197 protein-coding genes and 1 tRNA gene (2 of these 198 only partly in view) are annotated in these 230,686 nt (G+C 64.1%); 98 read left to right on the top strand and 100 right to left on the bottom strand.

The features are described 5' to 3' along the window. The 3 genes in view from AB5I84_RS10630 to pilB are tightly spaced (at most 7 nt apart) and all read right to left on the bottom strand, a layout consistent with a single transcriptional unit that may run on beyond the window. On the bottom strand, window positions 1-216 hold the 5' end (the start) of the coding sequence (locus AB5I84_RS10630; protein WP_369455837.1) for a prepilin peptidase. Its footprint begins 660 nt before the window's first position; only the first 216 of its 876 coding nucleotides appear in the window; its start codon is at window positions 214-216; its stop codon lies off the left edge, out of view. A 7-nt stretch (window positions 217-223) separates the two neighbouring features. Next, window positions 224-1,456 carry a type II secretion system F family protein gene (locus AB5I84_RS10625; protein ID WP_369455836.1) on the bottom strand — a complete coding sequence of 411 codons (1,233 nt, stop codon included), beginning with the start codon at window positions 1,454-1,456 and terminating at the stop codon, window positions 224-226. Between the two features lie 4 nt (window positions 1,457-1,460). Next, window positions 1,461-3,158 (bottom strand): type IV-A pilus assembly ATPase PilB, encoded by a 1,698-nt coding sequence (pilB, locus tag AB5I84_RS10620; protein WP_369455835.1) that lies wholly within the window; start codon window positions 3,156-3,158, stop codon window positions 1,461-1,463. A 403-nt stretch (window positions 3,159-3,561) separates the two neighbouring features. Between pilB and AB5I84_RS10615 the strand changes: the two genes are divergently transcribed. The 7 genes from AB5I84_RS10615 to AB5I84_RS10585 all read left to right on the top strand — a co-directional run bounded on the left by AB5I84_RS10615 (window position 3,562) and on the right by AB5I84_RS10585 (window position 11,123). Continuing rightward, entirely contained in the window at window positions 3,562-4,035 is a 474-nt protein-coding gene (locus AB5I84_RS10615; RefSeq protein ID WP_369455834.1) for a pilin, read from the top strand. A 436-nt stretch (window positions 4,036-4,471) separates the two neighbouring features. Further along, window positions 4,472-5,344: a serine hydrolase domain-containing protein gene (locus tag AB5I84_RS10610; protein ID WP_369455833.1), complete on the top strand. Its 873-nt coding sequence runs from the start codon at window positions 4,472-4,474 to the stop codon at window positions 5,342-5,344. Then, on the top strand, window positions 5,334-6,371 hold the full coding sequence (locus tag AB5I84_RS10605) for an acyltransferase family protein (protein WP_369455832.1): 1,038 nt from the start codon (window positions 5,334-5,336) through the stop codon (window positions 6,369-6,371). Before AB5I84_RS10610 ends, AB5I84_RS10605 begins: the two co-directional genes overlap by 11 nt. Before the next feature lie 675 nt (window positions 6,372-7,046). Next, window positions 7,047-7,292 (top strand): OadG family protein, encoded by a 246-nt coding sequence (locus AB5I84_RS10600; protein WP_369455831.1) that lies wholly within the window; start codon window positions 7,047-7,049, stop codon window positions 7,290-7,292. A 16-nt stretch (window positions 7,293-7,308) separates the two neighbouring features. Beyond that, window positions 7,309-9,090 (top strand): sodium-extruding oxaloacetate decarboxylase subunit alpha, encoded by a 1,782-nt coding sequence (gene oadA, locus AB5I84_RS10595; RefSeq protein WP_369455830.1) that lies wholly within the window; start codon window positions 7,309-7,311, stop codon window positions 9,088-9,090. Further along, window positions 9,083-10,384 carry a sodium ion-translocating decarboxylase subunit beta gene (locus AB5I84_RS10590; protein ID WP_369455829.1) on the top strand — a complete coding sequence of 434 codons (1,302 nt, stop codon included), beginning with the start codon at window positions 9,083-9,085 and terminating at the stop codon, window positions 10,382-10,384. Before oadA ends, AB5I84_RS10590 begins: the two co-directional genes overlap by 8 nt. 13 nt (window positions 10,385-10,397) lie before the next feature. Then, window positions 10,398-11,123, top strand: a complete 726-nt coding sequence (locus tag AB5I84_RS10585; RefSeq protein WP_369455828.1) for an SGNH/GDSL hydrolase family protein — start codon at window positions 10,398-10,400, stop codon at window positions 11,121-11,123. A 166-nt stretch (window positions 11,124-11,289) separates the two neighbouring features. On the opposite strand, the gene AB5I84_RS10580 is transcribed toward AB5I84_RS10585, so the two are convergent. The 4 genes from AB5I84_RS10580 to AB5I84_RS10565 all read right to left on the bottom strand — a co-directional run bounded on the left by AB5I84_RS10580 (window position 11,290) and on the right by AB5I84_RS10565 (window position 14,710). Further along, entirely contained in the window at window positions 11,290-11,658 is a 369-nt protein-coding gene (locus tag AB5I84_RS10580; protein ID WP_369455827.1) for a hypothetical protein, read from the bottom strand. A 95-nt stretch (window positions 11,659-11,753) separates the two neighbouring features. After that, a complete protein-coding gene (locus AB5I84_RS10575; protein WP_369455826.1) occupies window positions 11,754-12,140 on the bottom strand; it encodes a tautomerase family protein in 387 nt (128 codons plus the stop codon). A gap of 12 nt (window positions 12,141-12,152) precedes the next feature. Further along, entirely contained in the window at window positions 12,153-12,806 is a 654-nt protein-coding gene (locus AB5I84_RS10570) for a response regulator transcription factor (protein ID WP_369455825.1), read from the bottom strand. Then, entirely contained in the window at window positions 12,803-14,710 is a 1,908-nt protein-coding gene (locus AB5I84_RS10565) for a sensor histidine kinase (RefSeq protein ID WP_369455824.1), read from the bottom strand. Before AB5I84_RS10565 ends, AB5I84_RS10570 begins: the two co-directional genes overlap by 4 nt. A 215-nt stretch (window positions 14,711-14,925) precedes the next feature. Between AB5I84_RS10565 and AB5I84_RS10560 the strand changes: the two genes are divergently transcribed. The 4 genes from AB5I84_RS10560 (at window position 14,926) to AB5I84_RS10545 (ending at window position 20,554) form a co-directional block, all read left to right on the top strand. Then, window positions 14,926-16,548, top strand: coding sequence for an acyl-CoA synthetase (locus AB5I84_RS10560; RefSeq protein WP_369455823.1), 1,623 nt, complete (start codon window positions 14,926-14,928; stop codon window positions 16,546-16,548). Window positions 16,549-16,679: 131 nt separating this feature from the next. Continuing rightward, the gene (locus AB5I84_RS10555) at window positions 16,680-18,428 is read left to right on the top strand and encodes an acyl-CoA dehydrogenase (protein ID WP_369455822.1); all 1,749 of its coding nucleotides are present in this window, start codon (window positions 16,680-16,682) and stop codon (window positions 18,426-18,428) included. Window positions 18,429-18,458: 30 nt separating this feature from the next. Next, on the top strand, window positions 18,459-19,640 hold the full coding sequence (locus AB5I84_RS10550) for an acetyl-CoA C-acetyltransferase (protein WP_369455821.1): 1,182 nt from the start codon (window positions 18,459-18,461) through the stop codon (window positions 19,638-19,640). 47 nt (window positions 19,641-19,687) lie between these two features. Beyond that, entirely contained in the window at window positions 19,688-20,554 is an 867-nt protein-coding gene (locus AB5I84_RS10545) for an MBL fold metallo-hydrolase (protein WP_369455820.1), read from the top strand. 90 nt (window positions 20,555-20,644) lie between these two features. On the opposite strand, the gene AB5I84_RS10540 is transcribed toward AB5I84_RS10545, so the two are convergent. Then, window positions 20,645-21,841: an MFS transporter gene (locus AB5I84_RS10540; RefSeq protein ID WP_369455819.1), complete on the bottom strand. Its 1,197-nt coding sequence runs from the start codon at window positions 21,839-21,841 to the stop codon at window positions 20,645-20,647. 66 nt (window positions 21,842-21,907) lie between these two features. Next, window positions 21,908-23,485 (bottom strand): MocR-like pyridoxine biosynthesis transcription factor PdxR, encoded by a 1,578-nt coding sequence (gene pdxR / locus AB5I84_RS10535; RefSeq protein WP_369455818.1) that lies wholly within the window; start codon window positions 23,483-23,485, stop codon window positions 21,908-21,910. Here pdxR and AB5I84_RS10530 point away from each other — a divergent pair. Beyond that, entirely contained in the window at window positions 23,484-24,677 is a 1,194-nt protein-coding gene (locus tag AB5I84_RS10530) for a benzoate/H(+) symporter BenE family transporter (RefSeq protein ID WP_369455817.1), read from the top strand. The two genes, pdxR and AB5I84_RS10530, sit on opposite strands and share 2 nt — an antisense overlap. 42 nt (window positions 24,678-24,719) lie before the next feature. Here AB5I84_RS10530 and nadC read toward each other — a convergent pair whose 3' ends face one another. Together nadC and AB5I84_RS10520 are read right to left on the bottom strand one after the other, a co-directional pair. Beyond that, a complete protein-coding gene (gene nadC, locus AB5I84_RS10525) occupies window positions 24,720-25,577 on the bottom strand; it encodes a carboxylating nicotinate-nucleotide diphosphorylase (protein ID WP_369455816.1) in 858 nt (285 codons plus the stop codon). After that, window positions 25,574-26,902, bottom strand: coding sequence for an alanine/glycine:cation symporter family protein (locus tag AB5I84_RS10520; RefSeq protein WP_369455815.1), 1,329 nt, complete (start codon window positions 26,900-26,902; stop codon window positions 25,574-25,576). Before AB5I84_RS10520 ends, nadC begins: the two co-directional genes overlap by 4 nt. A 218-nt stretch (window positions 26,903-27,120) precedes the next feature. Between AB5I84_RS10520 and AB5I84_RS10515 the strand changes: the two genes are divergently transcribed. From AB5I84_RS10515 to aceF, 5 genes are all read left to right on the top strand, one after another. Then, window positions 27,121-29,313, top strand: coding sequence for a DUF1631 family protein (locus AB5I84_RS10515; protein ID WP_369455814.1), 2,193 nt, complete (start codon window positions 27,121-27,123; stop codon window positions 29,311-29,313). Between the two features lie 33 nt (window positions 29,314-29,346). After that, entirely contained in the window at window positions 29,347-29,913 is a 567-nt protein-coding gene (ampD, locus tag AB5I84_RS10510) for a 1,6-anhydro-N-acetylmuramyl-L-alanine amidase AmpD (protein WP_369455813.1), read from the top strand. Continuing rightward, window positions 29,910-30,752, top strand: a complete 843-nt coding sequence (gene ampE / locus AB5I84_RS10505; protein ID WP_369455812.1) for a regulatory signaling modulator protein AmpE — start codon at window positions 29,910-29,912, stop codon at window positions 30,750-30,752. The genes ampD and ampE overlap by 4 nt, the downstream gene beginning before the upstream one ends. 221 nt (window positions 30,753-30,973) lie before the next feature. Further along, window positions 30,974-33,670 carry a pyruvate dehydrogenase (acetyl-transferring), homodimeric type gene (gene aceE, locus AB5I84_RS10500; RefSeq protein WP_369455811.1) on the top strand — a complete coding sequence of 899 codons (2,697 nt, stop codon included), beginning with the start codon at window positions 30,974-30,976 and terminating at the stop codon, window positions 33,668-33,670. Window positions 33,671-33,693: 23 nt separating this feature from the next. Continuing rightward, window positions 33,694-35,364: a dihydrolipoyllysine-residue acetyltransferase gene (gene aceF, locus AB5I84_RS10495; protein WP_369455810.1), complete on the top strand. Its 1,671-nt coding sequence runs from the start codon at window positions 33,694-33,696 to the stop codon at window positions 35,362-35,364. A 102-nt stretch (window positions 35,365-35,466) separates the two neighbouring features. Here aceF and AB5I84_RS10490 read toward each other — a convergent pair whose 3' ends face one another. The 10 genes from AB5I84_RS10490 to AB5I84_RS10445 all read right to left on the bottom strand — a co-directional run bounded on the left by AB5I84_RS10490 (window position 35,467) and on the right by AB5I84_RS10445 (window position 44,259). After that, on the bottom strand, window positions 35,467-35,874 hold the full coding sequence (locus AB5I84_RS10490; protein WP_369455809.1) for a hypothetical protein: 408 nt from the start codon (window positions 35,872-35,874) through the stop codon (window positions 35,467-35,469). An 88-nt stretch (window positions 35,875-35,962) separates the two neighbouring features. Continuing rightward, window positions 35,963-36,667, bottom strand: coding sequence for a response regulator (locus AB5I84_RS10485; protein ID WP_369455808.1), 705 nt, complete (start codon window positions 36,665-36,667; stop codon window positions 35,963-35,965). Window positions 36,668-36,674: 7 nt separating this feature from the next. After that, window positions 36,675-37,991, bottom strand: a complete 1,317-nt coding sequence (locus AB5I84_RS10480) for an ATP-binding protein (RefSeq protein WP_369455807.1) — start codon at window positions 37,989-37,991, stop codon at window positions 36,675-36,677. Between the two features lie 86 nt (window positions 37,992-38,077). After that, a complete protein-coding gene (locus AB5I84_RS10475; RefSeq protein ID WP_369455806.1) occupies window positions 38,078-38,473 on the bottom strand; it encodes a YkvA family protein in 396 nt (131 codons plus the stop codon). Then, window positions 38,473-39,018, bottom strand: coding sequence for a cob(I)yrinic acid a,c-diamide adenosyltransferase (locus AB5I84_RS10470; protein ID WP_369455805.1), 546 nt, complete (start codon window positions 39,016-39,018; stop codon window positions 38,473-38,475). Before AB5I84_RS10470 ends, AB5I84_RS10475 begins: the two co-directional genes overlap by 1 nt. Beyond that, complete coding sequence (locus AB5I84_RS10465; protein WP_369455804.1) at window positions 39,015-40,907, bottom strand: TonB-dependent receptor; 1,893 nt, start codon at window positions 40,905-40,907, stop codon at window positions 39,015-39,017. The genes AB5I84_RS10470 and AB5I84_RS10465 overlap by 4 nt, the downstream gene beginning before the upstream one ends. Window positions 40,908-40,962: 55 nt before the next feature. Then, a complete protein-coding gene (locus tag AB5I84_RS10460; RefSeq protein WP_369455803.1) occupies window positions 40,963-41,856 on the bottom strand; it encodes a ketopantoate reductase family protein in 894 nt (297 codons plus the stop codon). A 1-nt stretch (window position 41,857) separates the two neighbouring features. Beyond that, window positions 41,858-43,162, bottom strand: coding sequence for an AmpG family muropeptide MFS transporter (locus AB5I84_RS10455; protein ID WP_369455802.1), 1,305 nt, complete (start codon window positions 43,160-43,162; stop codon window positions 41,858-41,860). Between the two features lie 23 nt (window positions 43,163-43,185). Next, on the bottom strand, window positions 43,186-43,500 hold the full coding sequence (locus AB5I84_RS10450; protein WP_369455801.1) for an MGMT family protein: 315 nt from the start codon (window positions 43,498-43,500) through the stop codon (window positions 43,186-43,188). After that, complete coding sequence (locus tag AB5I84_RS10445) at window positions 43,501-44,259, bottom strand: SDR family oxidoreductase (protein ID WP_369455800.1); 759 nt, start codon at window positions 44,257-44,259, stop codon at window positions 43,501-43,503. 298 nt (window positions 44,260-44,557) lie between these two features. Here AB5I84_RS10445 and AB5I84_RS10440 point away from each other — a divergent pair, with 298 nt between their 5' ends. From AB5I84_RS10440 to AB5I84_RS10410, 7 genes are all read left to right on the top strand, one after another. Continuing rightward, the gene (locus AB5I84_RS10440) at window positions 44,558-44,848 is read left to right on the top strand and encodes a co-chaperone GroES (protein ID WP_369455799.1); all 291 of its coding nucleotides are present in this window, start codon (window positions 44,558-44,560) and stop codon (window positions 44,846-44,848) included. Between the two features lie 56 nt (window positions 44,849-44,904). Continuing rightward, window positions 44,905-46,551, top strand: coding sequence for a chaperonin GroEL (groL, locus tag AB5I84_RS10435; protein ID WP_369455798.1), 1,647 nt, complete (start codon window positions 44,905-44,907; stop codon window positions 46,549-46,551). A 171-nt stretch (window positions 46,552-46,722) separates the two neighbouring features. Next, window positions 46,723-47,340 (top strand): rhombosortase, encoded by a 618-nt coding sequence (gene rrtA, locus AB5I84_RS10430; protein WP_369455797.1) that lies wholly within the window; start codon window positions 46,723-46,725, stop codon window positions 47,338-47,340. 41 nt (window positions 47,341-47,381) lie between these two features. Beyond that, window positions 47,382-48,152, top strand: a complete 771-nt coding sequence (locus tag AB5I84_RS10425) for a hypothetical protein (protein WP_369455796.1) — start codon at window positions 47,382-47,384, stop codon at window positions 48,150-48,152. Then, window positions 48,145-48,630, top strand: coding sequence for a ribosomal protein S18-alanine N-acetyltransferase (gene rimI / locus AB5I84_RS10420; protein WP_369455795.1), 486 nt, complete (start codon window positions 48,145-48,147; stop codon window positions 48,628-48,630). The genes AB5I84_RS10425 and rimI overlap by 8 nt, the downstream gene beginning before the upstream one ends. 21 nt (window positions 48,631-48,651) lie before the next feature. Next, window positions 48,652-49,212: a GNAT family N-acetyltransferase gene (locus AB5I84_RS10415; RefSeq protein WP_369455794.1), complete on the top strand. Its 561-nt coding sequence runs from the start codon at window positions 48,652-48,654 to the stop codon at window positions 49,210-49,212. Window positions 49,213-49,405: 193 nt separating this feature from the next. Beyond that, entirely contained in the window at window positions 49,406-49,657 is a 252-nt protein-coding gene (locus tag AB5I84_RS10410) for a YjhX family toxin (RefSeq protein ID WP_369455793.1), read from the top strand. A gap of 400 nt (window positions 49,658-50,057) precedes the next feature. Here AB5I84_RS10410 and AB5I84_RS10405 read toward each other — a convergent pair whose 3' ends face one another. From AB5I84_RS10405 to AB5I84_RS10365, 9 genes are all read right to left on the bottom strand, one after another. Continuing rightward, the gene (locus tag AB5I84_RS10405; RefSeq protein ID WP_369455792.1) at window positions 50,058-50,594 is read right to left on the bottom strand and encodes a hypothetical protein; all 537 of its coding nucleotides are present in this window, start codon (window positions 50,592-50,594) and stop codon (window positions 50,058-50,060) included. Window positions 50,595-50,671: 77 nt separating this feature from the next. Further along, window positions 50,672-51,040, bottom strand: coding sequence for an MliC family protein (locus AB5I84_RS10400; protein WP_369455791.1), 369 nt, complete (start codon window positions 51,038-51,040; stop codon window positions 50,672-50,674). A 121-nt stretch (window positions 51,041-51,161) separates the two neighbouring features. After that, window positions 51,162-52,367: an acyl-CoA dehydrogenase family protein gene (locus tag AB5I84_RS10395; protein ID WP_369455790.1), complete on the bottom strand. Its 1,206-nt coding sequence runs from the start codon at window positions 52,365-52,367 to the stop codon at window positions 51,162-51,164. Between the two features lie 21 nt (window positions 52,368-52,388). Continuing rightward, a complete protein-coding gene (locus tag AB5I84_RS10390; protein ID WP_369455789.1) occupies window positions 52,389-53,693 on the bottom strand; it encodes an acyl-CoA dehydrogenase family protein in 1,305 nt (434 codons plus the stop codon). 218 nt (window positions 53,694-53,911) lie between these two features. Continuing rightward, complete coding sequence (locus AB5I84_RS10385; RefSeq protein ID WP_369455788.1) at window positions 53,912-55,480, bottom strand: Ig-like domain-containing domain; 1,569 nt, start codon at window positions 55,478-55,480, stop codon at window positions 53,912-53,914. A 51-nt stretch (window positions 55,481-55,531) separates the two neighbouring features. Continuing rightward, entirely contained in the window at window positions 55,532-56,620 is a 1,089-nt protein-coding gene (locus tag AB5I84_RS10380) for an OmpA family protein (protein ID WP_369455787.1), read from the bottom strand. Window positions 56,621-57,237: 617 nt separating this feature from the next. Next, window positions 57,238-58,395, bottom strand: coding sequence for an OmpA family protein (locus AB5I84_RS10375; RefSeq protein ID WP_369455786.1), 1,158 nt, complete (start codon window positions 58,393-58,395; stop codon window positions 57,238-57,240). A 179-nt stretch (window positions 58,396-58,574) separates the two neighbouring features. Then, window positions 58,575-59,336, bottom strand: coding sequence for a GGDEF domain-containing protein (locus AB5I84_RS10370; RefSeq protein ID WP_369455785.1), 762 nt, complete (start codon window positions 59,334-59,336; stop codon window positions 58,575-58,577). Window positions 59,337-59,413: 77 nt separating this feature from the next. Next, window positions 59,414-59,875, bottom strand: coding sequence for a YaiI/YqxD family protein (locus AB5I84_RS10365; protein ID WP_369455784.1), 462 nt, complete (start codon window positions 59,873-59,875; stop codon window positions 59,414-59,416). Window positions 59,876-60,195: 320 nt separating this feature from the next. Between AB5I84_RS10365 and AB5I84_RS10360 the strand changes: the two genes are divergently transcribed. The 4 genes from AB5I84_RS10360 to AB5I84_RS10345 all read left to right on the top strand — a co-directional run bounded on the left by AB5I84_RS10360 (window position 60,196) and on the right by AB5I84_RS10345 (window position 64,549). After that, window positions 60,196-62,004: a DEAD/DEAH box helicase gene (locus AB5I84_RS10360; protein WP_369455783.1), complete on the top strand. Its 1,809-nt coding sequence runs from the start codon at window positions 60,196-60,198 to the stop codon at window positions 62,002-62,004. 429 nt (window positions 62,005-62,433) lie between these two features. Beyond that, window positions 62,434-63,300 (top strand): DMT family transporter, encoded by an 867-nt coding sequence (locus AB5I84_RS10355; RefSeq protein WP_369455782.1) that lies wholly within the window; start codon window positions 62,434-62,436, stop codon window positions 63,298-63,300. Between the two features lie 40 nt (window positions 63,301-63,340). Then, window positions 63,341-63,742 carry a hypothetical protein gene (locus tag AB5I84_RS10350; protein ID WP_369455781.1) on the top strand — a complete coding sequence of 134 codons (402 nt, stop codon included), beginning with the start codon at window positions 63,341-63,343 and terminating at the stop codon, window positions 63,740-63,742. A gap of 168 nt (window positions 63,743-63,910) precedes the next feature. Next, window positions 63,911-64,549, top strand: coding sequence for a CatB-related O-acetyltransferase (locus AB5I84_RS10345; RefSeq protein ID WP_369455780.1), 639 nt, complete (start codon window positions 63,911-63,913; stop codon window positions 64,547-64,549). A gap of 41 nt (window positions 64,550-64,590) precedes the next feature. Here the strand turns inward: AB5I84_RS10345 and AB5I84_RS10340 are convergent, their stop codons facing one another. The 3 genes from AB5I84_RS10340 to AB5I84_RS10330 form a co-directional block, all read right to left on the bottom strand. Beyond that, window positions 64,591-64,923, bottom strand: a complete 333-nt coding sequence (locus AB5I84_RS10340; RefSeq protein ID WP_369455779.1) for a hypothetical protein — start codon at window positions 64,921-64,923, stop codon at window positions 64,591-64,593. A 762-nt stretch (window positions 64,924-65,685) separates the two neighbouring features. Continuing rightward, window positions 65,686-66,453: a hypothetical protein gene (locus AB5I84_RS10335; protein ID WP_369455778.1), complete on the bottom strand. Its 768-nt coding sequence runs from the start codon at window positions 66,451-66,453 to the stop codon at window positions 65,686-65,688. Between the two features lie 10 nt (window positions 66,454-66,463). Next, the gene (locus AB5I84_RS10330; protein ID WP_369455777.1) at window positions 66,464-70,993 is read right to left on the bottom strand and encodes a phosphodiester glycosidase family protein; all 4,530 of its coding nucleotides are present in this window, start codon (window positions 70,991-70,993) and stop codon (window positions 66,464-66,466) included. 232 nt (window positions 70,994-71,225) lie between these two features. On the opposite strand from AB5I84_RS10330, the gene AB5I84_RS10325 reads away from it, so the two are divergent. Together AB5I84_RS10325 and AB5I84_RS10320 are read left to right on the top strand one after the other, a co-directional pair. Further along, window positions 71,226-76,226: a tetratricopeptide repeat protein gene (locus tag AB5I84_RS10325; RefSeq protein WP_369455776.1), complete on the top strand. Its 5,001-nt coding sequence runs from the start codon at window positions 71,226-71,228 to the stop codon at window positions 76,224-76,226. Window positions 76,227-76,256: 30 nt separating this feature from the next. Beyond that, window positions 76,257-80,081, top strand: a complete 3,825-nt coding sequence (locus AB5I84_RS10320) for a DUF2339 domain-containing protein (RefSeq protein WP_369455775.1) — start codon at window positions 76,257-76,259, stop codon at window positions 80,079-80,081. Window positions 80,082-80,133: 52 nt separating this feature from the next. On the opposite strand, the gene AB5I84_RS10315 is transcribed toward AB5I84_RS10320, so the two are convergent. Then, window positions 80,134-81,033, bottom strand: coding sequence for a fatty acid desaturase family protein (locus tag AB5I84_RS10315; protein ID WP_369455774.1), 900 nt, complete (start codon window positions 81,031-81,033; stop codon window positions 80,134-80,136). 139 nt (window positions 81,034-81,172) lie between these two features. Here AB5I84_RS10315 and AB5I84_RS10310 point away from each other — a divergent pair, with 139 nt between their 5' ends. After that, window positions 81,173-82,192 carry an AraC family transcriptional regulator gene (locus AB5I84_RS10310; RefSeq protein WP_369455773.1) on the top strand — a complete coding sequence of 340 codons (1,020 nt, stop codon included), beginning with the start codon at window positions 81,173-81,175 and terminating at the stop codon, window positions 82,190-82,192. Between the two features lie 226 nt (window positions 82,193-82,418). On the opposite strand, the gene AB5I84_RS10305 is transcribed toward AB5I84_RS10310, so the two are convergent. From AB5I84_RS10305 to AB5I84_RS10285, 5 genes are all read right to left on the bottom strand, one after another. Continuing rightward, a complete protein-coding gene (locus AB5I84_RS10305; RefSeq protein ID WP_369455772.1) occupies window positions 82,419-84,779 on the bottom strand; it encodes a fatty acid cis/trans isomerase in 2,361 nt (786 codons plus the stop codon). Between the two features lie 96 nt (window positions 84,780-84,875). Further along, window positions 84,876-86,129 carry an MATE family efflux transporter gene (locus AB5I84_RS10300; RefSeq protein WP_369455771.1) on the bottom strand — a complete coding sequence of 418 codons (1,254 nt, stop codon included), beginning with the start codon at window positions 86,127-86,129 and terminating at the stop codon, window positions 84,876-84,878. Window positions 86,130-86,194: 65 nt separating this feature from the next. Then, window positions 86,195-86,752 (bottom strand): lactoylglutathione lyase, encoded by a 558-nt coding sequence (gloA, locus tag AB5I84_RS10295; RefSeq protein ID WP_369455770.1) that lies wholly within the window; start codon window positions 86,750-86,752, stop codon window positions 86,195-86,197. 13 nt (window positions 86,753-86,765) lie between these two features. Beyond that, complete coding sequence (locus AB5I84_RS10290) at window positions 86,766-88,070, bottom strand: histidine kinase dimerization/phospho-acceptor domain-containing protein (RefSeq protein ID WP_369455769.1); 1,305 nt, start codon at window positions 88,068-88,070, stop codon at window positions 86,766-86,768. After that, entirely contained in the window at window positions 88,067-88,873 is an 807-nt protein-coding gene (locus AB5I84_RS10285; RefSeq protein WP_369455768.1) for a response regulator transcription factor, read from the bottom strand. The genes AB5I84_RS10290 and AB5I84_RS10285 overlap by 4 nt, the downstream gene beginning before the upstream one ends. An 87-nt stretch (window positions 88,874-88,960) precedes the next feature. Between AB5I84_RS10285 and AB5I84_RS10280 the strand changes: the two genes are divergently transcribed. From AB5I84_RS10280 to AB5I84_RS10270, 3 genes are read left to right on the top strand one after another with little or no spacing between them, the layout of a single operon-like run. After that, window positions 88,961-89,806: a TlpA family protein disulfide reductase gene (locus AB5I84_RS10280; RefSeq protein WP_369455767.1), complete on the top strand. Its 846-nt coding sequence runs from the start codon at window positions 88,961-88,963 to the stop codon at window positions 89,804-89,806. Next, window positions 89,803-90,558, top strand: a complete 756-nt coding sequence (dsbG, locus tag AB5I84_RS10275) for a thiol:disulfide interchange protein DsbG (RefSeq protein WP_369455766.1) — start codon at window positions 89,803-89,805, stop codon at window positions 90,556-90,558. Before AB5I84_RS10280 ends, dsbG begins: the two co-directional genes overlap by 4 nt. A gap of 7 nt (window positions 90,559-90,565) precedes the next feature. Continuing rightward, complete coding sequence (locus AB5I84_RS10270; protein ID WP_369455765.1) at window positions 90,566-91,189, top strand: LysE family translocator; 624 nt, start codon at window positions 90,566-90,568, stop codon at window positions 91,187-91,189. Window positions 91,190-91,385: 196 nt separating this feature from the next. On the opposite strand, the gene AB5I84_RS10265 is transcribed toward AB5I84_RS10270, so the two are convergent. Beyond that, window positions 91,386-92,831 carry a phospholipase D-like domain-containing protein gene (locus AB5I84_RS10265; protein WP_369455764.1) on the bottom strand — a complete coding sequence of 482 codons (1,446 nt, stop codon included), beginning with the start codon at window positions 92,829-92,831 and terminating at the stop codon, window positions 91,386-91,388. A gap of 99 nt (window positions 92,832-92,930) precedes the next feature. On the opposite strand from AB5I84_RS10265, the gene AB5I84_RS10260 reads away from it, so the two are divergent. Both AB5I84_RS10260 and AB5I84_RS10255 read left to right on the top strand, forming a co-directional pair. Next, window positions 92,931-93,197 (top strand): hypothetical protein, encoded by a 267-nt coding sequence (locus AB5I84_RS10260; protein ID WP_369455763.1) that lies wholly within the window; start codon window positions 92,931-92,933, stop codon window positions 93,195-93,197. A 108-nt stretch (window positions 93,198-93,305) separates the two neighbouring features. Continuing rightward, a complete protein-coding gene (locus AB5I84_RS10255; protein ID WP_369455762.1) occupies window positions 93,306-93,506 on the top strand; it encodes a hypothetical protein in 201 nt (66 codons plus the stop codon). Between the two features lie 137 nt (window positions 93,507-93,643). Here the strand turns inward: AB5I84_RS10255 and AB5I84_RS10250 are convergent, their stop codons facing one another. Both AB5I84_RS10250 and AB5I84_RS10245 read right to left on the bottom strand, forming a co-directional pair. Then, a complete protein-coding gene (locus tag AB5I84_RS10250) occupies window positions 93,644-95,479 on the bottom strand; it encodes a beta-ketoacyl synthase (protein WP_369455761.1) in 1,836 nt (611 codons plus the stop codon). Between the two features lie 478 nt (window positions 95,480-95,957). Beyond that, complete coding sequence (locus AB5I84_RS10245; RefSeq protein WP_369455760.1) at window positions 95,958-97,139, bottom strand: acetyl-CoA C-acyltransferase; 1,182 nt, start codon at window positions 97,137-97,139, stop codon at window positions 95,958-95,960. 420 nt (window positions 97,140-97,559) lie between these two features. Here AB5I84_RS10245 and AB5I84_RS10240 point away from each other — a divergent pair, with 420 nt between their 5' ends. The 4 genes from AB5I84_RS10240 (at window position 97,560) to AB5I84_RS10225 (ending at window position 99,855) form a co-directional block, all read left to right on the top strand. Then, window positions 97,560-98,138, top strand: a complete 579-nt coding sequence (locus AB5I84_RS10240) for a superoxide dismutase (protein ID WP_369455759.1) — start codon at window positions 97,560-97,562, stop codon at window positions 98,136-98,138. Between the two features lie 125 nt (window positions 98,139-98,263). Further along, the gene (locus tag AB5I84_RS10235; protein ID WP_369455758.1) at window positions 98,264-98,788 is read left to right on the top strand and encodes a hypothetical protein; all 525 of its coding nucleotides are present in this window, start codon (window positions 98,264-98,266) and stop codon (window positions 98,786-98,788) included. A gap of 34 nt (window positions 98,789-98,822) precedes the next feature. Then, window positions 98,823-99,722, top strand: coding sequence for a hypothetical protein (locus AB5I84_RS10230; protein WP_369455757.1), 900 nt, complete (start codon window positions 98,823-98,825; stop codon window positions 99,720-99,722). Between the two features lie 48 nt (window positions 99,723-99,770). Beyond that, window positions 99,771-99,855 (top strand) — tRNA-Leu (locus AB5I84_RS10225). Window positions 99,856-100,063: 208 nt separating this feature from the next. On the opposite strand, the gene AB5I84_RS10220 is transcribed toward AB5I84_RS10225, so the two are convergent. The 5 genes from AB5I84_RS10220 to AB5I84_RS10200 all read right to left on the bottom strand — a co-directional run bounded on the left by AB5I84_RS10220 (window position 100,064) and on the right by AB5I84_RS10200 (window position 103,642). Continuing rightward, on the bottom strand, window positions 100,064-100,957 hold the full coding sequence (locus AB5I84_RS10220) for an alpha/beta hydrolase (protein WP_369455756.1): 894 nt from the start codon (window positions 100,955-100,957) through the stop codon (window positions 100,064-100,066). A 159-nt stretch (window positions 100,958-101,116) separates the two neighbouring features. Continuing rightward, window positions 101,117-101,980: a metal-dependent hydrolase gene (locus tag AB5I84_RS10215; RefSeq protein ID WP_369455755.1), complete on the bottom strand. Its 864-nt coding sequence runs from the start codon at window positions 101,978-101,980 to the stop codon at window positions 101,117-101,119. A gap of 213 nt (window positions 101,981-102,193) precedes the next feature. Continuing rightward, entirely contained in the window at window positions 102,194-102,712 is a 519-nt protein-coding gene (locus AB5I84_RS10210) for a DUF1289 domain-containing protein (RefSeq protein WP_369455754.1), read from the bottom strand. Between the two features lie 33 nt (window positions 102,713-102,745). After that, on the bottom strand, window positions 102,746-103,033 hold the full coding sequence (locus AB5I84_RS10205; RefSeq protein ID WP_369455753.1) for a hypothetical protein: 288 nt from the start codon (window positions 103,031-103,033) through the stop codon (window positions 102,746-102,748). Between the two features lie 63 nt (window positions 103,034-103,096). Further along, window positions 103,097-103,642, bottom strand: a complete 546-nt coding sequence (locus AB5I84_RS10200; protein ID WP_369455752.1) for an acyl-CoA thioesterase — start codon at window positions 103,640-103,642, stop codon at window positions 103,097-103,099. A 259-nt stretch (window positions 103,643-103,901) separates the two neighbouring features. Here AB5I84_RS10200 and AB5I84_RS10195 point away from each other — a divergent pair, with 259 nt between their 5' ends. The 3 genes from AB5I84_RS10195 (at window position 103,902) to AB5I84_RS10185 (ending at window position 106,121) form a co-directional block, all read left to right on the top strand. Next, window positions 103,902-104,672: a 3-hydroxyacyl-CoA dehydrogenase gene (locus AB5I84_RS10195; RefSeq protein ID WP_369455751.1), complete on the top strand. Its 771-nt coding sequence runs from the start codon at window positions 103,902-103,904 to the stop codon at window positions 104,670-104,672. Window positions 104,673-104,725: 53 nt separating this feature from the next. After that, window positions 104,726-105,691 (top strand): MBL fold metallo-hydrolase, encoded by a 966-nt coding sequence (locus tag AB5I84_RS10190; protein WP_369455750.1) that lies wholly within the window; start codon window positions 104,726-104,728, stop codon window positions 105,689-105,691. Between the two features lie 190 nt (window positions 105,692-105,881). Continuing rightward, window positions 105,882-106,121: a hypothetical protein gene (locus tag AB5I84_RS10185; protein WP_369455749.1), complete on the top strand. Its 240-nt coding sequence runs from the start codon at window positions 105,882-105,884 to the stop codon at window positions 106,119-106,121. A gap of 57 nt (window positions 106,122-106,178) precedes the next feature. On the opposite strand, the gene dinB is transcribed toward AB5I84_RS10185, so the two are convergent. Then, window positions 106,179-107,282, bottom strand: a complete 1,104-nt coding sequence (gene dinB, locus AB5I84_RS10180) for a DNA polymerase IV (RefSeq protein WP_369455748.1) — start codon at window positions 107,280-107,282, stop codon at window positions 106,179-106,181. 79 nt (window positions 107,283-107,361) lie between these two features. On the opposite strand from dinB, the gene AB5I84_RS10175 reads away from it, so the two are divergent. After that, window positions 107,362-109,029, top strand: a complete 1,668-nt coding sequence (locus tag AB5I84_RS10175) for an FAD-dependent monooxygenase (protein WP_369455747.1) — start codon at window positions 107,362-107,364, stop codon at window positions 109,027-109,029. Between the two features lie 26 nt (window positions 109,030-109,055). Here AB5I84_RS10175 and AB5I84_RS10170 read toward each other — a convergent pair whose 3' ends face one another. Then, on the bottom strand, window positions 109,056-110,003 hold the full coding sequence (locus tag AB5I84_RS10170) for a hypothetical protein (protein WP_369455746.1): 948 nt from the start codon (window positions 110,001-110,003) through the stop codon (window positions 109,056-109,058). A 158-nt stretch (window positions 110,004-110,161) separates the two neighbouring features. Between AB5I84_RS10170 and ppc the strand changes: the two genes are divergently transcribed. Continuing rightward, window positions 110,162-112,828 (top strand): phosphoenolpyruvate carboxylase, encoded by a 2,667-nt coding sequence (gene ppc / locus AB5I84_RS10165; protein WP_369455745.1) that lies wholly within the window; start codon window positions 110,162-110,164, stop codon window positions 112,826-112,828. 619 nt (window positions 112,829-113,447) lie between these two features. On the opposite strand, the gene AB5I84_RS10160 is transcribed toward ppc, so the two are convergent. After that, window positions 113,448-113,666, bottom strand: coding sequence for a CDGSH iron-sulfur domain-containing protein (locus tag AB5I84_RS10160; RefSeq protein WP_369455744.1), 219 nt, complete (start codon window positions 113,664-113,666; stop codon window positions 113,448-113,450). Between the two features lie 86 nt (window positions 113,667-113,752). Here AB5I84_RS10160 and AB5I84_RS10155 point away from each other — a divergent pair, with 86 nt between their 5' ends. The 9 genes from AB5I84_RS10155 to AB5I84_RS10115 all read left to right on the top strand — a co-directional run bounded on the left by AB5I84_RS10155 (window position 113,753) and on the right by AB5I84_RS10115 (window position 121,629). Then, window positions 113,753-114,619, top strand: a complete 867-nt coding sequence (locus AB5I84_RS10155; RefSeq protein ID WP_369455743.1) for a GNAT family N-acetyltransferase — start codon at window positions 113,753-113,755, stop codon at window positions 114,617-114,619. After that, window positions 114,616-115,398 (top strand): lysophospholipid acyltransferase family protein, encoded by a 783-nt coding sequence (locus tag AB5I84_RS10150; protein ID WP_369455742.1) that lies wholly within the window; start codon window positions 114,616-114,618, stop codon window positions 115,396-115,398. The genes AB5I84_RS10155 and AB5I84_RS10150 overlap by 4 nt, the downstream gene beginning before the upstream one ends. Before the next feature lie 59 nt (window positions 115,399-115,457). Beyond that, window positions 115,458-116,024 carry an elongation factor P-like protein EfpL gene (efpL, locus tag AB5I84_RS10145; RefSeq protein WP_369455741.1) on the top strand — a complete coding sequence of 189 codons (567 nt, stop codon included), beginning with the start codon at window positions 115,458-115,460 and terminating at the stop codon, window positions 116,022-116,024. Continuing rightward, window positions 116,024-117,064 (top strand): aminopeptidase, encoded by a 1,041-nt coding sequence (locus AB5I84_RS10140; protein WP_369455740.1) that lies wholly within the window; start codon window positions 116,024-116,026, stop codon window positions 117,062-117,064. The genes efpL and AB5I84_RS10140 overlap by 1 nt, the downstream gene beginning before the upstream one ends. Continuing rightward, a complete protein-coding gene (locus AB5I84_RS10135) occupies window positions 117,057-117,896 on the top strand; it encodes a rhomboid family intramembrane serine protease (protein ID WP_369455739.1) in 840 nt (279 codons plus the stop codon). Before AB5I84_RS10140 ends, AB5I84_RS10135 begins: the two co-directional genes overlap by 8 nt. A gap of 97 nt (window positions 117,897-117,993) precedes the next feature. After that, window positions 117,994-118,830 carry a TRAP transporter TatT component family protein gene (locus AB5I84_RS10130; protein WP_369455738.1) on the top strand — a complete coding sequence of 279 codons (837 nt, stop codon included), beginning with the start codon at window positions 117,994-117,996 and terminating at the stop codon, window positions 118,828-118,830. 32 nt (window positions 118,831-118,862) lie between these two features. Next, a complete protein-coding gene (locus tag AB5I84_RS10125; protein WP_369455737.1) occupies window positions 118,863-119,855 on the top strand; it encodes a TRAP transporter substrate-binding protein in 993 nt (330 codons plus the stop codon). Continuing rightward, window positions 119,855-120,343: a TRAP transporter small permease gene (locus tag AB5I84_RS10120; RefSeq protein ID WP_369455736.1), complete on the top strand. Its 489-nt coding sequence runs from the start codon at window positions 119,855-119,857 to the stop codon at window positions 120,341-120,343. Before AB5I84_RS10125 ends, AB5I84_RS10120 begins: the two co-directional genes overlap by 1 nt. Before the next feature lie 29 nt (window positions 120,344-120,372). Next, on the top strand, window positions 120,373-121,629 hold the full coding sequence (locus AB5I84_RS10115) for a TRAP transporter large permease (RefSeq protein ID WP_439650209.1): 1,257 nt from the start codon (window positions 120,373-120,375) through the stop codon (window positions 121,627-121,629). Here the strand turns inward: AB5I84_RS10115 and AB5I84_RS10110 are convergent. Both AB5I84_RS10110 and acnA read right to left on the bottom strand, forming a co-directional pair. Next, complete coding sequence (locus tag AB5I84_RS10110) at window positions 121,607-121,858, bottom strand: hypothetical protein (RefSeq protein WP_369455734.1); 252 nt, start codon at window positions 121,856-121,858, stop codon at window positions 121,607-121,609. The two genes, AB5I84_RS10115 and AB5I84_RS10110, sit on opposite strands and share 23 nt — an antisense overlap. Before the next feature lie 69 nt (window positions 121,859-121,927). Next, window positions 121,928-124,675, bottom strand: a complete 2,748-nt coding sequence (acnA, locus tag AB5I84_RS10105; RefSeq protein WP_369455733.1) for an aconitate hydratase AcnA — start codon at window positions 124,673-124,675, stop codon at window positions 121,928-121,930. A 219-nt stretch (window positions 124,676-124,894) separates the two neighbouring features. Between acnA and AB5I84_RS10100 the strand changes: the two genes are divergently transcribed. Then, on the top strand, window positions 124,895-125,872 hold the full coding sequence (locus AB5I84_RS10100) for an NAD(P)H-dependent flavin oxidoreductase (RefSeq protein ID WP_369455732.1): 978 nt from the start codon (window positions 124,895-124,897) through the stop codon (window positions 125,870-125,872). A 44-nt stretch (window positions 125,873-125,916) separates the two neighbouring features. Here AB5I84_RS10100 and AB5I84_RS10095 read toward each other — a convergent pair whose 3' ends face one another. The 3 genes from AB5I84_RS10095 to AB5I84_RS10085 form a co-directional block, all read right to left on the bottom strand. Continuing rightward, on the bottom strand, window positions 125,917-127,350 hold the full coding sequence (locus AB5I84_RS10095) for an aldehyde dehydrogenase family protein (RefSeq protein WP_369455731.1): 1,434 nt from the start codon (window positions 127,348-127,350) through the stop codon (window positions 125,917-125,919). A gap of 142 nt (window positions 127,351-127,492) precedes the next feature. Next, window positions 127,493-128,770: a ribonucleotide-diphosphate reductase subunit beta gene (locus AB5I84_RS10090; protein WP_369455730.1), complete on the bottom strand. Its 1,278-nt coding sequence runs from the start codon at window positions 128,768-128,770 to the stop codon at window positions 127,493-127,495. A gap of 97 nt (window positions 128,771-128,867) precedes the next feature. Further along, complete coding sequence (locus AB5I84_RS10085; RefSeq protein WP_369455729.1) at window positions 128,868-131,738, bottom strand: ribonucleoside-diphosphate reductase subunit alpha; 2,871 nt, start codon at window positions 131,736-131,738, stop codon at window positions 128,868-128,870. Between the two features lie 705 nt (window positions 131,739-132,443). On the opposite strand from AB5I84_RS10085, the gene AB5I84_RS10080 reads away from it, so the two are divergent. The 5 genes from AB5I84_RS10080 to AB5I84_RS10060 all read left to right on the top strand — a co-directional run bounded on the left by AB5I84_RS10080 (window position 132,444) and on the right by AB5I84_RS10060 (window position 138,998). After that, window positions 132,444-133,166: a response regulator gene (locus AB5I84_RS10080; protein WP_369455728.1), complete on the top strand. Its 723-nt coding sequence runs from the start codon at window positions 132,444-132,446 to the stop codon at window positions 133,164-133,166. Window positions 133,167-133,230: 64 nt separating this feature from the next. Beyond that, window positions 133,231-134,874: an ATP-binding protein gene (locus tag AB5I84_RS10075; protein ID WP_369455727.1), complete on the top strand. Its 1,644-nt coding sequence runs from the start codon at window positions 133,231-133,233 to the stop codon at window positions 134,872-134,874. 132 nt (window positions 134,875-135,006) lie between these two features. Next, window positions 135,007-136,491, top strand: a complete 1,485-nt coding sequence (glpK, locus tag AB5I84_RS10070; RefSeq protein ID WP_369455726.1) for a glycerol kinase GlpK — start codon at window positions 135,007-135,009, stop codon at window positions 136,489-136,491. 252 nt (window positions 136,492-136,743) lie between these two features. Next, the gene (locus AB5I84_RS10065; RefSeq protein WP_369455725.1) at window positions 136,744-137,862 is read left to right on the top strand and encodes a GGDEF domain-containing protein; all 1,119 of its coding nucleotides are present in this window, start codon (window positions 136,744-136,746) and stop codon (window positions 137,860-137,862) included. Then, window positions 137,859-138,998: a GGDEF domain-containing protein gene (locus AB5I84_RS10060; RefSeq protein WP_369455724.1), complete on the top strand. Its 1,140-nt coding sequence runs from the start codon at window positions 137,859-137,861 to the stop codon at window positions 138,996-138,998. The genes AB5I84_RS10065 and AB5I84_RS10060 overlap by 4 nt, the downstream gene beginning before the upstream one ends. A 16-nt stretch (window positions 138,999-139,014) precedes the next feature. On the opposite strand, the gene AB5I84_RS10055 is transcribed toward AB5I84_RS10060, so the two are convergent. From AB5I84_RS10055 to AB5I84_RS10045, 3 genes are all read right to left on the bottom strand, one after another. Further along, entirely contained in the window at window positions 139,015-140,055 is a 1,041-nt protein-coding gene (locus AB5I84_RS10055) for an ABC transporter ATP-binding protein (RefSeq protein WP_369455723.1), read from the bottom strand. Between the two features lie 63 nt (window positions 140,056-140,118). After that, window positions 140,119-141,021 (bottom strand): ornithine carbamoyltransferase, encoded by a 903-nt coding sequence (gene argF / locus AB5I84_RS10050; RefSeq protein WP_369455722.1) that lies wholly within the window; start codon window positions 141,019-141,021, stop codon window positions 140,119-140,121. Beyond that, window positions 141,018-142,199, bottom strand: coding sequence for an aspartate aminotransferase family protein (locus AB5I84_RS10045; protein WP_369455721.1), 1,182 nt, complete (start codon window positions 142,197-142,199; stop codon window positions 141,018-141,020). The genes argF and AB5I84_RS10045 overlap by 4 nt, the downstream gene beginning before the upstream one ends. Window positions 142,200-142,385: 186 nt before the next feature. Between AB5I84_RS10045 and AB5I84_RS10040 the strand changes: the two genes are divergently transcribed. Beyond that, window positions 142,386-143,954 carry a hydantoinase B/oxoprolinase family protein gene (locus tag AB5I84_RS10040; protein ID WP_369455720.1) on the top strand — a complete coding sequence of 523 codons (1,569 nt, stop codon included), beginning with the start codon at window positions 142,386-142,388 and terminating at the stop codon, window positions 143,952-143,954. A 58-nt stretch (window positions 143,955-144,012) separates the two neighbouring features. Beyond that, window positions 144,013-144,333, top strand: a complete 321-nt coding sequence (grxD, locus tag AB5I84_RS10035; protein ID WP_369455719.1) for a Grx4 family monothiol glutaredoxin — start codon at window positions 144,013-144,015, stop codon at window positions 144,331-144,333. A gap of 64 nt (window positions 144,334-144,397) precedes the next feature. On the opposite strand, the gene AB5I84_RS10030 is transcribed toward grxD, so the two are convergent. From AB5I84_RS10030 to AB5I84_RS10015, 4 genes are all read right to left on the bottom strand, one after another. Continuing rightward, window positions 144,398-144,526 (bottom strand): hypothetical protein, encoded by a 129-nt coding sequence (locus AB5I84_RS10030; protein ID WP_369455718.1) that lies wholly within the window; start codon window positions 144,524-144,526, stop codon window positions 144,398-144,400. A gap of 47 nt (window positions 144,527-144,573) precedes the next feature. After that, window positions 144,574-145,167 carry an aminoacyl-tRNA hydrolase gene (pth, locus tag AB5I84_RS10025; RefSeq protein WP_369455717.1) on the bottom strand — a complete coding sequence of 198 codons (594 nt, stop codon included), beginning with the start codon at window positions 145,165-145,167 and terminating at the stop codon, window positions 144,574-144,576. Between the two features lie 14 nt (window positions 145,168-145,181). After that, complete coding sequence (locus AB5I84_RS10020) at window positions 145,182-145,814, bottom strand: 50S ribosomal protein L25/general stress protein Ctc (RefSeq protein WP_369455716.1); 633 nt, start codon at window positions 145,812-145,814, stop codon at window positions 145,182-145,184. Window positions 145,815-145,970: 156 nt separating this feature from the next. Further along, on the bottom strand, window positions 145,971-147,383 hold the full coding sequence (locus AB5I84_RS10015; RefSeq protein ID WP_369455715.1) for a 3-oxoacyl-ACP reductase: 1,413 nt from the start codon (window positions 147,381-147,383) through the stop codon (window positions 145,971-145,973). Window positions 147,384-147,642: 259 nt separating this feature from the next. On the opposite strand from AB5I84_RS10015, the gene AB5I84_RS10010 reads away from it, so the two are divergent. Then, window positions 147,643-148,929: an acetyl-CoA C-acetyltransferase gene (locus AB5I84_RS10010; protein ID WP_439650208.1), complete on the top strand. Its 1,287-nt coding sequence runs from the start codon at window positions 147,643-147,645 to the stop codon at window positions 148,927-148,929. A gap of 105 nt (window positions 148,930-149,034) precedes the next feature. On the opposite strand, the gene AB5I84_RS10005 is transcribed toward AB5I84_RS10010, so the two are convergent. Beyond that, the gene (locus AB5I84_RS10005) at window positions 149,035-151,944 is read right to left on the bottom strand and encodes a DUF6351 family protein (RefSeq protein WP_369455713.1); all 2,910 of its coding nucleotides are present in this window, start codon (window positions 151,942-151,944) and stop codon (window positions 149,035-149,037) included. A gap of 384 nt (window positions 151,945-152,328) precedes the next feature. After that, a complete protein-coding gene (locus AB5I84_RS10000; RefSeq protein ID WP_369455712.1) occupies window positions 152,329-152,931 on the bottom strand; it encodes a TetR/AcrR family transcriptional regulator in 603 nt (200 codons plus the stop codon). A 110-nt stretch (window positions 152,932-153,041) separates the two neighbouring features. On the opposite strand from AB5I84_RS10000, the gene AB5I84_RS09995 reads away from it, so the two are divergent. Beyond that, a complete protein-coding gene (locus AB5I84_RS09995) occupies window positions 153,042-155,084 on the top strand; it encodes an FAD-dependent oxidoreductase (protein WP_369455711.1) in 2,043 nt (680 codons plus the stop codon). Between the two features lie 69 nt (window positions 155,085-155,153). On the opposite strand, the gene AB5I84_RS09990 is transcribed toward AB5I84_RS09995, so the two are convergent. After that, window positions 155,154-155,285 (bottom strand): putative transporter small subunit, encoded by a 132-nt coding sequence (locus tag AB5I84_RS09990; protein ID WP_369455710.1) that lies wholly within the window; start codon window positions 155,283-155,285, stop codon window positions 155,154-155,156. 15 nt (window positions 155,286-155,300) lie between these two features. Then, on the bottom strand, window positions 155,301-156,983 hold the full coding sequence (locus tag AB5I84_RS09985; protein ID WP_369455709.1) for a sodium:solute symporter family protein: 1,683 nt from the start codon (window positions 156,981-156,983) through the stop codon (window positions 155,301-155,303). 598 nt (window positions 156,984-157,581) lie between these two features. Here AB5I84_RS09985 and AB5I84_RS09980 point away from each other — a divergent pair. Beyond that, entirely contained in the window at window positions 157,582-159,591 is a 2,010-nt protein-coding gene (locus AB5I84_RS09980; RefSeq protein WP_369456081.1) for a TonB-dependent copper receptor, read from the top strand. 52 nt (window positions 159,592-159,643) lie between these two features. Here AB5I84_RS09980 and AB5I84_RS09975 read toward each other — a convergent pair whose 3' ends face one another. Further along, window positions 159,644-160,540 (bottom strand): LysR family transcriptional regulator, encoded by an 897-nt coding sequence (locus AB5I84_RS09975; RefSeq protein WP_369455708.1) that lies wholly within the window; start codon window positions 160,538-160,540, stop codon window positions 159,644-159,646. Window positions 160,541-160,663: 123 nt separating this feature from the next. Here AB5I84_RS09975 and AB5I84_RS09970 point away from each other — a divergent pair, with 123 nt between their 5' ends. From AB5I84_RS09970 to AB5I84_RS09925, 10 genes are all read left to right on the top strand, one after another. Beyond that, on the top strand, window positions 160,664-161,014 hold the full coding sequence (locus tag AB5I84_RS09970; RefSeq protein ID WP_369455707.1) for a DMT family transporter: 351 nt from the start codon (window positions 160,664-160,666) through the stop codon (window positions 161,012-161,014). Further along, a complete protein-coding gene (locus AB5I84_RS09965; protein ID WP_369455706.1) occupies window positions 161,011-161,328 on the top strand; it encodes a DMT family transporter in 318 nt (105 codons plus the stop codon). Before AB5I84_RS09970 ends, AB5I84_RS09965 begins: the two co-directional genes overlap by 4 nt. A gap of 65 nt (window positions 161,329-161,393) precedes the next feature. Further along, window positions 161,394-162,971: a peptide chain release factor 3 gene (prfC, locus tag AB5I84_RS09960; protein WP_369455705.1), complete on the top strand. Its 1,578-nt coding sequence runs from the start codon at window positions 161,394-161,396 to the stop codon at window positions 162,969-162,971. A 140-nt stretch (window positions 162,972-163,111) separates the two neighbouring features. Next, complete coding sequence (locus tag AB5I84_RS09955; protein ID WP_369455704.1) at window positions 163,112-163,429, top strand: MliC family protein; 318 nt, start codon at window positions 163,112-163,114, stop codon at window positions 163,427-163,429. Between the two features lie 159 nt (window positions 163,430-163,588). Then, entirely contained in the window at window positions 163,589-164,113 is a 525-nt protein-coding gene (locus tag AB5I84_RS09950) for a porin family protein (RefSeq protein WP_369455703.1), read from the top strand. Window positions 164,114-164,282: 169 nt separating this feature from the next. After that, complete coding sequence (locus AB5I84_RS09945) at window positions 164,283-164,885, top strand: hypothetical protein (RefSeq protein ID WP_369455702.1); 603 nt, start codon at window positions 164,283-164,285, stop codon at window positions 164,883-164,885. Then, window positions 164,882-165,499: a GTP-binding protein gene (locus tag AB5I84_RS09940; protein WP_369455701.1), complete on the top strand. Its 618-nt coding sequence runs from the start codon at window positions 164,882-164,884 to the stop codon at window positions 165,497-165,499. Before AB5I84_RS09945 ends, AB5I84_RS09940 begins: the two co-directional genes overlap by 4 nt. Beyond that, on the top strand, window positions 165,496-165,903 hold the full coding sequence (locus AB5I84_RS09935) for a roadblock/LC7 domain-containing protein (protein ID WP_369455700.1): 408 nt from the start codon (window positions 165,496-165,498) through the stop codon (window positions 165,901-165,903). The genes AB5I84_RS09940 and AB5I84_RS09935 overlap by 4 nt, the downstream gene beginning before the upstream one ends. Before the next feature lie 13 nt (window positions 165,904-165,916). Continuing rightward, entirely contained in the window at window positions 165,917-166,291 is a 375-nt protein-coding gene (locus AB5I84_RS09930; RefSeq protein ID WP_369455699.1) for a hypothetical protein, read from the top strand. Window positions 166,292-166,386: 95 nt separating this feature from the next. Then, window positions 166,387-166,974 carry a porin family protein gene (locus tag AB5I84_RS09925; RefSeq protein ID WP_369455698.1) on the top strand — a complete coding sequence of 196 codons (588 nt, stop codon included), beginning with the start codon at window positions 166,387-166,389 and terminating at the stop codon, window positions 166,972-166,974. 156 nt (window positions 166,975-167,130) lie between these two features. Here AB5I84_RS09925 and AB5I84_RS09920 read toward each other — a convergent pair whose 3' ends face one another. Further along, window positions 167,131-170,109, bottom strand: a complete 2,979-nt coding sequence (locus tag AB5I84_RS09920; protein ID WP_369455697.1) for a parallel beta-helix domain-containing protein — start codon at window positions 170,107-170,109, stop codon at window positions 167,131-167,133. Window positions 170,110-170,340: 231 nt separating this feature from the next. On the opposite strand from AB5I84_RS09920, the gene AB5I84_RS09915 reads away from it, so the two are divergent. Next, the gene (locus AB5I84_RS09915; protein WP_369455696.1) at window positions 170,341-172,203 is read left to right on the top strand and encodes a choice-of-anchor I family protein; all 1,863 of its coding nucleotides are present in this window, start codon (window positions 170,341-170,343) and stop codon (window positions 172,201-172,203) included. A gap of 113 nt (window positions 172,204-172,316) precedes the next feature. On the opposite strand, the gene AB5I84_RS09910 is transcribed toward AB5I84_RS09915, so the two are convergent. The 5 genes from AB5I84_RS09910 to AB5I84_RS09890 all read right to left on the bottom strand — a co-directional run bounded on the left by AB5I84_RS09910 (window position 172,317) and on the right by AB5I84_RS09890 (window position 178,911). After that, window positions 172,317-174,905: an efflux RND transporter permease subunit gene (locus tag AB5I84_RS09910; protein WP_369455695.1), complete on the bottom strand. Its 2,589-nt coding sequence runs from the start codon at window positions 174,903-174,905 to the stop codon at window positions 172,317-172,319. Window positions 174,906-175,248: 343 nt separating this feature from the next. Next, window positions 175,249-176,883 (bottom strand): NADPH cytochrome P450 oxidoreductase family protein, encoded by a 1,635-nt coding sequence (locus tag AB5I84_RS09905; RefSeq protein ID WP_369455694.1) that lies wholly within the window; start codon window positions 176,881-176,883, stop codon window positions 175,249-175,251. A 39-nt stretch (window positions 176,884-176,922) separates the two neighbouring features. Then, window positions 176,923-177,744, bottom strand: a complete 822-nt coding sequence (locus AB5I84_RS09900; protein WP_369455693.1) for a DUF4198 domain-containing protein — start codon at window positions 177,742-177,744, stop codon at window positions 176,923-176,925. Window positions 177,745-177,764: 20 nt separating this feature from the next. Beyond that, window positions 177,765-178,271 (bottom strand): DUF2271 domain-containing protein, encoded by a 507-nt coding sequence (locus AB5I84_RS09895; RefSeq protein ID WP_369455692.1) that lies wholly within the window; start codon window positions 178,269-178,271, stop codon window positions 177,765-177,767. Window positions 178,272-178,281: 10 nt separating this feature from the next. Further along, the gene (locus tag AB5I84_RS09890; protein WP_369455691.1) at window positions 178,282-178,911 is read right to left on the bottom strand and encodes a PepSY-associated TM helix domain-containing protein; all 630 of its coding nucleotides are present in this window, start codon (window positions 178,909-178,911) and stop codon (window positions 178,282-178,284) included. 450 nt (window positions 178,912-179,361) lie between these two features. Here AB5I84_RS09890 and AB5I84_RS09885 point away from each other — a divergent pair, with 450 nt between their 5' ends. Continuing rightward, a complete protein-coding gene (locus tag AB5I84_RS09885; protein ID WP_369455690.1) occupies window positions 179,362-179,811 on the top strand; it encodes a carboxymuconolactone decarboxylase family protein in 450 nt (149 codons plus the stop codon). A 52-nt stretch (window positions 179,812-179,863) separates the two neighbouring features. On the opposite strand, the gene AB5I84_RS09880 is transcribed toward AB5I84_RS09885, so the two are convergent. From AB5I84_RS09880 to arsC, 10 genes are all read right to left on the bottom strand, one after another. Beyond that, window positions 179,864-182,107, bottom strand: a complete 2,244-nt coding sequence (locus AB5I84_RS09880; protein ID WP_369455689.1) for a TonB-dependent receptor domain-containing protein — start codon at window positions 182,105-182,107, stop codon at window positions 179,864-179,866. Between the two features lie 184 nt (window positions 182,108-182,291). Next, window positions 182,292-183,623, bottom strand: coding sequence for a DUF58 domain-containing protein (locus AB5I84_RS09875; RefSeq protein ID WP_369455688.1), 1,332 nt, complete (start codon window positions 183,621-183,623; stop codon window positions 182,292-182,294). Continuing rightward, window positions 183,620-184,582 (bottom strand): AAA family ATPase, encoded by a 963-nt coding sequence (locus AB5I84_RS09870; protein ID WP_369455687.1) that lies wholly within the window; start codon window positions 184,580-184,582, stop codon window positions 183,620-183,622. The genes AB5I84_RS09875 and AB5I84_RS09870 overlap by 4 nt, the downstream gene beginning before the upstream one ends. Further along, complete coding sequence (locus AB5I84_RS09865) at window positions 184,579-186,162, bottom strand: DUF4350 domain-containing protein (protein WP_369455686.1); 1,584 nt, start codon at window positions 186,160-186,162, stop codon at window positions 184,579-184,581. The genes AB5I84_RS09870 and AB5I84_RS09865 overlap by 4 nt, the downstream gene beginning before the upstream one ends. Then, the gene (locus AB5I84_RS09860) at window positions 186,159-187,625 is read right to left on the bottom strand and encodes a DUF4129 domain-containing protein (protein WP_369455685.1); all 1,467 of its coding nucleotides are present in this window, start codon (window positions 187,623-187,625) and stop codon (window positions 186,159-186,161) included. Before AB5I84_RS09860 ends, AB5I84_RS09865 begins: the two co-directional genes overlap by 4 nt. Further along, complete coding sequence (locus AB5I84_RS09855) at window positions 187,618-188,577, bottom strand: stage II sporulation protein M (protein WP_369455684.1); 960 nt, start codon at window positions 188,575-188,577, stop codon at window positions 187,618-187,620. The genes AB5I84_RS09860 and AB5I84_RS09855 overlap by 8 nt, the downstream gene beginning before the upstream one ends. Then, window positions 188,574-189,254: an RDD family protein gene (locus AB5I84_RS09850; RefSeq protein ID WP_369455683.1), complete on the bottom strand. Its 681-nt coding sequence runs from the start codon at window positions 189,252-189,254 to the stop codon at window positions 188,574-188,576. Before AB5I84_RS09850 ends, AB5I84_RS09855 begins: the two co-directional genes overlap by 4 nt. Beyond that, on the bottom strand, window positions 189,241-189,597 hold the full coding sequence (locus AB5I84_RS09845) for a DUF2069 domain-containing protein (protein ID WP_369455682.1): 357 nt from the start codon (window positions 189,595-189,597) through the stop codon (window positions 189,241-189,243). Before AB5I84_RS09845 ends, AB5I84_RS09850 begins: the two co-directional genes overlap by 14 nt. 9 nt (window positions 189,598-189,606) lie before the next feature. Beyond that, complete coding sequence (gene wrbA, locus AB5I84_RS09840) at window positions 189,607-190,209, bottom strand: NAD(P)H:quinone oxidoreductase (RefSeq protein WP_369455681.1); 603 nt, start codon at window positions 190,207-190,209, stop codon at window positions 189,607-189,609. 4 nt (window positions 190,210-190,213) lie between these two features. Next, on the bottom strand, window positions 190,214-190,567 hold the full coding sequence (arsC, locus tag AB5I84_RS09835; protein WP_369455680.1) for an arsenate reductase (glutaredoxin): 354 nt from the start codon (window positions 190,565-190,567) through the stop codon (window positions 190,214-190,216). A 120-nt stretch (window positions 190,568-190,687) separates the two neighbouring features. On the opposite strand from arsC, the gene AB5I84_RS09830 reads away from it, so the two are divergent. The 5 genes from AB5I84_RS09830 to AB5I84_RS09810 all read left to right on the top strand — a co-directional run bounded on the left by AB5I84_RS09830 (window position 190,688) and on the right by AB5I84_RS09810 (window position 196,260). After that, complete coding sequence (locus AB5I84_RS09830) at window positions 190,688-191,980, top strand: YihY family inner membrane protein (protein WP_369455679.1); 1,293 nt, start codon at window positions 190,688-190,690, stop codon at window positions 191,978-191,980. Further along, the gene (locus tag AB5I84_RS09825) at window positions 191,977-192,897 is read left to right on the top strand and encodes an alpha/beta fold hydrolase (RefSeq protein WP_369455678.1); all 921 of its coding nucleotides are present in this window, start codon (window positions 191,977-191,979) and stop codon (window positions 192,895-192,897) included. The genes AB5I84_RS09830 and AB5I84_RS09825 overlap by 4 nt, the downstream gene beginning before the upstream one ends. 101 nt (window positions 192,898-192,998) lie before the next feature. Then, window positions 192,999-194,516 (top strand): fumarate hydratase, encoded by a 1,518-nt coding sequence (locus AB5I84_RS09820; RefSeq protein WP_369455677.1) that lies wholly within the window; start codon window positions 192,999-193,001, stop codon window positions 194,514-194,516. Further along, window positions 194,516-195,310 carry a GNAT family N-acetyltransferase gene (locus AB5I84_RS09815; protein WP_369455676.1) on the top strand — a complete coding sequence of 265 codons (795 nt, stop codon included), beginning with the start codon at window positions 194,516-194,518 and terminating at the stop codon, window positions 195,308-195,310. The genes AB5I84_RS09820 and AB5I84_RS09815 overlap by 1 nt, the downstream gene beginning before the upstream one ends. A 122-nt stretch (window positions 195,311-195,432) precedes the next feature. Then, the gene (locus AB5I84_RS09810) at window positions 195,433-196,260 is read left to right on the top strand and encodes a hypothetical protein (RefSeq protein WP_369455675.1); all 828 of its coding nucleotides are present in this window, start codon (window positions 195,433-195,435) and stop codon (window positions 196,258-196,260) included. A 184-nt stretch (window positions 196,261-196,444) separates the two neighbouring features. Here the strand turns inward: AB5I84_RS09810 and AB5I84_RS09805 are convergent, their stop codons facing one another. After that, the gene (locus AB5I84_RS09805; protein ID WP_369455674.1) at window positions 196,445-197,338 is read right to left on the bottom strand and encodes a LysR family transcriptional regulator; all 894 of its coding nucleotides are present in this window, start codon (window positions 197,336-197,338) and stop codon (window positions 196,445-196,447) included. Window positions 197,339-197,471: 133 nt separating this feature from the next. Between AB5I84_RS09805 and AB5I84_RS09800 the strand changes: the two genes are divergently transcribed. Continuing rightward, a complete protein-coding gene (locus tag AB5I84_RS09800; protein WP_369455673.1) occupies window positions 197,472-198,113 on the top strand; it encodes an NAD(P)-dependent oxidoreductase in 642 nt (213 codons plus the stop codon). A gap of 1 nt (window position 198,114) precedes the next feature. Here AB5I84_RS09800 and recQ read toward each other — a convergent pair whose 3' ends face one another. Further along, on the bottom strand, window positions 198,115-199,917 hold the full coding sequence (gene recQ, locus AB5I84_RS09795; protein WP_369455672.1) for a DNA helicase RecQ: 1,803 nt from the start codon (window positions 199,915-199,917) through the stop codon (window positions 198,115-198,117). A gap of 59 nt (window positions 199,918-199,976) precedes the next feature. Continuing rightward, entirely contained in the window at window positions 199,977-200,603 is a 627-nt protein-coding gene (locus AB5I84_RS09790; RefSeq protein ID WP_369455671.1) for a LysE family transporter, read from the bottom strand. A 144-nt stretch (window positions 200,604-200,747) separates the two neighbouring features. Between AB5I84_RS09790 and AB5I84_RS09785 the strand changes: the two genes are divergently transcribed. Continuing rightward, window positions 200,748-201,368 (top strand): TetR/AcrR family transcriptional regulator, encoded by a 621-nt coding sequence (locus tag AB5I84_RS09785; protein ID WP_369455670.1) that lies wholly within the window; start codon window positions 200,748-200,750, stop codon window positions 201,366-201,368. Beyond that, window positions 201,365-203,038 carry an isovaleryl-CoA dehydrogenase gene (locus tag AB5I84_RS09780; protein WP_369455669.1) on the top strand — a complete coding sequence of 558 codons (1,674 nt, stop codon included), beginning with the start codon at window positions 201,365-201,367 and terminating at the stop codon, window positions 203,036-203,038. Before AB5I84_RS09785 ends, AB5I84_RS09780 begins: the two co-directional genes overlap by 4 nt. 74 nt (window positions 203,039-203,112) lie before the next feature. On the opposite strand, the gene AB5I84_RS09775 is transcribed toward AB5I84_RS09780, so the two are convergent. After that, window positions 203,113-203,538 carry a PaaI family thioesterase gene (locus AB5I84_RS09775; protein ID WP_369455668.1) on the bottom strand — a complete coding sequence of 142 codons (426 nt, stop codon included), beginning with the start codon at window positions 203,536-203,538 and terminating at the stop codon, window positions 203,113-203,115. A gap of 10 nt (window positions 203,539-203,548) precedes the next feature. Then, window positions 203,549-203,995 carry a hotdog fold domain-containing protein gene (locus AB5I84_RS09770; protein WP_369455667.1) on the bottom strand — a complete coding sequence of 149 codons (447 nt, stop codon included), beginning with the start codon at window positions 203,993-203,995 and terminating at the stop codon, window positions 203,549-203,551. 97 nt (window positions 203,996-204,092) lie between these two features. Here AB5I84_RS09770 and AB5I84_RS09765 point away from each other — a divergent pair, with 97 nt between their 5' ends. Continuing rightward, window positions 204,093-204,737: a TetR/AcrR family transcriptional regulator gene (locus AB5I84_RS09765; RefSeq protein WP_369455666.1), complete on the top strand. Its 645-nt coding sequence runs from the start codon at window positions 204,093-204,095 to the stop codon at window positions 204,735-204,737. A gap of 70 nt (window positions 204,738-204,807) precedes the next feature. Next, window positions 204,808-205,833, top strand: a complete 1,026-nt coding sequence (locus tag AB5I84_RS09760; RefSeq protein ID WP_369455665.1) for a DUF4062 domain-containing protein — start codon at window positions 204,808-204,810, stop codon at window positions 205,831-205,833. Window positions 205,834-206,013: 180 nt separating this feature from the next. On the opposite strand, the gene AB5I84_RS09755 is transcribed toward AB5I84_RS09760, so the two are convergent. Both AB5I84_RS09755 and AB5I84_RS09750 read right to left on the bottom strand, forming a co-directional pair. After that, entirely contained in the window at window positions 206,014-207,621 is a 1,608-nt protein-coding gene (locus AB5I84_RS09755; RefSeq protein ID WP_369455664.1) for an alpha/beta hydrolase-fold protein, read from the bottom strand. A gap of 251 nt (window positions 207,622-207,872) precedes the next feature. Then, window positions 207,873-209,591, bottom strand: a complete 1,719-nt coding sequence (locus AB5I84_RS09750; protein WP_369455663.1) for a proline--tRNA ligase — start codon at window positions 209,589-209,591, stop codon at window positions 207,873-207,875. Window positions 209,592-209,690: 99 nt separating this feature from the next. Here AB5I84_RS09750 and AB5I84_RS09745 point away from each other — a divergent pair, with 99 nt between their 5' ends. Continuing rightward, complete coding sequence (locus AB5I84_RS09745) at window positions 209,691-210,119, top strand: PaaI family thioesterase (protein ID WP_369455662.1); 429 nt, start codon at window positions 209,691-209,693, stop codon at window positions 210,117-210,119. Between the two features lie 50 nt (window positions 210,120-210,169). Here AB5I84_RS09745 and AB5I84_RS09740 read toward each other — a convergent pair whose 3' ends face one another. From AB5I84_RS09740 to AB5I84_RS09695, 10 genes are all read right to left on the bottom strand, one after another. Next, window positions 210,170-210,886, bottom strand: coding sequence for an NYN domain-containing protein (locus tag AB5I84_RS09740; protein ID WP_369455661.1), 717 nt, complete (start codon window positions 210,884-210,886; stop codon window positions 210,170-210,172). A 64-nt stretch (window positions 210,887-210,950) separates the two neighbouring features. Continuing rightward, complete coding sequence (locus AB5I84_RS09735; protein ID WP_369455660.1) at window positions 210,951-214,499, bottom strand: translocation/assembly module TamB domain-containing protein; 3,549 nt, start codon at window positions 214,497-214,499, stop codon at window positions 210,951-210,953. Continuing rightward, window positions 214,499-216,247, bottom strand: coding sequence for an autotransporter assembly complex protein TamA (locus tag AB5I84_RS09730; protein WP_369455659.1), 1,749 nt, complete (start codon window positions 216,245-216,247; stop codon window positions 214,499-214,501). The genes AB5I84_RS09735 and AB5I84_RS09730 overlap by 1 nt, the downstream gene beginning before the upstream one ends. 120 nt (window positions 216,248-216,367) lie before the next feature. Next, complete coding sequence (locus AB5I84_RS09725; protein WP_369455658.1) at window positions 216,368-216,934, bottom strand: response regulator transcription factor; 567 nt, start codon at window positions 216,932-216,934, stop codon at window positions 216,368-216,370. Continuing rightward, window positions 216,931-218,136: a sensor histidine kinase gene (locus AB5I84_RS09720; RefSeq protein ID WP_369455657.1), complete on the bottom strand. Its 1,206-nt coding sequence runs from the start codon at window positions 218,134-218,136 to the stop codon at window positions 216,931-216,933. The genes AB5I84_RS09725 and AB5I84_RS09720 overlap by 4 nt, the downstream gene beginning before the upstream one ends. Before the next feature lie 82 nt (window positions 218,137-218,218). After that, window positions 218,219-218,845, bottom strand: a complete 627-nt coding sequence (locus AB5I84_RS09715; RefSeq protein WP_369455656.1) for a class I SAM-dependent methyltransferase — start codon at window positions 218,843-218,845, stop codon at window positions 218,219-218,221. Between the two features lie 27 nt (window positions 218,846-218,872). After that, complete coding sequence (locus AB5I84_RS09710) at window positions 218,873-220,087, bottom strand: tetratricopeptide repeat protein (RefSeq protein ID WP_369455655.1); 1,215 nt, start codon at window positions 220,085-220,087, stop codon at window positions 218,873-218,875. A gap of 116 nt (window positions 220,088-220,203) precedes the next feature. Beyond that, window positions 220,204-220,497: a PA4642 family protein gene (locus AB5I84_RS09705; protein ID WP_369455654.1), complete on the bottom strand. Its 294-nt coding sequence runs from the start codon at window positions 220,495-220,497 to the stop codon at window positions 220,204-220,206. A 31-nt stretch (window positions 220,498-220,528) separates the two neighbouring features. Further along, on the bottom strand, window positions 220,529-221,059 hold the full coding sequence (locus AB5I84_RS09700; protein ID WP_369455653.1) for an AAA family ATPase: 531 nt from the start codon (window positions 221,057-221,059) through the stop codon (window positions 220,529-220,531). A 506-nt stretch (window positions 221,060-221,565) separates the two neighbouring features. Next, a complete protein-coding gene (locus tag AB5I84_RS09695; protein ID WP_369455652.1) occupies window positions 221,566-222,024 on the bottom strand; it encodes an HU family DNA-binding protein in 459 nt (152 codons plus the stop codon). Window positions 222,025-222,381: 357 nt separating this feature from the next. On the opposite strand from AB5I84_RS09695, the gene aspS reads away from it, so the two are divergent. The 10 genes from aspS to tolB all read left to right on the top strand — a co-directional run. Continuing rightward, window positions 222,382-224,145: an aspartate--tRNA ligase gene (gene aspS, locus AB5I84_RS09690; protein ID WP_369455651.1), complete on the top strand. Its 1,764-nt coding sequence runs from the start codon at window positions 222,382-222,384 to the stop codon at window positions 224,143-224,145. A gap of 84 nt (window positions 224,146-224,229) precedes the next feature. Beyond that, window positions 224,230-224,970, top strand: a complete 741-nt coding sequence (locus tag AB5I84_RS09685; RefSeq protein ID WP_369455650.1) for a YebC/PmpR family DNA-binding transcriptional regulator — start codon at window positions 224,230-224,232, stop codon at window positions 224,968-224,970. A gap of 112 nt (window positions 224,971-225,082) precedes the next feature. Beyond that, window positions 225,083-225,616, top strand: a complete 534-nt coding sequence (gene ruvC, locus AB5I84_RS09680) for a crossover junction endodeoxyribonuclease RuvC (RefSeq protein WP_369455649.1) — start codon at window positions 225,083-225,085, stop codon at window positions 225,614-225,616. Next, window positions 225,613-226,239, top strand: a complete 627-nt coding sequence (ruvA, locus tag AB5I84_RS09675; RefSeq protein ID WP_369455648.1) for a Holliday junction branch migration protein RuvA — start codon at window positions 225,613-225,615, stop codon at window positions 226,237-226,239. Before ruvC ends, ruvA begins: the two co-directional genes overlap by 4 nt. A 2-nt stretch (window positions 226,240-226,241) precedes the next feature. After that, the gene (ruvB, locus tag AB5I84_RS09670; protein ID WP_369455647.1) at window positions 226,242-227,273 is read left to right on the top strand and encodes a Holliday junction branch migration DNA helicase RuvB; all 1,032 of its coding nucleotides are present in this window, start codon (window positions 226,242-226,244) and stop codon (window positions 227,271-227,273) included. Between the two features lie 161 nt (window positions 227,274-227,434). Then, complete coding sequence (gene ybgC, locus AB5I84_RS09665; RefSeq protein WP_369455646.1) at window positions 227,435-227,893, top strand: tol-pal system-associated acyl-CoA thioesterase; 459 nt, start codon at window positions 227,435-227,437, stop codon at window positions 227,891-227,893. Beyond that, a complete protein-coding gene (tolQ, locus tag AB5I84_RS09660) occupies window positions 227,883-228,578 on the top strand; it encodes a protein TolQ (RefSeq protein ID WP_369455645.1) in 696 nt (231 codons plus the stop codon). Before ybgC ends, tolQ begins: the two co-directional genes overlap by 11 nt. Next, a complete protein-coding gene (gene tolR / locus AB5I84_RS09655; RefSeq protein WP_369455644.1) occupies window positions 228,575-229,006 on the top strand; it encodes a protein TolR in 432 nt (143 codons plus the stop codon). Before tolQ ends, tolR begins: the two co-directional genes overlap by 4 nt. Beyond that, window positions 229,003-229,866 (top strand): cell envelope integrity protein TolA, encoded by an 864-nt coding sequence (gene tolA, locus AB5I84_RS09650; RefSeq protein ID WP_369455643.1) that lies wholly within the window; start codon window positions 229,003-229,005, stop codon window positions 229,864-229,866. The genes tolR and tolA overlap by 4 nt, the downstream gene beginning before the upstream one ends. Then, a protein-coding gene (gene tolB / locus AB5I84_RS09645; RefSeq protein ID WP_369455642.1) for a Tol-Pal system beta propeller repeat protein TolB crosses the window boundary here: on the top strand, window positions 229,863-230,686 show its 5' portion. 457 nt of this gene lie beyond the right edge of the window; only the first 824 of its 1,281 coding nucleotides appear in the window; the start codon lies at window positions 229,863-229,865; its stop codon lies beyond the right edge, outside the window. The genes tolA and tolB overlap by 4 nt, the downstream gene beginning before the upstream one ends.

Here is a 230,686-nt window from a genome sequence, read left to right as displayed (position 1 = left end):
GCGCGAACGCGGGAAGACCAGATTGAACGGCGCCGCTGGTTCTGCTTCCGGCAGTTCCAGCACCGCGCGGGCTTCACTTTCCCAGCTGCGCTGCATCATCTTTGGCAGCCGGTAAACCACCACATTGATGAAGCTGCCCACCAGCAGGCCAGCCAGCAAACAGAAAATGATGAGCAAGGCGGGAGAAGCCTGCAGCGCGTTCAGCAGCGGAGTCATCGGTCGGTTACACCACGTTGCCCATTTGGAAAATGGGAAGGTACATGGCCACGATCAGGCCGCCAATAACAATTCCTAGGAAGCTCATGATCAGCGGCTCCATCATGCTGGTGAGGCCGTCCACGGCGTTGTCCACTTCGTCCTCATAATGCTGGGCAACTTTTTCCAGCATCGCGTCCAACGCGCCGGACTCCTCGCCGATGGCGGTCATCTGCAGCGCCATGCTCGGGAAGATGCCGCTGGAGCGCATGGCAAATTGTAGTTGTTGGCCGGTGGACACTTCGTCCTTGATGTTCAGCACCGCATCGCGGTAGACCGCGTTACCGGTGGCGCCGGCACAGGCATCCAGCGCGTCGATCAGTGGCACGCCGGCGGCAAATGTGGTGGACAACGTTCGTGCGTAGCGGGCGACAGTAGCTTTAAAAATGATGTCGCCAACAATCGGGAGTTTCAGATAGAGGCGGTCAACATTGTCAGAAAATACTTTCGAGCGTTGTCTCAGGGTGCGGAAGCCAAAAATGAAGGCAATCAGGCCGGCCAATATATATAGCCCACTGGATTGCAGGGAATCAGACAGCTCGATGACGAATTGGGTCATGGCCGGCAGTTCCGCGCCAAAGCCCTCAAACAATTCTTGGAAGGTCGGCACCACTTTCACCAGCAGGATAGCTGTCACCAAGGCCGCGACCACCAGCACCGTGACGGGGTACTTCATGGCTTTTTTGATTTTTGACTTCAGCGCCTCGCTTTTTTCTTTATAGATCGCTACCCGGTCGAGCATGGTTTCCAAGGCGCCGGACGCCTCGCCAGCCTCCACCAAGCTGCAATACAGGTCGTCAAAGTATTTCGGGTGCTCACGCAGGGCGCCGGCAAAGTTGTTGCCGCCTTCAATGTCGGCTTTGATTTTGAGCACCACGTTTTTCATAGTGGGGTTATCGAGCCCGTCGGCAACGATTTCGAACGACTGAACCAGCGGCACCCCGGCTTTCATCATGGTCGCCATTTGGCGGGTGAAGATGGCGATGTCCGCCGGCTTGATCTTCTTGCTGCCGCCAAAAATCTTGAACTCTGACTTCTTGCGCAGGCGCGTGGGGTCAATGCCTTGCTTGCGCAACTCCGCCCGTGCCATGGCCGCACTGGTGCTGAGCAGCTCGCCCTTCACCCGCGCGCCGCGCCGATCCTTGCCTTCATAGGTGAAGGTCGCTTTCTTGTCCTGCTTCACTGCTGCTGCGTTGGCCATGATGTCATCCCGAAGTCACGCGGTTCACTTCCTCAAGACTGGTGACGCCCTGCATCACTTTGACCAGTCCCGAGCGGCTGAGATCGTTGAAGCCTTCCTTGCGGCATTGATCGGCGATCTCGATGGAGTTGCCCTCATCCATGATGATGCGGGCAATGGCGTCGGTGATTTTCACCACCTCGTAAATCCCAACCCGGCCCTTGTAGCCGTTGTTGCACTTGTCACAGCCGGTGGGCGCAAACACGGTAAAGCCGGTAGCGATGTCGGCGTCAGAAAAGCCCATCTGCCGCAGCGATGATTCCGGTACGGCAGTCGGCTGTTTGCAGTGTTCACACAGGCGCCGCGCCAGCCGCTGGGCAATGATCAGAATCACTGAGGTGGCGATGTTGAACGACGGCACCCCCATGTTGCGCAGCCGAGTAAGGGTTTCCGGCGCGCTGTTGGTGTGCAGGGTAGACAGCACCAAGTGACCGGTCTGGGCCGCTTTCACCGCGATGCTGGCGGTTTCCAGGTCACGAATCTCACCGACCAGAATCACGTCCGGGTCTTGGCGCAGGAAGGCCTTCAATGCTGCCGAGAAATCCATGCCGGTTTTGGTGTTGACGTTGACCTGGTTGATGCCTTCCAGGTTGATCTCCACCGGGTCTTCCGCAGTAGAGATGTTGCGCTCGGGTGTATTGAGGATGTTCACCCCGGTATAGAGCGACACGGTTTTGCCGGACCCAGTGGGGCCGGTCACCAGGATCATGCCCTGCGGCTTCTCCAGCGCGTCCAAGTACAGCTGTTTTTGTTCGGCTTCATAGCCGAGCGCGTCGATGCCAAGTTTGGCGCTGTCTGGATCAAGAATCCGCAACACGATTTTTTCGCCAAACAGTGTCGGGCAGGTGTTGACACGAAAGTCGATGGCGCGGGTTTTCGACACCTTCAATTTGATGCGCCCATCCTGGGGTACGCGTCGCTCAGAGATGTCTAGCTGCGCCATCACCTTCAAGCGCGCAGCGATTTTGCCGGCAATATTGATCGGCGGATTGGCAATTTCGCGCAGGATGCCATCTTGGCGAAAACGCACACGGTAGACTTTTTCATAAGGCTCGAAATGCAAATCCGAGGAGCCGGATTTAATCGCGTCGAGCAGCAGTTTGTTCACGAAACGCACCACCGGCGCGTCGTCGGCAGCGGTATCGCCACCGTCGTCAGCCGCGGCGCCATCACTGGCTACGCCGATGTTGTCGAGGCTGTCGTCGAGATCCTTGAAGGCGCCGCCTTCTGCTTCGCTGGTCAAGCGCTCAATCAGCGCCTGCAGCTTGTCGTCCTCAACAATCACCGTTTCGATATTGAGGCCGGAAGCAAAACGGAAATCTTCCAGTGCCTGCAGATTAGTGGGGTCCGAGGTGGCGACAAACAGACGGCTGCCTCGGCGGAAAATAGGCACCATGCGGTGCTTCTCCACCAGCTTCGGGTCCACCAGCCCTTTGGGTAGGTGTGCCGGGCTCAATGCGGCCAGATCCAGCACGGGATCGCCAAACTCTTCCGCCACACGCAGCGCCAGATCGGCCGCGCGCGCTTTTTTCTCGCGCACTAAATAGGACACCAGTGGCAGTTTTTCCTGCCGTGACTGGACCAGCGAATGCAGAGCCTGTTCTTCGGACAGCAGCGCGTCCGCCACCAAACGGCGCGCCAGCCCGCTCAACTGCGTTGACATGTTGGTCGACTTTTTTTGTGTGATGACATGAATTCGCCGAGCATTCTTGTTGGCTCTTTGGCGAATCCTCCCCTCCGATTGCTCCGGACTCTACACAGATTTGAAACCCCCGACCAGCGACTTGGTTCGCAGTGTCTGCGGTGTTTGGGTGAGGTGACACGGTGCGGCAGCGGGGTGGTTTGAGGCTGACAAAAAGCGTCATTTTTTGCCGAGCTGCGGAGCAAGAGAGTGCGTCGTGCCGATTGGCGTGAAAGCCCAAAAGCCACGCGGATGCTGGACCAGAACGGCTGCTTTCAAAAGTTGGCCCGCTCTTTGCTTTACCGGGTACAGGTCATCGCTGCCGGGGGGATATCCGGGGCGGATCGCTTCAACCAACAAGAGTCAGCACGACTGGAGACGTACCATGAAAAAGGTTCAGCAGGGTTTCACCTTGATCGAACTGATGATCGTTGTGGCGATCATCGGGATTCTGGCGGCTATCGCTATTCCGCAATACCAGAACTACATTGCTAAGTCTCAGGTGAGCCGTGTGATGGCTGAGACAGGTTCGCTGCGTACTGTCATTGAAACTTGCATGATGGAAGGTAAGGATTTTGGTACTAACCCTGCCTGCGAGCTTGGTTGGACTAATAGCAACTTGATCGGCTCGGGCGGTACCGCTACGCCGCAAACGAACCTTACAGTTGAGATTTCTTTGGCTGACAACGAAGCTAGCGTTGAAGCGAAATTTGGTGGCAGTGCCGCTGCTGCGATCACGGGTAAGACTTTGACTTGGGACCGTGATGAGGATGGTGTGTGGACTTGTGAAACTGACGTCGATCCCAAGTTTGCACCTGCTGGCTGCCCTGCTGCTGGTGGTGGTAACACCACTCCGTAAGATTGCTCTTGTAGGCCTGAAATAGGCACTTCAAAGATAAGCAATGAAAGAAAGCCTCTCATGCTGGTTGGTGAGAGGCTTTTTTTTGCCATGCTCACCCAGTTAGACGGTGTTGCTTGTTAAAGGTGTGGGCTCGCCATAAATGTTAAAGCGAATCGTTTTTTACTTTTGCCTGCTGACTGCAGTGTGTGCCGGGGCATGGGGAGTGCATCACTCTGCTTCAGACGCTACCTGGCTCGGCCGTCAAACGTATATCTTCGAGGTGCTGCTCTCACGCGGTAATGATGTGTGCGAGGGGGCGCAACAAAGTTTCCTGCGTCCGTTGCTTCGCACGGCAGCGCGAGATGCGGGTTCTTTGGCGTCACAGGTGGTTTACATGTCACCAGACGGTGACTGGAGTCGCTGTGCTAGCGCGCCGTACGGGAAGGACCCGGACTTGGGTGCCCGCTACCGCTATGCCAGCCTAACTAAAATGCTTACCGCTCAAGCAGTGCTTGATGCCATGGAGCAAGCGTCACTGCCGCTAGAAACCCCACTTTCTCATTTCATCACCGCGGTTAATGGCGCGAAAGACCGCCGCTGGTCACAGGTTACTGTGGAGCGGCTGCTTACCCACAGTGCAGGTTTTGATCGACTGCATTCTCCTGATCCAATGACTCTGCATGCCGTGACGCCTTGGTGCCCCGGAAACTTGGACCGCTTGAAAGCAGTGATGCTGGACTTCGATCCTGGCAGCGGATATGGCTATTCGAATCTGACCTATTGCTTGCTCGGGGTGGTATTGGAGTCGTTGTCCGGCAAATCTTACCGTGCGGTAATGCAAGATCATTTTGACTTGGCTGCTTACGGTATTCAGTTCGTAGATGGTCCTTATCTGCATGATGAGGTGCAGTACGACTTCCGCCATGCCGGCTTCTATACAGATGACTACTACCGCTATCTGGATTTCTCCGCATTGTCGTCTTCGGCCGGCTTGTCAGGTTCTGCGCTGGGGCTGGCACGTCTCCTTGCTGATCTGAGTTCTAAGAAGCGGCTGGCTCTCGCACGGGAATTTCCTTCAGGGAGCTGCGACCCTGCGGCGAAGATGAGCTGCTATGGGAATGCCATGTTCTTCTATCAGAAGCCAGACAGCGCACTGAGCGTCTGGGTACAACAAGGGTATGTTTTTGGCACGTCTGCGTTGGCGCTGTTGGATGACCGGGGAGGTCTTCTGATCTGGTTAGGGAATGGTGCACCGGCACGAGGAAGTGGTGCGGATATCATGCTGGATGATATTTATGCTCGCCTAGCAGAGCTTTATGAGCAGTAATCACTTCCCCCTCGCTCCGGTAACAACTCGCGTGACGGATCATATGCCCAGCTTGGATGGTTTGCGCGCGCTGTCTGCACTATTGATCGTGCTTTATCACGCTAAGATGCCCTACTTCTCCGGTGGGTATCTGGCCGTGGACATTTTTTTCGTACTGTCCGGCTTTTTGATTACTCGGCTGTTGCTGGGAGAGTCTGTGCGCACCGGGCGTATTGACTATCGCGCCTTCATGGTACGTCGTATTCGTAGGTTGCTGCCGGCCTTATGGATGATGTTGCTAGTCTATGTGCTGGTGTCTGGGTTTTTATTCACCTACTCGCCATGGCGGCATCATCTGCGGGATGCGCTCTGGTCCGCAATATATGGCGTCAACTATGCCACGGTGTGGGGCGATAAGGTGGCCACGCTGGGGCATATGTGGAGCCTAGCGGTAGAGATGCAGTTCTATCTGGTCTGGCCGCTGCTGTTCATGGGCTTGCGTACATTGCCACTCGCCATGCAACAGTTGGCTGTTTTGCTTCTCTACATATCAGCAACCCTTTGGCGTGCTTGGCTCGCTGACTACTCAGACGATATTTGGGGTTTCTACGTTCGAACTGATGCCCACTGTAGCGGGCTTCTGTTGGGGGCTTTTTTGGCGCTCTGGGAGCGAAGAATACCCGAAGTGATCGGATGGCTTGGAGTGCTTTTATTGGCATTTGCAATGACGTTCTTCAGCACTCAATGGCTGCCGGCCGCACAGTACGGTTTTACGCTGGCAGAGCTTGGGGCTGCCCTGATAATACTGAGTCAGCCACGTTGGTTGTCCGGAGCCGCTTGGACTTGGCTGGCTGGGATGAGTTACGGACTTTACCTCTGGCACTATCCCGTCATGGAAGCGCTGAGAGGATTAGGTTTGAGCTGGTGGTTTGTGGCTCTGATAGGAGGGTCAGTAGGGCTGCTGTGTGCTATCGCAAGTCAGCACTGGCTTGAGCAGAGGTTTTATAGTTCTCGCAGACGAAGTGCTTCTGCGAGCGCTCGCGATTAAGAGGAGGTTCTGCGCCGGAAAATTTTCCAGAGATATTGCGCAGTATGTCTCACAGCGCTCAATCCTACCTTTTTTTGACAGCTTTCGAAATGGAATGGTGTAGATAAAGATGCCCTGATCGCATTGTGTGTTTGCACGTGCTTGCAATGGAGCGCATGCCGTCGCGAATAATGCTAGTCGCTTTTTCAACCCCACAAAGTAGACGGCGGCTTGCTCTGCTTCTCCGGATTCCTTTTGTTTCGCTACAAGTAGCACCTTTTTGCCTCTTCTCCGCCCCTTGGGTTGGCTTGCCGCAGCCGCAATATGTCCGCCCTTAGAAATCTTTATTGCACAGGAGCTTTTTCCTTGAGGCGCCATTGACGTTCGCTGCTTAAGTTTGGTCAGCACCTCGGTTGTCGAATGGCTGTCACGAGGCGTTGCTAGGAATTTCAAAGGCGCTGGCCCTCAAGCATTTCTGACTGTGTCGTTAGATCTGGCGCTGTACAGCTCGGAGGATAGCTGCGCTATCAACCACTTCGCCCACGAGTAGACTGAAATTCTTGCCGATTGTCGACAATCCAATTACATTTCGCCTCCTGACTAATCAGTCCTGCTTGCCCATAAGGTAGCCGGAGTCGGCGCTGCGGCGCCCCACAGCAAGGCGCGCGACCGGCGCGCCGGATCGAGGAGTGTGTCATGAACACGCTATTGAGCCAGGGCGTCGAGTTGATGCTCATCGGCATGGGGGTGGTGTTTGTATTCCTGATGATGCTGGTGGCGCTGGTATCACTGATGTCAGCGCTGGTGGGCCGCTTTGTCGACATTTCGGTGCCGGAGGCTGCGGTGTCGCCCAGTCCAGCAGCGCCGGTGTCGCTGCCAGATGCAGCCGTGATCCAAGCCATCGAGCAGGCGGTGCACGCCCACCGCCAATCCCGACGTTAATCCGCTGGAATTTCCCATGACTTCTCCCACGCCCTTGGGCATCACTGACGTGGTGCTGCGCGACGCCCACCAATCGCTGTTTGCCACTCGGCTGCGGCTGGACGACATGCTGCCGATTGCGGCGGCACTGGACGATATCGGCTTCTGGTCGCTGGAAACCTGGGGAGGCGCCACCTTCGACGCCTGCATTCGCTATCTCGGAGAGGACCCCTGGGCACGCATTCGCGCGCTGAAACAGGCAATGCCGAACACGCCGCAGCAGATGTTGCTACGCGGTCAGAACCTGCTTGGTTACCGCCATTACGCGGACGATGTGGTGGACACCTTTGTGGAGCGCGCCGCCGTTAACGGTGTCGATGTGTTTCGGGTGTTCGATGCCATGAACGACCTGCGCAATATCGAGCGCGCCATCCAGGCAGTGCTGCGCCAGGGCAAGCACGCGCAGGGCACCATCGCCTATACCGTCAGTCCGGTGCACAGCGCCGATATGTGGGTGGCGCAGGCGCAGCGGTTGGAAGCCATGGGCGCCGACTCGGTGGTGATCAAGGATATGGCCGGGTTGCTGGCGCCCCATGCGGCCTACCAACTCGTGCGCGATATCAAAGCGCGCATCCGCATTCCGCTGCACTTGCATGGCCACGCCACCACCGGCCTGTCCACCGCCACCATCCTCAAGGCGGCGGAGGCCGGCATCGACAACGTCGATACCGCGATTTCCTCGATGTCGATGACCTATGGCCACAGTCCCACCGAGTCGGTGGTGGCGATGCTGCAGGGCAGTGATCGTGATACCGGCCTCGACCTACACAAGCTGGAGCGGGTGGCGCGCTACTTCCGCGAAGTGCGGCGCAAATACGCGGCCTTTGAGGGCAGCCTACGCGGTGTGGACGCGCGCATTCTCACGGCCCAAGTGCCTGGCGGCATGCTGACCAACATGGAAAGCCAGCTCAAGGAGCAGGGCGCGCTGGAACGCTTCGATGAGGTGCTGGAAGAAATTCCGGCAGTGCGCCAGGACCTGGGTTATATCCCGTTGGTGACGCCGACCTCGCAAATCGTCGGCACCCAGGCGGTGCTCAATGTGCTCTCCGGCGAGCGCTACAAGGTACTCAGCAAAGAAACACGGGCGTTGTTGCGCGGTGAATACGGCGCCGCGCCGGCGCCGTTCGATACGTCGTTGCAGCAGCGTGCGCTGGATGGCGATGCGCCGGTGACCTGCCGCCCGGCGGATCTGCTGGCCGCAGAAATGCCGGCGCTGACGTCGGCGCTGGAAACGGCGGCCGCAGAACAGGGCATCGCCTTGGCAGATGGCGATCAACGCCGCGACGACGTGCTCACTTACGCATTGTTCCCGCAAATCGGTCTGCGTTTCCTGGCGCATCGCGGTGATCCGTCGGCGTTCGAGCCAGCGCCGACGGGTCGGCGTGCTGAGGAAAGCGGTGTTTACACCGTCTCGGTGAATGGCCGGAGTTATACCGTGCAGGTCAGTGATGGCGGTGATGTCACCGGTTTGGTGCCGTGGCCGCCGCAGGCCGAGGCCGCCGCCGAGACCTCCGTTGCGGCGCCTTCCGCGCAGGCAATGCCGGTGCCGGCGCCGCTGGCGGGCAACCTGTTCAAATGGTTGGTCCAGCCGGGTCAACGGGTGCAGGCCGGCGCGCCAATTTTGGTGCTGGAAGCGATGAAAATGGAAACCGACGTCTGCGCTCCGCAAGACGGCGTGGTGGCGGAACTGTGTGCCCGTGAAGGCGATGCGGTGGTGTTGAATCAGACGCTGCTGCGGTTGGAGTGCGCCCATGGATAACCTGCTGCGACTGTGGCACAGCACCGGGCTTTACCACCTCAGTGCCGGTCAGTTGGTGATGATGCTGGTGTGCTTGCTGCTGCTGTGGTTGGCGATCCGCAAACAGTTCGAGCCGCTGCTGTTGCTGCCGATTGGCTTCGGCGGCTTGCTGGCGAACATCCCCGCCGCCGGCATGGCGGAATCCGCCGTCAGTCAAGCGCTGCTGATGGGCAGTCCGGAACTGGTGGCGTCGATGGCCGCGGCGGTGGGTTTGGCCGCCGACAGCGCCCCGGAACTGGTGCGCCAAGCGGCGCAGAATGCGGCGCCGGCGCTGCAGGCGCAGCTTCATTACCTCGCCACCCAAGCCAATTACGGTGACGGCATCCTCTATCTGATCTACAGCGTCGGTTTGACCACCGGCGTGTTCCCACTGTTGATCTTTATGGGCGTTGGCGCGCTGACTGACTTCGGGCCGCTATTGGCCAATCCACGTACTTTGCTGCTGGGCGCGGCGGCGCAATTTGGCATTTTTGCGGCGCTGCTGGGGGCGCTGGCGCTCAACTATGTCGGCTTCAATTTTTCGCTGGCGGATGCGGCCTCGATTGGCATCATCGGCGGCGCCGACGGTCCCACCTCGATCTATGTCACCACCAAACTGGCGCCGGATCTGCTTGGGGCCATTGCTGTGGCTGCCTATTCCTACATGGCACTGGTGCCAATTATCCAGCCGCCGGTGATCCGGTTGCTGACTACCGAGCAGGAGCGCCAAGTGAAAATGGCGGTGCTGCGCGACGTCAGCCGCACTGAAAAAATCCTGTTCCCGATTGTGCTGTTGGTGCTGGTGGCGTTGTTGCTGCCCGACGCAGCGCCGCTGCTGGGCATGTTCTGCCTTGGCAACCTGATGCGTGAATCCGGCGTGGTGCAGCGGCTGGTGGACACCACCGCCAATGCGCTGATCAACGTGGTCACTATCCTGTTGGGATTGGCGGTCGGCTCGAAGCTCAGTGCCGGTCAGTTCCTGGTGGTGGAAACCCTCGGTATCCTCGCGCTGGGACTGGCGGCGTTCGTGATCGGCACCGCCGCTGGTGTGATCATGGGCAAGCTGATGAACCGCGTCAGTCGTCATCCGGTCAATCCCATCATTGGCGCCGCCGGGGTGTCGGCGGTGCCGATGGCGGCGCGGGTGGCCAACAAGGTGGGGCTGGAGTCGAACCCGCATAACTTCTTGCTGATGCACGCCATGGGGCCGAACGTGGCCGGCGTGATCGGTTCGGCGGTGGCCGCGGGGGTGTTGCTCAGCTTCATCGGCAGCTGAGGAGAAGCGCCCGATGGGGGCAATTAAAGAAGTGATGCTGTTGGCAGCGCTGGCGCCGGTGCTACTGGTGCAGGGCAAACGGGTGCGGCGCGACACGCCGCGCTTGCCGGAAGCCGATGGCCCACGGCAGGGCGGCAGCGGCGCCGCCGGCTGGTTGATTGTCGGTGATTCTGCCGCCGCCGGGGTCGGCGTCGATCTGCAGCAGCAGGCGTTGTCCGGTGCGCTGGCGGCGGCCTGGGGCGACGGTGTGCCGCGTTGGCAGTTGGAAGCCGAAACCGGCCTCACGCTGGGGCAATTGGTGGAACGGTTGCAACGTTTGCCGCCACTGGATTATCCGCTGGCGGTGGTGTCGATCGGCGTCAACGACGTGACAGCGCGCACCGACAATGGCGCTTGGCAAGCGGGCCTGTGCGCGTTGCAGCAGGTGCTCGTCGAGCGCCACGGTGTCGATCATGTGGTGATCACCGCAGTGCCGCCGATGCAGTTGTTCAGCGCGCTGCCGCAGCCGTTAGCGTGGTATCTCGGTCGCCGTGCCGGCCAGCTCAACCGCCTGACGGCGCACTGGTGCCGGCAGCGCCAAGGTGTGGAGCTGTTTCAGCCACAACTGCCCGCTGAGCGCGCCATGCTGGCTGCCGATGGCTTCCATCCTGGCGCGGCCGGTTATGCGCTATGGGCGCAGGCATTGGCGCCGCGACTGCGGGCGCTATGGACACAGTATCGGCCGGTATCTGGCCACTGATAGCCGTCGGTGGCGGGCGCGAAGCGGGCGGTGTCTGCTAACGCTAATCCGGCCGTCCGCTGGCTGACAGTGGTGCGTGCAAATCGCGATCACATCGTCCGCTCACGAACACCGCCGCAGCGCTGTCTCAATCAGTCGCCAATCCAAGCCTGGTCTGGACGCTGTCTCAATGGCTGAGGGTGATGTTGAGCTGTTTGCCCTCGGCGCAGGTCATACAACACTGGCTGCAGTCATGGGCGTCATCCAGTCCGGTGCCCCAGTACCAGTCGGGTTCGTTACGCAGCCAGGCGCCGTAGCAGATTTGTTCGGTGCTGCGGCAGGATAACGAGTACTGCCGCTGTTCCCCCGGTTCGAGCACATAGGCGCTGCCGCCGCCGGGCCAGGCCGCATTGCGATCTTGGGAGTAGAACTCCAGCAGCACCGGTTGGTGGTAATTGTTGAGTACATCCCAGGTGACGCTTTCCACCGTGGTAGGCAGGGTGCTGCAGCCCGCCAATAGCAGTGCCAGCACCATCGCTGAAAGTCCTTTCCCCATGTCACGCCCCTTGGCCATTGCGGCACGTTGTGATGGGGCGATAGTACGCCGGCGAGCACCGGCAACTCTCTCAGGAAAAGAGCGTAGGGCCGGGCTTAGACGTCGAGGCGGTAATTCAGATCGCGGGCTTCGTCGCCGGTCATACCACGGAATCCCCATTGGTAGGGGCGCTGCTCTTGAATGGTGATTTCCACATCCACCGGCGCCAAACCGAGCTGCTGTTCCAGACGCTGAAAAATGGTTTTGATCAGCGCTTTCTGGGTGGCTTCGGTGCGGCCAGCCATCAGGTTGATTTCAATCACGGTATAAGCGTCGGAACGGCCGCCGGGAAAATAGAAATCCTCCCGCGCCAGGGGCACGAAGCGGTGGGCGCGCTTGTCCTCCGGCAGGCCCAGTACCTCCTGCAAACATTGGTGCAGGGTATCGGAGAGTTGGGCCTTGATCGGGTCCAGCCGTTCGCGGATGCCGTAAACAATAATCATCGAGTGCGCTCGTTATCCATTCGGCGGCAGTGGCCGCAGGTTCAGCGGGTCCAGCAGCCCGGCGGCGACCGCCATGCCGACCAGGTCCGGCAGCGAGGTGGCTTGCAGGCGCTTCATCACCCGCGAGCGGTACAAATCCACGGTCTTTACGCTGATGCCTAACTGCTCCGCCACTTCCCGGTTGCCGTAGCCCTGGGCCAGCGGCAGGAACACGTCCCGCTCGCGCGCGGTAAGGGTGGCGAGCTTGGCGTCCAGCGCCTGCTCGGCGCGGATGCGTTGATGCTGGGCGCGCCGTTGCTGTAACGCTTTTTGCACGCTATCGAGCAATAGTTGCTCGTTGTAGGGCTTTTCGAGGAAGTCGAACGCGCCAGCGCGGAATGCGCGCAACACGATCGGCACATCGGCGTGGCCGCTGACAAAAATCACCGGCAGGCGGATGCCGCGGTCAGCCAGCGCTTCCTGCACCCCGAGGCCGCCAAGCCCGGGCATGCGCACGTCCAGCAGAATGCAGGCCGGCGCATCATCTTGGCAGTCTTCTAAAAACGCCTGACCGCTGGTGTACGGCAGGCCACGCAGGCCCACGGATTCCAGCAGCCAGAGGGTGGAGTCGATCATGCCGGGGTCGTCATCAACCACGTACACCCATTGCTCGTCGCTGCTGTTCATGTTGTCTCCGTGTACTGGTGGGGGCGCCGCACCGGCAAGCGGCAGCGGAACGTCAGGCCGGGGCCGGGGCGGTCAGCCAAATCCAGCGCGCCGCCGAAGCCCTCGATGATGGTACGGCTCATCGACAGACCCAGGCCGAGGCCCTCCGCCTTGCGGGTATAGAAGGGGGTGAAGATGCGGTTGCGGTCGTCACCGGTCAAGCCGGGGCCCTGGTCACGCACTTCGATCAGCATGTCGCCGCTGTCATCCAGCCAGGCCGCCAGTTCCACCCGTGAGCGCGACGTCGGGTGCGCTTCGCGGTTAGCTTCGATGGCGTTGCGCAGTAGGTTCAACAGCACCTGCTCCAGCAAGACGCGGTCGGCGTACACCAGCGGCAGCGGTTCGGCGGCGTCGATTTCGATGGTCACATCATGGTGGCTGGCTTCCCAGGCGCACAGATGCACCGCTTCTTCGGCCACTGCAGCCACCGACAGCGCCTGCATGCGCCGCGCGCCCTTACGCAGGAAGGCGCGCAGCCGTTGGATCACCTGCGAGGCATGCTGGGCGTACTCGCGAATATGCGCCAAACCCTGTGCCACCCGCTCGGTCTGTGGCTGTTGCGGCAGTTGCTCCAGATAGCGTTGGCTGGCCGCGGCGTAGTTGGTCACCGCGGCCAGCGGCTGGTTAATCTCATGGGCGATGCCGGATGCCAATTCACCGAGGGTCACCAGCCGCGCCGCGTGGGCCAGCTCATCTTCCAACCGGCGTTTGTTGAACTCGGCCTGCACCCGCGCGGTGATGTCCCGCGAGACGCTGACAATTTCCACCACGTCGCCGGTGTAGGTTTCGCGAATTGCTCGGCTGGCGGTTTCGAACCACAGATAGTGGCCATCGCGGTGGCGGATACGGTAGGTGAGCGTCTGGTAGCCGTCCTGCTCCAGCGCTTCGCGGCTGCGGGCGAGGAAGCCATCGCGTTCGTCCGGATCGAGCAAGTCGTGCAGGTACTGGCCGCGCAGCTGTTCTGGCCAGTAGCCGAGCAGCGTCCAAGACGCCGGGGATGCATCGAGGAAACAGCCATCGGGGGTGTGGCGCGAAATCAGGTCGGTGGTGTTTTCGGTGATCAGCCGATACAGCCGCCGCGCGCGCACCGCATCGCGATCGCGTTGCAGGGCGTCGGTGGCATCCAGGCCGCGCGCCAGCACCGTTTGATGCTGCGGTGCGGGCACGAAGGTCCAGAGGAACAGTCGGCCACCGGCATCGGCTTCTACGTTGCCGATGGCGCGTCGCTGCTGCAGGCAGGCGCGCACCAGCGAGCGGTGATTGACCGGCAAGTAGCCGAGCGCGCCGTCACGGCTGGCGCCGGGCAGGTCAAAGAACGCCGGGTTGGCGGCACGCAGGGTGCCATCAGCGGCCAGCAGCAAGATCGGCTGCGGATCATCCGGCAGCAATTGCAGTGGCGGCGGCGCGCCGGGATGCTCTTGTTGCAAGGCGCGCAGGCTGGCTTCCAGCCAATCCGTGTCCAGCGCTTGGTCGCCGGTGTGCAGCAGCAGCAGACCGTGCTCGCCGGGTTCCAGTACCAGTTGCAGTGCGCGGCCGTGACGGTAGCCGGCACGGCGCAGGCGCCCACTAAGCCAGCCGCTTTCGTCGCGCAGGGCAGTGAGCGGCAGGCTTGGGTGGGCCTGCAGTTGGGCGAGAATCGGTACGTCGGACGCGGGGGGGCCACCGCTCAGGCCCGGCGGCAGTGAACTGGTGCCGGCCAGCTGGCGGAAAGTGCGGCTGCCAACATGCCAACCCAGATAATGGGCGTCGACAATGCCGGGGGCGGCTGCAGCGGCACGGCACAGCGCTTCGGCTCGCTGCGCCAGCGGGGCGCCGGCACGTTCCAGATGGCGCCAACTGTTAAGGGCCAGGGCTGCGGCAGACATGCAATCTCCCATCGGCCGCAGCATCGGGGCCGCGGCAATTTTTTCTTGATTGGCCGAATCTTACGCGCGGCACAACGAAAAATATAGTGAATTTACTATATTGGTTAAGTTGTATTTCTCTAGTTGATCGGTTTTTATTGCGGCTTGCCGTGCCGCCGCTGACCCGCCGGTCGGCCACAAGAACAATCGCAGAATAACGACACAGGACATCGCGCATGTCGATCTTCGAACAGGACCTGGCGCCGACGCCGGTCAACCATATCGCCTTGACCCCGCTCAGCTTCATCGAACGTACCGCTGCGGTCTACCCGGGCTATCCGTCGGTGGTGCACGGCGCGTTGCGCTACACCTGGGCCGAAACCTATGCCCGTTGCCGCCGCTTGGCGTCGGCGCTGGCCGGCCGCGGCATCGGTCGCGGCGACACCGTGGCGGTGATGCTGCCGAACATCCCGGCGATGCTGGAGGCTCACTTCGGCGTGCCGATGATCGGCGCGGTGCTCAATACCCTCAACGTGCGCCTCGATGCGGAAGCCATCGCCTTCATGCTGGAGCACGGTGAAGCCAAAGTGCTGATCACTGACCGCGAATTCCACGACACCATCCGTCAGGCGCTGGGTATGCTGACCCACCCGCCGCTGGTGATCGATGTGGACGATCCCGAATACGGTGAAGGCCAAGCGGTCAGCGAGCTCGACTACGAGGCGTTCTTGGCGGAGGGCGATCCCGCGTTTTCATGGCAGTGGCCGGACGACGAGTGGCAGGCGATTTCGCTCAACTACACCTCCGGCACCACCGGCAACCCCAAGGGCGTGGTGTACCACCATCGCGGCGCCTACCTGAATGCGCTCGGCAATCAGATGACCTGGGCGATGGGCAACCACCCGGTGTATCTGTGGACGCTGCCGATGTTCCACTGCAACGGTTGGTGCTACCCCTGGACCGTCACCGCGCTGGCCGGCGTGCATGTGTGCCTGCGTCGCGTCGATCCACAGAAAATCCTTACCTTGATCCGCGACGAGCAAGTGACTCACATGTGCGGCGCACCGATCGTGCTCAATGCGCTGGTGAACATGCCGGACTCGGCCAAGGCCGCCATCGACCATCCGGTGAATGCCTGTGTGGCGGGCGCGGCGCCGCCGGCGCAGGTAATTGGCGCGGTGGAAGAAATGGGGATCCGCGTCACTCACGTTTACGGCCTCACCGAAGTCTACGGTCCGGTGACGGTGTGTGCCTGGCACGACGCCTGGGATGCGCTGCCGTTGACGGAACGGGCACGCATCAAATCCCGCCAAGGGGTGCGTTATCCGACCCTGGAAGGGGTGATGGTGGGCGATCCGAAAACACTGGAGCCGGTACCGTGGGATGGCGAGACCATCGGCGAGATCTTCATGCGCGGCAACACCGTGATGAAGGGCTATCTGAAAAACCCCAGTGCCACCGAGGAAGCCTTTGAGGGCGGTTGGTTCCACACCGGCGATTTGGGCGTGTGCCACCCGGACGGCTATGTGGAAATTCGCGACCGGCTCAAGGACATCATCATTTCCGGCGGCGAGAACATTTCCACCATCGAGGTGGAAGGTGTGCTCTATCGCCACCCGGCGGTGTTGGAAGCGGCGGTGGTGGCACGGCCGGATGAACGCTGGGGCGAAACCCCCTGTGCTTTCATCACCTTGAAAGCAGAGCAGCAGGATGTCAGCGATGCCGACATCATGGCGTTCTGCCGCGAACACCTGGCCGGTTTCAAAGTACCGAAAACGGTGGTGTTCCAAGAGCTGCCGAAGACCTCTACCGGCAAGATCCAGAAATACGTGCTGCGCGATGTAGCGCGGGCGCTGTAAAGCTTGTTTTTAAGGTCCGCCCGGCGCCATCCGCGCCGGGTTGTTTCAGCCCTTGGCGGACCTCTTTTATTGCCACGGCGGGCCGACCGTCCCGTCGTTCTCCCCGCTGTAGCCGATTGGAAGACACCACCATGTCCGACTATGCCGCACCGCTGCGCGACCTGCGCTTTGTGCTCTATGACGTGTTCGATGCCCCGGCCCAATGGGCACGCTTGCCGGCGCTGGCCGAGCAAGTTGACCGGGATACCGCTGACGCCATCCTCGACGAAGCAGCGCGCCTCAGTGGCAGTCTGGTGGCGCCGCTGAGTCGTGCCGGTGACGAGCAAGGCGCGCAATTCGCCAATGGGCAGGTGACGACACCGGACGGTTTTCGTGCCGCTTGGAACACCTACGCCGAGGGCGGCTGGGTCGGCCTCGGCGGCGCCCCGGCGTTTGGTGGCATGGGCATGCCGAAGGCGCTAGGGGTGGCGTGCGATGAAATGCTGTACGCCGCTGACAGCAGCTTCGCGCTCTATTCCGCACTCACCACTGGTGCCTGCCTGGCGATCGAAGCCCATGCCAGCGAAACGCTCAAGCAGCGCTTCCTGCCACCGATGTATGCCGGCCGTTGGGCTGGTGCCATGGGGCTCACCGAACCTCATGCCGGTTCCGATTTGGGCCTGATCCGCACCCGCGCTGAAGCGGACGAAGACGGGCTGTGGCGGCTGCATGGCACCAAGATTTTCATCACCGGCGGCGAGCAGGACCTGACCGAAAACATCATCCACCTAGTGCTAGCGCGACTGCCGGATGCACCGCCGGGCCCGCGTGGCATTTCGCTGTTCCTGGTGCCCAAACGGTGGGTGGATGAGCAAGGCGCGGTGGGTGAGGCCAATGGTGTGGTGTGCGGTGCCATCGAACACAAGATGGGCATCAAGGCGTCGGCCACCTGCGTGATGCACTTTGAAGGCGCGCGCGGCTACTTGGTGGGCGAGCCCCATCGCGGCTTGGCGGCCATGTTCACCATGATGAATTACGAACGCTTGTCGATCGGCATTCAGGGCCTCGGCTGCGCCGAGCGCTCCTACCAGCAGGCGGTGGCTTATGCCCGCGAACGTCGTCAAGGCCGCGCGCCGGGCAGCGCCGGCCCGGACCCGCTGCTGGTGCATGGCGATGTACGGCGCATGCTGCTGACCATGCGCGCCTATACCGAAGGCGGCCGCGCGCTGGCGTGTCTGGTGGGGCAGCAACTGGATCTGTCCCGTTACTCGGAACACGCCGAGGAGCGCGACCAAGCAGCGGCGTTCGTGGCGCTGCTGACGCCGGTGGCGAAGGCATTCTTTACCGACACGGGCTTGGAAAGCTGCGTCCACGGTCAACAGGTGCTGGGCGGCCACGGCTACATCCGTGAGGCCGGCCAAGAGCAGTGGGTACGAGACGTGCGCATTGCGCAGATTTACGAGGGCACTAACGGCATCCAGGCGCTGGATTTGCTCGGCCGTAAAGTGCTGGCGGACGGCGGTGCGGTGATGGCGCAGTGGTGCGACCGCATGGCCGGCTGGATTGAAGGCGGTGGCCAGCCGCAGCAGGCCGCGGTGCGCGAGGCGCTGACACGGCTAGAACACGTCACCGCCTGGTTGCTGACTCAGCGTGACGATGCTGAGTTGATCAACGGCGTAGCGGTGGACTACTTACACCTGTTCGCCCATGTGCTCTATGGCGCGTTGTGGCTGCGTATGGCCAGCGTCGCTGAACAGCAGCCGCAGAACCCGTTCTGCCAGGCAAAGTGTGCTACCGCCGCGTTCTACCTGGCCCGGCTGCTGCCACGCACGCTGTCGCTGGACGCCGCTATTCGCAGTGGCCGCGCACCGTTGTATGGTGTGCCCCCGGACATGTTTTAACGCGCCGCCGGCGCCAGACAGGAGAACATCATGCGTGAGGTCGTCATCGTTGCTGCCACCCGAACCGCCATCGGCAGTTTCCAGGGGGCACTCAAAGACGTCCCCGCCAGCGAGCTGGGCGCGGTGGTGATCCGCCGGCTGCTGGCGGACACCGGCGTGGCCGGTGACCAGGTTGACGAGGTGATCCTCGGCCAGGTGCTTACCGCCGGTTGCGGCCAGAATCCGGCGCGGCAAGCGGTGATCGCCGCCGGCCTGCCGGTGTCGGTACCGGCGCTGACGCTGAACAAGGTGTGCGGCTCGGGCCTCAAGGCGGTGCAACTTGGTGCCCAGGCGATCGCCTGTGGCGACGCTGACATCATCATTGCCGGCGGCCAAGAAAACATGAGCGCCGCTGCTTACGTGCTGCCGAAAGTGCGCGAAGGGCTGCGCATGGGGCACGGACAGGTGATCGACACCATGATCGTTGACGGCCTCTGGGATGCGTTCAACGACTACCACATGGGCATCACCGCCGAGAACCTGGCTGAGCGCTACCAACTCAGCCGCGCCGACCAAGATGCGTTCGCCGCCCGTTCGCAGCAGCGCACGGCTGCCGCCCAGGCGGCCGGCCGGTTTGCTGACGAGATCACGCCGGTGAGCGTGCCGCAGCGCAAGGGCGAGCCGTTGGTGGTGGATCAAGACGAACAGCCGCGCCCGAGTACCGATGCTGAATCGTTGGCCCGGTTGCGCCCAGCGTTCAAAAAAGACGGCACCGTGACCGCCGGCAACGCGTCCTCGCTGAATGACGGCGCGGCAGCGGTGATGCTGATGAGCGCCGAGCGGGCCGCCGCCCTGCAATTGCCGGTGCTGGCGCGCATTGCCGGCGGCGGCAGTGCCGGTGTCGACCCGGCAGTGATGGGCATCGGCCCGGTCGGCGCCTGCCGCACCGCACTCAGCCGTGCCGGCTGGACGCTGGAGCAGGTGGACCTGATCGAAGCCAACGAAGCCTTTGCCTCGCAGGCGCTGGCGGTGGGCCAAGAGCTGGGCTGGGATGACGACAAGGTCAACGTCAACGGCGGCGCCATTGCGCTGGGCCATCCGATCGGCGCCTCCGGCTGCCGGGTGCTGGTGACCCTGCTGCACGAAATGCAGCGCCGTGATGCCAAGAAGGGGCTCGCCACGCTGTGCATCGGTGGCGGACAGGGCGTAGCACTGGCAGTGGCGCGCGACTGACGCGCCACGCCAGGCTGGCGCCACACAACAACAAGACGGAGAACGCCATGCGCACCTTGACCACCCTCACCGGCAACAGCCAGAAGCTCGATGGCGGCGCCATGTTCGGCAACGCCCCACGGGCGCTGTGGGAACGCTGGATGCCCGCCGACGAGCTGCATCGCATTGATCTCGGCTGCCGCGCACTGCTGGTGCAAGAGCCGGGCCGCAATATCTTGGTGGAAACCGGTATCGGGGCATTTTTCAGCCCCGATATGAAACAGCGCTATGGGGTGCAGGAAAGCGAGCATGTGCTGCTCGACAGCCTGGCGGCCCACGGTCTGAGCCACGAAGACATCCATATCGTGGTGCTCACCCACCTGCATTTTGATCACGCCGGTGGCCTGCTGGCGCCCTGGCAAGAGGGCGAGCCGGCTCGGCTGCTGTTCCCCAACGCGGTGTACATCACCGGCCGCCGCCAGTGGCAGCGGGCCACGGCGCCGCACGCCCGCGACCGCGCCTCCTACATTCCCGAGATGAACGCCTTGCTGGAGCAGAGCGGGCGTCTGGAGCTGCTCGATGACGGCGAGACCTCCACTACGCTCGGCCCCGATTGGCGCTTCCATGTCAGCGATGGCCACACCCCTGGCCAGCTGCTGCCGGAAGTGCAGATGCCCAGTGGCCCGGTGGTGTTTGCCGGCGACCTGGTGCCCGGTGCCCCCTGGGTACACCTGCCAATCACCATGGGCTACGACCGCTTCCCGGAAGGGCTGATCGACGAGAAGAATGCGCTGCTCAGCGACTTGCTGGCGCGCAACGGCCGGCTGGTGTTCACCCACGATCCCAAGGTCGCCATGGGCCGTCTGACCTGTGACGCCAAGGGCAAATACGGGCTCGAGCAGCCGGTGGCTGACGTGGTGGCGCTGGCCGATTAAGGCACCCAACGTCACTCCCTGGATCTGAACCTCGTAGGCCGACAGCGACGTTGTGAAGAGCGCCGTAGACCGGTGAGGTGGGTGGCTGCGTCAGCTGGTTGGGGCGGCTGCGGCACTACCCGGTCGCCGCTCCTGCGCCAGCACCACCAACGTGGTCAGCACCATAAAGCCCACCGACGCCCACAGCACCATGGGCGCGCGGCCGTGATCCAGTAACCAACCGAACAGCAATGGCCCCACCACGCCGCCCAAGTTAAAGCCGGTGGAGACGATGCCGAAGGTACGTCCTTCCGCACCCGGCGCGGACGCCGCACGTACCAACATATCGCGCGAGGGCGCCACCACGCCGCTGAGCAGGCCAGTGGCGGCCCACGCGGTGATCAGCGCCCAGCCTGGCAGTGACACCGTTGCCACCAGTGCCACCGTCAGCGCCGCCAGAGCAAACGCGATTGCTGCCAGTCGACCGTGGTGGCGGGTGCGGTCGGCCAACACACCGCCGAGCAGAACGCCAAGAGCGCTGGCAAACAGGAACGCCGTCAGCGCCAGGTTGCCGGTGGACAGCGGCACCTGGAAACCCTGCTCCAGCGCCGGCACCGAGAACTTGTCCAGCGCGCCGGTGCTGAGGCTTAGCAGCATGAACAGCAGCGTCAGCACCACTAGGGTGCCGACTTGAGTGCCGGCAAGGGTGCCACTGCGCGCCGCACGCGGCGCCGCCGGCGCAGACCAGTGCGGAGGGTGCTGGCCGATCATCAGCACCAGGCAGCCGATCACTCCCGCCAAGGCCGCAATCGCGAACGCCCAGCGCGGCGTCAGCCACAGGGCGCTGCCCAGCAGCAGCGGCGGCGCCAAGGCGGCGCCGAGGAAACCGGCGAAGGTGTGGATTGAAAACGCCCGGCCCATATTGCGCGCCGGAATGCCACGCGACAGCAGCGAGTAGTCCGCCGGGTGGTAGACGCCGTTGGCGATGCCAGCGGTAACCATGGCCACCAGCAGCAGATGGTAATCAGGGAAAATGGCCAGCGCGCCGAAGCTGGCGGCACCGAGCAGCAACGCTGCGCGCAACATGCGTCGCGCGCCCCAGCGGTCGACCAAAAAACCGAGTGGTGCTTGCACCAGCGCCGACACCACGTTGAACACCGCAATCGCCACGCCCAATTCGACGAAGCCGACGCCCAAGGCGTCACGCAGCACCGGCAGCAGTGCCGGCAGCGCCATGATGTGCAGGTGGCTGACCAGATGCACCAGCGAGATCTGGGCCAGCAGCCCACGGGGTGAAACAGTGATCATGACAACTCCGTCAGCAAAGGGGGGCGGCAGTCAGCAGCGGCCCCGGTCGGGTCTCGGATCGGTGTTTCAGCGACGCACGCGGCGCAAGGCACGCGCCAATTTCTTCACGCCGGCGTCCATTTCAGCGGCGGTGTAAGCGGCAAACCCAAGCAGCAGGCCGGCGCGGCCGTGGCCGCCGGCGGACAGCGTCGACAGCCCCAGCACATCAATGCCGGCGCGGCGCGCAGCGCTGACCGCCTCCGCTTCATCCAGCTCCGGCGCCAACAGGCACGGCAGCTGCAAGCCGCCGGCCGGTACCTGCGGCTGCAGCAAGTTGCCGAGGTGCTGGTGCAGCAGGCTCACCAACAGCGCCAGCCGCTCGGCGTAGATGGCGCGCATGGCGCGGACGTGGGTGCCGAAGTGGCCGCCTTCGATGAAGCGCGCCAGCGTTAATTGCGCCAGCGGTGCGCTGTGACCGTCCTGCAGGGTGCGCGCCACTGTCATCGGCGCCACCAAATCCGGCGGCAGCAGCAGATAGCCGAGCCGCAAACCGGGAAACAGCGATTTGGTGAAGGTGCCGATGTAGAGCGTGCGCTGGCCGTCATCCAGCCCTTGCACGCAGGCGGTGGGCTGGCCGGCGTAATGGAATTCGCTGTCGTAGTCATCCTCGATGATCCAGCCCTGATGGCGGCGCGCCCAATCCACCACCGCCAAACGCCGCTCCAGTGACAGCGTGGCGCCGGTGGGAAACTGGTGCGAGGGCGTCAGAAACACCGCTCGCGCTGCTTCGGGAGTGCGCAGTAGCAGTTCGACCTGCATGCCGTCGGCATCCACCGGGATCGGCTTCAGCGCCAGCCCAGCGGCATTAAAGGCGCGGCGCGCACCGTGGTACATCGGGTCTTCGATGAACAGGCCGTCGCCGGGATCGAACAGCACCTGCGCGCACAGCGCCATGGCCTGCTGTGAACTGGTCAGCACCACTACCTGCTCCGCGGTGGCGCGGGCGCCGCGCTCCAGATTGACGTAATCAGCGATGGCCTGCCGCAGCGGTTCCAGCCCCTGCGGCGGGCTGTGCGCCAGCGCCCGGCTGCCGTAATCGCGCAGCACTTGGCGCTGCAGGCGCTCCCAGATCCGCAGCGGCACCAGCCGGGTTTCCGGCACGCCGGGTGCGAACGGGCGCGGGCTGGCGAAGTCGCGCACGCCGCCGGCGCGAAACAGCGCCTCGCCACGCTGGCTCAAGCGCGGGGCAGCGAACACGGTGGGCGGCGGTGGCCGGCGCCGTGCCCGCTGCGATACCCGGCTGCCACTGCCGACACGCCGCTCAATAAAGCCTTCGGCATGCAGCTGGCGGTAAGCGTTTTCGACCGTGTCCCGCGACACCCCCAGCGACTGCGCCAGGGCGCGGGTGGCCGGCAACGGCGTGCCCACCGGCAGGGCACCGTCGAGGATCAGCGCGCGCAGGGCGCGCTGGATGCGAGCGTGGCGGGGCAGCGTGGCCTGGTCCGGGCGCAGCAGCCAGGCTTTCACCGATTCGAGTTGGGCATGGCGGAACAAATGGTCTGCCTCATTGGGTGAATGTGGCGGGATAGAGCGGTCCACTTTAGCGGTATAACAGCGACTTTCCCACGGCCAATTCGGCCCTTTGCTTTGCAGTGAGAATGTCATGTCGCACTCTGCCGTACGGCGTCCCGCCTTGGGGCGCGATCTGGTTCCGCCGATCACCGCCGGACTGCTGTCAGTGATCGTCAATTACGGCGGCACCTTCATTCTGGTGTTCCAGGCGGCTGCCGCCGCCGGTCTGAGCGCCGAACAAACCGCGTCTTGGGTGTGGTCGGTGTCGATCGGGGTCGGCGTGACCGGCTTGCTGCTGAGCTGGTTCACCCGCGCGCCGGTGATTACCGCTTGGTCGACACCGGCGGCAGCGTTCCTAGTGACGGCGATGGCGGCATTTCCCTATGCCGAAGCAATCGGTGCCTATGTGGTGGTCGCCGCCGCGTTCCTGCTATTGGGGCTGTCGGGCCGGTTTGAGCAGTTGATCCGTATGATTCCGCCGGGCGTGGCGGCCGGGCTGTTGGCCGGTATTCTGCTGCAGTTCGGGCTGGGTGCCTTTGCCAGCATCACGCTGGACCCGCTGCTGGCTGGCGGTCTGTTCTTGGCCTATTTGGTGCTGAAGCGGTTCAGCGCCCGTTACGCGGTGGTGGGGCTGCTGGTGCTCGGCACCGCCGTGTTGGTGATGCAGGCGCGGGTGGATGTAAGTGGGCTGTCACTGGCGTTTGCCCAGCCGATGTTGACGATGCCGGCGTGGTCCGCTGAGGCATTACTGGGGCTGGCCGTGCCGCTGTTCGTGCTGACGCTGACCGGGCAATACATGCCCGGCATGCTGGTGCTGCGTAATGACGGCTACCCCACCCGTGCTGATCCGATTGTGTCGGTCACCGGCTTGGGCTCATTGCTGATGGCGCCGTTCGGTGCCCACGGCTTCAACCTAGCGGCGATTACCGCAGCGCTGTGCACCGGGCCGGACGCGCACCAAGATCCGTCGCGGCGCTGGATCGCCGGCGTGGCGGCCGGGGTGTTCTACATCGTGGTGGGTATTTTTGGGGTCACGCTGGCGGCGTTGTTCATGGCATTACCGCCGACCTTCATTGCTACGCTCGCGGGGCTGGCACTGCTCGGTACGCTGGGCAGCAGTTTGGCGGCGGCCATGGCGGATGCAGGCACCCGTGAGGCGTCGCTGATCACCTTCCTGGCGGCGGCCGCGAACATCACCTTGTTCGGCATTGGCGGGGCGTTCTGGGGCTTGGTGCTGGGGCTGCTGGCCCATGCCGTGCTGCATGGGCGTGCGGCACGCCGTTGAGATGCAAGTACGGGGGCGGGCAGGGCGCCGGCCCCCGTGCGGTCACAGCAGACGCAGTGACAGGTCGATGGCGCGCACGTGTTTGGTCAGAGCGCCGATGGAAATGTAATCCACACCGGTTTCCGCCACCGCCACCAGGGTGTCGTCCTCGATGCCGCCGGAGGCTTCCAACTTCACCTTGCCGTTCACTTTGGCCACCGCTTGGCGCAGCGCATCGTGGTCGAAGTTGTCGAGCATGATGACGTCGCAACCGGCCGCCAGGGCTTCATCCAGTTCAGCGAAGTTTTCCACTTCCACTTCCACCCAACGCTGCGGGTATAACGCCCGCGCCTGAGCCACGGCAGCGGTGATGGAGCCGTGAGCGGCAATGTGGTTTTCCTTGAGCAGAAACGCATCGTAAAGGCCGATGCGGTGGTTGGCGCAGCCGCCGCAGGTGACCGCGTATTTTTGCGCGGTGCGCAGGCCCGGCAGCGTCTTGCGGGTATCCAGCAGGGTCACCTTGGTGTGCGCCACACGATCGGCGTAATGGCGCGCAGTGGTGGCCACAGCAGACAGCGTTTGCAGGAAGTTGAGCGCGCTGCGCTCGCCGGTGAGGATGGTGCGGGTGCGCCCGCGCAGCGTGAATAGGGTGGCGCCGGCGTCCACCGCATCGCCATCCTGTGCCGCCCAATCCAGTACCACGCCGCCACCCAGTTGGGCGAACACTTCATCTACCCAGGCTTGGCCGGCCAGCACCATGGGTTCGCGGGTGATCACCCGTGCCTGTGCTTCGGCATCGGCCGGAATCAATTCGGCGGTGATGTCGCCGCTGCCGATGTCTTCTTCCAGGGCGTGGGTCACTTGCAGCGGCAGCGCCGCACGGGCCCATTCCGGCAGGGTGGGGGCAGTAGAAGCAGTCATTTGGCAAAGAACTCCCGGGCGAGTTTGATCACGATCGGACTGAGCAACAGCAGCGCAATGAGGTTGGGAATGGCCATCAGGCCATTGAGCACGTCAGCCGCATTCCACACCAGTTGCAGACTCATGACGGCGCCGGCAGGAATCACCAGCACCCAGACGACGCGAAAGGGTACCACGGCACGCACGCCAAACAGGTACTGTGCGCAGCGTTCGCTGTACAGGCTCCAACCCAGCAAGGTGGTGAAGGCAAACACAGACAGCGCTACCGACACGAAGGTGGCGCCGGCAGCGCCGAACGCCGACGAAAACGCCAATGCCGACAGCGGCGCCCCGGTGACACCGCTCTGCCACGCGCCGGTGACCACTATGGTGAGGCCGGTGATGGTGCAGATCACCAAGGTATCGATGAACACGCCGAGCATGGCAATGGTGCCCTGACGTACCGGGTGATCAGTGGTGGCGGAGGCGTGGGCAATTGGCGAGCTGCCCATGCCGGCCTCGTTGGAGAAGATCCCGCGTGCCACCCCGAAGCTGATCGCCGCCCACACGGTGGCGCCGGCAAAACCGCCGGCCGCTGCGGTGCCGGTGAACGCAGACTGAAAGATCAGCGCCAGCGCGGCCGGCAGTTGCTCGGCATGCAGTGCCAGTACCACCAAGCCGGCCAGCAGGTAGCCCAGCGCCATCACGGGCACCAGCCATGACGCTACCCGCGCCAAGCGGCGAATGCCGCCCAGCAGCACCAGCCCCACCAGCACCATCAGCGTCAGACCGGTCGCCAGCGGCGGTATGCCGAACGCGCTGTGCAGACTGTCGGCCACCGAGTTGGCCTGCACCGTGTTGCCGATGCCGAACCCGGCGGCCGTGCCCAGTACCGCAAAGATCAACGCCAGCGGCGCAAACCGCGGACCCAAACCATTACGGATGTAGTACATCGGGCCGCCCACATATTCCCCGCGGCTGTCGCGTTGGCGGAACTGCACGGCCAGCACCGCCTCGGCAAACTTGGTGGCCATACCCACCAGCCCGATCAGCCACATCCAGACCAGGGCGCCGGGGCCGCCGGAATAGATTGCAGTGGCCACCCCGGCGATGTTGCCGGTGCCCACCGTGGCCGCCAGCGCTGCTGCCAGTGCGGCGCGGGCACCGATGGTGCCGTGGCCGTCGCTGCCGCGCACCAGTTGCATCAGCGCAAAGCCTAGCCGCCGTAGTGGCAGCCCGCGCAGGCGCAGCATCAGGTACAGGCCGGTACCGCCGATCAGAAAGATCAACGGCGGGCCGAGTTGGTGTTTGGAAAACAGTTCCAGTTGCGTGGCCAGTGCATCCATCCGCGGGTCCTTGGCTGCGGCAGCGCCTCAGGGCGCCAAAAGCGGATGAGCATGGCACGACCAGCGGCAGGATTCAGCCCCGGATGCTTGCATGCATTTTACAGTCTGATACAAAAGTCTGAGTTGCCAACTGGGTCAAAAAAACCAGAGGCCGGCCCATGGTAGGGTCGTTGCGTTGAGTGAAATTGATCGGTGCTGCGGGGGCAGCAGGGGGAGTCATGGCAGCCAACAAAGTGGTCAAGCTGGTGACCGAGCGCGCAGAGAACGCGCCGCCCCAGCCATTGCCGCCGGTATTGGAGGCGCTGCGCGTACAGGCCAGCGAGGTACTGGGCCATCGTTTGGTGGCAATGCTCGACCATGCCGATGACCGTCTATTTGAACTCAGCGAATCCGGTCCTGACAGCGAGCGACGTGGTTTTTTCGACAACATGCGTGCGCTGCGGCTGGCCCGCGCCGGTGTTGAACGCCGCTTCCGTCAAGAACTCGAGCATGCCTTCGCCCAACTGGGCACCCCAATTGCCAGCGCTCCAGCGCCGCTGGATCTCGACACCCTCAGTCTGGTGGAAGACGACGAGCTGGAACGCAACGTGGCCATGGACACCATGGCTCGGCGCCTACGCGGGCAGGCGGAGGCGGATTTAGCGGCACTGTCCCAGCGTATCGGCAGCTTGCTGCCGGCCAAGACTGCAGTGCCGCTGCAAAGGCTGCCGTTGGACCCGCGGCAGGTGGTGGCCGCATTCGCCGCCGCCTTGACTGAGCTGGCGCTGGATCTGCCCAGCGCGCTGCGGCTGTTGAAACTGTTTGAACTGCAAGTCTTGGCACGGCTGCCGGAGCTGCTGGCGGCGGCTAACAAGGCGTTGGCTGACGCTGGCGTTATGCCAGGGCTGACGCCCGTCCCTGCTGCCGGGCGTGCTGAAGCGCCATCCCGCCACGCCGACGTTCCGCCCCGCCACGCCGCGGGTGGGGCTGAGCCGGCTGGCTCCGAAAGCCTGCATGAGTTGCTGCAGGAGCTGGTGTCGAGCCTGCGTGAACGCCCACTGCATGGCAGTGCTGACGCGGCGGCGCTGCCGCAGCGGGAGGTCAGCTCCGGCGAACTGATGGACTGGCTCGATCGGTTGCCGGCCGTTGCGCCCGGTGAGCGGGTGGACCTGCGCGGCCAGCTGTCGCAGCTGATGACAGAGCCGGGCGCCGCCGAGCAGCCCGCCTTACAGCAGGCGGACGAAGCGGTGCTCAACCTGGTGGCGATGCTGTTCGACTTCATCCTCGAAGACGTAGCGCTGGCAGCAGACATCAAGGCGTTGCTAGGGCGCTTGCAAATCCCGCTGTTGAAAGTGGCGCTGGCAGATGCCGAGTTGCTCAGCGATGACGACCACGACGCTCGCCAACTGCTCAATCTGTTAGCCCGGGCCGGCGGTGAATGGACGCCGGGGCAGGGCCAGCAAGACCCATTTTTCCAGCTAGTGGAAAGCACGGTGCAGCAGTTGCTGGACGCGCCGGTGATCGATCGGCCTCTGTTGGCGCAGTTGCGTGCGCAGGTGGCGGCCACACTGGAGACGCTGCTGGCGCGCAACGCGCGGCTGGAAGCGCGGCTGCGCGAACTGGAAGAAGGCCGCGCCCGTGCCGAAGCGGCGCAGCAGGCTGCTGAAGCCGCGCTGGCGGCGCGGTTGTCTGGGCGACCGTTGCCGGAGGGGGTCGCGGCTTGGATCAGCTCATTGGCCAGCGCGATGTTGCCATGGACGTGGCTGCGTGAGGGGGAGGACAGCCCGCGCTGGCGCCAACAACTGAAACTGCTCGATGCGCTGGTGTGGAGCCTCACACCGATGACCGATCCCACCGCCCGCACCCGCCTGCAAGGACTGAGCCCGGCGATCTTGCGTGGCATGGCGGATGGGCTGGCCGAACAGGGCCACGACCCGGTGGCGGCGCGTGCGCATCTGACCCGCTTGCAGGCCTTGCATGGCGCTCAATTGCGCGGTGAGTTGCGCGCCGGCCGGGTGCCAGAAGCTTTGGCTGACAGCGAATGGGTGCGCCCGCAGCCGCCACTGCTGACCGAGGCGCTGCCGGCTGCCCCTGCGGCGGCGGTGCCGCCGGCCCCGCTACCGGAACCGGCGTCACTGCCGGATGCCGAACTGCGCCAAGCACGCCAACTCAAACCCGGCCGCTGGCTGCACTTTGCCGCCGAAGCCGGCGGCGAACCGCAGCGCTGCAAGGTGGTGGCTAACCTGCGTGGCGGTGACAAGATCGTGCTGGTCAACGGTCGCGGCATCAAAGTGCGGGAAGAAAGCGCCGCCAGCCTAGCCGTTGCGCTGGCCAACGGGACCGTTACACTCGTCGACGACCAGGGTCTGTTTGATCGCGCCCTGGAGGCGGTGATCGGAGATCTGCGGCGCAAACAGCGCCCGCAACGCTGAGCACCAAGGTCCGCCGTCCACCACAGCACCCGCATGACCCTGACTTTCACTGCGCACTGGCTTGACCAAGCGTTGCAACGGCGGTCGCCGAACGCCAATGAACGGCCGGACCCGGCCGATCTGTCCCTGATCGTGATCCACAACATCAGTCTGCCGCCGGGGCAATTCGGCGGTGAGGACGTGGAACGCCTGTTTCTCAACCAGCTCGACCACAGTGCCGATCCCTATTTTGCTGGGCTGCGGGGGCTGGAAGTGTCGGCACACTTTTACATACGCCGTCACGGCGACATCCGACAATATGTGGCCTGTGACCGCCGTGCTTGGCATGCCGGGCAATCGAGCTGGCAGGGCCGCAGCGGCTGCAATGATTTTTCCATCGGCATTGAATTGGAAGGCACTGACCACACGCCCTACACCAATGCCCAGTACCGCAGTGTGGTCGCGCTGGTGCGCGCCCTGCTGCTGCAATACCCGACGTTGAGCGAGCAGGCCATTGTCGGGCACAGTGACATCGCACCGGGACGCAAGACCGATCCTGGCGCGGCGTTCGACTGGCCCCGGTTCCATGGTCTGCTGGCTGCCAAGGAGGAAAACCCGTGAGATTCATCGTACTGCTGGTGGCGCTGGCGCTGCGCCGCCTTGATCTGGATTGGCCGCCGCTGCTGCGTGAGCCGCAACGGCAACAACGCTGGATGCGCAACTGGAACGAGCGCATCGGTGGCATCACCCAGCATGGCACTCTGCGTTGGCTCGGCGCGGTGGTGATGCCGGTGCTGGCAGTGGCGCTGGTCATGCACCTGCTGCAAAGCATTCTGTGGGGGCTGCCGGCGCTGCTGGCCGGCCTGTTGCTGCTGCTGTGGCTGATCGGTGTCGACAGCGAACACCGCCATGTGGAAGACCTGCTGGCGCGGGCGCGCATGAGTGATCCGCAGCGGCTGCGCGAACAGGCGGAAGCGGTGTTCGCGGTGGTGCCGCAGGAGCAAGAGGATGAAAGCAGCTATGGCCGCCGGTTGGTGCGTGATATCTGGTTGCAAGGCACGCTGACCACCATGGCCACGTTGTTCTGGTTGGTGACGCTGGGGTACTGGGCCGCTGCGCTCTATGTGCTTAACGCCTGTTACCTGCGGCTGTCGCCGGCGCACCAAGAAAATGCCGCCGGGCCGTTGGACATTGCACTGCGCTGGCTGCCGTCGCGATTGCTGGTGTTGGCCGCCGCCCTGGTCAGCGACTTTGCCCGGGTGATGGATGTGGCCCGCGGTCGCTGGTGGAAACTGGATGACAGCGAACGCCTGCTCGGCGACGTGTTCGAAGCGGCGCTGCCGTCCACGGGACCGGCGGCGGGATTGGAAAATCAGTTGGCCGGCTTGCAGGCGTTGATGCAACGCACCTTGGCAATCTGGCTGATCCTCGGCGGTTTGTGGATGGTGTTGGCGGGCTGATTTGGCCGGTGATCGGAACAAGGTTTTGAAAAAATCACCGCGCACAATTAGCGGTGATTTTACCCGTCGGGCGGAATTGACCGTCGGGTCACATTGTCTCAGGATGCATGGGGCAGGCGCGTAACCGGCGCCTGTTTTCATGATGGCCCGCCTTGCGAGACACCCTCGTGGCGGCGTACGAGAGCCGGCGAACCCGGCCAGAATCCAAGGACTTCGAAGCCATGAAATACCGTGGTGCCTTCAAGAACAATATTCTCGACGCTTATTTCGACGATACCGATCCGGTGGAAACCAAAGAGTGGCTCGATGCCCTCGAATCCGTGGTCCGCGAGGAGGGCGAAGAACGCGCCTCCTGGTTGATCAACCGCCTGACCGACATTGCCCAAGACCAGGGCTTATACCGCGCTCACCTCAACACCCCCTACCTGAACACCATCCCGCCGGAAGACGAGCCGCAATTCCCCGGCGACATTTTCATGGAGCGCCGCATTCGCTCGCTGGTGCGCTGGAACGCGCTGGCCACGGTGATGCGCGCTAACCAGAACGACGATGATCTCGGCGGTCACATTGCCAGTTTTGCGTCCTCGGCGATGCTTTATGACGTCGGTTTCAACCATTTCTTCCGTGCTCCCAGTGCTGAGCACGGCGGCGATCTGGTGTACTTCCAGGGCCACTCGGCGCCGGGCGTGTATGCCCACGCCTACCTTGAAGGCCGCTTGACCGAAGAGCAGTTGGATAACTTCCGCCGTGAAGTGGATGGCAACGGCCTGTCGTCCTACCCGCACCCGTGGCTGATGCCGGACTTCTGGCAGTTCCCCACTGTGTCCATGGGCTTGGGCGGCATCCAGGCGATTTATCAAGCGCACATCATGAAGTACCTGGAAAACCGCGAGCTGATCCCAGCGCAGAACCGCAAGGTGTGGGCGTTCCTTGGTGACGGCGAGATGGATGAGCCGGAATCGCTCGGTGCGCTGTCGTTAGCTGGCCGCGAACACCTCGATAACCTGATTTTCGTGGTCAACTGCAACTTGCAGCGGCTCGACGGCCCGGTGCGCGGCAACGGCAAGATCATCCAAGAACTGGAAGGTTTGTTCCGTGGCGCCGGCTGGAACGTGATCAAAGTGGTATGGGGGCGGCTGTGGGATCCGCTGCTGGAGAACGATCACAGCGGTGCGCTGCGCCGGCGCATGGAAGAATGCGTCGACGGCGAATACCAGAACTACAAAAAAGAAGGCGGCGGTTACACCCGCGAGCATTTCTTCGGCAAGTATCCAGAACTGAAAGAAATGGTCGAGCACCTGAGCGACGACGAAATCTACGCGCTCAACCGGGGTGGCCACGACCCGTTCAAGGTGTACGCCGCTTACCATGCGGCGGTGAACCACACCGGCCAACCCACTGTGATTTTGGCCAAAACCATTAAGGGCTATGCCACTGGCGCCGGCGAAGCGGTGAACAAAGCGCACCAGATGAAGAAGCTTGATCTGGAGAGCCTCAAGTCGTTCCGCGATCGCTTCAATATGCCGTTTACCGACGCCGAACTGGAGCAGGTGCCGTATTATCGGCCGCCGGCTGACAGCGCTGAAATGCGTTACCTGCGTGAACGCCGCGAAGCGCTGGGTGGCAGTCTGCCGGCGCGCCGCAGCGAAGCGCAGACGCTGACCATCCCGCCGCTGGAGACGTTCAAGAGCTTCCTCGAAGGCACCGGTGAGCGCGAAATTTCCACCACCATGGCGTTCGTGCGCATGCTGTCGGCGCTGGTGAAGGACCCGGAAATCGGCGAGCGCGTGGTACCGATTGTGCCCGATGAAGCACGTACCTTCGGCATGGAAGGCATGTTCCGCCAATTGGCGATTTACTCGTCCAAGGGTCAGCAATATCAGCCGGAGGATGCCGGCCAGATGATGTGGTACCGAGAAGATCGCCAAGGCCGAATTCTCGAAGAAGGCATCAACGAAGCCGGTGCTATGTCCGGTTGGATGGCCGCTGCGACCAGCTACAGCAACCACGATTTCCCGCTGATTCCGTTCTACATCTTCTACTCGATGTTTGGTTTCCAGCGCGTTGGCGACCTGGCTTGGGCCGCCGGTGACCTGCGTGCACGGGGCTTCCTGCTCGGTGGCACCGCCGGCCGCACCACGCTGAACGGCGAAGGCCTACAGCACCAGGACGGCCACAGCCATGTGCTGGCCTCCACCGTGCCCAACTGCGTTACCTACGACCCCACCTATGCTTACGAGTTGGCGGTGATCCTGCAGGACGGCCTGCGCCGCATGTATGGCGATAAGGAAAGCGTCTACTACTACATCACCCTGATGAACGAAAACTACGCTCACGGCGCGATGCCGGACGGTGCCGAGGAAGGCATTCGCAAAGGCTTGTATCTGCTGCGCGAAGGCGCCAAGGGCGGCGAGAAAAAAGCGCCGCGGGTCCAGCTGATGGGGTGTGGCACTATCCTGCGCGAAGTCGAAGCAGCGGCAACTATTCTGCGCGAGCAGTACGGTGTCGAGGCCGACATCTGGAGCGCCACCAGCTTCAACGAATTGCGTCGTGACGGTCTTGAAGTCAGCCGCTGGAATTTGTTGCATCCGCTGGAAACGCCGAAGCAAAGCTGGGTGGAGCAGTGCCTTGCCGGGCGAGAGGGGCCGGTGGTGGCGGCCAGCGATTACATGAAGATTTTCGCTGACCAGATCCGTCCCTTCGTGCCCGCGCCGTTCACTGTACTCGGCACCGATGGCTTCGGCCGCAGTGATTCGCGCCGCAAGCTGCGCCATCACTTCGAGGTGGACCGGGCGTTCGTGGCACTGGCGGCACTGAAAGCGCTGGCCGACCAAGGCAGCATCAAGCCGGAGGTGGTGGCCAAGGCCATCACTGAACTGGGCATTGATACGGACAAAGCCAATCCGGCCCGCGCCTGAGCCGCTGCGACGAGGAGAATCACGTGAGCAAGCACATCATCACGGTCCCCGATATCGGCAGCAGCGATCCGGTGGACGTTATTGAAATCAGCGTGAAAGTGGGCGATCAGGTCGCCGCCGAAGACACGCTGATCGTATTGGAATCCGACAAAGCTACGGTAGAAGTGCCGGCGCCGCGCGCTGGCACTGTTGCTGAGGTGTTGGTGAAGGTCGGCGACCGGATCAAAGAAGGCGATCCCATGGTCGCTTTTGCTGACGGCGAGGCCGCCGACAGCAGCGACGATCAAGCCGCCACCGAGCCGCCGCAAACGGCTGCCTCCGCCGACAGCGCGGCTGCTGCCAAGCCGGCGCCAACAGATCGGAGAGCAGACGCAAACGGCAACGACTCGTCTGGTTCAAGCGCTGGCGGCAGTCGCAAGATCACGGTGCCGGTGCCTGACCTGGGCGACATCAGCGATGCGGAAATCATCGAGCTGTCGATTGCCGCCGGTGACCGTGTCACCGCCGACCAAATTGTGGCGGTGATCGAGTCCGACAAGGCGTCACTGGAACTGCCGGCGCCGGAAGCCGGCACTGTGGTGGCGGTGACGGTGAAAGTCGGCGACAAGGTCAATTCTGGCGATGCCTTCTTCGAACTGGAGGTGACTGGCGGCGCAGCACCGGCCGCGGCAAGCGAGCCAGCGGCTCCCGCGGCGCCCGTTGCCACCCGCGACGCGCCGGTGGCGGACCACAAACCAACCACAGCCAAGCCACCGGCGGCGGCCAGTGCCCAGCCGACAGCGGACACCGACACCGACGCGCCAGTGCATGCTGGCCCAGCGGTACGGCGTTTGGCGCGTGAGCTGGGAGTGAGCCTGGTGGGGGTCACCGCCACCGGTCCGCGCGGGCGCATCCTCAAAGAGGATCTGCACGCCTTCGTCAAACAAGCGTTGACCGCACCGGCGGCCACCGGCGGCAGCGGTTTGCCGGCGCTGCCGGAGATCGACTTTGCCAAATTCGGCACTGTCGAGGCCGAGCCGCTCAGCAAACTGCGCAAAGCGGCGGCCTGCAATCTGCACCGTGCTTGGCTGACGATTCCCCATGTCACCCAGTTCGACGAAGCCGACATCACCGACTTGGAAGCCTTCCGCCAGAGCGAAAATCAGCGCCTCAAGGCCAGCGGCGACAAGCTGACGATGCTGGCATTTCTGGTGGCGGCGTGCGCTAAGGCGTTGCGTGCGTTTCCACGTTTCAACAGTTCGCTGTCCAACGACGGTGAAACGCTGATCCTGAAGCAGTACGTGCACATCGGTGTGGCGGTGGACACGCCTAACGGGTTGGTGGTGCCGGTGATTCGCGATGCGGACCGCAAAGGCATTGTCGAGATTGCCCGCGAAGTGTCGGAGTTGGCTGGCAAGGCCCGTGACCGCAAGCTGACGCCGGGCGATATGCAGGGCGGCTGTTTTAGCATCTCATCGCTGGGCGGTATTGGCGGCACTGCCTTTACCCCGATCGTGAACTGGCCGGAAGTGGCCATCCTTGGCGTCAGCCGCACTCAGACCACAGCGGTGTGGGATGGCAGTGGCTTTGTCCCGCGCGACATGTTGCCGCTGTCGTTGTCCTACGACCACCGGGTGATTGACGGTGCTGACGCGGCGCGCTTCACCAGCTATCTGTCGGCGCTGCTGGCGGATTTGCGGCGCGTACTGCTGTAGTAGGGGCGTGCAAGCGGGGCGGTGAAATTTGTTTTTCATAGCCCCAAGGCGCCATAAAAAAGGAGCCAATAGGCTCCTTTTTTATGGCTGATGAAAACCGGTTCAGCGGTTGGCTTGACGTTCAGCGCGGCGTTCCGCAGCCCCATCACGACGCTGCTGTTGACGCTGTTCTTGCTCAGCACGGTGCGCTTCCAGTTTCGCCTGCTGGTCGCCGCGCAACTGGCCCAGCATTTCGGTGCGGTGCTGGTTGCGCAGGGTAGCCATTTCCTGTTTTTGGCGCTCAAACAGTTCGCTGAGGACAGCTTTCTGGTCATCGCTCAGTTCCACCGCGCGGTCCAGATGTTGCAGCTGGCGGGCGGTCAGGTCGCCGCGTTGCTGGTGGCCCATCCGGCTGCTGTGGTGGCGGCCGTGGCCGTCACGGGCACCGTCCTGCGGCGCAGCGTGCACGGTAGTGGCGGCAACGCCGACGGCGGTGATCAGGCTCAGGCCGAGCAGAGTGATCTTTTTCATGGCAAGGCTCCTTGGACTCAGGGTCGATGTGAAGAAGTCCATGGTGCGCGACCACTGTGCAGCAAATGTGCAGTGACCGTGGAAAGGATCAGCATGCGTCGTCGGCGTCGGTGATCTCGAACCGGTAGCCAGCGCCATAGATGGAGTGGATAAACGCGGTGCCTGGGAAGGAATCGGCCAGCCGTTTGCGTAGTTTTTTGATATGGCTGTCCACGGTGCGATCACTGACCACACGGTTGTCGGAATAGATGCGGTCCATCAGCTGCTGGCGCGAACGGATGTGGCCAGGATGCTCGGCCAGCACTCGCAGCAGCGCAAACTCGACCACCGTCAGCGCCACACTGTCGCCCTGGAAGCGCGCTTCCAAGCGGTTTTCATCCAGCGCCAAGGTGCGGTCGCTGGTGGCGGCCGGCGGCAGTTGGTTGGCACTGACGCGGCGCAGCAACGCCTTCACCCGCGCCACCACCTCGCGCGGGCTGAACGGTTTGCAGATGTAGTCATCGGCGCCCAGCTCCAGCCCCAGTAGACGATCCACTTCATCCACCCGCGCGGTGAGCATGATCACCGGCAGCATCGATTGCTGGCGGATGCGCTTGCACACCTCCAGACCGTCGATACCGGGCAGCATCAGGTCCAGCAGCACCACGTCGATGTCGGCTTCGGTTTCGACGCAGGCCAGCCCCTGCTCGCCGCTGTGGGCCACCAGCGTGCGGTAGCCGGCATGGTGCAGGTAGTCGGCCAACAGGCTGGCGAGTTTGGCTTCGTCTTCGATAATCAAAATGCGTGCAGTCATGGCGTCCTCAGGCAGCCAGCCGGGGCAGTGTTAGCGTCAGCCGCAGGCCGCCCAGCGCACTGGCGCTGGCCTCCAGCCGGCCGCCGTGGGCCTCGGCAATGCGGCGGGCCAGCGCCAGGCCGAGACCGGAGCCGCCCAGCTCGCGGTTACGGGAGGCGCTTTCGGCCCGGTATAGGTGGTCGAACAGGCGCGCTAGGGCGTCATCTTCAACGCCGGGGGCCGAGTCATCCAATGTGATCACCAGCTGTTCACCGCTGACGCGGGTCACCAGTTCGGCGCGGCCGTCCGGATCGGTGTACTTGACGCTGTTGCTGAGCAGGTTGGCCAGCAGTTGGCGCAGCCGGGTGGCATCGCCGCGCACCGGCAGCGGGCCGCCGTCGCGCCAGTCGGTGACGATCTGTCGCTCTTGGTAACCGGGCAGGAACAGCGACCATTGTTCTTGCACCAGCGCGCGCAGGTCGAGGCTGTCCATGCGATAGCGCAGCGTGCCGGCGTCGGCCAACGCCAGATCATGCAGGTCGTCGATCAGCCGCCGCAGGTGCAGAATTTCCTGGTGCAGTGATTCCAGTCGCGCCGGCTCCAGCGGGCGGATGCCGTCGATCAGTGCTTCCAGTTCACCTTGCAAGATGGCCAGCGGGGTGCGCAGCTCGTGGGACACATCGGCCAGCCAGCGGTCGCGGGCGCGGGCGGCCAGTTCCAGCGATTGCGCCAGGTGGTTGATATCGGCGCCGAGCACGCCCAGCTCATCGCGGCGTGCCATGGGTAGCCGCTGCTGGTAGTCGCCGTTGGCCATGCGCCGGGCGGCGTCGGTCATGGCAGTGATCGGCCGCACCAGATAGCGCGCCAACCGCCAAGAGCCGAGCAACGCCACCAGCAGCGCAATGGCGGTGGTCAACATCAGCGTGCGCAACTGGCGTGTTTCGAAGGTCTGGTCTACTGCATCCGGCGGCAGGTCCGGGCGCAGCGGCGACACCAGCATGCCGATGCGTTGGCCATCGCGCTGGATCGGAATACGGTGCAGCGGGCCGTGGCCCCGCGGGGTGCCGATGCGCACCTGGCCGCCGTCGTCCTCCAGCGCCATGTGGCGTGGCAGGCGCGGGGCATGGCGCGGGTGGCCGCGCCGATCGAGCGCGAAGGACCAATGGTCCGGATAGCGTTCGGCGAGGCGTTCGGCGTACTCCTCCAAGCGCAGCCGCTCGCGCTCGGTCAGGTAGTCGACCATCGCTTGATGGAAGCTGAGTTGGTAGGCCAAGGCCGCCGCCAGCACCAGTAGGAAGCCAGTGCTGGCGAGGACCAGGAACAGCCGAGTCTGGATGCGGTGCATGCCGAAGCTCCGTGGAATCACCGCGGCATCATAGCTGACACCGGCAACGGCCACTCAGCCCTTGCACGGTTTTTCCACAAAGCAGATCAGGCGAAGAAGAAGTAGTAGATGCCCCACAGTGCCAACGCCCAGAACGTCACCAGTGCCACCAGCACACCGACGGTGAGCAGCAGCGGACGCTTCACATAGCGCGCCACGAAGCGGGTCGTGCGCTCTTCAGCAGTGACGCGCACCTGCGGCGGCAGTCGTTTGACGATCCAACTCAGCGCCATCGGCACGATGATGATGTCGTCCACCACCCCGAGCACTGGAATCGCAAACGGAATCAAGTCGATGGGGCTGAGCAGGTACAGCGCGGTCAGCAGGCTGGCTACTTTCAGATAGCGCGGTGTCGCCGGATGGCGGAACGCAAACCACAACACCACGGCTTCCCGGCGAAAACGCAGGAATCGTTGTTTGAGAAAACCGAAAAGACGTCGCATCAAGAGTTCCGCCACAAGGTCTCGGGATGACCGGCTTGGCGATTGAGCTGTCGCGCTAACACGAACAGCAAGTCCGAGAGCCGGTTCACGTAGGCCAGGCTGTGCGGGTTCTGGGCACTGATGCGATGCAGTGCCACCAGATGCCGCTCGGCACGCCGGGCCACGGTTCTCATCATATGGCACCAAGCTGCCGAAGGTGTGCCCCCGGGCAGGATGAATTCCTGCAAAGAAGGTAATTGTTTGTTGATGGCCTGACACCACTGCTCAATGTGGAGCACATCCGCAGCGTCCAGCCGCAGCAGACCCGGCACCGCCAATTCAGCGCCGAGATCAAACAGGCGCTGCTGAATGCGGTCGAGGCCGGCATCGGTGTCGGCACCCAGCGCATGGCTGCGCAGCACGCCGAGCCCGGCGTTGAGTTCGTCGAGATCACCGAGCGCGTCGAACACCGGCGCCGACTTCGGCTGCCGGGAACCGTCCGCCAGACCACTGTCGCCGCCATCGCCGGTGCGGGTGATGACGCGGCTGATGCGGTCGCCACTCACAGCGATACCTCGGCGCTGAGTAGGAAGTAGCGGCCCGGCAGCGGGTAGGCATCGCTCTGCACGCCATCGGTCCAGGCCAAATCGGTGGCCGGCTTATCTTGCAGATTGTGCACCGACGCCCGCACCCGGTAGCGCTGCCACTGCACGGTGGCGGCGAGGTCGGTCCAGTAGTAGCTGCGCTGTTTGGGGAAATACTGGTTGGCCGGATCATTAAAGGTGTAGCGCTGCGCCACGTAACGCTGGGTCACGGTGAACGCCAGCCACGGCCGTGCCTGCCAGTCGAACGCCAAGTAATGGGAGCGGTGCGGCACCCCGGGCACATCGTTGCGGCCGTAAACGCCGTGCATGAAGCGCGAGCGTTGCAGGGTGTAGTTGAAAGTCATGGTGAGTTGGTCGTTCAACGCCCAGTGGCTATTGAGCATGTAGCCGTCGCGGCGGGTACGGTCATCAAGGTTCACCAACGTGCCCTGCGGGTCATACCACAGTTCGTGCTGATAACGGCCGCGGAAATAGGTGAACACCGAGCGCTGGATGCCCTGCTCCCAGCGGCCGCCGGCGCTGTACAGCGTGCCGGTCTGTGGGCGCAAGTTGGGGCTAGCCTGGCGCCATTCATCCGCCAACGGTACCCGCGCGGTGCGGCTGCCGTTGATAAACAGCGCCAGCACCGGCGCCGGCTGCCAGGTCAGGCCGCCTTCATAGAGTTCGTAGCGGGCATCCAGCTCGCCCGCGCCGCCGCCGGGCAGGTCGATGCGCTGGGTGGTTTTTTCCGAGCGTGCACCCAGTGTCAGGAACAGATCCGGGCGCAGCGTGGTGATGTTGTGCAAATACCAGGCTTCCTGGCGCTGGTCGAGATCGGCGTCCTGCTGGCCGCTGACCTGCTGGCGCCAACTGGTTTTGTACAGATCCATGCCCAGCGTCCAGCGGTGCGACAGCGCGCCAGTGGCCAGTTGACCACTGACGCGTGGGGTGAAGCCCCAGGTTTCCAGTTGGTCCTGTTCCAGCGCTGCCAGCGAATAACGGTCGTGGTGCCGGTCGGTACGTTGCCAGCTGCCTTCCACATAAAGGTCGGCCCAGGCGCCGCGCACCACCAGCCCCGGATTGACCAGGTAGTGATCCTGCTCGGCGGTGTCGAACGGGGTGCTGGCACGGCGCGGGTGGTCGCGATAGAGGTTGCCGCTGAGCGCGCCGGGCAAACCGACTTCCTCGCGGCCCGCCAGCGCGGTCAGGTACAGGGTGCTGTCGTCCAGTTCGCGGCGCAGGTCGATGAAGGCACTGCCTTGGTCCAGTCGGCTGTTGTCGCGGTCGCCGTCGCTGTGCAGCCGACGCACGCCGAGCAGCGCCTGGCCGGCGTCGGACGCGGCGCTGCCGCTCAGCTCGGTGCCGAGAGTGTGGTCGCTGCCACCTTGTAGTTGCAGCGTGGCGCCGGACTCGCGGTCTTGGCGGGTCACAATGTTGATCAAGCCAGCACTGGCGCCTTGGCCGTACAGCACCGCGCCAGTGGCCGGCAGCACTTCAATGCGGGCGACGGTGGCAAGCGGGATCGCCTGCAAGCGGGTGAGGTCGCCGGACAGGTTGTGCAGCGGCCGGCCATTGAGCAGCACCAGTACGTTGCCGCTGGCGCTGGCGCCGAACCCGAGCAGGTCCAGCGAGGCCTGACCGTCGCGGCCGCTGAGCCGGCGCTGGGCCATCACCCCGCCGACACTGTCGAGCGCATCGAGCAGGCTGTGGACGTTCAGGCGGCGTAGATCGGTGTCGGTAAGCACCACCGCACCGGCTGGCAGCGCGCCCCCGGCCGGGTCGGTGCGCACGCCGGGCATTTCAGCGGTGGCGGCGGTGGCGGTCAGCAACAGGGCGGTCAGCGCCAACGGGCGCAGCGGGGACAATGACATGGCGGCAATCCTGCAACAGGGGAGCAAGCGCGTGGGGTGCGCGGCTTGCGCGACATTAAAAGGTGCCCGGCAGCGGGTCAACCGAGGCCAGCGGCCACTGCAGGCGCGCCACCACCTCGGTGTGATGCGGCAGTGACAGGTGGTGCTGCGCGGCGGCGCGCAGCAGCGCACCGTTGATGAAATCGATTTCGGTGGCGCGTCCGGCACGGCGATCCGCGCACATGGATGACAGGTTGCCGGCGGTGGCCACCGCCACCTGCTCACTGCGGGCGAGGGTGTCATTCGGCCAGTGTTCGAACAACCGCCGTGCCAGCGCGTCCACTTCTGCTGCCAGCGCCGCCATCGCCGCGCGCCGACCGGGCTCGGCCAACAGTTCGCCGTTGCGGCAGTCGTAGAGCGCCGTGAGCGGATTGAGCACCGCATTCACTGCCAGCTTGCGCCATTGTTGCCAGTGGATGTCGGTGCGCCATTGCAGCTTGGGCCAGAACTGCTGCAGCCCGGCGAACCACGGCGGTGGCAGTGCGGAGCCGTCGCCCAAGTAGGTATCGTTTTCCGCCACCCGGTGCACGTGCATGACGCCGTCGGCACCGGTGTCGCGCCAGGCGCCGCTGAAGCTGATTGCCTCGATGTGCCGCAGCGGCGGCAGCCCCAGCGTGGTGGGGTCGAGCAAGCCGTTCTGCAATCGCAACAGCACGCTGTCGTGATCGAGGCGGGCGCGCAGGGGCGCCAACGCGGCAGCACTGTCTTGTACCTTGGTGGCCAGCACCAGCAGTTGGATCGGCGCGCCGTCATCGGCGGCCAAAGTGCGCTGCCACTGCATCACGCCGTTGCTCAGCCGGCGCGTCAGTGCGGCGCGGCCAGCGGCGATGCAATCCCAGCCGGCATCAGCGAAATAATCCGCCGCCAGCGTGCCGAGGTTACCGGCACCGAGCACATAACAGCGCGGCACCTCAGGGACTCCGCTGCGCGGCGTGATCGGGGAAGCGCCGCATGATCAGCCACAGGAGCGGCAGCCCCACCAGCGCCAGTGCCGCGGTGAGCATAAAGAACAGCGACCAGTTGCCGCCCAGCTGATCGACCACGTAGCCGCTGGACGACGCCAGCCAGATACGCGACAGGTTGCCAAGCGAGGACAGCAGCGAGTATTGGGTGGCGGTGTACGCCACGTTGCACAGACTCGACAGGTAGGCTACGAATGCCACCGTCACCAGCCCCATGGTCAGGTTGTCGGAGATCACCGCCACCGCCAGCGCCCAGTTCTGCGGCCCGATCACCGCCAGTGCCGAGTAGGTGAGGTTGGTCAGCGCCGCCAGCAGGCCGCACAGCATCAGCGCTTTTAGGTAGCCGAGCCGCTGCGCCACTAAACCGCCGAGGAACACCCCGATCAGGTTGGCGAGGAAACCGTAAATCTTGGAGATGTTGGCGATGTCCACCAGCTCGAAGCCCAGCTCCAGATAGAACACGTTAGACATGCGCCCAAGCATGGCGTCGCCGAACTTAAACAAGAACACGAACGACAGGATCAGCAGCCAACCGTCGCGCTGAGTGAAGTCGCGGAACGGCTCCACCAGCGTATGGCGCAGCCAACCAGTGACCGTCTGCCAGCGTGAGGCACTGGGCGGCGCTGGCGGCGGTGCGGTGCGTTCCGGCTCCGGGCTCAGCAAGACCGCCACGATGCCCAGCAGCAGCGACAGCGCCAGCACCTGATAGGACAGGTTCCAGCCGTAGTAATGCGCCAAGTACAGACCGCCGGCGCCGCCGACCATGGTGCCGCCCAGGTGCCAACCCCAGATCGCAATCGCCGAACCGGCGCCGTACTGATTGGGCTTCAGCGATTCAATGCGAAACGCATCCAGCACGATGTCATAGGTGGCGCTGACGAAGCTCACCATCACCGCCGCCAGCGCCAAGGCTTGGATGTGACCGGCGGGCGAGAAGCGCGCCATGAACAGCAGCGTTGCCACCATCAGCAATTGGGTCAGCAGCATCCAGCTGCGGCGTTGGCCCAGCCAGCGCCCCAGCAGCGGCAGCCGCAGCTGATCCACCAACGGCGCCCACAGAAAACTGATGGCATAAGGCGTGGAGGCGAGCGCGAACAAACCGATGTCGGTGCGGCTGATGCCTTCGGTTTTCAGCCACATCGACAGGTTGGAAAACACCAACGGTGCCGGCAGACCGCTGGCAAAACCGAGCACCAGTAGCGCCAGCATGCGCGGCTGCAGGTAGATGCGGGCACTGGCTAACGGCGCAGACATTCACAGACTCCGGGAATGGGGGCTCAGGGCTGCCAGCGGTGCACGCTCATGCGTACCCGTTCGCCCTGGAAGGTGACACCCTCGGCGCGCAAGCGCTCACGCTGAGCGGCGCCGGCCGGGGTGGCACCGTTGGCGCACAGCACGCGGTGCCAAGGTAACTGCGAGCCGGGCGGCAGTTGGCGCAGGATACGGCCGACGTGGCGCGCATGACGCGGCTGGCCGGCCTGCGCGGCAATGTCGCCATAGCTGGCCACCTGGCCAGCCGGGATCGCTGCCACTATGTGCCACACCCGCTCGGCGAACGACGGCTGCGGCGCCGTGGCTGCGGCGTCGATCATTCAGCGCAGGCCGCCGTCGGTGTCGATGCAGCGGCCGGTGAAGTAATCATTCTCGAAGATGAATTGCACGCTGCGGGCAATATGGTCCGGCTCTCCGAGCCGCTTGAGCGGCACGCCAGCCACCAGCCGGTCGCGGGCGTCGGGCTTCATGGCCGCGATCATGTCGGTATTGATGGTGCCGGGGGCCACCGCGCCGGTGCGGATGTTGTAGCGCGCCAGCTCTTTGGCCCACACCTCAGCCAGCGCCACCACGCCGGATTTGGCCGCCGCATAGTTGCTCTGGCCGAAGCTGCCGTGGCGCGCAATGGAAGAGATATTCACGATCACGCCTTCGTCCACCTGCTGCGCCACCATGTGGCGCGCGGCTTCACGGCCGCACAGGAACACGCCGGTGAGGTTGACGTCGATCACCGCCTGCCACTGCGCCAAGCTCATGGTGCTGATCTCACCGTCGCGGGCTTTCACCAGCAGGCCGTCGCGGGTGATGCCGGCATTGTTGACCACCCCGTGCAGGCTGCCGAAATCACTGACCACCTGTTCAAACAGCGCCACCACCGCGGCTTCATCGGCAATGTTGGCGCGGTAGGCGCGGGCACTGCCGCCGGCGGCGGCACAGGCGGCAATGCTGGTAGCGAGGTCGTCGTCATTGAGATCGACACAGGCGAGGGCGGCGCCCTGACTGGCAAGGCGGGTGGCAATGGCACGGCCGAGCCCGCGGCCGGCCCCGGTGACAACAATGGTTTTTCCACGCAGATCCATGACGCGGCTCTCCTTGGCGGGCTCGCAAAACAGTCATCTCAAGCGGGCAAGGTTAGGGGGCGGGGGGCGGTGGTGCAACGATCGTGGCGGCAACCCTTGAAAGGGCTGGCGGCGACCCCACTAACAGCGGCCGAGGCCAACAGGGTGTGGGTGGATGCCTATTGACGACACCCGAACTCCAATTATGATTGGCACTCGCTGCCCGAGAGTGCTAAATCGCCTCCGGGCCGGTGGCCAACCGCCGCCGAACACGAATTAAACACCCGAACAGTTCGACCTCAACAGGAGAACAGAGGCAATGAAAATCCGTCCTTTGCATGATCGCATCGTGGTTCGCCGCGCCGAAGAAGAAACCAAGAGCGCTGGTGGCATCGTGCTGCCCGGGTCCGCGGCGGAGAAGCCGGCCCGTGGCGAAGTGATCGCTGTCGGGAAAGGCAAGATCACCGATTCCGGTGATGTGCGCCCGATGGACGTGAAAGCCGGTGACCAAGTGATCTTCGGCCAATACGCCGGCAACACCGTCAAAATCGACGGCGAAGAGCTGCTGGTAATGAGCGAATCCGAAGTGCTGGCGGTGATCGAGGGCTGATTACTGCCCCCGCCGTGACTCCCGCAACCGAATTGAGCAATTGAGGAAGATTCAACATGGCTAAAGAAGTTCTGTTCCGCGACGAAGCCCGCCAGCGCATGCTGCGCGGCGTCAACATCCTGGCTGACGCAGTCAAAGTGACCCTGGGCCCGAAAGGCCGCAACGTGGTGCTCGACAAATCCTTCGGCGCCCCGCTGATCACCAAAGACGGCGTGTCCGTGGCTAAGGAAATCGAACTGGAAGACAAGTTCGAGAACATGGGCGCGCAGATGGTGAAAGAAGTGGCCTCCAAGGCTAACGACGAAGCCGGTGATGGCACCACCACCGCCACCGTACTGGCCCAAGCATTCGTTAACGAAGGTCTGAAGTCGGTTGCCGCTGGCATGAACCCGATGGACCTGAAGCGCGGTATCGACAAAGCAGTTGCTGCGGTTGTCGCCGAGCTGAAGAGCCTGTCCACCCCGTGCGAAACCACCAAGAACATCGAGCAGGTGGGCACCATCTCCGCCAACTCTGACGTGTCCGTGGGCCAAATCATCGCAGAAGCGATGGAGCGCGTGGGCAAAGAAGGCGTGATCACCGTTGAAGAAGGCACCAGCCTCGAAAACGAACTGGACGTGGTTGAAGGCATGCAGTTCGACCGCGGCTACCTGTCCCCGTACTTCATCAACAACCAGGAAAAAATGGCCGTCGAACTGGACGACCCGTACATCCTGCTGGTGGACAAGAAGATCTCCAACATCCGCGAACTGCTGCCGGTGCTGGAAGCAGTAGCCAAGTCTGGCAAGCCGCTGCTGATCATCGCTGAAGACGTGGAAGGCGAAGCGCTGGCTACCCTGGTCGTGAACACCATGCGCGGCATCATCAAGTGCGCAGCGGTAAAAGCACCGGGCTTCGGCGACCGCCGCAAAGCCATGCTGCAGGACATCGCGATCCTGACCGGCGGCACCGTGATCTCCGAAGAAGTGGGCCTGAGCCTGGAAAGCGCGTCGCTGGAAGACCTGGGTACCGCTAAGAAGGTCAACATCGACAAAGAGAACACCACCATCGTGGGCGGTGCTGGCAACGAAGCCGACATCAACGGCCGTGTGGAGCAGATCCGCGCTGAAATCGAGAAGTCCTCTTCCGATTACGACCGCGAGAAGCTGCAAGAGCGCGTGGCCAAGCTGGCCGGCGGTGTTGCAGTCATCAAAGTTGGCGCTGCCACCGAAGTGGAAATGAAAGAGAAGAAAGCCCGCGTTGACGACGCGCTGCACGCCACCCGTGCGGCAGTGGAAGAAGGCGTGGTAGCTGGCGGCGGCGTGGCACTGGTACGTGCCCTGTCCAAGCTCGGCGAGCTGAAAGGCGACAACGAAGACCAGAACGTGGGTATTGCCCTGGCAGTACGTGCGCTGGAAGCACCGCTGCGTCAGATCTCTGCCAACGCCGGCGCAGAAGCGTCCGTCGTGGTACAGACCGTGCGCAATGGCGACGGCAACTTCGGCTTCAACGCGGCCACCGGTGAATACGGCGACATGCTGGAAATGGGTATCCTCGACCCGGCCAAAGTGACCCGTTCTGCGCTGCAAGCTGCGGCGTCCATCGCGGGCCTGATGATCACCACCGAAGCCATGGTGGCTGACAAGCCGGCTCCGGCCGGTGCGGCAGACGCCGGCATGGGCGGCGGCATGGGCGGTATGGGTGGCATGGGCGGCATGATGTAAGCCGTTCCCACCCCGGCCCGGCGCGGTCCGGGCTGACCCTAAAAACGCCTTCTGCATAGCAGGAGGCGTTTTTTTTGCCTTAAGCAAATGGCGTCGGCGCAAGAGCATTGCCCTGCGCGGCCAAGCGCCCGCGAGGACCGCCCATTGGCGCGGCACCAACGCTGTGCTCCAATGCCGTTTATGTTGCCGTCCCCGTTGTTGTCATCCCCGTCCCGCCCGCTGACCTGGCGTAGCTGGTTGCCCTGTGCACTGATCCTGGTGCTGTTTGGTGCGGCCGCCGGCGTGGTGGACCCCTGGTTGGAGTACCAGCGCAGCGCGTTGGAACAGGGGCAGTGGTGGCGGTTGTGGAGCGCCCATTGGGTGCATGCCAACCTGGCCCATGCACTGCTCAATGTCAGCGGCTTCGTACTCTGCTGTTTGGTGTTCTCTGATCTGTACCGACGTCACACGCTGCTGCTGTGGTGGCTGCTGGCGCCGCCACTACTGAGTGCCGCGCTGTGGATCGGTGATGGTCTGGAAGGGCCCTATGTGGGCCTGTCCGGCATGCTGCATAGCTGGCTGGTGTGGGCGCTGGTGGTGGGGCTGCCGGGCCATCCGCGCTTGCATGGCGTGCTGTTGCTGGCGCTCGGTGGGCGCCTGCTGTGGGAGCAGCTGCCGGGCTATGACAGCGGCTATCTATCCGCCTGGGTGCCGGGCAGCGTGTATGTGAATGCTCACCTGTACGGCGCGCTGCTGGGTCTGGCGGGCGGCCTCGTCAGTCTGCTGTGGCGCCGTCGCAGCCGCCGCTGATCTGCTACACTGACGCCCTTTCCATCACCGCGACCGCGCTCATGTCCGCTTTACCCGAACCTCATCGACAGGCCTACCTGCAGGCACTGGGGCTGACCCCTTGGGTGGCGCGCCGCAGTGTGCCGGCGGCCGCGCCGTCCCCGGTGTGGGCGTGGCCGCAGCCGCTGACGCCGGCGCCGGCTGATGCCGTGCCGGACCCGGTGCCAGTGCCGACCGCGGTGTCCGCGTCGAACGCCGCGCCGGCTGCCACCGTTGAAGCACCAGCCGGTAGCGGGCCGCTGTCGGCAGCACTGGATGCGGTGCCGAGCTTGGCTCCGGTCGCGCCGTCGGACGCTGCCGAGCCCGCATTGCCGGAGGCGGCCGGCGAGGCCGGGCTTACTCTTACCCTGGAAGCGCTGTGGCTGGGTTCGCTGTGGTTGGTTGTCGAGCAAGACGATCCCCACGCACCGGCGCTGGGCCGTGACGCCCAAGGTTTGGCGCAGGGGCTGGCGGCGCTCTGGGGCGGTCGTAGCCAAGCGCGGCGCCGGTTCCAATTCCCGCCGGAGCGGATGCGTGTTTCGCGTGAGGAAACCGGGCAGGCGCTGGATGCGTTCCTGCGTGGTCTGTGCCGTGCCCAGGCTGGGCAGGTGCTGCTGTGTGCGTCGGAGGCGGTGGCTACTGCGCTGCAACGGCCGCGCTATCAGTTGCATCAGCATGATGGCCTGTCGCTGCTGGTGGTCAGTGCGCTGGACGAAATGCTACACACCCCGGCGGAGCATAAACGCCGCACTTGGCAGGCGTTGCTGGCGGCGGGGTATTACCGCCGTGGCTGACAATGTCGTACCTTGGCTGCGCAGTGATGTGCAATGCCGGTTGATGACGGCTGATGATGTGACCGCCGTGGCGGCGTTGGATGCGGCGCTGCAGTTCAGTCCTTGGACGCCGGCGCTGTTTGCTGACTCGCTCCGCTATGGCCACCACTGCCGGGTGCTTGAGCTGCACGGCACCGTCGTCGGGTTTGCGGTGGTGTCAGAAGTGCTAGACGAAGCCCACCTGCTCAACATCGCCGTGGCCGGTGCTCACCAAGGCCGGGGCTGGGGCCGGGCGCTATTGGAGTTCATGGCGGCGGCCAGCGCGCCGCGCTGCCAGCAGCTGTTCCTTGAAGTGCGTGCTTCCAACCACGCTGCCCAGGCGCTGTATTTGAGCGTCGGCTTTGCCAAAGTGGGCGAACGCCGCGATTACTATCCTGGCCCCCATGGCCGCGAGGCCGGTTGGGTGATGCTGGCGCCGCTGCCGTTGCCGTCCCGCTGACCGCACTTTGGAGTTGCCCTGATGCTGATGTTCACTCCGTTGCAGACTCCGCGTTTGCACCTGCGTGCGCTGCGCGCGGAGGACGCCCCTGCGCTGCTGGATATCTTCTCCCGCGATGAAGTGAGCGAATACTACGATCTGGATACCTTCACCGAATTGGCGGAAGCCGAGCAGTTGGTGCGCGTTTGGCTGCGCCGCACCGAGGCCGGTGAAGGGCTGCGCTGGGCGCTGACCCGCTCCGGTGATGACCGCCTGATCGGCACCTGCGGCCTGCACCAATACTGTCCCAGCCACCGCCGCGCCGAGATCGGTTATGAGCTGCATCCGGACTGCTGGGGCCAGGGGCTGATGACGGAAGCGGTGCAGGCGCTGCTGGCTTACGGTTTTGGGCCGTTGGCGCTGCATCGTATGGAAGCCTTCATCGATCCCGCCAACCATGCCTCAGAGCGCTTGCTAGAGCGTTGCGGCTTGCGCAACGAAGGCATCCTGCGCGATTACTTTTTCGAGAAGGGCCGTTTCGTTAACGCCCAGATGATGGCCATCCTGGAGCAGGATTACGCCGCCTTGGCAACGCCGCGCTGAGCGTGGTAAAAACACCGCCTTCCTTTTGATCGGAGCTTCATGCGCAGATAACCCATCCCGCCCTGGTCTGGTTCCGCCCCGCTTGATGGTGGCGGTCTGTGCATGTTTGTGTCCGAGACATTCCCATGTTGAACGATTCCCCTGCGGCCGTTGGGGCCGTGGTCCGCGCACGCGTGGCGCGGCGGGAGGCGCTGTGAACGCGTCCCGCCTTGAACAGCGCATTCTCAAAGTATTGGCGCAGGGCGGTGTCCTGCTGGTGGAGCGCGATCAGCGCAAAACGTTGGTAGCGGTGGAGGTGCTGACCCGCGATGGTTGGTTTGTACCGGATATCACACCAGCGCTGTTTCTGTCGCTGCGAGCGAAACGCTTGATCAGCTCCCGTGAGCCGGGGCGTTACCGCATCAGCCGAGCCGGCTTGCTGTTGCTGCAACGGTTGCGCCGCTGAACCGGAGTGACTGACGCTGTCTGGAGACGGCCGGTAGCGTGACCGGGCCGGCTGTCTTTGGGCGGCATGCTAGTGTGGTGGTCATTTCAAATAAGGCTGAGGCCGAAGCTGATCCAAAGCTGCATGCAGGCATATCGTTGCTTTCTGCTTCTGCTTCTGCTTCTGCTTCTGCTTCTGCTTCTGCTTCTGCTGCTATTTTTATGCTCTGAGTTTTATTTTTTAGGTTCGATTTTTTAAAGAAAAAATAAGCGCTCGCAGTGACGGGGGGAAGCGCTGATGTCGAAATTAAAACGGGATTGCAGCGTCGGTGGAGCGGCAGGACATGCTTTACCGGGCATTGGAACAGGCGGTCGCTTAGCGGCTCACTCCCTGCACTGTGCGCCCCGCTGGCGGCCTGCCTTTAACGCCGCCGACCGACCAGCGCCCAGCCGATAATCGCCAGCAGGTACACCATCACCAGCAACCATTTGCCACTGGAACACAGCCAGCTAAAGGTGGCCAGTGCATCGGTAATCGATGCGGAGTTGGCGAGAAACAGTTGCTGTACGGTGTTTTCCAGCACATCCAGCAACGCCGACAATGCCGGCAACGGCAACAGCAGATTCCAGCGTTGGCTGGCGCCGGCGCGGCTCAGCACGATGGCCAGCAGAGTGCTGGCGAACAGGCCATACCACAGCGGATGCAGGGTATCCGGTAGCAAGTGGTCGCGGTAGGCGTAGAGCAGACCGTCGTGTTCCCAGGCTGCGAACTGCGCCAGATATTGCTCGGCACTGGTGTAGGTCAGCTGCATACGCAGCAAGGCGCTGGGGTCATCCAGTGGCGCCAGCGTCAGCAAGATCAGCGTTTGTGACAGCAGGAACACCACGCCGCTGAGCAGCGCGAGCCAAGGCAGATTGAGGCGGTCGCGCAGACGCATCAGGGTGCAGGGAGTGGACATGGCGGTATCCGCAGCAGTTTCGGGAATGCCGATTGTGCGGTGTGCCGGCGGCCCCGGACAAGGGTCGCCGGGCGCTATCACTGGGCGTGGCACTCCAATGAATCATCGGCGCCGGTGAGCAGGCCGACCTCGCCTTTGGTGTGCCATTCCAGGCTGCTGTCGACAAACAGCGCGCCGGACGCGGCGATTTCTGGCAACAGCAAATGATGCTCGCCATTCAAATGCAGGCGCGCGCCTTCGCTGCTGTATTCCACCGCCAATTCAGTGCCGTCTTGGCAAATATAATGGACGGTACGGGGCGGCAACGGGGTGTGCGGTGCGGCGTCGGGCTCGACGCGCATCGGTACCAGATCTGTGGGTGGGGTGACCGGATCGCAGGCGGCCAATGGCAGCAATGCGCCCAGCAGCGCCCCACGCAGGCTGCGGAAACGAAGGGCTGGATTCATCCTGAATACTCGTGCAAAGACTCAAAGGTAGGCCGGTGAAGGCCACGCAGGATTATGACGGATTCTTTGCAGGGCTGCTGTAAAAACCCCTGCCGCGATGGCAGGGGTTGATGATGCAAGGTTACTTCAATTCTGACGAGGACAGCCCCAACAGGCGGCGGGCGATGATCAACTGCTGGATTTGTTGGGTGCCTTCGAAGATGTCGAGAATCTTCGAATCGCGCGCCCATTTCTCCAGCAAGTCGTCCTCGGTGTAGCCGAGGCTGCCGGCCAGTTCCACACAGCGCAGCGTGATGGCATTGCCGACTCGACCGGCTTTGGCCTTGGAAATCGACGCTTCCAGCGAGTTGGAGCGCTTGTTGTCTGCCATCCAGGCGGCGCGGATGGTGAGCCAGTAAGCGGCTTCCCATTCGGCTTCCATGCGATACAGCTCGGCTTCCACCGCGCTGGCGTTGTCCACCGGCTGACCGTAGTCGAGGTTGACGTGGTCGGCGAGCAGCTCGCGAATGCGCTCCAAGGAGGCGCGCGCGCAGCCGAGCGCCATCGACGCCACCAGCGGACGGGTGTTGTCGAACGTCTCCATCACCCCGCCAAAGCCTTTCTTGACGTCGATGTCCGGGTTGCCGAGCAGGTTTTCGGCCGGTACGCGGCAGTCGGTGAAGTTGATGGCGGCGGTATCGGAGGCACGGATGCCGAGCTTTTTCTCCAGTCGCACCAGCTCCATGCCCGGGGTGCCCCACTCGACCACAAACGACTTGATGGCAGCGCGGCCCACACTCAGGTCGAGGCTGGCCCACACCACCACACAGTCAGCGCGCTCGCCGGAGGTGACGAAGATCTTCTCGCCGTTGAGCACATAGTGGTCGCCGTCTTTGCGCGCGGTGGTACGGATCGCGGCGGAGTCGGAACCGGTGCCCGGCTCGGTGATCGCCATCGCCGCCCACTTGCCTTCAAAGCGTTTCAGCTGCTCGTCGTTGGCCACTGCCGCGATGGCAGCGTTGCCGAGGCCTTGGCGTGGCATCGCCAGCAGAAAACCGGTATCGCCGTAGCACAGTTCCATGGCGCCGAGGCAGGTGCTCATGTTGGAACCGTTCTTGACGCCGCCGTCGTCGCGGATGTGGCCTTTGCCGGTTTTGGTGGCGCCGGCGGAGGACTCCGGGTCACCTTCGTTGAAGCCGTCCAGTACCGACGCCAGCATGTCCAACTCTTTTGGCGCCTGGTGCTCGGCGCGGTCGTACTTGCGTGAAATTGGCCGGAACACACTCAACGCCACTTGGTGGGCATTGTTGATGATCGGTTTGATTTTTTTCGGAATCTCGATGTTCATGATGGGCGTCCTTATTCCGGATTACAGGTGCAGGCCGCCGAAGGCGACGCCCACGGCTCTCAGGTCGCGGTACCAGCGCTCCACCGGGTATTCCTTGGTGAAGCCGTGACCGCCCAGCAGTTGCACTCCGTCGGTGCCGATCTGCATCGCCTTGTCTTTGACCAGCGTGCGCGCCAGATGCGCTTCGCGCTGGAACGGTTTGCCCTGCTCGGCGCGGCAGACGGCGCGCCAGGTCAGCATGCGCATGGCATCCAGCTCGATGGCCATGTTGGCCACCGTGAACGCCACCGCTTGGCGATGGCTGATCGGCTCGCCGAACGCCTCGCGCTCGTTGACGTAGGGAATCACGTAATCGAGCACTGCTTGGGCTGTGCCGATCGCCAGTGCACACCAGGCCAAGGTGCCGAGATCCACCAGCGCGCGGTAATCGAAGTCGTCATCGCCGAGACGCTGGGCATCACTGACGCGCACATCGTTCAGCTGCAACGGCCGCTGGCCGCTGGCGCGGATGCCCATGGCCGGGTCTTCGCCGGCGGTCAGGCCAGCGGTGCCGCCTTCAATAATGAACACTGCCGGGCCGTCGTCGGTGGCCGCGGCGACCAAGAACAGCTCCGCTTCGGCAGCCAGCGGTACCAAGGATTTCACCCCGTTCAGCACCCACTCGTTGCCGTCCCGCACTGCTGTGGTTTCCAGCTGCATGGGGTCAAACAGCGGCCGCGGCTCGGTGATCGCCAGCGTGGCCAGCGGTGGCTGCTCGGAGGCAAATGCCGGCAGGTAGCGCGATTGTTGGTCGGCGTTGCCCCACTGAGTCAGCGCGTTGGCCACGCCCATCGGCGCCAGGATCGCAATCGCTTGGCCCATGTCGCCCCAAGCCAAGTCTTCCGCCACCAGCATGGTGGTGACCGGCGAGCGCTCGCTGGCAGCACCGCCGAATGCTTCCGGCACTGCGAAGAAGTTCAGGCCCAGCTCTTGCGCGGCGGCCAGTGTGGCCGGGTCGGTGGCCTGGGCGTGGTCAGCGGCTTCGGCGGCCGGGCGCAGCGCGTCCTCAGCGAAGGCTTTCACCGAGTCGCGGATCATCTGCTGTTCGTCGGTGATGTTCAGGTCGAACAGATCAGTGGTGAGCCCCGGTGCATTGAGGCGCTGGCGATCCCCGCTGCCGCTGCGCTTGAAGGTGCGCGCGCTGGTGGTCAGTACCTGGAAGCCGGTGCGGGTCAGGTTGTAGGCCAGGCGCTCGGCAAATTTGCGCAGTCCAAGCCGGTCCAGCACATCGGAACTGGCCAAGCGGTTGAGCAGGGTCAGGGCATGACCCACAGCATCTTTGGCCATTGCGGCCTCCTTGTCATGATCGGTGAAGAAGCAAAACGGTCTTCGATTATGAGCACCGACCGGCGCGTCACAATGACTGGTTGGCCTGTCGGTGCAGGCCGGACGGCAATGGGCGCTGGCGCGTGGGGAGGGCGTGTTTTCAGCCAATGCAGACCGGCGTGCAGGCAAAAAAAAGCCCCGCCGGAACGGCGGGGCTCTGGATCAGCAACGCGATGCGATCATTTGCACAGGATGCGGATCGGGCACAGCAGTTTGTCGAGCAGGTTCACCAGCGGGTCGAGCGCATCGGCCAGCGGACCGTCCAGATTCAGCAGATTGCCGTTGACCAGGTCGAGCAGGTTGATGTTCACCAAGCCGCCGACGCTGAGATCGAGCAAGCTGCCCTGCAACAGTTTCAGTTGCACCAATTCTTCGGTGCTCAGGTTCAGGTCACCCAGCAGTGGGATCGGCTCCAACGCCTTGTCCAGCTCGCCGAGGATGGTATTGACGGCGTCTTCCAATGGCCCCGGCAGGATGCCTGCCCAGCCCGGCTCCAGCAGGTTCAGGTCCAGCTTCAACAGACCGTCATCCCCCATCAGCAGCGCATCGGCCAGCAGCTTCAGCGCTTCTTGCGGGTCATTGCCCATCGACAGCACGTTGGCCAGTTGTTGCAGGGCGCCTGGATTGAGGCCCAGATCCAGACTCAACGCACAGCCTTCGGGACCCATTACCGTGGGGTCGCAGGCAGCGATCAGCACGTTGTTGCCGGCCAGCAGGTTGCCCGGATCGGTGAAGTCGGTGGGCAGCGGCAGCTTGATGATCACCAGGTTGTCGACGCCGTCCAAATCCGTGCCGCCGAGGGTCAGGATTTGGTTAAGGATGTCGGCTATCGGGCCGTTGAGCAGGTCACTGACGCCCGGAATTTTGCTGATCAGGCCATCGTTGAGGGTCATCACCACACCGCCGGTATGGAACTCGGACGGGTTGGTATGGACGGCCGGGTCCAGATCCATCAAGCGGTTTCCGGCCAGATCTTTGATCTGCAGCGGCTGCAACACGATTTCATAGTGGTGTTGGATCGCAAACGGTTGGGCCGGGGTAAAGGAAACCATGTTCTCGTTCACCACATACTGGCCGTCCAGTGCCACGCTGGCCCCTTTCAGACGCACCGCCACCGAACTGCTATTGATGCTGCTCGGCAGTACCGGCTCATCGAATTCCAGCGCGATTTTGGCGTCCTGCTTGATCAAGGTGCTGCCGTGGGCCGGCACCATATTCACCAGTTGCGGACGGGTGGTGTCACCGGTGCCGCTGGCGGAGGTGGTGAAGGTGGTGTCCTGCACCGAGCCGCTGTCTAGGTACTTTTGGGTGCTGGCGTTCTTGCACACTTCGGTGGCGATGTCGCTGCCGATATGCACGCTGTAAAGGGTGGACGGCTTGAACGCGCTGTTTGGTGTCAGCGTGACGTTGGTGCCGCGTACATCGACGATGGCCGGCAGCGCGTTACCGCCTTGGCTGATGTAGAGGTTGCTGGCGGTCACACTGTCTTCATCCACCGCGTGGGAGAAGCGCACGTTGACCGAGGTGTTGACCGGCACGTTGGTGGCGCCGTCGGCCGGGGCGATGCCGTCGGCTTCCACCGTGAACAGCTGTGACGCATCACGGCAGAACGCTTCGGTGGGGTTGTTGGGGCTGGGGATGTCGACCCGTTTGGTGCCGGAACCGCCGCCGTTGCCGCAGGCCACCAGCAGGGTGGACGCCAACAGCAGGCTGGACGCGCGCAAAAGCATGGGTGCTGTTTTGTTCATGATGTCTCTCCTGCCCGCCGCGTGGATGCGCGGCGGGATGCAACATGGTGGTTAACGACGACGGATTTCTTCACGGCTGGCCTGGATCGCTGCTTCAACGCGGCGGTTGCGCGAGCGACCTTCGGCGGTGCTGTTGTCTGCGATTGGCTGGGATTTGCCCATGCCGCTGGTGCGCACGCGCTCTGGACCAATGCCGAAGTGGCTGACCAGCACCCGCATCACCGCATCGGCACGGCTGTGGGACAGGGTCTGGTTGTAGCGCGCGCTGCCGGTGGAGTCAGTGTGGCCTTCGAGCAGCACTTCAGAGCCGGGGTACTCGGTCAGCACCTTGGCGACGCGTTCGATTTCCGGGTAGAAGTCGGTTTTTACCGTGGTGCTGTCGTGGTCGAATTCCACGTACAGAGTGATGTTGACCGACTCTTTCAGGATCTGCGGGCAACCCACTTCATCCACCAGCGCACCGGCCGGGGTATTGGGGCACTGGTCGAGGTGATCCGGCACGCCGTCACCGTCGCTGTCGACCCAGACCGGGGTGTCAACCACCGGCGCCGGCTCTTCTTTCACCACTTGGCGGCGGTATTGCTTGCCGAACAGCCAGTCGATGCCGAGGTAGGGTTGGGCGTCGATGAAGCCGTCATCGGTTTCCACCAGACCGCGTACACCGGCGTCAAGCATGAAGTGGCTGCCGAGCAGGCGCTGCAGGCCTAGCTCGCCGACCACCATGTGCTCTTCTTTCTTCTTCATGTGGTCCGGCTTCATTTCGTGGTAGCCGTAGCCCAGGCCGGCGTACGGCTGGAAGCCGGTAAAACTCCACTCTGGCGCGTGCACGCGGCCGGTGAGGGTGGCCAGCTTGGTGTCTACGTCCAAATCCACCTGACGTGCTTCGGTGGTGGCTTGACCGTATTGCAGCTGCATAGAGAAGCGCGGGTTGAAGCGGTAACCGACCTGTGCGGCCGGCTCCCAGTAGTTGTGGATGTCGCCGATGTGGTCGCGGCCCTTCTCGATGTCGTAGTAGGAGCCCTGAATCCCCACGTAGCCGAATGATTCCGGCCACTCGGATTCCGCCTGGGCGCCCATAGCCAGCCCCAGTGCGGCCACTGCCAGCAGGCGGCGGGCATGGAAGTAAGGTGTCTTGTTCATCTGATGTCCCTCGAAAGCATCCCGTGAAAAATCCCAGCACCGGCGCACCGGTGACTAATGGGCGCTATTGTCCCGAGCAGACGGGGTCAGCAGGGCGAGGGTTTGCTTCAGCGGGCTGGTTTAAGACTTTGTGGTACGCCAGTTTTGTTAATAAAGTTGTTTTTATTCAATGACTTGCTGGTCTAAGTCCGGGCCTGGGTGAATGGCAGTGGCGATCGCTGTGTAGTGATTTGTAGCGCAGCAGTGGCGGCGGCGCCGAAAAAACGGTGGTCGGCTACAAGGCAGTTACAGGGAAAGGGGGCTTTTTGTGGCAAGGCGCACGTTCTGGGACGGCATGGCGGCTGGAGCGTGTTTCCGATTGTAAGAACATGAAAGCAAAAGCAATTGGGCGCCTTGTAAGTCTAGGCTTACAGAATTAATCAGTTATTTCCTACGTTTGGTTGAGACTTCGGCCATCTCTTTTGCGGACATCTCAGGCGTCTTTGGCTGAAATCGTGCACGCCGACGACGGTGACACAGCCAGATGACGTTGTCGTGACCGCATTAATGCAGGCACAAAAAACGCCGTGGTCCTGCGACCACGGCGTTCAATGTCACCTTGCGGTGAGGTTCGGGAATCAGTTGTTCTCGAACAGTGCTTCACGCTTGGTGGCTTTGATCACCACTTCTACGCGACGGTTCTGCGCACGGCCTTCCGCGGTTTTGTTGTCCGCGATCGGCTGGCTCGGGCCACGGCCGCTGGTGGTGATGCGGCTCGGGTCCACGTTGAAGCTGCTTACCAGGGTGTTCTTCACGGACTCAGCGCGACGCTCAGACAGGGTCTGGTTGTACGCAACACGGCCGGTGGAGTCAGTGTGGCCTTCCAGGGTGACCTGGGCGTTCGGGTACTTCTTCATCCAGTCGGCCAGCGTGTTCAGCTCACCGATGAACTCCTGGCGGATTTCAGCCTTGTCCAGCTCGAATTCCACGTACAGGGTTTCGCGGATGTCCTGTTCCAGGTACTGCTGGCAGCCATGCTCGTCAACCAGGGCGCCGGCCGGGGTATCCGGGCAGCGGTCCAGGTAGTCCGGCACGCCGTCACCGTCGGAGTCCAGCGGGCAGCCTTTCTCGTCCACCGCCACGCCAGCCGGGGTGTTCGGGCACTGGTCCAGTTCGTTCGGCACGCCGTCGTTATCGTCGTCCAGCACCGCCGGCTCAACCGGGGCAACCGGCTTGCTGGTGGCGCCGAATACGATGTTCAGGCCGGCGTAGATTTCGCCTTCGATGCGGTCGTTCCACTCGGTCCACACCGGGCGTGCGCCCACGTCGAGGATGAAGTGGCGAGCGATGCGGGCTTGGGCACCGAACTCGAAACCGGCAACGGTTTCGGTGTCGTCTTTGGCGCTACGGCCGTGGTCGAAGCGCAGCTGACCAGCAGCGATACCGGCGTACGGTTCAAAGCCCAGTACTGAGGTGTCGTTGAAGTGGTAGCGCACGGAGCCCAGCAGGTTGCTGATGTAGCTCTTGTCACCGGTTTGGCGGGTGTGGGCTTGGTTGCGTTCCCACCAAGCTTGGAATGACCAGTTGGGGTGGAAGCGCAGGCCGGCCTGCAGACCCGGCAGGGTCACTTCGTCGTAACCGTTCGGGCCCATTTCGTTCTTTTCGAACCAGTATTGGCTGACGTGGCCACCCAGATAGCCGTAGCGGTCAGGAATGTCATGGGCAGACGCGGTGCTGGCCAGCGTCAGGCTGGCGATACCGGCGAGTGCCAGCGGCAGTACGGCATTCTTTTTCATAGATACATCGTCCCGATGAATGACTGGAAAAATCCGCGCCATTCTTGCCAGCCCGACCTGCTCCGGCAATTGCACCGGCGACGAGTCAATGAAAATTAACAATTGGCGGCATGAACGGTTTGAAATAACACGGGTCGTGGAAATTTTGTGAGAAAAATCACAAGTTTCCCAATGCTGTTTCAGTTTGCGGCGGTGACTTTACGTGCGTTGTAGAGGCCGTAGTCGGCATCGTTGAGCAATTGTTGGGCAGTACGCGGCTGATTGCCAGTAGCGCCGACACCGGCGCACAGACACAGCAGCAGACTACGGCCATCCTGCGTCACTTGTTGGCGGGCTAGATGCTCGCCAAGGGTGGCGCTAATGCGTTCGGCATCGCGCTGGGCAGTGTGCGGTAACACCAACAAAAATTGGGTGGCTTCAAAACGGCCGAACAAATCACTTTCGCGAATCAGTCCGCGTACTTCGCGAGCAATCAATTGCAGTGCCGCGTCGGCCGCCAGGCGACCGAGTTGGTCGGCCAATTCGCGGCTGTTGCGCAGCTCCAGCAGCACCACTGAAACCGGATAACGGTGACGCGCACTGAGCGCCAACTCACGCTCCAGCATGCGCAGCATGTAGGGGCGGTTGAACAAGCCAGTGAGGTGGTCGTGGCGTGCCTGCAACAGCAGTTGCTGGCGTTCGTCCATCAGCGCGGCGTTGCGGCGCAGTAGCGGGAAGGCGATGCAGGGAGTCAGCAGCAGCGGCATCAGCGTTGCCATGGTGAGCGCAAACAGCCAGTTGCGTTCGCCGGTGGCCAGCACTGCGATGCCGGTGCCCAGCAGCGACACGGCAATGATGGCCAGCGTCAGCAGCAGGGTATTGCGCAGCGCCCGCAGCAGCGTGCCGCGCGAGCAGGGCGGTGCGCTGTCGGTCCCGGTCGTAGACCGTTGGCCGTGATGCATGGAATGTCCCCCAGGACGCCGTACGTTGCCGCACTGTTGTTGGTGTTGGAGCAGCCTAGAAAGTCTCAGGCGTGGAATCAACCGTTGTGCTGAGGCACCTGTGCCAGCCAGCGGTCGAGCGCATTGGCGAACTGCTGTTTGTCGCGCTCGCCGAGCGGCGGCGGGCCGCCGTGGTGGAGTCCGGCACCGCGCATCTCTTCCATGAAATTGCGCATCGTCAGGCGTTGGCCGATGCTGTCGACGGTGTACAGCTCGCCGCGCGGATTCAGCGCGATGCCGCGGGCCTCGATCACCCGCGCCGCCAGCGGAATGTCGGCAGTAATCACCAAATCGCCCGGTTGGCACTGTTCAGCGATATAGTGGTCGGCTTCGTCGAAGCCGCCCGGCACCTGGATGGCGCGGATCAGTTTGTCCGGCGGCACCCGCAGCGGCTGGTTGGCGACCAGCACCAGCGGCAACTGGCGCCGCCGCGAGGCGCGGTAAAGGATCTCGCGGACCACGCCGGGACAGGCGTCGGCGTCCACCCAGATTGTTGTCATGCGTCGGTTCCCCGCGGGCAATGTTCGGCAGCGGCGGGCATTCTGCCACATTGCAGCGCTGGTGGCGTGTGGCGGCAGTTTTCGCTATACTCCGCCGCGCTTTGATGCAGCGGGACCGCAGCCGTGGTCCGAATTCACATGCTGCCCGGGGAATCAGTCCCCGCGTCCCGTCTTCAGCCCACTTCCCCTATCTCTTGATGGATACGGCTCGGGCTTCTCTGCGGGAAGCCTCGTTACCGGTGAGTGAAACGCCAGCCCGCGCTGGTGATCCGGTCCAGTGATTCCGTCACGGCGGCTGCCGTGGCATTGCAAGGTGAAACATGTCCGATACCAATTCGATCGAGCAGCCTGGCTTCGATGGCCTGGGGCTGTCCGCTGATGTGCTGCGCGCGGTTGCTGAGCTGGGCTACCAGACTCCGTCCGCGATCCAGCAGCAGATCATCCCGCACATTCTCGCCAGCCGTGACGTAATCGGCCAGGCGCAGACTGGAACCGGCAAGACCGCAGCGTTTGCGCTGCCGTTGATCTCCCGGTTCGCTGATGCACCGGCACACAACGTGCAGGTGCTGGTGATGGCGCCCACCCGCGAGCTGGCGCTGCAAGTAACTGAATCATTCGAAACCTACTCCCGCTTCACGCCGCAGCTGAAAGTGATCGCGCTGTGCGGCGGTATGGACTACCGCCCGCAGACCCGCGCGCTGAAAGACGGCGTGCAAGTTGTGGTCGGCACCCCCGGCCGCATCGTTGACCACCTCAAGCGTGGCACCCTCAGCCTGGCGGCGCTGCAGTGCATCGTGCTCGACGAAGCCGATGAAATGTTGCGCATGGGCTTCATCGACGACGTTGAGTGGGTACTGGAGCAGGCCCGCGAAGGCTGCCAAGTGGCGCTGCTGTCGGCCACCATGCCGCCGCCGATCCGCCGCTTGGCCCAGCGTTTCCTGAGCGAGCCGGAAGAAGTCACTGTGGCGGCTAAGACCGCGACCGTGGCGGCGATCCGTCAGCGCTACCTGTTCGTTAATCACCGCGACAAGCTGGACGCGCTGGTGCGGGTACTGGAAACCGAAACCTTCGATGGCGTGATCCTGTTTGCGCGCACCAAGGAAAGCACCGTCGAACTGGCGGACTTCCTGCAGCAGGCCGGCTTCCGAGCCACCGCCCTCAACGGCGACATGGCGCAGCCGCACCGCGAGCAGGTGGTGGAGCAGCTGAAAGCCGGTCGCGTCGACATCCTGGTGGCCACCGACGTGGTAGCGCGGGGTCTGGACGTGCCGCGCATCACCATGGTGCTCAACTACGACATTCCGTTCGATGGCGAAACCTATGTGCACCGGATTGGCCGTACTGGCCGCGCCGGCCGCGAGGGCGATGCGATCCTGTTCGTGACGCCGCGCGAGAAACGCATGCTGTTCAACATCGAACGCCTGACGCGCCAGAAAGTGGAAGAAATGCCGCTGCCCACCGCCGCGCAAATCAACGCGGTGCGCAAGGCGCGCTTCAAGGCGCGCATTGGTGACACGCTGGCACAGGGTGGTCTCGACAGCTTTGCCACGCTGGTGAACGAGTTCATCGCCGAGCACGAGGCCGATCCGGCTGCGGTGGCCGCTGCGCTGGCGAAACTGCTGCAAGGCGACCAATCGTTGGAAGTGGAAGACCGTCCGTTCGTGCCGGCTCGGGCGCGAGAAGACCGCGACAGCCGTGGCCGCGATGGCGAGCGTAACAGCCGCCGTCGCGACGACGACCGGGGCGAGCGTGCGGCCCGTCCGCGCAAGGCGCCCACCGCGCCCGACGCTGGCATGACCCGCTACCGCATCGAAGTCGGTCGCAACCACGGTGCTAAACCGGCCAACATCGTCGGCGCCATCGCCAACGAAGCGAACCTGAACAGCAACCGCATCGGTCGCATCGACATCTTCCCGCACTTCAGCACCGTTGATCTGCCGGAAGGTATGACCGAATCCTCCCTGCGCCATCTGCGCCAGGTGTGGGTAGCTGGTCAGCAGCTGAACATCTCGGTGGATAACGGCCAAGGTGGCGCGGGTAACCATGCCGCAGCGCCGAAGTCGCGTCCGATGAAGCAACAACGCACCGCGAACCGGGATAACCCGCCGCGTCGCCGCGCTGCATCCTGAGTCACACCGGCGCCGGGGTTCACCCCGGTGCCAGGACCGACTGCGCCGTCCGTTTTTAAGGCGGCGCAGCCGGGCCGGATGCTGCAATGATCCACTGTCGCTACGGGTGCGCCGCACCCGAGGCGGTCGCCGTGACCGCTGACATCTTATGTTTGCCCCCGCTGTAGCTAGATCAATTCCTCCATCATCGTCTCCTTCGCGCATCCTTCTGCTTGCCTAGCTGCCTAGCTGCTTGTCCGCTTAGCTTGCTGCGGCGTTGGCGGGGCGCTTGCGCCCCCTGCGTGGCACCTGCCGCAGTGCGGCTGACTCATTGCTGCGCACGTCGCCCTCGCGTCGGTGTGGGGGTGGCTGTTAAGCTGCCCGCCCATCGCTTGTCCGTGGCCGGTCCGGCTGCCCGCGATGCTGTTACTGCCACAAGGTTGTTCCCGCATGTCTGCTGTTCCTCCTGCTTGGGTGGCGTCGACCACCATGTCGAGTTTTGTACTGCTGTGGGGCAGTGCGGCGTTATTCATTCGCTGGGGCCTGGATTACGCCTCGCCATTGGCGCTGCTGATGCTGCGATTTTCGCTGGCGCTGGTGTTGCTGGTGCTGATCGGCCTGCCGCGCCGGCAGTGGTGGCCGGCGGCCGGCACCCGCTGGCAAGTGGCGTGGGCCGGGCTGGTGATGATCGGTGGCTACGCGCTCTGCTACGCGCTGGCGCTGGACAACGGCATCACGCCGGGGCTGCTGGCGACGCTGCTCGGAGTGCAGCCAATCCTGACGCTGCTGCTGACCGAACGGCAATTCCCGGCGCGGCGTCTGCTGGGGCTGTGTATCTCCCTCGGCGGGCTGGCGTTGGTGGTGCTCGAGAGCCTGCTGCTGACCGGGTTATCGGTGATGGGGCTGGTGTATGCGCTGCTGGCGCTGGTGGGTATCACTGCTGGCTCGCTGATGCAGAAGAATATCCAGCAGCCGCCGATACAGGTGTTGCCGCTACAGTACTTGGTCACCCTGTTGCTGTGCGTGTTGTTCATTCCGGCAATGCCGCTGACGGTGGATTGGCAGCCGCTGTTCGCTGCGCCGCTGCTGTGGCTGGTGGTGGTGATCTCGGTGGTGGCCCAACTGCTGCTGTACCGCATGATCCGCAGCGGCAATCTGGTCAATGTCACCGCCTTGTTCTATCTGGTGCCGGTCGTCACCGTGCTGCTGGACTACCTGGTGTTCGGCAATACCTTGCCGGCGCTGGCACTGGTGGGCATGGGCGCGATCCTCGGCGGTCTGGTGTTGGTATTCCGGGCACCGCCGGCGGCGGCCTGAGGGACTTCCCCGTGGCAGCGGCTCGCGTACTATGGCGCCCATGACCGACACACCGCCCCTGCGCCAGCCCTGTCCGCCAGGCCTGTGCGATTGCCAGCAACAGGCCCTGCGCAATGCGCCGGGGGCGGATCAGCGTGTGCTGCGGCTCACGGAACGGGAAGAAAAAATCCTGGTGCAACGGCTGGAGCAGCTGCGCGATCTGGATGACCTGTACTACATGCTGGGGCGCTTGGAGCAGCAACTCGGCATCCGGCTGCAGATCGAAGCGCCCGCCGGTGAAGTGCGCACCGTGCGTGGCTTGGTATTCGAATTCGCCCCGCAGCAAGGGCTGTGCCGCAAGACACGCAAAGCGCTGCCGGCGGCGCTGCGGCGGGCGCTGGCGGCACAGCCGCACATCCTGTATGCACTGCTGGACAGCCACGGCCTATTTGGCAACCGTTGAGCGGACGCGGTGCGGTATCCCGCTGCGCCGAGGAACTGAGATGAACAGCCCACGATTGAAACAGGCCCGTGTGGCCCGCCCCTGATGTGCTTTGGAATGTGGCACATCACCTGGGCGCAGCAGCATTCCAGGTGACTCAACGACATCACAACCAGTGAGTCCCTGATCATGGAAAAGCATTGGTCGAAGGTGGAATACCTTCATCAAACCGTTACCAACCGCAATATTTTCATCCGCGGACAACACAGTTATTACAGCGATTGCTGGGACGCCGGCTTCGAGCGTTCGGTAGTGCGTTATCTACACGGCGACGCTGGCAGCCTTGACTGGGAACCACCGTGGCAGGTGGATCGACTGCATATCGGCGACTACGTTTGCATCGGCGCCGAAGCGGTCATTTTGATGGGCGGCAACCACACCCATCGCATGGACTGGTTCAGCTTGTACCCATTTATGGAACACATCGAAGCGGCTTACCAAGGGCGCGGCGATACCCATATCGAGGACGGCGCCTGGATCGGCATGCGTGCCATGCTGATGCCCGGGGTCACGATCGGCGAAGGCGCGGTGGTGGCGGCGCAGAGCGTGGTGACTCAAGACGTGGCGCCGTACACCATTGTCGGTGGCAGTCCGGCGCGGCGTATCGGGCAGCGCTTCCCGGACCAGGTGATCGAACGGTTGCTGGCGCTCGGTATGTACCGCTGGCCGGCGGCGCAGTTTGAAGCGCTGCGGCCGGTATTGTGCCAAACCGATCTGGCGGTGCTGGAGCAGGCGCTGGCGGACTATCAGCGCAACGTTTCGGCGTAACAAGATGGACCCCGGCCTAGGCCGGGGTCTTGTTTTGGGTGTCATGCGGCGGGTGCCCAGCGGTGCGCTAGGAGCCCATTGGCTAAAGTGCTGGCCAGCCGCCCAAACCGACATACACTGCTGACGATCTTTCCGATCTTTCCGATCTTTCCGATCTTTCCGATCTTTCCGATCTTTCCGATCTTTCCGATCTTTCCGATCTTTCCGATCTTTCCGATCTTTCCGATCTTTCCGATCTTTCCGATCTTTCCGATCTTTCCGATCTTTCCGATCTTTCCGATCTTTCCGATCTTTCCGATCTTTCCGATGTTTGCGGCCGGAAGTCGCGGCGGGTAATCGAAGCACCATCGGTGCTGAAGAACGTATACGGTCATGGCCTCAATGGATGCGGGGTGCTGCCTAGTGTCGCGTGGTGCGCCAGCACAGCTGTCGGTGACTGCCGCTGGGGCACCTGCTGCATCGACACCGTGGTCTGCGCGCTGCAACGCCGCGGGCCGCAAGGTGCTGCGCAGTGGAGCCTCGGTTCGGTCACCCAGTGCTGCACCCGCAATGGGGCGTCGGCATCCAATTCCGCGTGCGCGAAATCGGGCATCAGCAGTTCGCTGCACTAGGGCAGCATCGCGTGAGACTACTTTGTGGGTCTTGCCTGATGGTTGTGGCGGTCAATTGGCGCTGACCAGCTGATCGTGATACCGCAGCAACAACACATTTTCGTCTGCGGCCAAGGTGCAGTCACTGGAATCTCCTTGATCTGTGGCCCGTGCCTAGTTGTCTAAACGGGCTGCCAGACGCTTGTCCAATGGGGCTGCCAGACGCCTTGGCCGGCAGCCGTCCAACACGGAACCCACCATGAGTTGGCGCCCAGTGGCGTGCAGCAACGCCAGCAGGTGGGATCAATAGCGGTTTTCTGGTGCGCCATACCAGGCACGTCATGCAGCGCGCGGGCGCCGGCAAAAGCCATGAATAGCAGAGCAGAGAGGCAGCACAGAAATCGAGGTCTGGATGCCGTCCCCACTGGTGGCAGCGGCGGGACTGGCGCCTGCCGATTGCGGCCCTCTGCCGAGGTAGGATGCCGATTGCAATAGCGCATATGAAAACGCCCCGCAGGGCGGGGCGTTCTCGGTACCGCAACGCGCTTATTCAGTGCAGAACGGCGCCGCTTCCTCGGCTTGGCTGATGCGCAGCCAATCGAGGCTGCCGCTGAAGCCCGGCGCATCGTTGGCCTGCCAGGCGCCACCCACCATCAGGCGAGTAGCGCTACGGCTGATCAGCGGCGCGCCGCTGAGCGGCACGAACTGCTCCACCGGCTCGCAGTTGAGCGACACCGACACCCGCTCCGGCGTCGCCACCAGATGCAGGTCCTGCCAGCCGTCGCCGTCCAGTGGCACCAACACTCGACGGCCTTGGGCGGCAAAATGCAGCACTAGGACGTCGTCGCGCTGTTGCACGCTGAAGGCGTTGCCGAGCGTCGGGCTGCCCAGCGTCAGCGCGGTTTCCAGCGTGTCAGCACTGGAGCGGCTGCGCAGGTGCAGGGTGAAGGTTTCGCCGAGTACGGTGTGGCTGAACACGGCATCTTCGCCGGTGATCAGGCGGGTGTTGCCGTCCAGCGTCAGCGTGCTGCCTAACTGGCCGGCCTCGCCGGCCGCCGGCAATGCCGGCAGCTCGGTGAGTTGGGCGTCGGTGGCCAGCAGCGGGTTGCCGTAGGCAGAGCGGTCATGCACACAGCTGGCGCAGTGTTGCTCGGCGTCCATCAGCCAGAAGCCCTGCACCGCGCCGGTGATCGCCAGTTCGGGCACCTCCACCGGGTTTTCCACGATCTGGTCGACGTAGCGGGTTTTCTCATCATCGCAGCCGGCCAGCAGCGCGGTGGCGAGCAGGGCGGCGGCAGTCAGTTTGTGGCTCATGTGATTCTCCTCAGCGCTGGGCGCGCGGCGTCAGCAGCGCGTCATCCACCAGCCGACCGTCCACGGTGCGGGTCAGCACGCGCAGCTGCGCGCCCTTGATTTCCAGCGTGGTGTAGGTCGGTACGTTGTCGTCGAACAGCACTGCGGCGACGCGCGCGATGCCGGTGCCGTTGCTGTCGTAGAACTTGGCGGAATCAGAGCCAGCGATCAGGTAAGTGGCGCCCTGCGGGTGCGGCTGGCCGCCCTGCAGCGGCAGGCTGCGCGAGTACATGTGATCGTGGCCGGACAGCACCAGATCAATGCCCAGCTCATCCACCACCGGTGGCAGCCACTGCTGTACGCGACCGTTGCCGGACGCCGGATTACCGTGGTACGGCGGGCGGTGGATCATCACCACTTTCCAGGTCTTGTCGCTGGCGGCCATGTCGCGCCGCAGCCAATCCATCATCGTCTGCCAGTCGGCGTCGCTAGGGACTTCACTGCTCAGCACCGCCATGTGCATGGGGCCGTAATCGAAGCTGTACACTGCGCGGTCGTAAGGGGCCGGCAAGCCGTTGTCCACCTGCGGCATTCGGAACATGCTGGCGAACTTGTAGGCACCTTCGTTGATCACCTCGTGGTTGCCCTGGGTTGGCACCCACAGCCGTGACGCCATGCCGCTGTCGCCTTCGAGGGCCTCGAAGAACAGCCGCATCAGGTGGTGCAGCGACAGGTCATCGCTGATGTCGCCGACATGCAGGATCAAGTCCTTGCTTGGCAGTTGGCCCTGCATCTTGCCGAGCAGCTCGGTGACCAGGCCGCTGCCGCTCTGCACGTTGGTGTTGGCGGACGTCTGGGTGTCGCCGAACAGGTGCAGGTTGATGGCATCGTCTTCGTCATCGGTGGTGAAGCGGTGCAGCGCGCCGCCCGGCACCTGGTACTGGTACTCGGTGCCGGCCGCCAAGCCGGTCAGCAGCGCGTGGTGGACCCGCACCACGCCGGCTTCGGCGCCGTAGAAGAACGGCACGATTTCCGATTCGCCCACTGCCGAGTCGGACAAGCCGCCTTGGCCGTAACGCACGGTGGAATCCAGCGTGTGGCTGTCGGTGTACCAGGTCACATTGACGCTGCTGCCGTCGTGGCCCGGCGTCAGTTGCGGGTAGCGCGGCGTGGCGTCGAGGCGTTCCACCAGCGCGTTCACTTCGCTCATCAGCGAGGCGCCGTCGTCGTCAAAGGCACGGAACAGTTGCGGTGCGGACTGCGGGCCCGGGTCCAGCGTCACCATCAACTGGCCATCGGCGTCGGTGCGGCCGAGCGGCACCACATCGCTGATGACGTCGTTGGCGGCGTTGTACTTGAAGGTTTCCACTTCCACGCCAGCGGCGGGCTGACCGGCAGCATCGGTGACCAGTAGGCGGGTGGCCTGACCGCGCACGCCCCACTCGGTGAGCAGGCGGTAGCGGCTGCCCACCTCTTTGCGCAGCACCGGGTGATAGAAGGGTTTGCCGTTGAGGCTGCCGCTGATCACCACCGAGACCGCGGTGTTCTGCAGGTAGTCCTTCACCGCCAGTTGCAGCGTGCCGAGCGTGGTCACGGCGTCATTAAAGCCGCTGAAGCGGGCTTCCCACACGCCATCTTGGTGCGATACCTGCTGCGCCGGCAGGCTGCCGTCGAGCCACTCCAGATCGGCCTTGGTGCGGTCGTATTCTAGCCGCAGGGTGAAGTCTTGGAACGCGTTGCCGCCCTGCACCGTCACCGGGATGGATGCGGTGGCGCCGGGGAAGAACTGCACCCCTTCACTGTCGAAGCGGATCTGCGCACCACCGGTATCGACCTGGAACAGGTAATCGCCAGCGGTCATGTTGCCGTTGCGGTCAGCGATGCGGTAATCGACCCGGTGCCAGCCGTCGCTGAGCGGGTTGGTGCTGTAGCTGAAGCGGTCGCTGCCGTTGTAGCTCACCGCACCGCTGACATCGTCGCCGTCGATCAGCAGTGTCAGGCTGGACACATCCAGACCGCTGTCATCGTGGGCCTGCAGGGTCAGCGTCGGCGCGGCGGTGTCCACCGTGGCAAGCGCCGCCGGTTCGGTGGTGACACCGGGGCCGGCGAGGTCGGTGTTGTCGCTGTAGACCTCCATGAAGTCGTCCAGCAGCACGTGGGAGTCAATGCGCTCGGCGGTTTTCAGCACCAGGAAACGGAACGGCTGGTTGAAGCGCAGCGGCGGGGTGAAGCCGGCCGGGATCTCGGCTTTCATGAAGTTCCAGCCGCGTTCCGGGAGCGGGTCGCCATCATTGTTGTAGTTGATGGTGATGTTCTTGCCGTCAGCATCCACCAGCGTGCCGCGTACCCACCACACCTTGCCGGCCAGTTCTTCTGGGATGTAGACGTTGACGCCCAGGTATTTCGGGTAGCCGGACAGCGCCGTGGTTTTGCTCGGATCGGTGAGGTAGGCGCCGAAGGTGCCCGGTTGTTTCGGGTCGGCGGTCCAGCTCAGCTTCATCGAGTACTGGCCCTTGAACACCGGGTCAGTGACCTGCTCCAGCGTCACTGAGGAGTGACGCGCGCCGGCGGCCTTAAAGGCAGACACATCGCCTTCGAAATCAGCCACCACCACTGGCGCCACCCCGATATTGACGGTGAGCTGGGCGGCGGCGTCGCCGACGCGGGCGGTGACTTGGCACTGCTGGCCTTGGGTGTTGGCAGCGGTGAGCACACCGGTGGCGGCATCAATGCGGCACAGTTCTGGCTGGTCGACGCTGAACGCCAGCGCATCCAGTGAGTAGTGCACGGGCTTGCCTTGGTAGGTCAGAGTCGGCTGCAGCGTCAGGCTGGCGCCGCCATCGACGGTGACGCTGGTAGCGGCGAAGCTGACGCTGTCGACGCTGCGGGTAACGGTGACGCGGGCAGCGCCTTTCTGCTCGCCCACTTGCACCACCACATAACCTTCGGCGTTGTCCTTGCCGGCCTTGAAGGCGCCGGTACGGGGATCGATGCCGCCCAAGCGTGCGTCGCTGATGCCGTATTCCGGCACCGGGCCAGCGCCTTGCCAAGACTGGCTGTCATAACCGACGCCCCGGAAGCGGCGATACACCGAGTCGGCCAGCAGCGTGATCTCGCGCGGGTATACCGCCACATCCTGACCGTACTGGGCCGCGTCCGCGTTCAGCGCCAAGCCCCACTTGGTGGCGGTGACCCGCTCGCTGCCGTCGGACGGCGTGTTCAGCAGGTGGGTGTAACGCTCGCCGGGCAGGCGCCCGACCAGGGTGGTGGAGCCGCCGCCGTCGAAGTTGACCGCAGTTTGAGCACCGTAGGCCACCATCAACTGCGCCATCTTGCGGGTGGTGATGCCGTCGGTCAGGGAGCCGGCCGGCTTGTCCACCACGAGGAAGAAGTAGCTGCCGTCGGCGCGAATGCCAAACGCAGTGCGGCTGTTGACGCCGCCGCTGCCCTCATCGCTGTCTTCGGCGATCTCACCGTTGCGCACCATCAGGCCACGACCGAAGCCGGCGCCGAGCGCGTATTGCACCTCATCCCAGCTCGGATCAGTGGTTTCGTAACGGATGTCGATCTGGGCGCCGTTATTCAGGTCGCCGTCGTCTTCCAGTACCGCGTGGCCGTTCGGAATCACGAAGCCGCGCACGCCATCAAGGCGGCGCACCACCTTGCCGGACAGCGGCGGCAGCTGGGCCATCACGCTGCCACCGGGCTCCTGCACCACCGACACGCCGTTGACCTCAGCACGGATCAGCACCGCCTGCTTGCCGCTCAGATCGAGGGTGCCGCGGTAGCCATCGCCGGGGTAGAGACCGTGCTCGCCGTTGCCGCGGCGGAAGCTGGTGTTGGTTTGGTTGCCGGGGTGGTAGCGATGTACCAGGCCCAGCTCGCCATGGGCAGCGCCGTCGACGTAGACATTGAGCGTGAACGGCGGCACTTGGTCGAGGATTGCTGCGCGGCCATCTTGGTACACCACCACCGCTTCTTCGGTGCGGTCGCCGAAGCCGGTGTAGGTCATGCCATCGGTCTTGATCAGCCCGATGTTCCAAGCTTCCAACATGCTGTAGGGGTCGGCATTGACCGCCAGGATGATGTTGTCGCCCTGGTCGATGGCGTGGTTGGCCGAATCAGTGGTGCGCTCGAACGACAACTGGCCGCGCGAACGGTTGATCGGCACCAGCGACAGGCTGCCGCCGAGATTGAATTCGGCGCTGATGATGGCTTCGCCATGGGTGTGATTGAGGCGGCCACGGGTCAGCAGCAGGTCACTGTTGACCGGGTAGTGGCCGAAATCAGTGATCAGCGACGGGTCCGGTTCGCGGGCGGTGGTGCCGGATACAGCGGGGGCGGGCACCGTCGCGAACAGGTCGTCCACATTGTCGGGCGGCGCAATCAGATGCGCGGCAAATTGCTCGGCGGTGGATTGGTCATCCACATGGGGAACATCGACAACCTTGTCACGAACAACCGTCTTGGTGTCGTCCTGACACCCGGCCATGAGCGAAGCAGCCAGCAGCGTCAGCGCCAAAGGCGCTGCAGCGGGCCGCGATCGTGGGGATCGTGTCACCGTTATCGTCTCCGGTAAATAAATGTAAACGGGCGGCGATACGTTAGTCAGCGCAGATGACAGCGCCGTGGCGGTCATGGGGCACAGTGGCGACAGGAAAGTGATGAAACGTGATTTCGCATTGCCGTGTTGCGCAATGCGCAATGGGTCACAGCCCGGATGGCTACGGCTACGTGCTGGCAGGGTGTCGCAGTACACTGCGCGCTTTCCGCGATCACAGAAGAGAACCAACGTGCAGAAGGCGAATGAAACGGCGGCCGTGCTTCAAGCCGCCCGCGAGCAGTATCGTCAGGGGCGCTTCCGCGCTGTTTGGGATGCCCTGGTGGCCCACGCCGGCGAGCCGGCCCGCTGGCAAGACCCCTCCGTCATGGTGTTGGGCGCCCGCGCGCTCAATCACCTCGGTCGTTCGCGCACCGCTGAGTATTTGATCCTGCGCGCCCAGCGGCTGCGGCCGCAGCATTACGAACAGCGCTATTACTACGCCGCCTACCGCCTCAATAACGACGGGCCCTGGGCCACCCTTGGCCACCTGCGCGCCATCGGTGAGCAACTGGACGGCGCCGACCGGGATCTGGCGAGCAGCTGGCTGGCGCTGTATTCCAGCATCTTTGCCAGCTACCGCGACTGGGAGCGCGCTCAGGATTATCTCGACCAAGCCAAAACGATCTGGCCGGAAAGTCCGTGGCTGTGCACCCAACAGGCGTCGCTGCTGGAGCGTCAAGATCGCTACCAGGAAGCGCTGGAGCTGCTGGCGGCGGTGGCGCAGCCGGAGCTGTCGCAGCTGCGCAGCTATTTCGAGCTGTTGATCCTGATGGACCGCCGGGATGACGCCAAAGCGGTGATGGCACAAGGTCTACAGCGGTTCCAGTCGGTGGACCTGTGGCTGCGCCATTACGACCTGTTGCTGGAAGACGGCGAGCGCGATGAAGCCTTGGCAGCGCTGGAGCAGGCGCGGGCGTTGATCCCGGAGCTGCCGAGCGGCTCGGTGGATTCGATGGTCAGCTACCGCGATTACGAAATCTGCTACGAGCGCGGCGAGGTGGACGAAGCCATCACCCGGCTGGCCGGGCAAAAGAACCACTTCCTCAAGACGGTGCGCGAGAATCTGCTAGCGGCCCCGGCAGACGCGCCGGCCAAGCAACTGGCAGTGGGCTTTGTGCGCCAGCACCACATGACCTGTGCGCCGGCCACCTTCGCCGCGCTGGCCCGCTATTTCGGCCACCCGTTTGAGCACTTGGAAATTGCCGAGGCGATTTGCTACGACGGCACCCCGGCCACCACCGAGCGGCGCTGGATCAGCGAGCTGGGCTGGACGGTGCGCGAGTTCGAGCTGACCCCGGAAGTGCTGTGTCAGTTGATCGACCGCGATATCCCGGTGGCGCTCGGCACCGTTGATCCGGGCAATGCCCACTTGCAGGCCATTGTCGGTTACGACCTGCGCAAGGGCGTGTACTTCATTCGCGATCCGTTCTCACCGCTGATCAGTGAAATGCTGATTCAGGGCACCCATGAACGTTACGCCGCCACCGGCCCGCGCTGCATGGTGATGTTGCCGCCGGAGCGCGCCGCCGACCTGGCCGACCTGGAACTGCCCGCCGAGCAGCTCTACGACCACTACTACGCGTTGCAGATGGCGCTCAGCGCTCATGATCGCGACGCCGCCCAACACCACTTGCAGGCGCTGTGCGCCGCCGGCCCGGACCATCGGCTGGCGCTGTGGGGCCAGCGCAGCTTGGCCAATTACGACGACGATTACGGCAGTGCACTGGCGGCGGTGGAAGCACTGCGCGCGCGCTACCCGGACGATCTCAACTTGATGGTGTCGCAGGCGCACCTGCTGGAAGAACTGGGCCGCGAAGAAGAGCAGCGCACCTTCCTGCGTACGCAGATTGACGGCGGTCACCGCCACCCGGTGCTATTGCAGACCGGTGTTGATGCGCTGCGTTTCGACCATCGGCACGAAACCCAGACCCGGGCTTGGCTGGAAGAAGTACTGCGCAAGGACCCAACCCGCGCCAGTGCGCTCTACGCGCTGGCCGGCCTGCTGTGGGACCAGGGCGAGCACGCCGCCGCCTATGAGCTGTATTGGCTGTGCACCACGCTGGAAGACAAAAGCGAGCACTTTGCCCAGAGCTATTTCAAGGCGGCGCGCTACATGCGCGACACCGAACGCGCCTTGGCCTGGCTGCGTCGGCGCCACGATACGTTGGGCCGGCAGGCGGCCGGCCCCAGCATCACGCTGGCGCAGATGCTCGACCTGCTGGAACGCACCCCGGAGGCCAACACCATCTACGAGCAGGCGCTGACCCGCCATCCGGATGATGTCGGTCTGCTGCGCGAAGTGCTCGACAACCTGCTGACCCGGGGGGCGCTGGACGACGCCCGGGCGCTGCTGGACCAGTTGCCGGCCGGCGTGCCGGCCAGTCTGGTGCCGGAATACCGCTTCCAGCTCGCCAAGTTGGAGGGCGATCCGGAGGCGGCGCTGCACTGGGCCCAGCAATTGTCGGACGTGGCGCCGCTGCATTTGGGCGCGCTGCACTACTTGGCCGAAGGCATCCGCCACCAGCAAGACTTGGAAGCCGCCATCGCGCTGATCGAAGCGCGCTGGCAGCAGGCGCCCTACGACAGCGGCCTGCGCGGTTTGCTGCTGGACTTCTACACCGACCTGCCGCCGAGCCAGTGCCTGCCGTTGTTGGAGGCATTCCGCGCCGCCGCGCCGTTCGACAGCCGCATCACCCAATCGCTGTCCGGCACCGCATTGATGCTGGGCGACACCGACACCGCTGATGCGCTGGCGCTGGAAATGCTGGCGGAAACGCCGGACCACGCCGGCGCGCTGATGATGCGTGGCCGCATTGCCCGCCGGCGCGGTGAGCCAGCCGCTGCTGCCGAGCATTTCCGAGAGTTGATCCGCCTCCGCCCGGACCACGCGCAGGCATTCCAAGCGCTGCTGGAGTGCTACACCGATGTGGAAGACAAGCGTGCCGCGCTGACCTACATCCACAGCCAGCTGGTGGAGCAGGTGACGTTTGGTGATGGCATCCAAGCGTTCGTGCCGCTGGCGCGCCGCTATCTCGATGACGAGCAGGTGCGTGAATGGGTGGCCGAAATGCTCGCGGAGCGCCCGGACCTGTGGCAATGCTGGCTGGCGGTGGGGCAGTTCCACAACGCCATCGGTGAAGGCGAGCAGGCGGAAGGACTGTTCCGCCAAGCCTGCGAACGCTTCCCGCTGTTGCCGCGGCTGTGGCTGGAGCTGGGTCGCCAGCGCATGCAAAACGGCGACCTCGATGGCGCCCGCGAGGCGCTCAACGAATGCACCCGACAATCGCCGCAGTGGGTACAGGGCATCACCACCATGGTCGATATCCTCGAACAGCTGGGTGAGGTGGAGGAAGCCGAGCAGCGCGTGGATCGCGGTTTGGCCCGTTACCCGGATTCAGCCGTGCTGCTGGCTTACAAAGCGGACCTGCTGTGGAGGCGTGGCGAGCGCGAGGACGCCTACCAAGCGCTGCGCGCAGCGTTGTCCGGTGACCCGGACTACGGCTGGGCGTGGAACCGGCTGCAACACTGGGCCCGCGCGCTGGACTGCTACGAGCAGGTGCGCGAGTTGGCGGTACAGCTGGCCACCCGCGATGAAACCAATGCTGGGCTCTGGTCCCGCGCCAGCGACCTGTGCGAGGACAAGCAGGAGCGCGAGCGCTACATCGACCGCGCGCTGGCGCTGGTACCGCATTCGCCGCATTACGTGATCGACCGCTGCCACTTGCTGTGGGAGATGGAGCGGCTCGACGAAGCCTGGCCACTGATGGGCGAGGAGTATTGGCAGGGCGCGGTGCCGATTGAAGTACGCACTTTTGAAGCCTGGCTGCGCCACCAACTGGGTGAGGTGGAACAGGCCACCGCACTGCTGCGTGACGAGGTGGTACAGCGCGATCCGTCCTACGCCACCGCGTGGCGCCATCTGGCCCACTGGTACCGCGACGCCGGCGACAGCGAAGCCTGTCTGGATGCCTGCCGCCGCTGGGTGGCGATCCAGAATGACTCGGCCAACGTGCTCACCGACGCCTCCGAGTTGATGCTGGAAGTGACCGAAGGCGAGGCCCGCGAAGCCATCAATGATGAGGTGTCGGCCTATCTCGAGCGGGCGATGGCGTTCGATTATTCCAACGCCTATCTGCAAATGACGCTGCTCGACCATTACCTAGACAGCGGCGCACCGGAACGCGCCGATGCGCTGATGGAACGGCTGTTGGTGGATGAACACAACCTGTTCCTGCGTGCCCGCCAGCTGCGTTTGGCGCTGGCCATGGGCCGTATTGAGCAAGCGTGGCCGCTGTACCGCAGCTTGATCTGTGACTGGCAGGAAAACGAATGGCTGTTGTTTGCGCCGGAGCAGTGGTACCGCGCCGCCGACGCCGCCGAGGTGCTGGATGCCGAGCTGCGCGCCTGGTTGCGCAGCGACGAACCGCTGCCGGCAACGTTTGGCGGGGCGTGGGCCTACCGCAGCGAGGAATCCGACGATCGCCAGCAGCGGGTCGACAGCGAGCTGGATGAGCTGTGGGCACGCAGTCCAGAAGCCGGCCACCGAGCCCTGTGGCGAATCTTGGTCAGCGACCTGTTCGAGAGCGACTACCGGCTGACGGTGCTGGATCACCAATGGCAGCGGGTGGTGGCCGACGAACGCCTGCCGGGTGTGGCCATGGAACAACTGGTGTATGCCCACGATGACGAGCGCGCTGCCAAACTGGTGGCGGCGGTGGCCGGGCGCACCGACCTCAGCGAGCAATTCTTCTACTTCGCTAACTTCTCGGTGCGGGTGCAGCAAAGTCGCTGGGACGAGGGCGTGGCGTTGATCGCTCAGGCCGCCGACGTGCTGGCCGCGCGCGAGCAGGAACCGACCCCGCGCATGGAACTGTGGCTGGCGTTGGATCATTGGCTGGCCCACGGCACGCCGGGGGCGCTGCACGCGCTGGTCGAGTTGCCGGAGTTCCATTGTTCCGAACTGGAACAACACATCCTCGCCCACGCGCGGGTGTTGGCGCCAATCTATGAGCAGCCGCTGCACCGTAATGGCGGCCATTATCTGGCGGCGCTAAAACAGTTGAACAACAGCGAGTGGGATGGCGCAGCGCCAAACCGCTTCTTCGCCGACTGCCGCAAGCAGATACTGGCCACGGTGCCTGGCGGTTGGCGCCGGCTGTGGTGGCAGTGGCGGTTGCGCAAGGTGCTGTAACCGACCGATCTCCCAACGCGAGGGCAATGCATGGCAAACAGGTCAGGGACGGTGGCGGTGGTGGTGACGGCGTTGTTGGCCGTTGCCGTGCTGGTGGGAATGGGACTGGCATTGTTGCCGGCGCTGTTGGTGGCCGGGCTCGGTGCCGTCACCCTGCTGCAGGCGCAGCAGCGGTTAGCGCATTTGCAGCAACAGTTGGATGCGCAACAGCTGCGGTTGGAGCAGTTGGCGCAGCAGCTGCAGCAGCGGGGTGATCACCCCGCCACGGCGCCGGCTACCGCGGTACCAGTGTCAGCCGAGATCGGCGAGCGTTCTGCTGCGGAGATTGTGGCAAACGATGCGCCGGTTTCGGTGGCGGGTGACGCCGCGTGGACCAGTGCCGCGGCGACGACGGCCGAAGACGACCGCCCGTCACGCGCTGCCGACTTGGCGGGTGCGCAGGCACAACCGGTCAGCGGCACGAGTGCGGAAGCACCGTTGGTTATTGGCAGCAGTGCTGCCGCCCGGCGCGATGCAGCACGTGTCCAGCAACTCGCGGCGTCTGTGCCGCCGGGCGCTCAAGACCCGGCGCGGGCGCTTGCGCCGGCGGAGGCAGCCGCCAGCGCCGCGGCGCGCCGTGCCGATGGCGCGCAGACTTCCACCGCAGCAGTGACCTTGCCAGCGGGCTCCGATGCCACTGCGGCGGCGGACTCCCTTGCCGCCACAGTGGGAGGCGGCGAGCAGGCAGCGCCGCAGCGTTCCGATCGGACGCCGTCACCGGCGGCCTTCCCCGGTGAAGCGTCTCAGGCCGACTTGCAGAAACAGGCAGCCGACCCGTCCCTGCCGCCGGGGTCGCCGGCGGATCCGGTGGTGGCAGGGCCGGGGAGTGCGCTGGAGACGATGCCAGACGCCGTGGCAACGGTCGTTCCTTCGGCGTCGCCGGACGCGGCGGCCGCTTCGGCGCCGGCCGCCACCTCGTCCCCGAGCGTGGCCTCCGCTGTGCGCCCATCTGAAACGGCGGCATCCCCATCGACTCCGGTCACAAGCTCCTCGCTTGGTGTCGCTGCAGCAGTACCGACAGCAGAGCGCGAGCGGGGCGCTGCACCGGCGGTACCTATGGCGCCAGCGGCGCCAAGCCAAGCCGGCATCCCCCCGCACGCGGCAGTGGGCACCGTGGCGCTCGAGGCGGTCGCCCCGTCGCGCACCGCAGCGCCATCCGCAGCCGGGGGCGGCAACAGCAGCCCGCCGTCGGGCCCGGATCATGGTGATGCGCTCACTGGCTTCGCCGCGCGCCTGCGCAACCGGCTGGCCGGCGGCAACGCGCTGGCGAAGCTGGGCGTGTTGCTGTTGTTCATCGGTCTGGCGTTTCTGCTGCGCCATGCCACCGAGGGATGGGTAGTGCCAATCTGGCTGCGCTACCTCGGCGTGGCGGCAGTGGGCGGCGTGTTGGCCGGGGTCGGTGTGCTGCTGCGCCGGCGGCGCCCGGGCTATGCGCAGATTCTGCAGGGTGCCGGGATCGCGGTGCTCTATCTGACGACGCTGGCGACCGTGAAGCTGCATCCGCTATTGCCCACCGGTGTCGGGCTGACGCTGATGGTGGTGCTCAGTGCGCTGCTGGTCTGGCGTGCACTGCGGGAGAACTCGGAAGCGTTAGCGGTGGTGGCATTGGCGGGCGCCTTGGCAGCGCCGGTATTGGTGTCCACCGGTAGCAGCCAAGCGCTGGCGCTGTTCAGTTATCTGTTGGTACTAAATCTCGCGTTGACAGCCATCAGCGCGGTGCGCCAGTGGCGCCAACTTAACCGCGTGGCGTTGATTGGCACCTTTGCGTTGGCCGCCGCTTGGGGCGTGCGTGATTACCAGCCGGCGCTGTTGTGGCAGGTGGAGCCGTTCTTGTTGGCGCTGGTGGCACTGCATGGGCTGATGGGCGTGCTGCTCAGTCGCCAGAGCCTGAATGCCGGTCGTTCGCTGGCGCGCACGCTGCAAGGCGGCCAGTTGTTGGCGCCGCCATTGCTGGGCTTGGGGCTGCAAGCGGCAGTGGTGGGGCACCTGCCTTATGCGATGGCGATCAGCGCGTTGGGGTGGGGACTGTTCTACGGCGTGCTGGCGTGGGGCACGCGGCGGCGCTGGGGTGCGCCGGCGGCGTTGCTGACCGACACCTGCGCGATGTTGGCGCTAGTGTTTGCCAGTCTGGCCATTCCGCTGGCGCTCAATGCCGGCTGGAGCGCGGCCGTCTGGGCGGTGGAAGGGGCCGGGCTGTACTGGCTTGGCAGCCGTCAGCAGCGGCGGGCACCGCGCTGGCTGGGTGTGGTGATCCAGGGCGGCGCGCTGCTGGCGTTCTTGGCCAGCCTGCGTCACGGCGTCGACACCGCGCTGGCCGGCTCGTCCCTGGGCCTGTGGCTGCTGGTGGCGGCGTTCGCGACCAGCGCCGCCTTGATGCGTCGCCAGCCGGCTGCAGACGGTCGTTTGCAGCCGCTGTGGGGCGTGGTGCTGGCCGCGCTGCTGCTGTTGTCCCCGCTGCTGCACAGCGCGCAGGCACTGTATTGGGTGCTGGCCTGGGCGGGGCTGGCGGTGGCGGTGTTGCTGCTGGCGTGGCAGCAGCGCTGGCCGTTGTTGGCGGCGGTGGGCTCGGCGCTGTTGGCGCTGTCGGCGTTTGGGTGGTTACTGGGTTTGCTGGCACGGGTGCTGGATCACGGTCTCCAGCCGCCGCTGTGGCAGGGCCTGTTGGTCAGTGGCTTGCTGGCCACCGGCGCGGCGGCGCTGTATCGACTCGGTGGCCGTTGGCGCTGGGCCGCTGGCACGGCGCTAGCGGCAACGCTGCTGGTGTGGGGGGTGGTGTGGCTGGAGTGGCTGACCGCCGCTTGGCAAGGACGGGCACTGTGGGCGGCGTTGCTGGCGCTGATCGCTGCCACCGGGTTGCTGCTGCGTGGCTACGGTGCGCTGCTGGCGTGGCCGGCGGCGGCACGTGGCCTGCTGGCGGTGGCGCCGCTGGCGCTGTTGGCGTTGCTACTGGGTTGGCCGCGTACCGCGCCGGTGTTAGCGGGCTGGGTGCCGTTGGCCTGGTTGGCACTGCTGGCGGCTCATGCGGTGGGTCTGGCCACACTGGCGGCAGCCGGGCGCTTGGCCCACGCCGCCGGCGCTGTGTTGACCGTGGTGTTGGCGGCGTTGGCGGTGGGTGAGGGGGTCAGCGGGGGCTGGCCGTGGTCGGCGTGGGGGCGTTGGGCGGCGCTGGCGATGGGACTGGCGGCGCTGTGGGCGCTGTCACGCTCGGCGGCGCCACGACGTTGGCCGCTGCGGCTGCAACCGGCTGCCTATCAGCAGTTGGCGTTGCCGCTGCTGGCGCTGGGAACGTGGCTCAGTGCGGTGCTGTTGCTGACCGGTAGTGGTGCCGGCTTTGGCCTGCGCTACCTGCCGCTGCTCAACCCCCTGGAGTTGCTGGCACTGGCATTAGTGGCGCTGTGGCCGACGCTGTGGCGTGCCGCACCGGGCTGGCAACAGCACGGCAGCCGGGTGCTGGCCGGCCTGCTGTGGGCGGTGTGGGCCACCACGCTGGTGATGCGTACCGCATACCACTGGCTGCAGGTGCCCTGGCACAGCTCAGCAATGCTGCACTCGATGTTCGTGCAAGCTGGTTGGTCACTGGTGTGGATGCTGATGGCGCTGGCGCTGATGTGGGGCGGCCACCGCCGTGGTCAACGCAGTCTGTGGATGGTCGGTGCGGCAGTGATCGCGGTGGTGGTGCTGAAACTGTTCCTGGTGGAATTGGGCCAGCAAGGCAGCTTGGCGCGCATTGTGTCGTTCATCGGCGTCGGCGTGCTGGTGCTGGTGGTGGGCTATGTGGCGCCACTGCCACCGCGGCAGGCCAACCGCAGCGAGTGAAAAAAAGCCGGAGTTCGCTCCGGCTTTTTGATGGTGACTGCGGGCTGGCGAGTCAGCGTTCTGGCGTTGTTGGCGGCAGCGGCCGGCGGTGGAAAATGCCGATCATGGGCGTGCCATGGGCGCGCATGGCCGGTTCGATGCGCCGGTGCAGCGCGTGATAGCGGTAAAACGGCACGCGCGGGAACAGGTGGTGCACCGAATGCAGGTTCTGGCCAAACCAGAACCACTCCAGCGGCTTCATCCAGCGCGGCATCAGCAGACTGTTGGTGTTGCGGTAGCGGCCGGCGTCGGTGTAGGGCAGATGCGGTCGGTAGGCAAACCAGTAGGCGGTGAAGAACGCACCGGCGAGATAGCCAAACACCACCAGCACCCAGGTCAGCTCGCGGCTGGCCAGTGCGACTAGCGCGATGCGCCAACCCAGCGCCAGCGTCACCTCCGCGATGTAGATGGCGCGCTCGCGCCACGGCGCCTTGGCCCAGTGATCGCGGAACAAGAAAGTGTTCTGCGTCCACAGGAAGCGCAGCCCGCACACCAAAAACGCCAGCAGTCCACCGCGCATGCCGCTCACCACATAATCCGGGTCTTTATCGGGCTGGTTGGTGTAGCGGTGGTGGGTGAAGTGCTCCACCCGGTGGGTGGAGTAGGGCACCAGGATCAGCGGCGCCATCAGGTAACCGCACAGATGGTTGAGCCACTGGAGCCGTTCGTGGCGGCCGTGAAGGTTGGCGTGGGCCGCCTCGTGCAGCGGCGTGTACGACATGTAAGTGGCGATGGCATACAGCAGCAGCGCCGGCAGCAACGGCAACACGCCGAGTACATACAGCGCCAGCGTACCGACCACCAGCAGCAGGGCCACGCCAGCCAGCAGCAGCGTCGGCCACGCTATGTCGTTGGTGTACTCACGCGCAATGGCGATTGCTTGTTTGTTCAGTGCGTTCAAATCCTGCTGCATGCTGTGTTCCTGCTTCCCGCAACCTTGTCGTTGTGCAACATTAGCGGCCAGCTCTGCACACCAGACAGGGCACTTGGGGCCTGGCGCCAAGCATTTCTGGCCACGCCGCCCGTTACTTTTGATGGCCGAACTTTCCGGTATGAACACAGCCCAAGACAGCCGTTTCCAGCACCCGGTGGCGATCAGCCAGGTGATGGTCAACTTTGCCGCACGCCACGGCGTCAGCCTCGAAACCTGCCTCGCGGGCACCGGCCTCGATGCCGATCAATTGCGCGACGCTGAATTGCTGATTGCCCGTGAGCAGGAAATGCGTTTGATCGAAAACCTGATGCGGGCGCTGCCAGCAGTGCCGGCGCTGGGTTTTGAATTGGGGCTGCGCTACAACGTGGCCACGTTTGGTATCTGGGGCTTTGCGCTGCGCACCAGCCGCAACCTGCGCGAAGCACTGGAGCGCGCGCTGCGCTACCTGCCGCTGAGTACTGCTTACTGCCGTCTGAGCATCTTCTGTGACGAACAGGAGTACGGCATCAGTGCCGACCCGTCGCACATTCCCGAACATCTGCGCCAGTTCTTGCTGGAGCGCGACACCGCCACCGCCATCAACCTGTTCGACGAGCTGACCCTGTCGGGCCTGCATGTGCTGCGTTTCGAGTTCCAGGGCAAGGCGCCGCCCTATGCCGCGCGGATTGAAGAACTATGCGGCATCGCGCCGCGTTGGGAGTGTCCGCGCAACGCCATCGTCTTGCGTCGGCCGGATGTGGAGTTGCCGCTGCCGATGTACGACGTGCATCTGGTCAGCCTGCTGGAAGCGCAGTGCCGCACCCAGTTGGAGCGTCGCCAGGTGGCCGGTATCAGTGGTCAGGTGCGGCAATTGCTGCTGGGCGAAGACGGCATGGCGGCATCGCTGGAGGCGGTGGCGGCGCAGTTGGCCATGGCACCACGCAGCCTGCGTCGGCGGCTGGCGGAGGAAGGCACCAGTTTTCGCCAATTGGTGGACGTGGAGCGCGAACAATTGGCGGTGCAACTGCTGCAGAACACCACCATGAAGCTGGACGAGTTGGCGTTGCAGTTGGGCTATGCCGATACCGCCAGCTTCACCCGCGCGTTCCGGCGTTGGTTCGGGCAATCGCCCAGTGAGTACCGCAGAAGTGGTCGCTGAACGGCGGCGGGTGCAGCGCGAGGGCTTGATTTACACGGCCGTTATAGACTGCCCGATCAACGTGTAGGTGGTGGCTTAAAGCGCCTGTGATATTCAGTCATCACGATTTTTTTTGTTTTCATAAAGTCCGACATCCCGTCTTTATTCGATCCATAAAAAAAGCCGCACCATCGATCAGGACAGTGCGGCTTCGGCCCGCCGTGCGGCGGGCGTCAACAGTGATGAATTACAGGTTTTCGAACCGGTTGATATCGAAGATCCCCGCCTGCAGCGGCTCGTGCTCGCTCTGCCAGGCGGTGAAGTCGTGCAGCACCTCCCAAAACGCTGGGTGGGTGCGGCGCACGCCCCAGCGGTTGGCAATCTGCTCGAACGGATCGGCGTCTTTGGCTTGGCGCAACCGGTCGACGAACTCGCTCAGCTCATCGGCGGCCACATCAAACATGAAGTTCGGGTAGCTGCCGAAGATACCGGGATAGACGGTGACGCTGTCTTCCTCCGGCAGGTAGCGCAGCGACTCGCCCATCATAAAGGCGACGTTGGAGTGGGCACGGTTGCGCACCAGGGTGTAGACGGTGCGGTCGCCGTCTGGCCGATGCACGCGCAAGAAGGTCACTTCCGGCAGGTGCAGAATGCCCGGCACTTTGTCCGGGTGCTTGGCGGCAATGTCCGACAGCAGCCGGTCGCTGGCACGGATCCAGTCCGGCTGATCCGGGCGGCCGCAGCCGGCGCCTTGGCAGCGGTTAAGGTAGTCATCCGGCATGGCGTTGATGTCGCGGAACCGGTCCAGCAGTCGCAACGTCATTTCGGTCATCGGGTCGTCGCTGCGGAACGGCTCGGCGCTGGCGGCCTCGGCATCCAGCGGTGCGTAAGTAATGCGCAGCTTCAGTTTGCCCAGTCCTTGATACCAGCTGTGCTGCAGCGGCAGCCGGTCGCCCGGCGGCATCAGCCGCAAATAGTTTTCTTCCGCTTCGTGGCGGATCAGGTCGAAGTACAGCCGCGTCTGCGCTTGGTGCGCGAGGTTGCCGAACACATCGAAGTTCACCACCAACTCGTAGTAAGTGCGCTCGAACAGCGGGTAATCCATCCACCAGATGGTGCGTGGCTCGGGACCGATCAAGCCGCGTCGCACCGACGCGCTGTCGTGGTGGCGAGCAATGGTCAGCAGCGCGTTGTGGTTGTCGCCGTCGCCATCCCACACATGGTCCAGGGCGGCGCCATCGGTGACGGTGTCGCGGTAGTGGTCTTGGCGTTGCACCACGTACTGGTTACGCAGGCCGAGGTAGTGTTTCCATTCGCTGCTCATCGACAGCAAGCGGTCGTTCTGGCCCGGCATCCCCAGTAGCGGTGTGGCCAGCGCCCGGTAATCCGCGTCGGTGATGTACGCGTCGTGGTCCGGGTGTTGGAACAGCGTCCAGAAATGGTCGCGGATCACATCGGTGGCGATCTGACCACGGCACACCGGGCCGCGGATGAAAGTGCGGGTGAAGTACTCCGCCTCATCGAGCATGAACTGGTAACGCGCCCGCGCCGGAATCGCGGCGAAGGTCTCGAACGGGTTGGCGCGCAGCTCGGCGTCGTAGCCCGGCAGCGCCTCAAGCTGCCACGCTTCGCCGAAGAACAGCTGCTGTGACCGGGCCAGCTTGTCGCCATCAAAGCGGAAGGTGATATGGCGCTTGTGCACGATCGGCTCCTGCAGCAGTTGCAGGCGGTAGAACACCGGCGCTTCCGGGTCGTCATTGGGGCGCACCGTGGCCACCGGCTCGATCGGCTCGCCGGGCGGGGTGTAGGAGCGAATCAACTCGTAGTAATGGGTGTCCGCGCCGCGCTCTTCCAGATACAGATGCGCCAAGAACAAGTGCTCGTAGATCCAGCGCGCCACCAGTTGTTGGCGGTCACTGCGCTGGTTCAGCCAGGCTTCCCACCGCTCGGCCAGCGCTTGCTCGGCGGCAGTAGCGGTAACTGCCCGCGGGCTGACGGTGGCGCCTTGGTCGAACCAAGCGCGCAGAATCGAGAACTCGGCATCGCTAAGGCCGGTGACCGCAAACGGCATGCCTTCCAGTGCGTGCTTGCGCTCGTACTTGTGGAATTGGTCACTGGTGACGCACTGGTGCGTGCGGTTGGGGCTGATGTCGATGCGTGATGGCAGCCGCGCGTTGGCCGGCAGCGGGTGCTGTTTGCCGAGCGCGATCATGCGATACAGCAGCGCTTCGTGCTCAGCGGTGGGTTCCAGCACCGAGTGGAAGCCTTTTTCGCGCCAAGCGGCTTCGCCGTGGGCATCGATGCCGAGTCGGGTCGGTGACATATTCTGACGGCGCGAGCCATTGTAGACCGGTTCCGGACTGGCACCGCGCAGCAGACCTTCGGCGGTTTCCAGCTTCAGCTGGCAGGGCGCGTCGTAACAGCCGTGGCAGGCCAAGCACTTGTGCTCGATGATCGGTTGCACGTCGGCGGCGTAGCTGACCGGTCGCGCCACCGGCGGTGGCAGCGGGCTTTGATGGCTGGCCAGCTCCTTGTAATCGCTGCAGGCCGCCAGCGTCAGCAACGCCAGCAGGCCCAGCGTCGCAGCGCGGAACGGGGAAACAATCATTGAGGCACTCCTGTGCTAGAACGGCGATGAAACTGGCGTCATGCTGCCGGGAAGCTCAGGGCAATGCCACGCCGGCAGCCGGCGCGCGCGGGGATTTTACGTTCTGGACGGCAACTTGGCAGCCAGAGCGCTGCGCCACGGCCACAGCGCCAACGCACGCGCCAGCACGAATAGGATGAATGCCCACCACAGCCCGAGGTTGCCATAACGCGGCGTCAGCCACGCATCGGCCAGCAGGAACAGCACCAGCGCGATGCCGGTGGCGTTGCGCATGGGCGCGCTGGCATTAAGACCGATGCACAGGCCATCGAGCTGGAATGCGGCGCAAGACAGCAGCACATACAGCGCCGCCCACGGCAGAAATTCTGCCGCCCGCGATTGCACATCCGGCAGCGAAGTGAGCAGTGCAATCAGCCACGGCCCGGCACTCCACAGCAGCGTTGCCAGCGCCACGGCGGTGGTCACCGCCAGCACCGTGGTACGGCGGATCACCATCACCAACCGGTGGCGCTGGCCGGCGCCGCGCGCCTGACCCACCTGCGCCTCCACCACATAGGCATAGCCATCGAGGAAGAACGCCGAGAAGCTGATGAACTGCAGCAGCAGGTGATTGGCCGCTAATTCGAGGTCGCCGAGGCGGGCGCCGGCATTGGCAAACCACATCATGCCCAGCAGCAGGAACAGCGTGCGCCAGAATAAGTTGGCGTGGACGTTGAGCAGTTGGCGCCAGTCACCACGTGCAGCCTTGGCGGCGGCCACCTTCGGCAGCAGGCCGCGCAACCAGTACAAACCGGCGGCCAGCGCGCACCACTCGGCGATCACGGTGCCCATGGCGATGCCGCGCAGGCCGTAGTCGAGCACCACCGCGAACAGGATATCGAGCGCCAGATTGAGACCGTTGAGCAGCAGTTGCAGCCACAGCAGGTGGCGGGTGCGGCCGAGCCCGATCAGGGTGCCGAGCACGGCATAGGTCATCAGCGTGGCCGGCGCGGCCCAGATGCGGATCGAGATGTAGTCATCAACCCCGGCCAACACCGCATCACTGGCATCCAGCAGTGACAGGCCGAGGGCCAGCAACGGTGAGTGCAGTAGCAACAGCACCAAGCCGATGCCGGCGCCCAATTGCAGCGCGCGCTGTACTTCGCCACGCAGGCGCGCATCGGCGGCGGCGCCGCTGGCGGCCGCCACCTGTGCGGTGGTGCCCATGCGCAGGAAGCCGAACGCCCAATACAGAAAGCTCAACATCAGCCCGCCGAGGGCGATGGCGCCGAGCGCGGCGCTGTCGCCGCGGTGGCCGATGATGGCGGTGTCAGCGATGCCCAGCAGTGGCACCGCGATGTTGGCCAGCATCACCGGCAGCGCCCAGCTCAGCAGGGTGCGGTAGCTGGGCGCTGCGGTGGTTGGGGCGGGCTGACTCAGGCGGCGTCTCCGGTACGCGCTTGGCGTTCCACCATGTCGGCTTGGATCACTTCAATCCAGTAGCCGTCCGGGTCTTTGATGAACGCCAAGCCCTTCATTTTGCCGTCATCGGGACGCTTCACGAACGGCACTCCGAGTTGTTCGAAGCGTTCACTGGCGGCGTACACATCCGGCACCGTGATGCCGATGTGGCCAAAACCGCGCGGGTCTTGGTTGCCGTCGTGGTAGCTGAAATCAGCGTCGTCCTCGGTGCCCCAGTTGTGGGTCAGCTCCAGCAGGTTGTCGCGATTAAAGGTGTAGGTGGTGCGCGCCAAGTCATCGCTGGGCACCGCGTGGTCTTCGCTGGCGGGAATAAAACCGATGAAGTACAGCGAGAACTTCATTTCCGGGAAATCCAGCCGCCGGACCAGCCGCATACCGAGCACGCGGGTGTAGAAATCCAGGCTCAGCGCCGGGTCCTTGATGCGCAGCATGGTTTGCGTCAGGCGGTAATCGGTGGTCACCGCATCGGGGGCATCACACAGGCCGGGGCCGGTATCGAAATGTTGTGCCATGGGCGCAGGCTCCTCAGACAGGGACGGCAGCAGCCGCCGGGAACGTCAGGACCACAGTCAGGGTATCGGTGCCGGGGTCCAGCGTGAGCTGGCCAGCGTACCGTCGGCACAGCGCCTCGACAATGGACAACCCGAGGCCGGCGCCCTGGCTAGTGGGCCCGCGCCGGAACCGCTCGCCGGCGGCGGCCGGCAGCTGCGCGCCATCGGCGAGGCGGTTGCACAGCTGTACCTGCAATTGCCCGTGCTGGTGTTGTACCTGCATGCGCAACAAACCGTCGCCGTGGCAGAGCGCGTTGTCGACCAGATTGCGCACCGCCACCTGCCACAGGTCGCTGTCGATCGGCGTCAACCGCGCGCGGTCGGCGCTGCTCACCGATAACACTGGCGCAATCGGATAGTGGGCCGCCAGCTCCTCCAACACACTGCCAACGCTGGCGGGGCCGGGGCGGGTATCGACTTGGTCGCTGTCGATGCGGGCCAGTGTCAGCAGCTGGTTGATGATGCGTTCCAGCCGCTCCAGCGCATGCTCGGCACGGCTGAGGTGGTGGGCGCGGCGTTCCGGCGCTGCCCGCTGCACCAGTTGCAGCTGAGTTTTGGCGGCGGTGAGCGGGGTACGCAGCTCGTGGGCCGCGTTGCTGGTGAAGCGGGTTTCGCGCTCCAGGGTGTCGCCGAAGCGAGCGAACAGGCCATTAATAGTGCGCACCAGCGGCACGATTTCCAGCGGCAGATCGCGGTCGGGCAGCGGTGCCAAGTCGGTGGGGCTGAGGCCGGCGAGGGTGCCGGTCAGGCGCGACAGCGGCCGGAAGGTGCGGGTAAGGATCAGCCACAACAGCGCCAGCGAACCAAGCAGCGCCACTGTGAACGACAGCGCGGTACCGGTGAGGAAGCTGTTGCGCAGCGCTTGCCGCTCATCGAGACGGTCAGCGGTGGACACTAAAATGCCGTGGCGGTCGAGGGTGTAGAGTCGCCACACGGTGCCGTCCAGCTCCAGCCGGCTCCAGCCTGGTGCAGGACTGCGGGCGTCGGCGGGCAGCAGCGGGTGGGTCTGCAGCAGCAGGCTGCCGGTGCGGCTGCGCACCTGACACGCGACCCCTTGCACCCCGGCCACCACGCTCTGCACGGCCTCCAATTCGCCGAGGTCGGTCACTGGCAGTTGGCCGATCAGGTTACTGATCATGTGCGCCGATGCCACCAGCCGCTGGTCGAGGGTGTCATCAATGCGGCGGCTGATGCCCTCGAACACCCACACCGCGGTGGCCACCCACAGCAGCGTCAGCGACAGGCCCAGCGTCAGCATCAGTTTCAGGCGCAGGCTCACGGCGCGTTGTCCTCCAGTTCCGCCAGGCTGGCCAGCCGGTAACCAAGATTGCGCTCGGTGATCACCAACCGGCTGTCGAGTTTGCGGCGCAAATTGTAGAGGTGAACATTGAGCGCGTTGCTCTCCACCTGGGTATCGAGATCGTAGAGCCGCTCATGCAATTGCGCGGCGGACAACAGCGCGCCGCGGGCACGCAGCAGCGCTTCCAGCAGCACCCATTCGCGCCGCGATAGCGTTACCGGCTGGTCGTGCCACAGCACTCGGCGCTGCTCCAGTTGCACCCGCAGCGGACCGTGCTCAATGACATGGGCCAAGTGCGGCTGGGCGCGGCGGTGCAGCGCGCGCACGCGGGCAATCAGTTCGTCCAGATCAAACGGTTTGGTGAGGTAGTCGTCGGCGCCGGCGTTAAGACCCGCCACCCGCTGCGGAATGGCGTCCCGGGCGGTGAGTATCAATACTGGGGTGCGCACACCGCGCTGGCGTTGCTGGCGCAGCCATTCGAGGCCATCGCCGTCCGGCAGCGACAGGTCGAGGATGATAGTGTCCCAGGCCTGTTCCACGCACAGCGGCGTGGCGCGGCGCAGATCGGCGGCCCAGCAGATGCGCGCACCGCCCAGCTCCAGTCCAGCCAGGATGCCTTCCGCCACCAGCGGGTCGTCCTCGATCAGCAGCAGGTTCACAGTGCTCTCCATCAGCGTGCCCAGCGGCCAGTGTAGTGCGCCGGCGCCAGCGGCACAGCCACGGTGGCGGCCACTGGCCATCGCCGCGCCGATAAAAATGGCGACGCGGCGGCAATCGGCCACTTCTCTTAATGCTCACTTCACCTCGGTGCGACACACTGGCGCGCACGCCGGCGCAGGACCGGCGTGCAAACGCGATGGGAGAACGGCATGAACAGTTGGAGTCTGGGCCCGCTGGTGATCAGCGCTCAGCAGATTCCGGTGTTGCTGACACTGCTGGTAGGTCTGCTGCTGGGCTGGTGGTGGCAACGCAAGGCGCCATTGGTGGATGGGCAGCGCAGCCTGATTGATCGCCTGTTCACGGTACTTTGGGTGGCAGCAGTGGGAGCGCGGTTGGTGTTCGTGCTACGGTTCGCCGCCACTTATGCGGCGGAACCGTGGAGCATCATCGACATCCGTGATGGCGGCTGGGACTGGCGCGGTGGCGCCGCCGGTGCGGCATTGGCACTGGTGTGGATCACCGCCCGTGCCGGTGCTGCCCGCGCGCTGTGGGTACGTTACGCGGTGGTGCTGGGCGTGGTGATGATGTTCTCCAGCGTGGTGCGGGTGGCGCTGACGCCGGAGCAGGTGACGCTGCCGACGGTGACGCTGCACAGTTTTGATGGCGAGAGCTTTGGCTCCACCGAACTGCTCGACGGGCGGCCGATGGTGATTAACTTTTGGGCCAGCTGGTGCCCGCCGTGCCGCCGTGAAATGCCGGTGCTGGAAGCCGCGCAACAGGCGCTGCCGCAGTACCGTTTTGTATTTGTGAATCAGTCCGAACCGCTGGCCCAAGCGCAGTCTTTTCTGGCCGAGGCCGCGCCCGGGCTGACCGATGTGTACCAAGACGCCTACGGGCGCCTATCCCAGGAGCTCGGCTCGCAGGCGCTGCCGACTACGGTGTTCGTCAATGCCGAAGGCGTTGTGGTCACCGCTCACCTGGGCGAACTGTCTGCCGCGTCGCTGCAGGATCGTCTGCGGCGGCTGGATCCGCACTTTGAGGGAGTAACTCGATGAACTTCAAGACACTGGCGGCGTTGGCCGTTCTGACCCCAGCGGCGGCCTTGGCGGCAGAGCTGCCGGCACCGCTGAAAGCACTGGAAGGCCACGGCGCCGAGCTGGTGCGCACGTTCGAGACGGGCACCCCGATGAAGGGTTACCTGTTCAGCGCCCAGGGCCAGTTCTTCACCGCCTATCTGGATGAGAAAGGCCAGTACGCCATTGTTGGGGCCATGCTCGATAGCAACGGCAACAACGCCAGCGAATCGGTGATTGCCGGTGTCGAAGCCGAGCGGCTGCAAGACGCTTGGGCGTCGCTGGAAAACAGCAACTGGGTGGCGGAAGGCTCCGACAAGGCTGAGCGCATTGTCTACACCTTCACCGACCCCAACTGCCCGTTCTGCCACCGCTTCTGGGAAGCAGCGCAGCCATGGGTGAAAGCCGGCAAGGTCCAACTGCGGCACGTGGTGGTGGCGATCCTGCGTCCCGATAGCCTCAACAAGGCGGCGGCGATCATGGCTGACCGCAACCCTGGCGCCGCCATGGGCCGCCACAACCAAAGCTTCAATGACGGCGGCATCACCCCGGCCAACGCGGTGGACACGGCCACTCGCGCGCGCATCATGGCCAACAACGACCTGATGCGTAACCTGGGCGTCACCGGCACGCCGGCGTCGTTCTACCTGGACAACGGCGCTACCCGCATGGTGTCCGGCTTCCCACGCGGCGATCAGCTGCAAGCGTTGATGGGCAGCCCACAACCACGTTGAGGCTCGGATGACAGCACTGGCGGCGGAATTCCTAAAACTGGCGCTGGTGCATCTGCTGGCGGTGATCGCACCGGGACCGGATCTGGCGGTGACGGTGCGCAACAGCGTGCGCGGCGGCCGCCGCGCCGGGGTGTTTACCGCGCTCGGTATCGGCGCGGCGATGGCGGTGCATGCCAGCTATGCCATCGCCGGGCTGACGTTGCTACAACGCCATCCGACGTTGCTGCTGGCAGTGCAAGTGCTGGGCATCGGTTATCTATTGTGGCTAGCGTGGCAACTGCTGCGCGCGCAGCCCGCCGGCCCCGGCGCGGCCCCGGTGACGGCGGCGGCGCTGTCTGCCGCCGCGGCATGGCGCATGGGGTTTCTCACCAATCTGCTTAATCCGAAGGCGGTGCTGTTCTTCACCGCGCTGTTCACCAACTTGGTCAGTCTCACCACGCCGTTGTGGGCCAAGGTTGGCTACGGGGTGTGGATGTGCATGGTTAACGCGCTCTGGTTCACCTTGGTGGCGTGGCTGCTGTCCGGTGCCGCCCAACAAGCGCTGGCGCGCCATGGCTATTGGGTGGACCGGCTGATGGGGCTGGTGCTGGCGTGGCTGGCGGTGGCGTTTGCGCTGAGTTTGCTGCGCTGAAAACTGATGTTCAGGGCCTTGGCTGAGGCCGAGGACGGTCGATGTCGAATCGCGCGGTGCGGCGGCTGCACCGACCACGGGTGCTATCAGCGAGGTGGTCGTCGAACCTGTAGCTGCTGTGTCTAGCCGGCGGCCTGCGTGATGCCAACCGGCCGGTGCGGCGGCCACGGTGTTCCAGCCGTTGTCGGCTGCGTTCTCAGAAGCTGGCCCAACCGCTGCCTTCCATCACTCGGTACAGCACTCGCGGCCACCAGCGCTCATCGGCGTACACCGGGTAATCAACGCTGTACTGGATGGCGCCGGTATTGCCCCAACGCTCGGCAAACAGCTGTTGCAGGGCCGCGAAGGTGGCGTCGCCGGCGGGGGTACGCAGCACCACATCAGCTTCCAGATTGAGCCCGGCCAAATTGCGGCGGGTGAGGTTGGCAGAACCAATCAGTGCCTCGCCGCGGCCGTCAGCGCGCTGTGCCATCACCAGCTTGCTGTGGCACTGTTCGCCAAGCGTGTTGCACCAGCGCACCGGGATGCCGGCGGCGTGTAGCTCAGCCGCCACCGGCCGGTTGGGAATGCCATTTTTCTCGCGTCCAAACGCATCCTTGTTGGGATCGAGCAGCACCTGCAGCGCGGCGCCGCGCTGATGGGCCGCCAGCAGCCCCTGCACCACCGCTCGTGAAGACAGGTAGAACATATCCAACTGCACCGCATCGCCGGCGCCGCTTTCGCGTAGCAGCCGCAGCACGGCGTCCTCGATGGCGCGTTCGGTGACCACCTGCACGGTGGCACCGGCGCCGGCGGCCACTGCCGGTACCGGGTCCGGTGCCGTCGGCAGCGTCAGCTCCGGCGCCGAGAAGCGCGCCACCGCCAGCTCCGCATGAAGCACATCCAGCGCCGCCGGGCCGCGGAATTGCAGACCAATATTGCTGTGGGCACTGCTGCCGTTGTGCGGGTTGGCGGACATCACAATCGCTTGCCAATCGCCGTCGCGGTCGGCCACCACCGTTTTGCGGTGGTTGGCTTTGAAATTAAGCAGCGCCAGATAAGTGCGCAGCGTCACCTTGCCGGGCGCTACCGGGTTCGGCAGCCAGCCGCCCTCATCGTTGCCGAGCCATTGGCAGCACACCCGCCACAGCCATGACCAAGACGGATTCGAATCCGCCAGCTTGGTGAGGTCCGTGATCACCACCTGCACCCCAGCCGCGCGCAGCCGCTCCAGGAACGGTGAGCGTTGATTGCCGTACAGGGTATTGAACGGGTCGGTGATCAGCAGCACCTGCAGAGATGGCGTCATGAGCTTGCGCGCGATCAGGCGGGCGGTGAGTTCCTCCGCCAGCGCGCGCTGGCGCTCCGGCACCGCGCCCTGGAAATCGTTGAACAGGAACAGGTCCAGCACCAGCAGTGATTCGGCCTGGTCGATCAGCGCGAACACGGCGTCAAAAATGTGCTGTTGCACCTGACGCTCGCCGTCGGCATCGGGGCCGGTGAGGTCGGTGAGCAGTTGCAGTTCCGTGGCCGGGCGCGCGACACCGGCGTAGTTCTGGCCAGCGCCACGCCACGCCACGCTGCTCAGGGCGCCGAGCAGGTAGATCAGCGCCAGCAGCACCAGCCAGCGGCGGCTCCGGGACCCACGACGAGGTGCAGCCATAATCGTCTCCTGACACAATCGCGCAACTCTAACAAAGCTGACCGGCAGCGGGACCGCGTGCCGCAACTTTTAACAGCTTCACACACAGGAGTCCTTGCTATGGCCGCCATCATTCTCGGCAGTGCCGTCCTCAGTTGGTGCTTACTGGCGCTGCTGCAGGGCCGAACCCGCACTGCCGCCGGTCGTTATCTGTGGGCGCCGGCGCTGACCGCGTTGGTGGTGCTGCCGCTGTGGGCACTGCTGTTGCCGTCGGCGCCGCTGATGCAGGCCAGCGCCACGCCACTGTGGACGGTATTGCTGGCGTCGGTGTGGGTGTGCTTGGCGCCGGCGCTGGTGTGGTCAGTGACGCAGTGGCGTCAGGGGTAACACCGCAGCCGTACATTGTTACCAAGGTGCCACAGCCTTCCTCGCCGCCAGCCGCTTCAATAGCTATGACGGCAAGGTGCCGGTCGCAACACGATCAGGGGGAAGCTGATGGTGACGTTACGGCTCAGGCGCTGGCGCTGGGTGCCGCTCGGCATCGCGCTGTTGGCGGGTTTGCTGCTGCTGGGAATGGAGTTGGAACAGAGCCGTATATTGGGGGAGGAAGCCCCGGTGCTGCGTGAAACAGCGCCGATGACGCTGAAGGCCACACCACGCTCCAGCGCTACTTTGCCAGCCGCATCCCGCGGCTGAAAAATATTCACATTATTAGAAATGACACGGCCCCGGCGGCGATGCCGGTGGGCGCATTGGTGTCTTGGGTAGCGTTCGCGAAAATAAAAAAAACCCACGGAGCAATGTTTCGCTCCGCAGGGTTCCGTTGCAACTGGTTAGCCGACGTAAGCGGCGAATTCGGGGTCGTCGGCGAGCGCCAGCGGCTGGTCCCAGCCGGGCACGGCGACGCTGTGGTCGGTGATGGTCAGGTCCGGGCCGTCTAGAACGCCCTCGCCAAAGTGATAGCGCGGCGCAGTGCTGCCCGCGACGGCGGCCGCATCCCAATCCGCCACCTGCTGGCGAGTGGCCTGCACCCGCTGTTGCCAATCGGCCAGCGCGCTGTGGCCGTGGCGGCGCGCCAACAGATCGCTGGTGGCTTGCGGTGACAGCACCACCGCGGTGGCGTTGTTGCCGCCGAAACCTTTGGAGTTCAGCAATGCGGCCTGCGGGCGTTCCAGAGTTTGATGCTGCTGGTGCAGGCCAAGGCGCGCGCCGTGTACGTCATCAGCTACCTGGTCCAGCGTGAAAATGCCCGGCAGCAGGCCGTGGGCAAAGGTGCCGAGCGTGGCCGCGAGCTGGTCGCCGCCGGCGGTGCCAAGGCTGTGGCCGACATAGCATTTGATCGCCGCCACCGGCCAATCACGGATATCGAACGCTTCCGCGACGCGGTGCAGCACATCGGATTCAGTGACCCGGTTTTGCGGTGTGCCGGTGCCGTGGGCGTGCACGAAACTGTGGTGGCGTAGCCCGTCGCTGCCGATCAGTTGGCGGGTGAGGGCGGCGGCGCGCGCCAACGTCAGATAGTTACCGACGCCGGGGGCGGAAATGGATTTCTTCGGACCGTCGGCATGGATAAACACATCCGGCACCGCGCCCAGAATGTCGGCGCCCAGCTCCAGCGCCAGCGCATCGTCCATCAGCACCACAAACTGCGCCGATTCGGCGATGGTGAAGCCGATGTTGTAACCGAACGGGCGGCAGGCACGGCGGTGGTCGGGTTGGTCGCGGTGCGGGTCCAGCTTCAGCAGCGCCTCGTCTTCGCCCAACGCGCCCATGGCGCGGTAGCCCTCGATCACTTCTGGCACCAGCGGCGCCTCGCTGGTGCCTACTAGCACCAGCCGGCGTCGGCCAGCGCGGATGTCTTGTACGCCGAGCAGCAGGTTGTAATGGAAGGTGGCACAGGCGCCGAGCATGCCCCCGGTGCTGCCCAATGCGCCGAGCACGTAAGCGTTGATGAAGTCGGCCGGCATCTCGCCGAGACCCAGCGGGACTTGCTTGGAGGTAATGCGTTTGCCGCTGGCGGGATTGCGGAACAGGCCGCCAAGGCCGCAGTCGTCCAGTTGCGCCATGGCGCTGGAAGCGTAGACCGCCACCTGCTCCGGCGGCAGCCGGCGCTGAATCAGCGACCAGTCGATGCCGAGCATGCCAAGTGCTTCGGAAGCGCTATAGACCGCCATTTGCAGGCCGCGCGGATGGTTGCGCGAGGCATACAGCTGGGCCGGATCAAACCCCCCCGGCAGTTGGCCGGCGGATTGCACCTTACTGCGCTGGCTGCTTGGCAGCAGCAGTGCGCTGCCGGCCGGGATCAGCACTTCGCTGCGGCGGCCGTCCAGCGGCGTCACCTGCCAGTGCGCCGGCAGCGGCTGCGGCAGATCCATGTTGCGCACTTCCAGTTTCAGCGGCGCATTGCTGGTGCCTTGCACTGAGATGGGCACGTTGTCGGCATCGACCCAGGTGGGATCGAGGCGCCGTACCAAGGTGTGCTCCAGCAGTGCTTCGGCATCGCCACCGAACCGGCCGCGGGTGTCCAGTGCTGCCAGCGCCGCCAGCGTGCGCGCCTGCTCGTCGGCAGACAGCGCATCGAACACCAGCCGGTGATAACCGTGGTGACAGGCGCTGCGACCGGCGGGGCTGATGCCGCCGAGGGCGGTGATGACGGGAAGGGCGGCCAAGGACAACTCCGTGAACAGATGGTGACCATTTGGTCAGACTGATGGGTCACGGATTTTAGCGAAAACCATCCGGGGCGAAAGTGCCCATTGGGCGCGAAGTTGTAACCAATGATGGCGAGCGCTGCAGGCGGTGGTGACAATGCGGTGGCGGCGGGTCTTTTCATGATCGGCTGATGGCAGTCGCGGCAGATCACCGCAAATGCCCACCGGATGGCGGGAAAATGGCGACGCAGGCCGGGCCAGACAGCAGACGTTGTCTGTTCAGGGTGGCGGCTGGAATGGGCAGGTTCGATGGCGGCAGGTGTTGCCATTGTGGCGGTGAGGCCGAGCAAGCCGGTGTGGGCTTTTGCAGGGATCAGGCGGGGCTGTTGGCGCTCTATGGGCGTTGAGCACAGCGGTGTGGTGCAGGGCCGTCAATGACTCAGGCCCTGTCCCACAGCCCCATGGCGACCTGCCGGGCAGGCCGCCATGGTCTGCCTTACAGCAGCTCGATCGCCACCGCCGTGGCTTCGCCGCCGCCGATGCAGAGGCTGGCCACGCCGCGTTTACCGCCGGTACGGCGCAGCGCGTGAATCAAGGTCAGGATGATGCGTGAGCCGGTGGAACCTACCGGGTGGCCCAGCGCACAGGCACCGCCGTGGATGTTGAGCTTGTCGTGGGCAATGCCGAGATCGGTCATCGGCATCATTGCCACGATGGCGAACGCTTCGTTGATCTCGAATAGATCCACGTCGTCCACGCTCCAGCCGGCTTTGGCCAGCACTTTTTCCACGCAGCCCACCGGCGCTACGGTGAACTGGGACGGGTGCAGCGAGTGGGTGGCGTGGGCCACGATGCGTGCCAGCGGCTGCAGACCGCGCTCGGCCGCTACGGATTCCCGCGCCAGTACCAGCGCTGAGGCGCCATCGGAAATGGAGCTGGCGTTGGCGGCGGTGACGGTGCCGTCTTTCTTGAACGCCGGACGCAGGGTGGGGATTTTGTCCAGGTTGGCGTTGCCCGGTTGCTCGTCGGTGTCGACCACGACCTCGCCTTTGCGGGTCGCCACGGTGACCGGCACGATCTCATCCTTGAACCAGCCTTCTGCGATTGCTTTCTGCGCGCGCTTCAGTGATTCGATGGCGTAGTTGTCCATTGCCTCACGGGTGATGCCGCGCTCGTCCGCCAGATCTTGGGCAAAGGCACCCATCAGACGGCCGGTTTCGGCGTCTTCGAGGCCGTCGAGGAACATGTGGTCGTAGACCTGACCGTGGCCCATGCGCAGGCCGGCGCGGGCCTTGTCGAGCACGTAAGGGGCGTTGGTCATCGACTCCATGCCACCAGTGACAACGATGTCGTTGGTGCCGGCGACGATGCTGTCATAGCCGAACATGGTGGCTTTCATGCCGGAGCCGCACAGCTTGTTGATGGTGGTGGCACCGACGCCGTCCGGCAGGCCAGCTTGGCGCATGGCTTGGCGCGCCGGACCTTGCTTAAGACCGGCGGGCAGCACGCAGCCCATCACGACTTCTTGGATGTCATCGGCGTTGAGGCCGGCACGACGGACGGCTTCACGGATACAAAGGGCGCCCAGTTCTGGCGCGCTGACCGGTCCCAGTGCACCTTGGAAACCGCCCATGGGGGTACGAGCACCGTCGACAATGACGACTGCATCATTGCTCATTGATTATTCTCCTGGTGAAAACGACGCGGCGGACAGGGGCCCACCGACGACCAAAGCGCGGCCATTGTACGGCAGCCGGATGCGGCCTCCCAAGGCGGAATTTTTACGCCCCGGCGCGGGTACGCACATTCAATGTAAGTCTTTATAGGTGAAGGCATTTTTCATAGGCGAGCGCTGCCCAACCGATAGTCAGGATGCATCGCCGGCAACTGGCCGATACGCAGTCGGGTTGTTATCATCGCAGCCTGTCAGCGGCCGCCACGCCCGACGGCGCACCGCTGGCCCGTCTGCCGGCGCCTGGTTTTTGCGCCGCCGCGGATGACGGCTTGAGAACCCATGCCGCCGGGCGATTGATCGCATCACCCCGAGCAGTCGCGATCGGCGGTCCAGAAAGCTGAACCACGTCAGGGGATACAGATCATGGCTTTTGAACTTCCTGCTCTGCCTTACGCCAAGGATGCACTGGCGCCGCACATGTCCCAGGAAACCCTGGAATTCCACTACGGCAAACACCACCAGACCTACGTCACCAACCTGAACAACCTGGTGCCGGGTACTGAATTTGAAGGCAAATCGCTCGAAGACATCATCAAGAGCGCTGGCCCGGGCGGCGTGTTCAACAACGCTGCACAGGTTTGGAACCACACCTTCTTCTGGAACAGCCTGACCCCGAACGGCAGCGGTGCGCCGACCGGTGCACTGGCCGACGCCATCAACGCTAAGTGGGGCTCCTTTGACGCGTTCAAAGAAGAGTTCACCAAGTCCGCGATCGGCAACTTCGGTTCCGGCTGGACCTGGTTGGTGAAAGGCGCCAACGGTCTGGAAATCGTTAACACCAGCAACGCCGGCACCCCGTTGACCGACGGCAAAACCGCGCTGCTGACCGTGGATGTGTGGGAACACGCCTACTACATCGACTACCGCAACGCGCGCCCGAAATTCCTTGAGGCATTCTGGGCGCTGGCCAACTGGGACTTCGCAGCCAAGAACTTCGGCTGAGGGTCCCGGCTTCGGCCGACGACAAAGCCGCCTTCGGGCGGCTTTGTTCTTTTCTGCCCAGCCATCACCGGAACCCTGCCGCGGCGGCGGCGTCGAAGCCTGCCAGAACTGCATCGGAGCACCGCATGAACCTCATCCGCCTTACTTTAGTGCTGCTGTCTGGCCTGCTGGCTGCCGGCACCCTGCACGCGCAGCCGGCGTCGAGCCCGGACGCGGTGATCAACCGGCTGGCCGAAAGTTTGATGACCACCGCACTGCAAGCGGTGGGAGAATCCGGCAGTGTTTACCCGTTCGCGCTGCAATGGCATGCCGGCGAGGACGAGGTTGAACTGCTTGGCTACCGTGGCGAGGCCGACCAAGCGCCGCCCTCCGACCAGTGGGCCTTGGCGTTGCAGCAGCGATTGCAGCAGCAGGCCGCCACCGACCCAACGCTGATGGCTGCCGGGCTGGTGCGCATGAGCGAAGTAAAAACCGAACAAGGCGAAACACTGCCAGGGCTGTGGGCATTGGTGGATCATCGCGATGGCCGGCCGGTGGTGCTGTTCCTGCCGTTTTTGGCCAACCCGCAGGGCGGCAAGCGCGTACCCGGTGAGGTGATTTATCATGCGCCGCAGCAGGGCTTGTTTGACGCACAGCGCCAAGCCCGCTGACACCGCGGCAACAGCATTAACAGGAGAACAGGGGATGACGGACAAACGCGACGTGCCGATGGGCGATTTGCAGGATCTAGAGTTGGACGCACCGCGTGGCGCTGCGCGTCCAGCGCCGCCGCCTGCCGCGTCCACTGCGCCGAAACCGGAGCGCAGTAAGCCCGCCGCCACGGCAACGACCGCAACAGCGGCGCGTCGTAGCAATCCCTGGCCGTGGTTGTTGGTGTTGCTGCTGGCACTGGTGCTGGTAGCGGGCGGCTATGTGGTGTACCAAGAGCTCAGTCACGTGCGCAGCCAGCTGCATGCCCAGCAGAACGAATCCAGCGACCGCCTGGGCGACCTTGCCACGCAGTTGTCCGCCGCTGACCAGAGTCGTGTGCAGTCCGCCGAACAGATGCAGCAACTGCTGGCCACCCACGGCGACGAAATCCGCAAGCTGTGGGATCTCGCCAATAAGCGTAACCGCGCCGACATCGAAGCCAGCCAGAAAGCCATCGCCGCACTGGAGCAGAACAACAAGGAGCAGGCCACGGCACTGACCGCGCTGCGCACAGAACTGGCCAGTGCCCGCACGGCGGCCAGCGAAGCCCGCACCGCTGCCACCGACGCGCGCAAGATCGCTGATGAGGCGCAGAAGCAAGCCGCGGCCGCGCAGAGCGCGCTGCAGCAGACCACGGTGGCCCGCAACCAATTACAGACCCAGCTCGATCTCGCCAATGAGACCCTCGGCCAGCTGGAACAGCGGCTGGGAACCCAGCAGCGCACCCTCGATGACCTGCGCAAAATTCTGCCCGCACTGCAGGCGGTAGCGGCCACCCAGAGCCAGCGCGGTGGCGTCGGCAGCCGTCTCAATGAGCTGGAAGACGCCGTCAATGCGTTCGACAGCTACCGGGTGCAGGTAAATAACCGTCTGGATGCTTTGCAGGGGCGTTGAGTAAGCATTGGAGGATGGCGGCGACGCTGCTACAATCGCCGCCCTGATGCGCTAGTGGTGGAATTGGTAGACACGCTGGATTTAGGTTCCAGTGCCGCAAGGTGTGGGGGTTCAAGTCCCTCCTGGCGCACCATCAAAAAACAGCTTCGGCGTACACTTGGCTTTCGATTGCTCAAGAAGTGTCGCGGAAGTATCGAATTGAACCCGGCGTTGTCCGGGTTTTTTTATGGCTTTCTTCTTTCCGTTGGCTCGATTGCTTGCGCTGCTCACCTAGAGCCGCGGAGCATTTGGCCGGCTCGACGCCGGCCATTGGTCAAGGTGGGTGGGTTGTAGCGCTCGGTTTACAGCCAGCGCTTCAGAAACGCTGCCACCCGCTTCAGATCGCGCCGCGCTTCTGGCAGCCAGGGAACCAATGTCGGCCACACGTGCAGCAAGCCGTCGCGCTCCAACCATTCCACCAGCACCCCATCCGCTTGGGCTTTGGCGCGCAGTGCGGTGGCGTGGTCGTACAGGCATTCGGTGCGGTCGACGGTGATCATCAGCGGGCCGAGGCCGCTGTAATCGCCAAGGCAGGGGGAGGCCAGCGGCAGCTCGCGGTCAGCCGGGTTCGGCAGGTAGACCTCGGACGCGGTGCGGATCATGTCGGCGGACAGCATGGCATCACGTTCGTCATTGGCAGCCACGGACGGCTGTTCGCGGCTGTCGGTGGCGGGGGAGAAGGTAAATGCGCAGGCCGGTTTAGCGAGGCCTTCTTGCTTGATGTTCAGCAGCGTCGACAGCGTCAAACCGCCGCCGGCGGAGTCGCCACCGATAGCAATTTTGGCTGGATCGTAGCCCTCGTCGAGCAGCCAGCGGTAGGCCTGCAAGCAACTGTTCACGGCGGCCGGGAACGGATGCTCGGGGGCAAACGGATAGACCGGCAGGTACACCGCTGCGTTAAGCGCTTTGGCCAGCCGCCCGGCCATGTTGTGGTAGGTGCGCGGGGTGCCGGCCATGTAGGCGCCGCCGTGGAAATACAGGATCGCGCGCTGTGGATTGGCCACGGCAATCACATCGCCACGGAAACCGTCGGTGTCGATGCGGTGATGGCGGATGCCGCGCGGTAGCAGCGTCAGGCCCGGGGGATGATTGAATTGCTTGCGCAGATGACGCACCAGCTGATCGCTGTTGAGACCGTTGCGTTTGATCAGCCGGCGGCTGACTTGTCGAAAGAGATGGGCCGTCACACTGGTCACGTAAAAATCCTCGCAGGAAAAAATGCAGAACACCGCTCACCATACCGTGCACAGCCCGGTCCGACGATGAATGGGCGGGCCAATTTGGGTGAGTGGCGCGTGAAAAAAAAGGTCACCTTGCGGTGACCTTTGAACGGAGAGTCGTACAGCAGAAAAAAATCAGGCCGCCTTGGTTTTTTTGCGCTTGGCGTTGTCTTCCAGGATCGGTGCCAGCAGGGCATCGACGTTTTCCAGCAGCGCGCGGTTGTCATGGTCCCAGGGATGGAAGCCTGGCTTGAACCAGTCCAGCCAGTTGAGAACGGATTGGCTGAAGCCCCCTTTGCGGCCCCATTGGTAACGCAGCGACGTGACCCAGCCCTTCACATTCAGCAAACCGCCTTTGCGGCGTACGTTTTCGAAGTAGAACGCGTATTGCAGCGCCAAGAACACCGAGGTGGATAGCACCAGCATGCTGGTGCGCAGGCCATAGGCGGTCAGGGTCTTGCCCATCACCGTGGTGTACACATCGAAGGCCACTGCTTTGTGTTCGGTCTCTTCCAGCGCGTGCCAGTTCCACAGGCCCACGAACTTCTCATCGGAGTCCTCGCCCAGCAAGGCTGGGTTGCGGAGCAGGGCATCTGCAAGGATGGCGGTGAGGTGCTCTAGCGCTACGGTTGCAGCCAGTTGAACAGACTGCGGCGTGTACTTCTGCACACCTTTGAGCAAGGCCAGCACGAATGCTTCTTGGGCCTCCACTGGTACGCCAGCGGCATGCAGCAGGTCGTTCAGTTCGGCGTGCTCACGGCTGTGCATGGCTTCTTGGCCGATAAACGCGGTGACGGCCTGCTTCAATTCGGGATCGGTAATTTGGTCGCGGTAGTTGCGTACCGAGTCGATGAAGAAGCGCTCGCCCACCGGGAAGAACAGGCTCAGCGTGTTGTAAAACTGGGAAACGTGCATGCCGGCGTAGTGCCAATCAACGGCCTTCTCGGCGGGCAGGCCGAATTTCAGATCGCGACGGGTTGGCAGGATGCTCACGCTCATGGGGTGTTCCTCTAATTATTGTGACATTGCTCGATGGTATCGTTGCGGCGGCTGAAATCCAGCGCCAGATCGCATTCGCAAGCACAGGGGATTGACATTTTGCACCGCTGACCGGTGAGTTTTAGTCAGTAATTAACCTAAGTATTTGATAATTAATGGATAAAAATTGAAGTCAGCCTTTGGGCGCAAAGGGGCGAAAGCTGTCTGACAATTCTAGGAGGGCGTGTCCAATTCGCGTGCCACCGCTTCCACCAGCAGCGGAATCCGCTGGGCTTGGCGGGCACGGTCAAGGTGGGCGCGCGACAACTCGTACAGTTCATGGCTGATACGGTCATACAGTTCGCGCGGGCTGTGCGAGGCCGGATCGAACAGCGGCTGCAAGCCGAAGTCCTGATAGCGGATGGCTTGGCGCCCAGCGGCTTTTAGCAAGTCCGGCACCCAGCCTTCTGGCGACAGCTCTGATTGGAACCGCAAGTTTTGGTAGTCCATGCCTTGGCGCAGCAGGCTTGAGTCGAGCACTTTGAAGTAATTGCTGACAACCAGTTTTAGCAGGCTGTTCAGGCGGCGCCAGACAATGTCCTTTTCGTCGTCGCTATAGGCGTTCCAGTTCACCACTTCATGGGCAAAGCGTTTGCAGCCACGGCAGACACTGTCGCCGAATACGGTCGAACACACGCCAATGCAAGGCGTGCGTACACGGGTCACGGAAGAGGAGGGGGGATGGTCGGCCATGGCCGCAAGGGTACCAAAGCCCCCCCTGACTCTCTAGCGGGTTGGGCCGTTGAGTACCTGCAAACGCACCGGGCTGCCGAGAATTTGTGCAGCGGCATCCATGCGGCCCTGCAAGTCCGGCGCCTGCATGTCCGAGGGATGGATTTGCAGCACCGTTTCGCCGGTGCGCACATCGCGATGCAGTTGTTGCAGTGATGGGAACAGGTGCTCCACTGCGGCGACGCGCTGACTGGAAACGGGCAATGGGTCGGTGGGATCGTGGGTGCAGGCGCCGAGCAGGGCTGAGCAAGAAAGAACAGAGAGCAGTACGACGGTACGCATGGCGACATCCTGTTGCCGGTGGGAATCCTAGCGCGGGCCGCCGGTGCGGCCCGCAAGCGTCAATCAGAAATCAGCGGGCAGCTCCTGGTCACTTTCCGCATAACGGCGTTTGGTTTGCAGCAGGCGCTTCCACTGTTCCACATACTCCGGCAACGCCGGCGAGCTTTGGTTCAGCCCGGTCATTTCCTGCACCGCCTGCGGGCTGATGGCCTTGCCGCCGTACATGTTCACCAAGCGCAGCATGGCGTGGGTGTGCAGTTTGCCTTGTGACTCGAAGCGCTGATCGTAATACACGTACTTGTCGTCCCAGCCCATGATGCGGGTGCGCACCGTGAACTGCTGGTAAGGACGCAGCTCGCGCACGTAGGCGACCTCGGTGTTGGCCACCACGGCATTGCAGCGGGCCTTGATCATCTCGTTGAGCAGGCCGGTGGACACCGCATGTTCAAGCCGGCAACGGTCCATAAACTTAAGGTACTTGGCGTTGTTCAGATGCAGGTTGATATCCAGATCAAACATGCCGACTCGGAAGTCCATGCTGACGGTATCGAACAGGCCATGGGTGGGCGTTTTTTTTCTGCGCATGGCCGCGCTGATCAACTCGAACATCCAGGTGTCTCCCCCAGCGGGCGTTGGATGATGGAAGCATCCGGTCACCGTGACCGGCATCACAGCGCCAGAGTATAGCGGTGCTGGAGTCATGGTGTCAGGCGGCGATGTCGCCTTGACCAAGCCGCCCGGCGGCCAATCGAAATTGAGCGGTTCGGTAATGGCGTGCTCCCGGGGGCTGGCTATACTCCAGTGCACGACTTGTCAGTCAGCGGCGCTTGAGCGCCTCTGCGTGTTAGCCAAGCCTCCAGGAGCCAACATGGATTTGAACAATAAAGTGACCGTCATCACCGGCGGCGCATCGGGTCTCGGGCGTGCCACCGCCGACGCGCTGGTGGCGCGTGGTGCGCGGGTGATGATTCTAGACCGTGATGCAGAGCGCGGTGGCCAAGCCGCCGCAGAACTGGGCGACCAGGGCGCGTTCGTCAGCTGTGATGTGACTAGTGCCGAGTCAGTGGCGGCGGCAATTGCGGCCACCCGTGAGCGCTTCGGCGCCATCCATATCTGCGTTAACTGTGCCGGCGTCGGCTCCGCCATGCGCACCGTCGGCCGTGACAATGTGCCCCACGACTTGGGCGTGTTTGAAACGGTGGTGAAGATCAATCTGATCGGCACCTTCAATGTGCTGCGTCTGGCGGCGGCGGCGATGGCCGACAACGAGCCGAACCAGGACAACGAGCGCGGCGTGATCATCAACACCGCGTCGGTGGCGGCGTTCGACGGCCAGGTCGGCCAAGTGGCTTATGCCGCCACCAAAGGCGGCGTGGTCGGCATGACGTTGCCGATCGCCCGTGACTTGGCCGCGATGGGGATCCGCTGCAACACCATCGCGCCGGGCATTTTTAATACCCCGCTGATGAACGCGGCGCCGGACAAGGTGAAAATGCCGCTGATCGAAATGACCCAGTTTCCCAAACGCCTCGGCCATCCGCCGGAATACGCGGCGCTGGTGTGCCACATCGTTGAAAACAGCTTCCTGAACGGCGAGACCATCCGCCTAGATGGTGGCATCCGCATGCAGCCCCGTTGAGGGCCGCACACTGACCAGGCACGGCACCGGCTACCGGTGCCGTGAACAGCGCCATGTTTGAAATGCTTGCTCCGGACCTCGGCCGCCTGCGGCTGCCAGTGTCATTCCCGCCGCAACACGTTAACAGTTACTTGCTGCGCGATGGCGATGGCTGGTTCGTGGTCGACTGCGGTCGCCACGATGAGCCGACCCGCGCGGTATGGCAGCAGTTTCTCGCCTCGCCGGAACTGGGCGGCGGCATCAGCCGTATTTTCCTTACCCACACCCATCCTGATCACAGCGGCAGTGCTGCTTGGCTGTCGGCGCAGACCGGTGCGCCGGTGCTGCTGGCGGCCGCGGAATGGGATTGGATGCAGCGGATCTGGGCACGCGCCACCGAGCAGCCGGAGCAGATCAAAGCCTTCTTTGCCGGCTGGGGTGCCGAGCCGCCACAGCAGCAATTGGCGGTGCATATGTTGGCCAAGTTCCGTGACGGCAATCCGCTGATGACCGGCGAGGTGGTCACGCTGGCCCCCGGCGACAGCCTGACCATTAATGGCACGCGCTGGAGTCTGGAGGGCGGCGAAGGCCATACCATCTGCAACCTGTTGCTGCACCAACCGCAACAGCAGCGCTTGATCACCGGCGACCAAGTGCTGCCCGGGATCCGTCCCAATGTCAGCATCTGGTACAGCATGGAGCACGACGCATTGGGCGATTACCTGCGCAGTGTGGCGCGACTGGCGGCATTGCCTGTGGCTTGGGCTTACCCGGCTCATGGTGATCCCTTCGACAACTACGCCGAGCGCTGCGAGCAGTTGCTGACGTTCCATCGCGGTCGGCTTGGGCGCACTCGTGAGCTGTTCATACAGCAGCGGGATTGGCGGATTGAGCAGCTGCTCGAACAGCTGCTGGGCGCGCGCGGCAATGAGGGCAACTTCCTGCTCAAAGCCGGGCAGCTATATGCCATCCTGCGGCATTTACAGCAGGCGGGTGAGGTGTCGTCGTCCCAGCCGGGATACTGGCACTACAGCGCCTGAATCCGCCTCTGGCACCGTACGGTCACTGCATGGCAGTGGCCGTTTTGGTGGCGTCGACGTACCAAGGTACGTATGTTTCCGACGCAGTAATATCTCGACACAAACTTTCGCGGCGCGCCACTTATGGATGTCATCTGAGACTGTTAGGGTCACTCTCAGATCGGACACACCAACGGTAGGAGTCACCGCCATGCTGCTCAAATACCTCAACGAACTGGATCGTGCGGTTCAGGCTGCCCAGCAGGAGCCGGGCCAGGTGCAATTCAGCCACTGCGTTGAGTGTGCCAACGTGCTGAAAGACTACCTGCGTGGCCAGATTGAGCCGGTGCGGGTGCGTGGCACTGAGATCATGGAGTCGCTACTGCCGGAACACTTCGAAGAGTGGATGGCCGCCGCCGGTAGCGCCGAGAGCGCTTGCCTGCACGCCTGATCCGGGCACATCAATGAAAAAAGCCGGCCTTGTGCCGGCTTTTTTTGTGCCTGCCGTTCACAACGTCTGACGCTGCTGGCGCAGCGCCGCTAGGCGTTCTTCCTCGAACAGGTCTGGCTGCTGGCGTGCCGCCAGATCGCGCAGCCGCACCCCGATACCGATTAACCGTGCCGGGCCGGCGCGCCGTTCCCACAGCAGGTCAAGCAGGGCCGCAAACTGCGTCGGCTCCAGGCTGTCACCACCGCTGTCGCAGGTGGCGATCGAGAAGTCGCTGTAACGCACCTTGGCGGTCAGCCCCTGCACCAGGTAGTCGGCATCCAGCCGCGCCATGCGCGTGCGCAGCCGTTCCAGCAACTCCGGCAGTTGTGCCTGCCACGCGGGCAGGTCGGGTAGATCCTGGGTGTAAGTTTCTTCCACGCTGACGGATTTGCGGCGCCGGTTGGCCTGCACTGGGCGGTCGTCTTCGCCGCGGGCCAGATGGTAGAGCCGCTCACCGAAACTGCCGAAATGCTGCGCCAGCGCCAGCCGGCTGTAGCCGCGCAGATCGGCACAGGTGTCGATGCCCAGCGCCGCCAATTTTGCGGCGGTGACGCGGCCCACCCCGTGCAGCTTCTTCACCGGCAGGGCGGCAACAAAGGCGTCCACCTGGTCTGGGCGGATCACCGTTAGGCCATCGGGTTTGTTCCAGTCGCTGGCAATCTTGGCGAGGAATTTGTTCGGCGCCACGCCGGCTGACACCGTGATGCCGATGTCTTGGCGCACGCTTTGGCGGATGGCTTCGGCAATGCGCGTGGCGCTGTTCTGCAGTTGCTCGCTGTCGGTGACATCGAGGAACGCTTCGTCCAGCGACAGCGGTTCGATCAGCGCGGTATAGCGGCGGAACAGCGCTTGAATAGCACTGGAAACACGCCGGTATTTGTCGAACTGCGGTGGCAGGATCACCAGTTCTGGGCACAGCCGCAGGGCGTGGGCCGAGGCCATGGCGCTGCGCACGCCGAACTCGCGCGCTTCGTAATTGCAGGTGGCGATCACGCCACGACGTTGGGGATCGCCACCCACCGCCAGCGGCCGGCCACGCAGGCGCGGGTCGTCACGCATCTCCACAGCGGCGTAAAAACAGTCGCAGTCGACGTGAATGATCTTGCGCAGTGGGGCGTCCATGACACTGATGCCAGAGGATGGTGGGGGTTGGCGTATGATACCTGCTCCCGCGCCGTTGGGCGCAGTAGCAGGAGGCACCATGCGCTGGCCATGGCAGGCAGAACAGGATGAGCACACGGCGCCGGGTTTGGCGCCGGTGCCAGAGGTGCTGATCGTGGGTGCAGGCCCCACTGGTCTCACGCTAGGGATTCGTCTGCGCCAGCAGGGCGTGGCCTGCCGCATCATTGAGCGTCTGCCGGCTCCGCTGCCGTGGTCGCGGGCGCTGGGCTTGCATGCACGCACCCAAGAGTTGCTAGCGGCGCTGGGGGTACTCGATGCGGTGCGTGAGCGCAGCCTGGGTCTGCAGGCGGTGAATGTGTACGGCGAGCGCGGCCATCTGTTCCGGCTTGATCTAGATGCGCTGGATGCGCCCTATCCGCAGGTGCTCAGTTGCCCGCAGGCGACCGTGGAAGAACTGCTCGCCGAGCGGTTTCTGGCCCTCGGCGGGGTGTTGGAACGCGGTGTCGAACTGACGGGCTTCCAGCAACAGGCGGACCATGTGGTGGCGTTACTGCGCGACGAGAATGGCGAGCGCCGCTGCCTGGCCAGTGTGCTGGTGGGCTGTGACGGCGCCGGCTCGCAAGTGCGCCAGCAGGCTGGCATCAGTTTTGACGGCGTGCGCTATGCCGACCATTTTCTGCTGGCCGATGTGGCGCTGGATTGGCCGCTGTCGCCGAGCTGCACCCATGGGTTTCTACGCGCCGAGGGCGCGTTGATTGCCATCCCGATGCCGGATCGCTGGCGGCTGATCATTAATCTCGCCGATGACGAAGACCTGTCGCCAGTGACCGACGCGATGCCGATCCAGCAGCGCCTAGAGCGCTATATGCCGGCGGCGCGAATCGACGCAGTGCATTGGGTCAGCCGCTTTTCGATTCACCGCCGCTTGGCCGGGCGTTACCGCCTTAACCGGGTGTTCCTCGCCGGTGATGCCTGCCACATCCAAAGTCCGCTCGGTGCTCAGGGCATGAACACTGGCATTGCCGATGCGTTCAACTTGGCCTGGAAGCTTGGTCACTACCTGCAAGGTTGGGGCGGCGGCCGTTTGCTGGACAGTTACGAACAGGAGCGGCGGCCGGTGGCGGCGCAGATGCTGCAGCAGGTGGACCTGCTGTCACGCGGCTCGTTTTCCCGTGCAGCCTGGGTACGGCAGGGGCGCGAGCTGACGCTGCGCTGGTTGTCGCGGCAGCCAGCGTTGGCACGGCGGCTGTTGCGCCGCGCCAGCCAGCTGGATGTGCATTACCGCCAGTCGCCGCAAGTCAGCGGCCGCGGCAACCAGCGGCCCGGCCCGAAACCGGGCGACCGGATGCCGGATGCGCTGCTGGTACGCGCTCGCCATAGCGGCGAGGACGCGCTGCATCGCTGGTTATTGGATCCGCGTTGGCATTTGGTGATTCAGTTGCCGCAGCAACCGGACCATCCTGATTTCCTCACGCTTTACGCACTGGTGAGCCGGTTGGTGGAAAGCGCCAGCGCCCAGTTGCGACTGCATTGCGTGGTAAGCGGCCGCTGGCCGGCAGCGCTCAATGATCTCACCACGTCCGATGTGCAGTGCTGGCAAGACACGCACGGTCACTGGTTGCGCCAGTACGGTGAGCAGGGACAGTTGTGGTTGATGCGCCCGGACGGGCATCTAGGCTTTCGCGCGCCGCTCACCGACAGCGATCAACTGCTGCTGTGGTTGGCGCGGCTGTGGCAGCGCGATTGAGCCGGGCCGAGCGGCCCGGCAGTGCCTCACACGCGCAGCGCCGGCGCGTGCAGCAGCGGGATGTCCTGCCCGCTGGGTGAACGCGACAGCGTCACCAGCAGGTGGTCGATCACCAAATCAAGACTGGTTTCCCGGGGTACGTCCGCCATCACTGCCGTGAACGCAGGAGCGATGTCGCGCAGCGCGGCAAGCACGATTTCGGCTTGGGCGCGCGGCGTGTCCGGCAGCAAGATCACCAGGCTGTCGGCATCAGCGCGGGCACCGATGTCGCTGCGACGCAAGCGGCCGGACACGCTCTGTGCCAGCAGCGCCAGGTCAGCACTGGTTTGTGGGCGCAGCAGCACTGCCGTCAGCGGGCTCGACAGGCGCTCATGCAGCGGCAGTAGCCAGCCGCCGGTGTGGGACAGCGCTGGCCGGCTCAGCAGACCGGTGTCCGGGTCTTGCCACAGCGCCGCCTCGTTGTGTTGGCTGATGACGTGATTGCGCAGCAGCAGCAGACTGTGGGACGCGGCACAGGCGAGCATGGTGAATGACAGGAACAGCGTCGCCGGCGTCAGCGAGCCACCCGGTTCGCCGCGCAGCACCAAGATCGTGCCCACCAGTATCACGGTAATGCCGAGGATCAGGATCGCCCGCAGCGGCGGTAGCAGCACACTGGCTAGCATCGGCAGGGCAAACATCACCGCGATCACTGGCGGCGGTTCAGTGGGATCAAACCACAGCAGCGCGCAGGCGGTGATCAGGTCGAGCCCCAACGACAGCACCAAGCCGCCAGGCAGCGGCCGCAGCAGCAACGTCAATTGCAGCAGCAGGTACACCACCAGCGCGGTGACGAACACAAAGGTGTGCAGGTTGAACTCGTTTGACGATTCCGCATGGAAGTAAAAACTTGCCAGCACCGCGAAAATCAATCGCGCTGCAAACAGCAACACGCTCAGACCGCGCTCGGAGGTCAGGGTGACGGGTTTCAGCATGGCCATCCCACTTATCAGTCGACCGCCTATGGTGCGGTAACATTTGTACAGATAAAAGACCCGTCGCGCGTAATGTGCCGGTGACGGTGCTTTGCTAAGGTGTTTCGGTTCGCGCGGGCAGAGCTGGTCGCCCGCCAGGTTCACATCAGGAGCAGTCTGTGACCGAAAATCTCCATGCCCCGCTGCGGGACAATGTGCGTCTGCTGGGTGACATGCTCGGCCGAACGCTGAAGGACCAAGAAGGCGAAGCGGTATTTGAGCGGGTCGAGCGTATCCGTCAGGCGGCGGTGAAAGCGCGCGCTGCGGGTAACGTCGACATTGGCCGTCTGAAGCCGCTGTTGGCGGCGCTGGATGATCGCCAGCTGGGTGTGGTGGCGCGTGCCTTCAGTCAGTTCCTTAACCTCGCCAACTTGGCCGAGCAGCAGCACCGGGTGCGGCTGCGGCGCCAGCACCAGGACTATGAAGCGGACGCCGGTGGCGCGCGGCCGCTGGGCGAGCTGGTGCAGCGCTTGCTGGATAGCGGCCTCGATGTGGCCACGGTGCGTGACACCCTGCAGCAGCTGTCGATCGAGCTGGTGCTCACTGCCCATCCCACTGAAGTGTCGCGGCGAACACTGATTCGCAAATACGACCGCATGGCCAAGCAGCTGGCGGCGCTGGATCGCACCGACCTCAGTGATGAAGAGCGGCGTCAGCGGCGCCAAGCGCTGGAGAACCGCATCCTGTCGGCCTGGTGCACCGATGAGATTCGCCGCCAGCGGCCGACGCCGGTGGACGAAGCCAAATGGGGCTTCGTGACGCTGGAGCAGTCGCTGTGGCAAGCGGTGCCGGCGTTCTTGCGGGAAGTGGATGCGGTGGCCGAGCGCCTGCTGGGCGGTGCGCTGGATATTACCGCGATGCCGATCCGCTTTGCCTCGTGGATGGGCGGTGACCGTGACGGCAACCCCAACGTCACCGCCGCGGTGACCCGCGAAGTGTTGCGCCTGGCGCGTTGGATGGCGGCGGATCTGTACCAGCGCGACATCGAAGAATTGCTGGCGGACTTCGCCATGCACAAAGCCAGTGATGAGCTGCTGGCAGTCACCGGCCCCAGCCACGAGCCGTACCGAGTGGTGCTGCGCGAGGTGCGCGATCGCTTGCGGCTCACCCGCCGCCATATTGAGGCACTGCTGGAAGGGCGCGAGCCGCCGCCCGGTGACATCATCCAGTGCGCCGACGATCTACGGCAGCCGCTGTTACTGGTGGAACGCTCGTTGCGTGAATGCGGCATGAGCCGGCTGGCGGACGGCGCCCTGCGCGATACGTTGCGGCGGCTGGCGTGCTTCGGCATTTCGCTGCTGCGCTTGGATGTGCGTCAAGAATCCGGTCGCCATGCGGCGGCGCTGGACGCCATCACCCGTTACCTCGAATTGGGCAGCTACGCCGAATGGAACGAAGCGGAGCGCCAGCGTTTCCTGGTCAGCGAATTGTCCGGCCACCGGCCGCTGGTGGATCAGCGCTTCCGCGCCAGTCCGCTGTGTACCCCGGAAGTGGCGGAAGTGCTGGATACCTGCGCGGTCATCGCCAGCGAAGCGCCGCAAACCTTGGGCGCCTATGTGATCTCCATGGCCACCGCGCCGTCGGATGTGTTGGCGGTGATGCTGCTGCAACGGGAAGCCGGGGTGGCGCAATTCATGCGCGTGGTACCGCTGTTCGAAACCCTCGATGACTTGGAGCAGGGCCCGTCCACCATGCGCGCGCTGCTTGAAATTCCCTGGTACCGGCGCCAGGTGGCCGCCGGCCAGGAAGTGATGATCGGCTATTCCGACTCCGCCAAAGACGCCGGCTTCTTGGCCGCGGCTTGGGCCCAGTACCGGGCGCAAGAGCAACTGGCGGCGCTGTTTGCGGAACATGGGGTACCGCTGACGCTGTTCCACGGCCGCGGCGGTTCCGCCAGTCGTGGCGGTTCGCCCACACGGATGGCGCTGTTGTCGCAGCCGCCGGGTTCGATCAATGGCCGCATCCGTGTCACCGAGCAGGGCGAGGTGATTCGCTTCAAGTACGGGCTACCACAGGTGGCGATCCAGAACCTGGAGCAGTACGTAGTGGCAACCTTGGAAGCCACGCTGCTGCCGCCACCGGCGCCGCAGCCAGCGTGGCGTGAGGAAATGCGCCGCCTGACCGGCACCGCGCTGACCGCCTACCGCGAGGTGGTGCGTGATACCCCAGAGCTGGTCACTTATTTGCGCACCGTGACTCCAGAGCAGGAGCTCACCCGTCTGGCGTTGGGCAGCCGTCCGGCGCGGCGTGCCAGCGGCGGTGGTATCAGTACTTTGCGCGCGATTCCTTGGGTGTTTGCCTGGACACAGATGCGGTTGATGCTGCCGGCATGGCTCGGCACCGGCGTGGCGCTCAGCGAAAGCCTGGCCGACGCCGAGCGCAGCCCGGTATTGCAGGACATGCGCGAGCAGTGGCCATTCTTCCAAGCGCTGTTGGACATGCTGGAGATGGTGCTGGCGAAGGCCGATCCAGTAGTGGCGCAGTATTACGAGCAGCGGCTTACCCGTGATCCGGCGCTGATCGAGCTGGGCACCGCCCTGCGTGGCCGGCTGGCGCAGACCATCGCCGCGTTGCAACAGGTCACCGGGCGCGACGATCTGCTCGCCAATAACGCGGTGATGCAATGGTCGATCCAGGTGCGCAACCCCTACACCGATCCGCTGCACCTGCTGCAAGCGGAACTGATGGGGCGGCTGCGCGAGCAACCGGAAGCGCCAGGCGAGTTGGAAAGCGCGCTGATGGTGACCATCACCGGCATCGCGGCAGGGATGCGTAACACCGGTTGAGATACCGCTGTGGTGGAGGGAAAAAGCCGGCGCTATGAGCCGGCTTTTTTATGGCGTTGCGGCCGCCGCTAGGCGCTGAGTTGGGTGCGCTTGAGAGCTAGGCAAGACCGCCGAGGTGCTGTGAAAGGAAAAAGTGGGAGTGGGGTGCCGTGGTGGGGCGCCTAACCCGCTGCTCGGTATCAGGTAAAGCGGTGCGATGGGGGGGCAGTGCATGACGCAGCATTGTCCTCACAGGCATATGGCCGTTTCTTACCGTCCACTTATCGTGCTTCAACGCTCACTGTTGACGCTCAAGAGTTGGGGGCAGGTTTCAGGTCGTGCAACTCACAGCTCTGGACCGACTACGCAAGATTTCGTGCTCAGGGTTCAGGGTTCAGGGCTCAGGGCTCAGGTTAAGACCCGCGGTTTGGTTCACAGCTCACAGCCCACAGCCCACAGCTCATTTGGGAATCGCGCAGGGCCCACACCTTCTTTTCTGACTCTCGCTCCACCGCCCACCATCAAAGCTCTGCTGCTGTTACCTACGTCGCCGCAATTGTCACTTCCAGTTTTGCCAATACCGTTTTGACGAGAGTGCCAATCCACACACGCCGCTGGCTCTGATTGCCATCCCCACCGTTCACGCCAACTGCTGATGGCTGCGGCCGTCACAATAGGGTGGCGTGGTAGTGCGGCCGCAGCCGCAAAAGATGACGATTTGCTGGCGTGGGGCTTGGTAGCGCTGCTGCTGCGGATGGTTGCAGGTGGGGCTGGCGGTCACGGCGGGGCACTCGGGGCACCAGTAACACACGGCGCCGGCGCTGAGTTTGGTGGGCAGGGGATAGCGTACTTGCGCCATGGCTGTCTCCAAACAGTCACAAAGCTGTCACTGGAATGACAGTCTCGATTGCGACACTGCCCTCGACCTCAATAGGGAGTGCAGTGATGATCGCGCAGACGGCCACCAAGCTCAAAGGCTTCACGCCCCAGCTCAAACAGGTGCTGAGCCGCCCGTTCCTGAGTCCGGTCAGCCCGTTCCGCCTGCAAGGCCCGGCGGCCGAAGACGGCGACCGTTTCACCGTTTACTTCACCCAGTCGCGCCGCGATATCCTGCGCGCCCAACGACTGCGATTCCGCATTTTCAGCGACGAATACGGCGCCCAGATCAAAGCACCCTTTGGTCTCGACCGTGACCGCTTCGATAAGCATTGCCTGCACTTGCTGGTACGCGACAACGACACCGGCGAGCTGGTGGGCTATACCCGCATCCTCACCCAAGAACGCATCGCTAAGACCGGCGGCTTTTACTCGGCCGGCGAATTTGATCTCGGCAACCTGGCGCGCCTGCCGGGCCGGGTGGCGGAAGTGGGGCGCACCTGCATTCATAAGGACTACCGCAGCGGCGCAGCGATCTCGCTGCTGTGGGCGAAGATCGTGCAGTTTGCCCTGGAAGAAGGCATCGACTACCTGATCGGCTGCGCCAGTCTGGCGCTCGGCGATGACTACGACTGCCAAGCCATCTGCGACACCGTGCGCGACAAACATTTGTCTGAGGACAGCCTGCGGGTGATGCCGCGGGTGCCGGTACCGGCCGGCATGCTGCGTGCCGGCGGCTCCACGCGCATGCCACCGCTGCTGAAAGCCTACTTGCGGCTGGGCGCGGACATCTGCGGCGAGCCGTGCTGGGATGCCGAGTTCAACTGCCTCGACTTCCTCGTGCTGATGCCGCTGGAGCGGCTACCGGCGCGGTACCTGCAACACTTCACCCAACCGCGTAGCGGTCGCGGTGAGCGGCTGTCGAGGGCAATATGACTCCGGCTGCCACACCGGTCGCGGCACCGGTGCGCGGTGCTTGGCCGCAACTGCGGCGCCTGTGGCGGGTGCTGCGGGTGTTGACGCATATCTTCTGGGGGCTGTGGGTGGCGCTCTGCTGCGGCGCCTTCTGGCACCCGCACCGGCCGGCGGTTCGTCGCCGGGTGCAGCGCTGGCTGACGCAACTGGTGACGCTGTTATCGGTGCGCGTGGAGGTCTCTGGTACGCCGCCGCAAGGCGCAGCGCTGGTGGTGTGCAACCACGTGTCCTGGGTGGACATCCCGGTGCTGGCGAGCCTGATGCCCGCCTATTTCCTGTCCAAGGCAGAAGTGCGCGACTGGCCGCTGATCGGCTGGCTGGCGCAAGCCGGTGGCACCTTGTTCATCAAACGCGGCAGCGGTGAGTCCGGGCGCAAAGCAGTGGATATTGCCGTCGCGCTGCAAAAAGGCCGCAGCGTGTTGCTGTTCCCGGAGGGCACCACCACTGATGGCCGTCAGCTGCGTCGGTTCCACCGGCCGCTGTTTGAAGCGGCAGTGTTGGCGCCGGCACCGGTGCAACCGGTGGCGCTGCGCTATCTCAACGAAGACGGCGAACTCGACACCGCCGCGGCGTTCATCGGCACCGACAGCTTTCACCACCATCTATGGCGGCTGTTGCTGCGTGACCAGCTGCGGGTGCAGGTGCAGTTCTTGGCGCCGTTGGCGCCGGGCGAGCGCTTGGCCGAACACGCCCACGCCGCTGTGCTGGCAGGGCTGACGAAAGGGGGGCGGGCCGGTTAGCATTCCGGCTCCGCTGCCGAATGCGGTGGCGGTCCTGAATCCTGCCTCCGGAAGCTCCCATGACCAAAGCCAGTGATCTGAAACGCTCCGACGTCCTGCGCGCCAACGGCGCCCTCTATGTGATCCGCCAGATCGACGTGCAGACGCCGTCTGCACGCGGTGCTGCCACGCTCTACCGGGTGCGCGCCACTGCCGTCGGCGGCGGCCACAAACTCGAAGAACGCTATAAGGGCGATGACGACGTCGACACCGTGGCGCTCAGCCGCCGCACCGTGCAGCTGTCCTATGTGGACGGCGACGAATATGTGTTCATGGATGCCGCCGATTACACCCAGTACCCACTCAAACGCGATGACATCGAAGACGAACTGGACTTCATCACCGAAGACAGCCAAGGCCTGCAGGTACTGTGTGTCGAGGAGCAGGTGGTGGGGCTGGAGTTGCCGGCGTCGGTGGAGTTGCTGATCACCGACACCGTGCCGGCGATGAAAGCCGCGTCGGCCAGTGCCCGCACCAAGCCGGCCACGCTGTCCACCGGTCTGGTGATTCAGGTGCCGGAGTACATCGAGACCGGCGAGCGGGTAAAAGTGAATACTGCCGAGCGGCGTTTCATCTCCCGCGCCTGATGCGCGCGTTGCTGCTGGTGCTGCCGCTGTGGTTGGTCGGCTGCCAGTCGCTGGGCTATTACCCGCACTTGGCTGGCGGCCACTTGGCGCTGATGCGCGCTCGGGTGCCGCTGGAACAGGCGCGCCTAGAGCAGCCGCCGGAGGTGGCGGCGGCACTGGCAGAGGTCGCCGCCCTTCGTCAGTTCGCCGCCATCGAGATGGGGCTGCCGGTGGGTGATGCCTATCGTCATTACGTGCCGCTGCAGCGCCCATGGGTAGTGTGGAATCTGGTGGCGGCACCGGCCGATCAATTGGCACCGGTACAGTGGTGCTACCCGCTCATTGGTTGTGCCAGCTATCGCGGGTTCTTCGATCCTGCCCGTGCCGAACGCAGTGCCGCCCGTTGGCAGGCGCAAGGACTGGAAGTGTACGGCGGCGGCGCCATCGCCTATTCCACCTTGGGTTGGTTCGACGACCCGGTGACCACGCCGATGCTGGCTGGTAACAGCTGGGATCGCGCGCAACTGCTGTTCCATGAACTCACTCACCGGCGCCTGTATGTGCCCGGCGACACCGCTTTCAATGAGTCCCTCGCCACGGCAGTGGGCCGCGAAGGCGCGCGCCGTTTCAGTGCGCGACAGGGTGTTGGCGTAGCGCCACTGCCCGGCGCGGAGGCGGCGCGGACGCAGGTGCTGGAGTGGGTGGCACACGCGCGCCAAACGTTGCAGACGCTGTACCAGAGTCAGCCCGATGCAGAAGCGTTAGAGGCCGGTAAGCGGGCGGTTCAGCAACAACTGCGCCAGCGCTATGCGGAAGCGCTACCGCAGCAGCCAGCGCTGGCCGCTTGGCAGCGCTGGTTTGCCGGCCCCCTTAACAATGCCCAATTGGCCTCGCTGCAGGACTACACTCAATGGGTGCCGGCGTTTGACCGGTTGCTGCTGCAATGTGGCGGTCGCTGGTCTTGCTTCTGGACCGGCGTCGACCAACTTGCCACCCTGTCACCGGCGGCCCGCAGTGCCGCGCTGTCCCGACTGACCGACCCGGAGTCCACTGATGATTGAATTGGCCAGCTTCCCTGATGCCGCCGTGGCAGAGGTGTTCTCCCGCGCCCTGGGCCGGGCCGGCTATGGCACCCAGGTGCGGGCCCGCGAACAGCAGTTTGTGCTGCTGCTGGAAGATGCCGCCCATTACGACGCCGCGCGACAGCTGCTGTCGGAGTTGGTGCGTAATCCGTCCGATGCGCGGTTACAGGATCAAGCCTGGCAAAGCGGTGAAGTGATGCCGCGCCAGCCGCGCAGCGCCAACATGCCGCCGCTGCTCGGCAGTGCCTGGTGGGCGTCGATGGGGCCGCTGACGCGTGCCGTGCTGGTGGCCTGTGCGGTGATCTACGGCCTCGAAGTGGCGGGCTTCAGTGTTTACCGAACGCTGCTATTTGCACCGTCACTGGAGGGCTTGCAGGCGCAGCCGTGGCGTCTGTTCTCACCGATGTTGATGCATTTCTCGCTGCTGCACCTGTTGTTCAACTTGCTGTGGTGGAGCGATCTGGGGCGCACCATCGAGCGCTTCCAGTCCAGTGTGCAACTGTTGTGGGTAACGCTGGTGACAGCGGCGGTATCGAACCTAGCGCAGTTCCTCGCCAGCGGCCCGATGTTCGGTGGTTTGTCGGGGGTGGTGTACGGCCTGCTCGGCTATCTGTGGATCTATGGCCGCGTCAATCCCGGTGCCGGTTACGGCCTGCGTCGCGAGATCGTGCTGTTCATGCTGGCATGGTTGGTGATCTGTTATGTCGGTTTTGCCGACGTGGTGGCCAACGAAGCACACCTGGCCGGACTGCTCAGTGGCTGCGTGCTGGGGGCCATCACCGGACTGCAGCGCCGCCGGCGCGCCGCGTGAGGTTGGCCCGGTCGGCGTTTGAGTCGCTTTCCGGGCCCTGTTATAAAGTGCCGCACACAAACTTGTGGCCTTTGCGACGCCTCACTGGAGTGTCCTGATGGTGCAATGGAAAATGGCCTGGGCGTTGGCAGCGGTGTTGCTGTTCAGCGCCTGCGGTGTGACCCGGGTGGGCGAGAGCCTGCCTTACGGCGTGCTCAACAACGATGACGTCGAGTTGGTGGCCGACGGCCTCCCCACCTATCTGCTGATGGTGGACGGCCTGATCGTCAACTGGCCCGACAGTGCCGACTTGCTGCGCAGCGGCGCCGCTCTCTACAGTGCCTATGCCGGCCAATTCGTCGACGATCCCGAACGTGCCATGCGCCTCACCAGCAAAGCGCTCGGTTATGCCGAACGCGGCGCTTGTGCCGGTGAGAAACAGCTGTGCGCGCTGCGCGGGCTGGACGTACCGGAGCTGGAACAGCGGCTACAGAAAGTCAAAAAAGGTGATCTGGCCGGACTGTATAACCTGGGCGTCACTTGGGCGGGGTATATCCAAGCCCACCGCAGTGATTGGAATGCGGTGGCCGATTTGGCACGTGTGCGACTGCTGCTGGAGCGGGTGATCGCGCTGGAGCCCGGCTACGAGCAGGGCCAGGCGCACCTTTACCTCGCGGTGCTGGACAGCTTGCTGCCGGCGGCGTTGGGTGGTCAGCCGGAATCGGCTCGGCAGCATTTTGAAGCCGCCATTGCTCTGTCTGACGGCCGCAACTTGATGGCCAAGACGCTCTACGCTGAGCGCTATGCGCGCATGGAATTTGATCGCGCGCTGCATGACCGGTTGCTGGCTGAGGTGCTGGCGGCGCCGGCCGCTGCCCACGGTCTGACGCTCCAGAATACCCTGGCCCAGCGCCAGGCCCGCGTTTTGCTAGATGAAGCAGACGCTTATTTCTAAGCTGCCACTGGGCAGCACGAGGGAGAGTTCGAATGCGAGTGCGCACGCTGGTGATGGTGCTGAGCCTGGGGCTGGCGCCCCTGGCCCAGGCGCTGGAGCTGAAAATCTCCACCCTGTATCCGGACGGCACGGCGGCGGTGAATACGCTGCGCGCCGCCAGCGAGGAAATCAGCCAGGCCACTGAGGGCCGAGTAACGCTGCGGGTGTACCCGGGTGGCGTGATGGGCGATGACAAGGCAGTGCAGCGCCGCATCCGCATCGGCCAGTTGCACGGCATGTTGGTGCAAGGCGGTGCGCTGGCCGGCGTCTACAAAGACAGCCAGGTGCTCAACCTGCCGCTGCTGTTCCGCTCCTACGACGAAGTGGACGCGGTACGTGCGGAACTGGACCCGGTGTTGCGTCAAGGTTTCGCCGACGGCGGTTGGCGCACGTTTGGCCCGGTGGACGGCGGCTTCGCCTACCTGATGTCGGCACAGCCGGTGGCCAGCGTGGCGGATCTGCAAAAACAGAAAGTCTGGCTGCCCGCCAATGACAGCAGCTCGGCGATGGCGGTGAAAGTATTTGATGTGGCTCCGGTGGTGCTCAACATCGGCGCGGTACTGACCTCGCTGCAGACCGGTGTCATCGATGCATTTGCGGCGCCGCCGGTGGCGGCGCTGACGCTGCAGTGGTACAGCCGCGTCAAACACCTCACCGACATGCCGCTGCTGTACACCTACGGCGTGCTGGCGTTCGACCAGCGCCATCTGGATAAGATCTCGGCCGCGGACCAAGACGTGCTGCAGCGGGTGCTGACCGAGCGCTTTGCCGAACTCAATCGCAGCGAACGGGCGGGCAATCAGCAGGCGTTCGACGCGGTCAAGGCACAGGGCTTGCAGTCGGTGACGCCGTCGGCGGCGCAACTGGCGGAGTGGCGCCAGCGCTCCGAGCAGGCGGTGCAGCTGCTGGAACAGGGCGGTGAGATCAGCCCGGCCATGGTCCAGCGCGCCCGTGACATCCTCGACCGCTACCGCGCCGGACAATAATGCGGCCATTGCTGAAGCTCACCCAGCGGCTGGAAGACCTGCTGATCGTGCTGGTGCTGCTGGGCATGATGGTGCTGGCGGTGACGCAGATCGTGCTGCGTAACGGCTTCGGCACCAGTCTGGTGTGGGTCGATCCGCTGCTGCAGAACGCGGTGCTGTGGATCGGTTTGCTCGGCGCCATGATCGCGACCCGCAACGATGAGCACATCCGTATTGATCTGGCCTCACAGTACCTGCCGGCCGCTTGGCAGCGTGGGCTGTCGACGCTGATCGACCTGTTCACCTGCCTGGTATGCGCCGGCATGGCGTGGTTCAGCCTGCAAGCGGTGATCGATGAGGCCAGCTTCTCCAGCAGCCGTTTGGCCGGGGTGCCGAGCTGGTGGCTGCAGACCATCTTGCCGTTTGGGTTTGCGGTGATGGCGCTGCGCTATGCGCTGCTGCTGGGTCTTAATCTGATCGGCCGACGGCCGCAGCGGGAGGCGCCGTGATTCTCGTTGCCGCCTTGATCCTGGTCGTGATGGCACTGCTGGGGGCGCCCTTGTTTGCGGTGCTACTCGGCGCCGCCGGGCTGGCCTATTACGGCATGGACGTGGACCTGTCGGTGCTGCACATCGACGTATACCAGCTGTCCGATTCGGTAGTGCTAATGGCATTGCCGCTGTTCACCTTTGCCGGATTCCTGCTGTCGGAATCACGTACTGCTGACCGCATGTTGCGGGTGTCGCAGGCCGCGTTCGGCTGGATGCCGGGTGGGCTGGCACTGGTGGCGTTGAGCGCTTGTGCGCTGTTCACCGCACTCACCGGCGGCAGCGGGGTCACCATCGTGGCGCTCGGCGGGTTGTTGCTGCCGGCGCTGCTGAAAGCCGGTTACCCAGGGCGGTTCGGCACCGGTCTGATTACTACCTCTGGCAGTCTCGGGTTGCTGTTGGCACCGTCAGTGCCGTTGCTGATTTACGGCATCATTGCCCAGCAGATGTCGCAGCAGCTGGACATGCCGTCGGTGGAAATCGTTGACCTGTACATTGCCGGCGTAATGCCGGCGCTGCTGATGATCGTGCTGCTGTACGGCTATTGCCTGTGGGCGCTGCGTGGCGAGACCATCCCGCGCCAGGCGTTCAGCTGGCGGGAGCTGGGGGCGGCACTGTGGCAGGCGCGTTGGGAACTGCCGTTGCCGCTGGTGGTGTTGGGCGGGGTATTCAGCGGTCTGCTGGTGATCAGCGAGGCGGCGGCGGTGACCGCGCTTTATGTGCTGATCGTGGAAGTGCTGGTGTACCGCGAGATCCCGCTGCGCCGCTTGCCGTCGATCATGCGTGAATCGATGGTCATGGTCGGCGGCATCCTGCTGATTCTGGCGGTGGCGATGTCGTTCACTGGGGCGTTGGTGTACGCCAACGTGCCGAGCGCGCTGTTCGACTTCATGCAGGAGCATGTCAGCAGCCCGCTGACGTTCCTGATCCTGCTGAACATCGTGCTGTTGGTGCTGGGAGCGGTGCTGGATATCTTTGCTGCGCTGGTGATCATGGTGCCGCTGCTGCTGCCGGTGGCGGTGGGCTACGGTATTGATCCGGTGCATCTGGGCATCATTTTCGTGGCCAACATGCAGATCGGTTACTTCACTCCGCCGGTGGGCATGAACCTGTTCGTTGCCAGCTACCGCTTTAAACAGCCGATCACCGAGCTGTACCGCTCCACCATCCCGTTCATGTTCGTGCTGATCTTGGCACTGCTGGTGATCACCTACGTGCCGGCGCTCAGTCTGTACTGGGTGCGCTGACCGCGGCGCGGCGCTGGGCCTGCTCCAGCGCTGCGTTCAAGGCGTCCAATTGACGTTCCTGCTCCGCTAGCCGCTGTTGCTGGGCGCTGAGTTGCTGCTGCGCGCGGTCCAGCTCGGCGCTCAGGCGTGCCTGCTCGCTGCGGGCCGCGTCTTCGGGGGTAGGGGTATCGGCGTGGGCGGCGGCAGACAGCGCCAGCCCGACAAGCAGGAATAGGGGGGAACAACGCATGGCGGCCTCCGCAACAGGAAGCCGCCATGATAGCAAAGCCCGGCCCGGCGCCAACCGGACCGGGAGTGGTCAGGATGCCATCATCTGCCGCAGCACATAGTGCAGGATGCCGCCGTGGCGGTAGTACTCGGCTTCGGTGGCGGTATCGATACGGCAGCGCAGCTGCACGGTTTTCTCGATCGCCCCTTGGCGAAATACCGCAGTGACGGTCTGGCCCGGTTGCAGTTGGTTGTTCAGCTCCGGCAGATCCACCAGTTCGGTCCCGGTGAGACCCAGGCTGTGGCGGGTATCACCGCCGGTGAACTCCAGTGGCAGCACGCCCATGCCGATCAGGTTGCTGCGGTGGATGCGCTCGAAACTTTCCGCAATCACGGCCCGCACCCCGAGTAGGAAGGTGCCCTTGGCGGCCCAGTCGCGGCTGGAGCCGGTGCCGTATTCCTTGCCGGCAATCACCACGCTGGGGCGCTGCTCCTGCTGGTAGCGCATGGCGGCGCCATAGATCGGTAAGATTTCGTCGCCCGGAATGTGGCGCGTCATACCGCCCTCAACGCCGGGTACCATTTCGTTGCGCAGCCGTACGTTGGCGAAGGTGCCGCGCATCATCACTTCATGGTTGCCGCGCCGAGAACCGTAGGAGTTGAACGCCAGCGGTTCCACGCCATGGCCCTGCAGGTAATGGCCGGCGGGGCTGTCAGCCTTAATGGTGCCGGCCGGTGAGATGTGGTCGGTAGTGATCGAGTCGCCGAGCAATGCCAGCACCCGGGCGCCGATCACCGGAGTGATGTCCGGCACTGCCACACCGAGGCCGTCAAAGAACGAGGGCCGGCGAATGTAGGTGGATTCCGGCTGCCAGCGATAGGTGTCGTCATCGCCGCTGGGCAGCGCTTGCCATTGTTCATCACCGTCAAACACCGAGGCGTACTGGCGCGCAAACATGCTGCCGCTGACCACTGCCAGAGCCTGCTGGATATCCGCGCTGCTGGGCCACAGATCGCGCAGGAACACCGGCTGGCCGTCGCCATCGTAGCCGAGCGGCTGGCGCTCAAAGTCGATCTTCACGGTGCCGGCCAAGGCGTAGGCCACCACCAGCGGTGGTGACGCCAGCCAGTTGGCTTTCACGCTCTGGTGCACCCGGCCTTCGAAGTTACGGTTACCGGACAGCACCGAGGACACCAGCAGGTTGTCGGCGGCAATGGCGGCCTCGATCACATCCGGTAGTGGTCCGGAGTTGCCAATGCAGGTGGTGCAGCCGTAACCGACCAGGTTAAAGCCGAGCTCATCCAGCGGCTGCTGTAAGCCGGCGGCCGCCAGGTAATCGGATACCACCTTGGAGCCCGGTGCCAGTGAGGTTTTCACCCAGGGCTTGCGCTGCAGCCCGCGCGCCACCGCATTACGTGCCACTAGCCCGGCGGCCAGCATCACGCTGGGGTTGGAAGTGTTGGTGCAGGAAGTGATGGCGGCGATCACCACATCACCATCCTGCAACCGGTGCTCGGCGGCTTCTTCGCGTTCCGGGGCGTCATGGTCGACGCCGTCCCGTTCCCGGCTGGCGGGCAGGCCGCTTTCATTGTCCTGGCGTGCTTCTTGTTGCGGCGCATCCGGCGCTGCCGATAGCGCGCGGAATGCCGCCGGTACTTGGTGCAGTGGCACCCGGTCCTGGGGCCGTTTGGGCCCGGCCAGGCTTGGTTCGACTTGGTCAAGATCCAGCGTCAGGACATCGGTAAAGGTGGGCGTGGTCATGCCGCTTTCACGCCACAGTCCCTGCTCGCGGCAGTAGTGCTCCACCAGGCTGACTGTGGCGTCGTCACGGCCGCTCAGGCGCAGGTACTCGAGGGTACGGTGGTCGATCGGGAAGAAGCCGCAGGTGGCGCCGTATTCAGGTGCCATGTTGGCCATGGTGGCGCGGTCGGCCAGTGACAAGTCATCAAGACCGTCGCCGAAGAATTCCACGAACTTACCCACCACGCCGCGTTTGCGCAGCAGCTCGGTGAGCGTCAGCACCAAGTCGGTGGCGGTCAGTCCTTCGCGCAGTTTGCCGGTCAGGTGCACGCCGATCACTTCTGGGATCAGCATCGATACTGGCTGGCCAAGCATGGCCGCTTCCGCTTCGATACCACCGACGCCCCAGCCGAGCACGCCGAGGCCGTTGATCATGGTGGTGTGGGAGTCGGTGCCGACCAAGGTGTCGGGGTAAGCCCAGGGCGCGCCTTCGCCGTCGTCATTGGTCCAGACGCCGCGCGCAAGGTACTCCAGGTTGACCTGGTGGCAGATGCCGGTGCCCGGTGGTACCACCCGGAAATTATTGAACGCGTGCTGTCCCCAGCGCAGAAATTGGTAGCGCTCGCGGTTGCGCTCGAACTCCATTTCCACGTTGTCGTTGAATGCTAACGGTGTGCCGAAGTGGTCGACCATCACTGAGTGGTCAATCACCAGATCCACCGGCGTCAGCGGGTTAATGCGCTGCGGATCGCCACCGGCGGCAGCGATCGCCTCGCGCATGGCAGCCAAATCAACAATGGCCGGTACACCGGTGAAGTCTTGCATCAGCACCCGCGCCGGGCGGAAAGCGATTTCCCGTTGGCTAGTGCGGGTTTCCGGCCAGCGCACCAGCGCTTCCAAATCAGCGGCGGTGACGCTGACGCCGTCTTCCCAGCGCAGCAGGTTTTCCAGCAGTACCTTGAGTGAAAACGGCAGCGCATCCAAATCACCCCAGCCGTGATCGGCCAGACTGGCCAGGCGGACGTAACGGTAGTCGCCATGGGGGGTGTGGAGCAGGGCGCTGGCGGCCTGATGGTGCGGGCCTCGGTTTGAAGTCATCACAATCTCCCTACGTGGTCAGACGGGGACCCCATAGTACCTGCCACGCTTAAGGCTGATTGTAAAGAGGTGGAAGCGCGCACCCGGATTGACAAAAAGTGACTCTGCCACCAGGAAAAACGGAGGCATTTTGCAACTGATCTGCTAGATTCGTGCGGCTTAACATCGCTGCGTACCGGCCGCTTATGGCCGGGAAGAATGACAATTGAGGAGTGACCCATGGCTGTACCGGGATTGTTCAAGGACCGGCTGTCACTGCCGGTGATCGGCTCGCCGATGTTCATCGTGTCCGGGCCGGAACTGGTGATTGCCCAGTGCAAGGCCGGCATTGTCGGTTCGTTTCCCGCGCTCAACGCCCGCCCGCAATCACAGCTGCGTGAGTGGATCCGGCGCATCAAAACCGAGCTGGCTGAATACGCCGCTGCCAACCCGGACAAGCCGGTGGCCCCGTTTGCGGTCAACCAGATCTGCCACGGCTCCAACAATCGCCTGATGGAAGACATGCAGGTGTGTGTGGAAGAGCAGGTGCCGATCATCATCACCAGCCTGCAGGTGTCCAAGGAAGTGGTCGATGCGGCGCACTCCTACGGCGGTTTGGTGTTCCACGATGTGATCAACCAACGCCATGCGCGCAAAGCTGCTAGCCTCGGCGTCGACGGCTTGATTTTGGTGGCCAGCGGCGCTGGCGGCCATGCTGGTACCCAGAGCCCGTTTGCGCTGCTGCGCGAAGTGAAGGAATGGTTCGACGGCACCGTGATCCTGTCCGGGTCGTTGGCCAATGGCCATGCGGTGGCCGGCGCGCTGGCGATGGGCGCCGACTTTGCCTACATGGGCACTCGTTTCATCGCTACTCAAGAGGCCAACGCCGACGATCGCTACCGCAACATGCTGGTGGACGCGGCGGCGGAAGACATCGTTTATTCCAACCTGTTCACCGGTGTGCACGGCAACTACCTGCGTGCGTCCATCGTCGAAGCGGGTATGGATCCGGCCAACCTGCCGGAATCCGACCCGTCGAAGATGAACTTCGGCTCCGGCGGCAACACCGAAGTGAAGGTGTGGAAGGACATTCTCGGCGCTGGCCAAGGGGTGGGTAGCATTGTCGATGTGCCCACCACCGAGGTTTTGGTAGAGCGACTGCGCGCAGAGTTTCGCGAGGCGCGAGCGGCCTTCCTCGACAGCACGGCGGATTACTGAGTCGCGCGTTAAAAAGAGCCCGCCATTTGGCGGGCTTTTTTGTGTCAAACGCCGGGGGTGCGGATCACTAGCAGTCGTTCTTCGGTCATGTCTTGGATCGCCCAGCGCACGCCTTCGCGACCGAGGCCGGAGTCCTTCACGCCGCCATAGGGCATGTTGTCCACCCGCCAAGACGGCACATCGCCGATGACCACGCCGCCCACTTCTAGGCGCTCCCAGGCCAGCTGGGCGCGGTAGAGGTCGCGGGTGAAGATGCCGGCTTGTAAGCCGTAGCGGCTGTCGTTCACCTCATCCAGCATCGCCTCGAAATCCTCGAACGGTGCCAGCACTGCCACCGGGCCGAAGGCTTCTTCGTCGCGCACGGCACAGCCGGCAGGCACGTTTTCCAGCAAAGTCGGCGCCAGCATGGCGCCATCGCGGGTGCCGCCGCACAGTAGCGTAGCGCCTTCGGCTTCTGCCGCGCGGATCCAAGACTCCAGTCGCTTGGCCTCGTCTTCGGTGATCATCGGGCCGATGAAGGTGTCTTCGTCGCGCGGATCACCGCTGCGCAAGGCACGGGTTTTTTCCACCAGCCGATCGCGGAACGTGGCGTACAGGGTGTGGTGCACATAGATGCGCTGCACACCGATGCAGCTCTGCCCTGATTGGTAAAAAGCACCGAACAGAATGCGCTCTAGGGCGTCGTCGAGGTCGGCATCGGCGTCCACCACACAGGCGGCATTGCCGCCCAGTTCCAGCACCACTTTTTTCTTGCCGGCGCGCGCCTTCAGCGCCCAGCCCACGTCGGGGGAGCCGGTGAACGACAGCAGCTTGAGGCGCTCATCGGTGGTGAACAAGTCAGCGCCGTCGCGGTGACAGGGCAGGATCGAGAAGGCGCCTTTGGGCAGCGCGGTGGCGGCCAGCACTTCACCGATCAGCAGTGCGCCCACCGGCGTCAGGCTAGCGGGCTTGAGAATGAACGGGCAACCCGCAGCAATGGCCGGCGCCACCTTGTGGGCGGCTAGGTTGAGCGGGAAGTTGAACGGTGAGATGAACGAGCACACTCCCACCGGTACGCGCCGGGTATAGCCGCGGTAGCCGCGTGCGCGCGGCCCGATATCCAGCGTCAGCGCCTCGCCGTCGATGCGCACCGCTTCCTCGGCGGCGACGCGGAAGGTGTCGATCAGCCGCGTCACTTCACCGCGCGCGTCTTTGATCGGCTTGCCGGCCTCGATGCACAGCGCCTGGGCCAGTTCCTCGGCACGTTGCTCGAACCGCTGCACGCAGTCGAGCAAGATGTCACGCCGCTCGTAGGCAGCCAGCGCGGCCATGGCCGGCTGCGCTTTCTGGGCGGCGCGGATGGCGAGGTCGATGGCGTTGGCATCGGCGAGCGCTACCCGGGTGGCCAGCTCGCCGCTGAACTTGTCGTGGACCGCAAGATCCTGATTAGCAAACAGCGGTTCGCTGCCGAGGTAGTAGGGGTAAGCGTCGTTCAACATGGCCGCTCCTGTGAGGCAGAGAGGGCCGCGTGCGCGGTGGCGGGGTCCGCACGCGGACAGTGGCAGTGATGGTAGCGCCGTCGGGAAGGCGCCAACAGCAACAAGGCGCCTCGCGGCGCCTTGTTTTACGGTCAACAGAACCTTACCAGCTCAGCGAGCCGCCGGTCTGGTACTCGATGACGCGGGTTTCAAAGAAGTTCTTCTCTTTACGCAGGTCCATGATTTCACTCATCCACGGGAACGGGTTGGTGACACCTTTGAACTGCTCCGGCAGGCCCAGTTGGGCGAAGCGGCGGTTGGCGATGAACTTCAGATACTCTTCCATCATGTTGGCGTTCATGCCCAGCACACCGCGCGGCATTGAGTCGCGGGCGTATTCGATTTCCAGCTGGGTGCCTTCGAGGATCATCTGGGTGGTGGTCTCACGCATTTCGGCGTCCCACAGATGCGGGTTTTCGAGTTTGATCTGGTTGATCACGTCGACGCCGAAGTTCACGTGCATGGACTCGTCACGCAGGATGTACTGGAACTGCTCGGCGACGCCGGTCATCTTGTTGCGGCGGCCCATGGACAGGATCTGGCTGAAGCCGCAGTAGAAGAAGATGCCTTCCAGCACGCTGTAGAACGCGATCAGGTTACGCAGCAGTGCTTTGTCGGTTTCCACGGTGCCGGTATTGAAGGTCGGGTCGGACAGCTCGCGGGTGTACTTGATGCCCCACGCCGCTTTGCGCGCCACCGACGGCAGTTCGCGGTACATGTTGAAGATCTCGCCTTCATCCATGCCCAGTGACTCGATGCAGTACTGGTAGGCGTGGGTATGGATCGCTTCCTCGAACGCCTGGCGCAGGATGTACTGGCGGCATTCCGGGTTGGTGATCAGACGATAGGTGGCCAGCACCAGGTTGTTCGCCACCAGCGAATCAGCGGTGGAGAAGAAGCCCAGTGAGCGCTTGACGATGCGGCGCTCGTCGTCGGTGAGGCCATCGGCGCTCTTCCACAGGGCGACGTCGGCGGACATGTTGATTTCCTGGGGCATCCAGTGGTTGGAGCAGCCATCCAGGTATTTCTGCCAGGCCCAGTCGTATTTGAACGGCACCAGCTGGTTGAGGTCGGCGCGGCAGTTGATCATCGCCTTGTCGTCCACCTGCACGCGGCCGGCAGCACCTTCCAGCTCGGACAGGCCTTCCGACACATCCATGTCTTTCAGGGCTGATCGGGCTCGGGACAGGGGGTCGTTGGGGTCGTCGCTGCTTCCTCGCAGATCTCGCGGTTCTCCAGCAGCATCTTCTGCTCGCGCAGCCGGTGCTGCAGCAGCCGGCTGCGGCGCCGGTGTAGCAGCTGATGATTGCGGTGCCGCGGGCGGAACCGGCTGGCGCGTGACAGGCTTCTCTTCGGCATTGAAATCGTCCCAGCTCAGCATGAGGGATACTCCTTAGCAGTCAGTCGGGCCCGGCGCAAGGTTGCAGCCGGGCGGCTGTGCCGCGGTGCCGCTGATAGCGGCCCGCGGGGTGGCAACATTACTGGCAGGCTTCGCAATCGGGATCGTCGATGGAGCAGGCCAGCGGTACGTCTGCCGCTTGATCGAAACTGGCGCCGCTGTCGGCCACCGCAGCCACTGCGTTCAGGCGGCCGTCGTTGATGGTGGATTTCTCCGCCGTGGTGGCGCTCAGGGCACGCAGGTAGTAGGTGGTTTTCAGGCCCATCAGCCATGCCATCTTGTAGGTGATGTCCAGTTTGCGGCCGTTGGCTTCAGCGATATACAGGTTCAGCGACTGCGCCTGGTCGATCCACTTCTGGCGGCGGCTGGCGGCTTCCACCAGCCAGCGCGGCTCCACTTCGAAGGCGGTGCGGTACATCTCTTTGAGATCCGCCGGCACCCGGTCGATCGGCTGCACTGAACCGTCGTAGTACTTGAGATCGTTGACCATCACGTTGTCCCACAGGCCGCGGGCTTTGAGGTCGTTCACCAGGTACGGGTTCACCACAGTGAATTCGCCGGACAGGTTCGATTTCACGTACAGGTTCTGGTAAGTCGGTTCGATCGACTGCGACACGCCAGTGATGTTGGCGATGGTGGCGGTCGGGGCAATGGCCATCACGTTGGAGTTGCGCATGCCCTGGGTTTTCACCTGCTCGCGCAGGCTGTCCCAATCCAAGCGCTGGCTGCGGTCCATCTTCAGGTATTCCTCGCCGCGCTGCTCGCCGAGCAGGGCAATGGAGTCGATCGGCAGGATGCCGCGGCTCCACAGCGAGCCGTCGAAGCTGGAGTAGCTGCCGCGTTCTACCGCCAGGTTGCTGGAGGCTTGGATAGCGTAGTAGCTGATCGCTTCCATGGACTGGTCAGCGAAATCCACCGCCGCCGCGGAGGCGTAGGCGATCTGCTGTTTGTACAGTGCGTCCTGGAAGCCCATCACGCCCATGCCCACCGGGCGGTGGCGGAAGTTGGAGCGTTCGGCTTGCGGCACGCTGTAGTAGTTGATGTCGATCACGTTGTCGAGCATGCGCACTGCAGTGCGTACGGTGTTTTCCAGCTTCACCAGATCGAGGCCGTTGTCACCGATGTGCTGCGGCAAGTTGATTGAGCCGAGGTTGCACACCGCGATTTCTTCGGCGTTGGTGTTCAGGGTGATCTCGGTGCACAGGTTGGAAGAGTGCACCACACCGGCGTGCTGCTGCGGGCTGCGCAGGTTGCACGGGTCTTTGAAGGTCACCCACGGGTGGCCGGTTTCAAACAGCATCGACAGCATCTTGCGCCACAGCGTCAGCGCCGGCATGCGCTTGAACAGCTTCAGTTCGCCGCTGCGGGTCTTGGCTTCGTATTCCAGGTACTTCTGCTCGAACGCGGTGCCGTACAGGTCGTGCAGTTCCGGCACATCGTTGGGGGAGAACAGCGTCCACTCCTGTTCTTCCAACACCCGCTTCATGAACAGGTCCGGGATCCAGTTGGCGGTGTTCATGTCGTGGGTGCGGCGACGGTCATCACCGGTGTTCTTGCGCAGCTCAACGAACTCTTCGATGTCCAGGTGCCAGGTTTCCAAGTAGGCACAGACTGCGCCCTTGCGTTTGCCGCCTTGGTTCACCGCCACCGCCGTGTCGTTGACCACTTTCAGGAACGGCACCACGCCCTGGCTCTTGCCGTTGGTGCCCTTGATGTAGGAGCCCAGCGCGCGCACCGGGGTCCAGTCGTTACCGAGGCCGCCGGCAAATTTGGACAGCATGGCGTTGTCGTGGATGGCATGGTAAATGCCGGACAGGTCGTCGGGCACCGTGGTCAGGTAGCAGCTGGACAGCTGCGGACGCAGGGTGCCGGCGTTGAACAGCGTCGGCGTGGAGCACATGTAGTCGAAGCTGGAGATCAGTTCGTAGAACTCGATCGCGCGTGCTTCGCGGTCGTCCTCATTGATGGACAGACCCATGGCCACGCGCATGAAGAAGCACTGCGGCAGTTCGAAGCGCACCTCGTTGCTGTGCAGGAAGTAACGGTCGTACAGGGTCTGCAGGCCGAGGTAGGTGAACAGGCCATCGCGGTCGCCCTTGAGCGCTTGGCCGAGACGGTCGAGGTCGAACTCGGCCAGTTTCGGGTCCAGCAGCTCCAGCTCAATGCCGCGCGCAACGTAGGCTTTCAGGGTGTCGCTGTAGAGCGATGCCATCTCCGCTTGGTCGGCGCGGTCCGCCACACCAAGGAACTGCAGCGCTTCGGCGCGCAGGCTGTCCATCAGCAGGCGGGCGGTAACGTAGGTGTAGTTCGGTTCTTGTTCAATCAGGGTGCGGGCGGTCATCACCATAGAGGTGTTGACGTCGCCGATGGTGACGCCGTCGTACAGGTTCTTCACCGTCTCATTGATGATGCGCTCCGGCTGCACGTCGTCGAGGTCGGCACAGGCAGCGCGGATCAGCGCTTCCAAGCGGCCCATGTCGAGCGCTTGGCGCGAGCCGTCTTCCATGGTCACGGTGATACCGCTTTGGTTGTCGGCGGCCGGATTGTCTTGCGCGCGCTTGCGCGCCTGCTCTTCGCGGTACAGCACGTAACTGCGGGCAACCTTGTGCTCGCCGTGGCGCATCAGCGACAGCTCTACCTGGTCCTGAATTTCTTCAATATGGATGGTGCCGCCGGACGGTAGGCGCCGCTTGAAGGTGTCGGTGACCTGGCTGGTCAGCTCGGCGACCACTTCGTGGATGCGCGAGGACGCGGCAGCGGTGCCGCCTTCTACCGCTAGGAACGCCTTGGTGATGGCCACGGTAATCTTGTCGTCGGTGTAGGCGACCACTTTACCGTTGCGCTTGATCACGCGGATCTGGCCCGGTGCGGTGGTGCTGAGGGTGCCGTCCTGAGCCGGATCCATGGGGGTCGGGGAAGTGGAGGCCTGGGTCTGGGGATCCGTCTGCATGATCGGTCACTCTCCTTAATATATGTAGGCGCGGCGGACCGCGTGTCGGGACCGGCGTGGGTCGCGCGACAGGGCCGTCTGGCGATGATTTCGTTGTCTGCGCGGGCCGGAAAACCAGCGATGCTGCTGGGACTGCATGGTGGCCTACCGCGCGGGGGGCGGCACCATACCACAATATATAGTGTCGCGCCGGACTGCTTGCCGACGCTCCGGTCGCCTCAATGCACGCCGGCGAAACCCTGTCCGACGAGGCGGTGGGCCAAGACTACTACCGCGCGGAGCGGGTTTCCACTCCTGACGATGTATTTCTTTGCCACTATATGTTGTGTTTTTGATGTCCGTCAGACACGAGCTGTGGTGTTTGGTGGGTTGGGAAAAGTCAATCGCCGCAGGGCCGGTTTTACAAAGCTGTGGATAACCCTGTGGGCAATGTGTGGGTTGCCGGTGGCTAAGCCACAGTGTGACGTGGCTGGACAGGTAAACACTATATGTTGTGTTACTGTCTCCGCCGGCGGCAGCTGCTGATGCGGCTGTCTCGGGGGTGAGCGAGTGCTGATTCCGGGGCGGCAGTTGCCGCTGCTGTATAGGATGCGTATAAATCGTGTAAATTCCGCACCGGCCGCAGCCCACTTGTTAAAGCAAGCGGGCCTCGCTCACGGGGAGCGTGCGCTGGCGGAACATAAGACTGAGAAGGAACGGCACGGAATGAGTCTTGTGCAGGATAATCCCCCACGGATCCTGATCGTGGAAGATGATGAGCGGTTGGCGACGCTGACCCGCGAATATCTGGAAAGCAACGGCATGAATGTGGGTGTGGTGAACGATGGCGAGGAGGCCATCCGCCGTATCCGCGCCGAGCAACCGGATCTGGTGGTGCTGGATTTAATGCTGCCGGGCGCGGACGGACTCAGTGTCTGTCGTGAAGTGCGGCCGCAATTTCGTAACCCGATTCTGATGCTCACCGCCCGCACTGATGACATGGACCAGGTGCTGGGTTTGGAGATGGGCGCCGATGACTACGTCGCCAAGCCGGTCAAGCCGCGGGTGCTGCTGGCGCGTATCCGCGCGCTGCTGCGTCGGGTGGAAACTGAGCAGGAGCGTGATCAGCCGCAGATGCGGTTGGAGTTTGGCAACCTGGTGATCGACAACTCCGCCCGGGAAGTGGTGCTGGAAGGCCGTTCGGTGGACCTCACCAGCGCCGAGTACGATCTGCTGTGGCTGCTGGCATCCAACGCCGGCACTGTGCTGTCGCGCGAGACCATCTTCGAGAAATTGCGCGGCATTCAGTACGACGGTCAGGATCGTTCCATCGACGTGCGCATTTCCCGTATTCGTCCCAAGGTTGGTGATGACCCGGACAACCCGCGCCGCATCAAGACGGTGCGCTCCAAGGGTTACCTGTTCGTCAAGGAGGTCGGGCCGGTCTGAGCCCGCACCGCACCCTCACCACACTCCGGCGCCATGCCGGAGTGGCCTGCTGTGGACCCGCCCTGTGAACAGCATCTTTCTGCGCATCTATGCCGGCATGATGCTGGCCGTCTTGGTGGTCAGCCTGATCGCCTACGCCATGGTGCAGCTGGTCAATCAGTACCGCTCCGAGATTTACCGCGAAGCCATGGCCCATGGCACCTTCCATCTACTGGCGCAGGGATTCCAGCGTCAAAACAGCGAAGAAGAACTGGAAGCGCGGCGTGCGTTGCTGAGCCGCCTGTTCGGCGTCGAACTGAAAATCCTGTCTGAATCAGAATTGTCGCTGAGCTACCGCGAGCGCCTGCACTTGGAGCAGGGCTTGGTGGTGATGCGCATTGATGAGCGCGCGCCGGACGCGGGCGCCGACATTCTTTATCAACTGCCCGGCGAGTCGCGTTACGTGTCGGCACATATGACGCGGGTGTCCGAGCAGCATGCCCGCGCCACCGCCTTGCTGGTGCTGGAGGAGTTGGCGCGTGTGCCCGCGGAGCGTTGGGACGATGTGATCGCCAGCCTGCAGCCCCACTTCGGTTATGGCCTGTCGCGGGTGCCGCGCGAGCGGGTGCAGTTGGATCTGGAACAGCTGGAGCGGCTGGAGCGGCAGGAGGTAGTGATCGCGCTACGCGAGAACCGCTCCGGACGCCATTCTGGCGTCATGGTTTACGCGCCGCTGGGACCGACTGATGTGTTGGTGCTTGGGCCGTTGGCCTTGTTCGACTGGACCCCGGTGCCGATGTTGGTGATCGTCGGCCTGCTCGGGTTGTTTGCCATGGGCGGCGCCACCTATGCCTTGGTGCGGCCGCTGCAGAACCGGCTGCGCGAACTCGATCATGTGGTACGCCAGCTGGGCGGCGGCAATATGGAGGTGCAGGCACGGGTGGGGCCGGATGCTATTGGCCAGCTGGGCAGCACTTTCAACGGCATGAAAGAACACATTCGCCGCTTGATTGACGCACAGCGGGAAATGACCCGCGCGGTGTCCCACGAGCTGCGTACCCCGGTGGCGCGTTTACGTTTCGGGCTGGAAATGCTGGCCGATTGCGACGATGCCGATGAGCGCCGGGTGAAGCTCGATGAGCTGGACCAGGACATCGAGCAACTCGACCAGCTGATCGACGAAATCCTGACTTTTGCCCGCCTGGAAGAGGGCTCGCCGACGCTGGACTTCAAAGCCGTGGACCTGCGCGCGCTGTTCGGCCAAATCTGCCGCGAAATTGCGCCGATCAGTGGCGCGCTGGTACTGGTGGATGCCAGCGATTGGGAGCGGCTCGGAGAGGCGTCCCACGCCGAGGGCGAAGAACGCTACCTACACCGCATCCTGCAAAATCTGGTCACCAACGCTCTGCGCTATGCGCGCAGTGAGATCGTGCTGCGGTTCGAGGTGGCGGACGGCTGGGCGATCATGGAAGTGGCGGATGACGGCCCCGGTATTCCTGCCGCCGAGCGCGAGCGGGTGTTCAAGCCGTTCGCGCGGCTCGACAAGAGCCGCCACCGTGCCAGTGGCGGTTACGGCCTTGGGCTGTCGATTGTGCAGCGCATTGTCGAATGGCATAGCGGCCGCATTGAGATCGATGACAGCCCGCAGGGTGGCGCACTATTCCGGGTGCTGTGGCCCCGTGAGCAGCGTCGCGGCCACCATGCGCTGGGTGCTGCGGGCGGGCGCTGACCGCAAGGTCGCAAACAGAACGTCCGTACAGCTCTTTGCAGGGCGATGCTTTGCGTTACCATGCGCACCCGGCCTGCACTGACGCTGCCGCCGATTGGCGTCGCAGCACCCGACCATTCGAAGGAGATTCCCATGTCCGGCTACCTGCTGGCGATTGACCAGGGCACCACCAGCTCCCGTGTCCTGCTGTTCCGCACCGACGGCACTGTGGTCAGCCAAGCGCAGAAGGAATTTCCCCAGTACTTTCCCGCCGACGGCTGGGTCGAGCACGATGCGGTGCAGATTTGGCAAGACTGCCTGGCGTTGTGCCAGCAGGTGCTGGAGCGCAGTGGCGTGGCGGCGACCGCATTGGCCGGCATCGGCATCACCAATCAGCGCGAAACCACGGTGCTGTGGGAGCGCGCCAGCGGTCAGCCGTTGGCACGCGCCATCGTTTGGCAGGACCGCCGCACCGCTGACCGCTGCGCGCAGCTGAAGCAGGGCGGTCACGAAGCCATGGTGCAGGCCCGTACCGGGCTGCTGCTCGATCCCTATTTCTCGGCCAGCAAACTGGCCTGGTTGCTGGACGACATTCCCGGTGCCCGCGCCCGCGCTGAGCGCGGCGAACTGGCGTTCGGCACCATCGACAGCTGGCTGCTGTGGAATCTCACTGGCGGAGCGGTGCATGCCACTGACGCCACCAACGCTTCGCGCACGCTGCTGTTCAACATCCACGAACAGCGTTGGGATCCGGAGTTGCTGGCGCTGTTCGATATCCCGGCGGCCTTGCTGCCGGACGTGCGCGACTGTGCTGCGGATTACGGCCGCACGCTGCCAACGCTGCTCGGCGCAGCAGTGCCGGTGACCGGCATCGCCGGCGATCAGCAGGCGGCGCTGATCGGCCAAGCCTGTTTCTCGCCGGGGATGGTGAAAAGCACCTATGGTACCGGCTGCTTTATGGTGGTGAACACCGGCCGTGAGGCGATCCCATCGCGCCATCGGTTGCTGACTACGGTCGGCTACCGCCTCAATGGTGAGGTGACCTATGCGCTGGAGGGGTCGATCTTCGTGGCCGGTGCCGCCATCCAGTGGCTGCGTGATGGTCTGCGGCTGATTTCCGATGCCAGCGAAACCGAAGCCTTAGCGCGCAGCGTCGGCAGTGCCAAAGGGGTGTACATGGTGCCAGCGTTTACCGGCCTCGGTGCGCCCTGGTGGGATCCCCACGCCCGCGGTGCGCTGCTGGGCCTGACCCGCGACACCGGCATTGCCGAAGTGGTCACCGCCGGGCTGGAAGCGGTGTGTTATCAGAGCCTGGATCTGCTGGAAGCGATGGTGGCCGATGGCAGCACCCGTCCCACCGCGCTGCGGGTGGATGGCGGCATGGTGGTCAACAACTGGCTGGCGCAAAGCCTTGCCAACATCCTCGGCGTGCGGGTGGACCGCCCACAGATTACCGAAACCACAGCGCTTGGCGCCGCCTATCTGGCCGGCCTGCAGGCAGGCGTGTTCGAGTCGCTGGAGGCCATCGCCCAGCAATGGCAGCGCCAGTCTGCATTCGAGCCGTGCCTGGACGAAGACGACCGCCGTGCTCGTCACGCCGGCTGGCGCGAGGCGGTGGCGATGGTGTGCCGCCGCTGAACCATTGCTGCGATCCCAATTTCCTTTGCCCGGTAGTGGAAGACTGACGAGTCGCCAGGTTCGGCGGCTGAAGCGTCTGCGTGCCCGGCTTCCGAGCGTGATAGAGTTCGCGCCATTAATGATAAATAGTGCCTGCAAAACCAATGTGAAATAGTGAAATAAATCATTAATGGCTAATGATTTGTACCTATTCGCTCAGTAAGCTGGCCGGCGTGGAATCGGTAGTCAGGGCAAGGTGTGGAGAATCGGGTCGTGGGGGCGCTGGAACAGCATTTGTCGCAATCTGGCGGTATCCGGCAGGGCCGGGTGGTGCGCTATGTGGCATTTGCCACGCTGGTTGGCGGCGGCGTGCATACGCTGGCCTGCTGGGTGGCGTTGCAGCTGAGCTTTTTCCGTGACTACGACGCGTTCGAACCGTTCTTCACGCTCGCTTGGATCGGCCATGGGCTGTTTCTGGCACTGGTGCTGAGCGGGGTTAACCGCCGCTGCCGCGATCCTTACCTCACTCAACCGTTGCTGTGGTGGTCCACCTTGGTGCTGGTGGTGTCGGTGTATCAGATCGACCAAGTGCGGCTACCAGTGATGATGTTGTTCTTCGCCATCCTTCAGCTTGGTCTGTTCCGTAGCACCCGGCGCCAGTATGCGCGCCTCAGTGTGGCCTGCGTGGCCGGCTATCTGGCTGGCATCTTACTGGCCTGGCAGTGGCACCCGGAGCGGGTAGAACTGGCGGTGGAACTGATTCAGTGGTTCGGCTTTGCACTAATGACCGCCGCCATCGTGTTCATGGCCGGCGAAATTGGCCTGCTCAGCCAACGGCTGGCGGACCGCAACCAAGAATTGGCCGACGTGGTGCGCTGGACTCGCGCGCTGGCGGTGCAGGATGAACTCACCGGCCTGTTCAATCGCCGTTATGCCACCGAGCGGTTGGCCAAGCTGCGGGAGTTGGCGGACCGCGGTGGCCTGTCGCTAACGGTAGCCTATGCCGATCTCGATCATTTCAAACACATCAACGACCGCAGTGGCCACCAAGAAGGTGACCGGGTGCTGCGCGAATTCGCGGCGCTCGGCAGTGCGCTGCTGGATGAACGTGATTTCATGGCTCGCTTCGGCGGTGAGGAATTCCTGCTGGTGTTCGTCGAGCACCCGGAACACGAAGTGTGGGCGCGGTTGGAGCGGCTGCGCAGTGGTTTGGCGCAGCAAGTGGCAGCCGATGGCGTGCCGGTGACGGTGTCGCTCGGTATGGCCTGCTTCCAACCCGGCGACAGCCTGGATGGTTTGTTGCAGCGCGCCGATGCCGCGCTCTACCGGGCCAAGCAAGCCGGCCGCAACCGGGTGGAACGTGCCGCTCCGGCGCTGGAGGAGGCGCTGTGATCGGCGACCGCCTGATGGACCCCAGCTTGCTGCAGGCGCAGCGTGCCAGCGACCGCGGCGTGCTGGCCATGCGGCTGGCGATCACCGCGCTGGCGATCGGCGCCTTGCATACCCTGTTTTGCCTGCTGTTCTTCCAGGCCGGTTATTTGCAGTTGTCCGGCCGCCATCTGCTGCAGGGCGTCGTTGTGTTCTGGGGCGGCCAAGCGCTACTGCTGGCGCTATTCATGGTCTACCGCCGGCTACAGCGGCCGGTGCGCTGGGTGGCGTTTGCCTGGTACCTGTGGATCCTGCTGGCGTTACTGTGCAGCGCCTATGCCATGAGTGGGTTCCGACTCAGCCTGATGCTGCCGTTCTTCGCGGTGATGATGCTGGCCTCGTTCCGTCATCATCTCGGCGGGCTGACCACGCTGGCGTCCGTGGCGGTGGGCGGCTATCTGCTGGTGGTGTTCGCGCTGTGGCTGCGCCAGGGCTACACCCTCGACCTAACGCTGGAAATCCTGCAGTGGCTGCTGTTTGCCGCCACGGCTGTCAGCTTCGTGGTGACGGGCCTCGGCGTCAGCGACCTGCGCCGTTCGCTGACGCAGAAGAACCGTGATCTTGGCGATGCCCTGCTACAGGTGCGCGACATGGCGATCCGCGATGAGCTGACCGGTCTCTACAACCGCCGCCATATCATGGATGTGCTCAGCCAGCAGCAAGCGCTGGCGGAAGCCGGCAGTTACCGCTTTGCGCTCTGCTTTGTCGATTTGGATCACTTCAAGCGGATCAATGATCGCTATGGGCATGGTGTCGGTGATGCGGTGCTGCGCCGCTTCGGCCAGTTGGCGCGGCAATGCTTGCGCGAAGCGGACTACATTGGTCGGCTCGGTGGCGAAGAGTTCGTACTCGTGGTGACCCAAGCAGATCTGGCTGGCGCGGCGCGCTTGGCAGAACGGCTGCAGCAGCAGTTCCGTCACAGCCTGTTCGATGATTTGACGCCGGGCTTTGGACCGACGCTGTCGGTGGGCGTGGCCGGCTATCGACCGGATGAGGCTCTGTCCACTACGCTGGCGCGGGCCGATGCCTGCCTGTATCAGGCGAAAGCGCAAGGCCGTGATTGCATCGTCACAGAGCACCAGTTGGCATCCGCCAGCTGATCATGATCGGCGGCCTTCAGTCCGCCGCGAAACACACCGCTGGCGCCGCCATCAACGACACACCCAACTGATCGCCCGGCCGATGGCCGCTGCTGCCACGAGCCCACAGCTCGGTGCCGCAAGCTAGCTGTAGTCGGTAGCGGCAGTGGCCGCCGAGGAACTCCCGGCTCAGCACTCGCGCCGGCTGGCCGCCGTCGAGCGGGCCGAGCAGCACCGCTTCTGGGCGCACCAACAACTCCAGCGCGCCGGCCGGCAGGGCGGCAGCCGGCAGCGGCAGGGGGCCGAGTGCGGTCTGTAAAGCGCCGGCTTCGACGCGTGCCGGTAACCAGTTGGTGCTGCCAGAGAACTGGGCGACGAAGCGGCTGGCGGGACAGGCATACACCTGTTCCGGGCTGCCCCATTGCTCCAGTTTGCCGCCGCGCATCACGCCCAAGTGATCGGCCATAGTGAAGGCTTCGTCTTGGTCGTGGGTGACCATCAGCGCGGTCATGCCCTGCTGACGCAGGATACGGCGCAGTTCCTGGTTGAGCTGGCGACGCAGGTCCAGGTCGAGGCTAGCAAAGGGTTCATCCAGCAGCAGCAATGCCGGCCGCGGTGCTAGCGCACGCGCGAGGGCTACGCGCTGTTGCTGGCCGCCGGACAGCTCATGCGGATAACGCCGTGCCAGGCCCGGCAGCTGTACCAGCGCCAAACATTCTTCCACCCGCGCGCGGCGCGCACTGCTGCCCAGTTGGCGCAGGCCGAACGCGACGTTGTCGCCGACACTCAAATGGGGAAATAGCGCGTGTTCTTGGAACACCATGCCGAGGCCACGTTGTTCCGGTGGTCGCTGGGCCTCGGCGTTGGACACTGTTCGGCCGTGCAATTGGATGCGGCCGCCGGTGAGCGGTTCGAGGCCGGCAATGGCGCGCAGGGTGGTGGTCTTGCCACAGCCGGAAGGGCCCAACAGGCAGGCGATGTCGCCTTCCGGTAACTCGAATGACACGCCCTGTACCACCGGTTGTTGCTGGTAGCGGCAGGCAAGATCGAGCACGGAGAGGGCAACGGGGCGAGACAACGGAGACTCCAACAGGCACCAGCAGAGCGGTGGAGGGCCGGCGTGGAACGCCGGCCATGGGCATCAGCGCAGCAGGAATTCCAGTAGCGCTTTCTGGGCGTGCAAGCGATTTTCCGCCTCGTCCCAGACTACCGCACGTGGATCGTCGAGCATGTCGTGGCTGATTTCCTCGCCCCGGTGGGCGGGCAGGCAGTGCATGAACAACGCCTGTGGATCGGCCAGATCCATCAGTGACGGACTGACCTGGTAATCGGCGAACGCTTCGGCGCGGCGTGCCTGCTCTTCTTCTTGGCCCATGGAGGCCCACACGTCAGTCACCACCAAGTGGGCGCCGCGCACGGCGGCTGCGGTGTCACGCACCAGCTCGACGCGGTCGCTGTTGGCGGCCAGCAGGTCGGCACGCGGATCGAAGCCTTCCGGGCACGCCACCACCAGCTGGAAATCAAACTGGCGGGCGGCGTTGATGTAGGAGTTGCACATGTTGTTGCCGTCGCCGACCCACACCACGCGCTTGCCTTGGATACTGCCGCGATGCTCGACAAAGGTCTGCATGTCGGCCAGCAGTTGGCACGGGTGGTAGTCGTCGGTGAGGGCGTTGATCACCGGCACTTTGGAATGCTGGGCAAAGGTTTCCACGGCGCTGTGAGCAAAGGTGCGGATCATCACCGCATCGACCATGCGCGACATCACGCGGGCGGAATCTTCGATCGGCTCGCCGCGGCCGAGCTGGGTGTCACGTGGCGACAGGAAGATGCTGCTGCCGCCGAACTGGGTCATGCCCACTTCAAATGACACCCGGGTGCGGGTGGAGGCTTTTTCGAAAATCATGCCCAGCGTTTTGCCGCGCAGTGGTTCGTGGCGCTGGCCGTTGCGGAGCATGGTTTTCAGTTCGATGGCGCGCTGGATCAGGTAGCCGAGTTCATCCGGCGTTAGATCCAGCAGCGTCAGGAAGTGGCGCACACTCATGCGGCCTCCTGCTGGTAAAAGGCATGGATGGCAGCGGACAGACGCGCCACCAAGGTGTCCACTTCTTGCTCGCTGATCACCAGCGGCGGCAGCAGGCGCACCACCCGGCCGGCGGTAACGTTGACCAGCAAGCCGCGCTCACGTGCCAGTTGCACGATGGCGCCGCAATCGCGATCCAGTTCGATGCCGACCATCAGGCCTTTAGCACGCAGGTTCACCACCCGCTCGCCGAGATCCGCCAGTGCCGCGCCGAGGCCAGCCACCAGCCGCGCGCCGCGGTCGTTCACCGCCGGCAGTACCTTGGTCATCTCATCCAGCACCGTGAGTGCCACCGCGCAGCCGAGCGGGTTGCCGCCGTAGGTGGTGCCGTGGCTGCCGGGACCCATCAGGTCGGTGGCGGTGCCGGAAACCAGGCAGGCGCCGATCGGGAAACCGTTGCCGAGCCCTTTGGCGGTGGTGAGCACGTCCGGACGTACATCGGCGCCCAGATAGAAGAAGTAATCGCCGGTGCGGCCGTTGCCGGTCTGCACTTCATCGAGCATCAGCAGCCAGCCGAACTGGTCGCACAGCTGGCGCAAACCGGGCAGGTAATCCGCTGCTGGCACATGCACGCCGCCTTCGCCTTGGATGGGCTCCACCAGTACCGCGACGATGTCCGGGTTGTCGCCGAGGGCGCGGATAGCGTCGAGGTCGTTCCACGGCACACGGATGAAGCCGCTGACCATCGGATCAAAGCCTTCGCGGGCTTTCGGGTTGGCGGTGGCGCTGAGCGTGAACAGCGTGCGGCCGTGGAAGGCGTTGTCGAGCACCACCACGGTGGGGCAGGCGACTTGCTTGCTGTGGCCGTACAGGCGCGCCAGCTTCAGCGCTGCTTCGTTGGCTTCGGCACCGGAGTTGCAGAAGAACACCTTGTCCATACCGGTCAGCGCACACAGGCGCTGGGACAGCTTTTCCTGCGTGTCGATGCGGTACAGGTTGGAGGTATGCACCAGGGTTTCCGCCTGTCGAGCCAGCGTCGCTGTCACCGCCGGGTGACAATGCCCCAGGTTACACACGCCGATGCCAGAGATCGCATCCAGATAGGCGTTGTGGTCGGTGTCATACAGCCAAACGCCTTCACCGCGGTCGAAGGTGACCGGTTGGCGCGCGTAGGTGGGAATCAGGTACGTCTCGTTCATCTGCGTTCCATCAGCCGGAAATTCAAGTGGAGAGGTCCGCCGGGCGGCGGTCTGCGCAAACAAAAACGGCAGCCTGGGCTGCCGCGGACGTTCGATGATAACGGCCCGCCGATGCGGGCGCAATTGCGGGTCTGATGTCGTAGCATGGCGGTTTGCCGGCGCTGGCCGGGAACCGGGAGAGCAGGGGTGGATGCGGTCCAACTGAGTGTGTTCAGTCATCGTCTAGCGGGCATCTGTGCCGAGATGGGGGCGCTACTGCAGCGCGCGGCGTTCTCGCCCAACATCAAAGATCGGCTCGACTTTTCCTGTGCCGTGTTCGATGCCGCCGGTGGCCTTTGTGCGCAGGCTGCGCACATCCCAGTGCACCTTGGCAGCATGGCATTCGCTATGGCCGATGTGGTGGCCGGCCAGGCGTGGCAGCCCGGTGACTTACTGGTGGTCAATGATCCGTTCCTCGGCGGCACCCACCTGCCGGACGTGACGGTGGTGGCGCCGGTGTTTGATGACGGCGGCACGCTGCTGGCGTTCGCGGTGACCCGCGCTCACCACGCCCACATCGGCGCCACTGCGCCCGGCTCGATGCCGATTTCCCGCACCCTTGAGGAAGAGGGGGTGGTGATTGCGCCGCAATGGTTGCGCCGCGATGGCCGCTGGGCGCGCGCGCTGCTCAATCAGCTGTTGCCGCAACCGCTGGCGGCACCGGAGCAGGCGCCACAGTTGGGTGATTTCGTCGCCCAGGCCAGTGCCTGCGATGCCGGTGCGCGCTGGTTGGCAGCTTGGATTGCGGACACCGGGGTGGCGCAGTTCCGTGCCGGACTGGTCGCTCTGAATGCCTATGCTGAGCGGCTGGCGCGGCAGACATTGGCGGCACTGCCGGACGGCGACTACCACTTTGTTGATCAGCTCGATGACGACGGCCAGGGCACTGAATCAATTAATGTGCAGGTGACCCTGCGCGTGCGCGGCGAATGCGTGAACGCTGACTTCACCGGCACCGCAGACCAGGTGCCCGGCAACCTCAATTGCCCGCTGTCGGTGGCGGCCGCGGCGGTGTTCTATTGCTTCCGCTGTCTGATGCCGGCGCAGGCACCGGCCTGTGCCGGCTTGTTTGCGCCAATCACTCTGACTGCGCCGGTGGGCAGCTTGGTCAATGCCCAGCGCCCGGCGGCCACCGCGGCTGGCAACGTGGAAACCAGTACCCGCATTGTTGATGTGGTGCTCGGGGCGTTGGCGCAGGCGTTGCCAGAGCGGATTCCGGCAGCCAGTCACGGCAGTATGAATAACTTGGCACTGGGCCGCGCTGGTGAGGCGGGCCGGCCGGGCTGGGATTACTACGAGACCATGGGCGGCGGCATGGGCGCTGGGCCAGCCGGTGCCGGCCTGTCCGGGCGCCAAACTCATATGACCAATACCCTCAATACGCCGATTGAATCCCTGGAAAGCCATTATCCGCTGCGGGTATTGCATTACGGTTTGCGCGCCGGCAGTGGTGGCGCCGGCCGTCATCGTGGTGGTGATGGGTTGGTGCGCGAGCTGCTGTTCTTGGCACCGGCCACGGTGACGTTGCTGACCGAGCGTCGCGTCAGTGCGCCGTGGGGATTGGCGGGCGGTGAGCCCGGGCTGCCAGGTCGTAATTGGCTGAACGGCAAGCCGCTGCCGGCCAAGGTCTGCTTGGCGGTCTGCGCCGGTGACCGGCTACGGCTGGAAAGCGCCGGCGGCGGTGGCCATGGCGCCCCGGCATCGATGGAGACTTGAGCGGCCAGTTGCTAGACTATCGCCCCCTGTGCCACCCCTGACCCAAAGGTAGAGAGCGATGCAAGACATCCTGGATGTGATCCGCGAGCAGATCGAAGGCAATCCGGTGATCCTGTACATGAAGGGCACGCCGCAATTTCCGCAGTGTGGCTTTTCCGCCCGCGCGATCGAGGTGATGACCGCCATTAACAAACCGTTTGCCTACGTGAACATTCTCGAGGCACCGGAGATTCGCCAAAAGCTGCCGGAATACGGCAACTGGCCGACCTTCCCGCAGCTGTGGGTGAAGGGCGAGCTGGTGGGTGGTTCCGACATCCTGCTGGACATGTACCGCAGCGGCGAGCTGGCCACCCTGATCGACGGCGCAGTGGCCGAATAAGCCTACTGATGCGAGAAAAACGCCCCCTTGGGGCGTTTTTTTATGGGCGCGATCAGGGCCGGTTTCAGCTTGGAGCAGGAGCGATGCCGTCGAGTCCGCCACCACCACCGGTTTCAGATCCGAGCGCGTAACCCGTGCCGGGGCGGCGATAGCGCGCTGCCAAGTAACGGCCAGCCGGTTCAGTAAGGGGCATGAATTAACTGCTGGGCGTGCATCGGAAAGTGCGCAAGCACCTGCATTTCAGCCGCCGGCTTTAAATCCATTGAGCCGGTTCATGGCGCCGGACAGATCGCCGGTCAGGTAGCGCTCGGCCAGGTCCACAGCTTCATCAATGGCGCGGTCGATGGCAATGCGATCGTCCAGCGGCGGGCGGCCGAGCACGTGCGGCGTGACCAGGTCACTGCTGCCGGGATGGCCAATGCCGATGCGCAGGCGGTGGAAACCATTCTGGTTGCCATGGCGGGAGATGATGTCGCGCAGTCCGTTGTGGCCGCCGTGGCCGCCGCCGGTCTTGAGACGGATCTGACCAGGCGGCAGGTCCAATTCGTCATGGGCGACGAGGATCTGCTGCGGGGTGATGCGGAAGAAGTTCGCCAGTGCGGCGGTGGCCTGCCCACTGCGATTCATAAAGGTGGTCGGTACCAGCAGGCGTACGGTGTCCCCTGCCAATTGGAATTGCCCGGTGAGGCCGAAGTATTTGCGGTCCTCGGAAAGCGAAACGCCCCGGCGTCGGGCCAGGGCGTCGATAAACCAGACGCCGGCATTGTGGCGGGTGTCGGTGTATTGGGCCCCGGGATTGCCGAGGCCCACTACCAGCTTGATCACGTCCGCCACAGTGCCGCGCCAGCTCAGGCTTCGCCGGCTTCTTCTTCGCCGTCTTCGTCAGCGCTGGCGCCGCCACGGGCAGCGTTCACGGACACGATCGGCTGATCGTGGTCCGGACCTTGCGCCAGAGCCGGGATTTCCACGCCTTCCGGCAGCACCAGGTTGGACAGGTGCACGATCTGGCCGACTTCAACGTCCGTCAGGTCGACCACCAGAGATTCCGGCAGGTCGCCCGGCAGGGCGCTGATTTCAACTTCGGACAGGTTACGCGCGATCTGGCCGCCTTGCTGCTTCACGCCGACGCACTTGTCTTCGTTCTCGAACAGGATCTGTACCAGCACGGTGACTTTTTCGTTGGCGTTGACGCGCTGGAAGTCAGCGTGGGTCGGGAAGCCTTTGGCCGGGTGGCGCTGCAGGTCGCGCAGCAGCACGGCCTGACGCTTGCCGTCGACGTCGAGGGTGAAGACCTGGCTGAAGAAGCTGTCGCTCTCCAAGGCCTTGACCAGCAGACGCAGCTCAACGGTGACCTGTTCCGGCTGCGCTTCGCCGCCGTAAACGATAGCCGGTACCAAGGACTGCTCACGACGCAGGCGGCGGCTCGCACCTTTCCCTACGTCCTGACGCGGTTTGGCCGCGAGCACAAATGCTTTGCTCATGATGTTCTCCAAAGTGACTGAAACGGGCTCCTGCGACCGGAGGCACCGTTCAGGGTCGATAAAAGGGGCGGCGATTATCCCTTGATCAGCGGCTAAAAGCCAGCGCCGTACCAACAAAAACGCCCCCGGTGGGGGCGTTTTGCTGCTGCGGGTGGATTAGGCGCCGAGCAGGCTCTGGCCGCACACGCGCACCACGTTACCGGTGACGCCTTGGCTGGCGGGGCTGGCGAAGAAGGCGATGGCCTCTGCCACGTCCACCGGTTGGCCGCCCTGGTTCATGGAGTTCATGCGTCGACCGGCTTCACGGATGGTGAACGGAATGGCAGCGGTCATTTGGGTTTCGATGAAGCCCGGTGCCACCGCGTTGATGGTGATAGCGCGCTCGCCGAGGGACTCGGTCATGCCCTGCACCATTCCAATCACTGCCGCCTTGGAGGTGGCATAGTTGGTTTGGCCCATGTTGCCGGCGATGCCGGAAATGGAACTCACGCAGACAATGCGGCCGCCTTGGTTGAGGGTGCCGTCCGCCAGCAGTTGGGCGTTGATGCGTTCCTCGGAGGCGATGTTGATATCGATCACCATGTCCCACAGCTTGTCGGTCATGCCGGCCATGGTCTTGTCGCGGGTGACGCCGGCGTTGTGGACAATCACGTCCAGACCGCCCAGCTCGCGCGCTTTGTCGCTGATCAACTGCGGGGCATCGGCAGCGGTGATGTCCGCTTCCAGCGCCACACCGCCGATCTGTGCGGCCACTTGCTTGAGGTCATCCGCCATCGGCGGGATGTCGAGCACTACCACTTTGGCGCCGTCACGGGCCATCACCTGGGCGATGGCGGCACCGATGCCGCGCGCGGCGCCGGTGACCAGCACGGTCTTGCCGGCCAGCGGTTTCTGCCAGTCGACCCGCACCGCTTCGGCGCCCTGTACCCGTACCAATTGGCCGGACACATAGGCGGATTTCGGTGACAGGAAAAATTGCAGCGGGGCCACCAGCTGCTCGGCGCCGTCTTGGCTCATGTAGACCAGGTTGGCAGTGGCGCCGCCTTTGATCTCTTTGCCGAGGCTTTTCACCAGACCTTCCAGACCGCGCTGGGCGATGCGCTGTTCCAGGTCGCAGCGCTCCGGGGTCAGGCCGATCACGACCACACGACCGGATTTTTCCAGTTTGCGGATCACCGGGTTGAAGAAGTCCCACAGCGCACGCAGCTCGGTGGTGTTGCGGATGCCGGTGGCATCAAACACCAGGCCCTTGAAGCGCTGGCCGTCTTCCCGTGACGGACTGTAGGACACCAGCGACTCACCGGCGGCTTGGGCGGCGTCATTGAGCTCGGCTTCGGCGGCGGCGCCGGCGAGCACATTGAGTTTGGCTTCCGGGGCGCCTTTGAGGGTGGCGAACAGCGCCGGCAGTGCCAGACCGCCCGGCGCCGCGCCGACCACCACGCCGCCCTTGATGAAGGAGGTGGTACCCGGCTGATAGCGCTCCAACAGCACCGGAATCGGCAGGTTCATGGCGCTGAACAGTTTTTTGCCCATGGCGGAGTTGGCAATGGCTTGGTACACGTCGCTCATCTTGAATCACCCTGATATGAATGTGGTGCGGGGAAGGCAGAGAAGGAAAAAGGCAGCGTCCGAGCGCGCACCCGGGGCCGATCCCTGCGGCTGGCGCTATTGAAGCACCGGCGCCGGGTGCCGATATTGACCGGTGTCGGGAGCGTATTCGGCGGCGCAGCCAATGAGGGTGCAAAGCAGATGCATAGACTGCCGACTGAACTTCTTGCCGTCACATCCCGGGACGCAAGACGCAGCTCAATCACTGGAGGATATGACGATGCTGGCAGGTCAGAGCGTTCGGCGCGTGGCAATCATCGGCGGCAACCGGATTCCGTTTGCACGCAGCAACACCGCCTATTTTGGCGTATCAAACCAAGACATGCTCACCGCTGCCATCAGTGGCTTGGTGCAGCGCTTTAACCTCAAGGGCGAGCAGCTCGGTGAAGTGGCGGCCGGCGCGGTCATGAAGCACTCCCGTGATTTCAACTTGGTGCGCGAATGCGTGCTCAGTTCCGGTCTGGCACCGGAAACCCCGGCCTACGACCTGCAGCAAGCCTGCGGCACCGGCCTGGAAGCGGCGATTCTGGTGGCCAACAAGATTGCGCTGGGTCAGATCGAATCCGGCATCGCCGGCGGTGTTGACACCACCTCCGACGCACCGCTGGGCGTGAACGATGAAAAGCGCAAAGTGTTCATGGAAATCAACAAAGCCAAGACCAATGGCGAGAAAGCCAAGCTGGCGCTGAAACTGCTGAACCCGAAGTGGTTCATGCCGGACGTGCCGAAGAACGCTGAGCCGCGCACCGGTCTGGCGATGGGTGACCACGCTGCCCTCACCGCCAAGGAGTGGGGCATCACCCGCGAAGCACAGGATGAGCTGGCCTGGCGCTCCCACAAAAATCTGGGCAAGGCCTACGACGAAGGCTGGCAGGACGACCTGATCAGCCCGTTCCACGGCCTCAACCGCGACAACAACCTGCGCGCCGACTCCACACTGGAAAAACTGGCCACCCTGAAGCCGGTATTCGGCGGCGAAGGCGGCACCATGACCGCCGCCAACTCCACCCCGCTGACCGACGGTGCGTCTGCGGTGTTGCTGGCGTCCGAGGAATGGGCCGCGGAGCGCAATCTGCCGGTGCTGGCTTACCTGACGTTGGGTGAAGTGGCCGCCGTGGACTTCGTCGGCAAGAAGGAAGGCCTGCTGATGGCGCCGGCCTACGCAGTGCCGAGCATGCTCGACAAGCTCGGCATCACGCTGCAGGACTTCGACTTTTACGAAATCCACGAAGCCTTTGCCTCGCAGGTGCTGGCCACCTTGAAAGCCTGGGAAGACCCGGCGTTCTGCAAGGAGAAGCTGGGCCGTGATGCGCCGCTGGGCAGCATTGACCGCGAGAAGCTGAACGTGAAAGGCAGCTCGCTGGCGGCCGGTCACCCGTTCGCCGCCACTGGTGGTCGCATCCTCGCCAACGCGGCCAAGCTGCTGAACGAAAAAGGCAGTGGCCGGGCGCTGATCTCGATCTGTGCTGCCGGCGGGCAAGGCGTCGTGGCAGTGTTGGAAAAGTGATGTCAGCAGCGGCCCCGTGCTGCTGTTGAGATCGGGGGCCGGTGATTGGCTCCAATGAAAAAGCCCCGCAGTGATGCGGGGCTTTTTTTGTGGGTGGTTATCGGTTCAGTGGGCGGTCGGCAACGCCAGACCAAAGTTGGGCGAGGCCCAGCCTTGGCGTGACGCCGGCGCGCTTTCGTCCGCCAGGGGTTCGCCGCCGTAGACCACCTGCTCGGCATCGCCGTATTGCAACCACGGCACCGTCGGCTCGGCACCCACCGGCGGCAGACTGTAGTCGCAGACACCGTCAGGGAAGATGGCTTCCACCTTGCGGGCAAAGTCGCGCGGATCTGGGGTCAGCGTCATCGCCAGCGTGTTGAGCACCTCAGTCGGCAGCGAGGTGGGATCCTTAATGCCTTTCTCGAACAGCCCGACCAGGTTATCCACCACCGACAACGGGTTGGTGATGGCGGACGGCAGCAGACCCTTGATCAGACCCGGGATCGACTGCGGTTTGGTAGCGCCTTCCACCATGGTGTTGGCCAATTGCTTGGCCAGCCCGGCGGGATCGGTCAGCGACAGGAACGGCGCGGTGGCGTAGTCCGCTGGATCCACCGGTTTCAGCTGGCATTTGTTGGCCAGCGTGGTGAGGTCGTCACCGGCCATGATGCGCGGCGTGCCGAAGCGGGTGGTGACCAGCGTGCTTTGCAGATCGGTGATCGGTTTCAGCAGCTGATCGATCGGTCGCGTCAGCTCGCCAAGCACGTTGCTGAGCGCGCCGCCGTCCGGCAGGTCGAGCAGGTGTGACACATTGGTGAGCTGTTCGAGGCTGAGGCCGCACACTTGGTTGGTGACCGCATCCACCAGCTTGCCGAGCTGCGCCGGGGCCGCTGGGATCTTAGACAGGTCCAGCAGTGGCGGCGGGTTGGGTGTGAAGGTGGCGCTTAGCAGCGGCGGCAGGTGCTCGGCGTCGAACAGCGAGGACACCGACAGGCAGCGATCGCGTGCCTGCACCGGTTTGTAGGCGCGCAGTTTCTCACCCAGCGTCAGCGCGTCATCGCTGGCTTCGACGTTGTTCAGCCACTCGTTCATTACTAGCAGTGCCTGGGTGGTGTAGAGCGTGTCGCCGGCCAGCGGCACTGGGCCGAACCAGATCACATGGTTCTGGGTGTCGTCCTGGTTTTGCTCCAAGCGCGCGCGGAACTGCCAGGAGTGGAAGGCATCATGGGCGAAGCCGGGATCCAGCCCGCGCAGGTCGATGATGGCGGTGCTGTTCATGTTCTGGAAGGTGTTGATGGCACCGCTGCGGTAAGCAAAGCGCAGCGCGTCGTGGTCGGCCACGCTGCGCTGGTCCTGGCGTTGGAAGTCGATATCGAGGCCGCCCATCTTGCGGTTCACATCGAGAAACTGCTGACCGGTGATCAGCCCCAGTTGCAGGGCCTTGAGGCCGTACTGCACGCCGACGTTGTCGAACGGCGTGGCGGTGAAGCCGCGGCTGATGGCTTCTTCGGCCGGGCTCCACACCTCGCTGCCGCGCACGCCGAATTGGTTATGCATCCAGTCCACCAGCCCGCAGCGCAGTCCGCCGGGGTTGGTTTCGGCGTCATAGAGAATGCTCGGATCTTGGATGCCACGGCAGTTGTCCTGCGTCGGGAAGGCGCCGGGGAAGAAGGCTTCATCGGACACGATCGGGTTGATCGGCAGGTGGCCGTAGAACGAAATCATCGGCACCGGACCGGGGTCCAGCAGCAGGCTTTTCAGCATCAGCAACACGTCTTCCGGCGCGGAAGGAAGTGACCAGCTGAATTGCTTGTTGAGCAGGTGGTAATCAGCAAATTGCACCGCCGTGGTCCACACATCGGGATAGGCGCACTGCACGATCACGCCTTGGTAGATGCCTGGATAGGCGTTGGCCACATGCAGCTGCATGATGGCGCCACCGGAGCAGCCGGTGCCGATGGTGAAGCGCAGCAGGCCGTACTGCTCGATGATGTGTTCCTTGGCCATCATCAGCGACTCGGCGCCGGTGACCAGGTTGGCGTTGTGGCCGAGGTTGGCTTGGGCGTTGGACAGCGTCACGAAGCCGCGCGCCAGCGCCACGATAATGCTGTTGCCGACATCGGAGTTGGGCGGATTGGCCATGCCATATTCAACGCCGACGTTGCTGCCGTGGTGCACCAATAGCTTGTGGTTCCACTGCGGCTGCGGCGCCAGCGCGGTCCACGGTTGCTCGGGATCGAACAGCGCCATGATCTGGTAACGGTCGCGGTTGATGACGCCTTTTTCCACCCGCACGATGAACGGCATGGTGACGCCGGTTTCGCTGGTCACTTTGGCAATGCTGCTGCGTTTGGGCGGCTGCTCAGGGTCGTAGTCGAGCAGCTCCTGGCCGGTCAGCATCATCGCCAGCATGTCTACCGGAGCGCTGAAGTAATCCTGCGGGCTGCTGTACTCGCCGGCCTTGCTGATGAATGAATCCATTACGCTCGCCGGCAGATACTTGAAGCTGTATTCCGGCGCTTGGTTGCAGTACTGATCCTGGCTGCGATCGCTGTTGGGGCAATGCCACGGTTGCACCTGCGGGCCGGAAAATACCGGCCCACCGCGCGGGTGGTTGATCAGCGTGCGCTCCAGATAACTGTTGTCGCGCAGGCGCACGTGCAGGGTGTTTTCGCCCAGTGTCAGGCCGCTGACGAGACCGACCAGCGCACCGTCCTCCTGCGCTGCCAGCATGGCGCCGGCGTCCTTGCCGTTGATGCGCAGGGTCGCGCCTTGCAAGGCGTCGGCGTCGGCCGTCTGCACGCGGATCAGGGCGTCGCCGCCACTAATCAGATCGGCACGGTTGGACAGTACTTCGATGCTACCGTCGGCTTTGACCAGCGGCGGCTCCGGCGGCTCGGGTTCTTCAATGGGGTGTTCGGTATCCGGATTGCCGTCGTCCGGCGGTGACGGTTTGCGTGACGAGGAACTGTCGCCACAGGCCGTTACTAGCGTAAGCATTAACAGCGCGATGAGCGCACAAAGTGTTTTTTTCATGGGGCTGACCTCAGCGGAGCCTGGGCTCCAATTCTTGTTTTGGTATGCAGGTCGGGTGCGGTGCAACAAATCAAACAGCGGTAATCAACACGTCCTGATTAAAAATGAGCGGCGCATTCCGGGGGCCGCAATGCCTCAGTAATGCAGCGGTTCGGATATTGGGGCGTTCGTGCATGAATGGCGCTCGTGCCATCTTTATATGAAGCAGGGCGGGATTTTCTGTAGCGGTTCTGTGTTGTTTTGAAATTTGAATGGAAAACAGTGGCGCTTGCGGACAGCGGATGAACTAAAACGGAAAATAATCAGAATGCAGCGCGAAAAAATGATTTTAACACAGCCATTAAGACTGCCGGCGGCGCCCAGAATGCCGCCGCCGGAAATGGTTTAGGCGGGGTGCTGTAGCAGGCTGAGCATGCTCTGCACGGTCTGCTCTGCCACTTCTTCCATGTCGCCCACATTGACGTAAATGCCATCCAGCATCAGCCGGCACAGGCCGTGTAAGGTGGCCCATGTGGTCTGTGCTACCCGCAGGGCGGTGCGGTCATTACCGTCTGCGCGCAGTTTCTGCACCTGCTCTAAATAGCTGCGAAACGCTTGGTAAGCGGTGTGTTTCAGCGTCGCGGTCGGTTCGCCACTGGTCCAGATAGTGCGGCCGAACATCAGTTCATAGCGTTCCGGGTATTCAAGTGCGAAGTGCAGATAAGCGTGTACAAAATCGTTGAGCCGCTGGGTCAGCGTCTGCTCGCGGTGGGTGTGAGCGGCCATCAGATCCTGCAATTGGTGGAAACCTTGCTCGGCCAGCGCGCACAGCAACGCGTGCTTGTCCCGGAAGTGATGGTAGGGCGCGGTGCGTGAGACGCCAGTGCGCTCGGCCAGTTTGCGCAGGCTCAGCCCATCGACGCCTTGTTCGCGCACGATGGCGCTGGCTTCGGTGAGCAGCGCGCTGCGCAGGTCGCCGTGGTGGTAGGGGGTTGCTGAGGCGCTCATGGGCTGGTCACTCCTGTCTTGACGGCGTCAAGATAGCCTCCTATCTTGACGCCGTCCAGATAGCGGCGCTGACCCGCCGCCCACCATCGATGCTGCCAAGGAGCTTGCCCATGGGCGCCGCCGAGAAACCTGCTTATCCGCATCTGCTGTCACCGTTGCAACTGGGGTCGGTCACACTGCGCAACCGTACTGTGATGGGGTCCATGCACACTGGCCTCGAAGACCGGTTGTGGCACCGTAAAAAACTGGCCGCCTACTTTGCCGAGCGCGCACGCGGCGGCATTGGCCTGATCATCACCGGTGGCTTTAACCCGAACCGCAAGGGCTGGTTCTATCCGTTCGCCGGCAGCATGCTCAACATCGCCGATGCGCTGTCGCACCGGCCGGTGACCCGCGCAGTGCACGAAGCCGGCGGCAAGATCTGCCTGCAACTGCTGCACGCCGGTCGCTACAGCTACCATCCGCTGTCGCGCTCGGCGTCGGCGATCAAAGCGCCAATCAACCCGTTCAAGCCGCGTGCCATGAGCACCGCCGAAGTGCGTCAAACGGTGAAAGACTTTGCCAAGGCAGCGCGGCTGGCCAAGCGTGCTGGCTATGACGGCGTCGAGATCATGGGCAGTGAAGGTTACCTGATCAACCAATTCACCGCGCCGCGCACCAACCAGCGCACCGACTGCTATGGCGGCAGTGCCGAGAACCGTCAGCGGTTCCCGGTGGAAATCGTCGAAGCGGTGCGCAAGGCCTGCGGCAAAGACTTCTTGATCGTGTTCCGGCTGTCGGTGATCGACTTGGTGCCGAGCGGCAGCACCCACGAGGAAGTGCTGTCACTGGCCAAGGCGATTGAAAACGCCGGCGCGGACCTGCTCAACAGCGGCATTGGCTGGCATGAGGCGCGGGTGCCGACCATCGTTACCTCGGTGCCGCGTGCCGCATTCGCAGAAGCTACGCGCAAGGTGAAGGAGGTGGTCAGCATTCCGGTGATCGCCTCCAACCGCATCAACACGCCGGAAGTGGCCGAGGAGCTGCTGGCGCGCGGCGACGCCGATATGGTGTCGATGGCGCGGCCGCTACTGGCCGACCCACACTTCGTCAACAAAGCCGCTGCTGGCCGCGCCGACGAGATCAACACTTGTATCGCCTGCAACCAGGCCTGCTTGGACCACACCTTCCAGCTCAAGCGGGCGTCCTGCTTGGTGAACCCGCAGGCGTGTTTCGAAACCGAGTTGGTGTATCTGCGCACCCGTGCGCCGAAACGGGTGGCGGTGGTTGGTGCCGGCCCGGCGGGGCTGTCGGCGGCCACGGTGGCGGCCGAGCGCGGCCACGACGTGACGCTGTTCGAGGCGCGTGACCGCATTGGCGGCCAGTTCAATTTGGCGGCCCGCATTCCCGGCAAAGAAGAGTTCTGGGAGACGGTGCGCTACTTCACCCGCCGCATCGAAACCACCGGCGTGAAGCTGAAGCTGAACCATCGCGTCACCGCCGCTGAGTTGGAAAAAGACTTCGATCACGTGGTGGTGGCCAGCGGCGTGGTGCCGCGCAATCCGGCCATCGAGGGCATTGACCACCCGATGGTGTGTTCCTACATGCAGGTGCTCAATGGTGAGGTGACGGTGGGCCCGCGGGTGGCGATCATTGGTGCCGGCGGCATCGGTTTTGATATCGGTGAGTTCCTCGCCCATGACCATGGCGCTGAGCAGCCCCAGTCGGTGGCTGACTGGTGCCAAGAGTGGGGCGTCGATTTCAACAGCGACGCACCGGGTGGACTGGAGCGTGCGCAGCCGCAGCCGTCGGCACGCAAGATCTATCTGCTGCAACGCAAGACCACCGCGCTTGGCAAAGACTTGGGCAAGACCTCCGGTTGGGTGCACCGCGCGGTGCTGAAGATGAAGGCGGTGGAAATGATCGCCGGTGCCCAGTACGAGCGCATTGCCGATGAGGGGCTCTACATCCGCGTCGGTGAGGAGCAACACCTGCTGGAAGTCGACAACGTGGTGATCTGTGCCGGCCAGGAGTCCGTGCGCGAGCTGTACCGAGAAACAGCCAAGGGCGCTAGCGGGCCGAAGTTCCACCTCATTGGTGGCGCTGAGCTGGCGGCTGAGCTGGATGCTAAGCGCGCGATCCGCCAAGGGGCGGAGCTGGCAGCCAGCCTCTGAAGCAATCGGGGCCATGAAAAAAGCCCTGCTGCGGTGACGCAGCAGGGCCTTTTTGTGGGCGTGGTGCGGTTACACCAAGTCGCGCTGTTCGCGTCGGGCCTCGGCCACGTCACGCCACACCGCGCGGCAGATGTAGATCAACACGCCTAGGGTCAGGGCGGGCCAAGCCAGGATGTAGGCGCCGTAGATGAATTCCGTCATCAGTTTGCTCCTTGTTTAGGACCGGGCTGGCGCCGTAGTGGCGTCAGTGTCCGGTGCGTTTTCGTCATCGTCGTCGTAGCTCTGCACCTGCTCGCGAATGGTGCGGAAGTCGAACCGCTCACGGCTGGTCAGCGACAGGCCGACGCAGGCAAGGGTGCTGACGCCGAACGCGGTCAGTGATGCCAGCAGGGTGGTGTAGTCGCGCAGGAAATGCAGGTTCAGATGCAAGGCCACCGCCAACACCAGTGCGGCAACCACCAGCGCTGGGCGCAGGCCGGTAAAGGCAAACGCCATCAGTCCAATCACCACCGCTGCGCCCAGCGAGGCCACTGATTCGAACACCAACGCCACGGCGCCATCCATCGGCAGCAGTTCGAACCGCACCAGGCAGAACAGCACCAGCGCGATCAGCACCGACCAGGTGAAGGCGCGGTTGGTGACCCGGCCCCAGTACATGCTGGCGATTACCGGGAACACGATGGCGCCCCACAGCGCTCCGACAAACACCAGCATGGTGAGGATGTCGAGCGCGAAGCTAGCCAGCACGATGCCGACCATGGTGGCAACGATCATCGTCACCCGGCCAATCAGCAGCATGCGGCGTGGGTCGGCGTTGTCCTTGGCAATGTTTTTGCCGTACACGTCCGCCATCATGATCGCCGACAGAGCACACAGGTCGGAGTCCGCAGTGGACGACAACGAGCCGATCACTAGCACGAAGAACAGCCCGATCATCACCGGCGACAGATAGGTGGAAATCATCTGCGGAATCAGGTTGTTGGTGTCGCCGTCGAGCGGCTCCAGACCTGCCGCTGCTGCCATCAGGCCGATCATGCCAAGCCCGATCACGATCGCGGCGTAGCCCAGTGTGGCGGTGAGAAACGTCGGTTTGATGTGCGCTTCATCCACCGCGAACAGGCGCTGGGAAATGGTCTGATTGCCGATCGCGTAGGCCAGCACCGCAAAGAAATAGGGCGCCCCTTGTTCCAAAATCGCGGTGCGTGAAAACAGGTCGCGCTGCTCGTCAGTCAGCGTGCCGAGCCCGGCCACAAACGCCTCTGGGCCGCCCATGGCGAACAGCACAGCGGGGATGATGATCACCGCGATCGCCATCAGCGCCACCAGCTGGGCAAAGTCGGTAAACACTGCGGCGCGGAAGCCTGAATAGAGCGTGTAGCTGAGCACACCGATGCCAGCGATCACCACGCCGGTCTGGAACGACAGCGGCGACAGCACCGCCACCAACGCGCCGGCAGCGGTGAAGTTCACCATCAGGCTGACGGTGCTGCCGAGCAGATTGGAGAACGCCAGGATCAACTGGCTGGAGCTGCCATGGCGTGCATGCACCAACTCACCGAGCGTGTGCGCTTGCGGTGCCAATTTGCGAAAACGCTGCCCAAACGGGTAGATGAACAGGATCATCAGCGCGCCCCAGAGGCCGTAATGCAACGGCCCGGAAACACCATATTTATAGCCGGAGGTGGCTGCCGCATAGAACGACGCCGCCCAGATCCAGGTGGCTGTCATGCTGGCCGAGGCCATGCCGATACCGAGCCGTTGGTTGGACACCATGTAGGCATCGGTATTTTCTTCTTTCTTGCGGATTAGCAAGGTCATCAGATAGGTGCCGCCGTAGAACGCCAACATGAGCGCCAGCACCATGGGGGTGGAAAATTGATAGAGACTGGAATCGTTCATCGCACACTTTTCGTCTAGCCACACACTGCCCGGCCAGGCATCTCACGGCGCGCAACGAACACTTAGAAAAAAACACAGCACGGCGGTGAAAATGTTCACCGTCCACATCAGGGCATGATCATTGCGCGGCGCGGCCAAGGTGCTGCAATGCAGCAACGGCACGGACGCTCAAGAGGTCGTCAGGGAGCGACGTCAGGTGGGATTCTGGTTCGGGAAAGGCGCGAAGGTCAGGGGTTGGAACGCGCGCGACACCAGGGTCGTCACAGAACAGGGATAGGACACAAACATGATCAAATTCTCCGGCAGTCGACCGTAATTGGACACTCTGAATATGGTGGATTCCGACGTTTCCAACGTCGTGATTCCCAACTCAAATGCCAACACACAACGCGGAGTGCGCAGTGCTAACAGATTGATTTTTTGTATGGAAAAACGCCGTAAGGATAACGGTGCTGCTCCGGGGCGTCCACTTTTTGGCCGATTTTTTACCGCTTGGTACGCCCGCGCTGCGACAAAACGCCACGCAGAAGTGCGCGACGGCTTGGTTAGACTGCGCAGGCATCGGCACAACCTTACAAGGCGATCAAGCGTGACAAAAATGACTTTCAACTGCTCCCGCAGCGGTGTGCTCGGCACCCTGATGCTGCTCTGCGTGCCGCACAGCGGCTGGGCTGACAGCAGCGTGACGCTGTCGCCGGTAGTGGTGACGGCGGACCATGCTGCCCACTCGGTCAGCACCGAGGCGGACCCGCGCCAGGCCCGGCAGCCGCTGCCGGCCAGTGACGCCGGTGACTTCCTCAAAGGCGTGCCGGGTTTTGCAGCGATCCGCAGCGGCGGCACCAACGGTGATCCGGTACTGCGCGGCATGATGGGATCGCGCCTGAACCTGCTGGTGGATGGCGGTCAGATCATCGGCGCCTGCCCGGGCCGCATGGACTCGCCCAGTTCCTATCTGTCGCCGGAAACCTATGACCACTTCGAGGTGGTGAAAGGGCCGCAGACCGTAGTGTGGGGCCCCACAGGGTCCGCCGGCACCGTGCTGTTCGAACGCCGCACTGAGCGTTTTCAAGCACCGGGGCAACGTGGGCGCTTGATCCTGCAAGGCGGTAGCCACGGGCGCGGCGGCGCCATGGTGGATGTGGCCACCGGCAGTGAAAGCGGCTATCTGCGCGCCATTGGCCAGTACGATCGCGCTGATGATTACCGCGACGGCAACGGCGACCGAGTACCGTCGCGCTGGATGAAATGGAACGGCGACCTGTTGTTCGGCCTGACTCCCGATGCCGACACCCTGATTGAACTCGGCGTCGGCGCCGGTGACGGCGAAGCGCGCTATGCCGGGCGTGGTATGGACGGCAGCAAGTTCGAACGCCGCAGCGCCACACTGCGCGTGCAGCGTGCGTTTTACGGCGGCGCGCTGGAAACCCTGGATGCCCGGCTTTACTACCACAGCGCCTATCACGTGATGGACAACTTCTCGCTGCGTCAGCCCAGTGGCATGGCGATGGAAATGCCGCTCGAACGCCAGACCTGGGGCGGTCGCTTGCAGAGCCAATGGCGGTGGGGCGAGCAGCAGCTGACCGCCGGCGTCGATGCTCAGCAAAGCAATCATGAAGAACGTACCGGCCACGGTTGGCAGCAAGATGCCGGCTTCACCCAAGCCGGTGTGTTCGCCGAACACCGTTGGCCGCTGGCCGAACGCCATGCGCTGGTCAGCGGCGCCCGGCTGGATTGGGTGCGGGTGAAGGATTACCGCGACAGCATTGGTGGCGGTCACGGCGGCGGCATGAACCACCCCAACCCCACCGCCGATCAGCACCGTCAGCGCGAGCTGCCGAGTGCGTTCCTGCGCTATGAGCTGGAGTTGGACGCCGGTCGCTTGGTCTATGCCGGTCTTGGCCATGCCCAGCGGATGCCGGATTACTGGGAGCTGTTCAGCCCTGACGCGGGCCCCGCCGGCAGTGTTAACGCCTTCAGCGGTCTGGGTCCGGAAAAAACCACCCAGCTGGATGTCGGGGTGCAGTGGCAGCAGGGTGATTGGCGCAGCTGGGTAGCGGCCTATGCCGGTTATATCGAAGATTTCGTGCTGTTCACCAGCCACCAGATGGGCGGCATGCGCCACGTGCAAGTGAGCGCGGTGGATGCGGACGTGGCCGGTGCCGAAACCGGCTTGGCGTGGCAATGGCACCCGCATTGGTCGGTGGATGTGGCGCTGGCCTACGCCCGTGGCCGACAGCGTCATGGCGGCGGCGCGCTGCCGCAGATGCCGCCGCTGGACGGCCGTCTTGGCCTGCAGTACGAGCGTGAGCAGTGGTCGGCCGGGCTGCTGTGGCGGGCGGTGGCGGCGCAACACCGGGTGGCGCCGATGCAGGGCAACGTGGTGGGGCAGGACTTCGGTCGTAGTGCGGGATTCGGCACCCTCGCGGTCAATGGTGCCTACCGCTTCGACGAATCATTGACGCTGAGCGCCGGGGTCGACAACGTGCTCGATAAAGCCTACAGCGAGCACCTGAACAAAGCCGGCAGTGCCGGCTTTGGTTACCCCGCCGATACCCGCATCAACGAACCGGGTCGCCAGTATTGGGTGAAGGTGGACCTGCGGTTCTGATGTAAAGAGTCCTTGCAGCGCGGCCTTCGGGCCGCGTTTTTTTGCCTGTCACTTACACCGCAATGCCTTCGCGCCGCAGTGCCTGATCCACCAGTTGATGGGCTTGCGCCACCAGCCCGGTACCGCCACGCCCGAGCGGCACGCGACTGTAAGCAAAGTAGGGGAACCAGCCGCGCGCCAGATCGTGGGCCAGTACCGGCAGGTCAGCGGCCAGCGCCGGGGTGCGCAGCGGTTCTGGAATCAGCCCCCAACCAAAGCCGTCGAGGATGGCATCGCGCACCAGCTCAAAACTGCTCAAGGCAATACGCCGCTGGCCGAGTCCGGCCAAGCTGAACGGTTGTTGCTGCTGAAAATCCAGGTAGGTCACCTGCGGCAATCCGGCCAGGTCGTCGTCCGCCACATAGGTGAGCTGCGCCAGCGGTGCCTCGCGGTGTGCCACCATGGTCATGCCGATGCGGGCCACCACCCGTGCCTGCAACCCCAGCGGCGGGCGCGTGCGGCCGTGGGCCACCACATAGGCCAAATCCACGGCGCCGCCGGCGACCAAGTCCACCAGATCCTCGGTGCTGGTATAACGCATCGACAGTTCCAGTGTCGGGAAATGCGCCTGCAGATCGCGGATGATGCCGCGCCAGAATGCCTCCGGCAGCACATCATCACGCCCTAAGCACAGGGTCTGCGGGCCGTCCGTGGTGGCGGCCTGTGAGCGCTGGCGGATGCCGGCCAGCAGCGCCAACACCCGGTGGCAGTCATCGAGGATGGCGCTGCCGGCCGGGCCCAACGTCAGACTGTTGCCGTCGCGCACGAATAGCGGGGTGCCGAGATCGTCCTCCAGCGCCGACAGCGCCATGCTCAGGGTGCTGCGGCTACGCCCCAGTGCAGCAGCCGCGGCGGCGATGGAGCCGTGCTGGGCCACCGCGACAAAGTAGGTGAGGTGGTCGGTACGCAAGGCGCTGGTGCTCCTAGGTGTGAGGTCTGGGATGATTCAGCGTCAATTTTTTTGACGCTCAGCGGTTTTCAAGCCTATCGGGGCCACGGCTAGGATGCACCCCTGTTGAACCGGGAGTGCATCATGCATTGGGTGTTTTTGTTGTTGGCGGTGCTCGGCGAAGTGCTCGGCACCAGTTGGATGAAAGCGTTGGTGAACGCCGGCCACCAGACTGAGGGCGTGCTGGCGGCGATTTCACTGGTGGGGCTGTCCTATGTGTTCCTCAGTCGTACCGCGCTGAAGATCCCGGTGGCGATTGCCACCGCGTTCTGGGAAGCGCTGGGCATGATCCTGATCGCCCTGGTGTCATGGCTGTGGCTGCGCGAGACCATTTCGCCGGTGCAGGCGCTGGGGCTGGTGGTGGCGCTGGCCGGCATCGGCATTACTCACTACGGCCACCACCTCAAACTGCGTCAGCAGGAGCGCAACGGATGAACCTCTATTTGGGTTATGTGCTGTGCTCGGCGGTGCTCGATATCTTTGCCAACCTGGCGCTGGAGAAATCCCACGGCTTTCGCCACAAGGGCTGGGGGCTGCTGGCGGTGGCACTGATCATGGGCGCCTTTGCGCTGCTGGCGTTCGCGGTCAACGGCATGGACCTGTTCGCGGCTTACGCCATCTGGGGTGCCTTGACCATTGTTGGCACCGCGATTCTGACCTGGTGGTGGTTCGGTCACAGCCTGCATTGGGTCAGCATGTGCGGGCTGGGCCTGTTGCTGCTGTCGATTGTTTTAATCCGCATGGGCTGATACGCCGTTTGGGGCCGGCGTCCGGCGCCGGTATACTGCGCGCCGGATCAGCTGAGGCCCAACCCATGAACGTGCTCGACGAAATTCGCCGCCGGCGTACTTTTGCCATCATTTCCCACCCGGACGCCGGTAAGACCACCATTACCGAGAAGCTGCTGCTGTACGGACATCAGATCCAGGAAGCGGGCACCGTGAAGGGCAAGAAGTCCGGCCGCCACGCCACCTCCGACTGGATGGAGATGGAAAAAGAGCGCGGTATCTCGGTGACCTCCTCGGTGATGCAGTTCCCCTATGCCGACAAGGTGGTGAACCTGCTCGACACCCCCGGCCACGCCGATTTCTCGGAAGATACCTACCGGGTACTGACCGCGGTGGATGCGGCGCTAATGGTGATCGACACCGCCAAGGGCGTGGAAGAGCGCACCATCAAGCTGATGGAAGTGTGCCGTTTGCGCGACACCCCGATCCTGACCTTCATGAATAAGCTCGACCGCGAAGTGCGTGACCCGATTGAGGTGATGGACGAAGTGGAGAGCGTGCTGCAGATCAAGTGCGCGCCGGTGACCTGGCCGATCGGCATGGGCAAGAACTTCAAGGGCGTCTACAACCTGCTCACCGACACCACGGTGCTGTACAAAAGCGGCCTTGGCCACACCATCCAGGACGTGCGTGAGATCAAGGGCCTCGATAACCCAGAGCTGGACGCCGCGGTGGGCGCTTACGCCGCCGAGCTGCGCGACATGCTGGAGCTGGTGCAGGGCGCTAGCCACGAGTTCGACCTTGATGAGTTCCTTGCCGGCCGCCTGACGCCGGTGTTCTTCGGCACCGCGCTGGGCAACTTCGGCGTCGATCACATGCTCGACGGTTTGGTGCAGTGGGCGCCGGAGCCGCAGCCGCGGGCAGCAGTGGAGCGCAGCGTCACCGCCACCGAGCCGAAATTCACCGGCTTTGTGTTCAAAATCCAGGCCAACATGGATCCCAAGCACCGCGACCGGGTGGCATTCCTACGCATCTGTTCCGGCCGCTACGAAAAGGGCATCAAGCTCAAGCAATGCCGCACCGGTAAGGACATTCGCCTGGCCGATGCGCTGACGTTCCTGGCCGGCGAGCGCGAGAACATCGAGGAAGCCTTTGCCGGTGACATCATCGGTCTGCACAACCACGGCACCATCCAGATCGGCGACACCTTCACCGAAGGCGAAATGCTGCAATTCACCGGCATCCCGCACTTTGCCCCGGAACTGTTCCGGCGCGTGGTGCTGCGTGACCCGCTCAAGAGCAAGCAATTGCAGAAAGGGCTGACGCAGCTGGCGGAGGAAGGCGCGGTGCAGGTGTTCTTCCCGCTGCGCAACAACGATGTGATTCTCGGCGCAGTGGGCACGCTGCAGTTCGACGTGGTGGCCCATCGCCTTAAGCACGAATACCAGGTCGAGTGCGCCTACGACGTCATCAACGTGGCCACCGCCCGCTGGGTGGAAGCGGCCAGTGAGCGCGAACTGGAGAAATTCCGCGAGAAGGCCCATGACAACCTGGCCATGGACGGTGCCGGTCATCTCACTTACCTGGCGCCGACGCGGGTCAACCTGCAACTGGCCCAAGAGCGTCATCCCGACATCAAGTTCCGCGAAACCCGGGAAATCTGAGTCGCGCAGCGGTTTGTGAAAATGTGCCACCGTAACGACCCGGTGGCAGTCGCGACCCCATTGACCGGTATAAGGTAGAGCGCGGCACCCGGCACTGCCGCGGTGCTGCACTCTGCAATGCACTCATGAGGAGAACCGATATGAAAGCGCTGATTCCTGCCGCCCTGCTGGCGGCGCTGCTGGGCGGTTGTGCCAGCTTCGGTGGCGACCAGGGCGCCGATAAAGGCGTGCGTGAAGTGACCTTCGTTTGCGAGCGTGGCGAGCCGGTGCTGGTGCGCTTCCATACCCAGCCGGACAAGGCGGTACTGGTGCGCAGCGGCACCGAAGTAGAGCTGCCGGCCCAGGTCACCGCGTCGGGCTACTGGTACACCAACGGCCCGGTGGGTATCCGCGGCAAAGGTGACGCCATGTCGCTGGAGCTCGGCCGTATGGTGCCGATCCAGTGCCAAGCCCAATAAGCCCGCCGCGTCACGTTCCGCCGCCGCTGGCGCGGAGCGTGGCGTACCCCACAACGTGCCGATAATCCCACCACCTGCCGCGGACTCTGTGGCATCATCGCCAAGCGCGGTGGCCGCAACCTCGGACGCGCCGCTTGGACCAACAGCACGGAGAACATCATGAAAAAAATCGCAACTGCTCTGCTGATCAGCGCAGGTTTGGTCGCGGCGCCGGTCGCCATGGCCAACCAGGAAGGGTACGTGGGCCTTAACGTAAGCGAAGTGGAAATCGACGGCGGCGGCTCCGGCAGCAATCCCAAGCCGATTGCTTTGACCGTGCGTGCCGGCGCGCAAATGAATGACTTCCTGGCCGCCGAAGTGCGTCTGGGTTTCGGCGTCAACGATGACAAGGTCAACGGCGTCAAGGTTGAGCTGGAAAACACCATGGGTGCCTACGTGCGCGGTATTCTGCCGCTGAACGAGCGCTTCGGTGTGTACGTGCTGGGCGGTGTGACCCGCGCCAAAGTCAAGGCGTCTGGTTTCGGTGTGTCCGACTCTGAGTCCGAAACCAAGGTGGCTTACGGCCTCGGCGCAGACTTCTCGCTGACCCCGGAAATGTTCGTCAACATCGAGTACGCCCGCCTGCTGGACGGCTCCGATTTTGACCTGGATGCGTTGTCAGTAGGTGCCGGCTGGCGCTTCTGATCGACAACCTTCCATCCCCACAGAGAGGCCGGTTATCCGGCCTTTCTGCTTTTTGTGCGGCCGTTGCTGGCCGCCGCCCTGATGCCGGTGCTAGAACGCAAAATCAGTAAAACGGCGCCGGCTTATCTGCCTAAGGCGCCGTGCGGCACACCGGCGTGAGAAGTACAGGGTGCGACAAATCAGGATTGCCAGTATTAACGTCCCGGATGACGGCCTGCGACTGTTCAAATCGCTGCTCGCGTTGCGTCCGGAAGAATGGGTATGGGTGCCCGCCGAGCAGGCCCAATGGTGGGTGGTGGACGGCGATTTGCCGTTGCCGGAAGGGGCGGTGGCGGCCGCCGGCGAGCGGGTGGTGCTGGCCATGGTCAGCCATTTTGCCAAGCTGCCGTCGCCACAATGGACGTTCCTCGCCAAACCGCTGAAAAGCGCACTGCTGATGAAAGTGCTGACCCATCATCTCGGCGAAACCGGTGGTGAGCCGGCGTCGGGCAGCGAGATCGGCACCGTCCAATTGACCCGCTGGCCCTGCGTGACCCGCTTCGAGGTGACGCCGGCGCTGATCTATTGGTGCCGGGTGCTGACCCGCCGACCGGTGCCCTATGTGCAATTGTTGGCCGCCATCCCGGAAACCACCCTGCAAGCACTGCTGGCGGATGCCCGCACCCACGGCTATCTGCGCACCGCATTGGCTGAACCCGATGAAGCGTTGCCGCCGGCGACCGCCAGCGGCCGTTGGCAGCGACTGTGGCGTAAATGGAGTGGCCGCGCATGACTCGTATCCCGTTTGATTCGCTGGCGGCGCTGCAACTGCACCGCATCCTGTTCATTGGTTCGTTCGGCGTTGGAAAAACCACCGCCATCCAGACCCTCAGTGACATTCCGGTGGTCGGTTCCGAAGCAGCGATTTCCTCATTTTTCGATGGCACCCGCGAAGCCGCCACCGCTGCTAAGAGCACCACCACGGTGGCGTTCGATTACGGTGAAATCCAAGTCGAGGCGCGCGAGCGTTACGCCTTGCTCGGGGTGCCGGGCCAGCAGCGGTTTGCCCACATGTGGCAGTCGCTGCTGCCGAGCGTGCTCGGCGCAGTATTGCTGATCAATCCCCATAACCCGGACGAGCCGGAGCACGTGCGTGACTGGCTGCAGCGGCTGCGCAGCCAACCGCGCCCACCCCATGTGGTGCTCGGCGTCACCCGCATTGATGTGCAGGACCAGGCCACCCTTGATCGTTACCAAGCGCTGGCCGATGCGCTCATGCCGGGCTTGCCGGTGTTCGCGGTCGATCCACGCCGCGCCGACCACATGCGCTGGAGCTTGGGCACGGTGCTGGCGTTGGCAGAAGGCGATGCCCTCCCACCCGATGCCGTGGAACAAGGAGACACATGATGATGAGTGCTGAGCGCTTGCAGGCGTTGTTTGCCCCGCAGTTAGCGCAGGTGACCCAACTGTGCCGCCAAGTGGAGGCGTTGGTGCTGTGCACCGAGGACGGTCTCAGCCTGGCCACCAGCGGAGTGTCGGCGGAGCAGGTCAATGCGCTGGCGGCCGTAGCCAGTTCGTTGATGGTGCTGAGCGACAACAGTTTTGACGCCTTTGGCCACAGCGGTAGCGCCGAGCGGCTGTTGCTGGAATCTGGCCACGGCACGGTGATTATTCAGCGGCTGCGCATCAAGCAGCGCTCGCTGTTTCTGATGGCGCGCAGTCGCGAGGCGCAACTGGGGGTGGTGATCATGGCGGTGAGCAAAGGGGCCGCCGCCATCGAAGCAAAATTCATGGAAAGTTTCACGGTTTGAGGAGCGCAAAAAAATGACAAGTGTGAATCTGGAATTGCTCAACAAAGTGGTCACCGACAGCAAGAACACGCTGCGCGAAGGCATGCTGGCGATGGACATCTGGGAGCGTGCCACCGGCCTGTCGCTGGCTGGCCACAACAGTCAGCCGGTAGCGGTGGCGCTGTTCACCCAAGTAATGGAATTTTTGGAAAATACGCTGGAGCAATCTGGGTTTCCAGCGCTTGATCGCTACTTCCTGATGCACATGAAGGACGGCCATCTGGTGGCGATCGTCAACCACGGCGATCTGCTGCAGGGCTACCTGCTAAACGACAAGATCAATCTCGGCATCTTGCTGTCGGTGGTGATTCCAGGCGCCATCAAAGACATCGCCGCAGCCCAAGCGTGACCCGGCGCCGCAGGGGCGGCGCCGACACCCGCCGGTAAGGGACGCCCAGTGCCGGCGAGGACCATGGACCAAAGCGTCCCGATCAAGGAGTGGCAGTGGATAACAAGATCAATCGCACCCGGCTGGCTGGGGCGAAACGGGGACGCGGCACCTTGGCGCTGGTGCTGGCGGTGGCGGCGGGGGCTGCGGCACCGGCGGCCAGTTGGGCCGACGGCTACCTGGCTTACAACGTCGGTAGCGCACGCTATACCGAGGACGATCTGGACAAAACGGTGTCGCTGTCGAGCCAGTACCTCACCGCTGGTTGGATGATGCAGGAACGGCTGGGCCTGGAACTGCGGGTCGGCAAGACCGGCGACAAGGAGATCAATGTCTACGGCACAGCAGTGGAGTTCTCGGCACCAAGCATGATGGGGCTCTATCTGCGCCCGGTGGTGCCGCTCAACGAGTCGCTGTCGCTGTATGCGTCGTTGGGCGTGTCGCGGGTCAAGCGCCGCGCCACGGTGGACAGCTGGGGCATGCAAATAAAGGTCGAAGAAACCGACAGTTCACTGTCCGGCGGTGTCGGCATTCAGATGGCGTTGGGCACCAAACTGATGCTGAATGCGGAGTACATGAGTTGGCTGCTGGCCAAGGATGTGACGCTGCATGGGGTGACAGCAGGGGCCGGTATCCGCTTCTAAACCCAGCCCGCAGTGGCCGGCGCGCCGACCGCTGCGGGTGCTAGTGCCAGCTTCAACAATTGCTCCCCGGCTGGGCCTGTGGCAGCGTGACTGCTCAGACTTTTCTACGCCGGGGGGCGTCAACGGGCTCAAGCAATTGAGCCCGTTTTTTTTGCGTCAGCGGCAGGAGCGGCCGTTGTCGTAGCTCTGGTCCACCACTTGGTTAATCCAGTCGCGCAGCAGCGCCGTGGCTTCATCGTGGGCCACACTGCGGGCGATCGGCGGCATCATCCGTTCCGGGTCATGCACCGCCTCCATGCGGCACGTCACGATCGAGGCGTCGGCCTGGCCCGGAACCACCACGTAGGTACGACCGCAGGAGCCGCCACCGGTGGCGGTGGGTTGCTTGCAAATGCCGACGCTGGCGTTCACCGGACGGAAGCTGTCTAGGTAGTACCCGGTGTTGGACGCTGCGCCACGGTCGTTGTGGCAATGCTGGCAGTTGACCTCCATGTAGGCGCGCAGCCGCTGCTCGATGTCAGCCTTCGAGTGAGCCGCCGGACCCCCGTCGCCGGGCAGATTCCAACGCGGCAGGCGCTCGACGTTGGTGGCATTGCCCTGGCCATCCAGTTCCAGCGCTGGCACGCCGCTGAGCAAGCCGCGCTGGTGCCACATCTGCAATTGGTTCTCGGCGGCAAAGCTGGCCTGACCGGTGCCCTGCATGAACGCTGTTTCTGGCTGATAGAGGCGGTTCAGGTTGCGCGGTTTGGGCCCGATCGGGGCGCTGCCGGATTCGTTGTCATCGTTGCCGTGGCAGGTGATGCACTGGTTGGCGTTGGGCACCGAATAGTGATCGGTGCGGCCGCTGTGCAGCGCGCCGTTGTCAGCATCGCGGTAATGCCAGCGGCCGCTGACGGTGGCACCGCCCAGCGCCAGTCGTGCCACCGGCACGCCGTCGGCACCGGTCTCCCACAGGTAGGGCAGTCCTTCCCAATACGCCTTGCCGCTCTGGCCGACCCGCTTGATCAGCAGCCGCGTTTCCACCGGCGTTTCGGTGCCGGCTTCGTCGTCGGTGAAGGCGAATGTCTTGGCCAGCACTGTGCCCACCGGGAAATGCAGCGTGCCGTTGGGGTTGCTGCCGTCGCGGCCGTCCACATACACCGCTTGGGTGTCCGGCGGCAGGAACGCGACCCGGTACTTGGTGGCGTAATCGGAGAACAGCTTGGTGTTGAGCACGAACGGCACGCCGCCTTCATGGGGCAGGCTGCGCGGGTCGCTGGCGTCCTCGAACAAGTTGTAGTGGGCCAGCAGTGGGCAGTTCACCGCCAACGCCGGACGGTTGATCTGGCCGTCGCCGGGCGTCGCTTCGCACAGCGCTTTGACTTGGTGTTCCGGGATCGCGGGATCGATTTCCGCGCTGCGCTCGAACGGCGGAATCACCACTCGGGGCAGCGCCGCCGGCACGCGACCAAAGCGGGCTTGGCAGTCGTGCACACTGATGTCGGTGCTGGACGGGAAGTTGAACACGCCGTTGACCAGCTTCAGCAGCCCGGACGGGGTTAGCAGGCTGAGGTCTTGCTCCATCACCGCCAGAACCAGTTCCAACCCGGCGGTGCCATGGAAGTTCAGGTAGGTGGCGCTGCCGGCGTCGAACTCGTTGTCGTGGTAGCAGGACCAGTATTCCGGCCGTTTGCGCTGGCCACGGTCATCGAACTTGTAGGCGTTGTAGTGGCAGGCCGGGTTCGGATGGGCATTGGTGTGCAGCGGTTTGCCGGCGGCATCGGCGGGCACCGGATGGCCCTCAGCGTCGAGCGGGTAGGGGCAGCTGGCATCACGCTCGTCGAGCAAGCCATCCCAGATGACGTGGGCGCCGCGGCCGAGGTTGGTGAGGTTTTTCAGTGTCTTCAGCAGCACGATCGGATCGTTGATCGACGGCACGTTCTTGAGCCCGATCAGGGTCGGCAACAGGCTGTTGATGTCACCGGCCATCAGCTTGCCGAGATCCACTTTGGGCAGGTCGTAGCCGGAGTTGCGCACCCGGTTGTGGTGCACGTGCAGTCCCTCAGTGTAAGGGTCAAGCTTGCGGTCCGCGGTTTGGCCGGCGCCGTTCAGCAGGTCGTAGCTGACATGCAGGATTGCGGCGGTGCTGTGGTCCTCGAAGGTGTTGTCGTACACCTCGATGTTGTCGTAACCGAGAGTGATGAAACCGACCCCGCGCGGCACCTCGGCGACGATACCGCCATGGGCAAAGTTATAGGTATTGTTGTTGCGGGCGGTGTTGCCGACCATCACTGAGGTGTCGCCGTACTGGGTGATGTTCTCCAGATCGTAGATCAGGAAACCGCCGGTGTTGCACTCGGCAATGTTGCTGTCGTACTCGCCGTTGCGCACGTTCTCGATTTCAAACCCCATCACGTTATACAGCGCGCGGCTGTTGCGAATGATGGCGGTGTTGGTCTGGCCGACATAGATGCCGGCGTCGGAGGCGCCGATCGACTCGGAGTTCTCCACCAAAATGTTTTCTGATTCCACCGGGTAGATGCCGTAGCGGCCGGCATCCTGTGATGGCACGTAGTCAGGGGTCGGGTCGCCGGGATTCTTTGGCGGCACAGTGCAGCCGACGATGATGCGCTTGGCATAGTTGGCCGCCGTGATCGGCTCGGCGCCGCCGGACCAGATCGCGCGCACGTTGCGCAGCGTGCCCCATTTCACCCCCTTGAGCTTAAACGCATCGCCGGGCGGATCGGCGATGGTCATGTCCTCCACCGTGATGCCGCGCACGTTGAGCGCCTCCAGCCCGGTCGGCGTCACACTGTCACGGAACGACAACACCGTGCGATCACGGCCGCAGCCCTTGATCAACACATCCTCGGTGGCTTGCACCAGCAGGCTCTGGGTCAAGTCGAAGAAACCGCAGGCGAACGCCAGCGTGTCGCCTGGGCGCAGCTGCACCATGGCGTTAACCATGTCAGCGGTGGCATTGGCGCCGGGCTGGATGGTAAAGGTGCGGCCGGGCGTGGACGGCTCCGGGGTGGTGGTGGGCGGCGTGGTGTCGGGGCCGGTGGCAGGCCGCGCGCGGCCCTCATCACCGCCACAGCCGGTCACCAACAGGGCGGCCGCCAGCGACAGCCCGGCCAGACGCAAGGGACTCTTCATCAGTGCTCCTGGAAACGCAGCGGGACGGCGTCAGTGCCGTCCATTGTTGTTGTTGTGATCTGCCTGATGGGCCGTACCTGGCACCATCCGGGTCAGGTGTACCGCAATTGGCACCTTGGTACTGTTGTCGGTTTGTGTCTGCTTTGTCATGGCGTCGTCACGCCTGAGCCACCCTGGTGTCATGTGACATTGCTACAAGTCCCCAACCCTTAGATGGATTCCGGAGGCTTCATGCAACGCATCATTCCTTGGCTGGGCTCGGCCCTGCTGACCGTCACCCTGGCCGGCTGTGGCAGCAGCAGTGATTCCGACCACGGCGTGACGCCGCCGCCTGCGCCCAAGGCCGTGACGTTGTCGCTGGCAGGACGCTACAGCACCGGTACCTTCGAGCAGAGCGCGGCCGAGATCCCGGCGTTCGACACCACTGGCCAGCGCATCTTCATGGTCAACGCCCAGAGCGGGCAGGTGGACGTACTGGACGCCAGTAACCCGGCGCAGCTGAACCGGCAGACGGTGCTGGATGTGACGGCGGTGGTGCCCGGTGCCACGGTCAACAGCATCGCCATCCACGGCAACTTGCTGGCGGTCGCGATCGAGCCGGTGCTGAAAACCGACCCTGGCACCTTGGCGCTGTACCGGCTGGATAACCTGGAGCAGCCGATCAGCACGGTGCCGGTGGGTGCGCTGCCGGACATGGTCACCTTCACGCCGGACGGTGGTTATGTGCTGGTGGCCAACGAAGGCGAGCCGAGTGATGACTACCAGATCGATCCGGAAGGCTCGGTGTCGGTGGTGGCGGTGAGCGATCCGCTCAATCCGCAGGTCCGCACCGCCGACTTCCACGCCTTCAATGACCAAGCCGCGCAACTGCGTGCCAAAGGCGTGCGGCTGTACGGCCCCCATGCCAGCGTGGCGCAGGATCTGGAGCCGGAATACATCGCGGTGGCCGCTGACAGCCGCACTGCTTGGGTGGCGCTGCAGGAAAACAACGCGCTGGCGAAGATCGATATTGCTACCGCCACCATCACCGACATTGTGCCGCTCGGCTTCAAGGACCATGGCGCCGACGGCAATGGCCTCGATGTTAGCGATGAGCCGTTGGCGCCGGAGGTGCGGACCTGGCAGGGCGTGCTGGGCATGTACCAGCCGGATGCGATTGCTGCCTATCAGGTGGCTGGCAGCACCTACATCCTGTCCGCCAACGAAGGCGACGCCCGTGCCTGGGGCGAAGACAACCCGGATTATTTCAAGGCCGGTGCCTGTGGCGATGCCGACCAAGGCTTTGTCGAAGAGCTGCGCGTCAAACACCTAGTGCACAGCAAGGGCTTTGCCCGCCGCTGCGGCGATGACATGCCGCCGCAATTGATGGCGCTGGCCAACGGTGCGCTGCTCAATCCAGAAGTGTTCAGCTACTGCGGCGCCACTGCCGGTGATGCCGGGTTGTGCCGCGAGGACGACCAGCTGGGCCGGCTGAAGATTTCCTGGGTGCAGGGCTACCGCACCGATGAGGCTGGCGCGCCGGTGATGTTCAACGCCCAGGGCGAGCAGGACGCCCATGGCGACCGGCTGATGTACGACCAACTTTACGCCTACGGTGCGCGTTCGTTTTCGATCTGGAGTGCCGACGGCGCGTTGGTGTGGGACAGTGGCGACCAGTTCGAGCAGTTCCTGCTCAGCGACCAGTGCAAGTTGGGCAGCGCGCGCAACATCGACTGTGCGTCGTACTTCAACAGCGGCCACAACGCGCCGGGCAAAGCACGGGCGCGTAGCACCGGCAAGGGGCCGGAGCCGGAAGGTGTTGCCGTGGGCACCATCGAAGGCCGTCAGTACGCGTTCATCGGCCTGGAACGCATGGGCGGTGTCATGCTGTATGACATCACCGATCCGAACGCGCCGGTGTTCAAGGACTACCTGAACAGCCGGGACGATTGGGACCAAGACCCCGCCGTAGCGCTGGAAGCGGCGGGTGATTTGGGGCCGGAAGGGCTGGTGTTCGTGCCCGCCGAGCAAACCCCAGACGGCAAGCCATGGGTGATTGTGGGCAATGAAGTCAGCGGCACCACGGCGGTATTCCATGTGGAATTGACCCACTGAGGCAGTGGTTCGGAATGCAAAAAAGGCGCTCCAGGGCGCCTTTTTTGTGTCTGCTTCAAGGGCGGCCCGGGTTCAGCGGCGCCGGTGTGCGGCAGCGCTGGCCCGTCCGCCGATCATTTCAGGGGCGGAATGCGCGGCTTCAGCCACACCAGCATTGACGGCATCACCGTCAGGTTGGCGGTCAGCGCCACCACCATGGCAAGGCTGGTGAGAGCGCCGAAGTACACCGTTGGCTTGAAGTTGGATGCCACCAGAATCAGGAAGCCGGCCACGATGATCATCGAGGTGTAGTACACCGCGGTGCCGATTGAGCCATGGCAGCGCTTCATGGTGGCCACGTAGTCGTGATCACGCGGGAACTCCACCCGGAAGCGGTGGATGTAGTGGATCGAGGCATCCACTGCAATACCGATGGTGATCGCCGCAATGGTGATCGTCATGATGTCCAGCGGCAGCCCGATCCAGCCCATCAGCCCGAGGATAAAGGCGGCGCTGAGCAGGTTCGGCAGCATCGCAATCACCGACAGCGCCAGCGAGCGGAACAGCACTAGGAACATCGCCATGATCGACAGGAATACGAAACCGAGGGTGGCGATCTGCGACTGGAACAGGCTTTGCAGCATGTTGTTGTAGAGCACCATGGCGCCGGTCAGGGTGACTTGCTCCGGTTCCAAATCGAAGTCGTGGGTGAGGTCGTGGTGAATCTTCGCCAGTAGGTCGTTGCGGTTCAGGTTGCGGTCGGAATCCACCACCCGGATGCTGATGCGCACCTGATTGCCGTCCTCCGACAGATACGGCTTCACCAGCTGCGTGCGCAGCGTCTCCGGTACAAAACGCGCCAGCATCATCAGGTCGAAATAACTCAGCGGTGCATTGTTGAGATCGGTGGCCACTTCATACACCGAGGCCAGCGACAGCACCTTGCCGGTTTCCGGCAGCGACTCCAGGTAGTGCTGGATCGCCAGCAGCTGGTCGAGCCGTTGCGGCGTGTACCAGTAGGCGTTTTCCAGCGCATCGGCGCTGTTGTCTTCGTCGGCGTCGTCAAACGGGTCGGCAAATGGATCGCCGAACGGGTCATCGCCGAATTCATCGTCGTGCTGGGCAAACGCGTTGTTGCCGGCGCTGGAGAACGGGTCGGCAAACGGGTCGTCCTCGGCCAGCGGCGGGGTGCGGTCGGTGTGGCTGCGCGGTGCATCGATGACGATGTCCAGCGGCGTGGTACCGCCCAAGTGACGGTCAATAGCGACCATGCCTTGGTAGATCTCGGTGTGTTCTTTGAAGTAATCAATGAAGCGGTTTTCCACCGTCAGTTTGGTGGTGCCCCACACCGCGCCAACGCCCAGCAGCACTGCAACCAGCACCACCGCCAAGTGGTGGCGGGCGTTGAAGTCGGCCACCGCCAGCGTGGCACGGCGGGTCACATCACGCATTTCGCGCGGCTGATCCTTGGGCAGCAACGCCAGCAGCGACGGGTAGAACACCAGGCATAGGAACAGCGCGAAGCACAGCCCGAACGTCATCATCCAGCCGAAGTCGATCACCGGGCGGATGCCGCTGACCACCAACGAGATGAACGCCACTATGGTGGTCAGCGCGGTGTAGATGATCGGCCGCGCCATGAAACCGAGGGTGGCTTGCACCAGCTCGCGCTGGGTGGCAGCCGGGTGTTCCAACTGCAATTCGCGGTAGCGCACGGTGAGGTGAATCGCCATCGACATGGTGATGATCAGCAGCAGCGACACGAAGTTGGAGCTGATCACCGTGACTTTCCAATCGGCAAGACCGAGCCAGCCCAGCGTCCACAACACCGTCAGCGCGCAGCAGGACAGCGGCAGCACGATCCAGCGTGCACGGCGGAAGATCAGCAGCAGTGCCAAAATCAGAAAGGCGCCAACACCGAGGCTGAAGAACTCCAAATCATTGCGCACGTAAGACACCGCATCGGAGGCGATCATGGCGGCGCCGCCAAGGAACAAGCTGGCGCGGTCGCGGTGGCCATCCATGATGCTGCGGATATGGGCGATTTCGGCCGCGTTGCGCTCCTGCTGGCCGGCGGAGTAATCGCTGTAGGCGCGCTCGGCATCACGCAGTTCGCGTTTTTCAGCGCTGCTGGCCTGACCCTTCTCGACCCGTTCACGTAGATCATCGCGACGTTGCAGCAAGGTATAGAAGCGGTCGTCGCGCTCGAACGTGATCAGCAGCGCGGTCATGCTGCCGTCGCGGTTCACCAGCAGGTCACGGTACAGCGGGTTGCGACCGGACAATTCCTGTGCGGCCAGTTCCAGCGGCGCTTCGGCGTCACGCAGCGTGCGGTAGCCCTTGGCCAGTTCGCCAAGCGGCTCCTTAGGGCTGTAGAGCAGCGGCACGTCGAGCATGCTGTACACCGACTCCACCCGCGGCAGCACCGCCAGTTCCTGCTGCAACGTGGCCAGGTCGTCCAGCACCGGGCGGCTGAACAGCGCGCGCTCGCTGGGCTCGTAGGTGACGATCAGGAACTCGCTGCCGCCGTAGCGCTGGGCCACTTCGCGGTAGAACGCCAAGGCTTCGTCGTTTTCGAGGATCAGCGAATCGGCGGAAGCGTCGAGCCGGAAATCACGGGCGTGGTAGAGCGAGAACACGCTCATGGCGACGATCAGTAGCATCCACAGCCAAGGATGGTTGAGCACCACCCGGCGGTATACAGCGTAAAGGGCTTGGATCACAGGGGAGTCCTTTCGGTCAGCAAAGGGCAGCGGGTTGCAGGAAAGCCGTCAGTTATCAATGAGGGCGGGGCAGGCAAGTGCCGCTGGAACGGTGGCACCCAAGAGTACCCAAGCTGCCGGAGCGGCTCCAGTGGTGGGCGGTAAATGGCCCGTGAATCCAGTCACTTTTTGAAAAGCAGCTTTTCCTTATGGTCCGGGAACTCGGGTGCCAGCGCTGACTCTGATCTAGCGACAGGTCCGACACCGACCGGCCACTATCACCGGCCACCGCTTTGACGCTGATGCTGTACACACTTGAAGTCTTTCTAACGCCGCTTTGCGGCGTTTTTTTTGTGGTGCGGATTCAGTACAGATCGCGCCGGTAGCGACCGGCGGCCAGGAGCTGGTCGATGCGTTCGGCGCCGAACAGGCTGCGTAGCGTTTGGTCGACGCCGGCACCCATGCCATCGAGACTGCCGCACACATAGAGGGTGGCGCCGCGTTGCAACCAGTGATCGAGCTGGTCGGCGTAGCCCGGCAGCAGCTCCTGCACGTAACGGAGGGGGTGGCCATCGCGGGAAAATACCTTGTCGATCTGCACCCCACGCCCGGCCCACTCCGCCAGTTCAATAGCACAGATGTCGTCCACAGCCGCGTTGCGCTCACCCCACAGCAACCAGGTGTCGGCCGGGTGAGCGCGGCCACGTTGGCGCAGATGGCCGAGCAAGCCGGCTAGACCGGTGCCGCTGCCGATCAGGATCGCCGGGCCCGGCTGGCTGTGGAAGCCACTGTTGGTGCGCACCCGCACCCGCACCTCCTGGTTCAACGGCCAGTGTTCGGTGAGCAGGCCGGAGCCGAGCCCCCATTGGCCCGGCGCCACCGCCAGTTGGCGCACCAGCAGGCTAATGGCGCCGTCTGACGGCAGCGAGGCGATGGAGTAGGCGCGCACACTATCGGCGTCATCACCGCAGGCGATCTCCACCACGTCACCGGCTTGCCAGCTCAGTGGTGAGTGCGGAGTGAGTGTGATGTGGTAGAGGCCGCCGCCGGCGCTACCGGGATTGAGCAGCGTGCGCCCGCTCAAGCGAGCTGGCTGCCAAGTAGCCAGTGGCAGCGGCGCGCCATCGCTGTCGCTGTCGCTGCCCAGCGTGCTCAGCCAGCGCTGCCACACCTGCGGTTCGCGCTCGGCCATGCACAGCAGTGCGGTCTGCGGCGTGGCGCCGGCCTGCGCCAGCGCCTGATCGAGTTGGGCGGCATAGCCGCAGAATTGCTGGTAACGGTGATCGCCGAGCCCCAACACTTGGTAGTGCAAACGGGGCAGAGGGCCGGCGGCGGCCAGCGTCTTGGCAAACAGCGCCGCGTTGTCCGGCGCATCGCCTTCACCATAGGTGCTGGTCACCACCCACAGCTGCTGCAACCGCCGCAGTTGGTCGGCGGTGACGGCATTAAGCGGCAGGCAAGGCAGGTCGCCGAGTAATGCGGCGCTGTGCTGGGCCAGTGCTTCAGCAGTACCGGACTGGCTGCCGTAGCACACCAGCGCGCTGCCGGAGGCGGCCACCAGTGGTGGGCGGCGGCGCCACAGTGGGCGGCACACCAGCAGGTAGCCAACGGCCAGCAGCGCGAGCGCCGGCAGCGGTGCGCGCAGCGGCGCCGCCCAGCGTTGTGCGTGACCGGCGAGCGGCGCCAGCCAGCCGGCGCGCAGGGTCACCGGGGTGCCTTGCACCGGGTCGAGATAGAGATGGTGCCGGGTGCCGTGGCCGTCCTGCAGCCAAGCCTGTGCCAGCGCGCCGGCTTGCACCGATACCGCCTCCACCGTCACCGGCGCCGGCAACGGCAGTGCAGACAGCTGCGCAGCCAGTTGCTCCGGCCGCAGTGGGCGGTCGGTGCTAGAGGGGGGATTGAGCGCGGCTAACAACCCGGCACTGCCCCACAGCAGCAACAGGACGCCGAGGACAGTGCCGGTCAGCAGCCGGCGCAGCAGGGGGGCAGAGCGCATCATGCTGGTGCTGCGGCCCCGGCTACCCGGGGCCGGCAGGCGTTACTGCGGCAGCACTTCCATGGTGGCGGTGTAGCTGGCACGGCGGCTGGCGCCCGGCAGGGACGTATTGCCGTCGCTGACGCTGGCGTTGAGCCAGTACATGCCCGGTGCTGGGAAGGTCACGCTGAAGCGGCCGTCGGCGCCGGTTTTCACCGTCATTTCGTCCGGGCTGTTGCGGTAGCGGCGGTTGCCGGGCACCACTTCTACGTCCAGGTCGGCGGCCGGCTTGCCGTCCAGCAGCAACTGGAAGGTGGCGGCTTCGTTGTCGACCAGGTCATTGGGGTGGGTGACCGGGCGCAGCTCCAGGCCTTTGTTTTCCAGCGTAAACACCTCGGTGGTGGGGGCACCGTTGGTGACGTAGGTTTCCAAGTGGCGGACCATTTCGATCACGCGCAGGTCCTTGGCGCCTTTCGGCACCGCGGTGGCGAGTTGGTCGGCGCTGCCGCGCCAGCGCTTGTTCTCGCCATTTTCTTTCCACATCGCCATCACGCCGCCGCCGTTGGCGTGGATCTTGTAGGTACCACGCTGAGCCAGCGGTACGTCAAAGGTGGTGCGATAGCGACCGGCCATGGCGTTTTCCAGTGCCACCGGCTTGCCGTCCGGGCCGATTGCCTGCAGACCGTCAAGCGGCATGGCGAAGTGGTCCGGATGGAACAATTCGTTGGAAATCGCAGCATCCACGGTGACATAGACATCGTCGGCGGACAGCGCGGTGGCCGACGGCACCAGCCATTGGCGGTGGGCCTGGGCGGCACTGGACAGGGACAGCGCCAGAACGGCGGCGGTGGCCAGCGCGGGCCAGCGGCGTGCAGACATCATCATCACTTTCTCCTTGTTTGCGATCATTCAACGGCGACGCGGATGCGGCCGAGTTCGCTGTTGCCACGGGCTTCGGCGGGGCTATTCGGCGCCGGCCAGGTGAAGGGTATCGACACCACTTCACGGCCGCCGACTTCGCGCGCGGCTTCCACATGCAGGGTGTAGTCGCCGGCCGGCAATCCGGCCAGCGGTGCTTGGTCGCCGGCGAAGGTGACGGTGTGACGCCCCGGCACGCGGGTGGCGCCGGACACGCCGTCCACCGGCATCGTTAGGGTGCGGCCGGTTTTGCGCCACCACAGGCGCATGTCCTTGAGCCACTTTTCGCCTTCGTTGTCCTTCAGCTTGAGGTCATACCACACCGCCAGGTTGACCGGCTCGCCGGCGGCTGGCTCCAGCCACAGCGCCACGTAGGGGCGGTGATACTCGGCCACGTTCAGGGTCGGCACTTCCACGTCCACTGTCAGCGTGGCGGCGGCCGCCACTGCTGGCAGCAGTGCCGCAGCGCAGACGAAAGGGGCAACAAGGCGCATCAAGGTCTCCTCAGGCGTGCATAAACAGCACGATCAACACCAGCGGAATCACCAGCCCCAAGCCCACCACGGGCCAAGTGCCGGGGCGCTGACGCCCGTGCAGGTAGAGCAGCAGCAGGCCGGTGAGCGAAAACACCAGGCAGGCCACGGCAAACAAATCCAGGAACCAAGACCAAGCGAGACCGGTGTTACGGCCTTTGTGCAGATCGTTGAGCCAACTGATCCAACCGCGGTCGGTGACTTCGTACTCGACCTCGCCGCTGGTCAGGTCGGCGCTCAGCCAACCGTCACCGCCTGGGCGTGGCAGCGGCAGATAAAGCTCGTCGTTGTCCCATTCCAACCCATCGAGCGTGCTGCGCAGCTGCCATTGGTCACGCAACCACTGCTGCAATCCGGCGCGCGCGGCGGCGTCGGGCTCCGCGTCGGCCCATTGCGCGCGCAGCGGCTCGGGCAGCAGCGCGGTGCGCAGCGTCACCTGCGGTTGGGCCTCAATTTGGCCAGCGTGGTTCAGCGTGATGCCGGTCACCGCGAACAACACCATGCCGATCAGGCACAGCGCTGAGCTGATCCAGTGCCAGCGATGCAAGTGGCGCAGCCAAAAACTGCGAGCGCTGGCGAGGGAAGAGGTGGGTGTCGACACGGGTAGGCTGGGGTCCTGGATCTAGGTTGCAAACGGGACTGGTTAGTAAATGAGAATGGGTTGCATTGTATCAATCGCGACCTAGAAAGGAACCACTGTTCATGACCTTTTTGGCGAACCTGGCGGTGCCGAGATGGGGCAGGTGTCCGGCTGGGCACCTGGGCCGCGCTCGGGACGGGCGGCTGGCCCGTCGGCGGGGTGCGTACCGTCGATTGCGTTGCACTGTGTTCGCTGAACTCAGCGTGCTGAGGCATTGCGGCGCCAAGTGTGCCGGCTGGTCTCTCGTGCCCTTTAGGTCGGTATCTGGCGCTGAGGCCCGCTGATTGCTGGACGTTAAACGCCAGGCGGACGGCTACTATGGGCCGCCATCTGCGCGTCGCCACTGGTAAGCTTCAATGCTTGGCGGCGCGCGTCCCGTCAGTCTGCAAACCGTTTTGGAGTTGAGAAGCGATGGAAAGAGTGAATTTGGGCAAGGCTGCACCAGCGTTATATCAGGGGGTGATGGAACTGGAGCGCCTGGTGTCTGCCGCGTTGGCCGATGCCGGTATCGCCCTCGGCTTCGCTCACCTGCTCAGGTTGCGTGCCTCGCAGCTCAATCAGTGCGCGTTCTGTATGCGTTTGCATGCCCGCGATGCGCTCACCAGCGGTGAGTCGGCGGACCGCATTGCAGTGTTGCCGGGGTGGCGGGAGACCGCTTATTTCGACGCCACTGAGCGCGCTGGATTAGCGCTGATGGAGGCGATCACTTTGGTGTCCGTCGGGCAGGTGGAGGACGCGGTCTACGCGCAGGCGGCCGCCGTGTTGTCGCCGGCACAGATGGCGGCGATCGAATGGTTGGCGGTGGTGATCAACAGTTGGAACCGCATTGCCATTGCCAGCCGCTATCCGGTGGCGCCGTAACGGCAGCAACGACCACCTCCCTCCGCGCGCTGGCGCGGAGGGAGGGGCTGGATCAGAAGGTGAAGTTGGCGGACACCCACAGCCGACGGCCTTCCAACACGCCGCCCTTGGTGGAGCGGTTGAAGTGGCTGTACTGGCTGGCGTAGTAGGTTTGGCCGTTGTAGTCATAGGCGGTGAACTTGCGGAAGTCTTTGTTCAGCGCGTTGTAGATGCCGGCGTTGAGGGTCAGTGCCGGGTTGACCCGGAAGCTGCCGCCCACACTCACCAACTCATAGCCTTTGATGTCACCCACGGCGTTGTACAGCGCTTGGTTGGCGGCGTTCAGATCGCTGGTGCGGCCGTCGAAGCGCCGGCTTTCACCACGGTAGTCGACACGGGTCCACAGGCTGACACGCGGCGTGGCTTGCCAGTTCAGGCGCGCGTGCGCCATGTGGCGCGGGGTGTCGGACAGCTGGCCGGCGTTCTGGCCGTTCTTGCGGATTTCACTGTCGGTGTAGGTGTAGTTCAGGCCCAGTGACACGGTGTCGGCCAGCGGGAAAGTGCTGCCCAGCTCAACCCCCTGGGTGCGTGCCTTGTCCACGTTTTCCTGCCAGCTGACTTCGTACTGGCCGTCGTAACCGACCAAGTTGTAGCAATCGCCAGGCAGCGGGTTGGGGATCGGCTGCGTGCCGCTGCCGTCGTAGTTGCAGTTGTAGCGACCGGCAACACCGGTGATTTTGTCTTTGAATTCGTTGTGGAACACGGTGACGTTGAAGGCGAAGCCGTCTTCAGCATCGTAATACAGGCCGAGCTCCTGGCTGAGGCTGGTCTCCGGCTTCAAGTCCGGGTTGCCGACGGTGGCCACGGTGCCTTGGCCGGACACGCCGTTGATGCCGTTGTGCAGCTCATTCACTTGCGGGGTTTTATAGCCGCCGCTGACACCGCCTTTCAAAGTCACTTCTGGCGTGGCGCTCCAAACACCGTAGGCGCGCGGGCTGAAATGGCCGCCGAACGCATCGTGCTGATCGTGACGGGCGCCTAAGGTCAGCGCGAAGCTGTCGACGATGCGCCATTCATCTTCGGCAAACAGCGACCAAGTGGTTTGTTTGAACTCGTCGCCGCCCGCCATGGCATCGAGCATCTCGGCTTTCCACCATTGACCGCCGACGGTGAGGAAGTGGCTGTCGCCGAGGCCCATCATGGCTTTGGTGTCGAACACCCAGTTGGTGTTTTCTAGCTCGCGGTCATCCATCACATTCTTGCCGGGGATGCCGGTGTTGCCCGGATTGCTGGGGTTGCCGGGAATGGTGCGGCCGAGGGTCTCGGTGTAGTTGTACATCAGGCTGGACTGGGTCTGGACCAGGCCGTAATTGCCGTCGTGACCGAGCGCGATCTGGTGACGATTGAAACGCAGCGTGTCGTCGTAACCGCGCCAGTTGGTGGGCGTGTCGTTGTTCGACAGCTTGCGGTCGTCGGGACTGCCGTTGTCGTACTTTTGCTTGGCCAGATCGAAATCCAGCCACAGGTCATTGTTGTCGAGGGCGGTCAGGTCGAAGCGGGCGCCGACATTGTACTGGCGCGCTTCCACTACGTTTTGGCCGCGGGTGTTGAGCGTGGCACCGGCGGCGCTGCCGACGCCGGTGGCCTTCAGGTCAGACTCATCACGGTGGGTGAGGCCGCCGCGCACGGTCAGACCGAGGGTGTCGTCCACCAGCGGGCCGCTGGCATACAGACTGGTGCTGTAGGTGTCACCGAACTCGCGTTCTTCCTGCAGCGTGTAGTCTTGGGTGAAATTACCGCCCCATTCACGGCCGACCTTGCGGGTGATGATGTTGACCACACCGCCCATGGCGTCGGAACCGTACAAGGTCGACATCGGCCCGCGTACCACTTCGATGCGCTCAATGGCGGACATCGGCGGCATAAAGCTGGTGTTGTACTCGCCAAAACCGTTCGGGCCAATGTTGCCGGAAGTGTTCTGACGGCGGCCGTCGATCAGGATCAGGGTGTATTCGGCCGGCATGCCGCGGATGGAAATGTTCAGTCCGCCGGTCTTGCCGGTGTTGCCACGCACATCGATGCCTTCCACATCCTCCAGCGCTTCAGCCAGGTTGGCGTAGCGCTTCTGCTCTAGGTCTTCACGGCTGACCACGGTGATGCTGGCCGGCGCGTCGGTGATCTTCTGCTCGTAGCCGCTGGCGGTGGACACCACCTGGACGCGCTGCAATTCGGTAACGGCAGATTGGGCAAAGGCGGCGCCAGAGGCAGCCGCAACAGACACAGCAAGCAGTGAAGGCGTAATGCGGAGGCGGGTCATCCGATGAGCTCCTTGAGAACGAAAATGATGAAAAATCCGGCCCGTTTTAATCGTTGCGAACAATAAGGCAGTCGATAACTATTCTCAATAGCGATTTCATCGGGCGTAGGGTTGGTGCCCGGGGTAATGGGAAAAGTGCGTGAAATTAGCGTGATAAAGGCGTGAAAACTGCGCCGACGGGCGGTTACAGCCGCCCGCTGCGACGCAGCGATAGGTACAGATGATTGAGTCGGCGGGTGAGGGACGCCGGCGGCGCCGACACCACGAACACACCGGCATGGCGCAGGCGTGCATAGAGTTGTTCGCGCTCCTGCTGGTAGCGCGCCAGGCCGGCCAGCGCCAGCGCCTGGTCGGCAGTCTCGACGTCCGCATCTTGGATTACCGCTTCGTCCGGCAGCACCACATCGCCGATCAGCAGGCGGGTGCGGCCGCGCAGCAATCGGGTGGCGTGCAGCAGATCGTCGAGGTCATCCGGTTGCAGGCGGGTAATCAGGATCACCACCGCTTGGCGACGCCAGCGGCGCAGCAGGGTGCTGGCCGCTTCGCTGTAATCGGCACTGAAGCGACTCGGTTGCACCCGGTACAGTTGGCCCAGCAATTGGTGCAGTTGGGCGCGGCTGTGCAGCGGCGGCACCCACAGCGGCTCGCTGCCGTTCACCAGCAGCAGCCCCGGTCGGTCACCTTGGTTAAGGGCCTGGGTCGCCAGCAGCAGCGCGGCATCGAGGGCGTGGTCGAACGCGGTGCGTTCGCCGACGCCGGCCGCCAGCCGCTGGCTGCCGTCCACCAGCAGCACCAGATGGCGGTTGGTGTCCTCACGAAATTCGCGGCTCACCAGTGCGTGGCGGCGGGCGGTGGCGCTCCAGTCGATCTGGCGCAGCGCGTCGCCGGCTTGGTAATCGCGCAGTTGGTGGAATTCCTGGCCGTCGCCTTGGTGCTGGCGGCGGTGGCTGCCGCTCAGTTGCCGTTGCAGGCTGGCTTGGAACAACGCTTCCTGGCTCAGCCAGCGCACATCCGGATACACCGCCACCTGCGCCGGCGCCGCCACCCGGTGCCGGCGCAGCCACAGCCCCCAGGGGCTGGTCAGCCACAGTTCCAATGCCCCGAAACAGGCTTCGCCGCGGCGCTGCGGGCGGTAGTGGTAGGTCAGTTCGGTGATGGCGGCATCCGCCGGCGTAACCCACTGCGGCAAGCCGGTGTGCGGATCATCGCTGGGCGGATGGTCCACCACTTGAGTGCGACGGCTCAGGCCAGCACTGGCCAACTGCAACGTGACCGGGGCGGCGACGCCAGCTGTGAACGCCGGCGGTAACTGGCGGCTGCCGCTGGGAGCGGGCAACCGCCACAGTCGCAGCGCGTCTATTGCTGCGGCCAGTGCCAGCAACACCACGCCGCTGCCGGTCAGCAGCGCCAATAGGTCGCCCACCGCCCGCGGCAGCAGATTACTGAGCGCCCACAGCAGCGCCAGCGCGCACAGCACTGCAATCCAGCTCAGCAGGCGGCGCTGCGGAATCATCATTGGCGCGGTGCTGCCACGGCATCCAGCAGGCGGGTCAGCAGCTGCTCCACGCTGACGCCTTCGATTTCGGCATCGGCACTGAGGCTGATGCGGTGACGCAACACCGGCCGCGCCACTGTCTTGATGTCATCCGGCACCACAAAGTCGCGGCCTTCCAGCAGTGCCAGCGCACTGGCGGCACGGGTCAGCGCGATGCTGGCACGCGGGCTGGCACCGCGTACCAGGCCGGGGAAGTCACGGGTCTGGCGCACCAGACGCACCGCGTAATCAAGCAGTCCATCGTCCACCCGTTGCTGGCGCACGTGCTGTTGCAGAGCCGCCAGTTGCTCGCTGTCGCACACCGGGCCCAACGCCACCTTGAGGCTGTCGCTGATGGTGCCATCCAGCATCATGCGTACCAGTCGCTGCTCGTGGTCGCTGTCCGGGTAGTCGATCAGCACTTTGAACAGGAACCGGTCCAGTTCTGCCTCTGGCAGCGGGTAGGTGCCTTCTTGGTCTACCGGGTTTTGGGTTGCCAGCACCATGAACGGCTGCGGCAGCGGGTAGCTTTGGCCTTCGATGGTGATCTGTTTTTCCTGCATCACTTCCAGCAGCGCGGCTTGGGTTTTGGCCGGGGCGCGGTTGATTTCGTCCGCCAGCAGCAACTGTGTAAAGGCCGGTCCTTTGCGCACTCGGAAGCTATTGCTTTGCAGGTCGTACAGCGCGTGGCCAGTAATGTCCGCCGGCATCAGGTCAGGGGTGAACTGCACGCGCTGGTTGGCCAGCGAGATACTGTCCGCCAGCGTGCGCACCAGCAGTGTCTTGCCGAGCCCGGGCACCCCTTCAATCAGCACATGGCCGCCGGCCAGCAGTGCCACCAGGATTTCGCGCACCACGGCGGCCTGGCCCACCAGCACCTGGTTGAGTTGATCTTCCAAGGTGCCGGCCAGCGTGCTGGCCTGTTGCAGGGACAAAGTCACAAGCTTCTCCTGATCTGTTGCAGGTCGTTGATGAGTGCAATCAATTGCATCGGCACCAGCGGTTGCTGGTGTAATGCGTCATCCAATCGCGCCGGTGTCAGGCCGGCGTGTGCGGCCAAGGCCGCGTCATCCTCGGCCAGCGCCGGATGGCGCTGGCGCAGCTGTTGTACCCGTTTGCGCAGTGGCGCCAGCAGCGCCTGCTGCTGACCGGCGCGCCACAGCAAGCGACTGCCGGCACTGAAGTGGGCGCGCAGGTCACTGGGCTGGTCGCTGAGGCGCTGTAGACGCGGTTGCCGGCGCGGCAGCACATGCCAGACGCAGGCGCCAATCAGCACCGCCAGCAACAGCCACAGCGCACTGGCTCGCTGCCACAGCCAGCCGAAGAAGGTTTGTTCTTCAAAGCCCTCGATCAGCCACAGCGACTGAGCATCACCCATCAGCTCGCCGAGTAGCCACGCGTGGTCGAGGTACTGCAAGGCATCGTTGCCCCAGAATTGCAGGTCCGACATCACGACCAGGTGGCCGTCACCGATTTTTACGTCGAGCAGGTGGGCGCGTTGATCGCTGCCGATCAGCCGCTGGATCGTCATCGGCCATTGCTGCAGCCGCAAGTACATCTCCCGCAGCGCCGCTTCACGATCCTCGCTGGAGCGGGTGACGTGCGGCCGGCTCTTGCGCTCGCCGGCATCGCGTGTGGCGTTGGCGTCTTTGGCCACTGGCGGGTCGAGCAGGTGTTTGGAGGCGCCGGTGCCGGTGGTGCTGGTCGCCGTTGCGGGGGCTTGCTTGGTTACTGGCGGGTTGAGGCGGGTGATGCCTTTGTTGAGGCTCCGGCTGTTCTGGCCCGGCTGTTTGTGGCGCGCGGCCAGCGGCTCTTCCTCGTCTTCCGCTTCCGCCCGTTGCAGCTGCGGGGCGCTGAGTGCCAGCCGCTGTTGGAAGGCAATCGCGCGCGGCGGTTGGCCGGGCCAGCGGAACCATTGCTCAGTGACGGAGCCTGCCGGTTCGCAGGCCGCCTTCAGGCACTCGGCGCTGCTGGCGGCGCGCGCCGCCTTGCCGCCACGCAGATCCGGGTAGCAGGTGCTCATCACTTCGGAATAGCCGTAGGTCGCGAGCCGTGCGCTGTCTGCCCAACTCACCAAGGTCGGCTCTTGATGGTCCAGATACTGGCTTTGCAGATTGAGCGGGGCCAGCAACGGATCGCGGTCGATGGGGTGGGTATCGCGATCGGCCGGCGTGTACAGCAACCCATCACTGGCCTGCACGATCAGCGTGCCGCCGTCCGCCACCCATTGGTACAGCGCCTCGATGCGTTCTGCAGCCAGCCCGCCGCGCAGGCCGTCGAACACCAGCACCGCCTGGCCCGGCGGCGGCAGTGGGAACAGCTGCGACGCGCCGGCGATGGTGCGCAGCTGGCGGTGCTGTTGTTCCAGCGTTTGGCCCACGGCATAAAACGATTGGCGCTGAATCTCCCACGGCACCAGTGGCAGCTCCAGCGTGTGATGGCGCTCCAGCAGCAGCGTGGCGAGGCCGGCGCCCAGGGCCGCCAGCAACACCAGCAATAACGCCAGATAGCGGCGGCTCATGCAGCACCTCGCATCACCGGTTCCAATTGCCGCCACTGTTGAGCCAGTGCGCGCACCTGCTCCAGGTCCAGCGGCCGGTGGGCCCAAGCCAGCTGCAGCCAGAGCGGCATCAGGGCAGCGAGGAAGCATGCGCTGGGCACCTGCCGCAAGGTCGGCGGCAGTTGGCGTAGCACTTCATTCTCGGTGGCGCTGGTAGCCACTGGTAGCCCGGTTTCCTGCACCAGCCGGGTCAAGGCCAAGCGGTACATCAGGCTCACAGCGGTGCGGCTGTCGCCGCGCGCAAGGGCGTCGTCCAGCGCTTGCTCGGTGGGACTGAGCACAGCGGCGGCGGCATGGCGACCGCGTACCTGCGGCGCGCTGCGTTGTGAGCGCGGGCGGCGGCGCAGGCTGCCGGGCCACCAGCGGCGGCCGTACCACAACAGCACGCCGATCAATGCCGCGGCCAGCACCCACAGCAGGATGCGCAAGCCGCGAGTGACGCTGCTGTAAAGGTCACTGGCAGACCAATCCGGCAGCAGGATCAGCGGTTCCCGTTGTTCTACGGTGGGGGCAGTATCCTCGCTGCCCCACTCGCGTAGTCGCAGTGAGCTGTCTTGCCGCACCGGATTCAGCGCTTCGCTGGCGGCCACGTCCTGAGCGCTGCGCTTCCACTCTTCGGCGACGGCCGGTTGTGGCAGCAGGGCGATGGCGCCGGTGAGGCCGATCAACGCCGCCAGCAGCAGCGCCAGCGGGGTGTGCGCCCGTTGCCGGCGCTGGCGGATGCGCTCCAGTCCCGGTTGCAGATCCCAGCCTTCCAGCCAGGTACGTTTATTCAGGTACAGCGCGAAGCCGGCGCACACATACAGCGGCTCGCACAGGGCGATGGCCAGCGCTGCGGTCACCAAAGTGGCCGGGGTGCTGCCGTCGACGCCGAGTGCGGCCTGCCACGGCAGACCAGGAATCAGCGTGGTTGCGGCCAGCCCCAGTGAATAGAACGTCAGCACTTCGGTGGCCATCATCACCAGCGTGATCAGCGTGCCTTCGCCGCCGCCGGGCGGGGAGCGCAGCATGCGCATGCGCTCACTGAGGGTGCGTGGATTGTGCTGTTCCAGCTGCAGGACCGGCAGCATCACGCTGCGCTGCGGGCTGAGGCGCCAAATCGTCAGCTGCTTCAGCAGTGACGGCCGGCCGTAGCGGCCAAATTGCTGTAACAGCGCTTTGGCGCCGAGCCGGTCACCGAACATGCCGCGCGCGATGCACTCCAGCAGCGGCCGATCCCACAGCGGCTTCAGCCACCACATCAGCAGCACAAACCAGAGCCCGTATTGCGGCCACAGCAGCGCCGCGATCAATAGCGGTGTCAGTAACGCAGCTTGGATCAGCAGTAACGGCAACCACCAGTGGCGGTACAGGCGGGTGCCCAGATCAATGGCTTGCCAGGTGCTGCGTGGCGCGATGCGCGCCAGCGGTTGGCGATCACTCACGGGTACGCTCCCGGCCGGCCAGCAGCAGATAGGCATACAACGACAGCCAGCTGAGCGCGCCGACGCCGTATTTGATTGCCGGATCGAACTGGCGCGGAGACCAGAACGCTTCCATGAATGCCGCCAACAGCAGCAATGCAAAGGCACCCCAAATGATCGGAAGGCTGTCGTCGGCAGCGCGGCGGAAGGCGTCGGCCCGCGACAGCGGCCCCGGCGCCAGCAGCGACAGACCGAGCCGCAAGCCGGCACCGCCGGCGAGCACGATAGCGGTCAACTCCGGTGCACCGTGGGCAATCACGAAGGTGAAAAACGATTCGGTCAGGTTGGCGTTGACGATATGGCCGGACACGGCACCGAAGAAACCGCCGTTGAACACCATCACAATCAGCGCGCCGATGCCGAAGAACACGCCGCCGGCGAAGGTGCGGAACGCGATCGAGATGTTGTTGAAGATGTAGTAGCCGAACATCATCACGTCGTCGCCGGCACTGCGCAGCTGTTCGCGGTCGGCGTACATCATTTCGATGGCGTCGGCCTGACTGCCGAGCATCATCTGCGCCATGGACGGCGACAGCCACACCGCCAGCCACGCCGCTACCAACGGAATCAGGAATGCCAGAGCGGCGGCCAGCTGCCACCGCCATTGGCGTCGCACCGCGCGTGGAAATTCCTCCGCCAGAAATACGCCGATGCGCGGCAGCAGTGGCGCGCGATCGCGGTGTAATTGGCGGTGGCCACGCAGCACCAGTTGGTTGAGTTGTTCCACTAGCCGAGGGCTATAACCGCGCTGACGCGCCAGCGCCAACTGGTGGCACAGGCGCCGGTAGTCGGCGGCGAACTGTTCCAGCGGCGGCAATGGCTGCCGTTGGCGCAGTGCGTCCAGCTGGTCGAGCAGGGCGCTGAATTCGCTCCAGAACGGTCCGTAGTGGGTTTCAAAGTCGTGCTGCTTCATGGTTGGCCCCGCACGAAACGGGCCTGTGCCGCCAGTCGGTCGGCGGCCTCCAACGGTGACAGCTCAGGGAACAGCGGCGCCGCCAATTCCGCTTGGCGGGCGCTGGACAGCAGCGGCAGCCGGTCGAGATAGGCGGTCAGGGTGAGACGGTCGGTGGCATCCAGTTCCCAGTCCGGCGGCAGTTCGGCGGCACCGCTGGCGCCGGGCGCGGTGGCGGTCACGGCCGGCTGGTGAATCACTAAGGTGCCGGCGGCGAGGTCACCGATGCGGCGAAAGCGGCGGTCGCTGATCATGCACAGGAAACCGGCCAAATAAAGCCCAGGGAACATGTCAGCGGTGCGCAGCAAGTTGCGCACTAGACTGCTGCTGTAGGTCACCGGGGCACCGTTGTCCTGCACCACCGCCAGCCCCAGCAACCGCTTGCCGGGCGTTTGGCCGCGCCACAGCACCTCAAACAGCACTGGGTAGAACCATTCCAGCCCGAACACCAGAATCAGCAGCAGGCCTTGGCCCAGTTCGGCCAGCTCCGACAGCACATAGAGCAGGCACAGAAACACCATCAGGCGGATCACCAGATCGACGCCATAGGCCACCATGCGTGGCAACGGCCCCGCCGGCAGCAGCGTCAGGGTGGCGCCTTCCGGCGTGGTCAGCGCCAGTCGATCATCGATCTGCACGAGCCGGTACTCCGCGCTGGCGGCGGATCAGTACGACCGAGGTGGTAAACAAAGCCACCGTGCACAGCACGCGCACCGCCGCGATCCAAGAGCGCGGTGGCGGGTCGAGCAGTTGCACCGTGAAGCCGCAGAAGTAGAACAGCAGCACAAAGCACAGCCAGGTCAGTAGCCGTGCGTCATGGCGGCACACGCCGACCGCGAACAGCAGCAGCGGGCCGTACAACACTAGCGTCATCAGCGCCTGCACCAGCCACGGTGTGTCCGGCGGTGCCGACCACAGTAGGCCGCCGATGCCGGACACCATCAGTGCCAGGTACCAGAACAGATTGAGCGGTTTGAGCATGGATCGGCCTCAGCGGTGGGAGTGCAGTGCCAGCGCAGTACGCGCCAGACGTTCGCCCAGGGTGCGGGCAACAGCGGTTTCGTGTTCATCCAGCGGCCGGTCGTTGTCGAGCCCGGCCAGGTGACTGGCGCCGTAGGGCGTGCCGCCGGCGCGGGTGTTCATCAGGCCGGCTTCACTGTAGGGCACGCCGGTGATCAGCATGCCGTGGTGCAGCAGCGGCACCATCATCGACAGCAAGGTGGCTTCTTGGCCGCCGTGGGCGCTGCTGCTGGAGGTGAACAGCGCCGCCGGTTTGCCGATCAGGCTGCCGCCCAGCCACTCACCGCTGGTCTGCTCCAAAAAATATTTCAGCGGTGCAGCGATGCTGCCAAAGCGTGACGGCGAGCCCAGCGCCAGCCCGGCGGCATCACGCAGGTCAGCGAGGGTGCAGTAGGGCGCACCCTGATCCGGCACTGGCGGCAGCGTCTGTTCTGTTTGTGGCGCCACCGGCGGCACGGTACGTAGCCGCGCACTGACGCCGGCGCGTTCAATGCCGTGCGCTAACTGCTGCGCCAGCGCGGCCACATTGCCGCTGCGGCTGTAATAGAGCACCAGCACATAAGGGCTGCTCATGGAATCACTCCAACAGGTCGAGCAGGTTTTCCGTCGGCCGGCCGATCACGGCGCGGGCGCCCTGTACCAGCAGTGGCCGTTCGATCAAGCGCGGGTAGGCGGCCATGGCGGCCAGCACCTGCTCAGCGTCGCTGTCGGCGCTGAGACCGGCAGCTTGGTAGTCGTCTTCCTTGGTGCGCAGCAATTGCGCCGGGTGCGACAGACCCAACGCCGTCACCAATGATCGCAGCGTCTCAACATCGGGCGGGGTTTCCAGATAAAGTACCACCTCCGGGGTGATGCCACGCTGCTCCAGCAGCGCCAGTGCCGCGCGGGATTTTGAACAACGCGGGTTGTGGTAGAGCCTGTAACGGGCCATGACAATGCCTTCGACAGCCAGAGGACGCAGGCATTCTAGACGCTCATGCGGCCGGCGTAAAAACAGACTGGGCGGCGCCTTGCGGCAGCCGCCCGCAGCTTTTGCAGATGGGTGGGAACCATGAATCCGATTGATAGCACATCCTGGCAGGTGCTGCGCCAGCATGCTCGTGATTGCAGCGCCTTAGTGCGAGATTTTGTGATGTTGTGGTGGCGGCTGTTTGACCGTGACGGCTGCCGGCAAAGTGCCGCTGCGCTGACCTACACCACCCTGTTTGCCATTGTGCCGGTGCTCACCGTGACCTATTCGGTGTTGGCGATGATCCCCGCGTTGAAAGAACGCGCCGGTTCGTTGCAGGGGCTAATGCTGGACAACTTCGTGCCGTCCGCCAGCGCCCAGGTGCAGGACTACCTCGGCGAATTCTCGCGCCAAGCTAACAACTTGACGCTGGTGGGCGGTCTGCTGCTGCTGGTGACCTCGCTGCTGCTGCTGCGCAACATCGAACAAACCATGAACCGCATCTGGAACGTCGGCACCCCGCGCAAGGGCCTTACGAGCTTGCTGATGTACTGGTCGGTGCTGACCCTGGGACCGCTGTTGCTGGGCGCTGGCATTGGTATCACCTCCTACCTGACGTCGGTGTCGCTGGTGCATGACACCGTGGCTTATATGGGCGGGATGCGGCTGTGGTTGTCGATCCTGCCGGTGCTGTCCACCACTGCGCTGTTGTCGTTGCTGTTCGTGGTGGTACCGAACTGCCATGTGCCGGCCAAGCAGGGCATTCTCGCCGGGTTTGTGGCGGCGCTGGCGTTCGAGCTGGCGAAAAGCGGCTTCACGCTGTTCATCCGCCATGCCCCCAACTACGAAGTCATTTACGGCGCCTTTGCGGCGGTGCCGCTGTTCCTGTTGTGGCTGTATGTGTCTTGGGTGGTGGTGCTGGCCGGCGCCGAGCTGTGCCGCACGCTGGTGGTGTTCCGCGATTACCGCCAGGACACACCGCACCTGCAGGCGCTGCTGCGGGTGCTGGAAGTACTGTGGCGCAAGCAACGTCAGGGCGATGTCACCCGGCCAGCACTGATGCGTCGTATCCTGCGTGGGGCCGGGGCATCGCGCTGGGACGAATACCGTAACTTGCTGATGGACATGGGTCTGATGCGCCGCACCGAAGAGGGTGCCTACGTGCTCACTCGCGATCTGCGCACACTGCAACTGATGGACCTAATCCGCCAGTTGCCGTGGCCGCTGCGTGAGCAGTTGCGTTGCGAAACCGACGCCCGCCGGCCATGGGAACACGATTTGTTGGCGCGCTGCGAAAGCGCCAACCTCGGGCTTGAGCACACGCTCGGGGTGGATCTGGAAACGCTGTTCCTGACCGAGCCGGAGGTGGCCGCTGACGTTGAGGTGCCGGCATGACCGCGACCTTGCGTGCGCCAGCGCCGCCGGAAGGCGCCAAACACATTGTGTTCGAGCACCGTGGCCTGCAATTTCCGGCGCTAATGCGGGGCGACGGCGAACCGGTGGTCTTGCTGCACGGCTTCCCGGATTGCCATCTGAATTGGGAGGGCTGGGTGACGGCGCTGGCCGATGCCGGCTTTTGCGCGGTGGCGCCGGCGTTGCGTGGCTATGCCCCCGACTGTCTGGACGCCGACGGCGATTATTCACTGGCCGCAGCGGTCGACGATCTGCTGGCACTGGTGGCCCAGCTGGGCGGACGCGCCCACCTAGTCGGTCATGACTGGGGCGCGGTGGTGGCGCAATTGGCGGCGGCCGCGGCACCCGAGGCGGTGCAGAGCCTCACCAGTTTGGCGATTCCGCCGCTGCGGCGGCTGCCCCAAGCCGCTCTGAAGGTGCCGCGCCAATTGCGCGCCAGTGCTTACATGGGCCTATTCCAATTGCCGCAACTGCCGGAATGGCTGCTGGCCCGTGATCAGCAGGCGGCGGTGCCGTGGTTGTGGCGGCGCTGGTCGCCGGATTGGGAGCCGGGCGCAGCACTGGAGCGTGCCCAGCACGCGTTGGCGGCACCGGGCGTGCTGTCGGCGGCATTGAGCTGGTACCGCCATTTACCGCGCGTCTGGCTGGCCAGCCATCGCCAAGCACGACGCTGGTTGGCGCGGCCGCTGGCGGTGCCGACGTTGCTGCTGGTCGGTCGCAAAGACGGCTGCATGCTGCCGGAACTGTTGCCGCACGCGGTGCAGGGGCGTGATTTTCCCGCCGGTGTCGAGCTGGAAACGGTGGCTGGCGCCGGCCACTTCCTGCATCTGGAACGGCCCGAGCGCTGCCTGCCGGTGGTGATCGGCCATCTGCGCCGGCACGGCAGCGGCGGCCTCTGAGCCGGTCGGCGCTGCCTGCCGCCGGCATCGGTTCAGGTGCCGGCAGCGGCCAACAGCGCTATACTGCGCGCCCCGAAATTCCCCAACTTCTGGAGTGACCGATGACGGTGATTCGCCAGGACGACCTCATCCAGAGCGTCGCGGATGCCCTGCAGTACATTTCCTACTACCACCCGGCGGACTTCATCCGTGCCGTGCACGAAGCTTATGAGCGCGAAGAAAACCCGGCGGCGAAAGATGCCATGGCACAGATTCTGGTGAACTCGCGCATGTCGGCCATGGGTCACCGGCCGATTTGCCAAGACACCGGTATCGTCACGGTGTTCTGCAAGGTTGGCATGAATGTGCAGTTCGATGGCGACATGAGCCTCACTGACATGATTAACGAAGGGGTGCGCCGCGCCTACAACCACCCGGACAACGTGCTGCGCGCTTCGGTGCTGGCCGACCCCGACGGCAAGCGTGCCAACACCAAAGACAACACCCCGGCGGTGATCCACTACGACATCGTGCCCGGCGACACCGTGGACATCCAAGTGGCGGCCAAGGGCGGCGGTTCGGAAGCCAAATCTAAGTTCGCCATGCTTAACCCGTCCGATTCCATCGTTGATTGGGTGCTGCAGATGGTGCCGCAGATGGGCGCTGGCTGGTGCCCGCCGGGCATGCTCGGCATCGGCATTGGTGGCACCGCTGAAAAAGCGATGCTGCTGGCAAAAGAATCGCTGATGGAGTCCATCGACATCCACGAACTGCAGGCACGCGGTGCGCAAAACCGTGCCGAAGAGCTGCGTCTGGAACTGTTCGAAAAGATCAACGCACTCGGCATCGGCGCCCAAGGTCTTGGTGGTTTGACCACGGTGCTGGATGTGAAGGTCTACGATTACCCGACTCACGCGGCCAACAAGCCGGTGGCGCTGATCCCGAACTGTGCCGCCACCCGCCACGCGCACTTTGTGCTCGATGGCAGCGGTCCGGCGGATCTGAAAGCGCCGAGCTTGGACCAGTGGCCGGATATCGCTTGGGGCGACGGCGGTCAGTCGCGTCGTGTGAACCTGGATGCCATCACCCCGGAAGAAGTGCAGAGCTGGAAATCCGGCGACACGCTGCTGCTGTCCGGCAAGCTGCTGACCGGTCGCGATGCGGCCCACAAGCGCATGACCGACATGATCGCTAAAGGCGAAAAACTGCCGGTGGACTTCACCAACCGCTTTATCTACTACGTCGGTCCGGTGGACCCGGTGGGCGACGAAGTGGTCGGCCCGGCTGGCCCCACCACTGCCACCCGCATGGACAAGTTCACTCGCACCATGCTGGAGCAAACCGGCCTGATCGGCATGGTCGGCAAAGCTGAGCGTGGCCAGACCGCCATCGACGCCATCCGCGACAACAAGGCGGTGTACTTGATGGCGGTGGGCGGCGCCGCCTACCTGGTGTCGAAAGCGATCCGCAGCGCCAAGGTCGTGGCATTCGAAGACCTGGGCATGGAAGCGATCTACGAGTTCGACGTGGAAGACATGCCGGTGACGGTGGCGGTGGACAGCGACGGCGTATCGGTGCACCGCACCGGGCCGAAGATCTGGCAAGCCAAAATCGGCAAGATTCCGGTCACCGAGGACTGATGTCCGCGCAGGGAAAGGGCGCCGTTGAGGCGGCGTACCATGCCCTGGAACAGTGCTTCTGGGCCGGCCTTAGCCGTGCCCATTGGCACAGCGCGTCAGGTGCGGTGCAGGGATTCCTCAGCGCCGTACCAGACGCCACCGGGTTCAACCAACTTTATGCCACCGCTGAGGCGGTACCCGCCGAATTCGATCAGGTGTTGGCAGCGTTCGCCGCCTATCCTGTTGATATCACCTTGGTCCTGCATCAGGACGCCCACCAACGGTTGCGTGAGCGCTTGGCGCAGCTGCCGGTGACCGCCGGTGATGCCACCACCGCCATGTATTGCGACCTGCGACAGCTTCGTATTGCCGCGCCTGTGGCCGGTGCCAGCGTGCAGGGTCCCGCCGCGCCGCTGCACGATTGGGCAGTGCCGCTGGGCAGCGCCTTTGCCGATCCGCAGCAGCCGGATGATGGCGGTCGCTTCCTGAGTCTTTACCGCGATGCTCATGGCTGTGCACTGGACGCCGGTGTGCCGTTGCAGCACTGGCTGCTGCGTGAGCAGGGCGAGGTGCGCACCAGTCTGACGCTGACGCAGCTCGCTGATACGGTGCGATTGGACGACATCGGCACCGACCCGCGTCACCAGCGACGCGGCCTGGCCGGGATGTTGGTCAGTGAGGTGTTGCAGCAGGCACGTGAGCAAGGGGCCCGCTGGGCGGTCTTGGAAGCTTCAGGTGCTGGCCTTGGGCTCTACCAACGACTCGGTTTCCAGCCGCTGTTTGAGTACCGCACGCTGATCCTCCAGCAGCACTGAGCCGGAGTGGGATGCGAGCGGTTGTCATTATCAGAACCATCCTTCACCATGTGCGCGCCCGATTTATCCGCCTGTCCTGGAAGTCCGTGATGCCTTCTGCTCCCGTTCTCCTGTCTCGTTTTATGCTCCTGTTGTCGTTGGCTGTCCTTGCTAGTGGCTGCACCGCGTTGCGTCCCAGCACGCCGCCGTTGGTGGCGGTGCCCACCCATATCCAGGGTCTGGATTATCAGCAGATCGAAGAATTAGGCATCGGCGAGGGCGCGTGCAGCGAGCTGCACCAATTGCACCGTGAGCAGGTGCCGCTGACGCTGCGCACACTGGATCCGCTGGTGACCGAATGCGCCGACCAAGTGGCCGCCGCCCGCGAGCGGCGCGCCCGTGACCAAGCGCTGAGTGTGCAGCTGGAAGAGCAGCAAGCCATCGACGCGCTGATGGCCAGCGAGTGGGAGCGTATCCAAGCCGAACTGGAGCGTCGCCGCGCCGAGCAGCTGCGCCGCCGGCAGGAAGCCGCGCGCATGGAACAGCTGATCCAGGCCCAGCAGCGCGCCGCGCAGGAAGCCGCTCGGCAGCGCGCCCAGTTGATGGTGCAGATCGAGCAGGCCAGCATCCAACGCCGGTTGCGCAACGTTGCCGACAAGCCGGTGGCATACAAACTCAACCAACCGCAGGGGCTGATGCTGAAGCGGTTGTTGGCGTGCGTGGAACTGGCCTACCCGAACAAAGGCTGGGACGTGGAGTACTCCGGCCGCAACTTGACGGTGGTGGCCCGCGATGCACGCTTGCCGCGCGGCGACCTGCCGGTGGAGTTCCGCTTCCAGGAAAATGCCAATTACTGGCGCCTGCATTACCTGCGCGTGGCGGATATCGAAACCCGCACCGACGAGGACCGCTATGTGCTGTCGCAGAACTTGATCGCCGACAGCTGTCCGATGGAATTAGACGTTCCCTGATGCCCTGATTCCGGCTGTGCGGTTACGGCAGTTGGGACGGATGGCCAGCAATTTTCCCCGAATCTTGCCGCCCGCACTGACTCACCAAGTCAGTGCGGGCGGTTCCGCTGATGGCCGCGCGCGGCCGTAGACGCTGACCCTTTGCATAACAGTCACGCGCATTGAGGTAGCCAGCCGTCAGCGCTCAGCCATCCAGCGTGAGTCCGTGCTGCAACGCATCCAATGCCGCCCGCGTGCGGAGCGGCAACTGGCGCTCGAGAGTCAGGGCATGCAGTGGCTGTGCCGGCGGCGCCCAGTCCGGCAGCACCGGCTGCAAGGTACCGTTGCGCAACGGCGTGCGAAGCAGGTGCAGCGGCAGCAGGCCGATGCCGACACCGGCGAACACATAATCCAACGCCACACTAAGGTTGGTGCTCACCACGCGGGCGAGGCCGGGGGCGCGGTATTGGCGCCCGCTGCGGTGCTCCAGCAGCAGCGGAGGCGGTTGGCCGTCGGCGGCACTGACGCGTACCCAGTGGTGGGTGGCCAGTGCTTCCGGCTCGGCGGGTGTGCCATAACGGGCCAGATAGGCCGGCGCCGCGGCCAGCGCAAACCGCAGTGACGGCAGCGGATGGGCAATCAGACGCGATGGCGCCAGTGCGCCGATACGCAGTGCCACATCAACGCGCTCGGCCACCAAGTCCAGTGGTGTGTCAGTAGCCAGCAATTGCAGTTGCAAACCAGGATGGGCGTCGAGCAGCGGCGCCAGTGCTTGCGCCAGCGGCATACCCGCCAACCCCACCGGCGCTGTGATGCGTAGCGGCCCACTCAGTTCGCCACGGAATGCTTGCATCGCCTGCTCAGCATCCTGCGCCGCCTGCACCATACGTCGTGCATGTTGGTAAAAGCGTTCGCCGGCAGCGGACAGCGTTAGCCGGCGGGTAGAGCGGTGCAGCAGCGTGACGCCCAGTTGCTGTTCCAGCGTCCGCAGCTGCTGGCTGACGGCAGACGCACTCAGGCCACGCCGTTCGGCGGCGCGGCGTAACGCGCCGCTGTCCACGACGTCGACAAACAGGGCAATGCGGTTGAGCTGTGACATGACAACTCCATTGTTAAGTTCAGCTTCACCATGAAACCAGTAATGACCTACTAATGTGAACAGATCGGCGCGCCTAAACTGACGTCCGTGCTGGCGGGAACGCCCCGGCGGCAATCACCGGAGGAATCGGAGCATGAACATTTTGCTGATTGGCGCCCATGGATTTGTTGGCAGTGCGGTATGGCAAGAAGCGCGGCAGCGTGGCCATCGCGTGACCGCTTTGGTGCGCAGCGAAGACAAAGGCCGAGCGTTAGGCGCTGACTCCGACTGGGTGGTCGGGGATGCCCGCGACACGGGCGCGCTGGCTGCACTGCTGGCGCAGCAGGAGGTGCTGGTCAGTGCGTTCAATGCGCCCGCCGGCGCTCACCAGCGTGAGGCGTTTGTCAGTGGCAGCGAGGCGATCATTGATGCTGCGCACCAAGCCGGCAAGCGCTTGTTGGTCGTGGGTGGCGCCGGCAGCCTGTTCGTGGCGCCGGGGCTGCAGCTGGTGGACACCCCGGCGTTTCCGACGGAGTGGAAAGCCATGGCCGAAGGGGCTCGCGATGTACTCAATCTGTTACAGCAGGCGCCGGCGTCACTGGACTGGACCTTGCTGTCGCCGCCGGCATTGCTGGCCGCGGGTGAACGTCGCGGCCACTACCGGCGTGGCCGCGATCAGCTGCTGATGGACGGTGAGCAGCCGGCGGGCATCAGCGTGGCTGATCTGGCCGTGGCGCTGGTGGACGAGCTAGAGCAGCCGCAAGCTCGGCGCCAGCGATTCACCGTAGCGGCCTGATTCAGTATTCGTGGTCGCGGATCACTTCGAGGAAGTCATCGCCGAAGCGTTCCAGTTTGGTCTCGCCAACCCCGGTGACCTGCAGCATTTGCTGCGGGGTGCCGGGGCGCAGCGCCACCATGTCTTGCAGGGTGCGATCGTTGAACACCACATAAGGCGGCACGCCGAGGTCATCGGCCAGTCGCCGGCGCAGCCGCCGCAATGCTTCCCACAAGGGGCGGTCGGCGGGGTCGAGTTCGGCCGCCACCGGCGTGGCGCGGCGGCGCGGCGCTGGTTCGCTGGCATCTTCGCGCAGGGCAATGGTGGTTTCGCCGCGCAACAGCGGCCGGCAGTCTTCGGTCAGGTGCAAGGCGCCGAAACCATCCACATCCACGCTCAGCAGCCCGCGTGCCACCAGTTGGCGGAATACGCTGCGCCAGGTGTTGGCAGTGAGATCACTGCCGATGCCGTAGGTGGACAGGTTCTGGTGGCCGAACTGACGGATTTTCTCGGTGTTGCCGCCGCGTAGCACATCGACCAAGTGGTTGACGCCGAAGCGCTGGCCAGTGCGGTACACGCAGGACAACGCTTTGCGCACCGACTCGGTAGCATCCCAAGTAGTGGGTGGCGTCAGGCAGGTATCGCAGGCACCGCACTGCTCCGGGCTGTCCTCGCCGAAGTAGCGCAGCAGCGCATGGCGGCGGCAGCTGGTGATTTCACACAGACCCAGCATGGCGTCGAGCCGGTGTCGTTCGCGGCGTTTGTGGGTGTCATCGGCGGGCGATTGCTCCAGCATCTGCCGCAGTTTCACGATGTCTTCCACGCCATACAGCATCAGCGCGGTCGCCGGCTCGCCATCGCGGCCGGCACGGCCAGTTTCTTGGTAATAACCTTCAATGCTTTTCGGCAGGTCGAGGTGCATCACGAAGCGCACATCGGGCTTGTCGATGCCCATGCCGAACGCGATGGTGGCCACCATCACGATGCCGTCCTCGCGCAGGAAGCGCTGCTGATGATCGCGGCGCATGTCCTGGGGCAGGCCAGCGTGATAGGGCAGCGCCTTAATGCCTTGCTGCTGCAACCACGCAGCGGTGTCGTCGACCTTGGCGCGTGACAAGCAATAAATGACGCCAGCGTCGCCGGGATGCTCCTGCTGCAGGAAACGCAGCATCTGCTGGCGTGCTTGCTGTTTCAGGCCGATGCGGTACTGGATGTTGGGGCGGTCGAAGCTGCTAATAAAACGCGCCGCATGGGTCAGCTGCAGGCGCTCGGCGATTTCCTCGCGAGTGCGCAGGTCGGCGGTGGCGGTGAGCGCAATGCGCGGCACCTGCGGGAACACCTCGGCGAGCACCCCCAACTGCAAATAATCAGCGCGGAAATCATGGCCCCACTGCGACACACAGTGAGCTTCGTCGATGGCAAACAGCGCCAGCTTTACCCGCGTCAGCAACTGCATCATGCGCGGTTGGTTGAGCCGTTCCGGCGCCACGTACAACAGCTTCAGCGAGCCATCCAGTAGCGCGTCTTCGGTAGCCTGCTGCGCGGCGCGATCCTGGGCCGAGTTCAGGTAACCGGCCTTCACGCCCAGCGCTTGCAGTGCATCCACCTGGTCTTGCATCAACGCAATCAAGGGCGAGATCACCACCGCGGTGCCATCGCGTACCAGAGCCGGCAGTTGATAGCACAGCGATTTGCCGCCGCCGGTGGGCATCAGCACTAACGCATCCTGGCCACTGACCAGAGTCTGGATAATGGCTTCTTGCTGGCCGCGGAAACTGTGATAGCCGAATACCCGTTCGAGTACGGCGAGAGGGGTCTGAGTCATGGCGCGCAGTATAGCCGGTTCGGCGCCACTTCGGGCGCCGGTGTCCGGGGGGGCTGCTGTCAGCCGGTAGCACGTCCCATGGCCAGCATGAGGCCGGCGGCACCGGCGAACAGGGTCGCGAAACCGCGGTTCAACCGGCGCAACCCGGTGCGTGAACGCAGTAGGCCGGACATGCGTGTGGCGACCAGTGCGTAGAGCGACATCCCCATCACATCCACCAGCGACATGGTGATGGTCAGCACCGTGTATTGCGGCAGTAGCGGCAGGTCGGGGCGCAGGAATTGTGGGAATACCGCCATCACGAACAGCACCGCTTTGGGGTTGCTGGCGTTGACCAAGAACCCGCGCAGAAAGCGCGTGCGACCGCCATGCAGTGTCGGCTCGGCATTGGCATCAAGCGGTACCGCCGGTGCACGCCATTGCTGCACCGCCAGCCACAGCAGGTAACCGGCGCCGAGCCAGCGCAGCAGTTCAAACGCCCAGGGCGAAGCGGCCAACAGCGCACCGAGGCCGGCGGCGGCTACCACCACATGCAGGAAAGCACCCAGTTGCAGGCCGAGGATCAATTGCAGGGCCGGCAGATAGCCGCGGGTGGCGCTGGACAGCGTGGCCACCACGCCGGCGCCGGGCGTCAGACTGATCACCCAGCAGGCGGCAAACCACGTTAGCCATAGTTCGAACGACATCGGAAGATCCGTGTGTAAAACGGGAAAGTGGCGCGCAGCCTACGCCGATCTAACCAGATTTGCCAAGCATCAGTGTCGCTTGCTGCCAAGAAGTGAATCATGATTCACTTCTTGGCAACCAAACCATCAGTGAGGGAAGCCGCCATGGCCTATCGCGACACTCCGGCGCTCAGCGCTCGCCGTCTGGCGCGCCGTGAGCAACTGCTGCAGGAGTCGGAATGGCTGCTGCGTGAAGGCGGTTTTGCCGGCCTCACCATGCAAGGGCTGGCCGATCGTGCTGGCGTCAGTGTGGGGGCGCTGTACCGGCATTTTCCGTCGAAGCAGGAATTGGCAGCAGAGGTGTTCCGGCGCGCCACTGAGCGTGAAGTGGCGGCGGTGCAGGCAGCACTGGAGCAGCACCAGTACGCTGCCGCGCAAGTGCAGGCCGCGGCTGAACAATTCATCCAGCGCGCGTTGAAAGCGCCGCGCCAGGCTTGGGCGCTGATCGCCGAACCCGTGGACCCAGCGGTGGATGAAGAGCGCCTGCGCTACCGCGAAGCTTACGCCGCGTTGTTTCGCCGCGTGATCGAAGCCGGTATGGCGCGGGGCGAGTTGCCGTGGCAGGTGCCGGCGGTGTCTGCGGCGGCGCTGGTGGGCGCCCTAGCGGAAGCGCTGGTGGGCCCCCTGGCCGGGCCGCCATCGAAGGCGGTCACTGCGCCACTGATTGCATTTTGTCTGCGGGCGGTGGGAGCACCGTCGGCGTTCACCGAGGAGAGTGCATCATGACCACGTCCCGTCCCGGGTTGCGGCCCGACCCGTTGTCCGCCACCCACGAAGTCTTTAACCAGCCTAGTGCGCTGGAAGGGCACAACCTGTATCAGTCGGATGTCGCCGTGCAGGAGATGGTGGCGCGTTACGGCGGCGGCCGTGATAGCGCCGACCTGGTGCGTTACGGCGCCCTGTGTGGCCAGCCGGACATCATCGAGTTGGGCTTTCAGGCCAACGCGTTTCCGCCGCGTTTTGATACCCACGATCGTTTCGGCCACCGCAGCGACCAAGTGCATTATCAGCCGGCCTATCACCAGCTGATGAAGATGGCGCTCAGCGAAGGCCTGCACAGCACGCCGTGGACCAATCCCGGCGCTGGCGCCCACGTGATGCGTGCGGCCCAGTACTATCTGCACAGCCAGGTGGAGTCCGGTCACTGCTGTCCAGTGACGATGACGTTCGCGGCGGTGCCGACCTTACAACGCACGCCGGCCATCGCTGAAGCGTGGCTGCCGAAGGTGTTGGCCCGCGACTACGATCCGCGCAACGTTCCGGACCGCGAGAAAAGTGCGCTCACCATTGGCATGGGCATGACCGAAAAGCAGGGCGGCTCCGATGTGCGCGCCAATACCACCCGCGCTTGGCCGATCGGCAGCGGTGGTCCCGGTGAAGCCTACGAACTGGTGGGCCACAAGTGGTTTCTGTCGGCGCCAATGTGTGATGCGTTTCTGATGCTGGCGCAGGCCGAGGGTGGTCTGAGCTGTTTCTTAGTGCCGCGCTGGCGGCCGGATGGCAGCAAGAATCCGCTGCAGGTGCAGCGTCTGAAAGACAAAATGGGCAACGTTTCCAACGCCTCGTCCGAAGTCGAGCTGCGCGGTGCGTTGGGCTACTTGGTGGGCGAGGAGGGGCGCGGCGTGCCGGCCATCATCGAGATGGTGTCGATGACCCGCTTCGATTGCATGGTGGGCTCCGCCGCCGCCCAGCGGCAGGCGGTGCTGCAGGCCCTGCACCATGCCTCCCAGCGCGCGGCGTTTGGGCGCACGCTGGCGGACCAACCGCTGATGCAGAACGTGCTGGCCGACTTGCAGTTGGAGCTGGAAGGCTCGCTGGCGATCAGCTTCCGGGTGGCACAGGCGCTTGACCAGCAGGACGATCCGGCGCAGCAATTATTTGCGCGCTTGGGCACGGCGGTGGGCAAGTACTGGATCTGCAAGCGCACGCCGCACCACGCCTACGAGGCGATGGAGGTGATCGGCGGCAGCGGGGTGATGGAAAACTGCATCATGCCGCGTCTGTATCGCGATGCGCCGATCAACGCCATCTGGGAAGGCTCTGGCAACGTGCAGGCGCTGGATGTGCTGCGCGCGCTGGCGAAAACGCCGGCGGTGCTCGACAACTGGCTGCAGGAATTGGCCGCCCGCAGTGGCAAGGATGCGCGCTTGGACCGTGCCGTGGCACGGCTGCAAGACGCTTTCCGCGATACCGCCGACGCGGAATACCGCGCGCGCCACTTGGTTGACCAGTTGTCGCTGACCATGCAGGCGGCGCTGCTGGTGGATCATGCCCCACAAGCGGTGGCAGAAGCCTTTATTGCGTCACGGCTCGGCGAGGGCGGTGACCGTCAATACGGCACCTTGCCGCGTGGCATCGATGTGAAGGCGATCATGGCGCGCGGCTATCAACGCTGAACCGGTCTGCATCGATCGCTAAAACCAAAACGCCCCGGCAGTTTGCCGGGGCGTTTTGTTACCGGTGTGCGACGTCAGCCAGCGCTAACGATGGTGCCTTGCGCTACCGCGCAGAGTTTCGATTGGCCATCTTGTTCGCACCAGATTTCACAGCGGGTAACGGCCTGGCGACGGCCGGCGCCAACCACCCGCGCCTCAGCCCGCAACTGTTGCCCTTGAGCGGGCCGCAGATAGTTGATCTTGAATTCGGATGTGAGCGCATTGCCGCCCAGCGTCAGCCCGCCGGCAAAGGTCAGGCTGTTGTCGGCCAGGTAGCTGAGCACGCCGCCATGCACAAAACCGTGTTGTTGCAACATCGAGGGCGTCACCGGCAGTGCCAGGCAGGCGTGCTCGCGATCGGCGCTGACCAGCTCGGCACCCAGCCATTGGCTAAATGGTTGCTGTGCCAAAATGGCGCGGGCGTAATCGAGCAGTTGCGTCGCTGACAGCGGTGTGTCCATGGCGGGTTCCTCAGCCGTGTTTGACGTTCATGGTAATGGCAGCGGTGAACACCAGTGTGCCTTCGGCGTCGTGCACCGTCACCGGCACCACCGGGTCGCCGTCCACGCTCCAGTCAATACCGTCGCCGGATGCCACGCCGATCAGGTCGCCACGCGCTTTGGCCACGTACTCCACCGTCATGCCGCGCGGGATCCAGCGCGCGCCGGCCGGCACGCTGATATTAGTCATGGTGCCCGCCACCAGCTCGGCCAAGTTGCACATGGCGATCGCATGCACAGTGCCGATGTGGTTGGTGACTTCACGGCGGAACGGCAGCCGTGCTTCGGCGCGGTTCGGTGCCAGTGCCGTCATCACTGGATTGATGGTGGCGAAGTAGGGTGCCAGTTGGCAAAGCATGGCGCTGAAGGCGTCCGGCCCTTGCTGCTCGAACAGGGCAAGAATCTGGTCGGGGTTCATGGCGTTACTCCTCGTTAGCAGAATAATGTTCTGTAGTGCGAGGATGGTCGGGTTGGAATAACATTCTGTAAAGCTCATTTTGGAATATTATTCTGTTATGGCTCAATCTGATCCTTTCCCTGATGCCAGTTTGGCCGTGCTTGAACGCCAGTGGCCCGGTGCCCGGGCGGCACTGAAGCGGCGCATTCTCGCCAGTGCACTGGGCACCGTGAACCGGCTTGGCATTGACGGCGCCACCATCGAACTGATCCGCGCCGACTGCGGCGCCAGTGTTGGCAATCTCTATCACCACTTCGGCAACCGCGAAGGGCTGTTGGCGGCGCTGTTCTTCTGCGGTCTGGATGATCAGCACGCCCTGCAACAGCAGTATCTGGCGGCCGCCCACGGGGCCCGCGCCGGCATCGAAGCGATGGTGTTCAGCTATGTGGATTGGATCAGCGACCATCCGGCGTTGGCCCGCTTCATGTTTCAAGCCCGCTTCGTGGTGTCGCAGGGGCCGCAGGCAGAGGTGCTCGCGCAGCGCAACCGCAGTCGTTACGGCGCAGCGCTGGCGTGGTTGCGTGAACACAGCGACGCGCTTGGCGACACGCCGCGTGCCTTGTTGCCGTCATTGATTGTCGGCGCAGCAGAAAACTACAGCCGTGCTTGGTTGTCAGGGCGGGTGAAGGAATCGCCGCACACACAACGCCGCTGGCTTGCGCAAGCGGCTTGGCGCAGTCTCGGCCTGCCCGACGACGCTTGAGAGCCGCGTCCCAAGCGGCTTAAATACCAAACCTTGATCCATCGCCCCCGTCACCGAGGACCGGTTCCGTTTGACCAGCGAACGCAAATACCAGGTATTCATCAGTGCCACCTACGACGATCTGCAGTCCGAGCGGCAGGCGTTGCTGAGCGTGCTGCTCAGCCGTGGACTGATCCCGGTAGGCATGGAGCTGTCGCCGGGCGATTCCGACAGCCAGTGGCGCACCATCCAGCGCCTGATCAGTGAAAGTGACTACTACTTGGTATTGGTGGGTGGCCGCTACGGCACGCTGTCACCGATCGGTCTGTCCTATACCCATCGTGAATTTGTCTATGCGCTGACCAAGGGCAAGCCGATCCTCGCGCTGCTGCTGGAAGACGTCGATCAGTTGCCGCCGGCGCGCCGTGAGGCGACCCGCGAAGGCGAAGCCCGGCTGCAGGATTTTCGCAGTGCGCTGGCGCGCCAATGTTTGGTGGGGCAGTGGCATAACGCCCGTGACTTGCTCGACGCGGCGCGCTTCGGCATGGCCAAGCTGATTGCCCAGTACCCTAGCGCCGGTTGGGTGCGCGGTGATCGCGCCAGTGCCAGTGTGGAAGACGACGAGCGCCGTGCTCTACGCGCCCAGATCGACGCGTTGGAACGAGAAAAGGAAGCGTTGCTGCAAGGCATGCGCCCCAGCGCTGACGGACTCGCCCGTGGCCAAGAACAGGTGGTGTTGCACTACCACTGCGATGTCTATGCCAGCGGTGACTGCAAGCGCCTGCGCCACCACAGTCGCCTGAGTTGGGACCAGATTCTTACCACTGTCGGCCCGGTGCTGCTTAACGACACGCGCGCCGCGCCGGTGCAGGAGGTGCTGGAAGAACGCTTGCAGGAGGGCGCATTGACCGATGTTCAGCAGGCCCACCCCAGCGCCCATGCGGTGCGCAACCTGACCCTTGGCCGCGACAGCCTCTACATGGTGCTGCTGCATTTGCGTGCGCTCGGCTGGGTGCGCAAGAGCCCGGGAGCCAGTGCTGATCCGGGCACGTTGTGGCAACTGACGCCGCTGGGCGACCAGCAGTTGACGGCTCTGATGGTGCATACCCGCGGGTAACGGCCGATCGCCAATCTTGCTGGCGCTGCAGGTGCTACGTCGTGCTGCTGCCGGGTAGGGCGGTTGGCGTGAGGTCGGCGCCACCCTACGACTCTACTGCCGCGCTATCCGGCCGCGGCTGAAACAGGCAGAGCGGTGTTCTGGCTGCGCTGCCGGTTCCGCCAGAACGGGCTCCTTCGATCAACCGCGCCGATGGCGCAGCAATGCCAATCCCATTAGCAGACCCAGCCACAGGCTGCCGGCACCGTTGCTGCTGCCGCTGCGGGCTGCGGTGGTTGGCACAGTGTCATCTGGCTGCTCCGGCTGCGGTTCCGTGGGCTGCTCCGGTTGCGGTTCGATCTCTGCCGGCGGCGCCGGATAATCCTCCGGCCAACCCACGTGCAGTGCCACGTCATCCAGATCCATTGATACCCGTGCGTCATCGGCATCGAGGCCGGTAAACACTTGTACATCGCCGCGGCTGCCGGTGCGGAAGGTCACCGTTAATTGGGTGTAATCCGGCAACTGGGCGAATCGCGCTTGGCCCAGAACGGTGCCGCCGCCATCGCGTACGCCGAACAGCCCCTGCCGCTGGCGACCGTGGGTGCGCACCCAGCCGGTGAGGTGGTAGCGGGTGTTGGGCGCCAGTGTGACCGACTGGGTAAGCCGGCTCCAGCCGGCCTGCTCGCCGAGGCGGGCATGGCCGCGACCGCTGTGTGGGGTGCCGCGCAGCGGCACTATCCAGCAGCGGCCTTCGCAACGCCAGGGCGACACATCGCCGCGCTCGAAATCGCCGTGATCGAGCAGGTTCTGTGCCGGCCAGGGCTGCTCCAGCACCGCCAGAATGGCGGGGAAGTCTTCCGCAAAGCTGCGCTGCCAGTAACCGCCGGTGTGCTGGCCGTCGCCGTAGGGCAGGTAGTCGTGGGCGATGCCGAGCTGCTCCAGCCGCTCGTGCAGCGCCACATTCATCTTGTGCACCTCGGCTTCCTGGATCCAATCCATGAACTCGCCAGGAGGGTTGAAGCCGCCCTTGTCATCCAACGGGCCGGCGCGGCCGTTGCCGAAATACAGCGCCATGCGAATGCCGCGCAACTGGTGCGCCAGTGAATAAGGGTTATGGGCCAGCCGGCGTTTCTGATCCAGTGGCCAAGGGCCGAAAATGCTGTAAGGCATGCGCACATCAATGATGGGAGACACGCCGATCCAGTTGGCCACCAGTTCGCCGCGCGTATCCACCGCGCCGGAGTAAGCCGAGGCAGCGGCAAACAAATCCGGGTGGCGAGCAGCGTAGCTCATGGTGCCGTAGCCGCCCATCGACAGCCCGGCAATGGCGCGCCCATAGCGGTGGCCGATGGTGCGCAGCTGGGCGTCCACCCACGGCAGCAGCTCGGTGATGATGTACGTCTCCCACTGCGGTCGACCATCCAGTCCGGCCACGCTGGCGTCCATGTACCAGCTGCCCTTGCCTCCGGACGGTTGCACCAGGATCACCGGCGCGTCGCCAACACTGTCGTTAGCGCCCAAATGGGTCCAGTCGACATGGGTGCCGCCGCCGCCGTGCAACAGATAGAGCACCGGGTAGCGGCGTTCCGAGTCATTGTCGTAGCCCTTAGGCAGCACTATGCGCACGGTAGCGTTCTGCACCAGATGACGGCTTTTGAGGGTGATGTCGAAGGTACGTTGGTCGACGGCGTTGATACCTTTAACAGCAAGGCCGTGGCTGTCGCCGGGCGAAAAGGCGTGGCTGTCAGACACCGGAAACAGCAGCAAGGCAAAGGCCAGGAAGCCGCTGCGGAGCATGGCGGGCATGGTCGGATCCTTTTGTTGTTGTACTGGTGTGCATGGTAGGAAAGCAGCGGCGGGCCGTGGGTAGCGGCGGCGGTCGACGGGCGTGGCGGCGGCGGTCAGCCGACCGGGGCGGGGTGATGAAAAAGCATGGCCGGCGGCCTTGGCATCAGCCGGAAGCATGTGCGGCGGCAAAAAAGTGTTACCGCTGGGGGGCCGGCGGCCACAAAAAAGCCCCGCCGAAGGCGGGGCTTTTGATAGTGCAGGGCAGTGGATCAGCGCTTCACGGCGTTGCCAAGGAAGGCCATCAATTCTGCCACCGGCACCAGGGTGTTGTCGCTGTCGCGGCGAGCACGGTACTCCACCACACCGTCATCCAAGCCGCGCTCGGTGACCACGATGCGGTGCGGAATGCCGATCAGTTCGGCATCCGCCAGTTTGACGCCGAGGCGCTCGCGTTCGCGGTCGTCGTACAGCACGTCGAAACCGGCGTCGGTGAGTTGCTGGTAGAGCGCATCGCAGTGCTCTTTTTCGCGCGGGCTCTTTTTCGGGTTGAGCGGCACCAGTGCGATGTGGAACGGCGCAATGGCGTCTGGCCAAATGATGCCGCGCTCGTCGTGGTTCTGCTCGATGGCCGCCGCCACCACGCGGGTGACGCCGATGCCGTAGCAGCCCATCGGCATCACCAGACTTTTGCCCTGTTCATCGAGCACGGTGGCATTGAGCGCCTGGGAGTACTTGGTGCCGAGCTGGAAGATATGCCCGACCTCGATGCCGCGCTTGATGGTCAACCGGCCTTGGCCATCAGGGCTCGGATCACCTTCCACCGCCTTGCGCAGGTCGGCCACCTCTGGCTCCGGCAAGTCGCGGCCCCAGTTGAGGCCGGTCAGATGCACGCCGTCGCGGTTGGCGCCGGCAACAAAGTTGCTCATCAGCGCTACGCTGCGGTCGGCGATCACCGGCACCGACAGGCCCACCGGGCCCAGTGAGCCGGCACTGGCGTCAGCCACGGCGCGGATTTCGTCGTCAGTGGCAAAGCGCAGCGGCACCGCTACCTGCGGCAGCTTTTCCGCCTTGATGTCGTTGAGGCTGTGATCGCCGCGCACCAGCAGGGCGACCAGCGGCGATTCGCTGCCCTCACGGGCGGCCACCAGCAGCGTCTTGACGATCTGCTCCGGGCGCAGGCCGTGCTGGGCTACCAAATCGTCGATGGTGCGTGCTTTCGGTGTCGCCAGTTCCGCCATGGCCTCGGTGGCGGCGCCGCGCTCGCCCTCAGCAATGGCTTCCGCCAGTTCCACGTTGGCCGCGAAGTCGGAGCCGTCGGAGAACGCAATGGCGTCTTCACCGGACTCGGCCAGCACATGGAATTCGTGGGAAGCGGAACCGCCGATGGAGCCGGTGTCCGCTTCCACCGGGCGGTAGTAGACACCGATGCGGTCGAAAATGGCGCAATAGGTGCGGTACATCACCGCGTAGGTGGCTTCCAGCGACGCCATGTCGGCGTGGAAGGAATAAGCATCCTTCATGATGAATTCCCGTGAACGCATGACGCCAAAGCGCGGGCGCACCTCGTCACGGAACTTGGTCTGGATTTGGTAGAAGTTGGCCGGCAGCTGCTTGTAGCTGTGCACCTCGTTGCGCACCAGGTCGGTGATCACTTCCTCGTGGGTAGGGCCGAGGCAGAAACCGTTCTGGTGGCGGTCGACGAAGCGCAGCAGTTCCGGACCGTAATCCACATCACGGCCAGATTCTTGCCATAGCTCTAGCGGTTGCACCACGGGCATCATCACTTCCTGGGCGCCGGAACGGTCCATCTCCTCGCGCACAATGGCTTCCACCTTGCGCAGTACACGCAGGCCGGTGGGCAGCCAGGAATAGAGGCCAGAGGAGAGCCGACGGATCATGCCGGCACGCAGCATGAGTTGGTGACTGATCACCACGGCATCTGCCGGAGTTTGCTTTACAGTGGCCAGCAGATATTGGGAAGCTCGCATGTCACACAGCCCTGAACAGGTGGGGAAAGCGGGCATTGTATAAGAGTGACCGGGACTTTGTTGAGTCCGGTGCGGATATCGATAACAAGGAGAATCATAGTGAGTAGTGCAGAGCTGCTGAGTGCGGACGCTGTCCAGCAGATCATCCATCAGGGGCTGCCGGCGGCAGCGGAGTCCGGATTGGTGGTGGAACAGATTACCCCGGGCGGGGCGCGCCTGCGCCAACGCTTCGAAGCGCGCCAAACTCGCCCCGGCGGCACGCTGTCCGGGCCGACCATGATGGCGTTGGCGGATGCCGCCATGTACGCCGCTATCCTCGGCAATCTGGGCCGCATTGAAATGGCGGTGACCCAGAGCTTGAACATCAACTTTCTCGCCCGTCCGCAGCCGCGCGATCTGATTGCCGAATGCGACATCCTGCGCATGGGCCGGCGTTCGGTGGTGCTGCAGGTGATGATTTACAGCGATGGCGACAGCCAGCCGGTGGCACAAGCCACGGGCAACTATGCGCTGCCGATGTCCAGCTGAATCACAGGCGGCGGCCGGTTGACGGCCGCCGCAGTTTGTAGCGGCCGACGCTAGCCGCCCACCGCCATGCTGACGTACCAGCCGCCTTGTTCCTGCGCCACATGCAGCAAGTCGTAGGTGCGCAGCATATTGAGCAGGCCAGAATGGCCATACTGCTGGGGAGAAAATCCGGGATCGGTACGGCGCAGGTACTGACCCAACTCGCCCAATCCCACCAAACCGTCGGAACTGTCGGCGGCCAGCAACTTCACCGCTTCCACTACCAGCAGTGGCCGGCGCTTGTTGGCGCTGCTTTGAGCATTGGCAGTGTCCTGAGCGGGCTCGTTCTTTTCTTTCGGCGCTGGCTGCCATTCAAAGAAATGGTCAGAGGCGTTGCGTAGCGCCGCCGGAGTTTTGGCCTCGCCGATAATGCACACGCGTGTACCGCGCTCACGCAACTTGCGGCAGAGGCCGGCGAAGTCGGAATCGCTGGTGACCAGGCAGAAAGTGTCGGCGCGGTCGTCGAAATAGGCTTCCAGCGCGTCCAGCGCCAGCGCAATGTCGGCGGTGTTTTTGCCCGAAGCGTACTGGTATTGCAGGTGGGGGGTGAACGCCTGTTCGACCAACGCGTCCTGCCATTTGTTGGCCAGCGTGCTGTGGTTGCCGTAGCCGCGGCGCAGTACCACACGGCCGAACTGGGCGCCCATGCGCAGTGCAAAATCGAGGATCTCCGGCGACACATTGTCGCAGTCCACCAGCACTGCTACCCGTGATTCAGTGGCAGCCATGTCATCTCCTTGGCAATGAGTTGCGTCGGCGAGTGTGCGGGGCCGTTGGCGGCCCCGCAACCGTTCAGCGCTCGTGCCGGTAGATCAGGTCGATGGACTGTTCGCGGGCGTTGGAGCGGGTTTCCAGACTCAGGCTGCGGGTGAGGGTATAACGCAGCATCACCGTCGACAGCGCCTCGAACAAGCCGACGCTGTAGCGCAGATAAAGTCGGGCAGACAACTGCTTGCCGAGCATCAGCGCGGTGTCCTCGAATTCCCCTTCGGTGTCGACGCCGATTTCCAGTCCCAGTGTATTGCCGAGCCGGTCCGTGATGAACTCGCCGCGCTCGATACCCCACAGCGCAATCGCTTGCATGATGGCGGCGGTGTCGTTGTCGGACGCATGGTTCAGCGGCCGCCCGGTAAGCAGGTAAGCCATGGCCTCGGTTTCTTCCATGTCCGGCTCCGAGAACACCTTTGAACGCGGGTCCTGCAGGGTGCCGCCAAGCTGGATGCCGGCGCGCACGTTGTACAGCGTCACCGTGCGCACCGCGCGGATGTCGAGACCGGGGTTGTCCGGCGGCCCCTGGAAGATCAGCACCCCGTGCTCCACCTTCAGGTTTTGGCCGTAGGCTTTGAAGCGGCCTTCTACGATACGGATTTCGCCGGTCAGCCGGGGAGTGCGCTCCGGTTGCTGTACGATCTTCAGCTCGCCGCCAAAGCGCGCGCTGAGGCCGAAGCCGTCGAAGGTAATTTCGTCGCCCAGCACCACCGTCACCTGGATGTCCGTGCGCAGCACGCCGCTGTCATCCTGCTCTTGGTAAAGGATGTCTTCGTCGCGGCTCACCGAGACCGCACTTTGCGGCAGCGAGCGCAGCGTCATCGCCGCGCGCGGTACTGTGAGTCGACCGCGCACCTGCAGATCAAGGCCTTCGAGGCGGATTTCCAGCTCCGGCGCGATCAGCACTTCGGCTTCCGGCCGCTGCACCGCCAGGAAACGGTTGCCGGACACGGTCAGGTACACCGGCCATGGCATCGCGCCCTTGGCATCCACATAGCCGCCCAGCACCAGTTCGCCGTCACCGGATTTCACCGAGCCACGCAGGCGCAGCGCGCCGTCTTGGTCGGCGCGGGCGGCGAATGTCAGCGCGGTCAGAGTAATGCCCAAGTCTGGAACTTCAGCAGTGCCGTCGCGCAGCCCCAGCTCGCCTTCAAAACGCGGCGCACCGAGGGTGCCGCCCAGGCGTAGCCGGCCGCCAAGCTGGCCGGCCACTTGCCGCACCTGTGGCACAAAAATTTCCACCGCGCTGAAGTTGGTGAGCCGCAGCGACAGCTCGCCGTCCAGCGGCGCCTGCTCACTGAGTCCGGTAGCGACCCGCGCTTGCAGCCCGTCGCCGCCGGGCAGTCCTACGTCGGCGTGCGCGTCAACCCGGTCTCCGTCGAGCGTGGCCGTCACGCTGATCTGCTCCCACGACAATCGGTGGTCGGCGTCGGTGCCACTGTCGAGCCACAGTGCACCCGGTGTGACAGTCAGCGCCACGTTGCCTTGGCGTTGGTCACGCTGCTGCTCGAAGCTGGCCAGCAACGACAGTGCCCCGTCCAGCCGCAGGGTGCTTTCAGGAATCACTCGGCGCGCCCAGGACAGTGGGAAGTCATCGATCTGCAGCTTGGCCTGGGTGCGGCCGTCGGCGTTCCAGTCGGCGTTGGCGCACAGCGCGCCGTCGTCGTTGCCGAGGCACAGCGGCGCCAATCCGGCCGTCTTGGCTGACGCGTGCAGCGCCACCGGTTCGCGCAGTTGCCAGCGGCCGGCCAAGGCGCTGTCGATATCCCAGCGCGTGAGTTGGCCCTGCCAGCGGCTGTCGGCATCAGGCAGGTTGCCGGTGAAGCGCAAACTGCCGTCCAGCTCGCCTTGGGTGCGCTCTTGCTCGCGCGCCAACTGCCAAGCCAAGCGGTGTTGGCGCACGCTGCCGTCGAGGGTGACGCGGCCTTGGTCGAGCAGCAGTGTGTCGCCCTCTTGCAGGCCGCTGGTGGTCAGCGTCAGGCGCACGTCGCCGTGCAGTGACAGGTTGCTGTCCAAGGTGATCTGTTCCAGCCGCAATGCATCCAGTACCAGCTGCTGGCCGTTCACCTGCGCGGTCAGGCGTGGGCGCTCCAGCGTGCCACGCAACGCCAGGTCGGCGTGCAGGCGACCGCCGAGACCGGGCCACAGCGCGCTGAGTGCCGCGCCGTCCAGCTGTAGCCGCAGATCGTTCTGGCTGCCGGCTTGGCCGGACAGCACCGCACGGTTGGCGCCGGCGCGCAGCGTTAGACGGCCCTCTGCAGCGGGCAGTGCACCGGGCGCCAGCGTCAGCGCCAGTTGGCCGCCGCCGGACAGCGGCTGGCGGCGCAGTTGGCCGCTGAGCTCGGTCAGCCGCAGCGTGGTGCGCAGCCCCTGGTCGTCGAACTGCCCGCTGCTATGTACATTCAGATTGAGGCGGCCAGGCAGTTGCGGCACTAACACACCGGGATCAAAACCCTTGCTCAGCAGCGTCAAATCCCATTGCAGCGGCGCCTCCCAGTTGACGCTGCCATGCAGCTCGGCATTGCCCAGCTCGGTGTTCAACGCCAGATGCAGCGGCGCCAGCCCGGATAGCGAGCCTTCGGCGTCGGCTTGGACCCGCAGCGTCGGCAGCTCGGCGGTGTCCGCCTGGGTGCGCAATGACAGCTGGTAGGCGTCCAGCGTGCCAGACAGAGTCAGCTGGCCGGCGCCGAGCTGGATTGGCGCGCTGGCGCTGCCGTCTTCCGCCGGTGGCGGGTGCAGCGTGAGCGGCTGCCACTGGGCACTCAACTCAGCGGCCGGGGACGGCTCGAACGGGCTGAGCTGGCCCTCCAGCGTCAGTGTCGCTGGCGAGCGCAGCCGCTGGCGCAGTTCCAGCGTGCGCAGCGAGCCGAGCAGACGCAGATCGGCTTGCAGCGGCGCATCGCTGCCGAGCCATTGTTGCGCCACCGCCGGCAGCGTGCCGTCCACATCCAACCAGGCATCCAATGGGTAGGGGTGATGGGTGCCGATGTTGCCGCTGAGCGTGGCCTGGCCGAGTGCGTGCACCACCTGCAGTTGCTGCAGGTGCAGGCGGTCGCGGTCGGTATTGGCGGCCAGCCGAATGGCATCAAACCGCAGCGGCTCGCTGTCCGGCAGGGTGACCGTCAGTGCGGTGACACTGACCGCCGGCAGGGCGATGTCCACCGGCAATTCAATGTCCGGCAGCGCGTTGAAATCGAACGGTTCGGCGGGCGGTGGCGGTTCGCTGTCCGGTTGCGGGTGAACCTGCACCCGCACGCCGTCGGCGGCCAACTCACGCACCAGTACTCGGCGTTGGGTCAGCGCCCTGAATGCCACTTGCAGACGCAGATCGTCGATGTCGATAGTGGCAGCGTCCAAGGCCAGATGCAGGCCGGTAAGGTGCAGGCCGCGCAGGATACTGCCCTGTGAGTCGACTAATGCTGCGTCACCCGGCACTGCCCGCAGGCCCTGCTGGATCAGCCAGCGGCTGCCGCCTTCGGTGCCGGCCAGGCCGAGCAATACCAGCGGCAGCACCAGCACCAACACCAGCACGGTGACCAGCAGCCACCGCAGCACCCGCCAGATGATGCGCATCACAGGTCGGTCCCCATGCTCACGTGGATACGGAAGTTGTCGCGGCCGTCGGAGGGGCGCGCCACATCCAGCCGGATCGGGCCGATCGGCGAACGCCAGCGGATGCCAAGGCCGTAGCCGTACACGGTGTCAAAGTCATCGAGCTTGTCGAACGCGTTACCGCCATCCACAAACACGGCCCAGGCCCATTGCGGCAGAAACAGGTGGTCGTATTCCACAGTGCCGGTGAGCAAGTGGCGGCCACCGATCACATCGCCGCGATTGTTGCGCGGGCCGAGGCTTTGGTAGCTGTAACCGCGCACGCTATTGTCACCCCCGGCAAAGAAGCGCACTGAACTGGGCAGTCGCACCACTTCGTCGGCGTGGGTCAGGCCCACTTCGGTGCGCGCCAGCAGGCGGCCGCCGAACAGCGGCATGATGTATTTGCCGCGTCCGATGAACTGTTGCAGCGTCACCGATGACAGCATGTCCTCACTGGCCACCCGTACCTTGCCGGACAGGTGCCAGCCGTGGCGCGGGTACACCGGGTGGTCGGCGCGGGTGCGCGACAGTTCGAAACCGGGCATCACCAGCTCGGTGCGGTCACGGTCGCCGGCCACTTCAAAATGCTCGCGCTCGTATTCCAGCGAGGTGGTGGCGATCCAGCCGGAGTTCAGCTCGACCTGATGGGCGGTACCGAGCCGGTAGCGCTCGCTGGTGCTGGAGTCGGTTTCCTCATCCAGATAGCTGGCGGAGATGGTGACTTTTTCCTTTGCCGGCCGGATCGGGATTTCATAGTTCATGCCGAGGCCGCGCCGCACCGGTGATGCTTCGCTTTCGATGCTGTAACGGTGGCCAGCACGGTTCAGGCGGCGGTTTTCATAGCCCAGTCGCAACCGCGGCCCGGTGTCGGTGGAAAAGCCGATACCGGCCATGTAGCCGTGTTTTGGGCGCGGCTCAGTGGTCACCGTCACTGGCACGTCCAGCTGATCCGGCTCGGGGTCGCTCATTACCCGCGCGCTGCTGTAGTAGCCGCTGCTGTTGAGTTGCTGCTGCAAGCGGATCAGTTCGCGCGCATCGTAGGGATCGCCAGCGGCAAACGGCACGAAGCGTTGCGCCAAGCGCGGATAGAGCACGTCCTGTTGCAGGTCGATCTCGCCGAAGTGATAGCGCGGTCCGCTGCGCAAATGCAGCAGGATGCGGCCGCTGTTGGTGTGTGGGTCCACCTGCAGCCGATGGGTCACCAAGCTGCTCTCGAAGAAACCGAAGTCGGCGGCCATGCGCACCAGCTCGTTCTTCAATTGCTCGTAGCGGTCGTGACGCAGCGGGTCGCCGATGGCAATACCGGGGCGCTCCATCAGCCGGTGGAACGCCGGCAATGCAGAGGCCTCGCCTTCCACTTTCACGGTGACCTCGATGAACACTGCTTGCGGGCCGGGCGTGGTGTGCACCACCAGCTGCCAGCAGTCCTCGGTGCGCTCCAACGAGATGTCACTGCGTGCTTGGTAATAGCCGAGCGCGCGGTGCGCTTCAGAGGCCTGTTCGGTGGCATGGCGGATGACACCACGTTCGCGCCAACGGGGCAGTTCGCAACTTTCTTGGTCCACTTGCAGGTGTGCGCGCAGGTTGTCGCGCAGCTCGCCGCTGGCGCCTTCCAATCGCAGGCTGGGGGACGGTGCGGCCAGCGCCGGACCGGCCAGCAATGCCAGCGGCAACAGGGCCCGCGCTAAGCGGCGCCGGGTCACGGAACGATGCGTCACAGCAGACATGGCCACCCTGGTCCAACGCCGTCAGTGGGGCGCAAGTTGAAGGGGATATAGGGTGGGCCATGGTAGCAGCTTCGGCTGCGGCGCAACGCAAAAAAGTTGTTGGCGGTGCGCGCCAAAGTCTTATTTTTCCGGGCTCTGCCAATCGCGGGCATAGTCGCTGGCGCTGGGGCGCTTTTTCAGCCGCCGTTGCAGCGTGCGGCGATGAATGCCGAGCACCCGTGCGGCCGCAGAAATATTGCCGTCGTGCTCTTCCAGCACGCGCTGGATGTGCTCCCATTCCAGCCGCTCCAACGACGGCGGTACATCCGGCAGCAGCGGGGTGTCGGCCACCGGATCGGCATCCAGTGCAGCAAGGATGTCAGCCAGGCTGGCGGGTTTGGTCAGGTAGTTGTGAGCGCCGCGGCGGGTGGCCGCCACCGCCGAGGGGATACTGCCGTAGCCGGTCAGCACCAGCACCCGGCAGGCCGGCGAGTGGCGCAGGATCGGCGCGATCAGGTCGAGCCCGTTGTCGGTGCCGAGGTTGAGGTCGAGCAGGGCCGCGTCAAACGGCTGTGCCGCCAGCAACCGGGTGCGGCACAGCGGCGCGTCATCGGCGGCAATGCATGCCCAGCCGCGCCGCTCCAGGCCACGTATCAGTTGCGTACGCAGCGCTTCGTCGTCTTCCACCACCAAGATGCGGGGGCTCATGGATGCTCTCCTTTCGGCAGCAGAATGCGCGCCTGAGTCCACTGGCGGGCAAACTCCAGTTCCAGCCGGCCGCCGAGCGCAGACAGCGTGGTTTCCACCAACGTCAGGCCAATACCGAGGCCGGCACGCTCCGGCGCCACTGCACTGCGTGGGCCGTCATCGCTGAGCTGCAGCAGCCAGTGTTCACCGGCCGTGCTGCAGGCCACATCGAGGGTGCGGGCGCCGGCATCGCAGGCATTGTAGCCAAGGTTGGTCAGTACCCGCTGCAGCGCCACCGGGTGCGGCAGCAACGGGTCCTCGGGGCCAGAGAAATGCACCCGCAGGGTGGGGGCCAGATGGCGCAGGTTGTGGGCCAACCCTTGGCACAGCTTCGACAACGATTGCGGCGCACTGTCGCCTGCTGCCGGCGTTGCCGGTGGCCGCAGTCGCTGGCTGACACGGCGTGCTAGCTCACCGATCTGCATGGCCTCACTGCGGGCGTCATCCGGCAGCGCCGGATTGTCGGCCAGCGACTCGCTTAATAGCAGCAGCGTCGACAGCGGCGTGTTCAGTTCATGGGCGTGGTCGGCCAGCGATGCGGCCACTTGGTACATGCGCTCGCGCTGCAACGCCAAGTCCAGTGCGCGGCTGTGGCTGCGCGCCTCTTGGCGCAGAGTGCGGCGCAGCAGTTGGCCCATGCCGGTCAACACCAACGCCACAGCGCCGAACGCCAACCACATGCCGAGTCCGTGGTGGGGATGGATGTCTTGGGTCAGTGCGTGCAGGGGCGCGCTGTCGAGCGGCTCGCCGTACCAGTGAAGGGTGAAGCCGTAACCGGCAATCGCCAGCGCGCTGAGCGGTGCCGCAATGCGCAGCGGCAGCGACAGCGCGGCTAACGTCACCGGCACCAGCAGGTAATAGGCGAGCGGGTTGGCGGCGCCGCCGAGTTGGTGCAACAGACCGAGGAACAGCACCATGTCGGCGCTGGCCTCCACCGCCAGCAGCCGCTCCTGCCAGCGACGATTAGCCTGCCAGGTCAGCACACAGCCGATCGACGGCAGCCACAGCACCACCAGCCAGGCGGCGGCTTCCAGGGTTGGCAGCGGCAGCACGCCGCGCAGGTCGGCGACCCAAAACACCAGCGCCAGCACGGTGATCAGGCCGGCGCGCAGCAGCAGCAGGCGGCGGCGCCAAGTGCGAGGTTGATGCCAACTGGAGGTCATGGGCGGAGAGACACTGTGAACCGGGGCTGCCAGTGTACGCCGTCACGGCAGTGGCCGCCTGCGGCAAACTGCCGCCGGCAGTTCAGCCGCCCGGGCGCATCGCGCTGCCGTACAGCAGTTCGCGCATCGGGGGTGCCAGACGCGGATGATGCCACCGTTTTACCGCATCCAAGTCGAATCCGGCTTGTGCCAGCACCTGGCCGGTATCGCGATGGATCTCGCAGCCACAGGCCAGTGGCCGCCACAGCGGGTTAAGCCAGCGCTGCAGTCGCAGCCGGCCGGGCTGTTCGCTGGCCACGTGCTCCATCAGCAACAGTTGGCCGCCAGGCTTGAGCACCCGGAACGCCTCGTTGGCGGCGGTCACCGGATCGGCCACGGTGCAGAACACCAAGCAGCCGATCACGGTGTCGAAGCTGTGGTCGGCGAACGGCAGCTGTTCCGCCGGTGCGCCCACCAGTCGGAAACGTCGCGCATCATCACGGCTGCCGGCGCGTTGCGCCGCCAAAGCCAGCATGCTGGCCACCGGTTCGATGCCAACGATCTCGCTGGCGGCTGCTGGGTAGTGCTCGAAGTTGGCGCCGGTGCCGACGCCCAATTCCAGCACCCTACCGCGGGCATGTTCCAGCAGCGCCCGGCGCGCCGGGTACAACGGCCGGGTGGCGGTGTTGAGCACGTGCGGAAAGATCCGTGATTCGTACCAAGCTCGCATGGGTCACCTCGGCCGTGGGCCGGTCAGTCAGTCAAGACGGTAGCGTTCTGGGTGCTGCAACTGTTCCAGCGTCAGCACCGGGGTCAGCACGTTGGTGAGGTTGTGGTCGGTCACCCGGGTGAAGCGCCGGCGCTGGCGTTCGAACGAACGGAAGCTCGGGTAGGCGTCTTCCATCAGTTGGATTTCCTGCTGCCGCTGGCGCGCGTAGAGCACGTCGAGGGCATCCATCGACCAGCGCGGCGTCACCGCAGTGGCGCGGTTGAAGTACTCATGGGCTTTGGGCAGGTCTTGGCGACGGCCGAGGTACACCACCGCGTTGGCGTATTCGTAGTTTAGGATCGGAATCTGCGGCGCCAGTGCAAAGGCGCGCTGGAAGGACTGTTCCACCACCGCGGTGCGGGCGCCGTAGGTGAGCCGTCCGGCAGCACGACCTACGCGGCGCATAATGCCGGCATCAACGGCAGCCAGGAAAGTATGGCCCAGCGGGTGCTCTGGCACCGCCGCCAACACATCATCGGCACCGTCTTTGATCTTGCCGATGTAGCGGCGGAATACGATCACCGGCACCGGTGATTCTTCGGCAATGCGGGCGATGGCATAGGCATAGCCGAGCCGAGCGAAAGCGACAAATTCGGCTGCGTCGGGATCGTCTTGGGCGCGTTCCAGCAGTGGTAGATGGTCGCGGGCGCGGTTGGCCACGTCCTGCAGCATCATGTACTTCTCGCTCTGCCGGTCGGACAGATAGATGGCGTACAGGGTCTGGGCAAACATCGCTGGATAGAAGCCGAACAGTCCGAGCTGTAGCCCTTGTTCACGGGCCTGCTGGAAATCGCCGCGCAGGAACAGCCGCCAGACATGAATCAGCGCATTGCTGAAGGCCTGGTAATCGCCGGTGAAGGCGGGGGTGTCGGACACCAACTCCGGGTAGCGCTCAATCAGCGTTTGCAGCAGTTCTGGTGTTGGAAAAGGGGCGCGGATGCCGACCATCAGCTCGTCCCAGTGGCGGGCCATTTGCTGTGGTGTGTAATCGAATTGCTGTGGTGCGAACGGCGCGCGGTGCCAGCGGCTGTGGAAGATACGCTGGTCCACCGGAATATCCTCGTGCTGCAGGGCTTCCAGCGGTGCGTCATCAAGATCGTCGTAGAGTTCGTCGTTGCTGTAGGCGTGCCCCGGAATGGCCAGCATGGCCCAGCACAGCCCCAATGCCGCCCCCAAGCGGCGCATGTGCGAGAAGATCTGCATCGGTGTGTCTCATTGTTGTTATGTGGTGATTGGCAAGCACCCAACAAAATGCCACAGCTGTGCAGCACAGGCACCGGCCGTCGGGCCGGCGCCTGCGGGCAGGGGAGCAACCGCGGTTAACCGCCGTGGCGGCGCAGGCTGTCCAAGTAGTCGGCGCCACGGACGTGGTCGGCGATCAGGTCGGCCAGTGTGTGACCGGCCGGGTCACGGGCGTCGACGCGGCGGCCGGCGGCGGTGAAGAAACCGAGGAAGCGTTCGAAGTCCTCTTCGCGCAGGCTGCGGTAGGCGCGCATCAAGCTGTGGAAGTCAGCATCGACACCGGCTTCCGGGTCGTTGTCGAGAAACACCTTGATCTGCTCATCGGTCATCGGCTCGCCGATCACCTTCTTTTTGTCCTTACGTTCGGACATGACAGGACCTCCTTAGACTGCGGGGCAGCGATTATGGGCATTGGCCGGGGCCGGACTCAACTCCAGGCAATTGCGCCAGCACGCAGCGCAGCCGTGCCGCCGGTGGCAGGCACGGCACGCTCAGCGGTCGGTAGCCCCAGTGCTGGCAGGCCTGCCACAGCGCAGTGGCCGACGCGCGTGCTGCCGGCGGCCACTGGCGTCGCTGGGCATCACGACGGTAGATCGCCGGCCAGTGCGGGAAAAACAGCACCAGCCGGTAGCGCTGTTGCTGCAGCGCGCGAGGCAGGGCCGGCGCCGGGCGCTGGCCGCCAGCCTGCTGCACCACCCAGGCGTCCAGCAAGCCCCGGTCATGCAGCACTAAGCCGGCCGGTGGCGGCCGGTGACGCGCCAGCTCCGCGCGGGCCAGTTGCCGGCAGCGGCGCGCGCCGGCCAGCGGCAGCGGCGAATCCACCAGTAGCGCCCGCGCCAGTTCTGGTGCAACGGTAAAGCCCTGCGCCGCAAGCGCGTTCAACAGGGTGGTCTTGCCGGCGCCCGGGGCGCCGGTAAATAGGATGCGTGACATGGTGATTCCTCGTAGAGCAGCAGAAGTAAGGACCCGGCCCGCCATCACAGATGGGCGCTGCGGGCCGCGCTGTCGGATTCCTGGTGAAGAGTTGGTCGTGCAAGCGCGCTTGAGTGGTGGTGTCGGAGTGGATGCCAGCAGCCATGTGGCACATCTGTGGGGGCTTAGCGAGGCAGAGGCTCAGAACCGCAGAATTGTAGAAGCACAGGGAGGCAGGGGCTCAGAACCACAGAAGCACAGAAGCACAGAAACACAGAAACAACAGGGCACAGGGGCACACGCGAACACGGGGTAGCGACGCAGGCGCGAAGGGCGGCGAGAGCAGAGAAGGGGTGGCCCAAAAGCACGGCAGGAAAGCGCGGCGTCGCGACACCCCCATCGGCGGCGCAGTGTTGTCAGACGGGGATCAATTCAGCAGCACAGGGTGGCGGAGCCGGAGGACTGTAGCAGGTAACGGTGGGAGGAAGGGAGGGTTGCCACCGGGACCTGCCCGGTGGCAGATCGGATCAGGCAGATGCCATGTCCTTCAGTTTCTTCAGCGGGCGAACTTTGACGGCGATGCTCGCCGGCTTGGCCTTGAAGGTGGTCTCTTCGCCGGTGAACGGGTTGATACCCTTGCGCGCCTTGGTGGCCGGCTTCTTCACGGTGGTGACCTTCATCAGGCCCGGCAGCGTGAAGTGGCCTGCGCCTTTCTTGCCGATATGACCTTCCATGATCAGCGCCAGTTCATCCAGGACATCGCTCACCTGTTTGCGGCTCAGGCCGGTGGATTCAGCGATGGTGGACATGATCTGGGTCTTGTTCATCGGCTCGGTGATGGCCTTGGCCTTGCGCGGAGCAGCGGCTTTGGCAGCGGGTTTTTTCGCCGGGGCGGCTTTGGCAGCAGCTTTCGCTGGTGCTTTGGCTTTCGCGGTGGTCTTGGGTGCAGCAGGTTTAGCAGCAGCAGCTTTTTTCTTTGCGGCCATAGGATCGAGTACCCCTCGTCTGATGGTTCTGCGGTGTCAGGAACGGTTCCATGTGAACACTGGGCGGCAGAGGATGCTGTCCCTGCATCACGACCGCAGCAGCTGCTGCCACTGGGCGGGTGCCCATGTTCTGGGCCTGTTATATGCGATGAAAAGCGGGGCAGCAAGCCGTTTACCCCGATTTTTATAGTACTTTGCTGGCTTTTTTGCGGGCTGTGACCGGTTCCAGCAATGGCGCCGTGGATTCGGCTGCGTTGAGCATGGCTGGCGAAAGGGTGAATCGCTATACTAGCCGCCTTTCCGCGACCAGCTCCTGCCTGGTTGCCGGGTCCCATTCAGCGAAGGAAACCGGACGCTATGCGAAGCCATTACTGTGGTGATCTGTCTGCCGCCCACGACGGCCAATCTGTAACTCTGTGCGGGTGGGTGCATCGACGCCGTGACCACGGTGGTGTGATCTTCCTTGATTTGCGCGACCGCGCCGGCCTGGTACAGGTGGTGGTGGACCCAGATACCGCCGACGCCTTTGCCCGTGCCGACAAGGTGCGTAGCGAGTACGTGGTGCAAGTGGAAGGGCGTGTGCGCCTGCGTGACGAAGCGGTGCGCAACCCGCGTATGGCCACCGGTGACATCGAAGTGCTGTGCTCCGGCCTGACCGTGCTCAACACCGCCGACACGCCGCCGTTCGAGCTGGACGAATACTCCGCCGCCGGCGAGGAGGTGCGCCTGCGCTACCGCTACATGGACCTGCGTCGCCCGGAGGTGTTCGAGAACTTCCGCTTCCGTTCGCGCCTTACCGCTGCCGTACGCCGCGCGCTGGAGCAGCACGGCTTTATGGACGTGGAAACCCCGATCTTGACCAAAGCGACGCCGGAAGGCGCGCGCGACTATCTGGTGCCGAGCCGCACCCATCCGGGCAATTTCTTTGCGCTGCCGCAGTCGCCGCAGCTGTTTAAGCAGCTGCTGATGGTGGCTGGCTTTGATCGCTACTACCAAATTGCCAAATGCTTCCGGGACGAAGATCTGCGCGCTGACCGCCAGCCGGAATTCACCCAGATCGACTTGGAAGCTTCGTTCGTCAACGAAGAAGACATCATGGGCATCACCGAAACCGTGGTGCGCCAGGTGTTCACCGAGCTGCTGGGTGTTGAGCTGCCGGTGTTCCCGCGTATGCCGTATTCGGAAGCCATGCGCCGCTTCGGTTCCGACAAGCCGGACCTGCGTATCGACATGGAGTTGATCGACATCGCCGATCTGCTGGCCAAGGTCGAGTTCAAAGTATTTTCCGGCCCGGCCAATGATCCCAATGGCCGCGTGGCGGCGCTGCGGGTGCCGGGCGGCTGCGAGCTGTCACGTAAAGAGATCGACGACTACACCAAGTTTGTCGGCATCTACGGCGCCAAGGGTCTGGCCTACATCAAGGTCAACGATCTGGCTGCCGGCCAAGACGGCCTGCAATCACCGATCCTCAAGTTCCTCACCGATGACGCCATCGAAGGCATCTTGGCGCGCACCGGCGCCGAAACTGGCGACCTGATCTTCTTCGGCGCTGACAAAGCGCGGGTGGTGAACGAAGCGCTGGGTGCACTGCGCATCCGCGTTGGCCACGATCGCGGTATGGTGCAGGGCGACTGGGCACCGCTGTGGGTGGTGGATTTCCCGATGTTCGAACAGGATGACGAAGGCCATTGGGCCGCTTGCCACCACCCGTTCACGCGTCCGTCCTGCAGCCCGGAAGAGCTGGCGGCCAACCCCGGCGCGGCATTGTCACGTGCCTACGATATGGTGCTCAACGGCACCGAGCTGGGCGGCGGTTCCATTCGTATCCACGAGCCGTCGATGCAGCGTGCGGTGTTCAAAGTGCTCGGCATCAGCGACGAGGAAGCGGAAGAGAAGTTTGGCTTCCTGCTCGATGCGCTGCGCTTCGGTGCACCGCCCCATGGCGGTTTGGCTTTCGGCCTCGACCGCATGGTGATGCTGATGACCGGCTGCGACTCGATCCGTGACGTGATCGCGTTCCCGAAAACCCAGACTGCGGCGTGCCCGCTGACACAGGCGCCGGCGGAAGTCGGCAACCGTCAGCTGCGCGAACTGGGCATCGCCCTGCGTAAGGGCGATTGACCGCATTCAAACAGGGCCCGCACTGCGGGCCCTGTCGTATTACCCTGACAACGAACTGCGTGGACAGATAGGAAAGAGGTCACCATGGCCGGACATAGTAAGTGGGCAAACATCAAGCACCGCAAAGCGGCACAGGATGCCAAGCGCGGCAAAGTGTTCACCAAGATCATCCGTGAAATCACTGTGGCGGCCCGAATTGGCGGCGGTGAAGCGGCGGACAACCCGCGACTGCGGGCGGTGGTGGACAAGGCATTGAGTGCCAACATGACCCGCGACACCATCGATCGGGCCATCAAGCGTGGGGTCGGCGACGACGACACCAGCAACATGTCTGAGATCACCTATGAGGGCTATGGCGCTGGCGGCGTGGCGGTACTGGTGGAAACCATGACCGATAACGTCAACCGCACCGTGTCTGAAGTGCGCCACGCATTCAGCAAACATGGTGGCAACCTCGGCACCAGCGGCTCGGTGGCTTATCTGTTCACCAAGCGCGGCGAGATTCTGTTCGAGCCGGGGCTGGATGAAGACGCCATCATGGAAGTGGCGCTGGAAGCCGGTGCCGACGACGTGGAAGTGGATGACGACGGCTCCATCACTGTGGTCACCACCCCGGACCGCGCGTTCGGTGAAGTGGTGGATGCGCTCAAGGCAGCGGGCTTCGAGCCGGCCAATGCCGAAGTCACCATGAGCCCGAGCACCGAGGCCGAAGTGGACGGCGACACCGCTGAGAAAGTAATGAAGCTGATCGACCACCTAGAAGACTTGGATGATGTCCAAGAGGTGTACTCCAACGTGGTGTTCCCGGACGACTTCGAAGGCTGATCCAGCGGTTGGCGGTCGTGACAGGGCCAGCGCTTGCGCTGGCCTTTTCGTTGCTGGCGGGGGCGCTGGCTTTTTCTTGCATACTGTCCATAAGTTGAGTATCAATGCGCCCATGACACGTATCCTCGGCATCGACCCCGGCTCCCGCTTCACCGGTTACGGCTTGATCGAACAGGTCGGCAACCGCTGCCATTTTATTGCCTGCGGCACCATCGCCACCAAGGGCGAGGACATCGCCCCCCGGCTCGGACAGATCTTTGCCGAGTTGAACGCAGTGGTGGGTGAACACCTGCCGGTGGAAGTGAGCGTGGAAAAGGTGTTCATGGCGCGCAACGCCGATTCGGCGCTGAAGTTGGGACAGGCGCGCGGCGCCGCCATCGCCGCCGTGGTGCAGCACCAACTGCCGGTGTTCGAGTATTCTGCGCGGCAGGTGAAGCAGGCGCTGGTGGGCACCGGCGCGGCCGAGAAAGCGCAGGTGGCCGACATGGTCTGCCGGCTGTTGCAGCTGGCCAAGAAACCCCAAGAAGACGCCGCCGATGCGTTGGCGATCGCCATCTGTCATGCCCACATGCGGGTCAGCTTGGCGCGCATGGCGCGCGCGGCCGGCACCCGCACCCTCGGCACCCGATATGGACGAGTACGATGATTGGACGTTTGCGCGGCACGCTGCTGGAAGTGCGTGCGCCCTGGCTGCTGCTGGAGGCAGGGGGGGTCGGTTACGAAGTGGAAGCACCGATGACCGCGTTCTACGACGCGCCAGCGGTGGGCAGTGAGTGGGTCCTGTATACGCATCTGGTGGTGCGCGAGGATGCCCAGTTGCTGTACGGCTTCGTCGATCGCTTCGAGCGCGAGCTGTTCCGCGAGTTGATCAAAGTGTCCGGGGTTGGCCCCAAGACCGCGCTTGGCATGTTGTCCGGCATCGAGGCCGAGCGTTTGGTGCAGTGCATCGACAGTCAGGATACGGCCGCGCTGATGCGGGTGCCGGGCATCGGCAAGAAAACCGCTGAGCGTTTGGTGATCGAAATGGGCGACCGGTTGGGCCGCTTGGAAGGTACGCCGCGGGCGCTGCCGGGCCGCGTGGCGCCGGTGCTGGCGCCGGCGGATGCGGCGCGCAGTGATGCGGCGGCGGCGCTGGAAGCACTGGGCTACCGCGCTAAAGATGCTGATGCGGCGCTGCGCAAAGCCACTGCTGACCTCAGCGATGATGACATCGCCGCGCTCGATAGCGCCGAACTGATTCGCCGTACCCTCAAACAACTGGCCCGTTAAGTATGGATTCAGAGCGCCTGATTTCCCCCGCCACGGCGGGGCGCGTTGAAGAGCACTTCGACCGCGCCATTCGCCCCGCCAGCTTGGCCGATTACCACGGCCAGCCGAAGGTGGCGCAGCGCATGGAAATTTTCATCGACGCCGCCCGCCAGCGGCACGAGGCGCTCGACCACACGCTGATCTTCGGCCCACCGGGGCTGGGCAAAACCACCTTGGCGCACATCATCGCGCGCGAGATGGGTTCTGAGTTGAAGAGCACGTCCGGGCCGGTGCTGGAAAAAGCCGGTGACCTGGCCGCCATCCTCACCAACCTGGAAGAGGGCGACGTGCTGTTCGTCGATGAGATCCATCGGCTGTCACCGCTGGTGGAGGAAATCCTCTATCCGGCGATGGAGGACTACCAACTCGACATCATGATCGGTGAGGGGCCGGCGGCGCGCTCGATCAAGATCGACCTGCCGCCATTCACGTTGGTGGGGGCGACCACCCGTGCCGGATTGCTGACCGCACCGCTGCGGGACCGTTTCGGCATCGTGCAGCGCTTGGAATTTTACAATGTGGCAGACCTGGCCGGTATCGTGCGCCGCTCCTGCGACATTTTGGCGCTGCACGCGGACGACGATGGCGCCGAAGAAGTGGCGCGCCGGGCGCGCGGTACGCCGCGCATTGCCAACCGGCTGCTGCGCCGGGTGCGCGATTACGCTGAGGTGCGCGGCGACGGCCGCATCACCGGCGATATCGCTCGGGCGGCGCTGGACATGCTGGAAGTGGATGCGCGCGGCCTCGACGGCACCGACCGGCGGCTGCTGACTACAATGATGGAGAAGTTCGACGGCGGGCCAGTGGGGCTGGACAGCCTCGCCGCCGCGCTCAACGAAGACGCCGGCACACTGGAAGAAGTGGTGGAGCCGTACCTGATTCAGCAGGGATTCATCCACCGCACTCCCCGCGGCCGCCAAGTGACCCAGCATGCGTGGACCCACTTCGGCCTGCGTCCGCCGCGCTCGGCGACCCCACCTGACATGTTCGACTGACCTTCGGCAACGCCCGCTTTTTATTTTTTGTTGCGGCTGCACACCGGAGTTGTGGCGCAAGCTATGATGCGTGCCGGTCGGGATGAGACCTCGACCCGGACAGCCGGCCGCAGATGCGGTACAACGGCGCACTCCAGCTTGTTATGCCAGCAAGGGCCACGATGACGGAACCGAACCAAAGTCCTGCTCCTTTCCGCCTGCCGGTACGGGTATACATCGAAGATACCGATGCCGGCGGCATCGTCTATTACGTCAATTACCTGAAGTTTATGGAGCGGGCGCGCACCGAATACATGCGTGGCCTCGGCAGTCAGCACTACCTGCTGGCCGAGCAGGACATCCAGTTCGTGGTGCATTCCTGCGACATTCGTTACCGGCGCCCAGCGCGTATCGATGACGCGTTGGACGTGACCGCCGCCATCCACCGCATCAGTGGTGCGGCGCTGCATTTTACCCAAACTGTACAGCGCGGCACTGAACTGTTGTGCGAGGCCACGGTCAAGGTTGCCTGTGTACAGGCTTCCACCCTACAGCCCTGTGCGCTGCCGCCGGCGCTGCGGCAGGCATTGAATACTGATCTTCAACAGCGATTGGAAGGAGAGGCGCACCATGCAAGGTGACACGGACGTGATGTCCATCTGGAGTCTGGTCAGCGGCGCCGGTCTGGTGGTCCAGCTGGTGATGCTGGTGCTGGTGCTGCTGTCGGTGATGTCGTGGTCGATGATCTTTAACCGCATGCGCGTGATCGGCCGTGCCCGCCGCGATGGCGCGCGCTTCGAAGAGCGATTCTGGTCCGGCCATGACCTGGCCAGTCTGTACCAGGACCTGCGCAAGAACGCCGCCGGCCAATCTGGCCAGGAAGCGATCTTCATGGCCGGCTTCCAGGAATATGTGCGGCTGTCGAAGAGTTCACGCGATGCCGATGCGGTGATGGAAGGGGCCCAGCGCGCCATGCGCGTAGCGTTGCAACGGGAGCAATCACGGCTTTACAAGACGCTGCCGTTCTTGGCCACGGTCGGCTCCACCAGCCCTTACATCGGCCTGTTCGGCACCGTCTGGGGCATCATGAATTCGTTCCGCGCGTTGGCCCACGTCAGCCAAGCCACGCTGGCGGTGGTGGCGCCAGGCATCGCCGAAGCGCTGGTGGCCACCGCGATGGGCCTGTTTGCTGCGATTCCAGCGGTGGTGGCGTACAACCGTTTTGCGGCTGCTGCCGAAGCGCTGGTGGGTGACTGCGAAGTGTTTGCCGAGGAGTTCTCTTCGGTGCTGCACCGCCAAGCTCACGGGCGGGGAGGCGCGCAATGATCAAGGTGCGGCCACCGCGCAAGCTGGTGGCGGACATCAATGTGGTGCCCTACATCGACGTCATGCTGGTGTTGCTGGTGGTGTTCATGATCACCGCGCCGATGATGACTCAGGGCCTGCAGGTAGAACTGCCGAAGACCTCGAGCCAGCCGATCAAAACCGAGGACGAGTCGGTGCTGATCACGGTGAAGAAAGACGGCAGCTACTTCATCAATGTCGGTGATCGCCAAGAGCAGGCGGCGGCGCTGGATGCGGTCACCGAGCAGGTGCAGCGCATCCAGCGGTTGGCACCGACCACGCAATTTTTGATCGAAGGCGATGACCAAGTGCCCTACGGGCGCGTGGTGACGCTGATGGCAGCGCTACAGGGCGCTGGCATCGAGCGGCTGGGTCTGGTGACTGAGCCGCCGGAGGTGCGTACGCGATGAGCGCTCGGCGTCCATGGCTGCCCAGCGTGCTGCTGTCGCTGCTGCTGCATGGTGCAGTGGTGGTGCTGGTGGCGGTGAACTGGAGCCGTGCGCCGGAATTGAGTCGCACCCCGCCGCCGCCCGCCCATATCCAGGCGGTGGTGGTGGAGCGTGCACAGCCGGCGCGCCCGCAACCGGCGCCGCGTCCGACGCCACAGCCGCCGAAGCCGGAGCCGCCCAAGCCGGAGCCGCCCAAGCCTGCGCCGGAACCGCCGAAGCCGACTCCGCCGCCACCGCGGCCGGAACCGCCGAAGCCAGCGCCGACGCCGCGGCCGGAGCCGCCCAAGCCGGCACCGACACCCACGCCGGCACCCACGCCGCGTCCGCAACCGCCGAAGCCTGAGCCGCCGAAGCCCGCTCCGGAGCCGCCCAAACCTGCGCCGAGCTTTGACCAACCTGACATGGCCGCGCTGCTGGCGGAGGAAGAACGGCAGATGCGCGACGCCCAGCGTGCAGAACAGGCGGCGCGCGACAAAGCCGAGCAGGAGCGCGCCGCGCGCGAGGCCCAGGCCGGTGCCGAGCACGCGGTCGATCCGGAGTCGGAAGAATACAAGGCGGCGATCCGCCAAGTAATTGAGCGGCGCTGGATCCGACCGCCCAGTGCCCGCAACGGCATGCAGGTGGTGTTGACGGTGCACTTGGCGCCGGGTGGCGATGTGCTGGATGTGGCGGTGAGTCAATCCAGTGGTGATCGCAATCTGGATCAGTCTGCGGTCAACGCAGTGAAAAGTGCCGGCCGGTTGCCGGTTCCTGACGGCACGGCCTTTGCGCCGTTCCGCCGCTTCAACTTCTTGTTTAAACCAGAGGATATGCGACTGTGAAAAAGTGGTTTTTGGCCGCCTGGCTCACCGTGCTGACATCGCTGGCCCAGGCCAATCTGGTGATCGAAATCACTCAAGGGAGGGACGACGCCATGCCGCTTGCGATCGTGCCGTTCGCGGTGGACGGGGCGCCGCCGGCGGAAGACGTCGCCGGTATCGTCGCCGCCGATCTACACCGCAGCGGCCAGTTTGCGCCGATCGAGCCGCGTGACCTGCTCAGTCGCCCGGGCCGGGGGCAGGACATCATCTGGCGCGACTTCCGCGTCATGAAGAGCGACTACGTCTTGCTCGGCCGGGTACTGCCGCAGCCGGATAAAAATTACCGCATCGAGTACGAGCTGCACGATGTCAGCCGCGAGGCGCAGGTGCTGGCGGCCCATTACACCGCCACCCCGGACCAGTTGCGTGATGTGGCGCACTCGATTGCCGACAAGGTGTTCGAGCAGCTGACCGGCATTCAGGGCGCGTTCTCTACCAAGCTGCTCTACGTCACCATGAACGAGCGCGACCGTTTCCCGTTCCAGCTGCAGTACGCCGACGCCGACGGTCATCGGGTGAATACCATCCTGCGCAGTCGCGAACCGATCATGAGCCCGTCGTGGTCACCGGATGGCAGCCGCGTGGCGTATGTGTCGTTCGAGGGTGACGGACTGCCCAAGATTTATGTGCACCAGCTCGCAACCTCGGAGCGGCGCGTGGTGTCGCAAGGGCAGGGCATCAATGGTGCGCCCGCTTGGTCCCCCGATGGCACCCGTCTGGCCATGACGCTATCGCGGGATGGCACGCCGCAAATTTATACTCTTGATCTTCATAGCGGTGC

This window comes from Alcanivorax sp. REN37, from assembly GCF_041102775.1.
Taxonomy (GTDB): Bacteria; Pseudomonadota; Gammaproteobacteria; order Pseudomonadales; family Alcanivoracaceae; genus Isoalcanivorax; species Isoalcanivorax beigongshangi.
The sequence above is the reverse complement of the archived record's forward strand: the minus strand, read 5'-3'. Positions and strand labels throughout refer to the sequence as shown.

Coding starts and splice junctions, on each gene's coding strand:
- AB5I84_RS10270 (WP_369455765.1), top strand. CDS start 90,566: ATGACAGCACTGGCGGCGGAATTCCTAAAACTGGCGCTGGTGCATCTG.
- AB5I84_RS10565 (WP_369455824.1), bottom strand. CDS start 14,710: ATGTCTGCCGCAGCCCTGGCCCTTAACAGTTGGCGCCATCTGGAACGT.
- AB5I84_RS10570 (WP_369455825.1), bottom strand. CDS start 12,806: ATGAACAGCAGCGACGAGCAATGGGTGTACGTGGTTGATGACGACCCC.
- AB5I84_RS09750 (WP_369455663.1), bottom strand. CDS start 209,591: ATGCGAGCTTCCCAATATCTGCTGGCCACTGTAAAGCAAACTCCGGCA.
- AB5I84_RS09785 (WP_369455670.1), top strand. CDS start 200,748: ATGGCCTATCGCGACACTCCGGCGCTCAGCGCTCGCCGTCTGGCGCGC.
- argF (WP_369455722.1), bottom strand. CDS start 141,021: ATGAGTGTGCGCCACTTCCTGACGCTGCTGGATCTAACGCCGGATGAA.
- AB5I84_RS10170 (WP_369455746.1), bottom strand. CDS start 110,003: ATGCTGAAACCCGTCACCCTGACCTCCGAGCGCGGTCTGAGCGTGTTG.
- AB5I84_RS10195 (WP_369455751.1), top strand. CDS start 103,902: ATGGATTTGAACAATAAAGTGACCGTCATCACCGGCGGCGCATCGGGT.
- wrbA (WP_369455681.1), bottom strand. CDS start 190,209: ATGAGCAGCCCTTATGTGCTGGTGCTCTATTACAGCCGCAGCGGCAAT.
- AB5I84_RS10520 (WP_369455815.1), bottom strand. CDS start 26,902: ATGGATGCACTGGCCACGCAACTGGAACTGTTTTCCAAACACCAACTC.
- AB5I84_RS10370 (WP_369455785.1), bottom strand. CDS start 59,336: ATGCATCACGGCCAACGGTCTACGACCGGGACCGACAGCGCACCGCCC.
- AB5I84_RS10425 (WP_369455796.1), top strand. CDS start 47,382: ATGTCCGCTTTACCCGAACCTCATCGACAGGCCTACCTGCAGGCACTG.
- AB5I84_RS10385 (WP_369455788.1), bottom strand. CDS start 55,480: ATGAACAAAACAGCACCCATGCTTTTGCGCGCGTCCAGCCTGCTGTTG.
- oadA (WP_369455830.1), top strand. CDS start 7,309: ATGACTTCTCCCACGCCCTTGGGCATCACTGACGTGGTGCTGCGCGAC.
- AB5I84_RS09970 (WP_369455707.1), top strand. CDS start 160,664: ATGCATTGGGTGTTTTTGTTGTTGGCGGTGCTCGGCGAAGTGCTCGGC.
- tolA (WP_369455643.1), top strand. CDS start 229,003: ATGAGCGCTCGGCGTCCATGGCTGCCCAGCGTGCTGCTGTCGCTGCTG.
- AB5I84_RS10045 (WP_369455721.1), bottom strand. CDS start 142,199: ATGAACGAGACGTACCTGATTCCCACCTACGCGCGCCAACCGGTCACC.
- AB5I84_RS10300 (WP_369455771.1), bottom strand. CDS start 86,129: ATGCTGGCCAACATCGCGGTGCCACTGCTGGGCATCGCTGACACCGCC.
- AB5I84_RS09940 (WP_369455701.1), top strand. CDS start 164,882: ATGACTCGTATCCCGTTTGATTCGCTGGCGGCGCTGCAACTGCACCGC.
- AB5I84_RS10515 (WP_369455814.1), top strand. CDS start 27,121: ATGGCAGCCAACAAAGTGGTCAAGCTGGTGACCGAGCGCGCAGAGAAC.
- AB5I84_RS10350 (WP_369455781.1), top strand. CDS start 63,341: ATGACCGACACACCGCCCCTGCGCCAGCCCTGTCCGCCAGGCCTGTGC.
- AB5I84_RS10345 (WP_369455780.1), top strand. CDS start 63,911: ATGGAAAAGCATTGGTCGAAGGTGGAATACCTTCATCAAACCGTTACC.
- AB5I84_RS10455 (WP_369455802.1), bottom strand. CDS start 43,162: ATGTCTGCGCCGTTAGCCAGTGCCCGCATCTACCTGCAGCCGCGCATG.
- AB5I84_RS10095 (WP_369455731.1), bottom strand. CDS start 127,350: ATGTTGAACGACGCTTACCCCTACTACCTCGGCAGCGAACCGCTGTTT.
- AB5I84_RS09950 (WP_369455703.1), top strand. CDS start 163,589: ATGAAAAAAATCGCAACTGCTCTGCTGATCAGCGCAGGTTTGGTCGCG.
- AB5I84_RS10235 (WP_369455758.1), top strand. CDS start 98,264: ATGAACCTCATCCGCCTTACTTTAGTGCTGCTGTCTGGCCTGCTGGCT.
- AB5I84_RS10130 (WP_369455738.1), top strand. CDS start 117,994: ATGGTGCAATGGAAAATGGCCTGGGCGTTGGCAGCGGTGTTGCTGTTC.
- AB5I84_RS09700 (WP_369455653.1), bottom strand. CDS start 221,059: ATGTCACGCATCCTATTTACCGGCGCCCCGGGCGCCGGCAAGACCACC.
- AB5I84_RS10100 (WP_369455732.1), top strand. CDS start 124,895: ATGGCTGTACCGGGATTGTTCAAGGACCGGCTGTCACTGCCGGTGATC.
- AB5I84_RS10280 (WP_369455767.1), top strand. CDS start 88,961: ATGAACAGTTGGAGTCTGGGCCCGCTGGTGATCAGCGCTCAGCAGATT.
- AB5I84_RS10125 (WP_369455737.1), top strand. CDS start 118,863: ATGCGAGTGCGCACGCTGGTGATGGTGCTGAGCCTGGGGCTGGCGCCC.
- AB5I84_RS10575 (WP_369455826.1), bottom strand. CDS start 12,140: ATGATTATTGTTTACGGCATCCGCGAACGGCTGGACCCGATCAAGGCC.
- arsC (WP_369455680.1), bottom strand. CDS start 190,567: ATGGCCCGTTACAGGCTCTACCACAACCCGCGTTGTTCAAAATCCCGC.
- AB5I84_RS10320 (WP_369455775.1), top strand. CDS start 76,257: ATGGCAAACAGGTCAGGGACGGTGGCGGTGGTGGTGACGGCGTTGTTG.
- AB5I84_RS10365 (WP_369455784.1), bottom strand. CDS start 59,875: ATGACAACAATCTGGGTGGACGCCGACGCCTGTCCCGGCGTGGTCCGC.
- AB5I84_RS10585 (WP_369455828.1), top strand. CDS start 10,398: ATGGGGGCAATTAAAGAAGTGATGCTGTTGGCAGCGCTGGCGCCGGTG.
- AB5I84_RS09845 (WP_369455682.1), bottom strand. CDS start 189,597: ATGCTCAAACCGCTCAATCTGTTCTGGTACCTGGCACTGATGGTGTCC.
- pilB (WP_369455835.1), bottom strand. CDS start 3,158: ATGTCAACGCAGTTGAGCGGGCTGGCGCGCCGTTTGGTGGCGGACGCG.
- AB5I84_RS10530 (WP_369455817.1), top strand. CDS start 23,484: ATGTCGCACTCTGCCGTACGGCGTCCCGCCTTGGGGCGCGATCTGGTT.
- AB5I84_RS10265 (WP_369455764.1), bottom strand. CDS start 92,831: ATGGCTGCACCTCGTCGTGGGTCCCGGAGCCGCCGCTGGCTGGTGCTG.
- recQ (WP_369455672.1), bottom strand. CDS start 199,917: ATGACTCAGACCCCTCTCGCCGTACTCGAACGGGTATTCGGCTATCAC.
- nadC (WP_369455816.1), bottom strand. CDS start 25,577: ATGACTGCTTCTACTGCCCCCACCCTGCCGGAATGGGCCCGTGCGGCG.
- AB5I84_RS10255 (WP_369455762.1), top strand. CDS start 93,306: ATGGTGACGTTACGGCTCAGGCGCTGGCGCTGGGTGCCGCTCGGCATC.
- AB5I84_RS10140 (WP_369455740.1), top strand. CDS start 116,024: ATGCGCGCGTTGCTGCTGGTGCTGCCGCTGTGGTTGGTCGGCTGCCAG.
- dinB (WP_369455748.1), bottom strand. CDS start 107,282: ATGGACGCCCCACTGCGCAAGATCATTCACGTCGACTGCGACTGTTTT.
- AB5I84_RS09755 (WP_369455664.1), bottom strand. CDS start 207,621: ATGCCCGCCATGCTCCGCAGCGGCTTCCTGGCCTTTGCCTTGCTGCTG.
- grxD (WP_369455719.1), top strand. CDS start 144,013: ATGCAAGACATCCTGGATGTGATCCGCGAGCAGATCGAAGGCAATCCG.
- AB5I84_RS09765 (WP_369455666.1), top strand. CDS start 204,093: ATGGCTCAATCTGATCCTTTCCCTGATGCCAGTTTGGCCGTGCTTGAA.
- AB5I84_RS10615 (WP_369455834.1), top strand. CDS start 3,562: ATGAAAAAGGTTCAGCAGGGTTTCACCTTGATCGAACTGATGATCGTT.
- AB5I84_RS10260 (WP_369455763.1), top strand. CDS start 92,931: ATGGCCGCCATCATTCTCGGCAGTGCCGTCCTCAGTTGGTGCTTACTG.
- AB5I84_RS10200 (WP_369455752.1), bottom strand. CDS start 103,642: ATGTTCGAGTTGATCAGCGCGGCCATGCGCAGAAAAAAAACGCCCACC.
- AB5I84_RS10390 (WP_369455789.1), bottom strand. CDS start 53,693: ATGGCCAAAGATGCTGTGGGTCATGCCCTGACCCTGCTCAACCGCTTG.
- AB5I84_RS10215 (WP_369455755.1), bottom strand. CDS start 101,980: ATGAGCGTGAGCATCCTGCCAACCCGTCGCGATCTGAAATTCGGCCTG.
- AB5I84_RS10440 (WP_369455799.1), top strand. CDS start 44,558: ATGAAAATCCGTCCTTTGCATGATCGCATCGTGGTTCGCCGCGCCGAA.
- AB5I84_RS10600 (WP_369455831.1), top strand. CDS start 7,047: ATGAACACGCTATTGAGCCAGGGCGTCGAGTTGATGCTCATCGGCATG.
- AB5I84_RS10405 (WP_369455792.1), bottom strand. CDS start 50,594: ATGTCCACTCCCTGCACCCTGATGCGTCTGCGCGACCGCCTCAATCTG.
- AB5I84_RS09710 (WP_369455655.1), bottom strand. CDS start 220,087: ATGCAGATCTTCTCGCACATGCGCCGCTTGGGGGCGGCATTGGGGCTG.
- ampD (WP_369455813.1), top strand. CDS start 29,347: ATGACCCTGACTTTCACTGCGCACTGGCTTGACCAAGCGTTGCAACGG.
- AB5I84_RS10005 (WP_369455713.1), bottom strand. CDS start 151,944: ATGAAAAAAACACTTTGTGCGCTCATCGCGCTGTTAATGCTTACGCTA.
- tolR (WP_369455644.1), top strand. CDS start 228,575: ATGATCAAGGTGCGGCCACCGCGCAAGCTGGTGGCGGACATCAATGTG.
- AB5I84_RS09775 (WP_369455668.1), bottom strand. CDS start 203,538: ATGGACACACCGCTGTCAGCGACGCAACTGCTCGATTACGCCCGCGCC.
- tolQ (WP_369455645.1), top strand. CDS start 227,883: ATGCAAGGTGACACGGACGTGATGTCCATCTGGAGTCTGGTCAGCGGC.
- AB5I84_RS10415 (WP_369455794.1), top strand. CDS start 48,652: ATGCTGATGTTCACTCCGTTGCAGACTCCGCGTTTGCACCTGCGTGCG.
- AB5I84_RS10580 (WP_369455827.1), bottom strand. CDS start 11,658: ATGGGGAAAGGACTTTCAGCGATGGTGCTGGCACTGCTATTGGCGGGC.
- AB5I84_RS10205 (WP_369455753.1), bottom strand. CDS start 103,033: ATGCGTACCGTCGTACTGCTCTCTGTTCTTTCTTGCTCAGCCCTGCTC.
- AB5I84_RS09920 (WP_369455697.1), bottom strand. CDS start 170,109: ATGAAGAGTCCCTTGCGTCTGGCCGGGCTGTCGCTGGCGGCCGCCCTG.
- AB5I84_RS10490 (WP_369455809.1), bottom strand. CDS start 35,874: ATGAAAAAGATCACTCTGCTCGGCCTGAGCCTGATCACCGCCGTCGGC.
- aspS (WP_369455651.1), top strand. CDS start 222,382: ATGCGAAGCCATTACTGTGGTGATCTGTCTGCCGCCCACGACGGCCAA.
- AB5I84_RS10605 (WP_369455832.1), top strand. CDS start 5,334: ATGAGCAGTAATCACTTCCCCCTCGCTCCGGTAACAACTCGCGTGACG.
- AB5I84_RS09735 (WP_369455660.1), bottom strand. CDS start 214,499: ATGCGCATCATCTGGCGGGTGCTGCGGTGGCTGCTGGTCACCGTGCTG.
- AB5I84_RS10210 (WP_369455754.1), bottom strand. CDS start 102,712: ATGGCCGACCATCCCCCCTCCTCTTCCGTGACCCGTGTACGCACGCCT.
- AB5I84_RS09895 (WP_369455692.1), bottom strand. CDS start 178,271: ATGCGCCTTGTTGCCCCTTTCGTCTGCGCTGCGGCACTGCTGCCAGCA.
- AB5I84_RS09805 (WP_369455674.1), bottom strand. CDS start 197,338: ATGTCACAGCTCAACCGCATTGCCCTGTTTGTCGACGTCGTGGACAGC.
- AB5I84_RS09740 (WP_369455661.1), bottom strand. CDS start 210,886: ATGGCTGCCACTGAATCACGGGTAGCAGTGCTGGTGGACTGCGACAAT.
- AB5I84_RS09705 (WP_369455654.1), bottom strand. CDS start 220,497: ATGTCCGAACGTAAGGACAAAAAGAAGGTGATCGGCGAGCCGATGACC.
- dsbG (WP_369455766.1), top strand. CDS start 89,803: ATGAACTTCAAGACACTGGCGGCGTTGGCCGTTCTGACCCCAGCGGCG.
- AB5I84_RS10110 (WP_369455734.1), bottom strand. CDS start 121,858: ATGCGTTGTTCCCCCCTATTCCTGCTTGTCGGGCTGGCGCTGTCTGCC.
- AB5I84_RS10190 (WP_369455750.1), top strand. CDS start 104,726: ATGTTTGAAATGCTTGCTCCGGACCTCGGCCGCCTGCGGCTGCCAGTG.
- AB5I84_RS09865 (WP_369455686.1), bottom strand. CDS start 186,162: ATGAGCCGCCGCTATCTGGCGTTATTGCTGGTGTTGCTGGCGGCCCTG.
- AB5I84_RS09800 (WP_369455673.1), top strand. CDS start 197,472: ATGAACATTTTGCTGATTGGCGCCCATGGATTTGTTGGCAGTGCGGTA.
- AB5I84_RS10340 (WP_369455779.1), bottom strand. CDS start 64,923: ATGACCGTATACGTTCTTCAGCACCGATGGTGCTTCGATTACCCGCCG.
- AB5I84_RS09720 (WP_369455657.1), bottom strand. CDS start 218,136: ATGACCTCCAGTTGGCATCAACCTCGCACTTGGCGCCGCCGCCTGCTG.
- AB5I84_RS10085 (WP_369455729.1), bottom strand. CDS start 131,738: ATGCAGACGGATCCCCAGACCCAGGCCTCCACTTCCCCGACCCCCATG.
- groL (WP_369455798.1), top strand. CDS start 44,905: ATGGCTAAAGAAGTTCTGTTCCGCGACGAAGCCCGCCAGCGCATGCTG.
- AB5I84_RS10560 (WP_369455823.1), top strand. CDS start 14,926: ATGTCGATCTTCGAACAGGACCTGGCGCCGACGCCGGTCAACCATATC.
- AB5I84_RS10010 (WP_439650208.1), top strand. CDS start 147,643: ATGCTGGCAGGTCAGAGCGTTCGGCGCGTGGCAATCATCGGCGGCAAC.
- AB5I84_RS10160 (WP_369455744.1), bottom strand. CDS start 113,666: ATGGCGCAAGTACGCTATCCCCTGCCCACCAAACTCAGCGCCGGCGCC.
- AB5I84_RS10080 (WP_369455728.1), top strand. CDS start 132,444: ATGAGTCTTGTGCAGGATAATCCCCCACGGATCCTGATCGTGGAAGAT.
- AB5I84_RS10015 (WP_369455715.1), bottom strand. CDS start 147,383: ATGAGCGACGTGTACCAAGCCATTGCCAACTCCGCCATGGGCAAAAAA.
- AB5I84_RS10400 (WP_369455791.1), bottom strand. CDS start 51,040: ATGAATCCAGCCCTTCGTTTCCGCAGCCTGCGTGGGGCGCTGCTGGGC.
- AB5I84_RS09780 (WP_369455669.1), top strand. CDS start 201,365: ATGACCACGTCCCGTCCCGGGTTGCGGCCCGACCCGTTGTCCGCCACC.
- AB5I84_RS10555 (WP_369455822.1), top strand. CDS start 16,680: ATGTCCGACTATGCCGCACCGCTGCGCGACCTGCGCTTTGTGCTCTAT.
- AB5I84_RS10450 (WP_369455801.1), bottom strand. CDS start 43,500: ATGATCGACGCCGCAGCCACGGCGCCGCAGCCGTCGTTCGCCGAGCGG.
- ybgC (WP_369455646.1), top strand. CDS start 227,435: ATGACGGAACCGAACCAAAGTCCTGCTCCTTTCCGCCTGCCGGTACGG.
- AB5I84_RS10360 (WP_369455783.1), top strand. CDS start 60,196: ATGTCCGATACCAATTCGATCGAGCAGCCTGGCTTCGATGGCCTGGGG.
- AB5I84_RS10120 (WP_369455736.1), top strand. CDS start 119,855: ATGCGGCCATTGCTGAAGCTCACCCAGCGGCTGGAAGACCTGCTGATC.
- AB5I84_RS10335 (WP_369455778.1), bottom strand. CDS start 66,453: ATGAGCCACAAACTGACTGCCGCCGCCCTGCTCGCCACCGCGCTGCTG.
- AB5I84_RS09730 (WP_369455659.1), bottom strand. CDS start 216,247: ATGTCTGCTGTGACGCATCGTTCCGTGACCCGGCGCCGCTTAGCGCGG.
- AB5I84_RS10305 (WP_369455772.1), bottom strand. CDS start 84,779: ATGATTGTTTCCCCGTTCCGCGCTGCGACGCTGGGCCTGCTGGCGTTG.
- AB5I84_RS10030 (WP_369455718.1), bottom strand. CDS start 144,526: ATGCCCCTTACTGAACCGGCTGGCCGTTACTTGGCAGCGCGCTATCGC.
- aceE (WP_369455811.1), top strand. CDS start 30,974: ATGAAATACCGTGGTGCCTTCAAGAACAATATTCTCGACGCTTATTTC.
- AB5I84_RS09790 (WP_369455671.1), bottom strand. CDS start 200,603: ATGTCGTTCGAACTATGGCTAACGTGGTTTGCCGCCTGCTGGGTGATC.
- AB5I84_RS10090 (WP_369455730.1), bottom strand. CDS start 128,770: ATGCTGAGCTGGGACGATTTCAATGCCGAAGAGAAGCCTGTCACGCGC.
- AB5I84_RS09965 (WP_369455706.1), top strand. CDS start 161,011: ATGAACCTCTATTTGGGTTATGTGCTGTGCTCGGCGGTGCTCGATATC.
- rrtA (WP_369455797.1), top strand. CDS start 46,723: ATGCCGTTTATGTTGCCGTCCCCGTTGTTGTCATCCCCGTCCCGCCCG.
- AB5I84_RS10135 (WP_369455739.1), top strand. CDS start 117,057: ATGATTGAATTGGCCAGCTTCCCTGATGCCGCCGTGGCAGAGGTGTTC.
- AB5I84_RS10020 (WP_369455716.1), bottom strand. CDS start 145,814: ATGAGCAAAGCATTTGTGCTCGCGGCCAAACCGCGTCAGGACGTAGGG.
- AB5I84_RS09855 (WP_369455684.1), bottom strand. CDS start 188,577: ATGAAGCAGCACGACTTTGAAACCCACTACGGACCGTTCTGGAGCGAA.
- AB5I84_RS10485 (WP_369455808.1), bottom strand. CDS start 36,667: ATGACTGCACGCATTTTGATTATCGAAGACGAAGCCAAACTCGCCAGC.
- AB5I84_RS10480 (WP_369455807.1), bottom strand. CDS start 37,991: ATGCACCGCATCCAGACTCGGCTGTTCCTGGTCCTCGCCAGCACTGGC.
- efpL (WP_369455741.1), top strand. CDS start 115,458: ATGACCAAAGCCAGTGATCTGAAACGCTCCGACGTCCTGCGCGCCAAC.
- AB5I84_RS09915 (WP_369455696.1), top strand. CDS start 170,341: ATGCAACGCATCATTCCTTGGCTGGGCTCGGCCCTGCTGACCGTCACC.
- AB5I84_RS10475 (WP_369455806.1), bottom strand. CDS start 38,473: ATGCGACGTCTTTTCGGTTTTCTCAAACAACGATTCCTGCGTTTTCGC.
- acnA (WP_369455733.1), bottom strand. CDS start 124,675: ATGACTTCAAACCGAGGCCCGCACCATCAGGCCGCCAGCGCCCTGCTC.
- AB5I84_RS10590 (WP_369455829.1), top strand. CDS start 9,083: ATGGATAACCTGCTGCGACTGTGGCACAGCACCGGGCTTTACCACCTC.
- AB5I84_RS09930 (WP_369455699.1), top strand. CDS start 165,917: ATGACAAGTGTGAATCTGGAATTGCTCAACAAAGTGGTCACCGACAGC.
- AB5I84_RS09990 (WP_369455710.1), bottom strand. CDS start 155,285: ATGACGGAATTCATCTACGGCGCCTACATCCTGGCTTGGCCCGCCCTG.
- AB5I84_RS09905 (WP_369455694.1), bottom strand. CDS start 176,883: ATGATGCGCTCTGCCCCCCTGCTGCGCCGGCTGCTGACCGGCACTGTC.
- AB5I84_RS10545 (WP_369455820.1), top strand. CDS start 19,688: ATGCGCACCTTGACCACCCTCACCGGCAACAGCCAGAAGCTCGATGGC.
- glpK (WP_369455726.1), top strand. CDS start 135,007: ATGTCCGGCTACCTGCTGGCGATTGACCAGGGCACCACCAGCTCCCGT.
- AB5I84_RS09880 (WP_369455689.1), bottom strand. CDS start 182,107: ATGACCCGCCTCCGCATTACGCCTTCACTGCTTGCTGTGTCTGTTGCG.
- pdxR (WP_369455818.1), bottom strand. CDS start 23,485: ATGACATTCTCACTGCAAAGCAAAGGGCCGAATTGGCCGTGGGAAAGT.
- AB5I84_RS09810 (WP_369455675.1), top strand. CDS start 195,433: ATGCTCCTGTTGTCGTTGGCTGTCCTTGCTAGTGGCTGCACCGCGTTG.
- AB5I84_RS09995 (WP_369455711.1), top strand. CDS start 153,042: ATGGGCGCCGCCGAGAAACCTGCTTATCCGCATCTGCTGTCACCGTTG.
- AB5I84_RS10395 (WP_369455790.1), bottom strand. CDS start 52,367: ATGAACATCGAGATTCCGAAAAAAATCAAACCGATCATCAACAATGCC.
- gloA (WP_369455770.1), bottom strand. CDS start 86,752: ATGGCACAACATTTCGATACCGGCCCCGGCCTGTGTGATGCCCCCGAT.
- AB5I84_RS09985 (WP_369455709.1), bottom strand. CDS start 156,983: ATGAACGATTCCAGTCTCTATCAATTTTCCACCCCCATGGTGCTGGCG.
- AB5I84_RS10155 (WP_369455743.1), top strand. CDS start 113,753: ATGATCGCGCAGACGGCCACCAAGCTCAAAGGCTTCACGCCCCAGCTC.
- AB5I84_RS09815 (WP_369455676.1), top strand. CDS start 194,516: ATGTCCGCGCAGGGAAAGGGCGCCGTTGAGGCGGCGTACCATGCCCTG.
- AB5I84_RS10355 (WP_369455782.1), top strand. CDS start 62,434: ATGTCTGCTGTTCCTCCTGCTTGGGTGGCGTCGACCACCATGTCGAGT.
- AB5I84_RS10625 (WP_369455836.1), bottom strand. CDS start 1,456: ATGGCCAACGCAGCAGCAGTGAAGCAGGACAAGAAAGCGACCTTCACC.
- AB5I84_RS10000 (WP_369455712.1), bottom strand. CDS start 152,931: ATGAGCGCCTCAGCAACCCCCTACCACCACGGCGACCTGCGCAGCGCG.
- AB5I84_RS10310 (WP_369455773.1), top strand. CDS start 81,173: ATGAACACAGCCCAAGACAGCCGTTTCCAGCACCCGGTGGCGATCAGC.
- AB5I84_RS10540 (WP_369455819.1), bottom strand. CDS start 21,841: ATGATCACTGTTTCACCCCGTGGGCTGCTGGCCCAGATCTCGCTGGTG.
- AB5I84_RS09900 (WP_369455693.1), bottom strand. CDS start 177,744: ATGATGATGTCTGCACGCCGCTGGCCCGCGCTGGCCACCGCCGCCGTT.
- prfC (WP_369455705.1), top strand. CDS start 161,394: ATGAACGTGCTCGACGAAATTCGCCGCCGGCGTACTTTTGCCATCATT.
- AB5I84_RS10150 (WP_369455742.1), top strand. CDS start 114,616: ATGACTCCGGCTGCCACACCGGTCGCGGCACCGGTGCGCGGTGCTTGG.
- AB5I84_RS09770 (WP_369455667.1), bottom strand. CDS start 203,995: ATGAACCCCGACCAGATTCTTGCCCTGTTCGAGCAGCAAGGGCCGGAC.
- AB5I84_RS09955 (WP_369455704.1), top strand. CDS start 163,112: ATGAAAGCGCTGATTCCTGCCGCCCTGCTGGCGGCGCTGCTGGGCGGT.
- AB5I84_RS10380 (WP_369455787.1), bottom strand. CDS start 56,620: ATGAACAAGACACCTTACTTCCATGCCCGCCGCCTGCTGGCAGTGGCC.
- AB5I84_RS10230 (WP_369455757.1), top strand. CDS start 98,823: ATGACGGACAAACGCGACGTGCCGATGGGCGATTTGCAGGATCTAGAG.
- AB5I84_RS10315 (WP_369455774.1), bottom strand. CDS start 81,033: ATGCAGCAGGATTTGAACGCACTGAACAAACAAGCAATCGCCATTGCG.
- AB5I84_RS10445 (WP_369455800.1), bottom strand. CDS start 44,259: ATGGATCTGCGTGGAAAAACCATTGTTGTCACCGGGGCCGGCCGCGGG.
- AB5I84_RS09830 (WP_369455679.1), top strand. CDS start 190,688: ATGAATCCGATTGATAGCACATCCTGGCAGGTGCTGCGCCAGCATGCT.
- AB5I84_RS10115 (WP_439650209.1), top strand. CDS start 120,373: ATGGCACTGCTGGGGGCGCCCTTGTTTGCGGTGCTACTCGGCGCCGCC.
- AB5I84_RS10185 (WP_369455749.1), top strand. CDS start 105,882: ATGCTGCTCAAATACCTCAACGAACTGGATCGTGCGGTTCAGGCTGCC.
- ruvA (WP_369455648.1), top strand. CDS start 225,613: ATGATTGGACGTTTGCGCGGCACGCTGCTGGAAGTGCGTGCGCCCTGG.
- ruvB (WP_369455647.1), top strand. CDS start 226,242: ATGGATTCAGAGCGCCTGATTTCCCCCGCCACGGCGGGGCGCGTTGAA.
- ruvC (WP_369455649.1), top strand. CDS start 225,083: ATGACACGTATCCTCGGCATCGACCCCGGCTCCCGCTTCACCGGTTAC.
- AB5I84_RS09885 (WP_369455690.1), top strand. CDS start 179,362: ATGGAAAGAGTGAATTTGGGCAAGGCTGCACCAGCGTTATATCAGGGG.
- AB5I84_RS10375 (WP_369455786.1), bottom strand. CDS start 58,395: ATGAAAAAGAATGCCGTACTGCCGCTGGCACTCGCCGGTATCGCCAGC.
- AB5I84_RS09715 (WP_369455656.1), bottom strand. CDS start 218,845: ATGCGAGCTTGGTACGAATCACGGATCTTTCCGCACGTGCTCAACACC.
- AB5I84_RS09820 (WP_369455677.1), top strand. CDS start 192,999: ATGACGGTGATTCGCCAGGACGACCTCATCCAGAGCGTCGCGGATGCC.
- AB5I84_RS10245 (WP_369455760.1), bottom strand. CDS start 97,139: ATGAGCAATGATGCAGTCGTCATTGTCGACGGTGCTCGTACCCCCATG.
- AB5I84_RS09980 (WP_369456081.1), top strand. CDS start 157,582: ATGACTTTCAACTGCTCCCGCAGCGGTGTGCTCGGCACCCTGATGCTG.
- AB5I84_RS10550 (WP_369455821.1), top strand. CDS start 18,459: ATGCGTGAGGTCGTCATCGTTGCTGCCACCCGAACCGCCATCGGCAGT.
- AB5I84_RS10175 (WP_369455747.1), top strand. CDS start 107,362: ATGCGCTGGCCATGGCAGGCAGAACAGGATGAGCACACGGCGCCGGGT.
- AB5I84_RS09935 (WP_369455700.1), top strand. CDS start 165,496: ATGATGATGAGTGCTGAGCGCTTGCAGGCGTTGTTTGCCCCGCAGTTA.
- AB5I84_RS09875 (WP_369455688.1), bottom strand. CDS start 183,623: ATGATGATTCCGCAGCGCCGCCTGCTGAGCTGGATTGCAGTGCTGTGC.
- AB5I84_RS10240 (WP_369455759.1), top strand. CDS start 97,560: ATGGCTTTTGAACTTCCTGCTCTGCCTTACGCCAAGGATGCACTGGCG.
- AB5I84_RS10465 (WP_369455804.1), bottom strand. CDS start 40,907: ATGTCATTGTCCCCGCTGCGCCCGTTGGCGCTGACCGCCCTGTTGCTG.
- AB5I84_RS09725 (WP_369455658.1), bottom strand. CDS start 216,934: ATGAGCCCCCGCATCTTGGTGGTGGAAGACGACGAAGCGCTGCGTACG.
- AB5I84_RS09685 (WP_369455650.1), top strand. CDS start 224,230: ATGGCCGGACATAGTAAGTGGGCAAACATCAAGCACCGCAAAGCGGCA.
- AB5I84_RS09825 (WP_369455678.1), top strand. CDS start 191,977: ATGACCGCGACCTTGCGTGCGCCAGCGCCGCCGGAAGGCGCCAAACAC.
- AB5I84_RS09695 (WP_369455652.1), bottom strand. CDS start 222,024: ATGGCCGCAAAGAAAAAAGCTGCTGCTGCTAAACCTGCTGCACCCAAG.